A 230,686-nucleotide genomic window follows, 5' to 3' on the forward strand; every position below is an offset into this window, starting at 1 on the left:
CTCAACTATATGTCAAGCCTTGGTAAGGTTCTTCGCGTTGCTTCGAATTAAACCACATGCTCCGCTGCTTGTGCGGGTCCCCGTCAATTCCTTTGAGTTTCAGTGTTGCCACCGTACTCCCCAGGCGGAATGCTTAATGTGTTAACTTCGGCACCGAGATTTGACTCCCAACACCTAGCATTCATCGTTTACGGCGTGGACTACCAGGGTATCTAATCCTGTTTGCTCCCCACGCTTTCGTACCTGAGCGTCAGTAAAAGTCCAGAAAGTCGCCTTCGCCACCGGTATTCCTCCTAATATCTACGCATTTCACCGCTACACTAGGAATTCCACTTTCCTCTCCTTCACTCAAGCCTTCCAGTTTCAAGTGCTTAATGAGGTTAAGCCTCACGCTTTCACACCTGACTTAAAAGGCCGCCTACGTACCCTTTACGCCCAATAATTCCGGACAACGCTCGCCCCATACGTATTACCGCGGCTGCTGGCACGTATTTAGCCGGGGCTTCCTCCTATGATACCGTCATTATCTTCTCATAGGACAGAGCTTTACGATTCGAAAACCTTCTTCGCTCACGCGGCGTCGCTGCATCAGGGTTCCCCCCATTGTGCAATATTCCCCACTGCTGCCTCCCGTAGGAGTTTGGACCGTGTCTCAGTTCCAATGTGGCCGTTCATCCTCTCAGACCGGCTACTGATCGTCGCCTTGGTAGGCCTTTACCCTTCCAACTAGCTAATCAGACGCGAGCCCATCTTACACCGATAAATCTTTTACCTCCAAAACATGTGTCTTAGTGGTCTCATGTGGTATTAATCGTCGTTTCCAACGGCTATCCCCCTGTGTAAGGTAGGTTGCTCACGTGTTACTCACCCGTTCGCCACTTTCATTTAATTTCCATCCCCGAAGGGCTTTCCATAAAAATCACGTTCGACTTGCATGTGTTAAGCACGCCGCCAGCGTTCGTCCTGAGCCAGGATCAAACTCTCTATTAAAAGTTCGTCTGCTCTCGCTGACTTTTTGTTACACCTAAATTATTGTTTTTCTTTGTACTCTCAAAGTTTTTATCACTGTTTACTTTTCTTGGTTCATGTCACTTTTGTTGCGACCATAATATTATATCACTTTTGTTTTTGTCTGTCAACACTTTTTTTTATCTTTTTATGCTTTCAAACTTCTTTTTTGATATCTTATTATATCACTTCTTAAGTGCCTTAACATTATATCAGCCTTTTCCCTTTCAGTCAATACCTTTTTTTGATTTTTTAAAAATTTTTTTAATTTTTTTATAAGTTTTTTTATAAGTTTTTACAATATTATTATTTTTTTCTCCCTTTTACTGAAATTTTATCTATATTTATTTTCAATATATAAATTTTATCAATGCTTTTTTCAATATATTTCATTCCTGACTCTATAAAATCAGGAGAATATTTAAACAAGATTGACTGAATACCCTTATTTTTTTCCTCATCATCAACTATAGAAATTCTTCCAAATACAATTACAGACATATATTTTGTCGAAAATTGGTTTGGTAATCTCTCAACTTTATCTACCACTGTAAAAGAAATTTTAGAATTTTCTTCTATATTTTTTAATTTATGTCCACCTTGGTTTGTACAATGAATGTATATAACATCATTACAATATGCATAACTCAACGGTATTCCATAAGGTTGATTACAACTATCAGATGTTGAAAGAATTCCATATTCTCCGTTTTTTAGTAATTCTTTTCCCTCTTCTACACTTAGTTCTCTATCCTTTCTTCTCATTTCCATAATTTTTCTCCTTCTAATATTTTTTATAACAAAAAAGACAAGCTTCAAATTGCTCATCTTCTCTGTTTTATATCGGAACATTATATGAAAAAGCAACTAAATAAACTCATTATTATATAATCATATAATACTTGTATTTATTTACGCTTTATATCTAATTCCATTATATCACATTTATATATTATTTCAACATTTTTCTTATATTAATTTTTTATGAATAACAAGTCTATTATAAGATTTTCTTATAAGAACTTATCTTTCATATTTATCCAGTACCAGTTTTCGTTGAATACTAATTTATATAACTTAAATCTTGATTTTTTAAACTCAAAATATGATACATCTGTATAGTCTTTCTCTATTCCATCAGCAACAAAACTAATTTTTTTATGTTGATTTTCTAACGGAACTATTTTTAGAGTAGACGTATCAGGAATTACCAAAGAATTTGAAATAGTCCTATAAACTTTGGAAAAGATTGGAGCTAATGGTGTTAGTTGAAATCCTCTTAAGGATGGATGCATAATACTTCCACCTGCAGACATATTGTAAGCAGTACTCCCTGAAGGAGTTGAGATTATTAAACCATCTCCTGCAAAAGTTTCAAGATGATTGTCGTCTATATAAACATCTAAATGAATTATTTCTGAACTATTTGACTTAATAACAAAATCATTTAGACATTTATTTGAAAATACAATATCATTTGTTTTTAAATCACATTCCAATAATCTAATTTTATCAACAGTATATTTTTCTTCTATATAATCATCTATAAATTTTTCAATTTTATCAAAACTAATTTCTTGAAAAAAACCAAGTGTCCCTGTATTTATTCCAACAAATGGAACTTTAGGAAAGTCAGAATTATGTACACCTCTTATAAAGGCTCCATCTCCACCTATACAGATACTTAATTCAGCCTCTTCTTTAAATGTTTCAGAAATTTCAAAGCCTCTTTTTTCAAACAATTCTTTCGTCTTGATAAAAGCTTCTAGGGATTTTATATTATCATTAAAAAAAATATTAATTAATCTTTTCATAATTTCACCTTTTATTTTAATCTATCAAATTTATTTTAACACATTAAACATATATAAGCAAGAAAAAAGGAGCTTTTGCTCCTTAAATACTACACATTTTTCTTTTTCTTAATCTTTTTTAATCTATAAAAATCTTCTCTTTCTTTTTCTTCAAGAACTTCTGAAATATATTTTTCGGTTTCTTCAAGATTCGGAATTTGAATTTTATCTAAAGCATTTGCCCTTTTTTGATTCTTTTTTATTTCTATAGATAGTTTATAAACTGTATTTTCAGTTTCTGCAAGTCTATATACAAGTCTTTTAATTTTTTGAAATATTTTTATGGCTTCATCAATTGCCGGGCTTGTCATATACATCCCATAATGTGGTCTTAAAGTTCCATGCTCGTATTTTACACTCGGAACATCAAGTCCCATAATAGATTTATAAGAAATTTCAAAATTTTCAGACTTATCTATTGATAGTGAAATGTCTTGCACATTCATAACCCCCATAGTTATATTTGCCTCTTGCAAAATAGAATAAGCTCTTTCAAATAGTACTTTTACATCTTCTTGAATTTCCTTTGCATTTTCAATTTGTTGCATCATTTCTTTTATAAGTACGGTTCTTTTTTTATCTATTAGATTATATCCTACTTTAGATAATTTTAAATCGTCTTTAATTTTTAATAGATTTGATTTCGTAGGAGCAATATTTTGAATCATATTACCACCTTCCATATTTTTCTATATATTTACTTTCCAATCTATCCAATTCAATTTTAGGGAATAGTTTGAATAAACCCCAAGCAATATCAAGTGATTCTTCAATTGTTCTGGATTCATCAAAGTTTTGGTTTAAAAAGTTTTGTTCAAACTCCCTACCGAATTCCATATAAATTTTATCTATTTCTGTTAAATCATCTTCCCCAATTATTTGTGATAGCGAACGAACTTCTATAACCTTTGAATAAAGAGCGAATAACTGAGATTGTACTTGATCATGATCTTCTCTTGTATATCCATCTCCAATACCATCTTTCATAAGTCTTGACAATGAAGGCAAAATATTAACAGGTGGATAAATATTCTTTTGGAATAATTCCCTTGATAAAACTATTTGTCCTTCAGTAATAAAACCTGTAAGGTCAGGGATTGGATGTGTTATATCATCATTAGGCATAGTTAAAATAGGAATTAATGTAATTGAACCTTTCTTTCCCTTTACCATTCCGGCTCTTTCATATAAGGTAGAAAGATCTGAATACAAATATCCAGGGTATCCCTTTCTACTAGGAACTTCTTCTCTTGCAGAAGAAATTTCTCTTAAAGCCTCTGCATAACTTGTAATATCAGTCATAACTACTAAAATATGCATTCCTTCTTCAAATGCAAGATATTCTGCAGCAGTTAATGCAGTTCTAGGTGTTGAAATCCTTTCAACAATTGGTGCATCAGCAAGATTTATATATGAAACAACTCTAGAAGATGCTCCTGATTCTTCAAAAGCACTTTTAAAGAACTCATAATCATCATATTTAATTCCCATTCCTGCAAATACTATTGCAAATTTATCGTCAGAATTTTTTAATTTAGATTGTCTAACTATTTGAGCCGCCAATGCATTATGTGTCAAACCATTTGATGAAAATATTGGAAGTTTTTGTCCCCTAATTAAAGTAGTAAGGGTATCAATTGCAGAAATTCCAGTTTCCAAATAATCTCTCGGATATTCTCTTGCAACAGGATTCATAGGTCTTCCATTTACATTATATTTTTTCTCTGAAATAATATAATCTCCATTGTCAATCGGTTCTCCTACACCATTAAAAGTTCTTCCTAAAATATCTTTACTAAGACAAATTTCAAGTGGAGTTCCTGTGAAAGTAACAGCAGAATTTTGTGTTGAAATTCCGGTTGTGCCTTCAAAAACTTGAGCAATTACCTTATCTCCTTGAATTCTAACAACCTTGGCTCTTCTTCTTTCACTTCCATCTATTACTATATCCATCATTTCGTCATAGCTGACATTATCTACACCTTTAAGCACAATCAAAGGTCCATCTATTTTTTCTAGTTTTAAATATTGTCTTTGCATAATTATCACCTACTCTCCCTGATTTTCGTCTATCAAAGCAGTATAATAGCTATTGATTTTTGCATTTAACTTTTCAAATGCTTCATCATAGTTTTCATTTGGAATATTATATTTCATCTTAATAACTTCTTCAAATAAATCATCATTTTTTATACGAGTAAGGGCAACTTGTTGTTTTACAGCTAAAGTACAATTCATATATAAATTATCTATTACTTTTAACATTGCAAATTGTTTTTTCAAGGGAACATAACTATCTGTTTCATGCATTGCATTTTGTTGTAAAAATCCCTTTTTCAAAACTTTTGCAATTTCTATAACAATTCTTTGATCATTTGGTAAAACATCTTCTCCAACTAATTGAACAATTTGATTCAATTTATTATCTTCTGAAAGAAGTTCCATCATCTTTGCTCTTAATTTTAAAAGTTCAGGAGATACATTTTCATCATAGTATTCTTTAATCAATGTAGTATAACCACTATAACTTGTAAGATAGTTTACAGCAGGATAGTGTCTTATATATGCTAAATTCTTATCCAAACCTATAAAAGCTGAAACAAATCTTTTAGTATTTTCAGTTACTGGTTCAGAGAAATCTCCACCAGGTGGAGAAACAGCACCAATTACAGTAATTGACCCCTCTTTTTTGGAAAGAGTTTCTACATAACCTGCTCTTTCATAAAATTGTGCAATTCTTGAAGGAAGATATGCAGGATAGCCTTCTTCTGCGGGCATTTCTTCAAGTCTTCCTGAAATTTCTCTTAACGCTTCTGCCCATCTTGAAGTAGAGTCAGCCATTATTGCAACATGGTAACCCATATCTCTATAATACTCTGCAATAGTTATTCCAGTATAGATTGAAGCTTCACGGGCAGCAACCGGCATATTTGAAGTATTTGCTATTAAAATTGTTCTTTCCATAAGCGGTTTTGAAGTTCTTGGATCGATTAACTTTGGAAATTCTTCAAGAACATCTGTCATTTCATTACCACGTTCTCCACAACCGATATAAACTATAATATCAGCATCAGACCATTTTGCAAGCTGATGTTGAGTCATAGTTTTTCCTGTACCGAATCCACCCGGAAGTGCTGAAGTTCCTCCTTTTGCTATTGGGAAGAAAACATCAAGCACTCTTTGTCCTGTAATCAAAGGTTTTGATATCGGCATTCTTACATTCGTTGGACGTGGAATTCTTACAGGCCATTTGTGATACATTTTTAATTTATGAATTTTTCCATCTTCATCTTTTATTGTTACTAAATCAGCTTCTAAATTATATTTTCCTGATGGTAAAGTTTCAATTACTTCACCACTAACAGTTGGTGGAACTAAAATTTTATGTTCAATAAAACTGGTTTCTTGAGTCGTTGCAAAAATTTCTCCTGCAGATAATTTATCACCAACTTTAACAAGAATTTCAACATCCCATTCCTTTTCTTTATCAATAGAAACAAGACCAATCCCCTCTGCAATAAATTCTCCTGTCATTGAATATATTTTTTCAAGCGGTCTTTGAATACCGTCAAATATATTTCCTATAATTCCAGGACCTAATGTTACTGATAGTGGAACATTTGTACTTTCTATAGTTTCTCCAACTTTTAGCCCTTGTGTTTCTTCATAAACTTGTATAGTCGCTACATCTTCATCAATAGATATGATTTCTCCGATTAATTTTTTATCCCCAACCAAAACCATATCTCTAACCTTGTAAATTTCCATACAGTCTGCTTTAACAACAGGACCATTTATATCAATTATTTTAGGTATATTACGCATTACCTTTCTCCTCATTACAATTATTAATTAATTGTTTATTCCAATTTCTTTTTTTAACTTTGCTAAAATCTTTTGGTATTTTGTTGTTAATAGAAAATCAAGAGAATAGTTTAATCTATAAGTTCTTTCCACATTTTCTATTTCAAAACCTCCAACTTTTATATCAAGACTTTTTTCAACCTTGATATCTCCTAAGACATTTTTTATTATTTCATTATCTCTTTCAAAACTTTTTTCATAAACATAAATAATATCATTAGAATTTATTTCTGATTTTACATTTTTTAAAGTATTTTTTAAATATGATACACCTTTTTCAGTCATATATGAGTTATTCAATTCTTCTTTAAGAGCTTTAAAAAATTCATCATAAATTTCTTTATTAGTATTTAAAATGATATCTTGTCCTTCTTTTAAAGTTTTTGAACGAATTTTATCTGACTTATTATCAAGTTTTGTCCTATATTCTCTCTTTAATTTTTCAATTTCTTCGTATTTTTTAGCTTTATATTCTGTCATTAATCTTTCAGTTTCCGAAGCAATTTTTTTCAACTCTTCATCATACTTTTCGTCAATTTCTTCATTTAGTATTCTTTTAAATGACTCTATCTTATCTTCAATTGTTATCATAAGATTTCTCCTTAAATATTAATTCCTATTGATTCATTTATATAGTTTGTAATGAAATTTGGATCTCTTTTCAAACCTGTTCTATCTGGTATCTCAACTATAAGTGGAAAAATATTTTTCAACTTAACTGCCATAACCTCTTCACTAATAAGATTAAAAATATTTTCAGTTAAAATTAAAATTCCAATTTCCTTATTATTTAGACAATCATTAAATTCTTCCAACGCCTCTTCTCTAGTCTTTAAAACAACTCCAGTTATACCAGCTAATCTCATTCCTACAAGTGTATCTGTATTATCAGATATAAGATAACTTATCATAGAATTCTCCTAAACTCTTTGTAAAATCATAATTGAAATTATAAGTCCGTAAATAGCAATACCTTCTGCAAGTCCAAGAATAATAAGTGTTTTACCTAAAATTGAAGAATCTTCTGAAACGGCACCAATTGCTGCTGAACCAGCTTGACCAACACCTATTCCAGTACCAATTGCTGCAAGACCAGTTGATAAAGCAGCTGCTAAATATCCCATTCCACTTGCTGAACTTGCTGTACTTTGTGTAGTTTCAGCTGCAAATGCAATATCTGGAACAAGTCCCATTAAAAATAAAGCTAAAATTGAAATGACATTAATAGCTATTGCCTTTTTTAATCCTGATTTTGTTGTTTTCTTTCCTTTTCTTAAATAAGATATACCTGTTAAAATAGTTGTTCCTATTCCTAATGTTATTAATAATAAAGTAATTTTCATAATTTTCCTCCTAAATTTCTTCTTTTAAATCTACCTTTAATGGTTCATAATTAATTCCTTCGCCATTAAAATATTTACTGAATAATTCATAATATTCCAATCTTATTGCTTGAATGAAAACTATTAGTCCTTCAAGACAAACAATAAATATATTTCCTAAAACAATCATAAATATATTTCCAATACTTGAACCCAGCATTTGTCCTAAAGCGTGAAATGCCATAAAAAGTCCGACGTGGTTAATCGCAAAAGCTCCAACTCTAATAAAAGAAAGAGTATTGGAAAAGAATCCCATAACAGTTTCAAACATTTCAAAACCACTTTCAACAGGAGAAAATTCTTCCTTTTCTTCTGTCTTACTAATTATCGGAACCAGTTTTGGCTTCATAAACATCAATGTTGAAGTTACAACCAAAACTACAACACTTACTATTGTAATCATTGAAGATACATTTACACTTACATAATTTTTTAACAAAACAGTATTTAAAACAATTACTATAAATGAGATATAGAATAAAAATCCTGATAAACCATTTTTATCTAAAAATAATTTTCCAAATTCTTTTCTCATCTTTAAGTTTCTAAAATTGATAAAATATGCAATTAATATCATTAAAATACCAAGTCCAATTGTTGCGACAAGTATTGTGTTAATATCATTCATCGGCCTTATAATTAAAGCTGGAATTAATTCTTCAATTCCAAAAACACTTCCATATACAAATCCGAAAAACATTGATGAAAATCCAATTCTTTGAATAATTTTAGCAATAACACCAAGCTTTTTTGAAAATAACATTCCTGCTATTACAAAAATTAAACCCTGTCCTACATCTCCAAACATCATTCCGAATAAAAGTAAATATGTTATAGCAAAAAAAGGTGTCGGATCCGTTTCTTTATAATCTGGAATTGAATACATCTTTACCAAAGCTTCAAAAGGTCTTAAAATAAAATTATTTTTTAACTTTGTAGGTATTTTAAATTTTGAAGGAATTTCATTGTCATCTTCAAAATATATCAAAGCACTTTCTGAAACTTTTTCTACTGAATTCTTTATACTTTCAACTTTAGATTCAGGAACAAAAGCACTTAATAAAATAAAATTTTTACTTTCTGCAATATGTCCTTCAAGTTCTTCAATCTTTTCAATAATTTTATATCTATAATAGAAACCTAAAATTTCTTGTAAATATTTATCCTTAAATTCAGCTTTTTCCTTTAAAATTTCATCTTGTTCTCTTTCTAAACTTTCCAATTCAGCATTTTTATTCTTTATAAAATCCTTAAAAGAAATATCTAAATTAGGAAGCTCAATTCTATCAAAGGACAAAGAACGAATAAAATATTTTGTATCTTTAGCATAAACAGAAGGAGTAAAGATTATGACAGTTTCGCCATAACTACTAGTTCCTAAATGCACAACTATTCCCTTAATATTTTCATAATTTGCCTTTAATTTTATCCAAGAATTCTTTGAAATTTCTCCCATATCAAAATTAATATGTTTTAAATTATAAAACTCAGATATTTTCATATCACTATCGGAAAAATATTCAACAGCATTTAATAAAATTTTAATTTCTGCTCTCTTTTTCCTATTCTCATCTTCCCTAGTTTTTATTGAAGAAGATTTCACAGATATATCCTCTAATATTTTAAGCTTTTCACTATAATTTAAATTTTGTAAATCATTTAAAGTAACATCTTCTTCTTTAATGTTAAAGAAGGCAAACATCTGATCTAAAAGTTCTTTATACTTTCTCTTTTTAAAAACTTTTTCTCTATGATATGGTCTTATCTTATCAACTTCCACACCCATATCATTAAAAATTCCTATTTGAGAATCCATATACTTCATTGTGAAATTTTCTGAATTTCCAGCATTTGTAATATGAATCGAGCCATTCAAAACAATTTCTCTAAGAATACTGTGAGCATCCTGTTTTAAAGCAACGAGATTCATCATTTTCATTTTTTCGACGGCCAATTTAGCACCCCCTAACTAAATCAATGAATATTAATTAAATATTCTTTTACTTCACTTTTACTAAGTTTATACTTATTCGCTTCTGCTATTCTAATTAAATTTTCATTTTGAATATTCAACTGAATAATAAACTTGAGTAAAGTAGAAATTGAATTATCATAGTCTTTAAGTTTCTTTAAATGGCTAAGATAAACATATTCGTTAATATTTCTATTTGAAACAATAGTATTTCCATTTGCATCTTCAAGAGTATGTCTTAATTTGGTTTTCTTTATCTTCTCAACAATAACCTCAACACTGTCGCTATATATCAGGTCCTTTAAAAAATCACCCTTAATATATTTCCCATATCGTAAACTATAACTGTAAATTTCCTCATTCGGTAAATCATAATATTTTTTAGCTCTGATTATCCATTGAAGATTGATTGTATCTATTAAAGTAGAAAAATAATCATTAAAAATAGCCTGACTCGACTTTGATAATTTATCAATAGCATTTTTCATTGATTGAAAATATAAACTATCTAATTTCATTTCAACATGAAAATGAAGTCTAAATATATCTTCATCAGTAAGAGAAGCAATTGCCTTTTTATAAACTGTACCTTTCAAAACATCTAAAGCCTGATTAAAAGTTTCACAATTTACTAGTTTAGAATAATCAATATGTTTATTTTTCCTATACATTATTGTATCTCTTTCCAAGTCTATCTTTTCATTTTCAACAATGCTTCTAAGAATTATTTTTAAATCTTTAAATTCATACTTCATAAGCATAACTTCCATAATCTTTTTATCCTCACCAAAGAGGAAAAATTTTAATCTGCCAAGTAAATCAGCTTCAATCTTATTGAGCATAAATTCTGTATCGTATCTATTTCTCATAGATCTTTCTTCATACAAAGGAATCTCATATTTATATAATATATTATTCTTTAAATAATCAACTATTTCATGCCTTTGTTCAAAAGATAAAATTTTATCATAATCAGATTCTTTTAAAATTCCCTTTCTTAAAACTCCGATTTTTGCATTAATTGAATGAAAATTATTCCCCATAAAACTCACCGCTTTCTAAAAGAGAATCAGCAAAATTTTTGATTAAGATTTCTTTTTTATCTTCAAAAATATTCTTTATAGTTTCAGCCTTTTTACTATATTCCACTAATTTATCCTTATCTTCACTCTCTATTGAAGAAAGATGTAATTTAAGATTTTCTTGTTCTTCTTCCAATACTTTATTATATTCATCATCTATAACTTTCATCTTTTCTTTTCTATCTTTAAGTAATCTTTGTTTCTCAACTTCTAATCTTTGTTGATAATCCTCAGCACCTTTATCAATATCAAATATATTTTTTATAAAACTTTCCATAAATGCCTCCTTTCTAAAAATTTTAAATTATTAAATTTTCTCCAAAACAAAAGCGCATTCGTAAAAATGCACTTCCAATTTTGCGATAAAAAATTAGAAAATTGTTCACATAATGGCAAGCTCAATTATTGTAAACAATTTTGAAATTTTATTCTCTAATATAATATTTAAATTTAATTTACAATAAGTTCATATAAAATAGACTTCATCTCGCCATAATCAACAATTATCAATATAAAAATTTTAATTGTTCAATCAGTTATTCTTTACTCTATTTATTTAAAATATAATTTAGCATACAATTATTTATCATAAAACTCTACTAAGGGCATTATTAAATCGGAATTTTTATTATCTACTTTTATTCCCCATCCACAAACTGGACATTCCAAAAACTTCGTTGATGATAACGGAAAAATTGGAATAAAAAATAGTGTAAACCATCTTCTATTATTATAAAGCGTCCATATTGAAGTGTTATTACAATGACCACAACTACATACTTCTTTAGTTTGTCCTATTTCTTTACTCTTTACCTTTGTTCCGTATAATATTATCATTCTTCCTCCTAAATACCAAATTTTATATCCAGTATTTTTATCATGCCTCAAACTAAAAGTTCATTGCTAAAATTATAATATACTTTTCAAGAATTATTTTCATTCGCCTTGAAAACATATATATTATACACCTATGTTTTTATAAAATCAAGCACTCAAATAAAATTTTTTACAATTTAAAAAAACACTAGTTTCTTTGTTTTAACTTCTTATAATTACTGTCTTCTTTATAATTTTTACAAAATTTTTCATATAATTTAATTAAACTCTTTTCAGAAATATCTTTTCTCTTATAGTTAAGCAAATAATATTTATTTTTAAGATTAAAATCAATCCTTGAAGTTTTAGAAAACACGAAAAGAAATATCTCATTTCCATTAAATTCAGTTTCTACAGAAGGCGAAGATTTTTCTGTATCTTCCATTGTAATTTTAAATCTAAATTTACAATCAGAAATTAGATTAAAAAACTCTTTTTTATCCTCATCAGACTCTATATTTGCTGTATATCCACTTCCCTCAAAATATACTTTAATTACTTTATTATTTACAATTTCATTTTTTAAAGAATGTAATTCATATTTATATCTTAAAAATACTGATAAAAATATTATACATACTATAGCTAAAATGATTGATATAATCTTTAAAATTTTTTTATTTTTCATAAATGAAACTTCTCCTTTAAAGTATATAAGATATTAATTATAAATAATTTTGCTTTTGTGCATCCCACATTTTCTTATAATAATCGCAATTTTTTAATAAATTGATATGAGTATCATAAGCTAAAATTTCTCCTTCATCTAATATTAAAATCTTATCTGAAAATTTTATGCTACCCAATCTATGAGTTATAATTACACCTGTTTTGTCAGATAAAATTTTTTTAAAAATATCGTAAATGTCTTTTTCAAAAATAGGGTCTATTTCTGCTGTTGGTTCGTCTAAAACTAAAAAATTACTATCTTTATAAATTCCTCTACAAATAGCAAGTTTTTGCCACTGTCCTCCTGATAGTTCCAGTCCTCCTATTTCTTTTCTTAATAGTTTTTCGTAATATTCACTTTTAAATCCCATTGATTTCATAATAGCAAAAGAATCCGCACTAGATTCACTGCCTAGCTCAATATTATTTCTAACATCTAAAGGATATTTGCAAAAATCTTGAAAGACAACTGAATTTTTTGCAATTAATTTGTTAGATTCGGACTCACTTGGCTTATATAATCCAAGTAAAATCTTTGCCAGAGTACTTTTCCCAGAACCATTTTTGCCAACTATAGCAATAATCTCTCCTCTATTTATCTTCAAATTTATATTTTTTAAACAATAATTTTTAGCATTTGGATATTTGAACTTCAAATTAGATAATTCTACAGAATTATCATTATGAAAGATTTCTTTTTCAAATTCTAAGCTCATAAATTCAAAGTATGGTACAGATAATTTTGAGAACATCATAATATATCCTTGTAGCGAAAAAATTTCTTCAATAAATTTTGAAATTATATTTACACCCACTATAACGATAATCAAATTACCGATATCATTGGTATTTATATAATCGAATGTAGCCAGTAGATATATTGATATTTTTCCTAAATATATTAATAATTTCGAAATTAATTCTATGATATATATCTTTTTATTCAAAATAGAAAACTTCTTATTGTGTTCATTAAATACCTTATTTAATTTTTTTAAAACAAAATCTAAAGTATTATATATTTTAAATTCTGCATAAGTTGAATCTTCTAAAATACAATTCTCAATCTCTTTTTCTCTTCTTTCATATAAGTTCAAGTCTAAACGATATTTAGTAATGTATCTTCCTTTAAAATAATTTTCTAAAATTAAAGGAAATAATATTAGTATCAAAAAAAATAGATATTTTATATTAATAAAAATAATAAAATTTGAAATTAATACAATATTCAAAATTAAACCAAAGTATGAAATAACAGTCTCTACAAGTCTAAATATATTTGTGCTACAAACTGTTGCTTCATGAATTTTTTCATTTATATTATTTTTTTCATAGTCTATAATTTCAATTTCAGAGCACTTTTTTTGAATTTTTGTTTTTAAAATTTTTTCAAAATTTGGAATTAAGATATATTGTATATAGTATCTATCAAAGTAAATTTTCTTTATAGCTATTATAAATAAAAATGTAACATATGGAAGAAATGAAAACACAATATTCTTAAAAAAAATATTAAAATCCTCATTTTTAAAAATAACTATCCCTTTAAAAAATTCTCTAGTATAAATCATACCAAACATATAAGTCAAAGCGGTTATTATTGTAACTAATATCATAATAAATAACTCTTTTCTATATGTACTATAAAATAGATTAATACACCTAGATATCATCTTTATATTAGTCAAAAATTGATTTTTGAATTTCATACATTTCAAAATATTTTCCTCCATAAGAAATTAATTCATTATGTGTTCCCGATTCAATCAAATTTCCATCTTCAATCAATAAAATTATATCAGTATATTTAACAATTCCAAGTCTATGAGAAATAAATATATTTAAGCTTCCAGAAATTTTATCTTGTATATTTTTATAATATTCTAATTCTAAAAAAGGATCTAAATTAGAAGTAGGTTCATCAAAAATAAAAACTTTTGATTTTCTCAAAAAAACTCTATTAAAAAATATATTTTTCCACTGACCACCTGAAAGATTAACATTATTCTTGTAATTAATACTGGTGTATGAATCTATTCCATCATTAAAATTTTCAACAAATTCAACAATACTCTTATCTATGTCTAAATCTCCTTTTTGAGATTCTTCTAAAGTTATATTTTCAAAAATAGTAAATGGATACTTTTTAGGATGTTGAAAAAGCACAGAAAATATCTTTGACTTCTGTTCTAATGATATATCATTTATATCAACACCACCTATTCTTATATTACCTTTTTCAACTCTATACAATCCTAATAGCAACTTAATTAAAGTGCTTTTTCCTGAACCATTTCTACCTAAAATTGAATAATTCTTTCCAAACTCAAAGGTAAATGAAAAATTCTTAATTATATATTCATCTGAATTAGGATATCTAAAGAAAACTCTATCAAATTCTATATTATAATTACTTAATTTTACATCTTTTTTTAATAATTTTTTCTTTGTAATAAATTCGTGATATAAATTAATACCATTAATAAAATTAAAATAATCTGATATTTTATTTAATTCAGTACCAATTATTTCAGTTATTACAATTAATCCACTATTTAACAAGTAAAAATAGGAAATATTAATGCTTCCCAAATTATATAAATATAAACTTGCAATCAGCATAAATAATACAAGAAAATAATTTGAAACTTCATATAAAAAATCAAATTTCAGACGATTTTTAGCATCATTTAAATTTTCATTAATAGCATCGTCATACTTATGTAAAAATATCTTATTGTAAAAATTAAAAACATTAAATATTTTTCTTTCATTGGAATGTTTTTTATCTATCAATATATTATTTATTATATTGTGTTCCTTACAATTTTCCATATATTTAATCCAAATATCTTTAAACGCTTTTAATTGATTATTTTTTAAATACAAAATAAAAGCAATTACGAATAAATAAGTTATAAACATATATACATTAATATAAAAAATAATAAGCAACACAAAAAGAGCTAAAAACAAATTTATAAGAGTTTTATAGCAATCTTTAGAAATTTTTATATAATTTTCAATATAATTATTTATTACAAATATTTTATTCTTAAAATTTACACTTTCAAATTCTTTAAGCTCAATATTTTCAAAAGATTTTAACATATTTAATTTCAATACTTTTTTATATTTTTCTCCATCCTTTTCCAAACTGTAATTTACAAAAATATTAAAAAATTCTCCGACAATAAAAAACAATAAAATATACAATAAAACGATTATATCTTCTTTTCTCTTTATTGTTATAATTAATGGAAATATTGAAATTAAAATTAATCTATCTAGTGATACAATCAAAGAAGCAAATATAACAATTATTTTTTTATTGATACAATTCTTAAAAACTTGAATGAATGACTTCATTAATTCTCCCAACTCCCTATTTCCATATAATTATATTTAAGTAAAATATTATAATTATTTTCTCAACTATATAATATATTTTCCTGAAATTAAACTAATTTTACATATTTCTAATATGCAATTATATTTTATCTCATTAAAAAATCAAAGTCAAGTTTTGACTTTGATTTTTGCTAAATTTCAACAAATTCATTTATTCCAAATAGATATAATCCCTTTTTGGCAACTTTTTTTCCGGAAATATCTTCAATTGCAGATTTATACAAATCCAATTGGACTTTATATCTTGACTTTACTTCTTCAAGATTTTCTTTTGTTACATAATCCGTCTTATAATCCAATAAAATTATTTCCCCGTTTTCATTTTCAAAGAAAAGGTCAATTATTCCAACTACCATAATTTTTTCGTCTTCTTCAATATTTTCATCTTTAAATAGATTTTTCAATTTTATATTATAGTCAATGGCTTTTTCTTTAAATAATTTTTCAGATTTATTTGCAATATAAATTTCCTTAAAAATATCAGACTGAATAAATTTTACTATCCAATTTATTTTTATCGTTTCTGCTTCGTCCAAACTCATAATATTTTTTTCAACGAATGAATTTATTTGCAACTTTACTCCTTCTCTTATTTTTGAAACATCTTCTGTATCAAATTTTGAAAAGTCTAGAAGTTGCATTGCCAAATGGAAAATAGTTCCTTTTTCTGCAGAATTAAATCCAACTTTTTCCTCTCCTTGATGAATAAATGACGGAGTTTTTAAAACAAAATTTTCTTTATAATATTTTTGATGTTTTTCCTCATCTTCTTCCTGAATCATCTTTTTAATTTCAGAAACAGTAATGCTTGATGGCTTGTTTAAAACATTTTTATAAATATATTCTTTGTTAAATCTATCTTCCAAAAATTGTTTAACAGTTCGCATTTCTTGTTTAACTTCAATATCGTCTTCGTCAGAAATTATTTCATTTGTTTTTATTTCTTCTTTAATTCTTTGATATTCTATAAATTCCTCTGTTTTAGTATTTACATTTAATTGAAATTTCAAGTCTTCATTTCCTAAAAAGTTTTCTTCTCTTCCCAAACAATTTAAACTCTTTCCATAAACTGTAAGATTATCAATAGAACTTAATATCCAATCAAGATAATTATTTATTTTTAGAATTTTATAATTACTTATATTGCCTCTTTCATCAATTCCGGAGCTTATTTCTTCTCTTAAATTCTCATAATCTTTTACTCTTCCGGTTATTATAAGTTTTTCCTTTGCTCTTGTCATTGCAACATAAAGAAGTCTCATTTCTTCAGCAATTTGTTCGTTCTTTTTGAATTTTTCAATTTTTTTCTTCATAATGCTGTTAAAAGAAGTTTTTTTATCCATATCATAAACAACTGCACCAAAACCAAGTTTTTGATGTAAAACTAAATTGCTGTCGTCAGCTCTGAAATTAAATTTCTTATTCGTATTTGCGAGAAATACAATAGGAAATTCCAAGCCTTTGCTCTTATGAATACTCATTATTCTAACTACATTCGCATCTTCAGAAATTAATTTCGCCTCTGAAACATCACTTTTTAAACTGATTTTTTGAATATAATTTACAAAATTAAACAATCCCTTATAAGAATTTTTTTCATAATTTTTAGCCTTTTCAAAAAGTAACATCAGATTTGTTTTTCTCTGCTCTCCCATATCCAAAAGTCCGACATAATTATAGTATCCTGTATATTTATATAAAAACCATATTAACTCATCAGCTGAAACTAAAGATTTTTTTTGTATAAATAATTTTAAATCGGAAATAAATTTTGCAATTTTTTCCTTTAGATTTACTCTAATTTCAATATCTTCATCTTCCATTATTTTCATTAAAAGCTCATAAAATTTAAGTTCTCTATCTACAAGTCTTATTTGGCTTAATTCTGTTGATGTAAAATTATAAATTGGCGAATACATTACTGAAATTAAAGGAATATCCTGCATAGGATTATCTATAATTTTAAGCAAATTAATTATTGTATCAACTTCAAAAGTGTCAAAATATCCACCTGTACTCTCTGCATATATTGGAATATTATATTCTAAAAATACTTCTTCTAAAATTTTTGTATTACTGCTTGGAGAACGCATCAAAATAACAATATCTTTGTAATCAACTTTCCTATAATCATCCAAATTTTTATCATAAACTTTAAAAGGATTTTCTTTATTGTTCATCATATTGTAGATTGTATTTGCAATTTTTATACATTCAAGTTTAAAAGATTTCATCTCTTCAAAATCTTCTGAATATTCATCAGTTAAAATTATCTCATCTTCGTCCTCATCATCAGATTTTTCATCGACTAAAAGAATTTCAACCGCACCCCCGACATTTTCATCAATTTCTTTAAAACTTGCCATAGGATTTAATCTTTCGTCAATAGTATAATCAAGTTCTCCCGTTTCTTTTTTCATTATTTTTGAAAAAACTAGATTTGTTCCCTCAAGGATTTCTTTTCGACTTCTAAAATTCGCATAGAGCATTATTTTTTTATTAAAACTGTCAATATCATCCTCTATTCTATTATAATTTTCATATTTTTCCATAAAAATACTCGGATCTGCCTGTCTAAATCTATAAATACTCTGTTTAACATCTCCAACCATAAATCTGTTATTTTCTTTTGCAACTGCTGATAAAAGAATTTCTTGAACTAGGTTGCTGTCTTGATATTCGTCAATAAAAACCTCAGCATATTTTTCTTGATATTCCAAAGCGGTTTTTGACGGTTTAATATTTCCATCTTCATCAATATCTACAAGTATCTCTAATGCCAAATGTTCAATATCTGCAAAATCTACATAATTAAATTTTTGTTTTCTCTCCCAAAATTTTTCCTTAAATTTAATTACAACATCGGAAATTGAACGAACATAAGGATAGATTAAATCACTTTCTTTCTTTATATTTTCTAAATCTAAATTTAAAGCTCCAAGTGATTCTGCAATTTCCGACTTTACATTATCCAATTCTTTTTTAACTTTATTGTATATCTCTTTTACTTCTTCATCACATTTTGAAATTCTAAAACTTCCAAAATTTGAATTTAAAAATTCATAAGATGATTTTTTAAGCTCATCAAATTTTGTATTATCCTTCAAAAAGTTTTTTAAACTTTCCTTTACAACAGATAAGGCATCCAACAAAATATTATAAATATCTATATATTTTTCAAGTTCAGGATAATTTTCTATTTTTTTCAAATTATTTTTAATACTAAGTTCAAAAAATTCCAAATCCATATCTACATCTTTTGCAATATCCAAGATGTAATTTTCTAAATAAAAATCATCATCCTTTGTACTCGTATTAAAAAATTCTGCCTTTTCATTTAGCCAAATTTTTGGAAAAGGATGAGAATTCACAAAATTATTTACATTCAATAAAAGTTGTAAAAGTCCTTCATCCGTATTTTTCTTGGCATACCAGTCAACTAGTCTCAAAAAGCTCTCATCATTATTTTCATAAAGCTCTTCAAATAATTCTTCCATAACTTCTTTGGCTAAAACTTCATTTTCACTTGGATCTATAACTTTTATATTGCTGTCTAAATTAACCAAATGAGCATAAGAAATCAAAACATCTTTACAAAAAGAGTCAATAGTTGTGATGTCAGCACCGCTAAGGAGCAGTAATTGTTTTTGAAGATGTTCATTTTCCGGATTTTCTTCAAGTTTTTTTTCAATAGCCTTACTTACTCTTTCTCTCATTTCAGATGCAGCTAATTTTGTAAAAGTTACAACAAGTAATTTGTTGATATCAATCGGATTTTTTTCATCTAAAACAAGCTCTATAATTCTTTCGATAAGTACAGCTGTTTTTCCCGAACCTGCCGCAGCAGATACAAGTAAATTCGTATTTCTACTATCTATTACCTGTCTTTGCTCTTTAGTCCACTTTACTTCACTCACTATTTCTCACCTCTTTTCTCTTTATTTTCAGAATTCATTTTTTCAAAAACCTCATTTGGTTTATCTTTAGTCAATAAGTTCTTAATATTATTATATTTATTATGCTTAATATCAAATCTGCAAATGGATTTATATTTACAATAATCACAAGGCTTTTTATTTTTATATCTGAAAGGTTTTATATCAATATTCCCTGCATAAATTTCTTCACAGATATCCTTAGTCTTATTTAAAACAAATTCATTTACAATATCAAATTCATCAGTAGTTAATCCCAATGTACTTGCACCGATTTCCAGTCCTTTTGATTTTAATTTAATAGGTAGTATTTCAGAAGTCAAATTATCCGCATCCAAAGTCCTATCCAAATTCTTCAAAAGTTCCATATCCTTTATAACAAAACCTGTAAGTTTATTTTTCTTAAGTTTTTCACTATGAAAACTTTCATCATTCATATCAAGCATTTTGGAATAAGTTTCAAATCCAACTAAATTTGTATTGAAATCACTATAAAATAATCCTGCAGGTTTATATCTTTCTTTGTTTGAAGATAAAATTGCATTCATATAGACAAAAAGTTGTAGCTGAAGACCTGCATAGACTTGATTTAAGTCAATATCTCTTTTCGAAGATTTATAATCAATAATTCTTAAAAAGTCAAAATTTTCTCCTTTAAAAACATCAATTCTGTCAATCTTACCAACTAATTTAATCTCTTTTCCATTCTTTAAAGTATAGGTAATAGGTTTTACTGACTCATCTCCAAATTCTGTTTCAAAACCGGTAGGAATAAAATTTCCACGTCTTATCTGTTCAGCCATAATTTCTATACTTTCAACAATATTTTTTTGTGTAATAGTTGAAAAATATTTATATTTTGGAGAGCTTTCAAGAATAAAATTAGACTTTTCAGACATTTTTTCCGTTAATTTTTCTACTTCCCTTTTGATAAATTCTCTATCAATTATATTCCAATCAATATTATTTTCAAAAACTCCCTTAAAAAAGTCGTCAAAAATCTTATGGCAATAAGTTCCATAATCTGCAGGAGAAAAATCATACACTTCTCTTTCCTTTGCTCTAAGTCCATAATTTATAAAATATGAAAAAGGGCAACGCATAAAGTTTTCAAGTTTTGAAATGCTTACATTTCCACTTTCATAAAGAAATGAAGTATAATCTTTTATATTTTCAATTTCTTTTTTGTAATTTAATTTATCCTTTAAAATTTCAATTTTATATTTATAATCTTCATCCTCAATCAAGAAATCAATTATTTCTCTAAAACTGAATTTATCATTTTCGCTCAATTTATTTGAATTTAAAGCCTCAATATTGGAAACTAAGATTTGATATAATCTCTCTTTAGAAAAAGTTTCAAAAATATCCATAATAGAAAAATCTTTTAAATAATCTATACTTTCAACTTCCAAATTTCCAAAAATGAAATTAATTTTTTTCACAAATCTTGAAACTAAAAGGCCCTTTCCCTCCAAATCGGAAACAGGAAAAGTTATATACAATTTTTCTTTTGCAATACTAAAAGTCTTATAACTTAAAAATTGTTCATCTGTAGTTTTAATTAAATTGTTATTGGAAAAATTAAAACCCAAAGTTTTTAAACTTTCTTTTTCATTTTCGCTGATTAAATCATTATCTACTATATTTTTCGGAAAATTTCCGTCATTAACGCCCAATACAAAAGCTATTTTTGTAGAAGGCTTTTTCATCCTGTCAACAGTTGTAATAAAGACTTCATCCTTTGATGGCGGTACAATTCCAAGCTCAATATTTTCAAGTTCAGTTTTAATTAAATTTATAAATTTTGAGTAGGCAATCTTGTCCTCTCCCATAAATTCAACCATTTCATCTAAAATAGCTGTAAAACTTCCCCAAACTTGAGAATACTCTTTCGCCTTATATAAATTTCCTTCATTTTGAAAATTCGTTACAAGTTCATTAATTCTATCAAAAAGTCCAATATCTAAAGTAAACTCATATAAATATTTACAAATATCCTTTACGGTATTTCTCCCTTTTAACTTTTCATGCAAGTTTTTAATAGGAGATATTACAATATTCTTTATCTCATTTATCTTTACAAGTTTTTCATCATCACTTTCTTCCTCAACACTATGGATGATGGACTTGTTCCAAGATTCGTAAAACCAACGATTACCTTTTATACCATTTGCAATTACATAATTTTCCAAAAGGAAAATATCCTCATCCGGTATCCCTGTAAGTCCGCTCTTCAAATATCTAAAAACAGAATCATAGGAATAATTTTTATCCTTCATATCCAAAATGGATAAAATTAAAATAATAATTGGATTTTCCATAATTGAAATCTTTTCGTCCAAGAAATAATCAATATTGTAATCGTCAAAAACTCTTTCAATAATATAAGAATATTCGTCTAAACTTCTCATACATAGAGTTATATCATTATATCTATAGCCTTTAGTTTTAACTAATTTTGAAATTTCCTCTGCAACAAAAGAAACTTCATCATATATATTTTTAAATTTTAAAAGTCTAATATTTTCAGAATCTTTAGAATATGGTTTTGGAGAAAAAGTACCAATATTTTTTTCCAAAAACGATAAATCTTTAGAATTATAGTAGCTTTCATTTGAAAGTGAAATATTTTCAAGCAATGGAATATTATACTTTTCACAAATATTTTTAATATTCAAGATTGTTGAATTACTTCTTAAAAACATATTCATTTTTGAATGTAAATTTTTAAAATCAGTTAAAAGAGAAAAATAAATATTTTTTGAAAAATAGATTAACTTTTCAATTACCAAGTATTGAGCAGGTGTAAAGTCCATATATTCGTCAACAAAAATAGTTGCTCCTTTGATACTTTCAAAATCATCAAGTTTTTCGGCAAAAATATTCAAAGTATCTTCAGTATCAGAGTATTTTTTATCAATCAAATTTTCATAAGATTTATAAATATTATATAAATCTTGCATTTTAAATTTCAAAGACTCATTTTTAACATTTTCTGTAAGTGAAAAAACATCCAAAACTGAAAAATCATTTTGTTTAAACTCTATTATCATATCCATAATATTGTTTACAAAACCCATTTTAAAATCATCGGACTTAAATGTAATTAAATCCTTTGAAACCATATCCATAGCTTTAAAAGTCAAAAGACTTCTAGCACTTGTTGTAAGTCTTCTCTCCTTAAGTCCACCGACATTGGTAAAAACAATTTTACTTAAAGTTGAAAAACTTACAACTCTAATTCTAAAATTAGGATCAATATTTTTTTCATCTTCAAGCTTTTCACTTAATCTTTTTTCCATTTCATATGTAAATTTTTCCGGAACTAAAATATAGATAGGCTTTTTATCTTCTCTTTTAGCCTCTTCAAAACAAAGATCTAAAATCTTATCCGTCCTATCCGCTCCAAATCTTCCTGTTATAAATCCAACTGCCACAATAATTACCTCTTTCAATCTGATATGATTATTTTATCATATTTTGAAACAACAAAAAAGAGTTAGCCAGACGTATTGCTCACTTTTCTTATATCCTAGATTTTATGTGCAATACATTGAGTAACTCTATTTTTTAATTCATAATTAATAATTTGTCTAAGTAGAAACTTCAGAATTCTTAATTTATAACAGACTAATAGTTATATTTTAATAATTTTATCAAACTTATCCAAATAATTTTTATCCCAATTATGAGTTATAACAATTACTATTTTATTTTCAATACTAAAAATTAAGTCGTTTATCATCTTGGAATTAATAGGGTCAACAGCAGAAGTTGGTTCATCATAAATAACAACGTTAAATTTTCTTATTAATGTACGTGCAATAGCAATTCTACTTGCCTCTCCACCAGATACATTATCATTATTAATTATTTTTTTAGAAAGAGATGTTAAATTTAAAGTTTTTATTAGATATTCCATATACTTTTCATCATATTCTTGAAACATAGAGATATTTTCTTCTAAAGTTGAAGTATATATAAATGGTTTTTGAGGCGTATATGCAATATTTTTATACACTTCATTATAAGATATATCCTTTAATTCTATCTCATCAATAAGTATATGACCATTGTAATTGATTAATTGCATCAAAATTTTACACAATGTACTTTTTCCACTACCACTTTCTCCAACAATTGCAATTTTTTCTCCTTTGTTCATTTCTACATTAAAACTCTTTAATATTCTTTTATTCATTTCTACACTTACATTTTCGAATTTTATAGTACTAAATGGAATATTTTTCAGTTTTACATCTTTTGAATTAAAATTTAATATATTATTTATATCTTTAAATATATACTTTACACCTTTAATAATTATAACTTTAGAATGTAATAAATTCAAAGATGGAAATATATAATTTAAAATTTGAGTACTCATCACAATACCACCAACTGATATTTCTCCTGTAGCTACAAAAAAAGCTGCTACTAACATACAAAATATTTGTGTACTCATTCCTAAAAATTTTATAATAGCAATAATACTCTGATCATTATTGATTGTACAATATCTAGAATGTTCAAAATCCTCTTCTATTTTCATAATGTTATTAAAAAATTTATATTCTGATAAATTTATTCTAATTCCATCTAATCCTTTGATTACTTCTGAACAAAACATGACTTGCTTTTGTGAATTATCAACATATTGTTTTTTTCTAATTCCTACTCTTTTTTTAAAAATAGGTACAACAAGTATATGAATAACAGAAATCAAAGACATAATTATAAATAATTTATAATTATAAAATAATAATACTATAGAACCTAATAATATTTTTATTAAATATCCTAAAATGAGAACTATATTTTCAAAATAATCACTTCTCAATATGTTTAGTTCATTTAAAATTAAATTTATATATTTTGAAGATGAATATTTGAGTAGATTTTCATTATTAGCATTAAATATGCTATCATATATATCTCTTTTTAAACATATAATAATATGTTCTAAATATTTATTTCTAACACGACATTCAAAAACGTCGATAATACATATAAATAACAATACGATAATACAAAAAATTCCATATTTAAACAAATCATATATGTTAAAGTTCATAGCACTATTAACAAAATTTCCCATGCAAAATGATAATAAAATACCACTAATAGCTGATGACAAATAAAATAAAAACAAAATTATCAATCTAAATCTATTTTTAAAAATATATCTTATCATTTAATTCTCCTTAATACTTTTTTCCATTTCATATGTAAATTTTTCCAGAACTAAAATATAAATAGGCTTTTTATCTTCTCTTTTAGTTTCTTCAAAACAAAGATCTAATATTTTATCAGTCCTATCCGCTCCAAATCTTCCTGTTATAAATCCAACTGCCACAATAATTACCTCTTTCAATCTGATATGATTATTTTATCATATTTTTATATAACAAAAAAGAGTTACCACTTAAGTAACTCTTTGTAAACTATTCTTTTCTATAAACTGAAAATATTTTTGATTTTGTTCCGCTAGCATTTTCAATTTGCATATTATATCTAGTATATTTCTCTCCATTTTTGTCCTTAACTTTTTTGTGAGAAACAACTACCATTTTTTTATCTTTTACATCTTTATTGGCATTATCGACATATTCTTTAATAGTCTTTTCTTTTTCTAATATTACAGATTCTTTTTTTAGAATTTCTTCGTCCACTTCAACCTTAAAATGATTATAAAGAAGTATTGAAACTAAAAACAAAAATAGTATTAATACCAACTTAAAAGGTTTATTTTTCATAATTTGTCTCCTTTAAATTTTTTTATCTTTACAATATTATTTTCCTACATATTTTTCTTCATATAGAAAAATTCTTGATTTTTTCCCATCAAAAGAAACTTCTATTTCATAACGATTATAAAATTTATCATCTTGATGTATAAATTCAGTTTTAATTACTTTCAATTTTTCTCCGGTTTTATTTTCTCTATACTTTAAATATCTATCTATTCCAAATTTTGAAAGAGCATCATCAACTTTTATATCAAATTTTTTATTCTCAACTTTTGTAATTTTAAATCTATTATCTTTGACGACTATTTCGTAACCATCTAATAATTTTGCACCTTTATAATTTTTATATAAATGGTAAATTGTTTTTCCGTCAACATCCTCTTTATCTTCTAAATATGAATTGATATCAAAACTTCTATAATTTTCCCTTATTTGTTTATAAACATCAGAAATATTTGTAAAATCACCCTCAAGACTATAAAAATCTTTTTTTCCATATTTTTCAAACAACTTATTTAAAGATTCTTCTTTTAAATACCTTCCTCCAACAGAATAATTAATTAACCTAAATCCACTAAAACTAAAATAATAATCATAGCATTCATAAGCATTTACATAATAACTATCTGTATAAATTTCTACTCTAGATAAGCATTTATAAGGTGCAAAATAAATTCTTTCACTTTTATTAGAAAAATCAGTTATCAGGTCAATAATTTCTTTCTTTTCTTCAATAGTATCTACCTTATATACAATTCCATCAACTTCAAATACTAACTTTTTACCATATAAAAATTCTTGTTTAAATATATATACATTATACATAAAAAATACAGCTAATATCAGCTTAAAAATTAAATATATTAATATAATCTTAATAATTTTTTTAAAAGTATTATGATATAATCTATTTTCTAAACTAAAATCTAAACTTAAATTATTCTTTTTCATAAATATCAATTCCCATCTTTGAATTATTTATTATATGTTCTGTAGAATACAAAGTATAAAATTTCTACACTCTATATTGGTAATGTATAATATCATTATATAACATAAAAAAATCAAAGTCAAATTACAGACTTTGATTTTTAATCTTATTAATCCAATTCAAATTTTCCTGTATATAATTGATAGTATCTTCCTTGTTTTTCAATCAACTCATCGTGAGTTCCCATTTCTAAAATTTCTCCATTATCCAGAACAATTATTCTATCAGAGTTTGAAATTGTAGAAAGTCTATGAGCAATTATAAATACAGTTCTACCTTCCATTAAGACATACATAGCTTTTTGAACAACATTTTCTGTTTTTGTATCTATTGAAGAAGTAGCTTCATCTAAAATAAGAACAGGTTTATTTTCAAGTAATGCTCTTGAAATTCCAAGCAACTGTCTTTGACCTTGAGATAAATTTTCTCCACCACTTCTTAATACTGTATCATATTGTTCTGGAAGTTTTATTATAAATTCGTGAGCCCCTGTTTTTTTACAAGCCTCGATACATTCTTCTCTTGTAGCTTCTAAATGTCCGTATCTAAGATTTTCTAAAACTGTTCCAGTAAATAGATTTGTTTCTTGTAAAACAACACCTACATTTTTTCTAAGGTCAGCTTTTTTTATTGAATTTACATTTATTCCGTCAAATAAAATTTCTCCACTATTTACATCATAAAATCTGTTTATAAGGTTGGCAATTGTAGTTTTACCACTTCCAGTTGCTCCTACAAGTGCAATCTTTTCTCCTTGTTTTGCAGTAATATTTATATTTTTTAAAACTGTTTTTTCCTTATTATATCCAAAAACAATATTTTTTATATCAATGTTTCCTAGAACTTCTACTTTTTCTCCATTTTCTTTTACAAAAACAGATTTTTTCTCTTCTTTTTCTATTTCAACTTTACCCTCATCTACTTCAGGCTCTTGGTCAATTAGAGCAAAAACTCTTTCAACACCCGCTAAACCCATAATGATTGAATTTAATTGCATTGAAACTTGGTTGATATTTCCTGAAAATTGCTTTGTCATATTTAAAAATGGAACTACTATACTTATACTAATTGCCATACCTGAAAGACTTAAATTATATACATTAAAGTATATTAAAAGTCCTCCTACAATAGCAACAACAACATATAGAATATTTCCTATATTATTTAAAATAGGTCCAAGTATATTAGCATAAGAGTTTGCTTTTTGAGAATCATCAAATAACTTATCATTAACTTTATTAAATTTTTTCATTGACTCATCTTCATAATTAAAAACTTTTACAACTTTTTGTCCATAAATCATTTCTTCTAAATAACCTTCAGTTTTACCCAATGATTTTTGTTGCTCAATGAAGTATTTTCTTGAATGTTTACCAACATATTTTGTTACAAAATACATGGCAACAACACCTAGTAGAACGGTAAGTGTCATCCAAAAACTAAAATATAACATTATACCAAAAACTGTTATAACAACAACTAATGATGCTAAGACATTTGGTAAACTTTGTGAAATCATCTGTCTTAAAGCGTCAACATCATTTGTATAATAACTCATTATATCGCCATGCCCTTCAGTATCAAAATACTTTAAAGGAAGAGTTTGCATTTTTACAAACATCTTTTTTCTCATATGATAAAGAGTTCCTTGTGTTATAGTAGCCATTGCAAGATTATATACAGCTGTTAGTATCAAAGAAAGTATATCTACTCCAATTAATATCAAGATTAAAGTAATCATTTCTTTTGAAAAAACAGACCATGAAACTGAAGGATCTCTAGCTTCAAGTAAACTTACAATTTTTTGAATAAATAAACTTGGAATTGAGCTAACCCCGGCAGTAAAAACAATACCAACTAAAACTAATGGAAACAGTACAGGATAAGCTGTAAATACTTCTTTTATTACTCTGAATAAAATTGATTTTTTACTATTTTTCATCTACAACTCCTCCTTGTGTTAAATATAAATCACGATATAATCCCTCTTGTCTTACTAGAGTTTCATGATTTCCACTAGCTACTACTTCGCCCTTTTCGATTACCAAAATTATATCTGCATTTTGAACGGATAGTATTCTTTGAGCAATTATAATTTTTGTAGTTTCAGGCATATAAGTTTTTAACCCTCTTCTTATCAATTCATCTGTTTTTGTATCAACAGCTGAAGTGGAGTCGTCAAAAATTAAAATTTTTGGTTTCTTAAGTAATGCTCTTGCAATACAAAGTCTTTGTTTTTGACCACCTGATAGATTTGCTCCACCTTGTTCAATATACTCATCGTAGCCATTAGGCATTTTATTTAAAATTTCAGTTGCTTGAGCAATATTACAAACTAAATCAAGATCTTCATCAGTTGCATTTTTGTTTCCCCATTTTAAATTTTCTCGAATTGTTCCGGAGAATAAAGTATTTTTTTGAAGAACCATACCTACTTCTTCTCTTAATAATTCAATGTCAATATTTTCGATATTAATATTGTCTATTAAAATTTCTCCAGAATTTATATTGTAAAGTCTTGGAATTAATTGAACTAATGTACTCTTTCCAGAACCGGTAGCTCCTATTATTCCAACTGTACTTCCAGAAGGAATTTTAAATGAAACATCATTAATTACATTTTCTTTTGCGTCCTCTGAATATCTAAAAACGACATTTTTAAATTCAATTTCTCCACTATTTAATACTTTATGCAATGACTTTTCGTCTGTTATAGTTGATTCTGTATTTACAACTTCTGATATTCTCTTTGAAGATTCCATTGCCATTGTTAACATAACAAGAACCATTGAAAACATCATTAGACTGCTCAAAATCATAAAACTGTAAGTCATAAGTGCAGATATCTGTCCAACATTAAAACTTGGATTAACTCCAGCTACTATAACATAGGAACCTAAAAACAAAATCAAAACAGTATCTACATACAAACAAAATTGCATTAAAGGCGCATACAATGATATTATTTTTTCTGCAAAAGTAAAATTATCTTTTACTTCAGTTGCAACTTTATCAAATTTCTTAATTTCAAAATCTTCACGAACTAGTGATTTTACAAGTCTTATTGCCTTAATATTTTCTTGAATAGTATTGTTCATATCATCATATTTATAAAATATTTGTTTGAAAATTTTCATCGCTTTTATAATAATAAATGCAAGGCCAATTAAAAGTATTGGAACAACTATAACAAAAATAAATGCAAGTTTTCCACCCATAATAAATGACATAACAAAAGAGAAAACAAACATAAATGGACTTCTGATTGCCATTCTTATTGTCATCATATATGCATTTTGAACATTTGTAACATCAGTTGTAAGTCTTGTAAGCAATGACGAATTAGAAAAAGAATCTATATTTTCAAAAGAAAATCCTTGAACTTTTTCAAAAATATCTTTTCTTAAATTTCTAGCGAAACCTGCAGATGCAACTGCACTTTTTTTACCTGCCAAAATTCCAAAAGCTAAAGATAACATTGCCATTACTACAAGAATTAAACCCTGTTTAAACAAATCTTCAATTGGAATATTTGATCTTATTCCATTTACCAAATTTGCAAGAATAAAAGGAATTATACATTCCATAATAACCTCAAAGATAATATAAACAACAGACATAATCGAGTCTTTTTTATATTCTCTTATACTCTTACTCAATGTTTTTACCATAAACTTCCTCCGTATAATATGTACCAATGAAAAAAACTTAAATATAAAAATACTTAAGTTTTGTAAATTTTTGAATTAAAAATCTTATTTTAGGTATATACCCAACTAAAGTGAGATTTTAAACATTTAAACTAATTTTTTGTTTTCTATTCTAATTATTCTATCTGCAAGCCTATTTGCTTGTTTTTCATTATGTGTTGAAATTATTATAGTGTATTTTTTTGAAAGTTCTTTTATAAGAGATTCAATTATTATAGAATTTTTTTCATCCAAAGAAGAACAAGGTTCATCAAAAATCAAAACTTCAGGACAAGTTGTAAGCATCCTAGCAATGCAAAGTCTTTGTCTTTGTCCACCTGATAATTTTGAAGGAGAAAGACTTAAATTATCTTTTACTTCATCATATAAATTTACACTTTCCAATAAATTTTTAACTTTTTCTTTTTTGTTTTTAACTTTTCCCTCATAAAATTCCATTGCATAGGTAATATTTTTTTCTATGGAAAAATCAAAAGGTTTAGAGTCTTGAAAAAGTGTAGAGATTTTTCTTTTTAATTCAATTGGTTTAATGTTTTTAATATTCTCCCCTCTAAAGAATACATCTCCCGTATAACTTCCACCATTTTCTATTAAAAATCCGTTCAAACAAAAAAGTAATGTAGATTTTCCCGAGCCTGAACTTCCCATTATACAGATTATTTCATTTTCCTTTATTTCTAAACTGACATCTTCTAAAATACTTTTTTCTTCGTAGAAAATACTAAGATTTTTTATTTCTAATATATTCAACAATCCTACCTCCGATATTTCTCATTATTATTTCAGATAATAAATTTAATATTATTAAAAGTCCAATCAAAACCATTACCGTTGCATATGCCTTTTCAGTTGCGACTGATTGACTAAGTAACATATGCAAATGGAATGGTAAAGCCATAATAGGATTAAATAATCCGCTCGGTTTTGCCATAAATACTACTCCGGTCAAAAGTAAAGGTGCAGTTGCCCCTATGGCATAACTTCCAGCTAAAATTGAAATTGAAACTATTTTATTGGAAATAGTAGGTAAAATTAACTTCCTACACATATAAATTTTATCAATTCCCAAAGCATAACTGTCTCTTATGCTTTGTCTGTCAAATTCTTCGATTAATTTTTCAACATTTAACTCTACAAAAGGAAAAACCATTAGTGAAAGAGCAATGCTTGCTGTAAATAAACTTTTTGGAATATTTAAAGTTACTATAAAAAATCCATAGACAAAAAGTCCAATTATAATTGACGGAATTGATGAAATACATTGAATAAGAAAACTTAAAAGCATTTTAATGATTTTTGATTTACAAAATATTTTATTATAAATTGCAAAGCAAATACCTAAAACTGTTGAAAAAAACATAGATAATATCATAAGTAAAAATGAGCCTATTATCGCATTTCTTATTCCACCATCCACTCCAAGTGGCATTCCTTTAGGATTTTCTGTTAAAAATTTTAAATTAATTCCTGAAATTCCATTAAAAAATACAAAAGAAAATATCAAAAAAATTGCAGTCATAACTATAAAAATAGATATACAAGCAAAAAGTTTAATTAAATTATCCTTAAATCTTATCATAATTTCTACTCTTTCTGTTAATAATAAATAATAAAATATTAATGATTAAAACTAAAATCAAAAGTATAAATCCACTCGCAAAAAGTGCAAAATAATGTTCACTATAAACTTCACTCATACCTATTTCAAGTGCAATAAGTGAAGGAATTGTCTGTGCTTTTGACAATAATTTTGGAAAAATCGGTGCATTTCCTATAACCATCATTACAGCCATTGTTTCTCCTATTGCTCTCGAAAATGAAATCATAAAGCCTGTTAAAATTGAAAAATGTAATTTCTTTAAAACTACTTTTCTAATAAAATACTCTTTACTTATTCCCAAAGCATCAGAATCTCTTTGATATTTTTTCTTAATAAGTTCAATTGTTTCAATAAGATTAGAAACAAAATAAGGTAAAATCATTATTGATAAGATAATACTACCTGCAAGAACACTTTCTCCAGCAGAAATCTTAAATATTCTTTCTATATTTTTTACAATTATAATCATTCCAAAAAAACCATAAATTATTGACGGAATACCTGCCAAAATGTTTATAAGCCATATAAGTATAACTCTTGACTTTTTTGTATAAAAGGATATAAATATTGCTGTTCCAATAGCTATAGGAAGTGAAATAATACAAGCTAGAATAGATATAAATACACTTGCTAATAGTATATTAAAGATTCCGAAACTTCCTGAAACTTCCGTTGCATCCCAAACTCTTCCAAAAATAAATTTTAGAAAATTATTTTTAAGAAAAAATGGTAATGACTGATTATACAAAAAGACTATTAGAGTCAACAAAAGTAAGATTGTAAATAATGTAAAAATATATACTGTATATTTAAAAACTTTATTTTTCATAATAACTCCAAAAAAGAGGAATACTAAAAGTATTCCTCAGTATTTTCTTTATATTATTTGCTAGGAATGAATCCCATACTTTTTATAACTTTCTTTCCTTCTTCTGATTGAAGTAAATCTACAAATACTTTTTCAGTTGCTGTTAATTTTCCACTCTTCATAATGATTAAAGGTCTTGAAATATAGTAACTTTTATTTAAAATATTTTCTTCAGTAGGTTCAACATTATCAACTTTCATAGGAATTAACTTTCCTTTATTTTGATTAGTTATACCATAAGAAGCATATCCAATAGCATTTTTATTTTCAATAATCTTTGAGACTAATGCACCCATTGAAGGAGCTTGAATAGCATCTTCTCTAACCTTAACATCTTTCATTATTTTCTTTTGGAAAACTTCATGAGCTCCACCACCTAAATCACGAGTTACAACTACAATTTCTTCATCAGGTAAAGATGGATCAACTTGTTTCCAAGTTTTATATTCTCCGGAGAAAATCTTTATGATTTCTTCTTTAGTTAAATTTCCATTTTTAGCTTTTAAAATATTATTGTCAGGATTAACACAAATACAAAGAGCATCAAGACCTAAAGTATAAGATTCTAAATCCTTAATCTTTTCTTTTTCTGAATCCTTAATATCACGAGCAAGCATTCCAAAATTTGCCACTTTATCAAGAACAGCTTTAACTCCTGCACCTGAACCGCCTGAAGAAACAAAAATAGTTATGTTTTCTTTTGGTAAAGAAGAATCAACCTTATCCCAAGTTGTATATTTTTCAATAAAATCTGTAGCAATCTTATTGATTACAGGAGCTAAAGTTGAAGATCCACTAAAACTAATTTGAGCATTTACAGTATCAGACTTAGTTTCAGTCTTATTTGTTTCCTCTTTCTTTTCAGTATTTTGTTTTTGTCCTGAACAAGCAGTAAATAAAACACAAACCGCTAAAAGAACAGTCAATTTTTTAAAATATTTTTTCATAATATCCTCCTAAAATAAATACCTGCATATATTTTACAACAAAGAAAATATAATGTAAAATAGAATTTATTAATGGATATTTAATATTCATAAGGATTTCTTATTCCATTTTTGATTGTAAAAAAAATGATTTTTCCTAATCCACTCCGTCAAATAATGGACTTCTTTCTATTTTTACTGTCCCTAAATTATCCTTTGAATATCTAGATTTTGTATATTTTTCCCAATCTCCTACTACTTTTTCATACAACAATTTATCCCCTGTTTCTTTTAAGTCTTTTATGGATATATTATTTTTTTCTAGATATTCTTTTATCTTTGAGATTTCTTCAATTCTTGCTTCTGGCATTTTTTTTGTATTATCAAAAAAATCAACATTTTCTACCATTTTCTTGCTTTCTATATCATATTTGTAATGTATAGAAAATGTTATTTTCTTTTCAAGTATCTTATTATAAAAGCTTATATCTATTTTTTTTTATCATAAATAAATTTAAATCCTATATCCCATTCTCCCAATTTTTTTGTTTTATAATTCTCTTCATATCTTTCATATACAGTATTATTCCTATCACTCAATTCTTTGACAGAAGGATTAACCATAAAATCATTCCTATTCCATTGTTGTATTCCGGGTATGTTTCTAAAGGGTGTATTAGCACCTCTATTATATACCTTTTTCTCTCCATAATACATTTCATCAAAGATATTTTTTTCTTTTGGATTTTTTTCTTTAAATATTACAAATATTAAAGCTAATGATACAAGTATTATACCTACTATTATTAATGTTATTTTTGCCTTGCTTTTCATTTCTTTTCTCCTGTTTCTATATACTCTATATAATTATAATAAAGTCAAACAGTTTTTTCTTATTTTCATTTCTTTTTCCTAATCCACTCCGTCAAATAATGGACTTCTTTCTATTTTTACATTCCCTAAATTGTCTTTTGAAAATCTTGACTTTGTATATTTCTCCCAATCTCCTATTACTTTTTCATACAGCAATTCATCTATTGTTTCTTTTAAGTCTTTTATGGATATATTATTTTTTTGTAGATATTCTTTTATCTTTGGTATCTCATCAATTTCAGCTTCCGGCTTATTTTTTGTCTTATCAAAAAAACGAATTCTTTCTTTCATTATTTTCGTATCTACTTTATATGAAATAAATATTCCTATTCCTATTTTCTTCTCCTTATCTTCGTTAATAAAACTTATATATACTTCTCTTTCTCCTTCTGCATATTCAAATACAAAACGGATTGTCCATTCTCCTAATTTTTTTGTTTTATATTTTTTTTCATATCTTTCATATACTGTTGTATCTTCTCTAATTGTTGTATTTTTCATATCATTTCTATTCCATTGATGTATTCCCGGTATGTCCCAAAATGGAGTTTCTTCAAATCTACTATATACTTTCTTTTCTCCATAATACATTTCATCAAATATATTATTTTCATTCAGATTTATTAGATTTATTATCTTGTACACTACTATTACTAATACCATTGATACTAAAACTATTAATGCTGTCTTTACTGTATTCTTCACTTTTTATCTCCCACTTTTTCATACTCTATATATTCATTATTTTCATTTTTTAAGTTCATTATAAAGTTATATCCTACTGGATTTACCTCCTTTAACTCCTCATTAGTAAATCTGTAATATCCTGGATTTTCTAATACTATATTTTGAATTTCACTTTCAATATATTTAAATCCTACTATTTCCTTAAACATTTTTGCTCTATTTATTGTTCCTTCTCGTATTCCTTTATAGTATTCATTATACACTTCAATAGGATCTCTACTTCTATCTTTGTTGCATAGATGTAAAATATTTACTGCATCTAAATCTGCTTTATAATCATCACAATTCATTGATGGTTTTTTCACTACCTGACTTGTAACATCTCCTCTCCATCCTGCCAATTCATTTGTTAATTTGTGTGAATCTAATGAACTATACATTAATCCTACTATATTTGCTGGTCTAAAATAGTTATTATACAGATTTGTAGCCATTGTTATTGATTGATGAGTACAATCTCCAGTCCCATAATATGCTTCTTTATCTCTATCCCATTTCTCTATAAAGTCTTTTATAGTCAAATGTTCTCCATATACTCTCTTATATTCAGCATACTCTTTCCAGAACTTTTCTTTAATTTTATTATCATCACTATTAAGTATTTCATTTGCTTTTAGATGCTTTTCACCAGAAAATCTATGTTGATTATCCAATTCATACATCAACTGTGAGTATTCTTTTTTTGTTAATCCTAGTTGTCTGTATATACCTTCTAACTTATTTTTAAGGTTTAAATCCTTTACTTTATTTAACTGTGTTGTTAATAGCTCTTCCTTATAAAAATATTCCATCAAATCTCCTGCTGTTCCATCCCACTTAAATCCGTTATAATGTTTTGCCCCTATAATTCTGTTAAATATATAAAATCTTTCTTCTTTACTTAAATGTGCAAATTTTTTATCTATTGCTCTTTTTACCTTTAGTATTAAATTTGCTGTTCTTTCGTCAAAGCCAAAATCTTTCATTAAAACTTCTTTATATTCCTTCTCTTCTCTAGTCTCTATTTTTCTTGCTTCATTTAGTTCGTTTAGTATATTTAGTTTTTTTAGCCATTCTTCTCCCTTTAACTCTTTTATATCAAATTCTCCTGACATTTGATTATAACAGCTTGTGTTTTTTATTGCTCTTAAGCCTGATTTTATTGCTCTACTTAGCTCTTCTATTTCTCTTGTTAGGTTTTCTGTGCTTCGATTAAATATTCTTAATTTTTGTAGTAATTCTTCATAGTATCTTCTCATATCTCTATATACATTGGAACTTACTAGAAGATGATTTTTATATTCATATTCTCCTTGCCCAATTTCATTTGGTAAAAGTACAATGTCATTTGATAAAAGTCTTTCCAGTCTTCTTTCTTGTGCTTTATACTCTGCTATTATTAATTCTAATTCTTCTTCATTTAAACTACTACTATGCACTTCTCTTACATATCTTTCCGGTAATTCTTTTGCCACTTTTGTTGTTAATTCTGATAATAGTTTTCCTCCCTTTACTATTGGCATTAATATTTCTTCAAAATATTCTCTCATTGCATCATAGGCTTGTCCTTTTAATTCCCCTGTTGTATAGCCTATCTTTGTTATTGCTCTTATTAAACCCTCATATCCTTCTATTTTATTTTTCATTTCTTTTTCTATACTTTCTGCTTGTCTCCTTGAATCTTCCAAGTTCATATTTATTCCCATTTCCTATCTTTCTCCTTTTTACTTCTTTTCATTTTCCATTTTATTATTTATATATCTTAAACTTGTTTGTAAATTTTCCTCTTCATCTAATATCATAGTATTAATACATTTTGTCTCTTCTTCCAAAACTTCATAAAAACCTTGAATTTTTATGTCTACTTTTCCATAGTTTATATTTCTTTTTATTTCTTTTTCTTTTCTTATATATTCTTCATATTCCATTTTAAAATTATTAATTTTTCTTAACCTATCTTTTATAAATTCCTTTTTCTTTTCTAATTCTTTCATTTTTAATACTCCTGACTCTTTTTTATGTATAATTTTTTATAAGCATTATATTTATCTTTTTAAAAATTTTTCTCCTATTTCATTATCTGCTTTTTTTAATATTGATTCAACTACTGAAACTTTTTTTAATGAAATTTCAAAGAATCCTTTTATTTCTGAAGTAATAGATATTCCTTCACTTATAGATTGTTTTATTTTTCGATTTGCTATAACTGTTGTACTAAAATCTAAACTTATACCTACTAGATTTCTTAGTGATTTTAGTTCTGCTTCTATTTCTTTAATCATATCTTCGACTATTATGCTATTGCTTTGTATCATTTTCATTCACCTCATTTAACATATATTACAATTATAAACCATTAATTAGATTAATTCAATTTTATTCATAATAGAAGTAATTAAAGATATTTTTAAAATAATTTAGCTAATTTCTCCTTTAAAAAATTCCAAAACTTTGCCTAAATTTTCAAAAATGTAATCGGCTTTTGTTTGATCTTGTCCAAAGAATTTATCTTTTATTGCTATTACTTTTATATTTGCATTTTTACCAGCTTCTATTCCCATTGTTGAGTCCTCTATTACAAAAGCATCTTCCTTAGAAACCTTTAAAACCTCACATGCCTTTAAATAAACATCCGGATCGGGTTTACTTTTTTCAACTTCATCTGAGCTTACTATAAAGTCAAAGTATTCTAAAATCTCACATTCTTTTAGTGCTTTTTCAATTATCTTTTTAGGACTTGATGAGCAAACTGCAATTTTTATTTTATGTTCTTTTAAAAATATTAAAATTTCTTTTACAAAAGGATTTAAAATTGCCTTGTAGTCAATTGGATTTTCTAAAAAATATTTTCTGTTTTCTTCTTCTATCTCTGAAATTGTATATTTTTTATTTAGCATTTCATAAAGCAAATTATATGTTCCTTCCATATTAGTACCGATTAGTCTAAAAGTGTCTTCAAGTTTTCCATTAAACCCCTTTTTAGAAATCCAATCGTAAGTTCCCTTCATATAAAACATTTCTGAGTCTATAAGTACACCATCCATATCAAAAAATACAGCCTTCATAACTCCTCCTAACAAATATCTACAAAAAAACTGTCCATTATGTCAAAGCCTTTTTTTGTAAAATATATTCTACCATCTTTAATTTCTACTACATTGTTTTCTAATCCTCTTTCAACAACTTTTTTATTCTCTTCTAAAAAGTCAGACTCAAAAAGTCTATTATAATCTGAAATCAAAAAACCATCTTTTAAACGCATATTCATTATTATATATTCAAATTTTTTTGTTGATATATCCAATTTTTCTCTAAAATCTACAGGAATATTTCCTTTTTGTAACTCTTTTATATATTTTGCGAAATCAACTGTATTGGAAAATCTTTCATCCTTCAAATATGAATGTGCAGAAATCCCAAGTCCTAAATATTCCTTACAATTCCAATATTTTTTGTTGTGTACAGATTCTTTTCCAATTTTAGAAAAATTTGAAACTTCATATTGTTTAAGTCCTATTTTTTCTAATTTTTCCACAATTAAATGATACATTTTTCGTTCTGTCTCTTCATCTAAAAAATTCAATTTTCCCGCATTTTGTAGTGCTTTAAATTTCGTCTTTTCTTCAATAATCAAAGCATAATACGAGATATGTTCGGGATTTATTTTTTTTACCATTTCCAAGTCATATAAAATATCTTCAATAGTTTGACTTTGATAGCCAAAAATTAAATCTAAATTTATATCAAAGCCAATTTTTTTTACCAATTCAATGCTCTCCAAGGCTTCTTTTGAATTGTGATTTCTTCCAAGTTCTTTTAAAATTTTATCATTAAAACTTTGAACTCCTATTGATACTCTGTTTATTTTTGCTTTTTTATAGTATTCTAATTTTTTTTTATCAAAAGTTTTCGGATTTGTTTCAATGGATATTTCAATATTATCCAGAACTATAAAATTCTCTCTTACTTTTTCTAAAATTTTAAAAATATATTCTCCGTCAATAAAGCTTGGAGTTCCACCTCCAATAAAAATAGAATCAATTAAAAAGTCTTTATTTCCTTTTAACTCTATTTCCTTATTCAGAGCCTCAACATATTCTTCAATTTTAGAATTTGCACCTTGAAATGCAGTAAAGTCGCAATAATTACATATTTTATCACAAAAAGGAATGTGAATATATAATCCTAATTTTTTCATTTTTTCTCCTATTAAGCAAAAAGCCTATCATACAATAGGCTTTTAATCTATTTTTCATCATATTTTAATACAGCTAAGAAGGCTTGTTGTGGTACTTCTACGCTGCCAATTTGTTGCATTTTCTTCTTACCTTCTTTTTGTTTTTCAAGCAATTTTCTCTTTCTTGAAATATCTCCACCATAACATTTTGCAAGTACGTCTTTTCTCAAAGCTCTTACAGTTTCTCTGGCGATTACTTTAGAACCTATTGAAGCTTGAATAGGTACTGCAAATTGATGTCTAGGAATTTCATCTTTAAGTCTTTCAACTATATTTCTCGCTCTTTCGTAAGATTTTTCACGATGAACTATTATTGAAAAGGCATCAACTAAATCTCCATTAATTAAAATATCCAATTTAGCTAAATCTGAACGTTGATATCCTTTTAATTCGTAATCAAGTGAGGCATATCCCTTAGTTTTTGATTTTAATGCATCAAAAAAGTCATAAATAACTTCATTCAATGGCAAAATATATCTTAGACTTACTCTATGTTGATCGAGATATTCCATATTTTCAAAAACACCTCTTTTATTTTGACATAAGTCCATAATGGTTCCAACATAGTCTTTTGGAGTCATAATATTTGCCTCAACAATCGGCTCTTCCATATATTCTATTTCAGTTTCTTTAGGTAAATTACTTGGGTTTTGAATTTCAAGGATTTCTCCTGTTTTTTTAGCAACTTTATAGATTACTGATGGAGCTGTTGTGATTATGTTCAAATCAAATTCTCTATCAAGTCTTTCTTGAATAATCTCCATATGCAAAAGTCCCAAAAATCCACATCTAAATCCGAAACCTAGTGCAACAGAGCTTTCAGGTTCAAAAGATAGAGATGCATCATTTACTTGAAGTTTTTCTAAAGCTTCTCTTACACTATTAAAATCTTCTCCTTCTGCCGGATAAATTCCACAATAAACCATAGGAATAACCTTTTTATATCCTGGTAATGCAGAGTCAGTCATATTTTCAAAATCTGTAATAGTATCCCCAACTCTTGCATCTTTTACATTCTTTATACTTGCAACTACATATCCTACATCACCTGCTTTTAGCTCTCCCGTTTGAACATTTCCTGATGCAGTATAACCAACTTCGGTTACTTCAAATTTTCCTTTAGTTGCCATCATATAAATTGTCATTCCCTCTCTTAAAGTTCCTTCAACTACACGAACATAGGAAACAACGCCTTTATATGAATCATAATATGAATCAAAAATAAGTGCTTTAAGTGGTGCATTTTCATCTCCAGTAGGAGCAGGAACATTATTTACAATATCTTCTAGTACATCTTCAATATTGAGTCCCTCTTTTGCAGAAACCAGAGGAATTCCATCCGTATCAAATCCTGTTATCTCTTCAATTTCTTCTTTTACTTCATCTATTCTCGCAGATGGTAAATCTATTTTATTTATAACCGGTAAAATTTCCAAATCTTGTTCTAGTGCTAAATATACATTTCCCAGAGTCTGAGCTTCAACACCTTGAGTTGCATCTACAACTAAAATAGCTCCTTCACAAGCAGCAAGACTTCTTGATACTTCATAAGTAAAATCTACATGCCCTGGCGTGTCAATAAGATTTAAAACATAAGTTTCTCCGTCTTTTGCTTTGTAGAAAAGTTTTACAGCTTTTAACTTTATAGTAATTCCTCTTTCTCTTTCAAGATCCATACTATCTAAAACCTGTTCTTCCATTTCTCTTTTAGTCATCATTCCTGTTTTTTCTATTAATCTGTCAGCAAGTGTAGATTTACCATGATCTATATGCGCAATTATAGAAAAATTTCTAATATTCTTCTGTTCTATTTTCATAAATTATTTTAGCCCTCCCAAATTATTAAAAGGATAATATCTAAATATAACCTTCCCAACAATATCAGATCTCGAAACGACTCCTAAATCTCTACTATCTCTACTATTTGATCTATTATCCCCCAAAACGAAAACATAACCCTTAGGTATTTCCCATTTTGTATTGTCATTATGTGGAGAAGTAACTTTTGTACTTACATAGTTCTCTTCCAGCATTTTTCCATTTAAGTAAATTCTATCATTAATTATTTCAACAGTATCACCTTCAACTGCAATAACTCTCTTTAAATAGTATTTTTTTGCATCAGGAACATAAAAGTCAATAATATCCCCACGAGTTATATTTTTCTTCATAAAAAACAATTTATTAACCATAAGTCTATCCCCATGATTTACAGTTGGATTCATACTTCTTCCATCAACAACTGTACTTGTAACAACAAATGTTTTTATTCCAAAACTTATCAAAAGTGCAATAATTACAACTTTTGCATAATCCCAAAAAATTTTTAAAAAATTTTTTTCATTTTTTTCTTCATTATATCTATCATCAATCATAATTTCCTCCAAATTCAGATACAATTATTTTAACATATTTATTAATGTCTATCCACTAAAAACTTGCAATACAAAACATAACCAAATCCACCTAAAAATATTACAAGAAACGGACTTAATTTAAAATAACTGACTAAAATTAAAACTATTAGGCTAATTAAATAATGGACAGCCTTTGACCTTGTCTTTTTCCCAAGTATTATAACTGCTGATGCTAAAACTGCGACTAAAGCAGGTTTCACCGCTACAAAAAATTTACTTACATAGTGGTTTGTACTCATGTCTTTAAAAAATATTGCTATTATAAGAATTGATATAAAAGCAGGAAAAATTGAGCAAAATAAGCAAACTAAAGCTCCTGCTAATCCCTTTATCTTATACCCTACGATAATGCTGATATTACAGCCCAAAACTCCTGGAACACTTTGTGCAATACCAAGTGCATCTAAGAACTCTTCTTGAGTCATATATTTCCGTTTTTCTACAATTTCTTTATTTATAACCGGAATCATAGCTGCTCCACCACCAACAGTCAGAGTGCTTATCCACAAAAATGTCTTAAATAATTGAAATAACATAATTGCCTCCTAAACAATCCACATTCCGATTAAGCCTGTTAAAAAAATTGCAATTATCGGATGTAATTTTCTATAAGTAGTTAGGTAAAATATTATTCCAAAAGTAATAATTGAATATATTGTATAAAAATCAGAATCAACAACAGCTACACAACTAGATGCAATTAATCCAAGTACAATTGGTCTAATTCCAACAAAAAAATTTTTTATATGTATATTATCTTTAAATTTTTTCATAAAAAAAACAATTAAAGTTATTAAAACAAAGCTTGGTAAAACAACTGCCATCGTTGTAAGTATAGAGCCTAAAACCCCATTACCAACTGTATATCCAACAAATGTTGCAAGATTTATAGCGATTGGCCCCGGCGTAACTTGAGAAATTGTAACAAAATTTATAAAGTCAGACATTCCAATCCAGGCATATTTATCTACAACCATAGATATAATCAGAGGAATCATTGCATATCCTCCGCCAAAATTATATGTTCCTATAAATAAAAACACTAAAAATAAGCTAATTAAACTCATTTCATCTCCTCTTAGCTATTATTATTCTATCAAAACCTGCAAAATCCTTTTTTTGAAGCAAAATCTCAAAACCTTTTTCAATCAATAAATTAGAAATAATTTCCATTTGATTATATCCAATTTCAAAAGCCAAAACTCCTTTATCGGATAAGAAATACAAAGAGTTATTAATTATTTCCCTATAAAAAAACACTCCGTCTTTCCCACCATATAAAGCATTTTGAGGCTCAAAAGATAATTCTTTTTCTAGAGTTTTCATTTCGGCTTCATCAATATAGGGAGGATTTGAGACTATAATATCAAAATTTTGCTCACTTACATTTAAAAAAATATCACTTTCAAAAAAAAACACATTTTGTAAATTTAATTTTTCCTTATTTCTTTTTGATAAAATTATAGCTTCTTTACTTATATCAATACCATAAATATAAGATTTTTCTAAATTTTTTGCCAGTGCAAGGCTTATAGCTCCACTTCCACAGCCTATATCTAAAATTTTATCCTTTTTACAGTCCAATTTTAAAATTTCATCAACCAAAATTTCAGTTTCAAATCTTGGAATTAAAGCTGATTCATCAACAAATAACTCCAAATCATAAAACTCCCATCTTCCAAAAATGTATTGTAATGGATAATTTTGTTTTCTTTTTTCAATTATTTCTAAAAATTCATTATATATAGAATCAACACAAAATCTTAAATCCATCTTTAATTCAAAAGTTTTTTTATCCGTTAAAAATTCTAAAATTAACCAATTTTCGTTATAATCTCCATGTTTTTCAATTAATTCCTTTATGTTCATAAAAAACTCCCATTCTAAGAAATTCTAGAATATAACTCATAAATAAAATTATAAAACTCATCTGAAACAGTTATTGTAAACGAATAATCATTATATTTTAAAGTAGCCGTCCTGTCTTCAGCAGATAAGGTAATACTCAAAGTATTATTATTACTTTCAAATGATATTGTTATATCTTCTGTTCCCATATTGAGTTTAGAATTAGAAATAAATTTATTAAAATCTAACTTTGAAATTACATCATCCATTAGTTTTTTTTCTTCAATTATATATTTTTTATCATTTTCAACTTTAGTAATAACAATTTTATTTAATTCCTGAGAAGAAAGATATTTTTTTTCAATTTTTAAAACATCATTATGATTTATATCTGTTACAATGTAGTATTTTTCTCTTTCTTTTCTAATTTTCCCTCTTTCCACACTTGATCTATAAAAAATTAATCCTAAACCTACAAATTCAATAATAAAAACTAAAATAATTACATTTTTAATATTTTTTTTCATAAAATACTCCCCCGACATTTAAGTCAAAAATAAATTAAAATCTTAATCAAAATCCACTATTATTTTATCATAATTTGAAAAAAAAATAAATTAAAATTGACAATAACTAGCTATCTCTTGTTACTTTTAGTAAATATATTTTATAAAATTATATTATTTCAAAAAAAAGAGATGAACTGATAATTCATCTCTTAAAATTCTCTTTGTAAATATTCCATAAATGATTTTATATCTTTAAAATCCTTGTATACTGCGGCAAAACGAACATAAGAAACCTCATCAAGCGATTTTAAATATTTCAAAACCAATTCCCCAATCTGAGTTGACTTAATTTCATTTTTGTAGTTTTGTCTAATATCTTTTTCAATGCTATCTATAACAGATTCAATCTCTTTATCTTGAATATTTCTTTTTTCACAGCATTTTTTTATGCCAGCAAAAACTTTATTTCTAGAAAAGATTTGTCTAGACCCATCTTTTTTTAATACAAAAATTACAAACTCTGGCATTTTCTCATAAGTTGTAAACTTATAATTACAAGCCTCACAAACTCTTCTTCTCTTAACATAAGTTTTATCATTCGAATTTCTTGAGTCTAAAACTCTTGTAGTTTCTGCTCCGCAATTAGGACATTTCATTATCTTAAGAAACTTGGAATATCTAATCCATCATCTTTTTTATCTGCTGAAGTCTTTTTTTCCATACCTGATGGTTTTCTAATTCCACCAGAAACTAGTGGATCAAATCCTGTTGCAATAACAGTAATTTTGATATCATCTCCAAGTGTTTCATCAATTCCTGTACCAAAGATAACATTAGCTTCTCCATCTATAGATTCTCTAATTAATTCTGCAGCTTCATGAGCTTCAAAAAGTCCAACATTAGCAGCAGTAACATTAAGAAGAACTGCTTTAGCTCCATCAATTGTAGTTTCAAGTAATGGACTGTTAACTGCCATTTTTGCGGCTTCAATAGCTCTATTTTCTCCACTTGCTCTACCGATACCCATATGAGCAACGCCTTGATCTTCCATTACAGACTTAACATCAGCAAAGTCTAAATTAATTATACTTGGAACAGCTATTAAATCTGAAATACCTTGAATACCGTTCATTAAAACTTCATCAGCCATAGCGAATGCTTCTAACATTGTTGTTCTCTTTTCAGAAATTTGAATTAATTTATCATTAGGAATAGTGATTAATGTATCAACTTTTTCTTTAAGAGCTTCAATACCTTGTTCAGCTTGAATAGCTCTTTTTTTCCCTTCAAAAGTAAATGGTTTTGTAACTACACCAACTGTTAAGATTCCCATTTCCTTAGCAATGCCCGCAACTACTGGAGCAGCACCTGTTCCCGTTCCACCACCCATTCCGGCAGTTATAAATACCATATCAGTTCCTTCAAGAGATTGTTTTATCTCGTCCTTACTTTCTTCTGCTGCTTTTTCTCCAATAGCTGGATTTGCACCAGCTCCAAGTCCTCTTGTTAATTTTTCTCCAATTTGAATTTTTGTTTCTATATCAATAGAATTCAAAATTTGTTTATCAGTATTTACTGCAACAAAGTCTACTCCTCTTAAACCAGATTCCTTCATTCTTGAGACAGCGTTGTTTCCACCACCACCTACACCAAATACTTTAATTTTAGCTAAACCATTTGTACATATTTCCATTTCAAATGCCATTTTTAATTTCCTCCTATATTCTTTTCTACTTATTTTTTTAGGTAACCATTGTTATTATACTAAATTTTTAAATAAAATTCCACTATTTTTTTACAATTATTGGATTTTCTCCAACATTTAATATAATTTCTTTTGCATTTATACCCTCAAGTTGAATTTTTTTAATTAAAATTCCAATAATTTGGGTCTTTTTAGCATAATCATTTAAATCCCCAAAAGTTACTTTTAAATCGTTTTTAAATTCTATTATTATTTCTTTATCATTTGTAAAGTCAATACTAATAATACTATGATAATATTCTTTTTCTAAAATATATTTTAAAAATTGAACTTTGGTATTATCTTTTGAAAATTCTTCTCCTACTTTTAAGTCTGATTCAGAAATTCCTTTTAATTGAACACCTGATGCTTTAGAATTATCAGCTCCAACTTCTTTAACCTTCCCATAATTGTCTATAGTAGTTAATCCACTAGCAGTATTTATATAAGAGCTAACATAATTTTCTTTTACTTCTATTTCAATTATATTAGGATAATTTTTTCTTACCTTCACATCTTCAATATTAGGAAGTTCTTTTAAGTTTTTCTTAATTTTACTTGAAGATGCTAAAAATATATTATCACCAACCTTGACTCCACTTTTAGAAACTATGAGTTCTTTATTATTTGCAACATTTCCAACTACATTTATGTAATCAACTTTGAATAAATCATGAGTAAGCCCAAAATAAACCATTAATGCTGCACATGCTAATAAAAATACCAGTATAAATTTAAAGAATATTCTTATACCGTTTCTTCTTTTCTTTTTATTTCCTTTTTTATCAATATAGTACTCATCATCGTCTTCGTCATATTCTGATTCATCATCAACTTCGTCATAATAATTCGCCTTTTGACTAACATTGATATAAGCAGGTTGTGTCATATTGACTTCATCGTCTAAACTTCCAAAGTCATCATCGTCTTCTAATTCATTCTCAGCTTCCTCATTTTTATAAAATAACGAATCGTAATTTTCTTCTTTTCCTGACTCTTCTGTATTAGATATCCCATATTGATTAAAAATTGAATCCTCTTCATCTCTAATTTCTTCATCTGATAATCCAATTTCAGAATCTTCATTTGAAATATAATCTTCCTCAGAGTCTAAACTTCCAAAATCATCATCGTCTTCGTCAAAATCGAATTGTTCATCTGAATCATCATTCAAAGTTTCATCATTAAAACTATGGTTTTCATTTTCTTCTGTATCCACAATTTCTTCAGGAATTTCTTGAATAACTTCATCTTCAATAATATCATCAGATGAAAAAATCTCATCATCCATTTCTTCAGAAACCGGATGTTCTTTTTCATAATTCAATTTTTCAAAATCTACGCTTTTGAAATCTTCAAAAAAAGACTCATCTAAAACATTATTATTAGCTTTTAATTTATCATATTCGTAAAATTCGTCGTTCATTGAACTGTCAGAATTGTTACTTTTTACAAATATTTTAGGCTTCTTTCCTTTTTTGTTATCATCAGACATATCTATCTCCCTTTAAATTTATCATAAAATATTGAAACAAAATCATTAACTGCATTTGGCATTGCCAACTTTTTAGCATTTTCTTTCATTTGCTCAAGTTTATTATCGTCAAAAATTATTTTTTCTATATTTTCCCACAATAAATCAGAATTTAATTCTTTTTCAAGTATAAGCTCAGCAGCACCAATATCCTTATATGCCCTTGCATTAAATTCTTGATGATTTTCTGTAGTATATGCTTTTGGAATTAAAATACTTGCCAAACCTATTTTTGATATTTCAGCTAATGTAATTGCTCCAGAACTTGTTATAACTAAATCTGAAACCCCATAAGCCTTATCCATCTCAATCATATAGGGCAAAATTTTTACATTCTTCCCTATTTTTATATTTTTGTTTTTTATTTCTTCTAAAAATTTATCATAATTGCTTTTTCCTGTTACATGAATTAAAGAAATTTGAGTATTTTCATAAAATTTATCTAAAATACCCAAAACAGCTTTATTAAGTTCTTCACTTCCATTACTTCCTCCAAAGGAAAAAATATTTTGGGAATTTTCATCAAGTTCAAAAAACTTTAAAGAGTCTTTTCTATCTAGATTTTGAAATCTGTTTCTAATAGGATTTCCTGTAACAACACATTTTTCATTATTTTTAAAAAATTTAATTGATTCTTTAAAAGTAACAGCCATAGAATCTACATATCTTGATAAAATTCTATTTGTGATTCCAGGATAACTATTTTGTTCGTGAAAAATTGTATAAATACCAAGTTTATGTGCTTTATATAAAACAGGTCCTGTTACAAAACCACCGGTTCCAATGACAACATCAGGCTTAAATTCTTTTAAGATTTTTTTCGCTTGTGATAATCCCTTAAACAAAACAAAAATCGATTTAAAAAACTTCCTATTAATTTTTCTTGGAAGCCCCATAACCTCAATAGATTTAAAATTTATATTTAAACTTGGAATTAACTCACTTTCCATACTATTTTTAGAACCTATATATAAAATTTCTACATTTTCATCTAGTCTTTTTAATTCTTCAATTATTGCAACAGCAGGATATATATGTCCTCCTGTACCTCCTCCTGATATTACAACTTTCATATTATCTCCCTTTAGTATCATGTCTAACAATTCCCAAAATAATTCCAATCATTATTGAAGTCATAACCAATGATGATCCACCATAACTCACAAAAGGTAAAGTTACTCCTGTTGGAGGAATTGACCCAGTAGCCGTTCCAATATTAACTAATGTTTGTAATCCAATTGAGAATGTTATACCAAGTATTACCATCTTTCCATATAAATTCTTAACATTTCTTGAAATCATTATTCCTAAATATGCTAAGTAAATGTATACTCCAATTAAAAATACAGATCCTACAAATCCAAATTCTTCTGCAATGGTTGCGAAAATAAAATCATTATGTGCTTCTGATAAAGTATATTTTTGCCTTCCATTACCAAGACCAACTCCCCAAAAAGAACCATTTGTAATAGCAAAAAGTGATTTTATCAGTTGCCATGATTTTGAATCTCTATACTTTAAAGGATTTATAAAGGCTTGAATTCTACTAGTTCTACTATATCCTGAATTTAATAAATATATTACCCCAAAACTTGCAATAGATATTCCAAGTCCAGAAAACATTATTGCCTTTTTATCCATCCCGGCTATTATATACATAGCTGTAATAGTTCCAATAATTATCAACGTATTTGAAAAATCAGGTTGAATCATAACAGAGAATGATGCTAAACCGACAATAACTAAATATTTAAAGAACACATTTTTAAAAGTAAACTTGTTCTTATACTTATCAATAATATAAGCCATTAACATTATAGATGAAATTTTCATAAAGTCAGAAGGCATAAATGTTAAAGGTCCTACTTTTATCCATCTTCTCGCATTATAAACATTAACTCCTATTGGAGAATACACTAAAAAACCCACCAAAAAAACTAATATAAAAATTATTTTGCTATATTTTTTTAGTTTTAAAATATTCACTTGTGAAAAAATAAATATAGATATAATAGATAAAGCTACAAATAATGCATGCTTTTTTATTATTTCTATTTCATTTCCCTTTAGTCTGTAGCTATAAGGCCAACTTGTACTAAATACCATTACACCTCCAAACAGAAGGAGAAATAGTACAACCATGACTAATTTTTTAGTGTATTTATCATATCTATTCATTACAACTCATTTACCAACTTTTTAAATAAATTTCCTCTTTCTTCATAACTTTTAAACATGTCCCAACTTGCAGATGCTGGTGAAAGTAAAATATTATCTCCACTTTCTGCAATTTCAAAACATTTTTTTACAACTTCATTATAATCTTCAACCATTATATTATTTTCGAATTCATTTTTCTTTGCTGTATCATAAAATTTATATTTTGTGTCTCCAACTAAAATTAGTGCCTTTACCTTGCCATTAAAACTTTCAAATAATGGATTAAAATCCACATTTTTATCATATCCACCTAAAATTAGTATAATAGGGTTTTCTAAAGCTTCTATGGCTTTTATAGTTGAATCCACATTTGTTCCTTTCGAGTCATTATAAAACTTTATCCCATTTAATTCTCTAACAAATTCAATTCTATGTTCAACGCCACCAAAATTTTTACATGCAAAAATTATGGTATCCATAATTATACCATAATTATAACAGATTGCCAAAGAAATTAAAACATTTTGAGCATTGTGCTCTCCTAAAATTTTTAAATCTTTCATAGAAAATAGCTTTTTATCATAATGATAAAAATTATTTTCACTTAAATAAAAATCTGCATTTTTATCTTTTAAAGAAATTTTTGTTACATTAGTATTCTCTACATCAATCTTACTTAAAATTTCATCATCAATATTTAAAATAAGATTCCCGTTTTTATCCATATTTTTAAATATTTTTAATTTATCGTCTATATAATTATCAAAACTTCCATGCCAATCAATATGATCAGGAGTTATATTTCCGATAGAAGCTATAAAAGGTTTAAAAGTTTCTACATTGTGCAGTTGAAAACTACTAACTTCTATGATATTTACAGTTTCATCATCTGAATTGAAAATTTCCCAAAGCATTCCAACTCCAATATTTCCAACTACTTTTGATTTTATATTTGCAGTTTTGAAAATCTCTCCAACTAAACTTGTCGTAGTAGTTTTTCCATTAGTTCCAGTTATAGCAATAATTTTCCTTTTTGGAAATAGAGTATAGGCTAATTCCAAATCCGTATAGATTGGAACTTTTTTATTATAAAAATATTCAATTATTTCATTAGTAGGTTTAATTCCTGGACTTTTAACTATAAAATCAAAATTATAATCTTTATAATTTTTTATAAATTGAAAATTATAATTTTTAAGCTTTTCAAAAACATTTTGTAATTCTGTTTTGTCTTTATCATCATAACAATACACATCAGCTTTTAAAGATCTAAGAGTTTTTATAGTTGAAATTCCAGATAATCCTAATCCAATAACTAAAATCTTCTTGTTTACAACTTCCATAAAATACTCCTATCTATATATTATAGTACAAATATACGGATATAATTGACAAGATTCCACTAATTACAGCAAAGGCTGTAACGATTTGAGGCTCTTTATACCCTTTTAATTCATAATGATGATGTATAGGACTCATCAAGAAAACTCTTTTTTTATTTCTGGTTTTATAACTAATAACTTGAATAATTACAGATAATACTTCCATAACATATATTCCACCAATAATAGGCAAGTAAAAAATCATTCCATTTAATATACATATTGTTGCTATTGCACCACCTAAAGCCATTGAGCCAGTATCTCCCATAAATACTCTAGCCGGATATGAGTTAAACATAACAAAACCCATTAAACTTGCCATAAATACTAAAGAGAAAACTCCAACACTTGGAAATCTTGACGCATTTATAATACCAAGACCTAAAAATACAGGTATTGAAACAGAGGATGAAAGTCCGTCCAATCCATCTGTTAAATTCGTTGCATTTGCAGTTCCAATCATTACAAAAATTAGTATAGGATATATAAACCAACTAAAATTAACTGCTCCTTTTACAAAAGGAATTAATTGATATCTTAAATCTGTTCCTACTACTTTTTCTATAAATAAAATTACAACTATACTGATTATAAATTGAATTATCAATTTTTGAATTTCAGTTAAACCCAAAGATCTTTTCATAACAAGTTTGAAAAAGTCATCTAAAAATCCAATTAAAGCAAAACCTAACATTCCAATTAATACTGCAAATACTTCTTTAGAAAAGTTTCCTAAACAAAATGTTGTAATAATTATTGCAATTACAAAGAATACCCCACCCATTGTTGGTGTTCCAGCTTTAGATAAATGACTTTGTGGCCCGTCATCTCTGATATTTTGTCCTAAGTTAAATTTTCTTAAATAAGGAATAGAATATTTTGCTATTATAATCGTTAGAAAAAAGCTAAATAAAATACTCCCTATTGTAAAATTTGATATTCTCATTTATTTCATCTCCCAAATTAATCCTCAAAGGTTAGTACTAACTCCTCATCTTTTGAAATATAACTTCCTATTTCTTTATTCGAAGATACAAATTTTCCTTTACCTCCCGAAGTTTTATATTTATACCCCATTTTATTTACAACATCCATGGCTTGCTGGTATGTCATTTTCGAAAAATCAACAACTAATAATTTTTCATTTTTATCATCTGATAAAGTTAATTTAACTGTACTTCCCTCAACTAAATTCTTTTGAGGTTCTTCACTTTGTCCGGTAACCACTGATTTTGGAGAACTAGCTCCTTCTACACTGTAATTTAAAAATTGACCTTTTAAAACATCAGCAGCATATTCTAAAGTTAGCCCTCTAACATCTGGAACTTTAGTTTTTCTAACTATTCCATTTTCGTTGTTTGTTTTAGCTATTTGTTTATACTCAGCTATTTTTTCTGCTAGTTTTTTAGCTAATGGAGCACAAACACTAGTCCCACCTACATTTGCTTTGGGTTCATCAAATACAATTAAAATACTGTATTTTGGATTTTCAATAGGGAAAGCTATATAAAGTGAAGCAATAGTTTTTTTGTCATCATATTTACCATTTACTGCTTTTATTGTTGTCCCGGATTTTCCACCAATTCTTACATTATTAGAATAAACTTTTTTAACAATACCATCTGTTACACCATGCTCCATAAGTGCTCTCATTTTATCACTTGTTTCCTTTGAGATAATTTGATTTTTAACAATAGCTTCATTTTCTTTTATTTTAAGTTTATTATCTTTATCTTTTTCAACGTTTTTAATATCAATTTGAGGCTCTAATAAATTGCCTCCATTTACAACTGCATTTGCAGCCATAATCATTTGAATAGGAGTTACAGAAATACCATGTCCATAACTCATTGTTGCAAGTTCTGCAGCTCCTATATCGGATATAGATTTTGGAATTTGTCCATTGGATTCTCCCGGTAAATTTATTCCAGTTTTATTTCCAAAACCAAAACCATTTATATATCTATAAAATTTTTCTTTTCCCAAATGTCTAACCATTTGAACGAAAGCAGGGTTACAACTATTGTCTAAAGCATCAGTAAAAGTTTCCTTCCCATGTGGATTTTGCCAGTTAAAACATCTAAGAGTAACTCCTGGAATATCTCTTATAAATCCATTACAAAAGAAAGTTGAATCTAAAGTATCTGTCTTTTCTTCCAAAGATGAAGATGCTGTTATAAGTTTAAATACAGAACCAGGTTCGTAAGCATCACTTACAGCAGGATTTCTCCACATGGAAAATATTTTTTTCAACTTTTCTTTTTCATCTAAATTTTCGAATTCTTTAAGTGCATTGTCATCAAGAGGAACATTAGGATTATTAGTATCATATTTTGGAAAACTATCCATAGCAAGTATATCACCATTTGTAACATCTGAAACAATAACACTCATCTTAATTGGTTTTTCTTCATCATAATATTGCTTTGCATATTCTGAAACATACTTTTGAATAGTACTATCAATAGTTAAATATATATCTTTACCATTTTTTGCCTCAACAACATCCTCAACTGACTTATTAAGATTTTCTCTTATAACTCTTTTAGATCCATTTGTTCCTGAAAGAGAATCATTTAGATAATTTTCAATTCCACTTTGTCCTCCATTTTCATTTGCATGACCAACAACAAAAGGAGCTAAAGTTCCATCTATATAGTTTCTACTTTGTTCAATTTCAACACTGATTATAGAAGAATTTATCTCTTTAATTTCTTTGGCTAATTCGGGACTAATACTCTTTTTTATTTTAAAATTAGTTCCTCTATCAGCTCTGTCAAATATTTTTTTCTTATCAATTTCAAGAGCTGAAAAAATTTCATCTAGTTTTTTTTCTTCAGCCTCTTTGGCTTTTTGAGAATAAAGTTTAAATTTTTCATATTCTAGAACAGAAAAATATACTTCTTTATTGTTAGTAACACTTACTATAAGTGAATTTTTTGATTTAATAACAGCATTTTGTTCTTCTGTTATATCTTTTTTTATTAATAAATTGTTATATTGATCAGCTTTTTCAAAAATTTCTTCTTTATTCAACTGCAATATATCAAAAATTTTGTCTAACTTTTGTGTTTCAGCATCTTTAACCTTACCACTAGATTTTTTATAACGGTTATAATCAAGAGTAGAAAAATATCCATTATAAACACTAATACTCTTAGCTAGGATATTTCCGTTTCTATCAAAAATAGAACCCCTTTTTGCTTCAAGTGGTGTATAATTGACCGAATCTTTAAATTGTTCAACACTATATTTGTTTTTTGAATATAGCTGTAAATATGCCAGTTTAGCAACTATTACACTAAAAAGTATGATAAAAATAAAAAATAAAACAGCCGAACGAGAAGAGACTGTTTTATTTTTGATAGTATATTTCTTATTTTTCATTTAAACTCCCCTTGTCTAAGTTTAATAAATTAATCAATCTTATCCAAATATTTTACTTGTTCCTTTTTAGGAAAATCCATATTGTAATTAAGTCTTGCAATCCTTGCAATTCTATCTACAGATTTATAAGGCTCAAGTTTCATATAATTATCATCTCTTTCTGTTTCTAACGAGCGAATTTCAGAGTTTAGTGTATTTATCATTCTATTTTGTTGAGCAATATTTAGATATCCATATAAAATTACTACACTAAAAGTTAATGTAATAAAAGTAAATATAAAAAGTGTAATATTTTTATATAAACTGGATTCTCTGGTAATTCCGTAGGCTTTTTTTCTACTTTTTTCTGAAATTCTCTCGCCTGAAACATTCATATATTTTACTTGAGCCATACTCATATAAATCATCCTCCTAAATTTTTGAACAAACCCTCAATTTTGAACTTTTTGATCTTGGATTTTCATTCATTTCTTCTTTGGAAGGTACTAAAGGTTTCTTAGTTAAGATTTTTATTTTTGGTTTATTATTACAAACACAAACATATAATTCTTTCGGGCAAATACAACCTCTTGCCAACTCTTTAAACGAATCTTTAACAATCCTATCTTCCAAAGAATGAAAAGTTATAATACATAATCTACCATCTTCATTTAGTTTTTCTACAATGTCTGGAATCACCTTTTTAATAACTTCCAGTTCTCTATTAACCTCAATCCTTATAGCTTGGAAGACTCTCTTTGCAGGATGTCCCCCCTTAGCTCTAACCGATTTTGGAATAGCTCTTTCAATGATATCAACTAATTCAAAGGTAGTTTCTATCAACTTTTCCTTTCTATAATTAACAATAAATTCTAAAATTCTTTTTGTCCATTTTTCTTCGCCATAGTTATAAAAAATATATTCTAAATTCTCAGAACTATAATAATTTACAACATCAAAGGCACTTTTTTTAAGCTCCCTGTCCATTCTCATATCCAATGGAGCATCTATCATATAAGAAAAGCCTCTTTGACCATTATCTATTTGATATGAAGAAACACCGATATCTAATAAAACACCATCAACCTTATCAATTTCAAAGTAATCTAGTATTTCTTTAAAATTTTCAAAATTACTTTTATAAAATAAAACATTATCTGAAATTTTTAAAAGTCTCTCTTTGGCAACTGCCAAAGCTTCTTCATCCTGATCAACACAAATGAGTTTTCCATTTTTTATTCTTTTTAATATTTCTGTTGAATGGCCAGCACCACCAACAGTTAAATCAACATATATTCCGTTAGGTTTAATATCTAAATTATCTATTACTTCATCTAACATTATCGGTATATGATTAAATTCCATAAATAAATTCCTTAAAAATCAAGACCATCAAATATTTCAGACATAATAGCATCATCACTATATTCTGCTTCGCTGTATTTATCCCATTTTTCTTTGGACCAAATTTCAATTCTGTCAGAAACTCCAATAATCATTACATCTCTTTCAATTTCAGCAAATTCACGTAAATTTTTATTTACTAAAAATCTTCCTTGTTTATCTAAATCTGCATTCATTGCACAACTACAAAAAAATCTTGTAATTGAACGAACATCTTTTTTACTGAATCCTTTTGAGTTAAGTTGTTCCGTAAATTCAGCCCACTTTTTTTCTGTAAAGACAAATAAGCAACCTTCAAGTCCACGAGTTACTACAAAATTAGTTCCTAACTCATATCTAAATTTTGATGGCATAATCAATCTGCCTTTATCATCTAAAGTATGTGGAAAATCTCCAATAAACAATGCCATCACCTCCTAAAAAACTAACTCCATTTAACTCCATATTGAACCACATTTTTTATCACACTTATATTTTATACTATTTTTGCATATTTTGCAACCCTTTTTGTTAAAAAATTTTTTATTTATTTTTTTAATAAACTTGTAATTTTCAATGTTATTAAAAATAATTATAAAAAGTGGAGGGATTTTTTCAAAAAAACTTTAAAAATTTTAAAAAATTTAATATTTTTTATAAAAAAAACTACATAGATTAAATCCATGTAGTTAACATTTTTAAAATAAAAGTATTAAATTATAAATTTTTAAATATCTTTTCCATATTTTCTATTTAAAAAGAAAAGAATAGTCCCAACAAGCACACCTACAAGTGATAAAACTTGTGAAACTCTAAATCCTAAAAACATAAGGCTGTCCGTTCTCAAGCCTTCAACAAAAAATCTCACAATTCCATACAAAATTGCATAAAAGAGAATAATTTCTCCTTTTTTCTTTTGGTATTTTCTCATGTATATCATTAAAAATGTAAAAATCAATAAATTCCCAACAGATTCATATAAAAATGTTGGATGATATTTTTTTCCATCTATGATAACTGCCCAAGGCAATGTAGTTTCAGTTCCATGAGCTTCTTGATTTATAAAATTTCCCCATCTTCCAATTGCTTGACCAAGTATTAATCCTGGCGCACAAACATCTGCTAAATCTCTAAAATCAATTTTTTTATATTTACCAAAAAAGTAAACTACAATAACAGCTGCAATTACAGCACCGTATATTGCAAGTCCACCTTCTCTAATATTAATCATAGATAAAAAATTACCTTTATAATTTTCCCATTCAAATACTACATAGTATATTCTTGCTCCAATTACACTAATAGGTAAAGCAAAGAGCAAAAGGTTTGAAATTTCATCCTCTTCTATATTTCTAAGTTTGGAGTTTTTTGTTGCTACAAAAAGTCCAGCCATAATGCCAAAACAAATAATAATGGCATACCACATTATATCTATTCCAAATAGTCTAAAAGCAACCCTATCAATTTTTACTTCCATATTTCCTCCTAATTATATTCATAATCTTTAAATTTAAGAAAAATATAAATTAAAAAAATACATATCGTAGATAATACAAGTACATTTAAAAATAAAACAAAGAAAAATTTTTCCGGTAAAATTCTTATCATTAAGTCTGTTTTATAATCCAAAAGCCATAAATCATTATTAAAAAATAGTTTATGAAAATATATAAAACTTTCAGAAAAGAAAACAGAACATATTCCTAAAAAAGAAACTACAGATATATAAGTTATTAAAATATACTTTCTTATATACCTAAAGAATAAAAAGTCTTTTTTAAATAATTTATATATAACTACCAGCAAAGTAATTATAAACAAAGATGTATAAACTATTCTGTCAAGTTTAAATAGTTTATATACATCTTCCATATGAGAAATTTCTTTTTTATTAAAATGATTTTTTAAAACTTCTTTATTTCCACTTTTAATAAATTCAACCAGTGAATTACTCGCACATTCTATCCATTCTTTAGAAAGCCCTGACTCCTCTTCAATTTTATATTCATTGTGAAAATTATTATAGTAAGAAATATCCTTAGCCATAAAATCTATCGAATATAATAAAACAAATAAAATTATGCTTAGAGAAATCAAAAAAGCAAATATTTTTTTCATACTATTCTACATCTAAATCTTCTGGTATATCCCAATTATGATAAACATTTTGAACATCGTCATTATCTTCAAGTTGGTCTATCATCTTAACCATTTTCTTAATATTTTCAGGATTTGAAATCTGTGAATTATTACTTGGAACATATTCCAAATCACAAGCACTAAAAGTATATCCTTTTTCTTGAAGTGCATCTCTTAAAGTAATGAAGTCTGAAACTTCTGAATAAATAGTATAAACTTCTTCGTCAGATTCAAAATCACTAGCTCCGTTTTCTAAAGCAAAGTCCATTAAATCATCTTCCTCTGCTTGATCTCTTGAAATTACAATAACACCTTTTTTCTCAAACATAAATAAAACTGAACCATTTTGTCCTAAATTTCCACCATGTTTATCAAAAGCATGTCTTACATCTGCAGCAGTTCTATTTCTATTATCTGTTAAACATTCAACTACAACCGCAATCCCTTCAGGTCCATAACCTTCATAGATTATAGTTTCATAGTTACTGGAATCTCCATCTCCAGCACCTTTTTTTAATGCTCTTTCAATATTATCATTAGGCATGTTTTCAGCTTTAGCTTTTTCTATTGCAGTCTTTAAAGCAGGGTTATATTCAGGATCTGCTCCCCCCTCTTTAACTGCAACAATTATATAACGAGCAAGTTTTGTAAATATTTTTCCCCTTCTTGCATCTTCTTTTCCTTTTTTATGTTTAATCGTACTCCATTTATTATGTCCTGACATAATTACCTCCTAAATCCTTTGGCGAAATTTCTCTTATGTTCCGAAATTTTTACCATTCTTTTTATTTTTTCATCTATTTTTTTATCTAATTTTTCATTATTAATAAACTTTTCTAAATCATCATAAGAAAAGCCCATTTCATCTTCATCTGTTTGATTTTCAAAAAGTCCTGCACTTGGTGGTTTTTGAATTATTTTTTCGGGAACTTTCAAAAATCTTGCAAGTTCAAAAATTTCCTTCTTTGTAAAATCTATAAGTGGCATAAGATCAGAACCACTATCCCCATATTTAGTAAAATATCCAACAGTAAATTCTGATTTATTACTTGTTCCAACTACTAAATATCTTTTTAATTGTGCATAATAATACAAAGTTGTCATTCTAAGTCTTGGCTTAACATTCGCATAAGCCATTAAATTATCTCCCTTTTCCACAGAGTCTGCAAAAACAGAATATGTTTTAGACAAATCAACTTTTATTGCATTAAGTTTAAATTTATCAATAACCAATTTAGCATCTTTTTCATCTTCTTTGGAACTATTTATTGGCATCATTATAGCTAAAGATTCGTCATTAAAGGCAAGTTTTGAAAGTGCTGCAATAACAGCTGAATCAACTCCACCGCTAAGTCCATAGACTATCCCCTTACAATCAGCTTCCTTAACGGAATTTCTAAGCCATTCAACAAGTTTATCAACAACTTCTTTCATAATACACCTCCTTATAACTTTCGTTTTTAAAAACTATTTTACACTATTTTTAACTCAAAAAATTAGTAAATAGTGCAAAACTGTAACTATTATATCAAAAAATTCAAAAAAATTCTACAAAACAATCAAAAAAAGCTATGTTTTTACTCATAGCTTAAATTTTTTCTTGATATTCTCTGAAACTTTTATTTACATCTGCCAAATGAAAATTATGATGATTTTCTCTTTGGGATTCTGGAGGCAATTTCATATAATCTCCATATAAAACTCTTAAATATTCATCGTAATTTTCAGGAGCATTAGCTTTGATATTTTCGAAATCGACCTTTCTTCCTTTTCCTAATAAAGCTCTTTTGAAAGGAATTATATAAAAACTGTCAACCAAACATGCCACATATTCACAGTCCTCAAATTTAGGATTATCTTTTGGGATAGAATTTTTTGAAAGATCAATCTTTAATTTGTTAGGTATAGTTTCACTTAATTTATACACAAATTTCTTGCTAAAACCACTTAATGCATTTGAAAAAGCATTAGTATCTGCCTCTTCAAAAACAGGTTTTTCTTTAACTCTTAAATCCAAAACTTTATTTTGACCTTTAATATATCCATCAACAGGAAAAATATCAATAAATACTCCATGATTAATATCTACATCTAATACATGTTTTTCAAAAAGAGCTGTGTTACTATCACGAAGTTTTGCAAAATTTAATGCATATTTCGGGTCTGACTCCATCGTTTGAATAAAATAATTTTCAGGTAAATATTCACTACCCTCTTTTATAAATCTATCATAATCACCTCTTGGCATACATACATCTATATCATCATCCCAAGGAATAAAACCTTTATGTCTAATTGCACCAAGTAGAGTTCCATAGCTTATATAATAAGTCAAATTCATTTTTTCACAGCAAGAAATAAAATTTTTCAAAATTTCTAATTCTTTTTTCTTTAAAGCTTCAAAATCAATATCAAACTTACATTTTTTAAATTCACTTTTAATTTTCCAAGTATTTTTTGAATCAAATTTAAAAATCATTATTTTTCTTCCTTTGGTAATTGTAACATTATTATATAACCAACAACAAATAATGGAATTATACCAAGAATTGAATATCTTGGGTTATGTGTTACTGTAGTTATAAAACTCATAATAAATGGTCCTACTATAGCTGCAAACTTTCCAAATATATTATAGAATCCAAAAAATTCATTTGCATTTTCCTTCGGTATTATCTTTGCATAATAACTTCTACTCAATGCTTGAATTCCACCTTGAGCAGACGCTATAAATGTTGACAGTATAAAAACATGAACTAAATTACTCATAAAATAAGCAAACATTACAGAAACCATATATGTTATAATTCCTACTTTAATCATGGTTCTAGTTCCAAATTTTTCTGCTAATCTTCCATAAATGATAGCAAAAGGGAATGCTATTATTTGAACATAAATCAAAATTCCTAAAAGAAAAAGTATATCAAATTTTTCTGCATCTAAAACTGATTTAGCATAAGGTATTACCATCTTTATAATTGTATCTACTCCATCAATATAAAGGAAGTAAGAACATAAAAAGATAACAACAACTTTGTTCTTTTTAATATTATTTAATGTGTGAAGAATTGTTCCAAAACTTTCCTTAACAGGATTGGGAACAGGCTCTACCCCATATACTTGGTCAACATTTTTATACATTGGAATTGTAAGTACTAACCACCAAAGAGCTGTTATAGCAAAGCCAATTTGATAGCCTAAAGGCTTTTTCATTCCAAAAATCAAAACAGCTCCTAAACAAAACATAAAAGGTATTACACTTGCTATGTATCCATAGGCAAATCCTGCAGTACTAATTTTATCCATTCTATCATCATGTGTTACATCAACTAAAAATGCATCATAAAAGATATTTGATCCTGCAAAAGTTATACATCCTAAAATGTAAAAAAACATTAATAAAGGTAATCCGAATTCTCCTACATAAGATAAAAATAATGTTGAAAAAATTGCAAAAAGTGAAAAAATTGTAAATAATCTTTTCTTCATACCTTTAAAATCAGCTATTGTTCCAAGCACCGGACTAAGAACTGCAATAATAATGCTGGCAAATGAATTATAATATCCTAAATCCATCTCTTTTCCACCGACCATTCCAAAATAAACCGGGAACAATGCGGTAGTAATTGCCATAGAATAAGCAGAATTCGCACAATCATATAAAATCCAACTCAATTCTTTTTTCGAATAACCGAACATATATTTCCTCCAAATAATAAAATAGCAAAAAATAAATTTATCTATATTTTATTTCTAAAAATTTGCTTAAATTTCTAAAAAATTATCTTAAAATATTTATTCTCAATATTATAATAAAATAGATATCTAATCATATTTTTGCCAAAGCTATTATATCATATTTAAAAATCCTTGTCTATTATCTAAATTCAACAAATATTTAATAATATTCAAACAAAAAGAAGAAATCTTTTCAATTTCTTCCTTTAATAATTTCGATTCTATTTTTTAATTACTTTCACTGACTTAACAAATTTTGTAAAGTCTTTCTTTATTTTTTCTTGTAATTCTAATGGAGTATTTACTAAATCAATTTGAAATGTAAGCTCTAAAACTTCTTCGCCATCTTTAAATAAATATGAATGTTTTTCTACTTTATCTGTCTTTCCAAAAATCTGTGCATAATACATTTTATTATTAACATCTTTATACTCATAAGATTTTAAAGGTCCATACCATCTTGTCCATGTTTTTTTTATTTTCTTATTCAAAGTATTATAAAACAACTTTTCACATAATTTTTCTATGACAGAATTAATTACTCTTTCATATCCACTGTCTATCATAAATCCTATATAATTATTTTCATATTCTTCATGAATATATATTTGATAAGCATCTGTATGTCCATCTTCTATATCAATATATTCATCCGGTAGAAGATTATAACTAATTTTTGAATCGTCTGCAGTTTCAAAACCACCATTCTTAAAATTATTTTCATTAACCATAAGTAGCCAGTTTTTTATTTTATTTGTTTCATTATATAAAAATTCTTTTGGACATTCAAAGTAATAATTTTTATCTACTTTGTATCCTCCTGATTTTGTTGCTAACATTAATTTATGACACTTACAAATACCATCATCTACAATAATTTTTACAGATGAAAAATTTTTACTAAAACTTGAAAATGATTTAATCCCAGAAACAGTCCAATACTTAGGCAAAATTTCATTGTTATAAATTGGATTATTAAATGATTTTTCAATTGCCTTATACATATATTTTGATAAATTTTCTATTGAAACAGCAGGTGCCAATATTTCAACCTGATCCAAAGTAGTAGGTATATCAGTTTTTGCTTGCTTAGTATGAGACCCTATTATATATCCAAATTTTTCATTATAAAAAATTGTAATTCCACTCATTATATTAATTCCTTCCAACAAATATATAAAGCTCTTAAAAAACTATAAAATTACCTCTTCTTGAACAATCTTACTAAATTCTTCTATTTGTTCTTTCCAAATAGGACGCAACATTTCAACTTCATCTCCATAACCATTTTCTATAGCTATTTTTTCTCTTTCTTCCATAGTTTTTACATGCCCAATCTCCTCACTCTTTGAATTGTTAATAAATTCAATAAAGTCAGTAGCTACTTTAGTCTTCTTTCCTAGTAAATCATGATAATATAGATATATCTCACCATAATTATTTTCATCTAAACTGATTGAATAGTAGTCTCCTCCACTATTTGTTGCAATAGGAAATAATTTCTTTTTTGATAATCTTTCTATTACTCCATAATGTTCTAATTTTTCAAAACTATGAGTCCCATCAGTTTCTCCTAAACCATAAAATGCTGTAATATCATCTTTTTTTCTTCCAAATTTTACCTTTGTTTTATAAGTATCCCCCCCCATTATACTTATCTAAAAATTTAATATAACTCAAAGGTAATTTTATATTAAACTTTTTCTCTACTTGTTCTCCAACATTATTTACTGAATTAAATTTTGATATTAACATATAGCCTCCATTTTAAAAATTATTATCATTTGTGTCAATTCATTTTATTTTTAGAAACTACACTTGCTCCAGCATTTTTAATAAATTCTGTCTTTTCATAAAATTTATCTATTTTGTGAAACATACTTTTTCATCCTTTCATATATACTTTCTCTGTATGGGAGCCCTTCTGCATACTCAATAGGCGTATTATTGAATTTATCTTTATCTAAAAGATTCAAATTATCTTGAGATAAAAACAAATTGTATAATTCTTCCAATTCACTATCACTAAAATTATTCATTCTAATAATATACACAAATGCTACTTGTCCATATTTATCCTTATGGTTTATATCCACTCCTCTTTTTATCAGTTCCTTACATAGCATTGCTGTTTCTTCTATTATATGCAATCGAGCAGACAATAGAACCTGTAAAGCATTATATCCTTCACAATCTATCTCATTAACATTTGCTCCATTCTCAATCAAAAATTTACTTATCTTATATCTATCCTCAGGCTTTGTATTTGACAAAGCATCCAACAATATTTCATCAATTTTTATATCTTCACTTTTAAACTGTTCAAAAAACTCTTCTGCTGTTTTAAGCTTTGCTACTAATTCTATTACCATTTTATGACATCCCTTCTAGTAAATAATTAAATTACTTTCACCGATTCAACAAGTTCAATAAAGTCTTTTCTAATTTTTTCTTGTAAATCTAGTGGCGTATTTACTAAATCAATTTCAAATGTAAGCTCTAAAACTTCTTCGCCATCTTTAAATAAATATGAATGTTTTTCTACTTTATCTGTCTTTCCAAAAATCTGTGCATAATACATTTTATTATTAACATCTTTATACTCATAAGATTTTAAAGGTCCATACCATCTTGTCCATGTTTTTTTTATTTTCTTATTCAAAGTATTATAAAACAACTTTTCACATAATTTTTCTATGACAGAATTAATTACTCTTTCATATCCACTGTCTATCATAAATCCTATATAATTACTTTCATAATCTTCATGAATATATATTTGATAAGCATCTGTATGTCCATCTTCTATATCAATATATTCATCCGGTAAAAGTTTATAACTAATTTTTGAATCATCTGCAGTTTCAAATCCACCATATTTAAATTCATTTTCAAAATCTATATCCTTAGAATTTAATGCTAAATTACGTACAGTTTCTCCCAATACTTTCGGATTAATTGGTAATGTTAGTTCTACAGTATGATTTGGATTTTCACTTCCACTATAGCCTTTTCCAGCATAAACCCAAAGTCTAACCTCAATCTTGTCATCATATTTTGAAATACCTACTAATTTATATTTTTTACTAAATGTGTTGTAAGATTTTATTCCCGTTACTTTCCAAAAATCTTTTTTAGAGTTTTTACCTTTTGAATTATCTGAATATTCTAATTTAGTTAATATATCTTTTCCAAGTTCTATATTAGACATTGTAAGTGAATAAATTTCTTCTTGATATTGAGCTACCCAAAAACCAAATTCACTTCTTAAAAGCGGTATTATTAAAATATTTTCGCCCCAAAAAACTGATACTCTTCCTTCATCTGTCATTTTTTCTCCTCCAATTATTCTTTATCTTATAATATTTTAAACCTTTAAAAGTAATGGCTACTACTATAAATTAAAAAATTATTTTACAGAATTACCTCTTCTTGAACAATCTTACTAAATTCTTCTATTTGTTCTTTCCAAACGGGACGCAACATTTCAACTTCGTCTCCATAACCATTTTCTATAGCTATTTTTTCTCTTTCTTCCATTGTTTTTATGTGTCCAATTTCTTCACTCTTTATATTATTTATAAATTCGGTAAAGCTAGAAAACAACTTTTTCTTTTTTCCTAGTAAATCATGATATAATAAGTATATAGATCCATAATCTTCTGTTTTTAATGATAAACAATAGTAATCTCCCAGCATATTATCAGCGATTGGTAAAAATCCTTTTTCTAAATAGCCTTCTAAAACTCCCATTGATTTCATTGATTCAAAACTATAATCTTTATCTACATCTCCTGCTCCATTAAATCCACAAACATCTTCCCAATTTCTTCCAATTTTTACTTTTGATTTATATGTTCTCCCCCCATTATACTTGTCTAAAAATTTAGAATAATCTTCTGGTAATTTAATTTTTAAATCTTCTTCTAATATTTTTGATGCGTTTTGAATCACTTTATTTTTTGATATTAACATATAACCTCCCATTTAAAAATTTCCATTATGTAAATTTACTAAATATATTCTCATAAATTTTTCACTCAACATTTTCACTATTATATCATTATTATAAAAATAATACAAAAAGAGAAGAAATCGTGTGATTTCTTCTCAAAATTTTAAATATATTATAATCACTTTATGAAGATTTTATAACAGTAATAATATCATCAAAGTCTTTCTTTATATCATCAGATTTTTCTTCTAAATACAAATAATATGCTGAAATACCTCTATGAATGATAGCATTCATTGTAGGATGAAATTCTTTCCTAGTTGATTCGATTAAAAAATCAACCAATTCTGTAGCTACTTTTGTCTCATAATTTAACTTTTCAATAGCAATACGAATCATAATTGCTTTAACATCCAGTGCAGATACAGACTCTTCATAAGCTAATCCATTTAATACTCCAAAAATATATCCCGAAAGAATTTGTCTTTGCATTTCATCATTTAAATCTACTGTTATACTATTAACTATTTTATCAACCATTTTTAATGTTTTATCTACTTGTATTTCCATTGTTTCTCCTTATAACACTTTGTACTTTCCTCTTGAACGTCCACATGGAATATATCCAGACTGATATAATTCATATAACTCATTCAAAAAAACTGACTCTATATTTGCTTTTTCTTGCTTTAATGATAAGTAAATTGATAAAGTAACCATATCATATAATATTTTAGGAACCATAGATTTAGATATTTTTTTATTTTCAACCAAATTATATAATTTTTCTTCAACAAAAGCTCCAATTCTATTATTAGCATCTTCTGCTAAATTATTCCACTCTTTAAAAATATCTGGTTCATTTTTAAATAAATATACTGTAAAATCTCCTCGCTTTTCTAGAAAATAATTTCCCCAACTTATACTATTAATATTATTTTCAGCAGTTTCAATATCATTCAATAAAATAATTGGAATATTAGTACTTCTATTGTCCTTTAAAAATTCAATATTTTTTATTTTCTCAATAACATTATCTCTTATTTTCATTTAATCCACCTTTCCATAATAGAATATTTAATTTACAAAAAATTATTTTTATAAAGACTTAAATTTAATATTCATTTTGAATAAAGCCTATAAGAAATAATTACCTTTCACTAATGATATATTTTCACCGATTCAGCAAGTTCAATAAAATCTTTTCTAATCATTTCTTGTAAATCTAATGGAGTGTCAACTAAATCAATTTGAAATGTAAGCTCTAAAAAATTTTCTCCATCTTTAAACAAATAAGAATGTCTTTCTATTTTATTTGTTTTTCCAATAATCTGTACATAATATGCTTTGTTTTTAATCTCTTTATACTCATAAGATTTTAAAGCACCATACCATCTTGTCCATATTTTTTTTATTTTTTCACTTAAAGAATCACGAAACAACTTTCCCCATAATTTTTTTACGCTAGTATTTGATTGGTTTTCATATCCTTCATCTATCATAAATCCTATATAGTTATTTTCATATTCTTCATGAACGTATACTTGATAAGCATCTGTATGTGCATCACCTTTATCAATATAATTAGAAAAATCTAGAACTTTATACTCAACTCTTGAATCATTTAAAGTTTCTAAAGAACAAATTTCTGTTTCTTCTAATCTTACTTCAAGAAGTTTTTTTATTCCGTCCTCAATCTCCTTAGCAGTAGCATTTAATGGTAATTCTATACTTTCTATATTACTATCAGGAATATATCCACCTCTATCTTTTTTCCAACGTGTTATTTGATAGAAGTTATTAAATTTTAGAATATTGACCAAATCGTGATTTTTTGAAAAAGAACCAAATGTTTTAAACCCAAGAGTCTCCCAATAATTTTCATTACTATAACTTAATATCCCTTTTCCTGATTTATCTAAAGCAGATAATACGCTCAATCCTAATCCATATTCTTCATTTTCTATCGGATGAATATCAGTTGAATTTTGTGTTATCCATCTGTTATCAATATTTACTTTATGAAAAATTATATAATTTTTATTTTTAAATACTGATACAGTCGCATATATTTTCATTTTATATTCCTCCTAATCTATTCCAACTATAATATTAAGATATATATCTTTACTTTCAGCATAATCCAACGCCGAATTTATAGCTTTAATTTGTGAATCACTTAGTTTAATATTTGGAACAATCATATGTAATACTTTACGTTGTATTTGTTCAGGAAATATTTCTATATCTCCCAAAAATTTCCCGTTAAAATTATATAATTCATCAATATATTTTTTAATAAGTTTCTCTAAAATTTCCTCATTTTTGTAATATTTTATATTTAAATCTATACTTTTTAAACTACCGGCTATTTCTTCATCGTAATCAAATTCATGAATTACCGGTTCTTTTAGATGAACAATATTCTCCATATTTTTTTATCTCCTTATCCTGTTTTATTTAATCTTACTCAATATTAGTTTTTAAATATATCCTAAATTAAAAAATAACTATTTTTTGAAAAGAGTTTTTCAAACTAAAATATATTAACCTTATATTTACACTATTTCAATTTCAAATATCTAAATCCAACAAAAGTCATTAGATACTTTTAAGTTCAACATCTACTTGTTCTTTTTTCCCTTCTTCTAACGCTTCTCTTATTATCTCAAAAAGATTATATCCATCACTAGTCCAAAAGTACTCTGATAGATTATGAATATCAGAACTGATATTATCTCGCCAAGGCGGTGATAATTTGAGATTATCTATATCCCAAACTACTTTATTAGTACCAAGCTTTTTAAATAATAATTCAATTTCATTTAATTCCCGAATTGCAGAATCAATATTCTCATGCTTTAATTTCCCTTGATATAATTCTTTCATCAATGTTGGAAACCTACTTCCCCAATTTGAATTTTCAAGATTAACACAAATTGTTGAAAAAAACGAATGAAGAAAATCAGGACTGCCAATTGAATACCATAAAAAATCTATTTTAAGTCCAACTGCCATAATATCCTCCTTTTTATTAAAATTTTTATTTTTTAACTTTTATTTATAATCCAAGTCAATTTCTTTTTCTGTTATATTGTCAAAAAATTTAATTTTCCCATCTATTTTTACCAATTGTAAATCAGTTCCAACCGGTAAAGTATAGATTGTTATTATTGCTGGTTCTATTTCTGCTACTGTATTAAAATCACAAACCACCATATTTTTTGGATTATTTACAAACTCATCTGTATCTATATTTGAAAAAAAATCTCCATCCTGTATCTGATGGATGAGCCCCTTTTTCTCTTAAAATCCAAGTTAAATAACCTTTACCTTCTAAAATATTTTTAGAAACTATACATGCTCCCGCATTTTTGATAAATTCTGTCTTTTCATGAAATTTATCTATTTTGTGAAACATACTTTTCCATCCTTTCATATATACCTTCTCTGTATGGGAGCCCTTCAGCATACTCAATAGGCGTATTATTGAATTTATCTTTATCTAAAAGATTCAAATTATCTTGAGATAAAAACACATCATACAATTCTTCCAATTCACTATCACTAAAGTTATTCATTCTAATAATATAAACAAATGCTACTTGTCCATATTTATCCTTATGATTTATATCCACTCCTCTTTTTATTAGTTCCTTACATAGTATTGCAGTTTCTTCTATTACATGATTTCTTCTGTCTAATAATACCTGTAAAGCATTATATCCTTCACAATCTACCTCATTAACATTTGCTCCATTCTCAATTAAAAACTTGCTTATCTTATATCTATCCTCAGGCTTTGAATTTGATAAAGCATCCAACAATATTTCTTCTATTTTTATATCTTCACTTTTAAACTGTTCAAAAAACTCTTCTGCTGTTTTAAGTTTTGCTACCAATTCTATTACCATTTTATGGCCTCCATTCTAGTAAATAATTAAACCACTTTAACTGACTTAACAAATTTTTTAAAATCTTTCTTTATTTTTTCTTGTAATTCTAGTGGAGTATTTACTAAATCAATTTCAAATGTAAGCTCTAATACTTCTTCTCCATCTTTATATAAGTATGAATGTTTTTCTATCTTTTTATTTTTTCCAGAAACTTCTACATAGTATTCTTTATTGTCAATCTCTTTATACTTAAATGATTTTAAATCCCCATGCCATCTTGTCCATGTTTTTTTTATATCTTCACTTGAAAAACTTTCATATGCAGTATCTATCATAAATCCTATATAGTTATTTTCATATTCTTCATGAATATATATTTGATAAGCATCTGTATGTCCATCTTCTATATCTATATATTCATCAGGAAGTAGCTTATAACTAACTTTTGAATCATCTGCTGTTTCAAATCCACCACATTCAAAATCTATATCCTTAGAATTTAATGCTAAATTGCGTACGGTTTCTCCCAAAACTTCCGGATTAATTGGTAACAATAACTCTACAATATTATTAGGATTCTTACTTCCAATATATCCTTTCCCAATACTAACCCAAAGTTCAACCTTGATCCTATCATCATATTTTAAAATCTTTATAAATTTATATTTTTTACAAAATGTGTTATAAGATTTTATTCCTGTTATTGTCCAAAAATCTTTTTCAGAATTTTTATGTTTTGAATTTTCTGAATATTCTAATTTAGTTAATATCTCATTTCCAAATTCTGTATTAGACATTTCATATGAATAAATTTTATCTTGATATTGACTTACCCATAATCCTCTTTCATCTCTAAGACTATGAACTATTAATATATTATCACTTACATATACCGATGTGCTTGCTTTTGATATCATTTTTAATTTCCTCCAACTATTATTTTTAATATTATATTGTTCTTATTCGCACATTCAATTACATTATTAATACAATTTATTTGACTATTTATTTTTTATTATATCACTAATCTAAAAATAATACAAAAAGAGAAGAAATCACATGATTTCTTCTCTAATTAAACTTATTTTTTAGTAATAATATTTATAAAATTACCTCTTCTTGAACAATCTTACTGAATTTTTCTATTTCTTTTTTCCAAACTGGACGTAATAATTCAACTTCATCTCCATAACCATTTTCTATAGCTATTTTTTCTCTTTCTTCCATTGTATCTATATGTCCAATTTCCTCACTCTTTATATTATTTATAAATTCTGTAAAACTAGAAAATATCTTTTTCTTTTTTCCTAGTAAATCATGATATAATAAATAAATAGAGCTATAATCATCTGTTTTTAATGATAAACAATAGTAATCTCCAAGCATATTATCAGCGATTGGTAAAAATCCTTTTTCTAAATAGCCTTCTAAAACTCCCATTGATTTCATTGATTCAAAACTATAATCTTTATCTACATCTCCTGCTCCATTAAATCCACATACATCATCCCATTTTCTTCCAATTTTCACTTCCGAATTATATGTTACTCCACCATTATACTTATCTAAAAATTTAGAATAATCTTCCGACAATTTAATTTTTAAATCTTCTTCTAATATTTTTGAAGCATTTTGAATTACTTTGTTTTTTGATATTAACATATAGCCTCCCATTTAAAAATTTCCATTATGTAAATTTACTAAAAATATTCTCATAAATTTTTCACTCAACATTTTCATTATTATATCATTAATATAAAAATAATACAAAAAGAGAAGAAATCTTGGGATTTCTTCTCTTCATAACTTTTAAAATGTAAAAACTTCATTACTATTGTTATTTATTAACTACTTTAACTGACTTAACAAATTTTTTAAAATCTTTCTTTATTTTTTCTTGTAATTCTAATGGAGTATTTACTAAATCAATTTCAAATGTAAGCTCTAATACTTCTTCTCCATCTTTATATAAGTATGAATGTTTTTCTATCTTTTTATTTTTTCCGATAATTTCTACATAGTATTCTTTGTTGTCAATCTCTTTATACTTAAAAGATTTTAAATCCCCATGCCATCTTGTCCATGTTTTCTTTATATCTTCACTTGAAAAACTTTCATATGCAGTATCTATCATAAATCCTATATAGTTATTTTCATATTCTTCATGAATATATATTTGATAAGCATCTGTATGTCCATCTTCTATATCTATATATTCATCAGGCAGAAGTTTATAACTAACTTTTGAATCATCTGCTGTTTCAAATCCACCATTCTTAAAATTATTTTCATTAACCATAAGTAGCAAACTTTTTATTCTATTTATTTCATTATATAAAAATTCTTTTGGACATTCAAAGTAATAATTTTTATCTACTTTATATCCTCCTGATTTTGTTGCTAACATTAATTTATAACACTTACAAATGCCATCATCTACAATGATTTTCACAGATGAAAAATTTTTACTAAAACTTGTAAATGATTTAATCCCAGAAACAGTCCAATACTTAGGTAAAATTTCATTGTTATAGATTGGATTATTAAATGATTTTTCAATTGCCTTATACATATATTTTGATAAATTTTCTATTGAAGTAGCGGGTTCCAATATTTCGACCTGATCCAAAGTAGTAGGTATATTAGTTTTTGCTTGCTTAGTATGTGAGCCTATTATATATCCAAATTTTTCATTGTAAAAAATAGTAATTCCACTCATTATTTTATTTTCCTCCAACAACTATTATTAAATTAACTCCGTTAATTTTTCCATATTCAACCATTTTGTTTATTGCATTAATCTGATGTTCATTTAGAGATATATTTGGGACTACAATCTCTAAATTTCTAATTTTTATAGGTAAAGATGCATATTCTTTTCCTGCCCAATCTACCATTTCAAAATCTTTTAACTTATTGATATCACTTTTAATAGTATATTCTAATATTTTCCCATTTTGATAAGACTTATCTGATAAATTCCTACTTTTTATACTAGTTACTACTCCATCATCGTATTTATCAACAACTGGGTAATTAGACCCTAAGTTATTGCCTCTTAAACCATCAATTTCTTTTCCTCTTTTAAATTTATCTTCTAGCCATATTCTTGCTCTTAATTTTACTTTCTCTACAATTGTATTAAGTTTTAAAAATGAATTGTCTACCGTCAAACTTTTATACACTTTAATCTTGCCACTAGCATCAGTATATTTCCATATCTGAGATCCATCTTTAAATTTTTCAATTTTTAAGCTTCCTCCCTTTTCAAACCAATTTTTGGGTATTGGGGCATTTTTTGGCTTATTATCAGATATAAACTTTGTAACTTTTCCAGGATTATCTAATTTTAATTTTTCCCAGCTATTAAAGTCTTTTACTTCTATAGGTTTTTCTACAATGTTATCACTCAATTCTACCGGCTTTTCAGGAATATTCCCTTTCGCTACATTCGGATTATCAGTAATGTTTTCTTTTACTTCTATTGGTTTTTCAATAGCTTTACTATTCAAAGTAAACCTACCAGCAATTTGTGAAGCTTTGTATCCTGCATATATAGAAAATAAAACCTGTCCAATCCTTGCATTTTCTTCTGAAAATCCAAGTTGTTTTAGTCCATAATAGCCAACTTTTCCTCCTACCCATGCTCCGGCACTTCCTGCTAAAAATTGAAAACCTCCTTTAACAATACTATTTGTTTTTCCTATTGGTATAAGTATTGATGAACCTTTTGTAAAAATTTGTCCAGTTATATGGTACAATTTATCATTTCCTAAAAATACAGTATCTCTTATAGGATTAATAGCTCCAGTTTTGTTATCTCCTAAAGAGCCATAAATTACATCCTGAGCAGCTTCTGTCATATTAGATACTGAATATGCTACTGTTCCTGTTCCACATATTTTCCCAGCAAGAACTACTAATGGTATTGCTGATCCTCCCGTTGCTACTATTGCTGCTGTTCCAACTAAAAGTGTAAGTCCTCCAACAATTAAGTTTTTTATACCTTTATTTCTTCTCTCTTTTGCGAAAATTTGTTTCCATCTAACTTTGTCTCTTTTGTCTGCCTCTTCTATTATATTTTTCCTATTGGAAAGATATCTATTAGAATTATCAAAAGCAACAGCCAATTCTTTCGCAAAGTCTATTTTAGCTAAGTCTCCTGACTGGTAAGTACTTACATCACGAGCTTTACTACTGTAATTTTCCATGAAATTTTTTGTAGATACCAATAACTCCTTGAAAAGTTTTAAATCTTGTGATTGATGCAATTTCTCATAAGCAATTATTCTGCTATTAAGAGTGTCTAACCCACTAATTAAAAAATTATAGTTAGAAATCATAGTATCATGGCTATTTCCACTGTAACTTATTAAGTCAGAAACTTTATTTTTGCTAGAAATTAGTAAATCTATCTGATTTGCAAAATTACTTCTAGAATAAGACAATTCATTCCTTAAGTTTACAAAAGTTTGTTCAGAGAGCTTTGCTTTGGAATCACTATCTATATTATAGTACCCATCTTTATATAACAAGTAAGAATAAGCATAATCCTGAATTAAATTTTGCATCGAAACTAACAAAGTTCCATGAACTTCACATAGATATACTTTAATGCTATCCATTGTCTCTCCCTTAAGAGAGGAATCATCAGAAAAATTTTTAATAGCTTCCATAAGATTATTTATTGAATTATTCCAAATTGCTATGGAATTGGAGAGTTCTCTTTGAACATTGGCTATATCTTCAAAATGAATTTTATATTCCACTTCAATATATAATTTTTTAATCAATGCTTAAATTAATTTTTTCATTTAAAATTATAATATCTACATTTAATTGAATAATATTTCAATACTTTTTTATTTTGAAGTTATTATATCATTAATCTAAGAATAATACAAAAAGAGAAGAAATCATTAAATTTCTTCTCTAATTAAGTACAACTTTTTTATTGTTTTTTAATAGTCATTACAAAAATTAGTATAATCTATAAAATTACCTCTTCTTGAACAATCTTACTAAATTTTTCTATTTCTTTTTTCCAAACTGGACGTAATAATTCAACTTCATCTCCATAACCATTTTCTATAGCTATTTTTTCTCTTTCTTCCATTGTATCTATATGTCCAATTTCCTCACTCTTTATATTGTTTATAAATTCTGTAAAACTAGAAAATATCTTTTTCTTTTTTCCTAATAAATCATGATACAATAAATATATAGAGCCATAATCTTCTGTTTTTAATAATATACAATAATAATCTCCAAATATATTATTAGCAATCGGCAGAAATCCTCTTTTTAAGTAGTTTTCTAGGACACCCATTGATTTCATTGATTCAAAACTATAGTTTTCATTCACTTCTCCTACTCCATTAAATCCGCAAACATCTTCCCAATTTCTTCCAATTTTCACTTCCGAATTATATGTTACTCCACCATTATATTTATCTAAGAAATTAGAATAATCCTCCGGTAGTTTAATCTTTAAATCTTCTTCTAATATTTTTGAAGCATTTTGAATCACTTTATTTTTTGATATTAACATTTAATTGCCTCCTTTTTTACGATAATAACGTCCTCCATAATGAGAAAATGTATCATGAATTTGTTTCTTAATAAGTTGAAATACTCCATCATCAGCAGTATGATGAATTTCATAACCATCAATATCTTTAATTCCTCTTTTTTTAAGTTCTTCAATAACCAATTTTCTATCTAAATATCTACTTTTTGTAAATTTTCCAATATTCACTGTAGCTAATTTTTTATTTCCTTCAAACATAAATTCTTCAGGAAATTCTATTACTTTTTGTAGTTCTCCATCTATTATTTTAGGAACATATGGAACGCTTATCCCATCAGCGTTAGTATATATCCATACTTGGTCACCATTTTTATAAGTTTCAATTCTTATACTTCCACCCTTTTTAAACCAATTTTTTGGTATTGGAGAGCCTAATGGTTTGTTATTCTTTACAAACTCTGTAACACTCCCAGGATTATCTAATTTCATTTGTTCCCAGTTATTATAATCTTTTACCTCTATTGGTTTTTCAATAGCTTTACTATTCAAGGTAAATTTACCAGCATATTTGGAACCGTAATATGCTCCTAACATGGAAACTAGAAACTGTCCAATTCTTGCATTTTCTTCTGAAAATCCAAGTTGTTTCAGTCCATAATAGCCAACCTTTCCTCCTACCCATGCTCCTGCACTTCCTGCTAAAAATTGAATACTTCCTTTAACAATACTATTTGTTTTTCCTATTGGTATAAGTATTGATGAACCGGTTGTAAAAATCTGTCCTAATCCATGGTACAATTTATCATTTCCTAAAAATACCGTATCTCTTATAGGATTAATAGCTCCAGTTTTGTTATCTCCTAAAGAGCCTAAGATTACATCTTGACCAGCTTCTGTCATATTAGATACTGAATATGCTACTGTTCCTGTTCCACATATTTTCCCAGCAAGAACTACTAATGGTATTGCTGATCCTCCCGTTGCTACTATTGCTGCTGTTCCAACTAAAAGTGTAAGTCCTCCAACAATTAAGTTTTTTATACCTTTATTTCTTCTCTCTTTTGCAAAAATTTGTTCCCATCTAACTTTATCTCTTTTGTCTGCCTCTTCTATTATATTTTTCCTATTGGAAAGATATCTATTAGAATTATCTAAAGCAATAGCTAATTCTTTTGCAAAGTCTATTTTAGCTAAGTCTCCTGATTGGTAGGTGCTTATATCACGAGCTTTATTGCTATAGTTTTCCATGAAATTTCTTGTAGATACCAATAACTCCTTAAAAAGCTTTAAATCTTGTGATTGATGCAATTTCTCATATGAAACTATTCTGCTATTAAGGATATCTAAGCTACTAGTTAAAAAATTATAGTTATTGATTGTAGTATCATGGCTATTTCCACTGTAACTTATTAAGTCAGAAACTTTATTTTTTGTTGCTACTAGTAAATCTATCTGATTTGCAAAATTACTTCTAGAATAAGACAATTCATTCCTTAAGTTTACAAAAGTTTGTTCAGAGAGCTTTGCTTTGGAATCACTATCTATATTATAGTACCCATCTTTATATAACAAGTAAGAATAAGCATAATCCCGAATTAAATTTTGCATCGAAACTAACAAAGTTCCATGAACTTCATATAGATATACTTTAATGCTATCCATTGTCTCTCCCTTAAGAGAAGAGTCATCAGAAAAATTTTTAATTGCTTTTAAAAGATTATTTATTGAATTATTCCAAATTGCTATGGAATTGGAGAGTTCTCTTTGAACATTGGTTATATCTTCAAAATGAATTTTATATTCCACTTCAATAACCTCCTATTCACCTGTAATTTGATTAAACTTATTTCCAATATCAGAATCTAAATTAAAGATTTCTTCTCCGGATTTTCTTATCAACTCAATATCTTTTTCTAAAAAAGAAGAATAGGAATTAATAAGAGCAGAAAGTTCTGAAAAATGTTCTTTATACGAATCCAATACAACAGAATTAGATTTATAATTATAAAACTTAGTTTTAGCATTAGAAAATTCTGAATTAATACTTTTTAAAGCTGAAATATGATTAAGAAATAATGTATTATGCAATTGTATAACACTGTACATTAATAACCCCCCTTAGTATGAAATAATTTATTTAATTCATTTCCAATACTGTTAATGCCTCTTTTACACCAACCTATAATTCCATTTTGTTCATTCATACTATTCTCTAATCGAGTAATTTCGTCGCAAATCGAGTCATGATATTGATTTAATTCGTTTTGGAATTTATAATAATCTTTAAGAAAACCAGAAAAATCTTTATCAAATTTTTTCTTTTCGTTTCCTTCCCAATTAGGTTGATTATTTTTACCATACAGTGAACGATTAATATCATTAATATTTCTTTGAATTACTATTACAGTTTTTTTCGTTTCTTTTAATCTCTCAATTTTATCTTCTAGAGTCTGAACTGCTGAACAAGCTGAATTCAAAGTATTGTTATAAGTATCTATCCTAGATTGTAAATCATATATTTGTGCTTCTACACTTTTCATAAAATTTTCCTCTATTCTTGATTTTTAATTAATTCTGATACTTTTCCTTTTGGTAAATCAGTATTTTCTATTACATTAGAAATATTCTCCAACATAATTTCATTATCTTCATCACTAAATCCTTCATGAATTACTTTTAAAACATCTTCGTCATTAAAATAAATCAAATTATCTCCTACTAATCCTTCTGGATAAAGACAAGCTCCGTAATCAAAGCGATAAACAACTCCTTCAACAGGAACTGCAATCATACGTGCAATGAGCATCATTTTTTTTGTACTCCCTTTTAAAATTACAATACTTCCAATTGGCAATAATTTTACTTTAGACATAAAATCCCTCCTAATGTTTTTTATTTATATGAACAAATTTAACATTCAACAATTAATTTATATTAAATTGATGAATATTAATCGTCATAAATTTCCGTTAATTGAATTAATTCATACTTATCCGGATATAAAATATAACCTTGATTTGGTTTTAAAGCAGGTTCATTATTTATAAATGGATATCTGGTATGAACTTGGTCACTTATACGAATACCAAGAAAAACTTGATTAACAAATTTTCTTATTATACTTACATAAGTATCAAAGGTATTATTTACAAGATCTAGATATTCTCCAACAAAAATTGGTGTTACTCCATATTTATATCCTTCTGTTACCAATAATTTAAAGTCATTTTCATTAATACCCGATGACATTACAAGTGGTGAAATTTCTGGAATTAAAATTAACCATTTTTTGTAATCAACTTCTTTTTGATTTATACGATCTTTTAAATCTTTAATAATTGTTTTAATTACATCAGATATTTCAGAAACATCGGCAAATCTATTAGCTCCTTTAAATAGATTTTCAGGAACTTTTTTATTAAAGTCTAAAATTACCATATTATATTGATTTTCTAAATGTTTCAAATTATAGTCTAATATTTTATAGTAATTATTTATAAAAACACTTCCCTCAGCTGCCATTAAAATTGCTTTATTAAAGCTGAAAAATGCTGGTTTAACAAATTCTTTTTCCAACCCAAATACAAAATTATCAGTTGAAAAGTCTGATGATAAATACTCAGTCGTAACTACATCCGGTAGCATAGGTATCTTTTCTGGTAGAGTTCCTGTATATACAGATTTCATTTCTTTAACTTCTTCATTAATGGACTTAATATAATCACTATACTCTTCACTTTCATAAGGTAATACTACTTGAAAAGAAATAATACTATCAAATTTTGTAATTGCTCGACCTTTAATTTCATCTAAGAAAATATTACTTCGTCCAACTACTCCTGACAAATCACTATTATCAAATAAGAAGAGTGAGATTTTAGTTTTAAAATTAGTCTGTAACTGTAATCTCATAGCATTTAATCTAGATAAGGTTACAACAAGATAAATTCCAATTGATGCTCCATCACGTGCAATAACATTTAAAACATCATAAAGTCTATCTCCAAAAGGTGAATCTGTAACTCCGTCAAAACCATCAATAAATAAAAATACTGAAGGAAATTTATCCTTAGAAAGTTCATTATATTGTTTTAAGTTTGTAGCCTTTATGCTTGATAATGCTTTTTTTCTTTCTTTTACCATTTTATTTAATCTTCTAAGAGATTTTAATATTTTTTCATTTTCATCCAAAATAAAATAATCAGCTACATGTGGAAAATCTGATAAAGAAACTAACCCATTCGCCCCAAAATCATAAAGGTAAAAATGTGCTTCTGCAGGTGTTTTTTTACGCATTATATCAACTGCAAATGTCCTTAAAAATGTTGACTTACCAAATCCCGGACTACCAACCAATAAAATATGTCCTGTCTTATCTATATTAAAATAAAGTGGTGACTGTTCTTGATTTTCAGGTAAATCTTGATAACCTACAAGTATATCCATATCATCATCTTGTTTTTCCCAATAGTCTTTAAAGTCTATTGATTGTAAATCTTTCGCATAAACCTTATCTGCTAAAGGTGGTAACCAAGGACTTGCAACTTTTGAAATATTCAAAGATTCAAAAGTTTTATGAGCATTTTCTACAATTGCATCCAATTCAGTAGGTATAGATTTTACTTCTTTTGAAGCAGATAAACCACTTAAATCCTTATTAATTGGAAAATATTGTCCATTGTTAGTAATTTCGTAAATAGTCTTTTCTTTATAGGCATTTTTTTCGCCATCAGGATTATATTCTGCTCCGGACCATGCACTTTGAAACAACTCATAAATCTCATTATTACCAACTTGAAGATATGCTCGACCAGTTTGAGTAATTTCTGCAGCATCTGGAGTTTTTATTACCTCTCTTGAATCAGCTACATCTTGTACTTTTAGTGCAATTTTAAATTTAGAGTTAGACCATATTTGATCATTTACTACTCCACTTGGCTTTTGTGTTGCCAAAATAAGTTTAACACCAAGAGAACGTCCAATACGAGCAGTAGATACTAATTCATCCATAAAATCAGGTTGATTTGCTTTTAACTCTGCAAATTCATCACTTATAATTAAAAGATGTGGTAAAGGTTCTGTAACTTTACTCTCTTTAAAAAGTTTCATATATTGATTTATATGATTAACATTATTTTCTAAGAAAATACGTTGACGTTTTTTAAGCTCTGCTTTTATTGAAATTAAAGCCCTATTTGCTTGATTGCCATCTAAATTTGTAATAGTTCCGACCACATGTGGCAAATCAGCAAATAAATTAGCCATACCTCCACCTTTATAGTCAATAAGCAAGAATGCAACTTCATAAGGATGATAATTTACTGCAAGAGATAATATATATGATTGAACCAACTCTGATTTTCCTGAACCTGTAGTTCCCGCAATAAGACCATGTGGACCATGAGCTTTTTCGTGAATATTTAAGTACAAAATATCATCTCTCCCACGAACACCCAAAGGGACCTCCATAGTCTGATATGTTTCATTTTTGCTCCAACGATCAAGTAAGTTCAATTCTTCAACATGACTGACACCATACATCTCTAGAAAAGTAATACTATCAGGTATTGAATTTCTAAGAGTTTGTATATGATTTATCCCTGCCATATATCTTGCAAAATTTTCTTTTTCTGATAAACTAATCTTAGCAAGTGGGCAAAAATCTTGATTCATAAATTCACCATTTTGTAAAATTAATTTAGCTTTTTTATCTCCTCTATAATCTACAACTGTTTTTACATGTTCAGAAAGACTTTCAATAACTTCTTCAGCAAAAATATAATAAATCCCTAAATGTGATAAATCTTCATTTATATATTCCATTATATTATGATCTAATAAAAAACTCAAATCTGTAATTAAGAATATATATTTAGGAAAATAGCTTTTTTCTTTTCCATTGTCCTTTTCGTAATCATGTTTTCTATCTTTAATAATCTGATAAAGTGAAGTTAAAATCTGATCTCTAGTTTTTTGATTATAGATAAAACTTCTACAGTTAAATGCTTTTAGTTTTGTATGAGGTAACCATCTACTCCAATTCCAATCTTCAAATTCATCTTCCCTAAAGATAGGAATAAATTCTATATCATGATAGCTATGAAAAGCTGATATTTGTATCATAAGCTGTTGTAACTGTTCAATGACCACTTTTCTATTTCCTATATATCCAATAGGAGCTTCAATCACATTATGAATAGGTACATCGTCTATTGTTTGGTAATAATTAAGTAGTTCTTTTACTTTATCTCCAGCTTCTTTATTATATTTAGTAAGTTCAGCTTCTGTATAATTAATCTGAAAACTGGCTTTTACCTCTCCTGTTCCAAGTCTATAAGTTAAAAAATCAAAATCATTTGGTATTTTTTCATAAATTCTTCTATCAATTTTTTTAGCCATATCAATAATTTTATCAGTATTTGGATAATGGTAAGTAAGAGCTTGTATTTGCTCATCTTTACATGCTGATAATTCTTTATACTTAGTGTCCAAATACTCTAAATAAGCCTTTAACTTTTCCTCTTTCTTTACAGAAAAAGTTTTTTTATCAGAAAAGTAAGAATGTACTGATGTTCCAATTGTAATTAAAGACATTCCCATCATCATAAAAATCATAACATTGCTTTTTGATATTAAGTATATAATTACTGTAAATATAACCATTGCTAAAGGAGTTATAATTAATTTTATAAGCGATTGTCTTGAAGATTCATCATCAACGGGTGCCTGAGCAATTGTAACTTTAGACTCAGGTTCTCTTAAAATTATACGTGGAGACCTATGAAAGTCCCTTCCTCTATCTTCTTCTACATTTTCAAAATAAGGTAATAAATTTGTTTGGATTTCAAAATTAGAAGCTATATCAATGAAATCTCTACCTATCGAAATTACAAATCCTTTCTCAAATAAAATAATATCATTTTCGATAAATTTTTTTATATCATTCGCTCTATGTCCATTTAAAAAAAACGAATTTTCACTTATAATTTCTATGAAATTTTCATCTTTAAAATTGAATAATATATCCTCTTCAATTCCTTCAAGTTGAATTGTGGCATCTTTACTTCCAGATATATAAAGAATATCTTTTGGCTTAAATAACAATCTATTTTCCTTAAAAATGAGTAGTCTAACAAGAATGTTATTTGATAAATCTATATTATATAGCCCATTAGTATATTCTTCATCCAACAAATACACCTTATTCTCATCTACTCGCAATATAATCTCTTCATCTAAGGGAAGAATAATATCACAAAATTCATTTTGACCTAACCTATATTGAGATTCACTGTAAAGAGGATAAGAATTATCTTTATATATTAAATATATTACCATTATTATCCTCCTTAATTTTTAGCATCTTTAGGTTCCTCATTATTTTTATTTCCATCAGATTTCTTATTATTTTTATTTTCGTCAGATGAAGGAACCAAATATTTCTTTTTTAATTCTTCAAGTTTAGTTTTATATCCATTTATTTTTTCTGTTCGTTCTTCCGCACTTAATTTTGGATTGCTTTTAATTTCATCAATTTTTTTGGTAATTCCATACATAATCAACTGTGGATCATCTAAGAAACTTGCAACATTTATTGCTTCATCTATATTAGCTTGTCCAATAAGCACCCAATAACGTAAATATTCTTCATTTGACTTCATGGAAATATTACTTAGTTCATTTTTTTGTTTATCACTTAAAGGTTCTGTCATAATTACAGAATAAGCAACAATATATTTATCTTCTTGAGATAAAGATTTACTATTCTGGTTTTTTGACAAACTTATTACATTTGAATAATCTTTTTGAATAAATGATAATCTCATTGATGAAATGTTATTTTGTATTCGCAAAGAAAAAAATGATAAATATAACAATGCTATAATTAAACTAACAGTAGTTAAAATAAAAACTATAGAAGATATTTTCCATTTTTTAAAAGATTTTTTATTTACTCTGTAATACTCTTCTTGATTTTCTTGCTTTTCATTTAAATATCTCTCTTTTAACAATTTCAAGACTTCATCTATAGTTTCAGCTTGTCTTATATTTTCACAAAATAGATTTCCTTTATAAAATTGTAGTTTGCCATTTTTCAAAGCTTCATAGTAAGTTTTTAAATCCAAAAGTGAAATAATCATACATTTATAAGAATTTAAAAAATCTTCATTGCTAATATTTTCATAAGGTATAATTTGACCTTTTATCCCTCTATTTAGTATTTTTACGGAACCATTAATTGTAAATATTAAATTATCTGGAGTCAATTCATAAGTATATTTAGAATTTTTTAATTCATCATACAATAATCCAATACTAATTAAATTACGTAATTTTTCTTCAGTAGTCAAATCTTTAAATTTGTCCCAATCATAGTCCCCAAGCTCTATCTCATTTTCCAATAATAGACTTTCATCAACAATTGTAATTTTATAGTTTGAAAATAGAGGATGAGAAGCTTCAAGTAAAGCATAAGCTATTTCTCGATTTCCTTTTATATCTTCTAATAATATCATTTTTTTATTTTCTATTGCCATCTTAACACTCTTCCTATATTGTTTCTAATTTTATTAACATTCCATCTTTTAAGCTTTCAAAGGTGCTTGTACTTAACAATATTTTCCCTGTTTGAACTATTCTCATACTTGGATTATCAAAACTGATTTCCAGCTGATATGAATCTGAAATTATTTGTAATATTTCTTTTAATTTCATCGATGAAGGTATTCTAAAATCAAGCTGTTTACTTATAATCGGTTTTAAATCTAGGCTTATATTAATATATCTTTCCATTAGAATTTCCTTTCTTTTTTGAAAAAACTTGATAAACAGAGAAAATCATAATTATAACTCCTATACTCAATACAACTACCGCTTGCCAAGAGATATAGTTTTTATTTTCATGAATTGACATTTGATAATTTACTGCCGGTTTTATATTTAATTTAGAATTAAATAATAGCAATCTAGTTGATTGAACAAAAGAATCCTGAGTAACTTTACTAGTAAATAATTCATTTTTATCCACATTCTCCCCAGCTTTAAATTTTCCTTTCTCTTTATTAACATTGTCATTTGTATCTACTAAAAATAGTTTTGATAACTCAGTATCTTGTTCAAAGTAGTTAATACCTTTAGATGTTTTTTCTTTATGAATTTCCATGTCTATTTTTAATTTTCCGTCTTCACTTGCTTTTACAATTGAAAATGAAAGTACTAAGGACAAAAAAATCCCTAGTATAAGACTTATAGTCTTTTTATACAATTTCCTTGTCCTCCTTTAAAGTACGATATATTAAAATATTTAAGAAACCTAAGGTAATTCCGATTATCCATAAAGCCAATAAAACTAATGTATTTCTACCTGATCCACTAATAAATCCACTTATAGCATTTTCACTGTAGTTCAAAGGTGAAAACATTGTTATCATTCTAGCAAAATTCATATTATCTTCAAGTAATTGATTTGATGAAAGGATATATAATAACAATATCATAACACATAACACAAATCCAAAACTTTTAAGCTTTGATAATATTATATTTGTCCCATAAGTAAATATAAGTAGAATTGCTATAATACTTAGACTAAGCATAAAAGAGCCATTAAAATTCATACCTAATTTATAAGACGACATCATTCCAATAATAATTCCTGCTATGCCGGCAAAAATTGTCAAAAACATCATTGGAGCAATTGAATTTCTGAACTGAATTCTTTTATAAATTTGTAACTGTCTTTGTAACATTGCAATATTTGAATGTTGTAGAAGATAAGTAATTGAAAGCCCTACTAAGTAACTCATTAAGATTATAATAAGTCCTAAACTATTATCTTGTTTTCTTATATTTTCCTTATCCAAATTTGCGTCCACTAAATCCTTAATTTTTGAAGCATTTACTGGATTAGACAGATATTCATAAACTGCCTCATTTTTCTTATTACCTACTTTTGTATTGCTCAAAACCGATGCAAAAGATTTTAAAAATTCTTCGTTGGAGCTATATTCTTTGCTCATAACTTCACCAAGCTCAGACACTTTAGTAGATAGAGATTTACCTTCCTTTTCTAAATTATCTACATCTTTATTTAACTTTTCAACAGTATTTTCTATATCTTTAGAAATAGCCTGATTAGCTTTTGTATTGTCCATTAAAGTTCTACTTGCTGTAATTAATGTTGATAAATCCTTATTCATCTCCATTGCTACATTAACTAAATCGGTATTATCTTTCTTTTCACTTTCAGTAAAAGCCGGCTTATTTAAAAGAGAATTATGAACTTTTTCAGTCTCAACTAATACTGACTTTAAATTTGTCATTAAATCTTCTGTATCTTTTTTTAAAGATTCTATACTATCTGCTAATTCTTTGCCATTAATAGTTTTTTTCTCAAACTCAGATATTTCTTTATCAGAAATCTTTAAATCCGATTTTAAAGCATTAATTGTACTTTCCTTAATCAAAGAAATGATTATTGTCTTAAGTGATTTTATATCAGCTTGTTTAAGTAATGAATTTTCATCATTTTTTACAAATCCCTTATGAAGATCAATATCATAAAATGCATTTGCAAGAGAAGATAATCCTAAATATCCCTTTATATCCTTAAAAAAAGCATTTATTGAAGCTTTATTATCATAAGATTTAAATGGTGATATATCATCTGACACATTATATTTTCTTTCTATAATTTTAGAATTAGTTTGGGGTTTAATAGTCTTAGTTTCAACTTCAACCTCAATATTCTTTTGTGGATTAATCTGAATTGTTTTCTTTTCTTTCTTAGTAGTTAATTCTTCTTTGCCAGTTAGCACTTCAACATTCTCTTGAGTTATTAATTCTCCTTTTAAAGATGCTGATTCCAATAATCCAATTTTAGATTTATCTGCTACACTTAAGTTATATGAGATATCAACTGAAGTACCTACATCATTTGGAACAGAAATCTCATATGTTGTATCATCTACTTTTTTAGCTGAATAATTTTTTACATTTAAAGTATAATTTTTAGGAACAGTAATATACAATTTAGAAATCTTTCCTTTTATATCTCTAAAAGATAATACTTTGTTTTCTGATAAAGTATTGATTGCATCATCTCTTAAATCCATCAGATATTTTCCAATATTTGTACTGTTTTTAAATATAGGATCTTTTTTCCCATTTGATTTTACATACCATTTTATAAAAGAATTAATATTTTTTAAATACTTAGTATCCTCTTCTGGAAGTCCTAGTTTATTTATTGCTTCATCTGTATAGTAGGTATTCTTATAAAGAGTATCATCTATTTTTGATATCATTTTATTTCTTAAATTTTTAAGATATAATCCCAAAGTCATATCTACTTTTCCAGAGTCAAGCAATTTACCTTCTACCTTTTTTATAGACTCTTCAACTGCATTAGCAATTGTCTTATCATATTTATCTAAAGTATTATCAATCTCGCCATTTAAACTCTTAAGTTTTTGAACCAAACCTTTTAATTGTTCATTAAATTTGTTAGCTCTTTCTACTGTTTCTTTCCATACACTTGAATTTATAAAATTATTAGAAATATGTTCATTAACTTTCTTTAATTTACTTAACTGTTCATAAACACTTAACTTAGAAAATGACTCATCGTAAGCTTTCAAATTATGTTCACGATCAGTAACAGATTTTGTCCAACCTTCTTGTAAAAGTTTAATTCTTTGTATTTCTTCATCATAAGTTTTATTTGTATTTATAATTGAAGAAAATGACTCATTAGATTGATTTAACAATTTGTCAAATAAAGAATAATTACTTAATAGATTATTTGAATTAGTACCTAAACCTTCAAAAGATTTAGAATAAGAATTTAAAGGATCTAAAAGTTTTGTCTTATATGTGTTTAAAACAAGCCCATTATTTTCAACAATGTCTGATACATAATCCTGTGATGATTGTAAATTTCCAATAATACTTGAAAAATATACACGAATTAAATCCTTATTAAACTTGCTTTTAAGCATTGTAACAGCTTGTTCAGCTTGTCTAGAAATAACAGGTTTATCTGTTTTTATTTTATATTGAAAGTTAACCTTTGTTGGATTAACTGATTCTAATGCCAAACTTTCTTCTGAAAATTTGCTAGGTAAAATAATCATTAATTGGTATGTGTTATTTTCAAGTCCTTTTTCTGCAATATTTCTTGTAACTTCTTCAACATTATAGCCAGAACTTTTTATAAATGACTTAATTAATGTATTTGCGATATTAACTGTCTCTCCATTATATTTAGTACCATTGTCTTCATTAACTATCGCTATTTTCAATAAATTTGTATTTTTATTTTGGTTGGAATCCTTATTATCTATAAAACTAGGTTTAATAATACCAAAAAATGAAATAATTAATACGAATATAAGCAGAAGTCCACCTAGTCTTACCAATATTTTTTTATCCACCACTATTCCCCCTATTCATCCCTTATAGTTAAAAGAGGTTGAGGAATACTCCTCAACCTTCTCCACTTATTTTTTAAACTACTTAAGTCCAAAATTTCGTGATAACGCTTGATCATTTTGTTGCATCGCTTGAGCAGTCTTATCAAGTTGGTTATTAATTTGTTGCATCAATTCTGCAAAATTTTGAACTTTAGGTTTAAGTTCATTAAATTGATTATCGAATCCTTGAAATGCCTGTCCTTCCCATTCACTACGAAGCATATCTTGTAAACGTTGTAAATTGTTTAAAATTGTCGTGATATCGTTTGAAGCCTTTCCATATTCACGAGCACGCATTTGCAAAGTTTCTGGTGATACTCTAATTTGTCCTGCCATAACACATCTCCTTTTTCATATTTTTTAAAATTTTTTTGAACAATTTTTCAATCATTCAACTATATTATACTATAGATGAGTATATTCTTTCAATAAGTTCAACTAAATTTTTATGTTATTATTCTAAAAATGTTCTATATACTAAAAGAGAAGAAATCATTAAACTCCTTCTCTTCATAATTTTTCAAATGTAAAAACTTCATTACTATTGTTATTTATTAACTACTTTAACTGACTTAACAAATTTTTTAAAATCTTTCTTTATTTTTTCTTGCAAATCTAATGGAGTATTTACTAAATCAATTTCAAATGTAAGCTCTAGTACTTCTTCTCCATCTTTATATAAGTATGAATGTTTTTCTATCTTTTTATTTTTTCCAGAAATTTCTACATAGTATTCTTTGCTATCAGTCTCTTTATACTTAAAAGATTTTAAATCACCATGCCATCTTGTCCATGTTTTATTTATATCTTCACTTGAAAAACTTTCATATGCAGTATCTATCATAAATCCTATATAGTTATTTTCATAGTCTTCATTAATATATATTTGATAAGCGTCTGTATGTCCATCTTCTATATCTATATATTCATCCGGCAGAAGTTTGTAACTGACTTTTGATTCATCTGCTGTTTCAAATCCACCATTCTTAAAATTATTTTCAAAATCTATATCCTTAGAATTTAATGCTAAATTACGTACAGTTTCTCCCAACACTCCCGGATTGATTGGTAACAATAACTCTACGGTTTCTTCTGGAATTTTACTTGACTCATAAAATTTTCCATTAAAATACCAAACTTCTATCTCGATTTTATCATCATACTCAAAAATATGTATTAATTTATATTTTTTACCAAATGTAGAATAAGATTTAATTCCTGTTATTGTCCAAAAATGTTTTTTAGAATTTTTACATTTTGAATTTTCTGAATATTCAAGTTTAGATAATATTTCTTTTCCAAATTCTGTATTAGACATTGTATATGAATAAATCTTATCCTGATATTGACTTCTTCTTAAACCGGTTTCATCACTTATATTTGGTATAATTAGTATATTATCCCCTAAATAAACTGATACAAATGCTTTTACTATCATTTTTAATTTCCTCCAACTATTATTTTTAATAATATATTGTTCTTATTCGCATATTCAATTGCATTGTTAATACCTTTTATTTGACTATAAAATATTTATAATACTGTTAAAATAATTTTACATTATGTAAATTCAATCGTATTTTAATAAAAAAATTTTTATATAACATTTTCATTATTATATCACTAATTATAAAAAATTCATAAAAAAAAGAAGAATTAAGTTTAACTCTCCTTTTTAATCATTATTTTAAAATATAAACTTTTACATTTCTTCTTCCGAATCTTGCAGCTTGAGATCTACTTGTAAAGCAAAGGTCAATTCTATTTCCCTTTATAGCTCCACCTGTATCTTCTGCAACAGCATAACCATATCCCTCAATATATAATTTTGTTCCCAAAGGAATTACTTTAGGGTCAACTGCGACTACTCCATATCTAAGAGGAGTTCCCAATCTAGTTGTGCCATAACCACCATTTTCTGATGGATCATTAGTATACGCTGTAGCATTCATCGTTAAAACTTTACTATAATCAAAACTTCCATCACTACTTTTATTGCTAGATGATTCAGTATTTGAACTTTCAGTAGTAGTTTTTTTATCTACCTTTTTTTCTTCTTTCGGAACAACTTTTCCATCAACTATTTTTTCATTAGATTTTACTGTAACTTTTTCTGAAACTGCATTTTCACCTTTTTTGTCAGTGTTTGAATCTGATACTGTGATTTCTCCTTTAGTTTCATTAACTTCAAATCCTGTAACTTCTTCTTTATTTATTGATGACAACAACGATCTGAAATTTACATATTTTCCCAATTCATCAGTTGATACATAATGTAAGTTTTTTGCATCAGATTCTTTAACAAGTTTTTCAACATCTAAGTTCATAGAATTTGAATCCATTAACAAATAATTATATCCACTCTTATCAGCTAAAATATATGAACTTAACATATCTGTTAAATTTTTATTTTCTGATAAAACAACATTATCATTTTTTCTTAATGAAAATCTATCTTTGAATGTTTTTAATAAATCTTTTCCATCCAATGAATAACTCTTTATTTCTTTTTTATCTTTTTTAGATAAACTATATATTTTAGCTTTTAAGTCTTCTGAAATAGAATTCACTCCATCGTAGAAGTAAATTTTTCTTTCATTTTTAACTTCTGAAACTAGATTTTCATCAATTTCTTTAGTTGAATCATAAATGTACAAATTCATATTATAAATTCGTGCATAATGAATAGCCCCTAAAATATCAGAATCATTTCTTGAATCAACAACCAAAAGATCACGATTATCTAAAAACTTATTTACATGATAATTCGTTTCTGAAGGATTGTCAGAACCAATTCTTTCAAATTTGATGTCTAAATCACTTAAAATATCATCTGAAATTGAACTTTTATCTCCAACGACATACACTTGCTCGCTATTTTTCAAAATAGCTTTCGAAACGTCATCAATATTGTTATCCTTAACTGGAATAACAACTCCGCCCTTATTTAATGAAAGTAAACCTGCCAAACTGAAGCTAATTTTATCATTTATATTAACTACATAAGAAATTTTAGATGCACTACCATTAGTGTTATCTATAATTCTGTTATTTACTTTTTCAATAGTTTTGGTTTCGGACTCTGATGAGATTACAAATCCTTTTACCTTTTCGTCTGCAAGTGATTTAGATGAAAATCCAGAAAATGTAGCATAAACACACAAACATGCTAAAACACTTCTAAATATTGCTCTTTTCAAATAATCACTCCTTAATTAAATTAATCAGCTATACGCTGACAATAGCATTATAATGATTTTCTCTAAAGCCGTCAACAAAATTGCAAATTTTCAAAAAACTTTTTTTAAAATTCTACAAATTTAACAATATTTTTAATCCAAAATAAGTGTTTGTAACATTTTTGTAATCTTTTACGGATTTTAGTTCCCTAGTTTTCAAAGGTTACAGAATGGTTACAAAAAATGACCTGTTTTCCCACGAAAAAACTAAAAAATATTAAAAAAATGTAATATTTGCTATTTTTTATAGTTTTTTCTCTATATTCTTTCGTGAATTTACTATATATGACATCAATGACATGGAAAAAATGAGTGCAATTCCAATTAAACTATACATACTTACCGACTCATTAAGTATTACTTTTCCTAAAATAACAACAAATACAATTCCTAAATAATTAAATATACTTACATCAGAAGCATTTGCATATTGATAACTAATAGTCAACCCGAACTGTCCCACTGCTGATGCAACCCCAATTAAAATTAAATATATAAACATCTTCAAATCAGGAATACTTAAATTATTAAAAATAAAAGGAAAACTACAAATAGTTGAAAATAACGAAAATAAAAAAATTATAGTCTCCGTTTTTTCAGTTTTCCCTATTTTTGATACACACATATAAGCTATAGATGCACTAAGTGCAGAACTCATCGCAACCATTGCAGGAAATAATCTGGAATTAAATTGTGGTCTTACTACAAAAATGGCTCCAATAAAAGAAAATGTTAAAGTTAAAAATCTTTCTAAAGTAAATTTTTCTTTAAATAAAAAACAGGCAATTAAAACCACAAAAATCGGGCTAGTTCTTTGTAATATACCTGCATCTGCAACAACCATATGATTTATAGCATAAAAATTAAAAATTACTCCCATATATCCAAAAGTAGATCTCATAAGAAGTAATTTTCTATTTCTTTTTTCTCCGAAAAAACTGCTACCCCTCATCATTATATATGTAGCACAAATAATTAACATTACAAAATTTCTCATAAAAACTTGTTGCATAAGTGTAAATTTACCTGATGTTAGCTTTACGAAAATCTGCATAAAACTAAAACCAAGTGTAGAAATAATCATAAAAATAATACCTAATTTTAAATTTTTATTTCTGGAATTATCTACCATAAAACCTCCTTATCAAAAAAATAAATGCCACACAAGTGGCATTTATTAAAAAATAATTTTAAGAAATTATTATAATGATGCTTCATAATCAGCGTCATTAGTTAATTTTTCTAATTCAGCTGGATTAGTCATTTCAATTTTGCAAACCCATGCAGCATAACAATCTTTGTTAATTTCACCTGGCTCATCGTCTAATAATTCATTTACTTCAATAACTTTTCCTGAAACAGGAGCATTAATATCACTTGCAGCCTTTACAGATTCAACAGATGCTAAAGAATCACCTGCTTCAACTTCATCATCAACTTCTGGAAGTTCAACATAAACAATGTCTCCTAAGTGATCTTGTGCATAATCAGCTAGTCCAACTGTTACTACATTTCCTTCAACTTTTACCCAATCATGATCTTCAGTATAAAGTAATCCTTTTTCTACTCTCATTCTAATATACCTCCTAAAATTTTTACTATAACAACACATCCAATTATGTACTGTTCCATTGGATATATACTATAATATTATAGTATACTTAAATTATAGTGTAGTTTTAAAAAAATTTCAATACCTTTTATTAATTTTTTAGCTTTTTTTTGAAATTTATTCAAAAAAAAATCAAAATTTATTAAATTTTTATATTTAAAAGTATTTTTTCACTATATTTCACATCAAATGAAGCATAGCAGAGAAAAAAATAGTATGAATTTTTAACATGAATTTGAGCTATATATTTTTACATTTTTAAAGCACAGGAATATTTTTAAAAAAGTTTTTGTGAAATCTTTTATTTTTTAATATTTTTAATTGATTTTTTTAGAAATTGTTGTATAATATATGTTAATATATTTTTTGATAAACTTTATTGTGATAATAATTAAGTTTTTTTAAAAATATGTTTAAAGTAAATAATTTAATTTAGGAGGAGAAAATATTATGTGGGAAACAAAATTCCAAAAAGAAGGCTTAACATTTGATGATGTACTTTTAATTCCGGCAAAGAGTGAAGTTCTACCAAAGGATGTAAATTTAACATCACAGCTTACAAAGAAAATCAAACTAAATATTCCTATTATTTCAGCTGCAATGGATACTGTAACAGAACATAAGATGGCTATTGCAATGGCAAGAGAAGGTGGACTTGGCGTAATACATAAAAATATGCCGATTGAACTTCAAGCTGAAGAAGTTAGAAAAGTTAAACGTTCAGAAAGTGGAGTTATAAATGACCCGTTTTTCTTAACTCCGGAACATAAAGTTCAAGAAGCTGAAGATTTGATGAGAAAATATAGAATTTCCGGTGTTCCTATTGTAAATTCAATGGAAGAAAAAAAATTAGTTGGAATTTTGACTAATAGAGATTTAAGGTTTTTAGAAGATTATTCAGTTAAAATTGATTCTGTGATGACAAAAGAAAATTTAGTGACAGCTCCTTCTCATACTACTTTAGATGATGCTACGAAAATTTTAAGAAATCATAAAATAGAAAAATTACCTCTTGTAAATGAAAAAGGAATTTTAACAGGCTTAATAACTATTAAGGATATAGAAAAAGTTGTTAAATACCCAAATTCAGCAAAGGATGATCAAGGAAGACTTCTTGTTGCAGCTTCAGTGGGAACGGGTGCAGATACTTTTGAAAGAGTAGAAGCTCTTGTAAATGCAGGTGTTGATGCTTTAGTTATAGATACTGCTCATGGTCATTCTATGGGAGTTGTAAAAAAAGTTAAAGAAATTAGAGCAAAATATCCAAATCTTGATATTATAGCAGGAAATGTTGTAACTGCAGAAGCAACTAGAACGCTTTTTGAAGCAGGTGCAGATGTTGTTAAAGTTGGTGTAGGTCCTGGATCAATCTGTACAACAAGAGTTGTTGCAGGTGTAGGGGTTCCACAAATTACTGCAGTTTATGATTGTGCTACTGTTGCAAGAGAAATGGGAAAAACAATTATTGCAGACGGTGGATTAAAATATTCAGGAGATGTTGTTAAAGCCCTTGCTGCAGGTGGAAATGTTGTAATGTTAGGTTCAATGCTTGCAGGTACTGATGAATCTCCAGGAGAATTTGAAATTTACCAAGGAAGAAGGTTTAAAACATACAGAGGTATGGGTTCTCTTGCAGCAATGGAAAAAGGTTCAAAAGATAGATACTTCCAAGAAGAAGGTAAAAAACTTGTTCCAGAGGGCATTGAAGGAAGAATTCCTTATAAGGGAACTTTATCAGATGCAATTTACCAAATCGTTGGTGGAATTAGAGCCGGTATGGGATATACAGGTGCAAAAGACTTAGAAACTTTAAGAGATACTGCACAATTTGTTAGAATGACGGGTGCAGGACTTATTGAATCTCACCCACATGATGTTCAAATAATTAAAGAAGCTCCAAACTATTCTAAATAGGAACCTTGGAGTTTCACAATAATATAGAAAAAGGCTATTCGTTTTAAAGCGAATAGCCTTTGTTGTTGTGATAATCAGCATACCATTTAGGTATAATTGTTTTAAAATTTTCATAATTTTCAAAAGTCTTATAAAATCTTCTTTTCATTCCAAGAATTTCTTTTTCTCCAAATTTTTCAGCCCATTTAATTGAATACAAGGTATAACAAGCAACATAAATTGCTTGAATTTCCCAAAATTCATTCGGAACATCATCTTCAAAATATGAGTCAATCTGTCCGACACAGTATGGAATACTAAACTCTATCCCGAAACTTTCCAATTTATAAAATTCCTCATAAGAATTAGATATTTCCCAACGATTAAAATCTATAACTCCTATCTCATTATTTTTCATTAGAATTAAATTTGAAGGATGAAAGTCTCCATGTAAATAAGAATAATTTCCACAAACTTTATCTACATTCCTTTTAACATATTCAATAAAATTATCGTCATTTTCAACTCTCACATCAGATGATTCATATTTTTCTATTTTATCCAACAATTTTATTTTAAGCTTGTCTTCAAAATTTTTGTCCTCAACTTTTAGACTGTGAATAGCTTTTAGAATTTTCCCTGCTTTTCTTCCAAGTAAATATTGTTCTTCTTTTGAAAGTTTTGAAAGTGCATCACTTAAATCAACTCCGTCAATCCAAGATAAGAGTATATACACATTCTTTTCATCATTACATATTCCAAAACTAATAGGCTTTGACATTTCAAAGCCTAGTTTAGAAAATTTTGAAATAACTTCATATTCTTCCTTTTTTTGTTCATAAAGGGAAATATCAGATAATCTTAAAAGCAAATACTCATCTTTATTTTTCAATTTTATCTTAAACTTTTCATCTTTAGAATATCCCTTATTTATCTTTTTGACACTCTCTACGTCTTCCAATTCTTTTATATCTTTTAAAAATTCAAACATATATTCTCCAATTAACTATTGATAAACTGCCCTACTTCCTCCAATCAATTTCGGTCTTGAAGTTAATGCAGTTAAATGCGCATTTCCTATTTCTTTTATTGATAATCTTACCGGTACCTGAACAAATTTAACATGCATTCCGATAGATGTATCCCCAATGTCAAGCCCTGCTTTTGCAACTATTTTTTCAACAACTACAGGATTTTTAAATAATTTATATGCAGAAGTAGCAACTCCACCACCCGCATTTTTTTGTGGTACTACACTTACTATCTCAAAATTATTTTTTACTGCAACTTCCTTTTCTATAACCAAAGCTCTATTCAAATGTTCACAACATTGAACAGCAAAATTTACTTTAATTTTATCTAACTTTTCTTTTATAGTTTCAACAATTAGCTCTCCTACTTCAATATCAGTATCTTTTCCTATATGTTTTCCTTTTACCTCACTTGTGCTACAACCTAAAACAAAAATGTCTCCTTCTTCAAATTTAGCTTTTTCGATAAGTTCATCCATACAAATTTCTAAATCTTTTCTAATTTTACCTAAATTCATAATAACCTCCTAAAAAGTACTAATCTTTTTAACGGTTTTTAAAAGCAGGATAAATCCTGTTACAGCAGAAATAAAGTCAACTATCGGATAACTAATCCATGCTCCTAAAACACCAAATCTTCCTACCATAATTATAACTATCGGAATATATAGAAGTGTTTCTCTATAAATTGATAAGAAAAAATTGTATTTTTCCTTGCCGACTGATTGAAAAAAGTATATACAAATGTAATAAAAACTTAAAATTGGAAAAACTAAAATCACATATTTAAAACTATTTGTCGCCATTTGTAAAAGTCTTTCGTCTTTTAAAAACAGACCTATAATAAGTTTAACCTTATAATTCATAAATATCCATATAAGAGTAGATAGTGAAAACACAAAAACAAATCCTGTTTTTAAAATTTTCTTGATTTTAACAAAATTTTTTGCTCCATAATTATAAGAGATGAGTGGTTGAATTGAACTGCTTACCCCTATTATTGCAACAAACATAAACATAGAAACCTTTGTAATTACTCCTACCAAAATAATTGCATCATTACCACCAATGGGTAAAAGTAAATGATTAAGGACACTAATTAAAATAGCATCTGAAAATTCTATTATGAATGAAGAAAAACCTATTGCTAAAATATTAAATGAAATTTTCGAGTCAAGTCTTGGAATTAAAGAAAAATTATTTTCTTTCTGTAATTTTTTTACAAAAACAAGTGAAAATAAAAAAGATATAAATTGACTTGAAATAGTGGCAATCGCAGCTCCTTCAACAGCCATATTAAAGTTTTTAATCAAAATATAATCGACAATTATATTTATTAAGGCTCCGATACTTGAAGCAATTAACATGACTTTCATATTTCCATAAGCTATGTTCATATAACCAAAAACCGTTGTAAAAGCTAAAAATATGCTACCAAACATAACTATCCGTAAATATTTTATAGAATATATAAGTATATCATTTCTAGCTCCTAAAAACATACAAATATCCTCAACAAACAGAATTGATATAATTGTAACTGCAAATATTATAAGTAAAGTTAGTCCATTTACAGCTGTTGTATATTTTGTTATATCTTTATTTCTTTTTTCCCCAAGTCTTCTGGAAATTAAATTTGAAACTCCGATTCCAAGACAAACAGAAATTGCAATAACAAGTCTTTGTAGAGGAAAAACTACACTTAAAGCTCCGATTGAATCGGCTCCTACATATCTACCAACGAAAAATGTATCAACCATATTATATAATTCCGCAATAAGAATACTTAAAATTCCCGGTATTGCAAAATGTAATATTGCCTTAACTATATTATTTTCGTAGTAAATACTCTTCGTGTCCATTTTTTAAACCTCTTTAATCCTCATATCCATTTGGATTATTTAATTGCCATCTCCAACTGTCTTCACACATTTCTCTTATTCCATATTTAGCTTTCCAACCAAGTTCTTCCTTTGCCTTAGTAGAATCAGCATAACATTCTGCAATATCTCCACTTCTTCTTGGAGTAACTACATATTTTATCTTTTTACCTGTAACTTCTTCAAAATTTTTAATCATATCAAAAACACTATAACCTTCACCTGTTCCAAGATTATAAATTCTAACAGCTTTACTGTCTTCAAATTTTTTAATTGCCTTTATATGACCTAAAGCTAAATCCAAAACATGAATATAATCTCTTACACCTGTTCCGTCTTTTGTTTCATAGTCATCTCCAAAAACTCTAACATAGTCCAATTTACCAACTGCAACTTGAGTTATATATGGTATTAAATTATTAGGAATTCCATTAGGGTTTTCACCTATTCTACCACTCTTATGAGCTCCAATCGGGTTAAAATATCTAAGAAGAACAATATTCCACTCATTATCGGAAATATATAAATCTGTAAAAATTTCTTCTAAAAACAATTTGGTTCTTCCATAAGGATTTGTTACAGAAAGTGAAAAATCTTCTTTTATAGGAACTGACTTCGGCTTTCCATAAACAGTAGCAGAAGAGCTGAAAATTAAATTTTTTACATTAAATTCTCTCATAACTTCTATAAGTTTTATGCTTCCGTTAATATTATTATCATAATATTCTATAGGTTTTTCAACTGATTCGCCAACAGCTTTAAGCCCTGCAAAATGGATTACACCATAAATATCATTTTCTGAAAAAATCTTCCTAAGTATTTCTTTATCTCTAACATCGCCTTTGTAAAATTTGAATTTTTTACCACTAAGCTCTTCAATTATTTTTAAAACTTTTTCACTAGAGTTGTAAAAATTATCAATTATTACTACATCATATCCTTCATTTAAAAGTTCTATACAAGTATGAGAGCCAATATATCCTGCTCCTCCGGTAACTAAAATTTGTTTCATCTTTATCTCCTATTTTATATTTTTTATTAATTCTCTACATCTAATTTCATCTTTTTTTAACTGTTCTATAAGTTCCTCAACAGAATTAAATTTTATGTTATCCCTAAGCCTTTCCAAAAAGCAAAGTTCAATATCTTTTCCATAAATATCTTCGTGAAAATCAAATATATGAGATTCTATCGTGGATTTTTTATTATCAAAAGTTGGATTATGCCCAACACTTGAAAAACTGAAATATTCTCTACCATATACTATGGTTTTTGTAAAATAAACTCCCTCTTTTACCATAACATAATTAAAAGAAATCTCCAAGTTTGCCGTAGGATAACCGAGATTTCTACCTCTTTGAAAACCATGAATTACTTTTCCCTTAATTGAAAAATCATCTCCCAACAAATCATTTGCCAATTCAATTTTTCCTGATTTTATGTATTCGATAATTTTAGTACTACTAATTTCAATATTATTATAGCTTAATTTATCAACAATGGTACAAGAGAAACCATTTTCTTTCATATATGACTTTATAAAATCTGTATTCCCTTCACGATTTTTTGAAAATCTATAATCTTTTCCAACCACAATATGTTTTATATTTAGATTAATAGTTAAAAAATCTAAAAATTCTTTTGGAGAAAAATTTTTAATTTTTTCAGAAAATTCAATACTAAAAACATAATCTATTTTAAAATCCTCAAGTTTTATTAATTTATCCGCAAAAGACATCATCCTACTTGTATTTTGATGAAAAATTAAATCCTTAGTATGATTTTCAAAAAGAAAAACTGCACTCTTATAACCTTTTTTTAATTTTACATTATTTAATTCAGAAATCAATTTTTGATGGCCTTTATGAAAGCCGTCAAAATTTCCTAGAGCTATAACAATGTCATCAAATTTAAAATTACTTTCCAAATTCAATTTAAAATGCTCCATAAAAACCTCTTATTTAATCCATATTTTACAATAATTATACAACAAAAATAGCTTAATTTCAATTTTACAAATCGCGAACCATTTAAATCTATAAAAAGTCTTATTTACTACATAAAAAACGCGTTTGTTTTTAACGCGTTCTCTCTATAATTTTTCTATTGCATCTAGTATATCTGTTAAACAATCAGTATCTAATTTTTCTGCTTCACCTTCATCCACCATTTCAGGTATTTTTTTATCAAGAGGAATTTTTGCAACATTTGTAAGTCCAAATTTTCTTGATATGTAAGGTAAATCACTTTCGCCAAATATATTTACTTCTTCATTACAGCAAGGACATTTAAAATAACTCATATTTTCAACTATTCCAATAATTGGAATATTCATCATTCTTGCCATCTTAACTGCTTTTTCAACAATCATAGAAACCAAATCTTGAGGAGATGTTACAATTATAATTCCATCTACAGGTAATGATTGGAAAACTGTTAGAGGAACATCGCCTGTTCCCGGTGGCATATCAACAAACATATAATCCACATTTTCCCATACCACATCTGTCCAAAATTGTTTTATTACTCCACCTATAACTGGACCTCTCCAAATAACCGGATCAGTTTCTTTTTCGATCAATAAATTTATACTCATTATTTTAATTCCATTTTCAGTTCTACAAGGAATAATTCCTCTTTCATCGATTTGAGCTTTTCTATCAATTCCAAAGGACTTAGGAATAGAAGGTCCTGTAATATCAGCATCTAAAATACCTATTTCCTTTCCTCTTTTCATCATTCCCGTAGCAAGCATAGAAGTTACTAAAGATTTCCCAACTCCACCTTTACCACTTATAACACCAATAACTTTTTTTATATCACTAAATTGATTTTGTTCAACCAATAGACTTTCAAACTCTTCTGATACTCCACAGCTAGATGCACTAGCACATCCAGAGCAACCACCTGAACTACAATTACTCATAATTTCCCCCTATATTTTTAATTCTTCAGAAATATACATTTTATAGTAAATTCCTTTTTTAGCTAACAATTCAAAATGTGTTCCTTGTTCAAGAATATTTCCATTTTCAATTAAAACAATTTTGTCACAATGCTTAATCGTTGATAATCTATGTGCAACAATAATAGATGTCTTTCCTTCTAAAATATCCTTCATCTTATTTTGAATGATTTTTTCAGTTTCAGTATCTATTGAAGAAGTCGCTTCATCCAATATTAATAATTTTGGATTTTTTATCAAAGCTCTTGCAAAAGAAATTAATTGTTTTTGACCGTTTGATATATTATACCCATTTTCTCCAATGACCGTATCTATCCCATCAGGTAATTTAAAAACAAAATCATCTATTCCCAACAAACTACAAACTTCTAAAATTTCTTCATCAGTTGCATTTTCATTCCCAAATTTTATATTTTCTTTAATAGAAATAGAGAAAAGTTGTGGTTGTTGTAATACATATCCTAAATTATTATATAAATTAGTTTTATCAATATTTTTGTAATTTATTCCATCAAGATAAATATTTCCAGAAGTAGGATTGTAAAATTTACAAATCAAATTAACTATTGTAGATTTTCCACTTCCAGTACTACCAATAAAAGCAACACTTTCTCCTTTTTTTATTTCAAAATTAAAATCTTTTAAAATTAATTTATCATCATCAAAATAATGAAAACTTACATTTTCAAATTTTATATTTCCTTCAAAATTCAAGTTATTATCTCTTTCTTCAAGAATTTCATCTTCTTCATATAAAATTTGAAAAACTCTCTCTGCAGATGCTTGTGCAGATTTTAAGTCAGTAAAAATTTGAGCAAGCATTTTAAATGGTTCAAAAATTTGAAAACTATAAGTTAAAAAACTCAAAAAGGCTCCATAGGTCATAACATTTTTCATAACTGAAATTGATGAAAAATTAAAAGCAAAACCGACACCAATACTTGCAACAAACATAACTGCAGGTACAAAAATAGCTGAAATAAGTATTGATCTTAAATTGTATTTCCTATATCTTTCATTAAAAACTTTAAATTCTTTTTTCTTTTTTTCTTCAATTCCAAGTGCTTTAATTGTCTTTATATAACTTAATGACTCCGTATAACTTCTTATAATTTTAGAGTTATAATCTCTTACCTTTCTTTGAAATTTCAAAATATTTTTTTGAAAAATTAAAGTTACAATGTAAATTGCAGGTAAAATCAAAAACAACATCAAAGTCAATGTGTAACTTAAATAAAGCATAACAAAAATAGAAATTAACAAGACGATTATACTATGGCAAGCATCTATGACTCCCCAGCTAAAAACTTCACTAAGTTTTTGAACATCAGAAGTCAGTCTGGAAATCAACTCTCCAGTTTCATACTTTTTCATATTTGTCAAAGAGAATTTCTCAATTTTTTCAAAAACAGATTTTCTTATTTCTTTTGAAACTTGATATTCAAGCTTTCCACCAAAAACATAGAAACTGTAAATTGCAAGAGTTGATATTATAACAAGCGTGAAAAATCCAATGCCTGCAAAAATGAAACCTTTTAAATTTTGCTTTGTTATAAAATCATCAGTTAATAATTTTATAGATAAAGGGACAACAGCTTGTAAAATTCCAGAAATCAAAACTACAAACATTAGCATATAAAGTTTTTTGTATTCAATTTTATAAAATTTTATTAAATCTCTAAAAACATTTATGTTTACAACTTTCTTTTTATTCATTGCTTACATCATATTCCTTACTTTGAATTTCGTTAATTTTACTATACATTCCATTTTTCTTAATCAATTCATTATGTTTTCCACTTTCAACTATTCTTCCACCGTCCATCACAATTATATTATCACAATTAGTTATAGTTGAAATTCTATGAGAAATTAGAATAGAAGTAAATTTTCTATCCATAGATTTTAGTGCATTATTTATCTTTAAATCCGTATTCATATCAACAGCACTTAAGCTGTCATCCAAAATCAATACTTCAAAAGGTTTTAACAAACTTCTAGCAATAGAAATTCTTTGTTTTTGCCCTCCTGAAAGATTTACACCATTATCAACTACTATTGTTTCATACTTAGAAGAAAAATTCATAATTTCACTATGAATTGATGAAATTTTAGTAACATCAAAAACACTATTTTCATCAATATCATTATTTACAATTTTTACATTCTCAAAAATTGACATATTAAAGAGTTCACTATCTTGCATAATTGCAGAAATCTTTTCTCTAATATATCTTTTATTTATCTCTTTTATATTAATATCGTCAATTAAAATTTCTCCACTTGTTGCTTCAAAAAATCCAAGTAATAGATAGACTATCATGCTTTTACCGCTTCCAGTAGAACCTATAATTCCTAGACTTTCTCCTGAATTTAGAACAAAACTAATATTATCCAAAACAGTATTATCATTTATTTTTAAACTGACATTTTTAAATTCAATCTTTTCAGAAAAAGAAACATCTCTTATTCCATAATCATAATCTTCTTCTGGCAAATCTAAGACTTCATAAATTCTTGATATTGAAACACTTGCCCTTGCCATATCACTAAGTAATTGTCCCATTTGTCTAATTGGCCAAATAATCATATTAATATAGATAACAAAAGCAATTAAATCTCCGAAATTCATTCGTCCTGTAATAGTTTCATATCCTCCAACTACTAAAATAATTGCAAGTTGTAGGAAAGTTAAAAAGTCATTGACAGCTCTAAATCTCGCAAAAGTCTTCATAAAATTATTTTGAGTTATATTAAATTCTTCATTTTTTTCTCTAAAAAGTTTTAAAATATAATCTTCTCTATTAAAAGCCTTTATAACCCTTATATTAAAAAGAGCTTCTTTTATAAATACCATAAGTTCGCTTTCTGCTTCATCAGTCTTTTTAAAAATTTCACCTATTTTCTTATAAAAAACAGATGACAAAATGGCAATTACAATACACAGAACTATGCTTATTGTAGCAAGCTTTAAATTTATTAAGGACATAACAACTATAACCAAAGCTATTGTTGCAATGGAACCAAAAGCATTCACTAGTTGTGCTGAAAAGAGTTTTCTTACAGTCTCAATATCCGAAGAACTTCTTTGGATTAAATCTCCTGTAGAATAATCATTCAAGCATCTCATATCTAAATTTAAAAATTTATAATACATCTTTTCTTTTAAATTATATATCAAATTTTCACAGGCAACATTAGAATAATAATTTCTTAAAAAGATAAAAATACAACTAATACCTGTTAAAATAACAATTACAAAAGCTAATATGTATATATTTTCTCTAAGAAAATCTCTACCACCTATAAGATTTACAGCTTTCTCTAAAATATCGTATTTATACTCCTTATTCCCAATTATTGAATCTACTGTAATCATAATTACAATAGGTGTAAGTCCGGAAAAAATTTGTATAAAAATTGTAGAAATCATAGAAAGAAAATAAGTCAGTCTATTGTTCTTTAAAATCTTCCAAAAAAGTCTAATTTCTTTCAACATACCACCTCATAAAATACCTACATATATTTTAATCTAAATTAGGAAAAAAGGCAAATTTATTTGGATTTATAAAGTTTTTTTGTTATAATACTTTAAGAGGTGATTTTATGTGTACAACTTTTTCTATTTTTAGAAATGGAGAAACACTGCTTGGAAGAACTATGGATTTAAGATCTTATCATAGATATGAATTTAAGTATTTCCCAAAAGATTTTAACTATGAAGAAGATGTATTTGGAAATAAATTATATACAAAATACAAAATAATGGGAGCAACTTTTAAAGATTATGACCATTTAATCGATGGAATAAACGAAAAAGGACTATTAGGATGTACCAATTCTTTTAGAAATGCTATACATTTCAAAAAAGAACCGGTGGAATCCAAAATAAATTTAACATCTACAAAGATTTTAAATGTATTTTTGACGAATTGCGAATCGCTTGAAGATATAAAAAATCTTGCCACAAAAATATATATTGTAGAAAAATCCCTTGTTGATGAAAAAAACTATTCAAGACATTATCACTATATGTTTACAGACAAGAATAATAAAAGTTTAATTCTTGAAATTGAAGACGGAAATTTAAAAGTTTATGAAAATAAATATAATGTAATGACTAACAGTCCAAGTTTTGCAAAGCATATAAGAAATTTAGAAAAATATTTAGAAAAAAGAGAATTAAAAGGAAATATTTATACCCCTACAAAAAGATTTATAAGAGCATACATAGAGCTAGAAAATTTAAAAACAAATGAATTTTCAGAAAGCAACGAAAATATTTTATTTAATTCTTTAAAAAAATTTACAATTAGTAAAAAGGATATAGAAAATCTTTCAGAAGACTCACAAAATATAACGCTTTATTATTCCGTATCAAACGCAAAAACTTTAAAATATTATCTAAAATATACAAATTTGGAAAATATAAATTCTTTTTCATTTGACGATTTCAAAGACGAAAATAGCAAAACTACAGTTCAATTTATTTAATAAGAACCCCACCCTTCCACGATGCTTCGCATCGGGTGGGTTCTCGGGAACCTTGTTGTTTCACAATAAAATCAAATCTTATTCGCCATATCAATTATTTTTTTAATCTATGATTTACTCCCAGTTTGCTTATTTTTAAGATTTCAGCTAACTCTTTTAATGAAAGAGTTGGATTTTTTGATCTTAACTCGCAAAGTTCAAGTAAATTTTTATCTAAATTCTTTTTCCCATATCTTTTACAAACTTTATTTATTGCATCTATTTGTGTAAACGCAGTATTCAAAGTTTTGTCCAGATTTACAGTTTCACAATTTGCAAGTCTGTTGGTATTATTTTTTATTTCTTTTTTCTAATCCACTCCATCAAACAATGGACTTCTTTCTATTTTTACATTCCCTAAATTATCCTTTGAAAATCTTGAGTTTGTATATTTTTCCCAGTCTCCTATTACCTTTTCATACAGCAATTCGTCTGCTGTTTCTTTTAAGTCTTTTATGGATATATTATATTTTTTCAAATACTCCTTTACTTTTGATATTTCTATAATTCTAGTTTCACCTCTTGGTAATTCCTTATCATATATATTTATTTCTTCACAAAATATCTTTTTTTCTTCGTCATATCCATAATATATCCCTATTTCTAATTTTTCTTTAACTGTTTTATTATTAAAACCAATATTTATTCTTTTCTCATCATAAATAAATTTAAATCCTATACGCCATTCTCCTAATTTTTTTGTTTTATAATTCTCTTCATATCTTTCATATACAGTATTATTCCTATAACTCAATTCTTTGACAGATGGATTAACCATAAAATTATTCCTATTCCATTGATGTATTCCGGGTATGTTTCTAAAGGGTGTATTAGCACCCCTCTTATATACCTTTTTCTCTCCATAATACATTTCATCAAAGATATTTTTTTCTTTTGGATTTTTTTCTTTATATATTACAAATACTAAAAGTAATGATATAAATATTGTTCCTACTATTGCTAATGTTACTTTTACTTTACTTTTCATTTCTTTTCTCCTGTTTTACATATTCTATAAATTCATTATTATCATTTTCCAAGTTCTTTATAAAATTATATGCTACTGGATTATACTTTTTTAAACTCTCATCATCTTTAACATAAAATAATGGAAATTTTTTTATTAATATAATTCTTACTTCATTTCTAACATATTCTAATCCTACTATTTCCTTAAACATTTTTGCTCTATTTATCGTCCCTTCTCGTATTCCTTTATAGTATTCATTATACACTTTCATATAATCTCTACTTTTATCTTTATTGTACAGATGTAGAATATTTTCTGCATCTAAATCTGCTTTATAGTCATCTCCATTCATTGATGGCTCTTTAAAAGCTTGATTAGTAACATCTCCTCTCCATCCTGCCAGTTCAGTTGTATATTTATGAAATTTTAATGGCTTATACAATAGTCCCATTCCATTCGCTAGTCTAAAAATGCCTTTATTCTGTACTGCTGACATTGTTATTGCTTGATGAGTATAATCTCCAGCACCGTAATATGCTTCTTTATCCCTATTCCACTTCTCTATAAAATCTTTTATAGTCAAATGTTCTCCATAAACTTTCTTATATTTAGCATATTCTTCTTTAAAGTTATTTCCTTCATAGCTTTTATTATTGATATTATCTAACATTTCATTTCCATCACTTGCCTTTTCACCTGAAAATCTATGTTGATTTCCCAATTCATATATCAACTGTGAGTACTCTTTTTTAGTTAACCCTAGTTCTTTATATATCTCTTCTAAAGAGTATGGTATTTTTCTATATCTTGTATCTTCAAATATGTTTGATATTACCTCTTCCTTATAAAAGTAATTTCCTAAATTTCCTGAAGTCTCGTCCCATTCAAGTCCGTTATAGTGTAATTCTCCTATAATTCTATTAAATATATAAAATCTTTTCTCTTTAATTAAATGTGCAAATTTTTTATCTATTGCTCTTTTTACCTTTAGTATCAAATTTGCTATTCTTTCGTCAAAGCCAAAATCTTTCATTAAGACTTCTTTGTATTCCTTCTCTTCTCTAGTCTCTATTTTTTTTGCTTCATTTAGTTCGTTTAGTATATTTAGTTTTCTTAGCCATTCTTCTTCTTTTAACTCTTTTATATCAAATTCTCCTGACATTGAATTATAACAGCTTGTGTTTTTTATTGCTCTTAACCCTGATTTTATTGCTCTACTTAGCTCTTCTATTTCTCTTGTTATATTCTCTGTGTTTCGATTAAATAATCTTAATTTCCATAGTAATTCTTCAAAGTATCTTTTTCTGTCTCCATTTATATATATGCTTTCTTGGAATTCTTTTTTATATTTATATTCTCCTTGTATAATTTCATTTGATAATAGCCTTTCTAGTCTTATTTCTTGTGCTCTATATTCTGTGCACCCTACTTATAAAAGTGGACACATTAAATAAATAATAGTATTATATTTATGAACACAAAAAGGAGGTATCTTTTATGTCCACAAAAAACCGTTACGACGATGCTTTCAAGCAAACCCTCGTAGACCTTTACCACAATGGTAAAACCCAAGCTTCTCTCATCAAAGAATATGGCGTATCACAATCTGCGCTCACAAAATGGATTAAACAATATTCCACTGTGGAAACAGATGATGGTCAAGTCCTTACAGCAAAACAAGTTAAGGAACTTCAAAAACGTATGGCTCAACTCGAAGAAGAAAACCTAATATTAAAAAAAGCGATTGCCATATTCACGCCACACTCAAACAGCGATTAGAAGCTGTACATAAGCTGCGTCATCAACACAAAATCAAGACACTTTGTAGAGTCCTTAAAATTCATCGCAGTACTTATTACAAACATTTTTATTCTGATCCAGCACCACGAACTTGTGAAAATCAAATAATTCGTCAATATATTTTGCAAATTTACTTAGACTATGACAATTCTCTTGGAGCTTACAAGATTCGTCGTGTTTTAGAGCGTGATTATGGCATTCAAATCAGCCTTGGAAGAGTGTACCGACTGATAAACACTATGAATCTGCCTAAGCGTTCCACAGAAAAACCAAAATTTAAGAATTTTGTAAAAACAGACGAAGTATGTGTAAATCATCTACATCAACAGTTCAATCCAGCTACTCCAAACTCAGTTTGGGTCAGTGATTTCACTTATATTAAGGTAAATGGTATCTTCCACTACCTCTGTGTTGTGATTGATTTATTTTCACGAAAAGTCATAGGTTGGAGCTTATCTAAGCATCATGATGTTAACTTAACCATCCAAGCCCTTCAAAAGGCTTATTTCGACAGAGGTAAGCCCGATTATGTGCTGTTTCACTCCGACCAAGGCTCTGAATATACTGCATTTGCATTTCGCCAAATCCTTGAAACATACAATATTGTACAATCCTTCTCCAAAAAGGGGTATCCATATGATAATGCATGTTGTGAAAGTTTCTTTCGCCATATGAAACGAGAATGCATAAATCGAAAATCCTTTCGAACATTAGAAGAATTACGTCTTTGTTGCTTTGAGCACATAAATCGTTATAATTCAAAACGACCTCACTCTGCAATTGGGGATTACACTCCAAATGAAATAGAAGAATTGTATATGGAAAGGCAGGTTTAAATCTGTCTTTCCCAAAAATCTTATTGTAAAATTGTGTCCATTTACTTGACTATGTTGCAATTACATTAATACAATTATTTAAAAACAAGTCTTATATTTTTATATGCTATCATTATATCATATTTTTACAAATAAAAACCTACTAATATTTTTCTGGATTTAGGTGCTCACATCAAGTTTTGAAATAATCTTCAAATTATCTCTCATTAAATAGTCCTCCTAAACAAATATTAATGTAAGCATTATATACACATATAGGATGTAAAGGCATTATTATCTATCTTACTAAAAAAGCGAATAAATTATACTTTATTCGCCATATCAATTATTTTTTTAAATCTATGATTTACTCCCGATTTGCTAATTTTTAAAATTTCAGCTAACTCTTTTAATGAAAGAGTTGGATTTTTTAATCTTAACTCGCAAAGTTCAAGTAAATTTTTATCTAAATTCTTTTTCCCATATATTTTATAAACTTTATTTATTGCATCTATTTGTGCAAACGCAGTATTTAAAGTTTTATCCAAATTTGCAGTTTCACAATTTGTAAGTCTGTTGGTATTATTTTTTATTTCTTTTATCATCTTTGTTTCTTCAAACTTAAATAAGCTATTTACAGTTCCAATAAGTGAAAGAAAGTCAGAAATCATTGTACTATCTTTTATATATACAATGTATTGTCCTTTTTTTTCAAGGCTTTTTGCCTTTATTCCAAATAGTTTCAAATATTTTATAACAAGTTTTGCCAATTCATTTGAGTTTAAAGTAAATTCAAGATGGTAACTCTTGTCAGGATTTGCTATTGATCCTGATCCTAAAAAAATTCCGCATAAAAAGTTTTTAATAAAATTTTTACTTTTTGCTGAATCTTCATATAAGTCATCTTTTGGAAAAAGACTATCCAAGTCTGAAAAAAAAGTATCTTTTAAAAATATTTTTGAAATTTCTTCATCTTCTATTACAATTTTATATACATTGTTTTTTCTTAAATTTGAAATTTTTGAAACCATTATTTTCCCATCATAAGAATATAGAAATTTAAAGAGTTTAAAAATTCTTCTTATAATTGAATTATTTGTAGTTTCAAAACGAATTATAAAAGCAAAGTTACTAAAAACTATGGTTCCATTAGTTCTTATAAAAGCAGAAAGCTCAGAAATAGCAGAATCTTTTTCTACTATTTCTCTTCTTGAAAGTTCATTTTTTAAATCTGTTGAAAAAGCCATTATTTTCTTTTTCTCTTTTCATAAAAATAGTTGGCACTCTTTAACATATTTCTCTCGGCATCATGCTTTACTAATTTCACAGCTTTATCATATGGTAAAAATATTGCTTCTATAAAACCTTCCTCTCTTTGTGGAAGTAAATTCAAATCTTCAGGCTCCATATAAAAATAATGAACTGTTTTTTTCACCTTTTCGCCATCATTATGTTGATAATCATATTTTACAAATCCCAAATACTTTATAATTTTAGCTTTTATTCCGGATTCTTCTTGAACTTCTCTAATAGCTGCAAGCTCTTTAGTTTCGTTATTTTCAAGTCTCCCCTTTGGCAAAACCCATTCATTGCTAAACTTCTTCAACAACAGAAATTCACCATTATGAATAACAACTCCACCAGCACTAACTTCTAGCATAAACCCTCCTCTTATTGTATCTCATATCTTCTTAATATTATAACACGAAATGAAATCACATTCAAATTACAAGCCTTAAGGAAAATTATCTTTAAAACATATTACTTTTTACCATAAAATTATGATTGATTATATTAGAAGAATTATGATATAATATGTCTTGTGTATTTTAAATTTTAAAGGAGATTATAAATGAAATTAGGAATAGTTGGACTACCAAATGTTGGTAAAAGTACATTATTTAATGCAATTACTAAAGCCGGAGCTGAATCAGCAAATTACCCTTTCTGTACTATTGACCCTAATGTAGGTCTTGTAAATGTACCTGATGAAAGATTAAATAAATTGACAGAACTTTACAATTCAAAAAAGACAATTCCTGCAGTTATAGAATTTTATGATATTGCAGGTCTTGTAAAAGGAGCTAGTAAAGGTGAAGGTCTTGGAAATAAATTCTTATCTCATATTAGAGAAGTTGATGCAATTGTTGAAGTTATAAGATGTTTTGAAGATGAAAATATTGTCCATGTAGACGGAGAAGTTAATCCTCTAAGAGATGTTGAAACTATCAACTTAGAACTTATACTATCAGATCTTGAGCTAGTTGAAAAGAGATTAGAAAAAGCTAGAAAATCACTAAAGGGAAATAAAAGTTTTAAAGAGGAAGTGGACCTTTTAGAAAAAATATTACCTGTTTTAGAAGAAGGAAAATCTATTAGATCTTTAAGTTTTGACGATAGTGAAAAAGCAATTTTAAAAAACTTTTCTCTTCTTAGTGTAAAGCCTATTATTTATGTAGCAAATGTAAATGAAGATGATATGCTTGATGAAGGAAAAAGCAATGAATATGTAAAAGTATTAGATGATTTTGCAAAGAAAGAAAATTCAGGAATTGTAGTAATAAGTGCTCAAATAGAAAAAGAAATTTCAGAACTTGAAGATGATGAACAAATTGAATTTTTAAATGATTTAGGCATATCTGAAAGTGGTGTTTCAAAGCTAATAAAAGAAAGCTACAATCTTTTAGGTCTTATGAGCTTTTTAACAGCAGGTCCAGAAGAAACAAGAGCTTGGACTATTAAAATTGGAACAACTGCAGTAAATGCCGCAGGAAAAATACATTCAGATATTCAAAGAGGATTTATCAGAGCTGAAATTGTAAATTATGATGATTTAATTTCTCTAGGTAGTATGGTTGCAGCAAGAGAAAAAGGTCTTGTAAGACTTGAAGGAAAAGAATATATTATGCAAGATGGAGATGTAGTTTACTTCAGATTTAATGTATAATAATTTAGGGGATTAAAAATGAGAAAAAAATTATTACTAATGTTATTGGTATTAACAACTATTGTTGGCTGTGGAAAGAATGAGAATAACACAAAAGAAAAGGAAAGCACTCAATCAACAATTACTGAAGAACAAAAAGATGAAATTACTCAAAAAGTAAAAGAAAGAGAAATAAAAAAAATAAAGGCAGAAGTTCATAAGGAAGTTCTGTCTAAATTTATGGAGCTTTTATCTAAGAATTCAAATGGAGAATTTGAAATAGCTTATAATATAAATGTTGATGCAATAACTCTTCTTGCGGTTGGAGAAACGAAACAATCCGTAATGAATACAATAAATAATAATGATGATGAAGAGCTGAAAAAAATGGCAAAACATCTCAAAAAGACTGAGATGGATGAAGTATTTCCAAACATTCAATTATACTTTTTAAATCCTGAAAAACCTGATACAGTAGCTTTAATTTATAAAAATGGAGTAGTTACAAAAGCAAATGAAGAATTAAATATTAATGAAGAAAAAATCGAAGGAGAAGATAAAATTTCTTCTGAAGTTTTAACAGCTAAAGAAATTAAAAAAATTAAATCACAAACCAAAAAAGAATTTTTAGCAAGATTTATAGAAGTTTTTCAAGAAGAAATGAAGGACGAGGGAGATGTCGAATATAACGAAGAACAAGATGCTATAAATATTAAACTAAAAGGTGAATCAAAAGAAGGTCTTAGCAATATCTTAAAAGAAAAAAACAGCCAAGAAGCTAAAAAAACTTGGAAAAAGGCTTCTGAAAACTTTGTATATTCATCAAATATCATAAGCCAAGTTGTTGCAGATCTTGTGATAAATATACTACATCCAGATGATGATAGTAAAGTATTATTATCTTTAAAGAATGGTCAAATTTTAGAGGATAATTTTTTGAAGTAATAGAAAATTTATATTAGACAAATTATCATAAAAATAGACTGTGCCATCAGCACAGTCTATTTTCTTATCAAACTCTCTATTTTCCTAGAATTTGTTTTACTTCTTCATCTTTTAATTCATAATTGTAAAATAACTTATAAAATTCTTTTACTTCTTTTTCCATATCATATTTATAAATTTCAGGATAAACTAGATTTCCAAGCCATTTCATTCCAATTACTCTATTAACTGCTGGTGGTCTTCCGAAAAAGTTATAAGGGCCACTAGGAGTGTAAAAAACTTTATTTTCTTTTACAGCTTTTAGAGTTTTAAAAGTTGCCTCTCCTTTGATTTGCTCAGCCAATTCTTTTGATTCAAAAATTAAGAAATCTGGATTTACTTCTGATAATCTTTCAAAAGGAATTTCATTTCCTGAACCACCTTGAACTTTTTCTACAGTGATTGGATTTTGAGCACCGATAAATTCAATAATATCAGCATGGATAGATCCTTTTGCATTTGCAAATAGTCCTGTTTTTCCTCCACCATAGTAAACTTTCTTAACATCTTTTATCTTTGCTTTATTTTCTTCAATTTCCTTATATGTCTTCTTTATATAGTCTGAAAGTTCTTTTCCTCTTTCTTTATTTCCTAAAACTTCAGCGAGTCTTTCAAATGCTTCCGGTAATTTATCAAGAGTTAATTCTATAAATACTACAGGAATCTTTAATTGTTCTTGAAGCTTATTTAAATCTTCCTCAATTCCTTTTTTCTTTTCACCCATGTCAATTATTACATCAGGTTTTGCATTAATAACTGCTTCCATATTTAGATTGGCTTTTTTACCATAAAATGCACCAAATTCAGGCAATTTTTTTAAATCTTCTGAAATGTACTTTTCAGTACTTTGAGAAAATTTTGATGCAATTCCAACCAACTTTTTTGGTTCATAAATATGCAACATAACTTGTGCAGGATTCCCTGATGGTGCAACCTTAGTTATATTTTGTTTTAAAGTAACTTCTCTACCTAAGTCATCTTTAAAAACTCTTGTTTCTTCTTTTGTTTCTGTTTGTTGTTTTTCTTCCTTCTTTTCAGTGTTTCTTGAACAAGCAGTAAACAGAAGTCCAAAAGCTAAACAAAGCGCTAAAATTCTTTTAAACTTTTTCATATTTCCTCCTTTTCCACTACCACAATTGCTGTGTTTTTAGGTTTACAATAATATTTTGTAAAAACTTCTCCATTGTAGCTGTAATCTATATCTTTTACATTAGATATCAAATTAATTCCTTCTTCTCCATACCATTTTTTTAAATACTTTATAACCTCTTCATCATCTTTTAATGGCTGACCAAATTCAAAAGTTTGTCTGTAAATTTTATAGGATACTTTTCTATCATCCAAAAATTTACAAATATCCTGAATCGTATTTTTTTTCGGATTATGTACTATCTCTTTTTCGACATCATTTCGAATTATAATCATTCTTTTGGAAAATAGATTATAAAAATTATAAAAATAATCTTCAATGTCCCCAAAATGAGAGAATAAAATATTGTCTTTCTTCTCAATTTTTTCTAAAAGTTCCCCATTATAGCAGTCCGACCAGATTGTTTTAAAATTTTTAATTTTATTTTTAGAAATTCTTTTTTCTAAAAGTTCTAAAACATTCTCATCATAATCCACCCCAACTATATCACTGAAATAATCAGATAATTTCATGGGTAAAATTCCCAATCCACAACCAAAATCAATGAGGCTTTCTCCTTTCGGAATGACTTTTTTTATTTCTAAAGTCATATTGTCGTGATATTTAGTATATTCTGAAGCAACTAAATACCATTTTATTCTATCCTCATTCCAGAACATAATCTCGTCTAACCTCCTTATAATCAGGAATACAAAATTTTCCACTTTCAGTTTCAATCAAATTTATAGGAACATTATATAGTTTCTCTAAAATTTCTTTATTTAAAATGGAGATATCTCCAAAATGACTTTCCTTATTTTTTTTAACTATCAAAATTTTATCTGCATAAGTTAAAGCGTGATTAGGATTATGAGTAGTAATTAAAAAGCCTATATTTTTTTTCTTCAATGAATTACAAATCTCCATTATCTTAAGTTGATTTCCATAATCTAAGTTTGCAACCGGTTCATCCATAAAAATATAGTTATTAGCTTGTAACAATGCTCTTGCAATTAGCACAAGCTGTCTTTCTCCACCACTAATTTGTCTATAATTTTTATCTTTTAAATAAGAAATTCCTAAAGCTTTTAAAATTTCAACTGATTTTTCATAATCTTCCTTAGTGGTTTTATAGAAAAATCCATCTTTTTTAGAATAATTTCCCATTAAGATAACATCAATAACCTTATAGTCAAAAGCTGGAAAATGAATTTGTGGAATATACGAAATAAATCTTGAAAGTTTTTTACTATCCAATACTTTTAAATCAAAATCATCAATAATTGCATTTCCATTTTTTATAGGAATAAGTTTTAAAAGTGCTTTTAATAAAGTTGATTTTCCAGCCCCATTTTCTCCTAAAATGCAGATTATCTCTCCTTTATTTAATGAAAAACTAATATCTTTTAATATTTCATTCTTCCCATAAAAAACATTTAAATTTTTAACCTCTATCATAATCTCTACCTTTTTTATAAATCAAATACAAGAATATTGGAGCTCCGATAAAAGAAGTAACTATTCCAATTGGAATTTCTGATGTAGTAATATTTCTGCATAAAATATCGATGACAAGTAAAAAACTAGCTCCTAAAAGTCCAGATGCAGGAATTACAAATCTATAATCATCCCCAAAAATAAGTCTTGAAAAATGTGGTATTACAAGTCCAATCCAACCTATTATACCTGTAACCGCAACACTTGAAGCAGTCATAAGTGTTGCAAAAAATATTATAATAAATCTTATTTTTTCAGTATTAAGTCCAAGTGTTTTTGCCTCTTCTTCACCCATTGTAAAAATATTTATTTCTATTTTATAAAGATTAGATACAATAAGACCTGTTACTATCGGGAAAAATATAAATTTAAAATCTATCATTTTTACAGAAGCTAAAGAACCCATAAGCCAATATGTTATACTTGGCAGTTGGTTCTCTGTATCTGCAACAAGTTTTACAAAGGAAATTAAAGAAGAAAATAAACTTCCTATCATCATTCCAGTTAAAATAAGACCTAAAATTCTATCACTTCTAAAAATTTTGCTTAAAGTGTAAGTTACAAAAACTGAGAGAATACCTAAACTAAAAGACAAAAGTGTTATTTCAAAAAAATTAAAATACATCAGTATTCCAAATGCACTACCAAATGCTGCAGCTTGAGTCGTTCCCAAAATGTCTGGACTCACCATAGGATTTTTTAAAAGTCCTTGATATAATGCTCCACTTGTAGAAATCCCAGCTCCTACTAAAATTGCACATAGAACACGAGGAATCCTTATATTCCAAATCACCGTACTTGCAGGTGAATTATCAACTATTCCATAAAAAAATCTATCTGTTATCACTTTTATTACATCCAAAAATTTGATTGGATATCGACCAATACTAAAAGAAAAAATAAAAGTTAAAACTAAAAAAACTACTAAAAATAAGAACTTTATTCTTACTTTTTTATCAATCATAACTATGTTCTCCAAAAAATATAACGTTATATAAATTATAAATTATTAATATGAAAAAGTCAATGAAAATCAAACTTTGTTTATGGTTAACTATGTAGTAAATTCAAATTTTTAAACATAAAAAAGCAGTAAAACAATTTTATATTTTACTGCTTTTATTCCGAATCAACAAGGTTCTCGAGCACCCTTGCACGATGCAAAGCATCGTGGAAAGATTGGATTCTAATTTGTACAAGATATTATAATTTTTAACAAACTTTTTCACAGAAAAGCTTGATAGTTATAAATATTTCAGATATACTTACTTTAGAAACATGTTGTATAAAAACTAGGAGGTGTTATTATGACATCAAGAGAATGGTTTCTTTCTGTATTATCTTGGATTATGATTTTTTATATACAAATCCTTTATAAAAAATTTGTAATCCCTAGTATAGAAAAAGAAAAAAACATATCCCTTAGAAAATTTGTAATATATAGTAGAATTGTTTATTTTGTAATTGTTATAGGATTACTTTATTTCATGATATTTTTGAGGTATTAATCTTAACATATAATTTTAAAATTGATATATAAATAGTATAAAAAATTTTAAATAACAATTATACATTCATTCATTATTTCTACAATTTATATTTTGCATAAATTTAATAAATCATAAAAAGGCAGTGTTTTCGTTCACATTGCCTTTTTCTCATCTCATATAAAAATTAAATACATTGTAGGAATATCTCCATATTAGTTATTCAGTCTTAAAAACTATTCTAATGTAAGATTACTTTTTAATATTTTATTTGCGTTTTCAACTCCAACATAGCGAAAATGCCAAGGTTCGAACTTAAAATTAGTTAAGTCTTCCTTATTTTCAGGATAATGAAGAATAAATCCATATTTATGAGCATTTTTTATAAGCCAGTGAAATTCTTCTGTTTCTTTAAATGCTTCTGTTAAATTTTTTTCTTCATCTTTGCCAATTATATCTAAACTTTGTCCAATCTGCGATTCATTATGCCATGCCATTGCATACATTGCATAATTAAGAGCTCCATCAGATTTTGGTGCATTTTTGTGAATCTCTTTTTGTTCATCATAGCTTACATAATCTTTATATAAATTCAGAGTTATTTTTTCTCTATTTGCATCAACTTTCATTAATTCAAATTGTTTCTCAACAAATTTATCCATTTGCGGATTAAAATCACTTGGTAATCCGTGTTCAGTATTTACCAAAAGCATTCCCTTTATAACTTTAAAATTTTTGTCTTTAGATACATTTTCAATATTTTTACTCTTAACAAAATAAAATTTCTCATTGTATTTTATTTTGCTTACTCCATCTTTATATCCATAAACTTCAAGATACTTTCCCTTATCTATTTCATCTTTTTAAATAGAAAGATTAGAATTTTCATAAATAAGAGTTTTTTCCAATGTTTTGGCATAATTTGTTAAAATATCTGAAAAATCTCTAACTTCAGGTAAAGATAAATTTTCAAAATTATAAGGTAAATCTTTTTCTATTTCCAATTTTTTACTTTTATTTTTAGTATATAATGAAAATACTACATAGGAAAGAATTAATATAAAAATTACTATTATAAAAATAACTCTTCTACTTTTTGTCTTTCTCAAAATTACCCTATATTTAATTATATATTAATACATAATTAAAGGGATTTAGAAATCTAAATCCCTTTAAACTACTTTTTATTCAACATCTAATACTTTTCTTCCTTTATACATTCCTGTGTCAGGATTAACTCTGTGAGGTACAACCAATTCATTAGTTTCAGGATCTCTAACTAGAGCCACTTTAGGTAGTCTATATGAAGATGCTCTTCTTTTATCTCTTCTTGCTTTTGAAGTTTTTCTCTTAGGTACTGCCATTATAACACCTCCTCTGAATTCTTATAACATATACCTCCGTTCTAAACGGATAACAGAAGTATTATACTACAAAAAAATTAATTTGTCAACATTATTTTACTAAATTCATAGTATCTCTTGCAATCATTAATTCTTCATTTGTAGGAACTATTAAAACTTTTACTCTAGAGTTGTCTGCTGAAATAACTGATTCTTCTCTTGTGTCATTCTTAGCATCATCAATAATAATTCCATATTCTTCCATATTTTCTAATATTAATTTACGCATTGAAGCTGAATTTTCTCCAATACCACCAGCAAATGAAATTGCATCAATATGTCCTAATTCAGCCATAAATCCACCAACATATCTTCTTACTCTTGTGATGAACATATCTAATGCAAGTTGTGCTCTTTCATTTCCTTTTTCTGCTGCTTCTTCTAAATCTCTAAAATCTGAACTTAATCCTGATACTCCAAGAACTCCAGATTTTTTATTTAAAATTTGATTCATTTCGTCAGCTGAATATCCTTTTTCATTCATTAAGAATGTCATAACAGTTGGGTCAATATCCCCACTTCTTGTTCCCATCAAAAGTCCTTCCAACGGAGTTAATCCCATTGTTGTATCATAGCATTCTCCATTTTTAATTGCAGCTATTGATGATCCATTTCCTAAGTGAACAGTTATAATATTTAAGTTTTTCTTATCTGTCTTTAATAACTCAGCAGTTCTTAAAGTTACATATCTATGACTTGTTCCATGGAAACCAAATTTTCTTAATCTATAATCTTCATAATATTCATAAGGAATTGCATACATAAAAGTTCTTGCTGGCATAGTTTGATGGAATGCTGTATCGAATACTGCAATATTTTTCTTTCCAGGAACTAGGCTTTCACAAGCTTCAATACCCATTAAGTTTGCAGGGTTATGTAGTGGTCCAAATTTAATAAATTCTTTAACTTTTGCTTTTACATTTTCATCAATTACACATGATGCTGTTAATTTATCTCCACCATGAAGTACTCTATGTCCAATTGCATTAACTTCATCTAAGCTCTTAACAACTCCATATTTTTCATGAACCAAAGCATCAAATACATGTTTGATAGCTGCTGTATGGTCTTTCATTGCTTCTTCAACAACTAACTTTTCATTTCCAACTTTGTGAGTTAATTTTGAACCTTCAATACCAATTCTTTCAACTAATCCTTTACATAATACACTTTCATCAGTCATATCAAATAATTGATATTTTAAAGATGAACTTCCACAGTTAATAACTAAAATTTTCATTAATTTCCTCCTAAATTTTATAAAATCATATTTTACATACATAGATATTTTACTATTTTGAGCTCAATAAGTCAATACAATTTTTACAGATATCTCTTAAGAAAATTGAATAATTCAAATAATTTTCTAGTTTTTAAAAAATTTAAACTTTTTTAGATAAGTATAGCTGACTTTAATTCAAGTCAGCTATATTATTGTGAAACAACAAGGTTCCCGGGTACCCACCCGATGCGAAGCATCGTGGAAGGGTGAGGTTCTTATTATATTATTTAAAATATCATTTTTTAAAATTTATTTTATTTTCATTCCCATTTACGAGTCTTATTATATTACTCTTATGCCTAAAAATACTCAAACTTGCTAAAAATAAAAATGTAAGTAAAACATAAATATTTCTATATCCAAAAAATATATATGATATTGGCAATACTAAAGTCGTTGTAAGCATTGAACCCAACGATATATATTTCGTCAATACAACTATTGTAATAAACATTATAATTGCTACAATTGCAATTTTATAGTCTAAAAATATTATAAATCCAAAAGAGGAAGCAATACCCTTTCCACCTTTAAAATTTAAAAATATCGGCCAATTATGTCCAATAACAACAAAAATTCCTGCTAAAAGAACACCATTTAATCCTAATAGTTTCATCCCTATAAAACAAGCTAAAATTGATTTTAAAAGGTCAACAATAAATGTTAGAGCTCCTGCCTTAATTCCAAAGACTCTTAATGCATTCGTCGTTCCAGCATTTTTACTTCCATAATCTCTAATATCTTTATTGAATAATAACTTTCCAAAAATCATTCCACCAGATATATTACCTAAAATATAAGCAATAATTATACAAGATATAAAATTAAACATTTTCTTCTCCCCTTGCTCTAAGTTCAAAAACTATAGGAGAAGAAGTAAATGAAAAATTCTTTCTAATTTGATTTTCCAAATATCTCAAATAAGAAAAATGCATCAACTCCACTTTATTTACAAATATTACAAATTTTGGCGGTCTGACTGAAACTTGACTTGCATAAAATATTTTAAGTCTTTGTCCCTTATCAGTAGGTGGTGAATTATGAACAACTGCATCATTTATAATATCATTTAAAATTCCTGTTGAAATTCTTGTACTATAATTTTCATCTGCAATTTTAATTGCCTCAAACAATTTATCTATTCTTTGACCCGTTTTAACTGAAATAAAAACAAGTTGTGCATATGGAACAAAGCTTAATTTAGTTCTTATATCATCTTCAAAGGCTTTATAAGTTTTATTATCTTTTACTATTAAATCCCATTTATTAACTGCTATGATTAAAGCCTTATTTTGTTCTTTAGCAAAACCAATAACCTTTGTATCCTGTTCCGTAACACCTTCTGTAGCATCGATCAAAAGAATTGCAATATCTGATCTTTCAACTGCATTTAAAGTTCTTACTACACTATATCTTTCCAAGTTTTCAGTTATATTCTTTTTTCTTCTTAGCCCCGCAGTATCAGTGAAAATGTAAGTTTTTCCGTCAATTTCAACTCTTGAATCAATAGAATCTCTAGTAGTTCCGGCAATATCAGAAACAATCATTCTTTCTTCCCCAAGAATTCTATTCATTAAAGAGCTCTTCCCTACATTAGGTTTCCCAATTAATGCAATTTTTGTTACTTCATCTTCTTCTCCTGTATATTTATTTTCAGGAAATTCTTTTATAATTTCATCAAGCAAATCTCCAAGTCCAAAACCTTGAGTTGCTGAAATAATATTCAAATTTTCAAAACCAAGTTCGTAAAACTCGTAAACTTCTGCAGGCATTTTATGAGTATCAATTTTATTTACAGCTAGAACAACTGGCTTTTTAGTTCTTCTTAAATAGTTTGAAATTTCTCTATCTTCATCCATTAAGCCATTTTTTCCATCAACAACAAATAAAATTACATCAGCATTTTCCATTGCAACATCAGCTTGAGCTTTAATCTTTTGTAAAATAATATCATCACTATTAGGCTCAAGTCCTCCTGTATCGCAAAGAATAAAATGTTTATTTTGCCATTCAGCATCTTGATATAATCTATCTCTCGTAACACCAGGAGTATCTTCAGTAATAGCAATTCTTTTATTTATAAGTTTATTAAAAAGTGTTGATTTCCCAACATTTGGTCGTCCAACTACACAAACTAAAGGTCTTTCCATAAATTCACCTCCACTTTCTTAATATATTTTAACATATTTTGTTATTTAAAAAAATAAGCTCCTATAAAGGAGCTCATTATTATACTGGATAAATAGAAACTTGTTTTTTATCTCTACCTTTTCTCTCAAATCTTACAACACCAGAAACTTTAGCAAAAAGTGTATCATCTCCACCCTTACCAACATTTACTCCTGGGTGTATTTTTGTTCCACGTTGTCTAACTAAAATATTTCCTGCAAGAACGAATTGTCCATCCCCTCTTTTAGCGCCTAATCTTTTAGCTCTACTATCACGACCGTTCTTAGTACTACCTAAACCTTTTTTACTGGAAAAAAGTTGTAAATTAATTTTTAACATACTCTACACCTCCTTATAATAAATCTCAATATATTTATTATATTCTTCTTTCAATGATATAATGCCAACTTCAAAAGTTTTTATTATCGTCTGAATATCTCTAACCTTAGCTTCATCTAAATTTTCAATATCTATCATCATCTTTAAATAACCATCTCCTACATCTATATCCATATATTTAGGGTCTATGGAACAGATTTTTTCAATAGAATTTGGTGTATTTATTGATAAAACAGATAATGACGCACAGAGAATATCATTCTCTTTACTAAAATCAGCATGTCCATCCATTTCAAATCCATAATATAAATCTTTTTTCTTAAAAATATAAATATCAGTCATTAAAATGCAATACTTTCAATTTTAACTTTTGTAAATGGTTGACGATGTCCTTTTTTCTTTCTATAATTTTTCTTAGCTTTGAACTTAAAAATTATAACTTTCTTTCCTCTTCCATGTCTTTCAACAGTTCCTTCAACCTTAGCTCCTTCAACCAATGGAGAACCAACTTTAATATCTCCATCTTTAGAAACTAAAAGAACTTTATCGAAAGATACTTTAGAACCTTCTTCAACATTTAATTTTTCAACAAAAACGCTTTGTCCTTCTTCAACTTGGTATTGTTTACCACCAGTTTCAATTATTGCGTACATAGTGCACCTCCTCATTCTTAAGTCTCGCCGAAATTAGGTGCTATGCTTCAAAAACCTAATCCGTGCGGTAACACAACAAGTAGTATATCATAAAATTAACAAAAAATCAATATTTTTTTAATTTTTTCATTGATAGAAAGACTTTTATTTTCTAAAATTCATCTTTGTTATTAAAATATTAATAATCTCAAATCATTTCATTATTTTTAAAATTTATATTCCATTTAATATTTTAAAAAATATTAAATTTTAAAACTATAACTAAAATAACCTACCAATCTCTTCTTAAGTTTCTTTCTTCTATCTCTCTTTTAATCTCTTCATAAACTTTACCATATATTTTATCACCATAATCTATAATACATTTTTCTTTATAAATTTCAAGCTTTTGTAGTTCCTCTTCCTCAATTATTCCTTCACAAAAAAAGTGTTTTGCTTCCATTGCTAAATATAGATTTGCATAATTTTTATATATGGAATCTTTCAATAATTCTTTACATCTTTCATATTCAGATTCATAAAAATAATTAAGCGTTACTAAAGATAGATAAGCTAACTGAATATCAAAATTATAAAAATCTCTTTTTAAGTACTCATCCAGATGGTATAAAATTTTTTTATAAGTCTCCAATTCGCATTCTTACTGCTATTGCTTGATGAAAATGATTCACTCATAAGATAAATATAAAATCTGTATAATTTTCCTGTCCTACTATAATCATTGTTTCTTTCCATACTTTTTGCAAGCTCTAATATTTCTTCGCTTTCTTTCTTATATATTTTATATTTCTTTTCTTTATCTTCTCCTACTTCTTTGAATAACTCCTTAATTTCATTTTCTATTTTATCATATTTGTTCTTATAGTTAGGATATTCCATAACTTACTCCCTACTCTACACTATCTTATTTTAGTTTAGAACTATTTTATTTCAGTTTTTTCAATCTCCATTCTTATATCTCTGTGAATTTAAATAATTCATATAAATACCTCTTAATGAAGTTTCCTATTATCAAATCTACCAATCTGTTCTTAAATTTCTTTCTTCTATCTCTCTTTCAACTTCGTTATATATTTCCATATACATATCTTCCTCAGAGCTTGAAATATCCTCATTTTTTAGATTTATAAAATCTTCAATTCCTTCTTTCTTAATTCCATTGCTTAAATAAAAATTATCAGCATCCATTTCAAACCATTGTCTCGCAAACTTTTCAAATATCGAATCTTTTAAAAGCTCTACACATCTTTTATATTCTCCTTGATAATCAAAATATCCATATTCGCTATCAAGTACTACTAAAAGTAAATATTTTATTTGCATATCAAGATTATAGAAATCCTTTTTTAAGTATTCATCTATAATTGATATACTATTGTATAAGAATGAAGTCTCTGAATTGTCATTACAACAAATTCTGTTATTACTGTAGATACATTTATTCATATAACCACAATTATAATTGGAAAGATTATTGTCGCTAAAATTAACATAATTCCAAACAAACACACTGAACCTAAGATTAATATAAAGTCTGCTTAACTTTCCAGTTCTGTTATAATCATCATTTTTTTCCATTATTTTTACAAGTTCAATTTTTTCTTTTATCTTTTTTTCTATCACTACCTTTCGTTTTTCTTTATCTTCTCCTACTTCTTCAAATAACTTTTTAAATTTACCTTCTATATTTTCATATTTTTTCTTGTATTCTTTATATTCCATAACTTACTCCCTACTATATACTATCTTATTTTAGTTTAGAATTATTTTACTTCAGTTCTTTCAATCTCCGTTCTTATATCTCTGTGGATTTAAATAATTCATATAAATACCTCTTAATGAAATTTTCTATTATAAATCTACCAATCTCTTCTTAAGTTTCTTTCTTCTATCTCTCTTTTAGTCGCTTCATAAACTTTATCATATATTTTATCACCATAATCTGCAATATATCTTTCTTTGTAAGTTTCAAGTTTTTGTAGTTCCTCTTCCTCAATTATTCCTTCACAAAAAAAATGTTCTGCTTCCATCGCTAAATATAGATTTGCATAATTTTTAAGAACAGAATCTTTAGCCCATTCTTTATACTTTTCACATTCTACACTGTAAAAATAGCTTAAATCTGCTACAGTTAGATAGGTTAAATACATTTCTAGGTTATAAAAATCTTTTTTTAAGTATTCATCTATATGATATAAAACCTTTCTTGTAAGTCTCCAATTCATATCTTTGCAAAAACGATGATAAAATTCATCATATATAAGATTAATATAAAATCTGTACAATTCTCCTGTTCTATTATAATCATTATTTTCTTCCATATTTTTTACTAATTCTAATCTATCCTTTGTTTCTTGCTCATATATCTCTTTTTCTTTTTCTTTCTCTTTACCTTCTCCTATTTCTTCATATAATTTTCTATATTTTATTTTCATGTTTTCATATTTCTTCTTGTATTCTTGATATTCCATAACTTACTCCCTACTCTACACTATCTTATTTTAGTTTAGAACTATTTTATTTCAGTTTTTTCAATCCCCATTCTTATATCTCTGTGGATTTAAATAATTCATATAAATACCTCTTAATGAAATTTCCTATTATAAATCTACCAATCTCTTCTTAAGTTTCTTTCTTCTATCTCTCTTTTAGTCGCTTCATAAACTTTCTCATATATTTTATCACCATAATCTGCAAAATATTTTTCTTTGTAAGTTTCAAGCTTCTGTAGTTCCTCTTTTTCGATTATTCCCTCACAAAAATAGCATCCTGCTTCCATTGCTAAATATAGATTTGCATAATTTTTAAGAACAGAATCTTTCAATAATTCCTTACACCTTATATATTTTACCTCATAAAAGTAACTTAGTTCCGCCACAGTTAGATAGATTAAATACATTTCTAGGTTATAAAAATCTTTTTTTAAGTATTCATCTATATGATATAAAACCTTTCTTGTAAGTCTCCAATTCATGTCTTTATAAAAGCGATGATAAAATTCGTCCTTTATAAGACTAATATAAAATCTGTACAATTCTCCTGTTCTATTATAATCATTATTTTCTTCCATATTTTTTACTAATTCTAATCTATCCTTTGTTTCTTGCTCATATATCTCTTTTTTTTTCTCTTTACCTTCTCCTATTTCTTCATATAATTTTTTATATTTTATTTTCATGTTTTCATATTTTTTCTTGTATTCTTGATATTCCACAACTTACTCCTTTTACTCAAATTAGATTTTTATTCTTTTTGAGACTTTTATTAACTCAATTATAGCATATAATTATTGAATTTACAACGATAATCTATAAATATATTACAAAACCTACAGTTCTATTTTTACAATATAAAAGTTAAAAAAACTAAAAATTTTATATTATCTTAATTTTATGGTATAATTAATGTAGTTTTATGCCTTGTTGTAAAGCTATATTAATATTATTTTGAAAAACAAGATAAAATCAATTTATATAAAAATCAAAATGATTATTCTTTGAGGAGGTTTTTATGTCAGAGAAAAAAATTAAAGGTGCACATCCTAATCCCAAAAAAGGGAAGGAGATAAATAGTGTACAATATCAACCTAAAAAGGAGAAAAAGGTAAACAGTACTCAATATCAACCTAAAAAGGAAAAAAAGATTAACAGTGCTCAATTTCAATCTAAAAAAGAGAAAAAAAGTTTATTAAAACCATTTTTTAAAATTTTTAGTATTACTATATTGACAATTCTTATGCTTGGTGCTGGAATCACAGGTATTTTTGCAACAACATTTTTAGACATTATGAAAGAGGCTCCTGTTGTTGATACGTCAAATATAAATGAACTTATGATTCAATCATCAAAAATATTAGATAGAAATGAAAATGTGGTTGAAAAAATAGAAAACTTAGAAAATAGAACCATAGTAAAACTAAAGGATGTTCCTGAACATTTAATAAATGCTTTTATTTCTATTGAAGATGAAAGATTTTATTCACATAAGGGAGTTGACCCTATAGGAATAGCAAAAAGTCTTTTTGATACTGCAAGAGGTAGGCTTAGAGGTGGTTCAACAATCGCTCAACAATTGGCTAGAAACTTATATCTTTCCAGTGAAAAGAAAATTGAAAGAAAATTGAAAGAAGCCTATCTTGCCATAAAAATTACAGATAGTTTAAAAAGAGAGGGTGTTCTTGAAGCTTACTTAAATAGAGTTTTCTTGGGTCAACATTCCTATGGTGTTCAATCGGCAAGTCAAGGATATTTTTCAAAAGATGTAAAAGATTTAACTATTGCAGAATCTGCACTTCTTGCTGCTATTGTACAAAGTCCTACAAATTATTCTCTATATAAGACTATAAGGCCTGAAAATGTAGATGACGAATCTTCTGTTATAAAAGATCTAAATATTGGCGGTCAAGTATATAAAGCAGTATATAATCCTAAGGTTTTAGATAGACAAAAATATGTTTTGAAGAAAATGTATGAACTTAAAAAAATAACTAAAGAAGAGTATGATAATGCCCTTAAGGAAGATGTATTTGCAGCTATAAAGCCTAATAAGGGTTTTGAAAGAGAAGTATCAACTTATTTCACTGAATATGTTAAATATCAAGTTGCCGAAAAATTAATGAAAAAGTACAACTATACAAAGGAAGAAGCTTGGAATAAAATTTATAACGGTGGACTTACAATTCATTCAACGATGGATCAAACTATTCAGAAAAATATAGAAAAACTTTATAGTGATTTTGCAAATGCTATGAATGCTCCAAAGAAAGGCGGTCCAGCATTTGCATCATTTAAACGAGATAAATCGAATAATATTACTGATTCAAAAGGAAAAGTTATTTTATATAAGAAATCTAATATTTTAGATGGAAATAATAATATAATCATTCCTAAGGGAGAATTTTCTGTAAAAGAAGATCAATCTTTGGAAATAAAGAGTCCTAGAATTTCCATGTATCAAAATGTATTGTCGATATCTAGTTTTTATACTGTTAATAATCAAAACAATCTAGTTACTCATGGAATTGGAAGTTTTCAACTTCCTGAGAATAGTACAACTGTTGAAGGAGAAAAATCTGTAAAAATTTCAGCATCTTTCTTTGAAAATTATAAAGATTTTTACAGTATAGACAAAAATGGAAATTTACTTTTAAATTCCAAATATTTCCAAATAGATGAACAAGGAACTGTACAACCTCAATCATCGTCAGTTGTAATTGACCATACAACTGGACAACTGATTGCAATGGTTGGTGGTAGAGAAACGACAGGTCGTCCTTTAAATAGAGCTTATAGAGTTCCAAGACAACCAGGTTCTACAATGAAACCTATTGGGGTTTATACAGCTGCATTAGATAATGGATTTACTGCAGCTACTGGAATAGAAGATTCTCCACATTATAACGACAAAAAAGAGCTTTGGCCAAAGAACTGGTATAATGGTTATAGAGGATTACAAACATTAAGAGAAAGTATTGTTCAATCTATAAATGTTAATGCGGTTAAAACATTAGAAAAAATTGGTCTAGAAAAATCAAAAGAGTATTTGAAAAAATTTGGATTGATTAATGAAGACAACGAATTAGATGATACTTATGTTTCAAGGTCAGAAAATATAGAATATAATGATGAAAACTTATCAAGTATGGCTTTAGGTGGTATGACAAAAGGTATGACTAACTTAAAAATGACAGCGGCTTATGCAGCAATTGCTAATGATGGAAAGTACCGTGAACCTATTTCATTTACAAAAGTAGTCGACTCAACAGGAAAAGTTATTTTAGAGCCAGACCAAAAACAAAGAGAAGTTACTTCCAAAGAGAATGCCTTCATTATGAAAGATATTCTTAAGGGTGTCCCAAATGCTATGGCACAAGGAGCTAAACACCCGAATATAGAAGTTGCTGGTAAAACTGGTACTACAAGTGACCTTAGAGATTCTTGGTTTGTCGGGTTTTCACCTTATTATACAATTGGGACTTGGATCGGATTTGACAACCAAAACATAGAACTTAATAATAATAACTCTATGGCTGCTACTCTTTGGGGAAAAGTTAATAAAATAGTTTTAGAAGGAAAGCAAGCTAGGAAATTTGATCCACCACCTGAAAATGTAATAAAGAAATACGTTTCAATCAAGTCAGGGTTATTAGCTTCAGAGGGCTCGGCAAATGCAGTTTATGAATACTTTGTAAAAGGTACTGAGCCTACAAAATATGAAGAATTATATTTTATTTATTATAAAATAGATAAAAGAAATGGAAAGTTGGCAACAGCTTCAACAGCACCCCAATATATAGAAAACAAAAAATTCTATATAAAACCAAGTGCTTATAAGCCTGGTAAAACCAATTATGCTCCTGAAGATTTTATAACTCCACCTCCTAAAGAGGTATCTGAAATAGTAGATCCAAAAGATCCAAATGATAATTCAACCAATTCTCCAGATACAAATAATGGTGGTAATAATGATCAACATAATAATCCATAAAAAAGAAGTTGCAATTTGCAACTTCTTTTTAATATACTTCTTCTATTATTCCACCACCAACGACAATATCATTCAAATAAAATACAGCTGATTGTCCTTTGTTGGGTGCTCTTACTGGTTTTTCAAATTCTACAAATAACTCATTATTTTTATAGAATAATAAACCCTTAGTTTCATTTTGACCATGTCTTACTTTTACACTAACTTCCAATGGCTTTTCTAATTTATCAAATGGTATAAAATTCTCTTCTCTTATCTTTATTTTATCTTTGTAAAGAGTATTTTCATCCGATAAAGTAACAGTATTATCCTTTGCATTTATTTTTGAAACAAAAACTCTTTTACCCAATGCAATTCCAAGACCTTTTCTTTGACCAATAGTATAATAGACTATGCCATTATGCTTTCCTAGTTTATTTCCATTTTCATCAATAAAGTATCCTTCTTTAATCAATTCAGGATTTCTTTGTTTAATAAAAAGACCATGATCTCTATTTTGAACAAAACAAATTTCTTCACTATCTTTTTTTGAATAAGTCAAAATATTTTCATCTTTAGCAATTTGTCTTACTTCTTCCTTTTCTAAATCTGCAAGTGGAAATAAAGTCTTTGACAAAACTTCTTGACTTGTATTGTATAAAAAATAAGTTTGATCTTTTTTAGAGTCTTTAGCTCTTTTTAATAGATATCTATTATAATTTTTATCAAATTCAACTTTTGCATAATGTCCAGTAGAAATAAAATCAGCTTTTAAGGGTTTTATTTTTTCTACAAAACTATTAAATTTTATATATTTATTACAAGCAACACAAGGATTTGGAGTGTAACCAAGAGAGTACTCTCTTACAAAATCTTCAATTACTTTTCTATCAAATTCTTCCCTAAAGCTCATTGTATAGTGCCTTACTCCCATAGCTTCTGCAACGATTTTCGCATCCATAACAGAGGATAAAGAACAACATCCCCTTTCTTCATCATATAAATCCCCTTTAGGTACTAAATTCATAGTAACCCCAATTACTTCATAACCTTCTTCCAATAACAAATGGCAGGCAACACAACTGTCGACCCCGCCACTCATTCCTAAAATAACTCTTTTATTCAAAATTACCTCACTAATAACTGATAATTATTCCACCATCATTTTCATAAGTAGAAGATAATCCTCTTGCAGGAACAATCAAAACATCTTTAAAGTTATATCTTTCGACAACTTTATCCTTTATTTCTTTTGCTCTGTCCAAACAATTACAATGAGTTATTACCAATATTTTTTCTTCAATATTAGAACTATTTTCTGCTATTGCATCAACAAGCTCATTATATGCCTTTTTTAATCCTCTAACTTTTTTATAAACATCTATCTCTCCATCAACTCCATACATAACAGGTTTTATGGAAAATGCAGATGCAATCATAGCTTTAAATTTAGAAATTCTTCCATTTTTAATTAAATTATCAAAATTTTCCAAAACAAAAAATAGCTTCATTTCTGAAATATATTTTGTTACATTATCAACAATTTCTTGAAATGACATTTTTTGATTGATATATTCCTGTATTTTTAATGCAACCAATGTTTCTCCTGCGGCTGCAACTTTAGTATCAAAAACATGAATTAACCTTTCACCCTTTTCAAGAACCATAGTTTTTGCTAAACAAGCATTTGAATATGTTGCACTTAATTTCCCAGACAAAGTTATGCAAAAAACTTCTTTTGCCTCTTCAAATTTATCCATAAAAAGTTTCGGAGATGGTGCAGCTGTTTTTACAGAATTTGCTTTTCTCATATTTTCCATGTATTTATCTATATCTAAATTCTCATCATCTAAATAATCAACATCATCCAGTTGTAATGTCAAAGGAACTAACTCAATATCTAGTTTACTTTTCATTTCATCTGTTAAATCACAACAACTGTCAGCAACTATCAGTCTTTCTTTCATATTATCCTAACCTCTCTTCAATAAATTTGGCAAGTTTTCTAGCTTCTACTTCTAATTCTTCTTGATTTTCTCCCTCAATCATAACTCTGACTAAAGGTTCAGTTCCAGAAGGTCTTATCAAAACTCTTCCATTTCCTAAAAACTTTTCTTCAATTTTCTTTATTTCTTCAACTATTTCCTTGTCTTGTGAATAAGCATTTCTATTTTCAAGCTTAACTTTTGCGTTTACTAAAACTTGTGGATATGAAATCATAAGCTCATTAAAATATGATAAATTATTTATACTACTTGCAACTAATTCACAAATCTTTAAAGCTGTAAAAGTTCCATCTCCCGTTGTACTATCATCTAAGAAAATCACATGTCCAGATTGCTCGGCTCCTAAAATATAGTCATGCTCAAGCATCTGTTCAAGGACAAATCTGTCCCCAACTTTTGCTGCAACAAATTTTACATCTATTGAATCCAAATATTTTTTTAATCCAATATTACTCATAACAGTTCCAACAACAGCATTATTTGTAAGTTCATCTTTTTCTTTATATGACTTAGCCATTGCTGCTAAAATATGATCTCCGTCCATAATATTTCCCTTTTCATCAACAGCTAAACATCTATCAGCATCTCCATCAAAGGAAAATCCCATATCAACATCATTTTCCAAAACAGCTTTTCTTATTATTTCCATATTAGTACTGCCACAATTTAAGTTAATATTTTTCCCATCAGGTGTAGTATTTAAAGAAATAACTTCCATTCCTAACTCTTCAAATAATTTTCTTGCAATTTTATAACTTGCACCATTTCCAAAATCTACAGCTATTTTTAAATTTGAAAAATCAGCATCTACTCTTGATTTCAAATAATCTGCATAAATAGAAACTGCTTCTTTTTCCTCTGTGAAAATTCCCTCTTGAATTTCTCCAAAATCAAAATTTTCATCATCTAAAATATTTTCAACTTTATATTCAATTTCATCCGAAAGCTTAAATCCGTCTTCATTAAAAATCTTTATTCCATTATATTTAAAAGGATTATGAGATGCAGAAATAACTGCTCCTCCTACTGCCTTAAAATACTTAATTAAATAAGCAACTGTAGGCGTTGGAGCAATTCCAATACTAACTACATTAAAGCCCATTTCCAAAAGGCCTTTAGCTAAACTGTTTTCAAGACTTTTCCCACTTTCTCTAGTATCTCTACCAATTATAAATAGTTTTTCTTCTTTCTCTTTTAAAATATATCCAACAGATTTCCCAAGTTTATAAGCTAGTTCATCAGTTAAATTTTCTCCATAAACTCCTCGCACTCCATCTGTTCCAAAATAATTACCCATTTGATCTCCTGCTTAATTTCAAAATTTATTCATGCTTACACACAATTACAATCATTATATCATAAACAAAAAAAAAAATCATCAATTGTAATAAAAAAACAATGTATTTATGCACTATTCATCTTTACTTATACTTTTAATAATCGACACAAAAAAATACATTGCTTTTTAAATGCCTTCTTTTATTTTAAATTGTGCCATTATTATACTTAATATTGTTATTATAATTACAATCAGATAAATTGATTTATTTTGCTCAAAACCTAAAATTCCTTCTGGAATTAACGTTGAAATCCATAGATAAACTCTGTCTCCAAAATATACTCCCATAGCAAAGAACAACTGAAAAATCCCCATACTTACATTTCTATCTTCCTTTTCAAAATATTGCATAGCCATTGAAATTAAGCAAGTATAAGCAATTCCGTAGCCAAAGCCATTAAAAATATATCCAAAAAATGCAGAGATATATGAATTAGTTAATAAAATAATTATATAAAAAATTAGATTTGAAACTAAACCAAGGATTAAAGTTTTTTCAATCCCTATTTTCTTGGCAAAATAAGTTCCTGCTAGTACACTTGCTATAAGTTGTGGAAAAGCAAATAAAACGTCAATATATGCTAGAAATATCGGAGGCATATTCAAATTAACTTTTGCATAAGCAATCATATTTGCACCTGATGTCGAAAATTTTATAAATGAAACTAAGATTGCAATAAAGCAGATATATAAATAGCCTTTAAATTCAAAAACTTTCTTTACTTTTTCAAAACTAAATCTCTTTGCAGAATATGAAACATCTTTAACAAAAAAAGTTAATATCAAAGCTACAATTGAAATTGTAGCAGAAAGTGTCCAAAGTAATTTAAAATTCTTATATGTACCATAAGTTGACAAATACTGTATTGGAGCTGCTATAAATTCTGCTAAAAGCGGTGCTATTGATAAAATCGACGCTGAAATTGCAGCTTTTTCCTTAGAAAAAGTCTCTGAAAATAAAACATTAAAGACTGCAAGCATCGATGCACATATTCCCATAGCTATTGATGAAAAATAAAGAGAATTATAGCTTGGTTTTAAAACTACCATTAAAGATGCTAATGTCAAAATGAAAAGTGCAATTTGAATAAAGATTTTTTTTCTATTAAAAATATCACTCAGTATAAAAATAGGTAATCTTATAAAGCAACTTATAAGTCCATATGCGGAAGTTATCTGTGCAGCTAAAACAATTGAAAAGCCAAGTCCTCCCTCTTCCATGGGACTTATAGCATAGAGCTTTCTATAAGCTCTTACAACTGTTATTCCACTCCAAAAAAGAACAAATAACCAGAATATTAATTTTTGATTTCTATCTAAATCATATTTTTTAGAAATAAAATATATAATTATAAAAGTTAAAGCAATCATAAAAATTGATGAATATAATTTTTCCATTACTCTCTCCTAATTTTTTGGCTTAAAAGCTAAAATCTTACCTCGTCTTATATATTTCTTTAAATCTATTTTATGTCCCCATTTTGCAAGGTATTCTTCAGTTAACTCTTCTTCAATTATTGTATAAAGCTCAAATCCAACATTTTTCAAAATATTCTTCAACTTCTCCGAAGTTATTGAGCCTGCAACTCAAGTTACATGAAAAATCGGTTCATCTTTAACCCAAGTTGGCAATTCATTAAATTGGACAATATCCGAAATTGAAATTCTTCCGCCGGGTTTTAAAACTCTAAAAATTTCAGAATAAACTTTTTCCTTATCTTCGCATAAATTTATAACACAATTTGAAATTACACAGTCAACTGTATCATTATCTACTTTTAAATCGTCTATATCAGATACTCTAAAATCTGTATTTAAAAATCCCTTTTTACTTCTTATATAATTTGCTCTTTCAACCATCTCTGGTAGTCTGTCAACTCCAATAACAAAGCCTTCTTTTCCAACTATTTTACAAGCCTTAAAAACATCCATTCCCTTTCCACAACCTAAGTCTAAAACTGATTCTCCGGATTTTAAATTTGCATTTTCAATTGGATTTCCACAACCCAAGCCTAAATTTGCCCCATTTTCTAAATCTTCTAAAGTATAGCCTAAGCTTAGAGCTATTTTCTTTTCAAGTTCTTTACTATCTTCGCTTTCTCTTAATCTATCTTTAACAGCAATATTTTTATATAGATTATCTATTGCTTTTTTATTGTTACAACATTTCATAATAAGCCTCCATATAACTTAATTATTTTATCACAAAATAAGGTGTTAGTCTAATTTTAATATCTTTTTAAATAAGAAACCCACCCTTCCATGATACTTTGCATCGAGTGGATTTCTAGGAATCTTGTTGTTTCACAATAAAAAGAGATGCCGAAACATCTCTAAGTTAAATTTCCATTACACCTATTTCACAACAATCAAAAATAAAATCTATTATAAAATTATCACAACCATTAAATCTTATATGCCTTAAATCATCAGCTCCACAACCCCAAAATTCTTCTTGTTTATACCATTCAAAAAATTCCGAATCTTCTATCTCATAGAAAATTCTAATACCCTCGTCAGTCATTTCACATTCAACATATTTTCCTTTAAAATATTTTCTTCTGTTTATCATAACAGAACGTACATTATTATAATAAAAAGTAATTTTATATCTTTTATTAGTATTTTCACCATAAAGTACAAATACATAATAATCCCTTTTAAGATTAAAACTCTCTAATATATAATTATCAAATGGCAATATTATTTCATCATAATTATATAGTTTACCTATATACTCTTTAACTTCATCATCAAAATAGTCATATTTAATTGTTTCTTCAATGACTTCATCCTTTTTTTCTACTTTAAATGTATCAAAACTAATCTTCGGTTCTTCAACACAGAAAGTCTCAAAAATATAATTACTACAACCAGTTATAAAATAATTTAAAATCTTATCCTTTAGCTCATCTTTAAAATTTTCATAGTAGTAATTTTGAAAGTATGATTTGGATGCTTTAAATATCTTTGTTTCTTTTAGTTGGTTTTCAATGGTATCAATGCCAATTCGGTATGAAACCCATCTATATGATTCATCTGTTCCTATGATTTTAAAAATATTATTCAAATCAAATGTTAATGTTATTCTATATCCTCTTTTGTCATTCACTAAATAAAATCTTAATCCATTATCATTTAATTCGAATCTTGAATCTTCCTCGTAACTTCCAAAATAGTCATCATATAAATAGTAATAATTTTTAGGATTCCAAGTTTCCCAAATACCCATTCCTCTTTCAAGAGAACATTTTATATTATTGCTAAGTTCAATTTCATTCATAAGAATAACCCCTAAAAATGTATATAATAATACTAAACAATTTATTTTATTACTTATATCTTATTTTTGTACGTTTCCCACTAATATGTTGTATTTCTAAAGTTGGATTATTTTCCTTTGAACTGCCTCTCCTTACAACAACAGTGTCTCCATTAGACAGTTCACCACGCTTTCCATCTCCATATTTAGTATTCTGTTATACAAATTATATAAATCAAAATCTTATCCATCTACATTGTATTGCTTATTTAATTATTTGTCAACTAAATTTATTTTAAATAATGAAATTTTATCAAACAAATAAAAAATACCTTTTATTAGTAAAATAGATTATTGACTTTAAATAGAGACTTTAATAGGATTGTGAGATTTATTTACTCCTTAAATATACTTTTCATTATTTAAAAATCTTGATTTTTTTCTCAATTACCTGTATTATATGGGTATAAGATATCTAGGAGGTGCAGTTATGGAAATAACAAAAGATATGCTAATAGGAGATATTATCCAAATTCATCCGGATGCAGTTGAAATTCTGTTTAATTTTGGACTTTCTTGTGTTGGTTGTCCTGCAAGTCAAATGGAGACTCTTGAAGAAGCTACTATGGTTCATGGACTAAATTTAGATTTACTTCTTGAAGTCTTAAACGAAAATAATTCAAATTAAAACAATTCCTCACCTTTCACAAAGTGTTTGGTGAGTAGTACATAAAAAAATCGCGAGTAAAGTTATCGCGATTTTTTATATATTATATACTTATTTTTTATAAATTTTCTAATAATTCTTTTACAAATTCAAAAGTTCTTTGAGTTGAAGCAATATTCAATCTTTCAACAGGACTGTGAACATCTTTCATTGTAGGTCCTATTGATATCATTTCCATATCAGGGAATGTATCAACAAAAACTGCTGGTTCTAATGCGGCATGAACAACTTCAACTTTCATTTCCTTTCCTGTTAAATTTTTATAAACTTCTAAAGCAGTATCTCTTAATTTTGAAACTTTTGCAAACTCCCAAGGTTTATAATAGTCTTCTAATGTATATTCAACACCATTTTCTTCATAAACTTTCTTTACAATATTTGTATATTCTTCAAAAGTCTTAGGATTTGAACTTCTTAATGAAAGTGTAAATTTAACAAAATTTCCTTCAAATTTAATCATGGCAAAATTGTCAGAACATTCAACGATTGATGGATATTCTTCCATCATTGAATACACTCCATGAGGAATATTTCTAATTACATTTTCAATTTTTTCTTGACATCCATGACATAAAACTTCTTTTACATTTTCAACTTTTTCTATAGAAACTCTCATATCTTTATCAAGTGGATATTCACTAATTAATTTAGAAAAATCAATTTTAAATTCGTCAGCATCACTTGTAAAAGCAACTTTTGCATCTCTAGGAATTGCATTATGTTTAGTACCGCCTTCAATACTAACCAATCTGTAATCAGCAATTTCTTTTACCATATCCATTGCTCTAAGAGCAAATTTTAAAGAATTTCCTCTTTGTTGATGAATTTCCATTCCAGAATGTCCGCCAAGCATATTATTTACTGAAAGAACAAAAGTATTTTTCTTATCATTTTCTTCAAACTTAACTTTTAAAGACCCCATAACATTATGGCCACCTGAACAGCCTGATAAAAGTACACCTTCTTCTTCAGCATCGATATTTAAAAGTTTTCTTCCGTTTAAAATCTCTCTCTTTACAGATCTTGCACCTGCCATAGTTCTTTCTTCGTCAGTAGTTACAAGTAATTCAAGTGCTGGATGTTTAGCTTCTTTATCTTCCAAAATGGCAAGTCCCATTGCAACTGCTATTCCATCATCCGCTCCTAGAGTTGTACCTTTAGTTTTAACCCAATCTCCATCCACAATAACAGGAATAGGATCAACTAAAAAATCATGTTCAACTCCGTCAGCCTTTTCTGCAACCATATCCATATGTCCTTGAATAACAACAGATTCGTGGCCTTCATAACCTTTATATGCAGGTTTTCTTATAACAATATTATTGCTTTCATCTTGAATAGTTTCTAATCCTAAAGACTTTCCAACACTGTATAAATAATCGCTAACTGCCTTTTCATTTCCAGATTCTCTTGGAATCTTAGTAAGCTCTTCAAAATAATAAAAAACTCTTTCAGGTTTTAAATTTTCTAACATAATTGCCTCCTACTTATTATATTCATCAAATTCTTCTATGCTGAAAATTATTTTTTCTCCATCATTTATCACCATTGCAGGAATGCCTATTGAGCCATTTTCCTTAGCAAAATCAAATGCAGGATTTTCTCTAAATTTTAAGAATTTTTTAAGATTTGCTAAATTTTCAGTAATATCTAAATACAAATACTTAACTTCTCTTTCATCAAGTGCCTTTTTCATAACAATACAATCAGGACACATACTTGATCCAAAAACAACTTTTTTCTTAACCATAATACCTCCTAAAATTCTAAAGACTTTTCAATAAAATCTTTTAGTTCTGAAATTTTTATTCTCTCTTGTTCCATAGTATCTCTAAATCTAACAGTTACACAATCATCTTCTAAAGTATCAAAATCGACAGTTATACAGAATGGAGTTCCAACTTCGTCTTGTCTTCTATATCTCTTTCCAATACTTCCTGAAACATCTGTATCTATCATAAAATATTTTGAAAGTTCATCATAAATTTCATCAGATTTTTCTGACAATTTTTTAGTAAGTGGTAAAATTGCAGCCTTAAATGGTGCTAAAGCTGGATGAAGTCTTAAAACAGTTCTAACATCTCCTTCTCCTATTTCTTCCTCATCATAGGCATTACATAGAAAAGCAAGAGCAACTCTATCAGCTCCAAGTGAAGGTTCAATACAATATGGAATATATTTTTCATTTGTAACTGGGTCAATATATCTCAAATCTTCTCCAGAAACTTCAATATGTCTTGATAAGTCATAATCTGTTCTATCTGCAATTCCCCAAAGTTCTCCCCAACCAAATGGGAATAAAAATTCTATATCACAAGTGGCTTTACTGTAAAAACTCAATTCTTCTTTTTCGTGGTCTCTAAGTCTCAAAATTTCTTCACTCATTCCCAAAGACAATAACCAATTAAAAGAATAGTTTTTCCAATATTCATACCATTCTAAATCTTCTCCGGGCTTACAGAAAAATTCCAATTCCATTTGTTCAAACTCACGAGTTCTAAAAGTAAAATTACCAGGAGTAATTTCATTTCTAAAAGATTTTCCTACTTGAGCAATACCAAAAGGAACTTTCTTTCTTGAAGTTCTAGCAATATTTTTAAAATTAACAAAAATACCCTGTGCAGTTTCAGGTCTTAAATATATTTCAGATTTGCTATCCTCAGTTACACCTTGAAAAGTTTTGAACATAAGATTAAATCTTCTTATTCCAGTAAAATTTTGCTTTTTACAATTCGGACAACAAATATTTTTTTCTTTCATTAACTCTTCGACTTTTTCGTTTTCCCAACCATCAACATTTATATCTCCAAGATTATTTTCAAAATAAAAATCTTCGATAAGTTTATCAGCTCTAAAACGAGATTTACATTCTTTACAGTCAATCAAAGGATCACTAAAACTTCCAACATGACCTGATGCAACCCAAACTTCTGGATTCATCAAAATTGCACTATCAAGACCAACATTATATTTTGATTGTTGAACAAATTTTTTCCACCAAGCTTTTTTTACATTATTTTTAAATTCAACACCTAAAGGACCATAATCCCAAGTGTTTGCAAGTCCACCGTAAATTTCTGATCCTGGATAAATTATTCCCCTATTTTTACATAAAGAAACAACTTTTTCCATACTCTTTTCTGATTTCATAATATTCCTCCTAAATTTAAATAAACAAAAAAGCCATATCGCAAGGGACGATATGACCGTGGTTCCACCCTAATTATGTTAAAAAACATCTCTCTAAAAAATTTACTCCCGATTTCCCCATAATACAAAAATGTAATTTTGCACCAAACAACTACTCTCTAAAATTTTCATATTATTTTTTATCGTTCAATGTAAGTATTAACAAAATAATTCTAACATATTTGTTTTTTAAAATCAATATTTACAACATTTTTTATAAAAAAACTGTTATGAAAATAATCTCCATAACAGTTTTTACATTACATTTTTCTAGTTTTATTTTTTTCTTTTAACACTTTCTTATTTTCTTCTGTAAGATAACTAAATCCTTCTCCGGAAACTTCGCTAACTGTTGCAACATTTACAAACGCATTGTTATCAAATTCTCTTATAAAATTCATAAGCTTTATGTACTCCGGTCTTGTTAGGATTGTTTCTATCATAACTCTTTCACTCTTATTGAAACCGCCCTTTACTTCATACAATGTACTTCCTCTAACTAATTCATTAAGAATGTATTCATTAATATTTTCCCATTTTCTAGAATTGATATAAACTTTAATTCTAGTCTTATATCCAGTAAGAACTTTATCTATAACCACAGCATTAAATAAAATCCCAACTAGTGCATACATTGCAGCATTGATTCCGTAAGCCGCATAACCCATAACTACAACAGAAAAATCTGCAATAAAAACTCCTACACTTAAATCTACATGAATATATTTATTCAAAATCTTCCCTACAATGTCTGTTCCACCTGTTGAAGCATTTTGGTTTAATGACAAAGCTATACCAACTGCAGTAACTCCAACTCCTATAATCATACTCATAAATGGAGTATCAACTAATGGTTGAATATTTGGAAATATTTTTTCAAAAGCAATAAGTGAAATAGACAATACAATAGTAGCATATATACTAAGTCCACCAAACTCTGCCCCTACAAGTAAAAATGCTAAAATAAATAAAATAATATTTATTCCAAGTTGAAATACCCCAACAGGTATACCAGGAATAAATTTTGCTAATGCTATTGAAAGACCTGCAGTTCCTCCAATTGTTAAGTTATATGGAACCATAAAGAAATAAACCCCTGCAGATACTACAATAGATGCGAATGTTGTAATAATAACTTTTCTTAGTGTATTATAATTCATATTATCCCCTCCTATAATCTACCGTACAAGTATAACAAAACTTTTTAAAATTTACAATAACTAAATTGCAGAAGTATTGATTTTTTTATAAAAAAAGTTTACAATTATTTTATACTATATTTTATCTTAATCATAAATTTTTTTAATGTAAAATATAGAAATAGATTTTTTACATATTTATTGTAAATTTTAAAAATTTATTGGAGGCTTATATGATTAAACAAATTGAATTAAACTTAGAAACTATCGAATCCATGTTATATTTATGGACTGCATTAGCTGAAAGAGAAAAAGTTGCTGAAAGCTTTTTCGTTGACGTAGCTAAACAATATCCGCTACAAGCTATAAAGACTAAAGATTTTAATGAAGAATCAGTAAGAAGAGTTTTATCTGCTATCCAAAATAGAGAATTACTTTCTACAGCTACTAAAGAAGAAAAAAGATTTTGGAATAACAATATGTGGATGATGGAAGATCTTGAACTTCCTAAACTTATGGCAAAACCTATAAAAGTTCTTAATGTAAATCATCTTATTGATGAATTAAACAAAGAATTTCCAAATAATAATAAAGAAATTTTAAAAGTATATATTGCTCCTCTACATTTGGATGATTACTATATAGTTGATGGAAATTTAATTATCAACTTCTTTAGAATTATGTTACCAGATGGAGAAAAAGCGTTAATTGATGGTAAACCTATTGATGAATATATTCTTGAGAAGTTAAAAGAAGTTTTAAAATAACAACTAAATACTCAAGATTAGATTTTCTAAAGATGAATAAATAATCTATTTAAAGGAATGTAACCTAGAATTATCAGGAAACATTCCTTTTAAATTATCTGTAATTATTTTAATCTTCCACAAATTCATATATTCTCTTATCTTTTTTATCAATACTTCATAATAAAAAATTTTTAATTTTTTTACTATTTTTGATATTTATTATCTTTTATTTTTTGTAATTTTATGTTACAATGTATCTGTGAGATTTCTCACAAAAAAATTTTTTAAGGAGAGTGATACAAATGGCATTAACAAATGAAATTCTTAAGTCATTTAAAGAAAGATTTAATTCTTGTAAAACAAACAAGGTTGTAGCTGCGAGTGTTTCAAAAGTGGGGTTACACGAAGCTTCTACAAATCATGAAGTCTATAAAAGACATAATTTTCAATTTTCTGATGTTACAAAAAAGGGTGAAATAACAAACCAAAAATCAAGTGGTAGATGTTGGATGTTCTCTGCATTAAATGTTGCAAGAGTTTCCACTATGGAAAAATTAAACTTAAAAACTATGGAATACTCTCAAACATATACTCTATTTTGGGATAAACTTGAAAAAGCAAACTTCTTCTTGGAAAGTATAATTGAAACATTAGATGAAAAAACAGATTCAAGAGTTGTTTCTCATCTTTTGACTGCACCTGTACAAGATGGTGGCCAATGGGATATGTTTAGAGGTCTTTTAGAAAAATATGGTGTTGTTCCTAAAGGAATTATGCCGGAAACATTCCACTCTTCAAACACAAGAGATATGGAAGCAATACTGACTAAATATCTTAGAAAAGCTGCTTGTGATATGAGAAGTCTTCATAAAGCCGGCAAATCATTAAAAGAAATTGAAGATTTAAAAAATGAAACTCTTTATACAGTTTACAATATTTTAACTAAATGTTTGGGAGAAGTTCCTGAAACTTTTACCTATGAATACAGAGATAAGGATGAAAAATTCCACAGAATATCAAATATTACTCCTAAAGAATTTTTCGATAAATATGTTGGTTGGAATTTAAAAGATAAAATAAGTTTAATCAATGCTCCAACTGATGACAAACCTTATGGAAAAGTTTATACTGTAAAATTCTTAGGAACAGTTAAAGAAGCCGACAAAATAAAATACTTAAATGTTCCTATAGAAGTATTGAAGGAAAGCGCTATAAAGGCAATTAAAGCCGGAGAACCTGTATGGTTTGGTTGTGACGTAATTAAGTTCTTGGAAAGACAAAAAGGAATTATGGACTTAGATATGTTCTTGTATGATGACATATTCCCTACTTTAGAAAACTTTACAAAAGCTGAAAGACTTGATTATCACGAAAGTGTATTAACTCATGCAATGGTATTTACAGGAGTAAATCTTGATGAAAATGGAAAACCATTAGAATGGCAAGTTGAAAACTCTTGGGGAGACGCAGTTGGAGATAAAGGTATTTTTTCAATGACTGATGAATGGTTTGATGAATATAACTATGAAGTAATGGTTGACAAAAAATACATTGATGAAAAATGGTTAAAAGCTCTTGATGAAAAAACTGTAGAACTTGAACCATGGGATCCATTTGGTGCATTGGCAAGATTAAAATAATTTTAAAATTATCCAAAATGGAAATATAGTATAATACAAAAAGGAAGTGCTCAAAAAACACTTCCTTTTATTGTGAAACAACAAGGTTCCTGGGCACCCTCCCGATGCAAAGCATCGTGGATGGGTAGGGTTCTTATTTTTTAAATATTTTATACATTATTATTGCAGTTGCTATTGAAACATTTAAAGATTCCATTGAATTATCCATATCTATTTTTAAATGTTCATTTGAAATTTTTAGCATTTCAGCTGAAACCCCATTTGCTTCATTTCCCATAACAATAATATTTTTTCCATAAAAATTAAATTCTTCCAAAAATTTTGAATTTTCACTTAATGTCGTAGAAATTAATCTATATCCATCACTTTGTAACTCTTTTATTTTATCAATTTTACAATCTAAAATATTTGTTCTAAACATCGCACCCATAGTTGCTCTTAGAACTTTAGAATTGTATTTATCCACGCAATTTATAGTCAATATATCCTTTATTCCAAAAGCATTTGCAGTTCTGATTATTGTTCCAAAATTTCCGGGATCACTTACATTCTCAAGACAAATTATATTTTCGGAAGAAATTTTTTTATCCTCAATATAATTTACAATAGTTATGACTCCTTCGGAGCTTGTAAGTTCAGTTAAATTTTTAAATAATTTTTCAGATAAAATTATAACCTTATCTAAATATTTTTCTTTAAAATTGAAATTTTCAGCAAAATGTTCAGTACAAATTATGTTTTCAATATCAAGATTTTCATTTAAGGCTTCTAACAAAAGTTTTTTACCTTCCAATAAAAATAGTTTATATTTATCTCTATTTTTTTTAAAATAAAGACTTTTAAATAATTTATACTTCTTATTATCTTTACTAGCTATTATTTTAAATTTCATATTATACCAGCTTACCAATCCAGTCATTTCTGCCAGCAACAAGTAGAATATCACTATCCTTTATCACATAGTCAGCTCCTACATTTATCTCTAGTCCATCCCTATTCTTAATAGCAACAATATTTACATGATGTCTATTTCTAATTTCAGATTCCTTTATTGATTTTCCAATCCAATCTTTAATTGGCGATATTTCAACAAGAGAATATTCATCAGATAAATTTATAGAGTCCAAAATATTTGAATTACTAATATTATTTGCAACTCTTATTCCCATATCTCTTTCAGGAATTATAACTCTATCTGCACCTATTTTTCTAAGTACCATTGCTTGAACACTGTCAGTCGCCTTAGCAATAATCTTCGGAATACCAAGTTCTTTGGCTTCAACAGTTGCGATAATAGAAGTCTTGTAATCAGATCCTATTGCAACAACACAAATGTCAAAATTTGCAAGACCTAATTCCTTCAAACTTCCCTCAACTCTAACATCACAAATTATAGCATGAGTAACCTTATTTGCGATAGAATTTATATTATCTTCATCTTTATCTATAACCATTACTTCATTTCCAAGTTTTTCTAAGGTAATGGCTAAATTCATTCCGAATCTTCCACAACCTATAACAACAATTTGTTTCATAATATCTCCTATCCAATAATAACATTTCCGTTTGAATACTTAAATTTCTTTCTATTAACTTTATTATAGAAAGAAAAAATAATTGTAAGTGGTCCAACTCTTCCAATAAACATCAATATAATTATAAACACTTTTGTAATATCTTTCAAATGCGGAGTTAAATCTTTGCTAAGACCTACAGTTGCAAAAGCTGAAATTGTTTCAAAAAGCAAGTTTATAAAACTGACATCTTCTATTAATGTCAATACAAAAACTACTGTATTAACCAATAATAAAGATATAACGAAGATTCCTATTGCTCTTTTTACTAATGAAAAAGAAATTCTCCTTTTAAAAACCTCTATCTCATTATTATTTTGAATAAAAGAAATAGTTGTTACAATTAATAAAAATATTGTAGTAGTCTTTATTCCTCCAGCAGTACTTGCAGGCGAACCTCCTATAAACATCAAAAAAATGGTCAAAATCGTTGATGATTCAGTAAAACCAGTTTGATTTATAGATGCAAACCCCGCTGTTCTGGTAGTTACCGACTGAAAAAAGGAATTTGTTATTTTTTCAAAAAAGTTTAAATTTTTCAAAGTTTTTGCATTAGAATACTCTAAGATAAAAAATGCAATCGTCCCAAATATAAGTAAACCTAAAGTCATTACTAAAACAATCTTAGTATGCAAGGAATATTTTCTAAAATTGAATTTAAAATTACTTAAATCAATATAAACATGAAAACCAAGCCCACCCAAAATTATTAAAAATGAAATCACATAAAGTAAATACAAATTTGTATTAAAACTCTCTAAACTATTTTCACCTAAAATGTCAAAGCCGGCATTACAAAAAGCCGATATAGAATGAAAAACAGAATAAAAAATTCCCTTTAATCCATACTTAGGAACGAATGTAAAAGAAAGCAAAACTGCTCCCAAACCTTCAATTAAAAAGGTTGAAAAAATTACATATCTTATTAGTTTAACCATTCCACTAAGTTTTGTAGATCCCATTTGTTCTTGAATTACAAGTCTATCTTTTAAAGTTATCTTTTCACCTAAAATCATAGCTACCATAGTAGCCATTGTCATAAAACCTAATCCGCCTGCTTGAATTAACAACATTATGATGGTTTTCCCAAATATATTAAATTCATTAGTGATATTTATAGTTGAAAGACCAGTTACACAAACAGATGAAGTTGATATAAATACACAGTCCAAAAAATTTGTAAAATTCAAATTTTTAGATGAAAAAGGTAAAAACAGCAAAATTGATCCAACAGTTATAATTAGAAAAAAACCTAAGGTCAAAACTGCTGGCGGATTTGTTTCAAGTTTATCCTTTACCTGCTTTATAAAATTTTTCAAAATAACCTCCAAAAAAAAGCCCTTCAATTATGAAGGGACATTTTCTCTATCTTACTAATTCAACTAATTTTTTGAATCCTTCTGGATCATTTATAGCCATTTCAGAAAGCATTTTTCTATTCATATTTATATTATTTTTCTTAAGCCCATACATAAATTTGCTATAACTTAAACCATATTGTCTTGTTCCGGCATTAATTCTTGCAATCCATAAGCTTCTAAAATCTCTTTTCTTTCTCTTTCTTCCTATGAATGCGTAAGTCATTGATTTCATGATTGCTTGATTAGCAACTTTGAATAATTTTGACTTTGCGCCATAATATCCTTTAGCTTGTTTTAGTACTTTTCTATGTTTTTTTCTTGCATTTAAGCTACGTTTTATTCTTGCCATTACTCTTTACCTCCATAATTAAGGAATCATATTATTGATTCTTTTTTGATCTCCACTGCTGATAACTGTTGATTTTCTTAAATTTCTAATTCTCTTTGGTGATTTCTTACTTGTTAAATGGCTCTTATATGCCTTAAATCTCTTAATTTTTCCAGTACCAGTTCTTTTAAATCTCTTAGCTGACGCTCTATGTGTTTTCATTTTAGCCATACCTAAAACCTCCTATTAATCTTGTTTTGGTGATAAAAACATTGTCATATTTCTACCTTCCATTACGGAATCTTTTTCTACATTTCCAAACTCTTCAGTGAGTTCTTTAAATTGATTTAAAACGACCTTACCAATATCAGTATGTCCTAATTCTCTACCTCTAAATCTTACAGAAACTTTTACCTTATCTCCACCTTTTAAGAAATTATTTGCATGTTTTGCCTTAACTTCTATATCGTGTTTATCAATACTTGGAGTAAGTCTAATTTCTTTAACATTTATAACTTTTTGTTTTTTTCTTGATTCCTTTTCTTTCTTTAAAGAATCATATCTATATTTTCCATAATCTAAAATTTTGCAAACAGGTGGATTAGCATTAGGAGAAATATTTACAAGATCCAACTTCTTTTCATTTGCCATTTCCAATGCTCTTGAAATTGGAACCACTCCAATTTGATTACCTTCTGCATCAATTAACCTAACATCTTTTGCTCTAATCTCTTCATTAATTAAAAGCTCTTTTATAATAACACCTCCATAAAAAAACGGCGAGTAAACACCCGCCATAATAATTACAAAACTTAAATTATTAACATAAACCTGAAACAAAATAGTAACAAGGTGAGAGCGAGTACTCTACTTCATTCATCATATTACCCAAATATTTTAACATAAACTAATAAAATAGTCAAGTAATTTTTAATAAAAATTTAGTTTTCTTTTTCAACTCGTATATTTCATTTTACCTAATTCACCCCGTCAAATAGTGGACTTCTTTCTATATTTTACTGTACCTAAACTATCCTTTGAATATCTTGAGTTTGTATATTTTTCCCAGTCTCCTATTACTTTTTCATACAGTAGTTTGTCTGCTATTTCCTTTAAATCTTTTGTAGATATATTATTTTTATCTAGGTATTCTTTTATCTTTGGTATTTCGTCAATTTCTGATTCTTCTACGGGAAAAGTTTTATCAAATATAGAAACCGTTTCAGATAGTTCCTTTTTATCTACATCATATCTATTATATATAACTATACTTATTTTAGCCTTATGAATTTTAGTACCAAAAACTATAGTCATACGATTATCGTTGAGAATAAATTCAAAGCCAACTGTCCATTTTCCTACTTTTTTTTGTGGGATATTTCTTTTTATATCGTTCACAAACTATATCACCAGCTTGCCAAGTATCCTCTCTATTTTTTCTACTCCAATCTTCTATTCCTTTAATTTTCGCAAATGGGCTATTATTATCTATCCAATTATCTATTTTTTTCTCTCCATAATACATTTCATCAAATACATTCTTTACTTTTGGCTCTATTATCTTATATGCTATTGTAACTATTACTATTGATAATAGTATTACTATTACTTTCTCTGTTTTACTCTTCATTTTCTTTCTCCTGTTTTACATACTTTATATATTTGTTATTATTTCTCAAATTTTTTATAAAGTCAAACAGTTTTAACTTAATTTTTCCCTAATCCACTCCGTCAAATAATGGACTTCTTTCTATTTTTACATTCCCTAAATTGTCTTTTGAAAATCTTGAGTTTGCATATTTTTCCCAATCTCCTATTACTTTTTCATATAGTAATTCGTCTGCTGTTTCTTTTAAATCTTTTATGGATATATTATTTTTCTCTAGATATTCTTTTATCTTTGGAATTTCAGTAATTATACGTCCTTCTGATTTTAATGTAGTATCTGTTAGCACAATTTTTTCTTTTATTATTTTTTTATCTTTCTCATACTTATTAATTATATCTATATTAATTTGTTGATAATTACTGCTAAAGTTTATGTCCACAGCTTTACTTTCATTTTTATCATAATGAAATGCAAAATCAATTTCCCATTTCCCGATTTTTTTTGTTTTATATTTCTTTTCATATCTTTCTTCCACTGTAGTATCTTCACTCATCGATGTATCTTTCATATCATTTCTATTCCATTGATGTATTCCCGGTATGTCCCAAAATGGTGTTTCTCCAAACCAACTATATACTTTTTTCTCTCCATAATACATTTCATCAAATATATTCTTTACTTTTGGGTCTATTATTTTATATGTTATTATAACTATTATAACTGATAATAGTACTACTATTACTTTCTCTGTTTTACTCTTCATTTTCTTTCTCCTATTTATCATGCTCTGTATATTCATTATCTCCATTTCTCAAACTCATTATAAAATTATATCCTACCGGATTTTTTATTTTTAACTCTTCCATTGTTAAAGTTCTTTCTTCTAATATATATCCATTTCCATATTCTGTAACTTTTCTTAGTTCATATACTTTTCTAATTCCATCTTCAATATATTTAAGACCTAAATTTTCTTTAAACATTTTTGCTCTGTTTATTGTTCCTTCTCGTATTCCTTTATAGTATTCGTTAATTACTTCAATAGGAGATCTGCTTTTATCTTTACTGCATAGATGTAAAATATTTACTGCATCTAAATCTGCTTTATAGTCATCTTCCTTCATTGATGGAGCTTTCTCAGCGTGATTTGTAGTATCTCCTTCCCATCCTGCCAAGTCATTTGTTACTTTATGTGGTTCTGAAAAACTATACATTAAACCTACTAAATTTGCTGGTCTAGAATGATTTTTATACAAAATTGTAGCCATTGTGATTGATTGGTGAGTAAAATCTCCCTTTCCGTGATATGCATCATCTCTTCTATCTCTATTCCATTTCTCTATAAAATCAGCTTCGGTTAAATGTTCTCCATATACTCTCTTAAATTCTGCAAACTCTTTTTTGAACTTTTCTTCAATCTGTTTTTTCTCATCAGGATTTTTCAACATAAAATTTCCTTCAAATGCCTTTACACCGGCAAATCTATGTTGAATATCCAATTCATACATCAACTGTGTGTATTCTTTTTTACTTAATCCTAGTTCTTTATATATCTCTTCTAAACTATATGGAGTCCTTATATTTTGTGATATTCCAAAATTATCTGTTGCTTCTGCTTCTTTATAAAAGTAATCTCCCAAGCTTCCAGCTGTCCCTTTCCACAATATATCATTATAATGTCTATCTCCTATAATTCTATTAAATATATAAAATCTTATTTCTTTACTATAATGTGCAAACTTTTTATCTATTGCTCTTTTTAACTTTAGTATTATATTTGCTATTCTTTCTTCAAAGCCAAAATCTTTCATTAAGACTTCTTTATATTCCTTCTCTTCTCTAGTCTCTATTTTTCTTGCTTCATTTAGTTCGTTTAGTATATTTAGTTTTCTTAGCCATTCTTCTCCTTTTAACTCTTTTATATCAAATTCTCCTGACATTTGATTATAACAGCTTGTGTTTTTTATTGCTCTTAAGCCTGATTTTATTGCTCTACTTAGCTCTTCTATTTCTCTTGTTATATTCTCTGTGTTTCGATTAAATAATCTTAATTTCCACAGTAATTCTTCAAAGTATCTTTTTCTGTCTCCATTTATATATATGCTTTCTTGGAATTCTTTTTTATATTTATATTATCCTTGTATAATTTCATTTGATAATAGCCTTTCCAGTCTTCTTTCTTGTGCTCTGTATTCTGCTATTATTAATTCTAATTCTTCTTCATTTAAACTACTACTATGTACTTCTCTTACATATCTTTCCGGTAATTCTTTCGACACTTTTGTTGTTAATTCTGATAACAGTTTGTTTCCCTTTACTATTGGCATTAATATTTCTTCAAAATATTCTCTCATTGCATCATAAGCTTGTCCTTTTAATTCCCCTGTTGTATAGCTTATCTTTGTTATTGCTCTTATTAAACCTTCATATCCTTCTATTTTATTTTTCATTTCTTTTTCTATGCTTTCTGCTTGTCTCCTTGAATTTTCCAAGTTCATATTTATTCCCATTTTCTATCTTTCTCCTTTTTTCTTCTTTTTATTTTCCATTCTATTATTTATATATCTTAAACTTGTTTGTAAATTTTCCTCTTCATCTAGTATCATAGTATTAATATTTTTTGTCTTTTCTTCCAAAACTTCATAAAAACCTTGAATTTTCATATCGACTTTTCCATAGTTTATTTTTCTTTTTATTTCTTTTTCTTTTCTTGTATATTCTTCAAATTCTATTTTAAAATTATTAATTTTTCTTAACCTATCTTTTATAAATTCCTTTTTCTTTTCTAACTCTTTCATTTTTAATACTCCTGCCTCTTTTTTATGTATAATTTTTCCTATGTATTATATTTCTCTTTTTAAAAATTTTTCTCCTATTTGATTATCTGCTTTTTTTAATGTTGATTCAACTACAGAAACTTTTTTGCTTGAAATATCAAGTAAAGTTTTAGTTTCTGTTGTAATAGATATTTCTTCTCTTGCTGATTCTTGTACTTTCCCATTTCCTATAACTGTTGTACTAAAATCCAAACTTATACTTACTACATTTCTTAGTGATTTTAGTTCTGCTTCTATTTCTTTAATCATTTCTTCGACTATTATGCTATTGCTTTGTATCATTTTTATTCTCCTCGTTTAACATATATTCCAATTATAAACCATTAATTAAATTAATTCAATTTTATTCACAATAGAAGTAATTAAAGATATTTTTAAAATAATTTAGCTAATTTCTCCTTTAAAAAATTCCAAAACTTTGCCTAAATTTTAAAAAAACATATTCTGCTTTTGTATTATTTTTCTTGACATAATTAAATCCTCCTATATGTTTTTGTTTTAACACACCAGGAGGATTTTTCATTTACAATATATTTCACAATCTCGTATTACATCTCAATTAAATATTAAAGTAATCTTTTATTTTTTTTGCAATTTTTTCGTATTCATTTGGTTTAAATTGATCTACATCAAAATTATGCTCTATATCTGAAACAATTGCAATTAATTTTTCTCTTTCAGAAATTATTTTTGTCGAATAGCCTGTTCTATAAATTTCAATTCTATCTAAGTTTTCCCATTTATATCCTTCAACTAAAACAAAATCATATTCTGTCATTGTTTTTAAAACATCATTTAAAGATTTTTCATAATTCAAGTTTTCGACTGTTATTACTCTGTTTGGACTAACCATTTTTACACAGCTTGCCCCCGACTTAGAGAATATATAACTGTCTTTACCCTCTCTATCAAAGTCAAATTCTCTATGATGATGTTTCACAACTCCAACTTTTAATCCTTCTTTAGAAAATATTTTTAACAAGTTTTTTATCAAAGTTGTCTTTCCAACATTAGAACATTCTCCAACTATGGAAATTGCTCTATTGTTCATATAAAAACTCCACTTCAATAATTTCACTTTTAGAAATTTCAGTTTGACTTGGAACAATTACTATGGAATTTTTTGCAACCATTGTAGATAGAACTCCTGATTTTTGACCTTCCTCAATTTCTGTAAAGAATTTTCCGTCTTTGTATGCTGTTGTTGCTCTTAGAATTCTACTAACTTTTGCTTTATTGTTAAATCCATTAGTCAATTCACTTTGTACTTTAAGCATATTAGCATTCCTATTTTGTAATCTTAAAATTATTGGTCTAACATAAAGGTAGAAATTCATAAAAGATGCGGCAGGATTTCCAGATAAAGCAAATATAAATTTACCTTCATATTCTCCAAAGAAAACATGTCCACCCGGTTTTGCCATAACTCTTGTAAAAATGGTTTTAACCCCTATTTTATCCAACGCAGTTAAAACAAAATCACTATCTCCTACAGAAATTCCTCCTGTTGAAATAATTATATCGCTATTTCTTATAGCTTTTTTATACATATCAACCAAAGTATCCAAATCATCATTAACTTTTCCATATTGAATAACTTCAGCATTATAGACTTTTGCAAGTTGTTCTATTGTATAACTGTTACTATTTCTTATCTTTCCATCTTCCATTTCATCAGTAACATCAAGTAATTCACTTCCTGTTGCAAAAACACTCACCAAAGGAGCTTTATATACCTTAATAAAAGGAATTCCTAGACTGGCTAAAACTCCAATTTCTGCAGGAGTTAGAAATGTTCCTTTTTTGATAATTACATCGCCTTTTCTTACGTCTTCACCAAGTCCAATTATATTTTTATTTTTCCCTATTGGAGAAAAAATCTTTACTTCTTTATCGTTAAATTCAGTATCTTCATATCTTACGATACAATTTGCACCACTTGGAACTTTTGCCCCTGTCATCAATCTAACAGCTTGCCCTTTAGAAACTGACTTTCCTGAAACATCTCCTGCCATTATTACATCTATAACTTCCAAGACAATAGGATTTTCTTTACTTGCATTTACAACATCCTCTTCCCTAAAAGCATATCCATCCAATGGAGATTTATCAAAGTTCGGAATATTAACTTTTGAAATTATATCTTCAGCAATAACTTTTTCTAAGGCGTCATTAAAATATACTTTTTCAATTTTTTCTTCAAGATTAATTTCCTCAACTATTTTTCTTGCTTCTTTTAGTTCAATTGGTGAAAAATTATTAATTATCATGGTCATCTCCTACACTTTCATAATCATACTTTTTTCTAATTTCTCTTTCTCTTAGTCTTTTCTCTTTTCTTTCTTTCATTTTTCTTTTTTGATCAAAAGAGTAAATGTCATTAATAGTTAAAAAAGTATTCAAAATAAAAATTATTACAGTCATAATTGCAAGACCTTTATTTCCTCCAACAATTCTAGAAATAAGTGCTAAAAAGATTATAATTCCAATTTTAAACTTTAATTTTCTTCCTAATAAAATTGGTTCTAAAACTAACCTGACACATAATATTGTTAGATACAATATCGCTAAATTGGATGCGATTACTACTTCATGGTTAATCAAATTAATTACAATTTGATAAGCCAAATAAAGTCCATTTCCTATTATTGGAACAATTTCCAAAATACCCATAATTAGACCGGCTTTAAATTTGCCAGAATAACCCATAAGGTAAACAGCAATTAATGAAGTAAGCGTTGCTAATAAAACAAGAATTCCTTGAACTTTTAAATAATCTAAAAAAGTTTTTTTACATTTTTTCAGCATAGCTTTTATATAGCTTACATACATTTTTCTTCCTCCTTTACATCTTTTCTAATAATTGATACATATTTTTTTTATAATTATCTACTCCCGGTTGATCAAAAGGATTAACCTCTAACATATATGCAGAAATGGCACAAGACATTTCAAAAAAGTAAATTAACTTTCCGATATTATAGGCATCCAATTTTGGCACCTTAATCCTAATTGTTGGAACATCTCCATCTGTATGTGCTTTTCTCGTTGCCGTAACAGCAACCTTATTTATTTCATTAAGTGATTTTTTTGCTAAATAATTTAAGTTGTCAAAATCTTCATCAATAAGAGGAATGATAATATCATTCTTTAACTTTTCAACCTCAATTATGGTTTCAAAAGTAATTTTATTCCCATCTTGAATCATTTGTCCAAAAGAATGTAAATCTCTTGTAAAAATGGCACTTTCTACATAAAGTCCTTTGCCATTTTTCCCTTCACTTTCAGCAAATAATTGTTTCCACCACTCTTGAAGATATGCAAGTTTAAATTCATGTGCAACTAAATATTCTATTTCCTTTTTTTCATCTCTAAACATTGCATTTCTAATAATTGCATATCTTAAGGAAATATTGTCTAAACTTTTCTTAGTATATTCTTCTAAACCATCATTTGCTCCAAGTAAAAGTGCATCAGTATCAATTCCTGCACACATAATGGGAAACAATCCAACAGATGTTAAAACTGAAAATCTTCCACCTATATCATCCGGCACACAAAAAGTTTCATAGCCAACTTTATTGCTTAATTCCTTTAACAATCCACGTTCTGCATCAGTTGTAACAATAATTCTACTTATCGCTTCTTTGCCATATTTTTCTTCACACAATCCTGTTAAAACTCTAAAAGCAACTGCAGTTTCAAATGTACTTCCCGATTTTGAAATTACATTTATGTAAAAGTCCTTGTCTTTTATATATTCAGCTAATTCACTCAAATAATCTCCACTTAGGTTATTTCCTGCAAAAACTATGTCCAAACCCTCTTGTTTGAAATAAGGTTTAAGGGCTTTTATAACTGCTTTGGATCCTAAAAAACTTCCTCCAACTCCAACAACAACAAGAACTTCTGAATTTTTCACTTTTTCAGAAAGTTTTTTCATTCTTGAGTATTCTTCTCTATCATAAACTTCCGGATGAGTTACCCAACCTAAAAATTTGCTTCCCAAACCATCTTTATTTAAAATAAAATCTAATGCCTTAAAAGCTTCTTTTTCATAATTACAAAAACATAAATCTTCAGAAAAATCCAGCTCAAAATTATTTGTCATTATAAAACCCTCATACTTAATAATGCAATATCATCTTCTTGAATTCCACATCTAAATTCAGAAACATCTTCAACTAACTTGTCCAAAAGTTCCTTATCAGAAAGTGAATTTTTATATTTATCTACTACATTAAAAAATCTTTCTTCTCCATATTCTTCTCTATTTTTATTCTTTGTTTCAGTAAGACCGTCTGTATAAAATAGTACACAATCTCCATGACAAAGTTTTGCTTTACCTACGGAATATCTACTATCTTGGAATAACCATGAAATTGGCAATCCACTTAATTCTAAGCGCACATTTTTGTCCTTATTAAATAAAATCGGGATAGAATTATGCCCTGCATTTGAATATTCAAATTCACATGTTTCTCTATTATAAATCCCTAAAAATATTGTAAAGTACATTTCTAAATTAAGTTTTGAAAATTCTTTTGATAAAGCTCTTAGTATCTCTCTTGGATATTCTATTTTTCTTCCATGAATTAACATTCTAACAGAAAATTTTATAAACATCGTTATCATACTTGCAGAAATACCATGCCCCATAACATCCGCTATATAAACACAAGTTTTATCATTTGGTAAGTCTATAACATCAAAAAAATCTCCTGACAATTGTTCTGATGATATATATTTATATTCTAAATTTAATCCATCCGTATGACTTAATTTGGATAATAAACTCTTTTGGATATCTGATGCTGTAATCATATCGTTTTTCACCATTTTTTGATATTTCAGCAAATCTTTTTGAATTTTATTACCCTCAGTAATATCTCTAAAAACTTCAATACTACCCCAATACTCTTTTTTGTCATCAAAGATAGGACTACTCTTTACTAAAAAGTCTCTTTCTCCAACTGATAACATTTCAGTTTTTACATCTTCTTTGTGCCCAATGGGTGCAACACATTTTAAAGAGGAAAATTTTTTATCGTTTTTATGTATGTCATCCTCAGAAAATACACAAAACTTTCCTTCTTCATTTTCTAAAAACTTTTTCATACTGGAATTAGTATAGACAATTAGTCCGGTTTTATCAAAAACTCTGACTAAATCTTCCATAAAATCTACCAGTTCAAAATTCCAATGTGTAAACTTATCCATATACATTTTACTATCTCCCATTATTTTGGTTTAGGACCATAAAATTGATAGAAATCAACTTTAATTCTTCCATTAAATAGCTTTCTCTTCCTATCGGCTTTTCTTCCATATAATCTTTCAAAACTTTCTATACTTGTTATTAAATACACTGACCAAGTGTCTAATTCTTTAAATTTTTTTCCAAAATCTCTATAAAGCCTTTCAACTTCTTCGATATCTCCCATACGTTCTCCATAAGGAGGATTAGTAACTACAACTCCATATTCATTATACAGATCAACATCTCTCATATCTTTTATAAAAAACGAAATTTCATCATCTACGCCCAAAATATCTGCATTATCTCTTGCAATTAAAATTGAACGTCTATCTATATCTGAACCTAAAATTTTTAAATCTCTATCATAATCTATCAATGCTCTTGCAATATTTTTTTCATTTTTTAAAGCATCTTTATCCAGTAAATTCCAATTTTCAAAAGCAAAATTTCTCATAATACCAGGAGCAATATTTCTACCTATCATATAGGCTTCAATGCAAAGAGTTCCACTTCCACAAAAAGGATCATAAAAAACTCTACTTGGCTCCCAAAAAGATAAACTAATCATCGCACTTGCCAAAGTTTCCTTAAGTGGAGCATTCCCCGCTCTCTTTCTATATCCTCTTTTGTGCAAAGCCTCTCCTGAAGTGTCAACGGTAACAGTTGCAATATCCTTTAAAATAGAAACTTCTATGTAATATATCGCATTTGAAGTTTCGTCAAACCACTCAACTCCATAAACATTTTTAAGTCTATCAACAATTGCTCTCTTTGTAATCTTTTGAATATCTGATAAACTAAGGAGTTTTGATTTTACACTATTAGCATTTACAGGAAATTTATCATTTACTGAAATTAACTCTTCCCATTTTATTTTCTTTATGCCTTGATACAAATCTTCAAAACTTAAAACTTTAAATTCATCCAATTTAAGTAAAATTCTTTCTGCACATCTAACCCATAAATTAACTTTTGCAATATCATTTACATTTGCCAAAAATTCTACTTTTCCATCAGAAACCTTTATATCATCAAAACCAAGTTTAATTATTTCTCTCTTAACAACTGCCTCCAAGCCAAAAGCACAAGTGGCAATTAAAGTTATTTTTTTCATTATTTCTCCATTTATATAAAAATCTACTATGACAAAAATACATCTATCATTGAATATAATTATACCAAATTTGCATAAAAAAAACAAAAGAAATTGAAAATTATGGAATTTTTGTAAAATTTTTGTTATAATAAACAAGGCTTTAATATACAAAACTCTAAGGAGGAATTCATGAAAGATATTTCAACAAAATCCATAACAAAAATCGGAATACTAAGTGCAATTGTAATTATTCTATCACTTTCTCCCATAGGATTTATTCCATTAGGAGTAGTTAGAATAACAACTGTACATATACCAATAGTTTTAATCGCATTAATAGAGAAACCAACAGTATCATTTTTTGTTGGATTGATTTTTGGATTGTTCTCATTTTTTCAACATTTATCAGGAATAAGTCCATTATCTTTTATATTTATAAATCCGATGGTTTCTGTACTTCCAAGAGCCTTGATAGGAATCGGAACATATTATACATTTAATTTTATTAAAAAATATATTAAAAATATTTTTAATGTTGTCCTTGCAAGTATGGTAGGAACAATGATAAATACATTTGGAGTTCTGTCTATGGCATATATATTTTGTGCAAATCAAATATATGATGTTTTAAAAGTTAATCCTGCAAAATTTTTATTTGGAGTTGCGATTTCTAATGGAATTCCTGAAATAATAGTATGTTCTGCATTAGTTCCTATATTATATAAAAGTTTACAAAAAATTTTAAAATTTTAGCAAAATGAGTGTTTATGTTCACTCATTTTTTATATACCTAAAAAAGCATAAAAAAAGAACTTTGAAAATCAAAGTTCTAATAATTCATTTTAGCTTGCCTTTAAACTCACTTGTGATGTCAAAACATCAAAGTAGGAATATGAAAAAGTTCTTATTTTATTTTCTTCTGTTTCAATTTCAACAGTAAAAAACGATGTAAAGACCTCTCCAATTACTCCCTTAATTTCAACGTATTCTTCCTTACTTCTTCTAATAGTAATCAATACTTTTTTCCCAATGTTGTTTCCCAAAACTCTTTTAATCATAGCTAATTTTTCTTTTGTATTCATAACAGCACCGCCTTTTCTAGATTTTACCATAAAAAAGAAATAAAGTCAAATTTTTAAACTTTGTTAAAAAAAGAAAAAACTGCATATACCTTATAAAAGATATACGCAGTCAATCATATCCATTTAAATTTATTTGTTTTTCTTCCCTATAAATATGACAACTATGATTGCTATTAAACTCAAAAGCCCAATTATTAAAAACAAATTTCTACTACTATCAATATTCATAAATGGAATAAGATTAGTAAAATTTTCCATACAAACCTCCATTTATCTTAAAATTGTTATAAATATTTTTTCAATAGATAATTGAAAATTCACATTATTATACAAATTCTCTCTAACAATTTCTATCGCATCTAAAATTTTTACCAATTTCTTTCTATCAAAATTTACATTATTCTTAAATATTTTCAAAATTTCCTTACTTGAAACATCTTGACCAGTTTCTAAAAAAATATAAAATTCTTTAAAAAAATTATATAATAAAGATACGAAATTTCTATCTTCTTTTAAACCCATAAGATATTCCTTGTTTTTCGAATTATAAATTGCTAAAAAGTCCCCCTCTAATGCAAGAGATAAAATTTCCAACAATCTACCATAATCCGAATAATCAAAGTTTTCTGAAGAATTTACTTCTGAAACAAATATACATCTACTCCTTATTGTTGACAATAGTTTATATCTTGAATCAACTAAGATACAAATTATAACATAGTCAAAAGACTCTTCAAGAGTTTTTAATAAAGCATTCGATGATTCTGCTCTTAAAAATTGTCCACCTTTTATGATAACCAATTTGTACTTTGATTCCAAAGGTCTTTTTTGAACATATTTAATCATCTCTCTAATTGAATCAATAGGAATATTATTTCTTTCACTTTCAACTATCATCAAATCGGGATGTGTTCGCTCTTCAATTTCTCTTGAAATTTTAAAATCATCTTCTGGATTTAAAACCTTTAATATTAACTCTTTAGAAACCTTATCCAAAAAAGTCTCACTTCCTTCAACTATATAGTTTTGGGAAAAATCAAAGAAATCAATTTTTTCTTTGAAAAGAGCATAATTCATAAACTACACCCTTATAAATTGATCCATATTTAGAACAAACATTACAGTATTTGCGGTTTTATCATCAACTGTTTCCTTATTTTTTGAAATATTTAAAATCATTTCTTTAACTCTATCTAATTTTTCTTCCTCAATACCTATCAATATTGTAGTATTTCCTTTTTTGAAAAAACCACCAGTTGAAGATAGTTTTGTAGCTCTAACTTTGTTTTCAGAAAGCTCATTTAAAACATCTTGAGCTATATGGTCTTGTATAATTGCTAAAATAAGTTTCATAAAATCACCTACATTCTTACAAAATCTACAACATCAAGGACAAAAATTGTTGCTCCGCCTACTAAAACTTCCATAGGGAATGGAATATAAGCATCACCCGGCATTGTAACACTCAAAACAGATGTCGTAATTTCTCTTGACTTGCAATTTTCTTCAATAATTTTCAAACATTCATCCAATTTTTCTTCTTCAACACCTATTAAAAGAGTTGAGTTTCCAGCTCTTAAAAATCCACCTGTCGAAGCAAGATTCGTCATTCTGAATCCCTTTTCAGTTAAATCTTCTTGTAACGGGTTCAAGTCTTGATCTTGAACTATTGCAATTATCATCTTCATAGCAATTCCTCCATTTTTTCATCTATTATTTTTTTTACATCTTCAAAAACTTCTTCCATACTTTTAGTTGCATCAACTTTTCTTAATACTTCATCATCTTTCATCTCCTCAAGAAGTTCCATATATGTATCGTAAACTATACTGTGGAAATCATCTCCAGAAAGCTCAAGTCTATCAGCATTTTCATTTAAAGACTTTCTCTTTAAAGTCGTCAAAGGGTCAACATAAAAGAAAATAATCATATCCGGATTAACTCCGTTAATTGCAAAATCATTTATCTTTCTAACATCTTCAACCCCAAGTTCTCTACCTCCACCTTGATAAGCAAGTGAACTTAAAACAAATCTATCTGAAACAACAATATTTCCCTTTTCCAAATTAGGCTTTATAAGTTCATCAATATGTTGAGCTCTACTTGCTGCATAAAGTAATGCTTCTGTTCGTGGCGACATATTAGCATTATCATTAGATAAAATAATCTCTCTGATTTTTTCTGATATTTTCGTTCCACCTGGTTCTCTTGTAAAAATTATTTTTTCGTTATCCTTATAGTATTCCTTAATTAAATTTATTATTGAAGTTTTCCCACAACCATCGGGACCTTCAAAAGTAATAAATAAACCCATTATTTAACTCCTTAGAATGAATAAAATAAATATGATAAAATTATTCCGACTATTCCAAAACTACCAACTAAAAAGTAGCTCAAATAGGTAAATGGAACAATAACAATTTTAAAAATTGCCAAAATATATAAAATCACATATCCGATTATAGAATTCACAATAATCTTTTTTAAAATTTTTAAAGGAAACTTTAGTAATTTAAAAACTAAAATAATTAATAAAATTCCTACAATATAAGAAATAATACTATGTTCGAAAAAAAACTTACTTAAACCAGCGAAATCAAGTGATTCTAATGAATCATAATACATTTTTCCTAGTTTTTCCAAAGTATCACTCTCCTATTCTTATTATTATTTTATCACAATGTAAAGATTTTATCAATTAAAACGTCCAAAAAAATATATATATCAGTAAATATAATTTAATTAAAAATATATTCTATTTAAAAACTTTACTTATTAAGTTTTAAATTTTTGAATTTGAGTTTATTTTTGGTTATTATATAAAAATAGCAAGTCATAAGGCTTGCTATTTTCCATTATATTTAAGTCAATTAACTTTTTAATGTTGTATTTAAATCAAAATTTAGAAATTATTTTCATTTTTTTGATTTCTTTTTTTCAAGACTAACATTATTCCACATGATATAGCTAAAATTCCAGCATAAATTGGAGAATTTGTTGCTATTCCAGTCTTAGATAATTTAGGTTTTTTATGTTTTTCAGGAGGTATTGAAGGTCGTAATGTCGGATTTTCTGTGTTAACTACCTTTATCCCATCTTTCATATTTCCAGAATAAGTTACCTTAAACAACTTTCCATCCAACTTAATTGAATTATTACTTTCTCCAACTTCTTTTACCGCATATTCATAAGCCTTTGAATTTTCTATTGACTCATATGCTTTTAAGTTTTTGAATTCTGCTGTCCAATTATTAGCCTTATTCAATTCTAATTTTTGCCCTGTTGCCTTTCCATCTCTGTACAATTCAACTTCTATTTTATCTACAGGTGCTGTGATTTTATTTCCGTTTGTTCCCAACCACTCTTTTGTTACCTTTAGATTTCTTGTTGAAGGTACAATTGGTGTCCACGGCTTTTCAGGTGTTGATGCTTCTTCCTTATCTGTTACTGTTAATTTATTTTCATTTGCTTTTACTTCATTTCCATTTGCATTCTTAACTGTAACTTTTCCTTGTTCATCTACTTCAAAAGTAATATCTGTAACTTTTAAATATCCATCAGGCGCTACTTCTTCATGGAATGTATATGTTCCAGCTTTTAAATTAAATGTTTCACTTTGTCCTTCTTTGGATATCCATTCCTTTACTAATTGTCCATTTTCATCCTTTATTTGAATTCTTGCTCCTGCTATTTCTTTGCCTGCTATATTTACCTTACTAAAAACTACTTCTTTTTCAACTTCTTCCTTAGGTAGAATTGTAAATGTTTGTGATTTATCCTTCGGATCTTCATGTGTTAATTCTTGTTTCTTATCAGGTTTTCCATCTCCATCTGTATCTATTACATCTTTCATTGAAACTACTTTCTCAAAGACTACATAAGATTTTCCTGCTTCTAAATTAAGCTTTCCAAAATTTAATATCCATTCGCCTTTCCCTGTTGCATCTACTTTTAAATCATCACCACTATTCACTACAGAAACTGGTTTATTAGGATTAACAAGTTTTCCATCTTTTACTTCATAAATTTTACCTATCACATCGTATTCTACATTTGGGTAAAGTCCTTTATATGTTATCTTATCTGAAACTTCAACTCCACCTTCAATATCCTTTGCTTTTAATGTTGCAATTTCATTTTCAGTTGAAGTCTTTCCTCCAGCCGTTACTGTTGTCTTTATTTCTCCAATAGATTGATCTTTTTTCAATCTTCCAGTTACAATAGCTTGATATCCGATTTGACCTTGAACCTTTTCCGGTTTATAACCACGAAGCTCAAAATTAGCAGGTACATTAACGCTGTTTACAGCCTCACGCAATAAGTATACTGCTTTTTGAGCCTGTTTTGAGTATCTGTAAAACAAATATTGATTACTGTCTTTATCAACTTTTTGACCATCTGTATAACGCCATATTTCATTTTGAACAACATTATAAAATTCATTAATTGCATCTTGTGGAGTTGTCCAACCGGATCTTCCGATAACATTTGTGGGATCTTTTAAATAAATATAAATAAGTTTAGATACTTTATCCCAAAGTTCATCATGACCTGTAGCAACCTTACCTGGTAAGTGGTTGTCTCTAACAAGTTTATTAAAACTTTCCTTGTTTAAATTTAACATTTGTTCATATACACCAAAATATTCATCCTTTGCAGCATCATATCCAGGATATTTTTTGCTATTTGCCATACAAAAAGCGAATAGCTCTACTGGAGTATGAGAGTCATCCGATGTAACCATCCCTAAACGATTTTTATTCCCTGCTGAGTAATATTTACCATTCGGTGATACTCCTGTAGCATCATTGGGAAAACCATCAGCTTTAGTTTTTGAAGATGGTTGAATCACACTTGATATTACCATCAAAAATATAATCAAAAACGAAACTGCACTTTTGAAAATTTGTTTGTTTCTTTTTTTCATTTTATTACTCCTTTCATGTTAAAATGTAGATTATTTACATTTTGATAATTTTATAGTAAACAATCTCAAAATCTTGTCTTAATAAACTTCATGTCAGATTATTAATAAATTTTAATTATTATATAATAATGATTAAAAATGTATTCGATTTCTTATAATTAATATTTAAAAATAATAACTAAATTTTAAAAGTTTATTTAGGTAAATTATACCATAATTTAAAATAATTTGTCTACATTTTTTTAGTTTTTTACAATATTTATTTTTATAAAAAAGATATCGTTTTAACAAATATTATTTAACTTTTTTTTAAAAAAATTAACATGTATTTTTATGCCAAAAATTTATAAATATAATACATTTTGAGCTATAGTAATTTAATTAAAAGAATATATACAATCTTAATAATAACAAAACTTGATATTTCAATATGCTAAAGAAATTTGAAACTATAAAAATTTAAGATTATAACTATTTTAAGAAATAAAAAAGTTAGGGAATACTTTTTAAAAATTTACTCCCTAACATTAATTTCTAAACTATATTTCATATATTACATCATACGTTTAAATATCTTTAATTTTTTCAAATCAAAAGGTGCATATCTAAATGGCAAATCAAAAATCTTTTTATTTTTTACAATTCCTTTTTTATGACTTAATAAATCAAAACCATGTTTTCCATGATATGAACCCATACCACTATTTCCTACACCACCAAAAGGAATATGACTATTTGCAAGTTGCATTATAGTGTCATTAACACAACCTCCTCCATAAGAAAGGCTATTAATAATATAATCTGCATTTTCTTTTCTTTGTGAAAAGATATAACATGCTAATGGTTTTTCTCTGGCTTTAATTATATTAATAACTTTATCTATATCATCATACTCAATAATAGGAAGCAAAGGTCCAAATATCTCATCCTTCATAATTTCGTGGTCAAAATATACATCAGGAAATATAGTAGGTTCAATCTTTCTTTCATTGTCATTACTCTTTCCCCCAATTACATTTGACTCCGTCTTTATTAAATTTAAAAGACGTTCATAATGATGAGGATTAATAATTTTCGGATAAGATTTATTATTTATAGCATCAGGATATCTTAATTCAATTTCTTCTTGCAGATACTTAATAAATTCTTCTTTTATATTTTTATGAACAACAATATAGTCTATTGATACACATGTCTGTCCCGCATTTAAAAGTTTCCCCCATATAATACGTTTTGCTGAAAGTTTAATATCTGCGGTTTCATCAATAATACAAGGACTTTTCCCTCCTAATTCTAAAGATACAGGCGTTAAATTTTCACTTGCTACACGCATAATTATTTTTCCTACTCTTGCACTTCCGGTAAAAAATATAAAATCATATCTTTGATGTAGAATCTCATCATAATCAAGCTCAGAATCTATGCAGTAAATATATTCTTCTTCAAATGTTTTATTGATTATATCTCTAATAATTTTTGATGTGTTTTTGCTCTCTTTAGAACATTTAATAACTGTACAATTTCCTGACGCAATGGAAGCAACAAGTGGAGAAAGCGACAAATTAAATGGATAATTCCAAGGTGCCATTATAAGTACAACCCCATATGGTTCAGAATAGACATAACTTTTAGCAGGAAAAGTTCCAAGACTTCCCCTTACTCTTTTAGGTTTACACCATTTTTTTATATTTTTTAAAGCTTCATGAATTTCCCCATATACAATTCCAATTTCAGTCATGTAGGCTTCTGCTTCCGATTTTGAAAGATCCTCATATAGAGCAGATAATATTTGCTTTTCATTATCTCTAATCGCTTTTTCAAGTTTTTGTAAAATATTAATTCTAAATTCAACAGATTTTGTTGTATCTTTTTTGAAAAATTCTTTTTGCTTTTCAACTATACTTTTTAACTCCATTTTGTACTCCTTATGATATGCTATATTTTGTTATAATTTTCCCTAAATATAAGTCCTAAAACATATTTTGTTTATCTTTTTTACCAATATAAACTTGAGTATATGGAAAAATGAAGTATTGAATGAATTAAGTGCTTTGGTACCTTTTAAAATGTTTATAAAAAAGTAAATTATTCCCATTATCTTCCTTAATACTATTAAGCTATCAAACAAATGCTTCAATTTATATACAAAAATCGACCTCTAGAAATAACTTAGCCGTATCCAAAGGTCGATTTATTTATGTTTTATTATGAAATTAATAGTTATTAATTTTCATTTCTTCTTCTTTTAAATTCAACAGCAATTAAAGTTCCTGATATTCCAATTAGAACTGCATATAAAACTATACTTGTTTCTACACCTGTTTTTGGCAAATTATTATTTGTTTTTTTATTACCAGGTGTTGTTGGATCTATTGGATTAACCGGTGGATTTTTAGCTACATATTTTAATGTAAATGTGATATCTTTTCTTGTAGGATTGATTACATCAGCTCCTTCTGGTAGTTGTTCTGCATACCAGTTTAACTTAAAGTTAATCACATTTCCGCTTACTGTTTCTTTAGCCTTTGCTTTAAGTTCTCCAGTCATTGTACCTTTAACTGTATAATTTGTATTTTCCAACGCTTTACTATTAAATTTTGCACCGTCAACTACAACATTAAGTTTATCTTCCATTCCATTTACAGCATCTCTTAATTCAGCAAATGATTTTACTTCTTTATTTACTGTCATCACTACTTTTATAGTTTTTCCACTCACAGTTGAATTGACTACCTTGTATTTTCCATTATCATTCAATAATGACACTTGTGGATTTCCTTCAAAATCCATTTCTTCGGGCAATGTCAACGTTGCTGTAAAAGTTGAATTATAATCAGAAATTTTAATAGTTGAAGGGTCTATATTTGTCTTTTTGAATTGTTCTTCTATATCTTTCATTTGTTTTTTAACCGGTGATACATCTAAAGAACCGGTGAAAGCGACTTTTGTTCCCTTTTCAACTTCATAAACTTTATCATGTTCTGTGTTATCTCCTACTAAAATATCCCCTAATAATTTTTGTGTTGCTTCAAATGTATTTTCAGCAGTTTCTAAATATTTAAGTGTTAATTTTATATCCTTAGTAGTAGGATCAGTTGAATCTTCTCCTCCGGCAAGTTGAACACCTTCCCAAGTATAATCAAAATTGATTACGTTTCCTGTAAGAATATGTGTAGCTTTTGCTTTGAACTTCCCAGAAACAGTTCCCTTAATTGTATAATTTGTATTAGCTTTAGCCTTATCAGCATCAAATTTAACGCCTTTTACATTAACTTTTAATTCATTTTCTACTCCATCCACAGCTTCTTTGACTTCTTTAAAAGTCTTGATATTATCTGCTACAGTAAGAGTAACAGTAATTGTTTTGCCAGATATTTTTTGTTCGGTAATCTTAAACTTACCATTTGCTCCAGTTAATTCAACTGTATAATCATCAGCAAATTTCATTTCTTCTGGTAAAGTCATTTTAGCAGTAAAGCTTGTATTTACATTTTCTACTTTAATATTTGTTGCAACACCAGAAGCAGCATAATTTTTTTCAAGTTCTTTTAATTGCTCCTTGATAGGAGAAATATTTAACAATCCAGTCATAGTTAATGAATCATTTTTATTAACTTCATACACTTTATCATGTTGTGTATTTCCATTAACTAATAAATCTCCATCTAAATTTCCTTTTGACGAAATATCTTGTTCTGTAGGTGCTAAATACTTAACAGATATTGCAATAGCATTTGGACTTGATTCACTCTTTCCGATTTCAGACTGTTTACCATTCCAAGATAAATTGAAATTAATTACATTTCCACTAACTGTATGAGTTGCTTTTGCTTTTAAGTTTCCTTGCACTGAACCTGTTACTTCATAATTTGTACTGCTTTGTGATTTTTCATTAAATTTTGCACTTTTAAAAGTAACCTTAAGTTCATCATCTACCTTATTAATTGCTTCTTTTAGTTGAGCAAATGTAGTGATATTTTCTGAACCAACTAGTTTGAAAGATACAATAGCTGTTTGATTTTCAACTTTCACTTCTTCAATTTTAAATATTCCATTTGCTCCGGTAAGTGTAGCTTCTGATTTTGTAAAACTTAAAGCTTCCGGTAATGTAAGTTTTGCCTTGAAGTGAGTAGACAAATTTTCTAACTTGATATTCTTAGCTTCAGCTCCAGAGTGAGATGATTCAATATCAGCCATTTGATCTTTTATTGCCTTTGTATTTAAAACTCCTGTAAAATCTATCTCATCTGACTTTTGTTTTACAATTGGCTTATTACCAGTGTCATTTCCAATCATTAAATCTGCATCTATATCAACAGACTTAGTAAAGTTATTATTTGTAGGTTTAACAAATACATCAGAAGCTGAAAAATCAGGTGCTAATGGTTTTGTACTAATATCTGTATCGTAAACCCTCTTAGTAAATGAGTACCAAGTACCACTAGCATGTGTTTCAAAATCACCTTTTGCAGTTATATTTTTAGATTCTAAAGCTTTGGCTTCATTAAGACTATTTGCTTTTACAGTATATGGAATACTGATATCTATGGTCTTATCTGAAGTAGCTCCACCATCATTATTATAGTGCTTATATATACCTGCCCAATTCTCATCACGTAATGGGAATTTAAATGTAACAACTTGCCCATTTACAGTATGAGTAAATGCTGCTTTGTTAAACATAGCAGTTGAATTATCAGTAGTAATTTTAGCAGTGTCAATAGTTACTCCCTCAGGGAATGTAACCTTGTATTCAACATATGCTATCTTGTTTTTTCCATCTTTGCCATGTGGGTACCATCCATTGGTTGCTGCTTTTTTCATTTCACTTTCAATTCCAGCCATTACTTTTCCCATTGGAATCTTTGCATCCCATTTTCCTTCATAAGTTCCGGCATTGCTACCTTTTGCTCCTTTTACAACTCCGCTAGTTTTTGTATACTGTGCTACATTTAGCGTATTTGCAGCATGAACAGAAGATGCTCCAGGTATTATTACACCTAAAGCTATCACTAATGCTGTAAAAAAAGAAACAAATTTTTTAATTTTGTTTTTCATCTTTTCATCTCCTTTTTTATTTTCCTCCATATCAAGATAATAAATTCATTTATCCGTATAAAAACCAACAAATAATGTTTTATTTTCGAAATTTGTCAATACTTTTATCTTCATCACAGTATAATTATACTACAAAATTATTTAGAATTCAACAGTTATTAATCATTACAATCACATAAAAATATAAATCAACAAATATGTCATTGCATATATACATATTTTACTTATATGGTTTAATTTTATCTTTCGTTAGCATTATTTTTAATCCTTTTCCATTTAAGCCTACTTCCAATAATTATTAATGGAGTACACAAAATCATATAAAGGTAATAATGACTATATTTTACAGTTGCTGTATATTTAACTTCTCCTAATACAGCTTGCATTTTTTCGTCTTTTATTATTTCTCTAATTCTATCGATGGTTATTTTACTTTCATTTGATAATAATTCGTTTAATACTCCTTTATCAGTAATTTCAAATACAGTATCTTTTATAAGCTGACTATTTCCTAAATTGTCAAAATAATAATATTTCCCATTTTTTGTCCAAATAGAACCAGATATACTACTATTTATAGATTTTACTTTTTCCCAACCTTCTTTTTTATCAAAACTAACTATTTGAGAATTTATTGAATACAATCGTCTTATATGTGGCGATCTATGTCTAATAATATATTTTTCATAAGAACTTAAAAAATAGATATTTTCCTCATCACAAAACACATTCTCATCTAAAAATTCAATATTTCCCTTAAAAATATTTTCTCCAATTTTTACTTGCTTATTTTTTCTTTGATTATAAAAATATACTCCATCATTGGAAACAAAAAATAAATTGCGGATATGTGAACTTCTATTTCCAATTACTTTATAAGGAGCGGACTTTTCATCAAATCTAAGAGTCTCTTTAAAAACTTCTCCACTCTTTTTATCATAAAGCAAATAATCTCCTTGCTCAGCTGAAACAACTTCCAATTCACCACTATTTTTTATTGGTAAAAGTTCATTTTTATAATAAACATTATTCTTATCACAAAAATACTCTCCATACTTAGAAACCTCTTTTATAGTATTTGCATCTGCATTTTCAAGAGCTTTACCTTTATAATAAAGTACATCTCCATCTGTCGCAAAATATATTAAACTATTAATTTTCGAAATTTTCTTTTCAGTATTTAATTTATGATATGGATAAATATATGACTTAGGTTTTTTATTCTTATTAAAAGCATGAACTATATGTCCAAAAGCTTCCGACAAATATGAAATGTCATCATTTCTATCAGAAAGTGGAGAACAAAAATAATTACTTTTTCCGTCAGTATAATATCCATTTCCAATATAAGAAATATTTTTTGGATTAAGGTCTTCAATTTTCACATTCCCAAAATAAACATGATTTTTATCCTTTCCTACAACAGAAGGTTTATAAGTATGCTCTGACTTAATTACACTAAAAGAATCTGCATCAGCATCTTCCACAATGTAATATCCCCCACTTGGAATAAGTGCATAAATCTTGCCATCATATTTATAAAAAATGCTATTGTTAATTCGCTCGCCACTTCTTTCGATATTTACATAAGTATCATCAACATCAAAAAGCTGTCTGAAAACAAAAAAAACAATTACTAAACTAATTAAAATTAAACAAACTCCTAAAATTTTTGAACGAATACTTTCGCTCTCTTTCCTATTCAAAATTCCATCATCCCCCATAGTTATTTTATTAAATACATTATATCACATCTATTCGTTATTTTCTTTTTTATAGCTTTCAAGTATATAAGATGTTTAATATTCTAATATTTTTCCGTCTACCACGATTAAAAATTTACATCCCAACTTTCATATTTCCAAAATAAACATTATTTTTATTAATTTCTACAGCAAAATTATAATAACTATAACCTGAAATAGGTATTTTTTAGAAAATTTTTATGTATAAAAAAGTTATGGAGTACTTTTTAAATTTTACTCCCCAAACCTTAATTAATGAACCATATATTTAGGTTATATCTAAAATTAATTTTCTTTTTTTCTTCTAGTACCTACTGCAATAAGTGCCATTCCTGATAATCCTAATAATGTTGCATATAGGATTATATTTGAATTATTACCTGTTTTTGGTAATTTTTTCTCAAAATTGTTATCAGGTTTTGGAGTAGGTTTGTTTTTTTCAACAACTGTAACAACAGCTTTCTTTGTTACACTGGCTCCATCTTTATCAATTACTTTAAACGTAACAGTATATTTACCTATTTTATCCTTATTAAAACCACCATTATCAATAAGTTTTACATTTTTAGTTAAATCACCATCTTCTTTATCTTTAGCGGATACAACAAGGCTCATTAAATCAATTTTTTCACCTTTTTTGATAGTTTTATCTTTAACTTCAAGTGTAGGTGCTTCATTCATAGGAGATATACTCTTATCGTAAATAGCATACACAGTTGTATCTTCATTTACAACAGTTGTACCTGTAAATTTCATACCTTTTCCATCAGCAGATGTATTCCATTCTTTAAATGTATATCCTGCTTTACTTGGATTTTTAGGCATAGACTGATCAGTTAAATTATCCATATCAATCGATTTGCAATTTTCTACATTGATTGTTGCATGTGTTGCACTCTCGTTCATGAAAGTTACCTTATTATGATTTACTCTGAATGTATAAGTAATCAAATTAGGTTTATTAACATCGCCTGCTTCATCTTTTCCATCTACAGATTGTTTAGCTGCATAAACAATAGCTTGACGAAAGAAATAATGCTTATTATCCTTTTGAATAGCTGAATCATCTTTATTAAAAATAACATTATTATCAGTAGTAAAGATATTTTCGTGTGCACCATAAGCATATCCTGTAACTGTATTATTTTTGTTGATTTCAACATCAGAAGTTACTTGTAATCCGTCTACACTTAGTGTTGCTGATTTAACTTTTTGAATCTTTTTGTATAATTCCTTTAATGTCTCATAAGTATGTGGTGCCTTTAGTCTTGCCTTTACAACAATTCTTCTGCCACCATTTTCTTTTGTAACAGATAAATCATCAAAACTATCAATACCTGACAATTTATATTTAGTTGTATCCAGAGATTCTAAACCTTTTGGTAAATCTAAAACAAACACTAATTCAGCATCGGATTGTGTAATTGCAGTTTCAGGCATATTATTTTTCATCATATAATACGCTGGAAATTCTGAATTAATTATGGCAATAAGTGAGGTGTTTTTAACCTTTCTAAACATTGATAAATCCACATGAAAATCTAAATTGATTTTATCACCGATGCGATGATTAGAAACAGCTGTACTGGAAAGATCCCTTTCTTTGATATCTGCACGCACATTATAATCAGTTGTTTTTTCTGTTAAAAGATCATTGGCATAATCAAAGTTATATGGATTCCACTGTTTGCCACCCTTCCAACGATTAAGTTCAGGATCTTTGGGCTCCTTATGTGGATAATCTTTAGCATATGCAGCTAAATATTGAGTTATAAATTCCATAATTTCTTTTTCCGCTTCTTTATCTGAAGCAATACCAGCATTTGGAAAGAAAGGAACTAAAGAATACTCATTTAGTCGATTAGCCCATTTTACACGACTACTTGCAAAATAATCCTTTAAATAAGATGGTATAATCCCTCTATGAGTTGAATCTTTATACCAACTTAACTCAGCCCAATAATTGTCCTTTGTTAGTTTCTTTTCTTTATCAGGCATTTCTTCAGCCAATACTTTTGTAGCACCGGCAAATACACTGAATACCATTAGTAGAGCCATCATTAAGCCAATGGATTTTTTAACTAACTTTTTCATTGTTTCAATCCTTCTTGTTTTTTATAAAAAATCTGTAAAAATACATACCTATCCATCAGGTAAATACTATTATTAAATTATGTATAATAAAATTTTATTTAAAATTTCTTTTATTTGTCAATTATTTTTACATGCTTTTACAAATGTAGTATAACAAATAAATACTTCTATTACTAGTGATAATTGTCGTACTTTTTATATAAATTTTTAGTTGCTCCAACTATTCTAAACATCAATCATAACTATTATTATAATACAGAAAAGGGAATTCTGATAAGTCATCTACTTATATAAAATCCCCTATTTTTAAGCTTTTTATGCAGTTTTAAATTTTTAGTTTAAACAATAATGCCACAGTTCTACAACACATCAAGACAACAAATCTGTAATCATAATTATCTTAAACTATATACTTGTATCTTTTTTTAAAGAGAATTACTTAATTCTAATTACTTTTATTCTTTTGTTTCCTCACAATTAAACTTTTTCAGAATACTATAAGTCTGATTAATCACATCACTATTTATATTCATAAACAAACTTAAATCTCCTATAATATAGAATTCTTCTTTTGCTCTCGTTACAGCTACATTCATAATATTTGGATTGGTTGAACTCATCGCCCATCTTGCTGCCCCTCGACTTTTTTCATCACAACCTAATACCAAAAACACAGTATCTGCCTCTTTACCTTGAAAAGTGTGAACTGTTCCAATATTAGTAGGCTTTCCGTCATTACCATATCGTGTAAATCCAATTTCTTTTAATTCATGAGATAAATGATATGCTACATTTCTAAAAGGAGAAATTACATAAACAACATCTTTCACAGATTTATTTCTAATATCCGGATTACGCTTTATCATCTCAAGTATTTTTTCTTTAAGAAAATCACCTTGCTCTTTAACATATTTATCAGACGCACTACCCTTAACATTATACCAAAGAGCTTTTCCCAGAACATACGTACCTTGTACCATATTTCCACCATAAGAAATCGCATTTGATATATCAAACATTGGATTTTTACATCTTCTGTGCACCCAAAGAGGTATTCCAATCCATTCATCGTCATTCTTGTAAAAACCATATTTACTAATATCATCCACAAGAGTCTGAACCGAAGCAGAATCGGATAAATATTTGTTGGATACTCCATAATGTTTTCCTATCATACTTAATATTGATGAATCTAATGTAAGTACTGGTTTAATCTGAGCAGGATCTCCTACTACCATTATTTTCTTACTTCTGAAAATTGAGCCGACAATGGATTGAGGAAGTGCCTGTCCGGCCTCATCCACAAACAAATAGCCTAAAGATTCTGTTCCAATATTAGCAAACATCCTTGAAAAACTTGCAAAAGTTGAACTAATAATTGGTATTACCATATTTATCCAATTCCACGCTTCAGTAATAACCTGTTTATTATCTATATATTGCTTTTGCCTATTCCAAATGAGTAAAGCAGATTTAATACTTTTTCGATTTTCGTACAAAAATTGCTTTCTGACTATTAATGAATCAATAAAAAGTTTTGATTGCAATTTTCTATACTCTTCATCAAACCACGGATTACTTAGCTGAAGTGAATCATAATCAATATACATATTAAGTTCATTTATAGAATATTTCTGTAATTCAGATGAAATATTTTTGATTTTATCACCAAGCTCTTGAATTTCTTTTATTTCTAATTGAATAATTTTCTCATTCTCTTTTTTCTTAACAGACACTTTTTCTTCATTTTCTTTAAGTCCTTTTTCTATATTTCTTTTCTCTTTTTCTAAACTAGCTTGTTCTAAATCTAACTCATTTTTCTTTTTTGACAATTCTAATAATTTTTCAGAAAAAGGATACAATCGCTTTTTATATTCTTTTCTTGCTTTAAATCTAAGAAAAAATGGTTTTTGCAATTCCAGCGCTTTGACTGATTGTTCAACATTATCTGTCTCTTTGATATTTTTTTCAATGTCGAAAATACATATACTAATCTGCTCTTCTATTTCAGCTAAATTCTGTTTTAACAAAACTTCATCAGCATCATTTTTCTTAACAATAGTTTTAAGTTCTTCTTCAAACTTTACTTTCTTCTCCTCGTTATTTTTACGTTTGGTTTCGATCTGTTCTCGTAATTTCAAAAGATTTACATATTTATCTGCAATATGCTGTCTTTCATTTTTATATTCACATACTTGCTTATATCTTTTAAAAAAATCATCATAAACTTTGTTATTTGGTTCATATTCCTTATTCAAATAGTCATAAACATGTTTTATTGCAGTAATGATTCCTTCTATATTGTCCTTCTTTCCACCTTCTAGCGAAAGTAGTCCCCAAAACTTTTCATCCGCACATTGTTCAGATTTTAGTATTTCAACTGGCTTACCATCTTTATTTTTTCTCCATTCTGTTGAATTTTTTGAATTTGATATTCTCCAAAAATAATCTGCCTTTCTTAATTCATCAACGAAAGAGTTATCTATCTTGCTAATAAGAGAAAACTCATTTACTATGTTCTGAACTGCACCATTATTAGAACTTGCAACAATAATTCCCTTATCTGCTATTGAACTGGGCATCACACTAATATATGCTTTATCATAGTACTTCAACTTATCAATTTTACTAATCTCTTTATTTGTTAATTTAGTTATTTCATATGCCTGTTCAACAAGTAATTCCGCAAATATATCTTTCAATAATGTAGTTTTTCCAGTTCCCGGAGGTCCGTTTACACTTCTCATTTTCTCATTATCATATCCTTTTGCCAAATTTACAGCAATCTGTTGCATCAATGAGAGTGAATTTTCGATATCACTTGGATAACGTGCAACTGGGTAATTTTTAGGCTGTAAAATATCTTCAAAGGTACTTGGATTAAAAGTTGAAGTATCTGCCTTACTATTAAGATTTACTCTTTCCTTATTCTCACCCAACAAATATGAATCTAAATTTTTTGTTTTAATACTCTTTGCTTTTTCTAAATCGTCAACAAAAAAAGAATGTAAATTAATAGCATCTGTTTCCAAATTGCTCAATACTTTCATCCTGCTATCTTCAATCTGAATCGAATATTTTTTTAAAAGTTTTACAAAAGCTTTGTTAAAAAATTCAATATAATCTTCTTCCTCAGGACAAGCAAAAATACTATTTATATATTCCTTATTTTTCTTTTCAAAATTTAAAAATTCGTTCTCTTTGGGAATACTTCCATTTTTTAAAATGTAATAACTCGCAGTAAAAAAAGTCATCTCTTCTACAAATTTCAGTTCCTTATCAAAATATATTGCAAAAGAGAATTTATCTCCTACTGATATTTCTTCATATGTTTCTGGAAGATTGTATTTATCTCTAAGTAATGTAACGACTTTTTTAAATGGAAAAATATTGAAATACAAAGCAACACCACATTTTTGACAGTTTTGTAATCTTTTTCTTTGTATTTGTATTTCAGAGTAAAACATTGAATAATAGTTGTAATCCTCTGAAATTTCAATTTGTTTTAAATCCTTATCATTAAGCTTAATATCACCCTCGGATAGATGCTCAACCATAATCCATGCTTCTAATATTTTTTCCTTTTTGTCCATTGTCTCTTCCCTCACTATACTCACAATTATCGTTTAGATTATATCCTCCTAAGTAATGTATGATATTTTCCCATTGTTTTCAAACTGCTAAAGTAGAAAAATCAAAAATTCCATCATATTACTCCCAATGATTTAATATATAATGACTATCCCCAAAAACTCACAATATATAACCAATTTAAAGTGAACGTTATTCCACTTTTTAAACTCTTATGTGTTTTTACTCAACTCTCTTTTAAAAGTTAAGAGTGTAATACTCTGTACGACAATCATTTACAGAAGTTCCATGCCATTCTAATATACCTTTAGATTCAAGATTTTTAAGTAATTCTCTACAGAATGTACTACCTTTTTCAATAAGCTCTGTAGCTTTTTTAGTTGTTATTTTTTCTTTCAAAAAATTAATTAATTTCTCCATTAATCTCCTCTTTTCTATCCTTACAAACCAAAATTTGTTAAATAAATTTATGTCTAACACAATCAACCATAAAACAAGAATACTCAGGATATAGCTTTAATTTTATCTCAGGTCTTGAAGCTCCACTCTTTATTTTAGAAATCATTTCTTCAAAGTTTCTTTTATCCTCTTCCCAACTCACAATAGTTTCTTGTTTCTCTTTTTCACTCTCATAATCTTCATCAGAAATAGCTTCACTTATGGATTCTTCAAAATACTTTCGATTCTTTTCTTCAAGACTAAAAAATCTTTCCTTTTGATTTTTTAACCAAAGAACATAAAAATATTCTTCCCACTCTGCAATATAATAGTACTCAACACAATCTCCACAAAGATTTAAAAATATGTCATACTCTTCAAGAGCATAATAGACATCAATAATCTGATCTTCTGAAATATCATCTGTATTTAAATTGTAATTATAATCTTGTCCAGGTTTTACTTTCTCTACATAAGACATTGCTTCATACTTATTTTCAAGATACACTTCACAATAAGCTAAACATAGTAACAGACGCATTCTATTAGGATAAATTTCAAGTAAGGATAAGAATATTTCCTTTGCTTTTTCATATTCCTTAAGCTCAAATAAAGATACAGCAAAATTGAAAGAAGTTAAATAACTTTCTTCCATTTCTCTTGCAATCTTAAAGTAATTACAACTAACTAATAAATTCTTTTCATCTTTAGAATATTCATACTCGCTAAAATAATAAAGACCAAGACCCGTATAAGTTTCTACAAAAGGTGAATTTAAGTCTTTAGCTTTGTTCAAATACATTAAACTGTCCTTAGAAAAATCCTCCCAAAAAGCAAGATTAGTAAAAATTCTAGCTTTATCATTATCACTTAAAGATTTTTTAAATTCATTTAAAAAGTTCAATAGAAATTCTATATAATCAAATTTCTCATCTCTAAGTTCCATCTCAACAGAAGCAAGAGTACAAACTACATCAACATCTGACGGAGATTCTTCTTGCTTTTCTAAAAGATAACTTTTCATTCTTTCAAGATATTCCTTTGAAGTTTCAAAATCTTTTAAAAATGGTTTATTGTATCTTTTTTCATATTCTGTTTTTAATTTATACCAGTATGATTTAATTTCTTCTAACATTTTTAATACCTTTATTTAAAATCAAAATAATAACTACTTTTACTAAAAATTTAATAAAATATCTATATTGTTAAATTTATTCAAATATTTTATAGTAAATCATTTAATATATTGGCTTTTTTATATTATTACATATTATAATCTCTTTTTCAATAATATCATAAAATAAATTAATATTATTAAAATATATTACAAAATGTTACTTATAATCCGTTGTTTTATTTACATAATATTAGTAATATAATGATGAGGTGATAATTATTAACTTACAAGAACAATTAGGATATGCAATAAAAAGATTACGGAAGGCGAAAAGTATAAGTCAAGAAAAATTTGCTATGAGTATAGAAATGGATAGAACTTACTTTTCATCTGTTGAAGCAGGAAAAAGAAACATATCACTTAAAAATATTGAAAAAATCGCTAAAGGATTAAACGTTACTGTTTCTGAATTATTCTTTTTAGCAGAAAAAATTAATTAGTACAAAAAGTTATATCTATAAATATAATTTTTGTAAAAAATAAAACAAACTAAAAATAATCAATTTAAAAAGGAGAACTTGTAAATGAGAACTCTGACATATTACTCAAAATTTATTCGTTGAAGGCTTAAGAAATTGCTGAATTAAGGCTTAATTTATCACACTATAAAAGGCAAAAAGCCATCATCAGTTCTCAACTAAAAAACGCTGAACCGGATAAAAATTTTAGTAAATCATAATACCAAAATGACTATGAATAACTTTTGAAGTTTTTCCCGGAAATAAATCAAGAACGTTTAGCAGAAATTGAAAGTTTTCATAGAAAAATTTCAAGGATTTCATTTTCGAAAAAAAGAGAACGCACCTAATGTCTACGAAGTAATCAGGACTAATACTGGACTTGTAGCAGAAAATTTAAGCGAAGGAGAGAGAAATTTTATAGCCTTTCTCTACTTCCATCAATTAGTTCTTGGTAGTCCTGAAGCAGATGCTGTTGTTAAGGATAAAATTGTTGTCATTGACGATCCAGTATCCAGTATGGATAGCTCTACTCTATTTGTTGTTGGCGCACTTGTTCGTGATATGATTGTGATTTGTAATCCAGACTACACTACCAAAGAGCATTCAAAGGATCATATAAAGCAGATATTTATACTAACCCATAATGCTTTCTTCCACCAAGAAGTAACCTATAACCAGGCTCAGTATTATAGATTTGTGTCATTCTTTGAAATTGTAAAGTATGACAATAATTCCAATGTCATTCTTTGCACGCAAAAGAATAGAGAAATCCCTTCTCTAATGGAAAATAGAAATCCTATACAGAATTCTTATGCAGCTCTATGGGACACATATAAAGAAGTTTCTTATCCAAATACTCTGGTAAATGTAATCAGACAAATTTTAGATTGCTACTTCTTACAATTATGTGGTTATAGCGGAATGAATATCAAAGATATCATATTAAAACAACATAGAGATGATTTCATTAAGAAGTTACCTGATGGTACTGAAGATTGCTCTGATTTACATATGGCAGCATCGTTACTACAGTATCTTTGCACTAGTAATGACCGTATATCAGACGGATTGAATTTCATTCACGTCAGCGTAGACACTGATAGCTGTCGTAGAATCTTTGAAAGTATTTTCCGTCATATGGGGCAAGGACAACACTTTGATATGATAATGAATAGAATATTTTAAACAACATAGTAAAGGAGAATAAACATTATGAACAATTATACACTGGGTACTCTAGAAGCATCTGAACAACTTATCAGGGATTTATATATTGATCTACGCAACAGAGTCAACAACTGGTCTAAAATAACATTTCAAACGCCACAAGCTAGAATGGGTTATATAGGACAACATTTAGTAAGCGTTGTCACTGGTTTCCCTGGAGGAAAATCTGGTGCAAGAGGATATGATCTTGTAATGGGTAACGGCCATTATGGCGAGATAAAAACATGTTATCGTGTTGATCAACTTGGTTCATGTGGTGACTGTGGTGCAGTTGTATCTAGTCTTGAAGATAGATGCTCCAATTGTAATTCCTCAAATATTCTTAGAAAAGATGACTCAAAATGGTTAATTGGAATCCAGCATGAGCAAGAATTCTGTGAAATACTTGATCCATATAGATACTATTTTGTTCTTTTTGAATTTGAAGAAATTAATAACCAACAAAATCATAATATATTAGCATATATTTGGGAAGTAGATCCGACTGTTAAAGGATTTGGATATTGCTTGATGGACTATTATTTAAATATCAGAGCAAGATCTAAATCAAAAGCTCCATTTAATATGTGGCCGCATCAACTTAAATTTGCTTTAACAAACCCCAATTTGATATATAAAGCTATAATTAAAGATGATGGTAATATCGAAACAAAAATTTTTCCAACATTCAATAATAGCTATATTGATAAATTAAAACCATTACAGGAATATTCCAAGGCTCAAACAATTACACTAGACGCAGCAAAAAATGTTTTATTGTATTTTAATCCTGGTGCAAATACATCTAACAAAAATAAGTTTCAGGTCTTAAATGATATTGAAAACATAAGAGTAGCGAAATCTATATCAAACTTAGAGTTATGTAATGCGCTCGCTGATGCTATATATTTACCATCATTAATCAATCAAAAGGCACAGATTCCCCTAAAATTAGCAACCCATTATAAAGAATTAAAATAAACAATACGGAGGTATCCCTCCGTATTGTTTATTTTAATTCAAAGCTAATTTGTTCTTTTGAAGGATTAAGTCTCTCAAGTGACTTTTTATAATACTCTGTATCTATTTCGAATCCAATATAGTTCCTACCATATTTTTTACTCACAAAGGCAGTAGTACCACTTCCCATAAAAGGATCTAGTACCAAATCCCCTTCATTACTACTTGCAAATATTAACCTTTTTATCAACTCAGCAGGTTTTTGCGTTGGATGAAATCTATTTTTTTCACCATAAAAATTAATATCATTCCAAACATCGGTAATCCCCATCTGTGGATTAAAGGTTTGGCTTATTTTTTCATATGGAATATCGAATTCTAAGATTTCTTGTAATTTCTTCCATAATTCCTCTGTAGGAAGTTGCTTGCAAACATTTTTCCCTGTATAAATGCTCCACATACCTCCTCCATTTGATTTTACTCCAAGTCTCTCGTTAATATACTTAGCTGTATAACCTAATTCTATCTGTCTTTTTTTAAAAAAATTTTTCACAAATGGTTTTGGGTCTTTATATAAAAACAAAATACTTTCCGTAACATTAGGAAATATTTTATATTTTTTTGTAGCTCGCCCTGAAACAGCCTGTATTCCTTTATCCAAAATTATCTGTTGTCTCAATTCAAATCCAGCATCTTCAAAAATTGGAAGTAATCTACTAAGCATCCTGAAATATCCAAACACATAAAAACTCCCTCCTTTTCTTAATACTCTTGAAGCCTCTACAATCCACTCTTTTGACCATTCTAGATAATCCTCCTCTGTTCTCCAGGCATAGTCCCATTTTTCCCCTATCACTTTAAAATACGGCGGATCTGCAATTACTAAATCTACACTTTCATCATCAAAATATTCTTTTAAGCCATTGATGCAATCAATATTATATATAGTGTTTAAATCCACAATTCATACTCCTTTTTTTACATAAAATTTATAGATAAAACCATCATCAAAACATGTACAGAAATATTAAAATACTTATTATCATATGGTTTTTAAACTAATACTCCAAAATATCTATTCCAGCCTGTAGTAATCTGTCATATCTTTCTTTTGAAATTACTACAGCTTTTGGTTTCCCATTTTTTAATATAAAAGCAGCTTCATCATTCTCAGATAACTTAGTAATGATTTTTGATGATTGCCCTCTTAAAAAGTCAGACATATTATAAAAGTCCATTGTTGCTTTGCTATCTTTATCTTTCATATAATGCTCCTTTCATAGTATCTATTATACCATAAAGAAATATATTTAGCACTTGAATTGTAATTACTTTTGTAATTAAATCATTCATCTCTATTTCACTGTTCTTTTCTCCTAGCCACAATAATTCGGTTCAAAAATTTCTAATACATAGTGTTCAAGTTGACACCCACACCTCAAAAAAACCCCTTAAATAAAAAAAGACAACCTTAGCATAGGTGTTCAAAACTGGAAATATGAATGATGATTTACTCTCGCTATACAGTATGGTTAATGTATCTTAAAGTGCGTAATTTAAAGTGATTTGAGGTTTGCCAGGTGTAAAGAATTGTATCCTTTTGGATAAAATCATATCTCTTCCATATGATACAGTATATTTCCTTATACATAAAATCCTCATATCAATGTGGGTGCAAGTGGGTGCATATTTTCTTGTTATCCATTCCCTAGTGTCAACTCTTGACTATGGATATGTTCCCACTCAACCTTATTTTCTCTCAAATAACAAGGCTTACTCCAAGCTACCAATACCTTTTAACGATAGCCTTAGAATAAGCCTTTGTTTTCTACACCTTATTTAAGCACTGGGTGCAACTTTTGACATCAAAACTACCGTCTCACAATGTACTGTTCTTGAGAATTGATTAAAGATTTTTAATGTTTTTAGTTCATATCCATTTTCAAGTAGAATTTGAACGTCTCTTTTTTGTGTTTTTGGATTGCAGGAAATGTAAACCATTGTTTTTGCACCACAGGAGATTATTTTTTCCAATGCTTTTTGGTTTATTCCGTCTCTTGGTGGATCTACGATGATTACATCTACCATTTCTTTTCTGTTTTCAATTTCTTCTAGCACATCTCCAGCTATGAAGGTGCAATTTGTTAGTCCGTTTTCTTTTGCAGACTTGTTCGCGCTTTCGACTGCTTCTTCTACAATTTCAATTCCATAGACTGCTTTTGCTTTTCTTGCTACAATTTGTCCTATTGTTCCAGTTCCTGAGTATAGGTCAAAGACTACTTTGTTTTCTATGTCTCCACAAAGTTCAATTGCTTTTGAGTATAGATTTATTGCTCCAAATACATTTGGTTGGAAAAACGAAAATGGTGTTACTTTAAATTCCAAGTCAAATATTTTTTCAGTTATGTATTCTTTTCCAAAAATTATATTTATTTTTTCCGGAACAACTGCATCTGCAAGTGAGTCGTTTTCAGTATGCACAATAGATTTTATATTTCCTTCTAGTTTCAAACCTAAAAGCATATCTACAAAACTCTTTTTATCAAACTCACTTTGCGTTGTCGTTACGATATTTACCATTATTTCTCCAGTTGTCAATGCATAACGAATGATTAAATGTCTTAAAAGTCCTTCGTGAGTTCTCTTTTTTACAAATGGAAGATTTTTTTCTCTTACAAAGTTGATAATTGCATTTCTTATTATTTCAAAATCTCTATGTACTAAATTACACTCTATTGTATCTACAACTTCGTAAAATCTATTTTTCTTATGCATTCCAAGCATTATTGGACTGTCTTTATACATATCTGCAAAAGTATATTCCATTTTATTTCTATATGCACTTTTTAATGGACTTTCAAAAATTTCGGGTTCTTCTGAATATACATCTTCAAAAAGTTCCTTAATCTGTCTTTGTTTTAATTTCAATTCATATTCATGGGAAACACTTTGATAACTACAACCACCACATTCTAAATAGTTCGGGCAAGTTGGATTAGTTTCAAGTGGACTTTTTTCTAAAATTTCCAAAAGTTTTGCTTCCATATGTTTTTCTCTTTTTCTTCCAACAACTACAGAAACTTTTTGTCCTTCAATTCCACCTTTAAAATTTACTTTTTTATCTTCAAAAGTAAATTCAGACATATTTGGAAAATTAACTTTTTCAATTATTCCCTCTAAATATTTTTTCTTTCTTCTTGACATATATTTCCTTTCTATTAGCAGAAAAGAGCGAAATAACTTCACTCTTTCCTCTAACTTATCTATTTATTTCTTCCACAACATTTTTTATATTTTTTACCACTTCCGCAAGGACATGGGTCATTTCTTCCAACTTCTTTTCCTTTAACATAAGTAGTTTGCTCATCTTGAACATTTGTAGAAACTTCTACTGCAGCTCTTTCTCTTTCGATTTCAGCTCCTGCAGGTTGGATATTGAATAATCCTTTTAGAACGTCTACTTTGATTGATTCATTCATTTCGTTAAACATTTCAAAGCCTTCTGCTCCGTATGCTCTTACAGGGTCTTGTTGTCCATAAGATCTTATGCCGATACCTTGTCTTAATTGATCCATAGCATCTATATGATCCATCCATTTTCTATCGACAACCATAAGCATAATTACTCTTTCGATTTCTCTCATTTGTTCTTCGCCGATTTGTTCTTCTTTTTCAGCATAGAATCTTTGAGAAACATCAGTAATGTAAGTTTTTAATTCTTCTTTACTCAATCCTTTCATTTCTTCAAAATTTAAAAGATTATGTGGTAAGTATGCATTTTCGATTGCCATTTTCAAATCATTTAATTCAATATTTTTTCCGTTAGAATATTGTTCAACAGTTGAATCTATGAATTCAATCAACATTTCTTGAATGGTATCTTTCATATCTTCTCCATCAAGAACTGCACGTCTTTCTTTATAAATTACATTTCTTTGAACATTCATAACGTCATCGTATTTCAATACATTTTTTCTGATACCAAAGTTGTTTGCTTCAACTCTTTCTTGAGATCTTTCAATTCCTCTTGTAACTGATTTGAATTCCAACACTTCATCCGGATCATAATTTCTATTCATAGCAAATTTTTGTATAGCTTCTCCACCGAATAAACGCATCAAATTATCTGAAAGTGAAACGAAAAATCTTGATTCACCAGGATCTCCTTGACGACCGGCACGTCCTCTTAACTGATTGTCGATACGTCTTGATTCATGTCTTTCAGTACCTACAATGAAAAGTCCACCAGCTTCAATTACTTTTTTAGCATTTTCATCGGTTTGAGCTTTATATTTTTCATACAATTTTTTAAATTCTTCTCTAGCTTTTAAAATTTCTTCATCATCAGTTTCCCAGAAAGCATCTAAATTATCTAAAACATATTGTGGTGTTCCATTTTTCTTCATTTCATGTTTAGCCATAAAGTCAGGATTACCACCTAAAAGAATATCGGTACCACGGCCTGCCATGTTTGTTGCAATTGTAACTTTACCATAAACCCCGGCTTGGGCAACTATTTCAGCTTCTCTTGCATGGAATTTAGCATTCAATACATCATGTTCTATTCTTTTTTTCTTAAGCATTGCGCTTAGTAATTCAGAAATTTCAATTGAAATTGTACCAACAAGCACAGGTTGTCCCGTTTCATGAATTCTTTCTATTTCTTCAACAATTGCTTTAAATTTAGCTTCTTCAGTTAAATAAACTCTATCATGATGATCTATTCTTATAACCGGTTTGTTTGTTGGAATTTCAATAACGTCCATGTGGTAAATTTCATTAAATTCATCTTCTTCAGTCTTTGCAGTTCCTGTCATACCGGCAAGTTTTTCATACATTCTGAAGTAATTTTGGTATGTGATTGTAGCAAGAGTTCTAGATTCAGACTTGATTTCAACACCTTCTTTAGCTTCAATAGCTTGGTGAAGTCCTTCACTGTATCTTCTACCTTCCATAATACGTCCAGTAAATTCATCTACGATTAGAATTTCTCCGTCTTCACTTACAACATAGTCAACATCTCTTTGCATTGTATTATTCGCTTTTAATGCTTGATTTATATGATGCGCCACTTCCATGTTAACCGGATCTGAAAGATTTACAAGTCCAAAAAAGTCTTCTGCCTTTTCAGTCCCAATTTCAGTTAAGTTAGCAGTTTTATGTTTTTCATTAACTACAAAATCAACAGTTTCTTCTCTAAGTTCTCTGTTGTAAAAATCTTCATTTTCTTCACTTGGATCTGCAATTCTTCCCTTTAAACTTTTTACAAATTTATCGGCAAGTGCATATAAATCAGTTGATTGATCTCCTTCGCCTGAAATAATAAGTGGAGTTCTAGCTTCATCGATTAAAATAGAGTCAACTTCGTCGACGATTGCATAATTAAGTCCTCTTTGAACGAGTTCTTCTTTATAAACAACCATATTATCTCTAAGATAGTCGAAACCAAATTCTGAGTTAGTTCCGTAAGTTATATCACAATTATAGTTTTCACGTCTTTCATCATTTGAAAGTCCATGTAAAATACAACCAACTTTTAACCCTAAAAACTCGTGAATTTTACCCATCCACTCTTTATCTCTCTTTGCAAGGTAATCATTCACTGTTACTATGTGAACACCCTTACCTGTAAGAGCATTTAAATATGAAGGCAAAGTTGCAACTAAAGTTTTTCCTTCACCTGTTTTCATTTCGGCAATTCTTCCTTCGTGAAGAACAACCCCACCAATTAACTGTACTCTATAATGTTTCATACCTAAAACTCTATAAGCTGCTTCTCTAACTGTTGCAAAAGCTTCAGGTAAAATATCGTCTAAAGTTTCTCCATTTGTTAATCTAGTTTTAAATATTTCTGTATTATTTCTAAGTTCATCATCTGTTAATTTTGAATATTTTTCTTCGTAAGACATTATTTTGTCTACAATTGGATTTATCTTTTTAACTCTTTTTGCAGAAGAATTAAAAATATCATTAAAAAATCCCATAACTCACCTCTATCTAAAATATATATTTTCTCACGCATAATATTTTACCATAAATACTCATAATTTACAAATTTTCATAAAAAAATTAACTAAAAATATATTTTATGTTTTAAAGTAAAATCTTGACTTTGTTATAAAAATCTTATAAAATAACTCTGTATTCGTGTGATACCCAATAGTAGCCTATTTTTTTAGGCAGAGTAGGAAACTTGCATTAAGTGTTACAAGATGGGATGTTGCTTGTAAACGAAGAGATTTCTCGTGGTTAGTTTTCGCATCCACTGTTGGCATTGATTTTTGAAAGGAGAAAAATGAAAAAAAATAGGTTTACAACTACACAATTAGCTATTGCAGGTCTTATGATAGCTATAACAGTTATTTTGTCATATCAAAATATATATTTGTTTCCACCTAGAAGCGGAAGAATTACACTTAGATTTATACCGATGATTTTCTCAGGTATACTATTAGGACCTACGCTTGGAACAATAATTGGTGGTGCTTCTGATCCATTAATTTATTTTATGACTTTGGGTTCTCCGGGAATGTATTTTCCGGGATATATGCTTACAAATATGGTAATAGGATTTTTTCCGGGGCTTATAATCGGAAAAAATATTGAGAAAGAAAGCAAATTTTCTTTAATTTTAAAAGTTGCGCTTATATCTCTTCTTTCTTTTGCTGTTACAATATTTTTAGACAGCTTTTGGCTATCCATTACAAGAGGTAAAGGATTTTGGTACTATGTCGTTTCAAGGACATTGCCAAATTTAATTCAAATGGGAATTACATTTGTTGCAATTTTAGTTTTAACTACAAGAATAAAAAAAACTTACAGGTAAAAATTTTATAAAGAAAAATCATAAACACGAATTAACAGCTGACTGCAATGGTAGTCAGTTTTTTTATGAGTAATTAATGTGTCTATAACACATTTTACTTTTGCTAAAGCAAAAGTATGAGATCTCTCCGCTTCGTTTCGCTATGCTCAACTCCGGTCGAGATGACATATTAGGGGCATTACTTTGCTAACTATTTTAACGTGAGTTTTTGTTCGTTATAATTTTTTATAAATCGAAAGCTGTTTTACTATTAACGGTAAGCTATTAAACTAAGTCACTCCCTTATCCGTCATTTCGAGCGTAGCCGAGAAATCTCAACTATTGCTTGTTTATAAGCAATAGTATTTCTGAAAGAAATCCTAAAATATTTTTTATGTATCTTTGATACATTTACTTTTGCTAATGGTTTTCACGAGAAAAAATTACATTAATTTGAATAATAATAATAATATATTTGATTTGTTATTAAAACTTATTAAAAATACAATGCAAAAAATGTAAAACTTTGTTCTATGTTTGTCAATATATCTATAAAAATGTATTGTCTTTAAATATTTTATTTGTTATAATATAGCTAGTAAGTTTAAGGAGGGAGCTATGAAAATTAATGTAAATTCTGAAATTGGAAAATTAAAATCAGTTTTACTTCACAGACCTCATAAAGAACTTTTAAACTTGACACCTTATTTACTTGATGAACTTCTTTTTGATGAAATTCCGTTTTTGGATAATGCACAAAAAGAACATGATATGTTTGCAAACATTTTTAGACAAAATGGATGTGAAGTGTTCTATCTTGAAGATTTGTGTGCTGAAAGTCTTTATGATGACGGTATAAGAACTGCTTTTATTGAAGAATTCCTTGATAATGCAGATGTGCATGTAGAAAACGAAAAAAGATTATTAAAAGAGTATTTATTTTCTATCAAAGACAACAAAGAGTTAGTTTTAAAAATGATGGAAGGTGTTAGAAAGAATGAAGTAGATTTAAAAGAACCTTCAACTTTAAGTGAACTTGTTTCAAAGCATGATTTCTTTATTTCAAAACCACTTCCTAATTTATACTTTACAAGAGATCCTTTTTCATTCATTAAAGACGGTGTAAGTCTTCATACAATGTGGTCAGTTACTAGAAGAAGAGAAACTCTTTTTGGAAAGTATATATTTGAACATCATAAAGAATTTAAAGGTATTAAAAAATGGTATGATAGAACAGATATTCCTTCTATTGAAGGTGGAGATATTTTAGTTTTATCCGAAGATGTTGTTGCTATCGGTATTTCTCAACGTTCAACAGCTATAGCAATCGAAACTATTGCAAAAAGACTTCTTGAAGATAAAAACGGGGTAAAAACTGTACTTGCTATGGTAATTCCAAACAACAGAGCTTTTATGCATCTTGATACTGTTTTAACTTCAGTTGATAGAGATTTATTCACTCTTCATCCTGAAATTGAAAAGACATTAGAAATTTATTCACTAAAACTTGTTGATGGAAAAGTAAAAGTTGAAGCTGAATCAACTGACATTGAAGTTGTATTGAAAAAATATCTACATGTTGATAAAATCGACTTTATCCGTGAAGGAAAAGGCGGACTTTTAGATACTCATAGAGAACAATGGTCTGACGGATATAACACTTTAGCTATCGCACCTAGAGAAGCTATCGTTTATGATAGAAATACTATAACAAATCAATTACTTGAAGAAAAAGGAGTAAAACTTCGTAAGATTGATTCAGGTGAATTATCAAGAGGACGTGGGGGCCCAAGATGTATGAGTATGCCTCTATTTAGAGAAAACTTATAATAAAAATTTTGATTAAAGCACAGAAATTCTGTGCTTTTTTTTGCCTATTTTAGACAAAAAATCAACGGATAAGTCCGTTGATTTTTTTACTTTTTATTTATTATACTCTTTCTACAAATAATTTTCCAACTTCTCCGTTGAAGTCAACTTCCTCTGTATTCAAATTGTCAACAAAAGTCAATTCAACACCTAAAGTTTCTTTCATTATAAATTCTTTGTAGTTTTCAACTGCTTTTTTCAATCTTTCAGAACATGCACATTTTATTCTTATTTCATCAAGAACGTCAAAATCAGCAGATTTTCTCATTTGTTGTATCTTTGAAATTACTTCTCTTGCAAAGCCTTCGTCAAGTAATTCGTCAGTTAAAGTCGTATCTAAAATTACAAAAAGATTATTTTCCATAGTAACGTCAAATCCTTCTTTTGCACTAACTTTTACATCAACATATTCTTTTAATATTTCAGTATCTTCCCCATTTAAGTTTACAAAAACAGAACCTTTTTCAAGTTTTTCTAAAAATTCTTTTGGATTTATTTCATTTAAGAATTTTCCAAATTCTTTAATTTTAGCTCCTAAAATTTTTCCACAAACTTTGAAATCCGGTTTTAACATATAGTTCATAAAAGCTGATAAATCTTTTTCGAATACAACATTTTTAACATTAAGTTCTTCCTTAATCAATTCTTCCAAGTCACCGATTTTTTCTTTTAAAGCAAAATCAACAACTATTTCAGAAAGAGGTTGTCTAACTTTAATCTTAACTTTTTCACGACTTGCACGACCGATTGTTACAAGATTTCTAACGATATCCATTTTTTCTTCCAATGCTTCATCAATTAGACTTTCATCACATTCAGGAATGAAATCTAAATGAACACTCTTCTTGTCAGTTAAATTACGATACATTTCTTCTGCAACAAAAGGCGTAATAGGTGCAATAATCTTTGAAACTCCAAGTAAAATTTCATAAGTTGTATTGTAAACAGCTTTTTTATCATCATCTACTTCTGTATTCCAAAATCTTCTTCTATTTCTTCTGATATACCAATTTGATAAATCTTCTATTACAAAATCAGAAATTGCACGAACAACCTTTGTAACTTCAAATTTATCCATATTTTCATTATACATCTTTAAAAGGTTGTTATAACGTGATAATATCCATCTATCTATTTCAGGTCTCTTATTATATTCTACAAAGAACTCTCTTGGATCTATGTCATCAGTTCCTGAATAAAGTTGGAAGAAATTGTAAGTATTCTTGAAAGATCTGAAGAATTTACTTTCAATTTCTCTAAGTCCTTCAACGTCAAATCTAGTTGGAACCCAAGGTGGTGAAACATAAAGTGAATAAAATCTCACCGCATCTGCTCCGTATTTGTCAAATAATTCAATCGGATCAATTGTATTCCCACGAGATTTACTCATTTTCTTGCCGTCTTTATCCAAAATTAAATCATTTACCAAAACATTTTTATATGGAGATTTTCCAGTTATTAATGTTGAAATTGCAAGTAATGAATAGAACCATCCACGAGTTTGGTCAATTCCTTCACTAATGAAATCTGCAGGGAATAATTCCCCAAAATTTTCTTTATTTTCAAAAGGATAATGATGTTGTGCGAAAGGCATTGCTCCGGAGTCAAACCAAACGTCGATAACGTCTTTTTCTCTCGTCATTGTGCCACCGCATTTTTCACATTTTAAATGAACATTATCTACATATGGTCTATGCAATTCAATATTTTCGTCAATATCTTCAATACTTCTTTCAGCCAATTCTTTTCTTGAACCTACACTTGTGCAATGACCGCAATCACATTTCCAAACATTGAAAGGAGTTCCCCAATATCTTGAACGGCTGATTGCCCAGTCATTTAAGTTTTCAAGCCAGTTTGCAAATCTCTTTTCACCAACGAAGTCAGGATAGAAATTTACAGCCTTTGCATTTTCAATTAATTTATCTTTATATTTAGTAACTTCAATGTACCAAGATGGTTTTGAATAGTAAATTAAAGGTGTATGACATCTCCAACAATGTGGATAATTATGTTCAACCTTTTGTTTTTTCAATGCCTTATTATTTTCAAAAAGATATGTGATAATATCAGCGTCACATTCCATAACTGGTCTACCTTCATATCTTGTAGTGCTGAATTTTCCTTCTTCATTAACAGGATTAATCAAAGGAAGATTGTATCTTCTTCCTGTTTGATAGTCATCTTCTCCAAAGGCTGGAGCAGTATGAACAATACCAGTACCGTCTTCTACTGTTACATAATCAGCAAGAGTTACAAAAAAGGCTTTTTGTTTTGTTTCAATTTCAGGAATAAGTTGTTCATATTCCCAATATTCCATATCTTTTCCTAAGAATTTTTCAACAACTTCATAATCTTCACCTAAAACTTTAGTGGCTAGATTTTCAGCTAAATAGAAAACTTCATCTTTATATTTTACCTTTACATAAGTTACATTAGGATTAACAGTCAAGGCAACATTTGAAGGAAGAGTCCAAGGTGTTGTTGTCCATGCGATAAAATAAGCATCTTCATCTTTCTTCTTAAATTTTGCATAAACTGTTGTAGTCTTAATCATTTCATAACCTTGAGCCACTTCGTGAGATGCAAGCCCTGTTCCACAACGTGGACAATATGGTAAAATTTTTGCTCCTTCATACATTAAACCTTTTTTGAAAATCTCATCCAAAAGATTCCAAACAGATTCAATATAATTGTTGTCAAGAGTGATATAAGGATTGTTCATATCTGCCAAGAAAGCCATTCTTTCAGACATTTCTCTCCATTTACTTTCATAAACAAAAACTGATTCTCTACATTCCTTACAGAATTTTTCTACTCCATAATTTTCAATATCTTTTTTACTTGTAAGTCCTAATTTCTTTTCAACTTCAATTTCAACAGGTAGTCCATGAGTATCCCAACCTGCTTTTCTCTTTACTTTAAAACCTTTCATAGTTTTATATCTACAAGTCATATCCTTTAAAGTACGACTTATAACATGGTGAATACCGGGTTTACCATTTGCTGTTGGAGGACCATCAAAAAATATATAATTTTTTTGTCCCTCTCTTGCATTTACAGATTCATGCAACAAATCTATCTCATTCCAATATTCAGATATTTTCATTTCTCTATCCTTAACGGATTCTTTTGAAAGTTCTCTAAACTTTGCCATATATACCTCCATTTTTTCTATAAAAAAAGCCCTAAGATAAAATCTTAGGGACGAAATTTTTCCGTGTTACCACCCAAATTATTTAAGATAAAAAATCTTAAATCACTCAATATCTTTAACGAGATTAACCAAAAAACTCCAAGTTGATACGAGTTTGCTTCATAAAATAGTTTGCACCAGACACTATCTCTCTGATTTAATTCACAAGCTCCGTCCTCTTCATCGTTTACTATAAAATACGAGTATTATTGTACTATAAAAGCATAAAAAAGTCAAATATTTTATTCAATTTATATACTAAAAAATCAAAATAAATTTCTATGTCATTTAATTTTAAACATTTCATAAAAGCAGATTATTTTTCGATATTTTTAAACTTAAAATCATAAAATTATTAATATGATTAATAATAAATTACTAAATAAAATGTATCCTTTAAAATTTAGACTGTTAAATGTTTGTTATTATTATTATTTTAAGGGTATTAAAATAAATATATCTTATACAAAATTTCGGAGGTAGAAAATGAATATTTATGATTTTAAAGTAAATGACATTGATGGAAATGAAGTTTCCATGCAACAATTTAAAAACAAAGTTTTACTTATAGTAAATACAGCCAGTAGTTGTGGTTTCACTCCACAATTTGAAGGGTTACAAAAGTTGTATGATGACTATAAAAATAAAGATTTTGTAGTTTTGGGATTTCCTTGTAATCAATTTAAAAATCAAGATTCTGGAACTAATGAAGAAATAAAAACTTTTTGTAGTTTAAACTACGGTGTAACTTTTCCTATGTTTGAGAAAATAGAAGTAAATGGGCAAAATACTCATCCATTATATAAGTTTTTAAAGGCAAAAAAATCCGGTCTCTTGGGAAATAAAATAAAATGGAATTTTACAAAATTTCTTGTAGATAAAAATGGAAATGTCGTTTCAAGATTTGCTCCAACAACAGAGCCTAAAGATATTGAAAAACATATATCAGAACTTTTAAAATAATTTAAAGAAAGCAAAAATGCATTGTCGAATGACAATGCATTTTTAAATTTCTTTTCTATTTAGTACAAATATTGATGTAAAAATCATCAAAATTGTAAGTAATATTGTAGTTAAAATCGAATATCTATAATCCGCAAATGACAGAATTTCTTTAATGACATTAATATTGTCTGATAATAGAAACATTGGCAAAAACTTAGCTATTTTATCATACATTCCAATTAAAAATTGTAAAGCAATAGTTATAACTAAAGTTGATAAAGCACCTATAGTATTTCTAAACACAAAACCTGCAAAACATTCTAATGTTAGTAAAAATATTCCAAATATCAAAATTGGAATTGATGCTTTTATTGCAAGTAATATCTCAACATTTTCTTTAAATATATAATTTGTATATAAATTAAAGATTAAACAGTAAATAATGAAAGAGACTGTCCAAAGTATCGATGCAAAAAATATTTTAGAAATTACAATTTGAAATCTAGGTAATCCCTTTGCAACTAAATTTACTAATGTTTTTTTAGAAAACTCATTTACTATATAGTTACTGAAAATTATAGCTATAAATATAAAACCCAATTGAGTTACATTTTTAAAAAACTGTGCCCATGAATCTATAAAAGTAGGCTCTTGAAGTCCTTTAGCTAGTTCTTCTCCCAAAAATGATTTTAAAATTTCAGGAGAAATTTTCGCTGTAACAGGACCTAGAATTCCAAGAAATAGAAATATAAAAAACATTATAAATAATTTTTTATTCCTAATACTTTCAAGATATTCTTTCTTTAACAATGCTATAAATACTTTCATTTTATCACCTCTATAAATAAATCTTCTAATGAAGGCTTAATTATATTATAGCTACCAATAAGCAAATCATTATCCAAAACAGTTTTAAATATTCTATTCTCGATATATTTCAAATTTTCAAAAGAAGAAAATATTGCAGAGCAATCATTTAATTCAACTTTAATATTATTAGTTTCAAATTTATTTAAAAATAAATCCCTATCTTCAATATTAAAAAATTCTACTGAAATTCTATCTTTTAATCCCATATTTTTGATGTCGGATATATTTCCATTTAAACAATTAACCCCATCATTCAATATCAAAAACTCATCACAAACTCTTTCAACATCTTGTAGGATATGAGTTGAGAATAAGACTGTTGTATGCTCCTTAATCTTTAATAGTATATCCAAAATTTCTTTTCTACCGATTGGATCTAAAGCTGAAGTCGGCTCATCGCAGATTAGTAATTTAGGTCTATTAAACAAAGCCTGAGCAATTCCAAGACGTTGTTTCATTCCTCTAGAAAATTTTCCTATTCTCTTATTTTCATCTTTGAGTCCGACTAAATGTAACATTTCTTCTGTTCTTTCTTTAATTTCTGATTTTGATAATCCCGTAATTTCTCCACATAAATTAAGGTATTCTTTTGAAGTCATATAATCATAGAATTCCGGAACATCAGGCAAATATCCAATAAATCTATTTGTTTTCGTATTTCCAAAATGAACTTTTTCATCAAAAACTAAAATTTCTCCACAATCAGCCTTTAAAAAGCCTAAAATGATTTTCATAGTGGTTGTTTTTCCAGCACCATTTTTCCCTAGAAATCCAAAAATCTGTTTTTCTTTGATACTAAAAGTCAAATCTTTGATAACATCATTTCCATTAAAAGTTTTTCTTAAACTATTTACAGTTAAAATATTCATTATTCTTCACTTCCAAATACAAAATATGAAATAGGTCCAATAGTTTGAATAAGAATTATCACACAAATCCATATCAATCTATTTCCACATCTATAATTTTGATGTTTTAAACAATGTCTTAGTGCAACTACTAATAATGTTATATTTATAATAATAATTGGCAATAAAATTAAAAAATGTTCTCTTAAAAAGTCCATAATTTCCTCCTATTTATCCACAAAATTCTTCAACTTTTCAAAAAGTTGTTCAGTTTCTTCATTAGTTCTCATATTAATATAAACTGTTTTTTCATTTTTTCTGCTTATCTTTATGACCTTATCTGTTTTGTTGAAAACATAAAGCCTAACATTTCCTTCTCCCTCTAAAGAGAAATTACCATATGCCTTTTCTTTAGTAGCTCCACCATTCATCCTAATAGCTCTTTTATTAGGAAATTTATCAAGCAATTCTACCTTTTCAATATCGCTTTGTTTTATATTTTCTTTATAAAGCATTGTTGAAATTTTAACAGTATCTGAAATTTCAACTTTCCAATCTTTTTCAAAACTTAATGCCAATGCAATTATAATAACAAATGCTACAAGTATATTTGAGAAGGCAAACAAAATTTTTCCTTTTTTGTTTCCACGATTAATAACGGTATTACCTGTATTCATAGGATCAGGCACTAAAAGTCTTGGGTCATTTGGATTTTTATATCCAAAAATATCATAGTATTCGTCTTGATCCTCAATGAATTTATCATCTTCAATATTACTACTTATTTCCATATCAATTTTATTAATAGTATATATAATGTAAACTACAAAAAATGTAATAGAAATAATATATCCCACAAATGGAAGGAAAGAATATTTATCCATTTTTTGTAAATATATCAAAACTAAAAATAAAACAGAATAAAAATTTACCAAAGTAAAAATTTTATTTTGAAGTTTTATAATTTTCATTTTATTTATATATAAATTTTTTTCTTTATTTTCGCTTATAACTGATATTTTAGACCTTCTCCAGAAAAGTCCCATAAATATCATTGCTATTAAAGTTGTTGACAAGCATATAAACAAAATAAGCTCCATATCGGAAAAAGTTCCAAAAATAGAAAAACCACCGATAAAAACCACCAAAGGAATTAACCATAAAAAAATTGGAAGTTTCTGTTTATCTATTTCTTTTGAAACTGTAAAATCCACATATTTTCTCGTAAAACTTGCAAAGTTCTTTTCCTTTTTTAGTTTTCTCATTTGTTTTATATATTTATTTGCTAAAACTCCAAGAGAAATTACATAAGCAAATATTGTTCCAATATAAAGCAAAATTTCTATATCAGTTTTAGTAAGTAGTGGTAAAAATGAAATTATAAAAAACACTAAATGAAGTAATTTAAAACTCTTTAAACCATTTTTTCTAATCTCTTGAACTTCCTGACTATATACCTCATTTATAGGAATTGTAGTAAGTAAAATTTTCCCATTATTATAAGAAAATCCTTTCTTTTGAGAAAAATAACTTATAGCAAAAATCATCCATAGACATCCAATCAAAATAAAATCGTAAATCATACTAAAAACTCCTTTCTATAAGCTGAAGCAAGAACTCTTTTCCAAGCTTTCTCATCTTAACCTCATTAATTAAATTTTGTAAATTCTCTTTTATGTTTTCAATATTTTTTTCCGTGCACCTAACATATACAATTGAACCTACACGTCTGTCAATCTCTATAATATTTTCACTTTTTAAAATTCCATAAGCCTTATTTACAGTCATAGGATTTATTCCAAAATCTTTTGCAAGCTGTCTAACAGATGGTAATTCATCTCCATTTTTTAAATTTCCCTCTGCAATTTCTTTAATAATTCCATTACAAATCTGAGTGTAAATAGGAACTTCAGACAAAGTATCAATAAAAAACATTTCTCTCATCTCCTTGTATTATATATTATAATACAGCTAATACAAAAAGTCAACAAAAAAGTTTAGCTTTTAAGAAATTTTTTTAACCTTAATTGCTAAACTTTATTAATTGTTAATTTAAAACTGTTTCTTCTTTATTTTTCTTTGATTTCCAAAGATATAATACCAAGCAACAAATAGTCATCAAAACACAAGATAAAATTGTTCCCTCTAGTCCAAATATTGGATCATAAGCGAAACTTCCTTTTACTGAGCCACCTATTTTGAAAATGGAATACGGAACATTTGTTCCACTATTTGGTAGTCCAAATAATATACTTTGAGTAAAATTCCACATTGCATGTAATCCCATTGCCATCCACAAACTGTCAAAGTAATATACGAGCATTGAAAAGAAAACTCCAACAATAAATATACAGTAAAATGGCAAAATAGACATTCCACTATTGAACAAATGCAAAACCGCAAAGAATAGTGAATTAAATATGATAACAAAAGCAGGACTATTAGTAGATTTCATTAATCTTTGATACATAAATCCTCTGCATAATAGTTCTTCAGCCGAGGATTGAACAAAAACAGCAAATAGCAAACCAATAAAAGGAAATGTTTCAAATTGACTAAATCGTAAAATAAAATCTCCATTTATCATAGCAATTAAAGCACAAAATCCATTTAATATAAATCCTATCAATAGCCCTAAAAATAGATATGCTATGTTATTTCCTTTAGTCTTAGTTGTTATTTTATCTATGATATAATGATTATTTTTAAAAACGAATAGTACAAGAAAAACTCCAATCCATACATGAATTGGTTGAATATACATAAGAAATGTATAGATATATGCACTACTTCTAATTAATCCAGAAGTAAACAATACCTTAACTAATCTAGATGTAAGTAATGCCCCTATTATTTCACATATGAATAGAATTGCATAACTTATTATACAAATCCATAAGACATTATCACACCATTTTTTATCCTGTATATTTTCCATAATTAAAGTAAGTCCTCCTTAAAATTATGCTATCAATTGAAAAGCATAACATATTCCTGAAAAAGTATTGGCAAATGCATGAATTCCCCAACCTGTAAGTATTGATCCATTTGCTTTTTTTTCATTTATGTAACCAATTATCCAACCAATCATTCCTGTAAACAAAGTTATTACAATGCTTTTTAAAATTCCAACAGCAGAGAAAAACATAATTCCGTGAATACAACCAAATAATAGTGCTTGGATTAGATTTCCTACTGTAAATCCAAATTTATTTCCAATTCTTTTTAAAAGAAAACCTCTAAATAGTATTTCTTCAGGAAAAGAAGTATTAAATACTGCATAAATTAATATTGAAGGCAAAGCCTTAATTCCTAATCCTGTAAAATCAGAATATGCAACTCTCACATTATTAAGTGAGTATAAGACAAAAACAGAGAGAATAAAAAATAAAACTAATACTGAAAAAACCCAAGTAAAAAGTTTATTTTCTTTTACATTATTTACTTTTTTAAATCCAATCCATTCAAAGAAATTTATCTTTTTTCTTGAAGTGATTAACCACCACAAAAACGGTATTAATGAAAATATTATAATTTGAATAATACTGTTAGTCAATTTTTTTATTAGTAAATCCATAACTAAATCTCCCTTCTATTTATTCTTATATTATATATAATACAATTAAGGTAAAAAGTCAACAGTTGAAAAATTAATAATTTTGACTATGAAAATCTAATTTGATACAAGGAAGCTTTATGAGATCTCCCCATTTCACTCAGTTTCGCTTCGTTTCGGTAAAGATGATGTGTTAGGAGATTTGCTTTGTGTAATACTATGACGTGAAATTTTTTATTTAATTCACAAAAAAAGTTTAGTAACTAAAACTGAAAAATCAGCCTTAATCACTAAACTAAATTCATTTTTAATTACTCTTATAAATTATAACTGGAGTATTTATCTCAACATTTTCGTAAATTTGCTTTACTTTATCCAATGGTGTATTTATACAACCATGGCTTCCAGATGTTTTATAAATATCTCCACCGAATTTCCCATTTCTCCAACTTGCATCATGAATTCCTACACCTTTCCAATTTATTGGCATCCAATAGTCAACATGAGAAACATAGTCATAACCATGAGAAGATAAACCCTTAAGATTTCTATCTTTTTCTCTGCTCCAAACTTTCATAACTCCGACTGGTGTCTCAGCATTTTTTCTTACATCTCCAGTAACTATATCTGTTTCTAAAATAAGTTCTCCTTCTTTGTAAAGCCACATATGTTGTCTAGTTAGGTCGATTTCTATATAAGTTTTACCTATATCATCATCTTTATCGTAATACAATCCCTTGTGTAAAAATACAGGTTCAATAGAATCGGATTCAAAATTCAACAGTTTTTCAACCAAAAGATCTTTTGTCTTATTAACATCAATCTGCCAACCATATATTCCGTCTTTTCCAGGAACAACAATTTCTCCTTTACCCGTAGTTTGAAATTTTCTATCCATCCCAAAAGTATCATATTTAATTGCAAGTCTTCTAACATAGTCTCTCGCCTTTTGTTCATCGGGTTTCAATTCTCCATCAACAAATGTAAAAATATTTGCTAAAATTTCACCATCTAAAATTTCTTTATTTGAGCCAATATTAATTTCATACTTTAATTTTGAAATTTTTTCATATTTTGAAAGAGCATCTTGTAAAGATTTATCATTTTTTTTCAGCTTTGGATGTTCTGAAATTGTGCTCATATCAATACTCTCTTTTCTTTCAGAAAGGGCAATCAAAATCGCCTCTTTCAACTTTTCTTTAGTTGTATAAGTTCCCATAACTTCATCTTGGATGCTATACTTACCATCTTTATAGACAATTTTTGCATCTTCAGGATGCTTTAGACCTTTTAAAATTAAAGTATTCTTTAAAAACTCTTCAAACTTTTCATTATCATAACTAATATTTACTTCCAACTTAAAATTACGACTTGTGAAAAATGCCAAAGGCCAAGCAAATTGATTTTGTAAAATCTTTTTATTAGCCGAATATTCTTCCTTGTAATTTATCTTTTCAGGTTTAAAAAAATCACTCTTTCCATCAGAACGATTTAACTTAATAGAAACATCTGTCCAATCTTTATTAAAAACATCATCTATCATTACATAACTTACATCATTTCCATTTATTTTAGTATTAGGTAAAGTTATAAAAGAAAATATTATAACACCAAATAAATAAATTGATATAAATAGCGCTCCGAAAAATATGCATAATTTTTTAATTAATTTTTTTCCTGAATCTGCTTTTTTGCTATCTTCCATCAAAAAATACACCTCCATTTTGTGATAATATAATTAATAATCCTATATATACCATAAAATCAAACATAATAATCATTTTACTGACCACTATTAGTATATTGCTAAGCTTATTAATTAATAATATCATCTAATTTTATCATATTTAATTTTAAAAGTAAAATCTTTAAAAAACTTGTATTTCCTTAGTTAAAAGTTTATAATATATTTAGTAAGGAGGAAAATAAATGCTTAATATTTTTTTAATTTCCGACTCTACAGGAGAAACAGCGGAACAACTTGCACGTGCCGCTCTTGCTCAGTTTAATAACATTAAGTATGCTCTTAAAAGATTTTCTCATATAAGAGAGTTTTCAGATCTTTCTGAGATACTGAACAAATGTAAAGAAACTGAAAATTCTATTTTATTTTATTCTTTAGTTGATGCTCCACTTTTGGATTATGTTAAAAAGTTTTCAGAATTACATTCTATAACTAATGTAGATTTGCTTTCTGCGTCCATTTTAGCTATCCAAAGAGTGAGCAATATTACTCCTGGAAATACACCAGGTGCTCTTAGAAAGCTGAATGAAGAATATTTTAAAAGAATTGACTCTATCGAATTTGCAGTTCGTTACGATGATGGCAAAGATCCTAGAGGAGTTTTGATTGCAGACCTTATAATAATTGGAATTTCTCGAACATCTAAGACTCCTTTGTCAATGTATCTTGCAAATAAAAATATTAGAGTTGCAAATATTCCTCTGGTACCAGAAACACCTGTACCTGAAGAATTATTCCAAGTTTCGCCAAAAAAAGTTATAGGCTTAACTAACACACCCGAAAAGTTGGAAAGTATAAGAAAGGAAAGACTGAAATCTTTAGGTCTTCCTGATAATAGTATTTATTCAAATTCAAATAGAATACTTGAAGAACTTGAATATTCTAGCCGAATAATGAAAAAAATAGGCTGTCCTGTAATAGATGTATCAGCAAAAGCTATAGAAGAAACAGCTGACATTATCTTGAAACATCTATTAAAAATTAATAAGTAATTGGAGGAAAAAATGAGCAAATTTGTTTACAATTTTGATGAAGGCAATAAAGACATGAGAGCTTTATTGGGAGGTAAAGGTGCCAACCTTGCCGAAATGACTAATATTGGACTAAATGTTCCTTTTGGTTTTACTATTACTACTGAGGCTTGTAATAATTTTTACAAAAATGACGAAAAAATTTCTGAAAGTCTAATTGAAGAAATTAAAACTCACATAAAAGACTGTGAAAACAAGCTACAAAAAAGTTTTTCAAGCACAGAAAATCCTCTATTATTTTCTGTAAGAAGTGGTGCCGTTATATCAATGCCTGGTATGATGGATACTATTCTTAACTTAGGTCTTAACGATAAATCAGTTATCGGTCTAGCAAACTCTACAAATAATGAAAGATTTGCATTTGATAGTTACAGAAGATTTATCCAAATGTTCAGCGATGTTGCTATGGAAATTCCAAAAATTTATTTTGAAAACGAACTTGATAAAATCAAGGAAGAAAAAAATGTAAAAATGGATACTGAATTAACTGCTGAAGATTTAAAAATTTTAGTTGAAAAATTTAAGAAAATTTTCAAACAAGAAACAGGCAAAGAATTCCCACAAGATCCAATTGAACAATTAATCATTGCTATTAAAGCAGTTTTCAAATCTTGGATGAATCCTAGAGCTATCGTTTATAGAAAATTAAATGGTATTGACGATTCACTTGGAACTGCTGTAAATGTTCAAGCTATGGTTTTCGGTAATATGGGTAACACAAGTGGTACTGGTGTAGCTTTCTCTCGTAACCCAAGTACAGGAGAAAATAAATTATTCGGAGAATTTTTAATGAATGCACAAGGCGAAGATGTTGTTGCAGGTATTAGAACTCCAGAATCAATTGAAAAACTAAAAGAAATTATGCCTGAAGTTTATGATGAATTCTTAAGAATTGCAAAAACTTTGGAAAAACATTATAAAGATATGCAAGACTTGGAATTTACAATTGAAAAAGGTAAATTATACTTATTACAAACAAGAAACGGAAAAAGAACTACAGATGCTGCAATCAATGTAGCAGTAGATTTAGTTAATGAAGGATTAATTTCAAAAGAAGAAGCTATTTTAAGAGTTGAACCAAAGAGTTTAGACCAACTTCTTCACCCTATCTTCAATGCTGAAATGATGAAAAATACTCCTATCTTGGCAAGAGGACTAGCTGCTTCTCCGGGAGCTGCAAGTGGTAAAGTTTATTTCCACTCAAAAGATATAGTTGATGCAGTTAAATCAGGAGAAAAAGTAATTTTAGTTCGTCAAGAAACTTCTCCAGAAGACATCGAAGGAATGGTTGAAGCTGAAGGTATCTTGACTGCAAGAGGTGGTATGACTTCTCATGCTGCCGTAGTTGCAAGAGGTATGGGTAAATGTTGTATCGCAGGAGCAAGTGAAATCAAAGTTGATGAAATCGAAAAAGTTATAAAAACTCAAAATGAAGTTATCAAAGAAGGCGATATAATTTCTCTTGACGGAACAACTGGAATTATTTACAAAGGTGCAATTGAAAAATTAAATCCACAATTAACTGGAAACTTTAAAATCTTTATGGATTGGGTAAATGAAATAAAAGTTTTAGGAGTTAGAGCAAATGCAGATAACCCTAGAGATGCAAAACAAGCTGTTGAATTTGGAGCAGAAGGAATTGGACTTTGTAGAACTGAACATATGTTCTTTGACAAAGATAGAATCCCTGTTGTAAGACAAATGATTCTTTCAGAAAATACTGAACAAAGAGTTGAAGCATTAGAAAAAATTAGACCAATGCAAGAAAAAGATTTTTATGATATCTACTGTGTATTAAAAGAAAAAACAGCAACAATCAGATTACTTGATCCACCTCTACACGAATTCTTACCTTATGAAGACGAAGATATTAAAAACTTAGCAAAAGAAATGAATATCGACGAAGGTCATCTAAGAGATGTAATCACAGATTTGGAAGAAGTAAACCCAATGCTTGGACATAGAGGTTGTCGTCTTGCAGTTACTTATCCTGAAATATATAGAATGCAAGCAAAAGCTATAATAAATGCTGCAATAAAAGCACAAAAAGATTTGAATATCTCAATTACTCCTGAAATAATGATTCCATTAGTTGGAGAAATTGAAGAATTAAAATATGTAAAAAGAGAAATCGTTGAAGAAATCGAAATGACTTTAAAAGAATTGAATGAAAACATTAAGTACAAAATTGGAACAATGATTGAAATTCCAAGAGCTGCCCTACTTGCTGATGAAATCGCAACAGAAGCTGAATTCTTTAGTTATGGTACAAATGACTTAACACAAATGACATTCGGTTTTTCAAGAGATGATGCCGGAAAATTCTTAAACGAATATGAAAATAAAAAAATATTCGACTTTAATCCATTTGCAAAATTGGATCAAAAAGGTGTTGGTAAATTAGTAAAAATGTCTTTCAAACTTGGAAGAGAAACTAACCCTCATCTTCATGTAGGAATTTGTGGTGAACATGGTGGCGATCCTGATACAATTGAATTCTTAAATTCTGTAGGAATTGACTATGTATCATGTTCTCCTTTCAGAGTGCCAATCGCAAGACTTGCAGCAGCACAAGCAAAAATTAAACAAAGTAAATAAACTTTAACTAAGAGAAATAAAAGACAAAATGGATAGCGAAATGCTATCCATTTTAATTTATATATACAGCAAACAGGAACCCTAAAGTTTTTTTCCTTCAACATATTTCACATAAAATGCTAAAATAGCGCAAAAGATAAATCCCAAAAGACTAAATAAAACTAAATATTTATTTTTATAAATTAAAGCCCTCTCTAAAATTTTAGAACTTAACATAATATCCCCAGCGAAAGAAATTACAATAAATTTATTTTTAAACTTTAAAATATATGGAAGAATTTTTAGTATAAAAACACTAATAAATACTAGGTAAAAATACATCAAACTTTCGCAATCAATATATTCAAATAAAAACAAATATAAAGGTATGTAAATAACAATAATTAATAATATTCCTAAAAACTTTTTTATAATATTATTTTTACTTTTATCTAACTTCATTTTGTATTCCTCACTCTATCCAATTTGTAGTCTGCTCTAAATTTGTAAAAAATCTTCTTTTTATTTTTTCTTCTTAACTTTAGGGAAAGGTAATTCATCATACATTGTATCAAATAAGCCTTTTAGGTACATTTTATCTTCCACATCATCAACTAATAGCATTTCCTTTGCTCCCTCATAAGGCAATTGAAATTGTACGTCAGAAACATAGTCAATAGCTTTCTTTGTAGCTTTTACTAAAAATCTGTCATCATATATTCCACCAATAACTTTTTCTTTATAATAAATAATATATTCTCCCATCATTGCCCTATATTTTATATCTTCAAGTTCAGATAACTGTTCTAAAATATATTCTAAATATTCTTTACTTGATGCCATAATAACCTCCTAAAATATACTTTTTTCTACTTAAATACTATCATTTTCCATAAAAAAATGCAAATATTTATAATGTATTAAGGTATAAAAAAAGTCGGGTATTCCCCGACTTTTATGCTAATTTTGAATATTCTATTGATATTTTACTTGCAAGTTTTGCGTTATTGAATACTAATCTGATGTTAGCTTCTAAGCTCTTTCCTTGTGTAAGTTTTTGAACTTTGTCAAGTAAGAATGGTGTTGTATCTTTTCCTTTTATTCCATTTTCGTCTGCTTCTTTTAAAGCATCTAGAATTGTCTTGTCAATTAAATTTCTATCCATTGAAAATTCTTCCGGAATAGGATTAGCAATTACAACTCCACCATTAAGTTCTAAATCCCATTTAGCTTTTAAAACTCTTGCAATTTCTTCTTCTGAATTTATTTTACTAACTTTAAAATCACTTTCTCTTGTGTAAAATGCAGGTAATATATTTGTTTGGTATCCATAAACAGGAACTCCCTTTGTTTCTAAATATTCTAAAGTAAGTCCCATATCTAAAATTGATTTACATCCCGCACAAATAACTGCAACATTTGTATTTCCTAATTCTTCAAGATCTGCTGAAATATCCATAGTAGTTTCTGCACCTCTGTGAACTCCACCGATTCCACCAGTTGCAAAAACTTTAATTCCTGCCATTTCTGCACAAATCATTGTTGCGGCAACAGTTGTTGCTCCATTTAATTTATTAGCAACAACATAAGCTAAATCTCTTCTTGAAGTTTTTGTTACACTAAGTCCAGCTTTCCCGATTACTTCAATTTCTTCTTTTGTTAGCCCAACTTTAATTTCTCCATTTATAATAGCTATTGTAGCTGGAATTGCTCCGTTTTCTCTAACAACTTTTTCAACTTCAAGTGCTGTTTCAACATTTTTAGGATAAGGCATTCCATGTGATATTATTGTTGATTCTAAAGCTACAACCGGTTTATTTTCTTTAATTGCATTTTTTACTTCTTCACTAACTGTTAAATATTTTTCTAATTTCATAACTTCCTCCAAAATTTAATAGATTTTTTTCGCTTATATTTTCACTTACTGTATCCACAGACTGTGCAGTTATAAATCCTGCAACATTTCCAAGTTTTGCACATTCTAAAATATCTTTTTCATTAACAACTCCAAAGATTATTCCGCTCATAGCAGAATCACCACAACCAGAAGTATTTTCAATCTTTGGTTTTTCATTTATCCTTACTATTCCATTCTCATTTTTATCGGCATATAAAATTCCCTTTTCGCCCATTGAAATAAAAACTTTTTGAACACCTTTTTCTAAAAATACATTCACAATCTTTTCTAAATCACTTTCATTTTCATAAGTAATGTCAGTTAATTCTTCAGCTTCGTAAATATTTGGTTTTAAAAGATAGATATATTTTAATAATTTCTTAATTTTTAAAGCCTTTTTTCTAGAAACACAATCTACAATTATCTTTGAATTAGGGCAATTTTTACAGATGTATTCAAGAACATCTTCCCTTAAATTCGTATCCATAACTATATACTTATAACTCTTGATTAAATCAATAAGTTTAGAAATAAATTCAATATTGATTTCATCCAAAACTTCCATTGAAGAAATGGCAGTAAATAAATCATTGTTTTCATCCAAAATAGAAATATAATTTGACATACCTCTATTAGTTAAAAATTTACTGTTTGAAAAATCCAATCCGATTTTTTTCAAATAATCTTTGATTTCTTTTGAATAAACATCATCGCCAAATACAGAAATAAATTTATTTTCTATTCCCATTTTTAGTAAATTTTCAGCAATATTTTTTGCAACTCCTCCAAAAGAATATTCCAAAGTTCCCGGATTTGAGTCTTTCATATTTATTTTTTCAAAACTTTTTGCAATAAAATCAATATTACATCCACCTATAACACAAACTTCTTTTGATAAATTAGAGTTAATCACATAAGCTCTCCCGACCAAATATCCTTTTTTAATCAAATTTGAAATATGAACTGCAACAGACGATCTCTTTATATTAAGTAAATCAGCCAGTTCATTTTGAGAAATATAAGGATTTTCTTTTATTATATCCAAAAGTTCTTGTTCTCTTTTTGTCATAGTACCTCCTTAAACAACAGTTTATTATATTATATCAAACGTTTATATAGAAAGCAACATTTTCAAATAAAAATAATAAAATAATAAATGAAAAATAAGTTGTTAGTATATTTACTTTTGACGTCAGACTATTAAACAAAGTCTTCTCCCTTATACGTCATTTCGACCGTAGTGAAACGTAGCGAATCTAGCCCTAACTTTGATTATTTACTTGTAAATAATTAATAGTAGGTCTGACATAGTCATTGTAGTATTATCTAATACAATGACTATGGAAATCTCATAAAGCTCTGTTATGTAGAATTAGATTTACATAGTTGATTATTCCAATATTAACTATTTAAAAAAGTTTTTTTACTTATTTTTACTTGTAACAAGCAACAATATTTCTGAAAAAAATTATAAAATAATTTTTGTATGTATCTTCGATACATTTACTTTTGCTAAAGCAAAAGTATGAGATCTCTCCATTTCGCTCTGCTCCAGTCAAGATGACGTGTTGGGAATTTTTCTTTGCAAAGTATTGTGACGTGAAGCTGTTTATTTTCTATAAAGTTTAAAAATTATTATTAATTTTTATTAACTTTTTATGTTGGGCTATTAATCGAAATATTATACTTTATATGCAATAAGAACCTCAGCATACCCGAGAACCTTGTTGTTTCACAATAAGAACATCACCCTTCCTCGATGCTTTGCATCGGGCGGGTGCCCCAGAACCTTGTTACTTCACAATAAGAACCTCAGCATAGCTGAGAACCTTGTTACTTCGTAATAAAAAAAGTCCTTAAAAAAGGACTTTAGTTAATTCAAACAATTAAATTTTAAACAGCTTAGAATTTTTTCTTTTTTCTTCTTGCTGCCTCTGATTTTTTCTTTCTCTTTACACTTGGCTTTTCGTAATGTTCTCTTTTTCTATATTCTGAAAGCACTCCAGCACGTGCACATTGTCTTTTAAATCTTTTCAACGCATTATCCAAAGATTCGTTTTCGCCAACTCTGATCTCTGCCATGATATCCCCCCTCTCTTATATAGACAAACTGTCTTGAGAAATAACATAAATATTATACAACAAAAATGATATAAATTCAAGTAAATTCACTATATTTTTTTAGTATAATTGATAAAATTTATAAAAAATTTTAAGATAATTTTAATTTTAGCCCGGTGGCCAATTTAAACTACGTCCTGCAAGAACGTGAAAATGTAAATGCTTAACAGTTTGTCCGCCGTCTTCATTACAATTATTTATAATTCTATAACCTGATTCATCAAATCCCATTTCTTTAGCAAGTTCGGAAATTTTTAAAAATATCTTTCCAACCACTTCAGAATTTTCCTTATCTATGAAATTACAAGATTCAATATGTTTTTTAGGGATTACTAAAAAATGAATCGGAGCTTGAGGGGATAAATCGTTAAATGCAAGCATATCATCATCTTCATAAATTTTATTTGATGGAATTTCTTCATTAACAATTTTGCAAAATATACAATCCATTATCTCACCTCCATATAATAAATATATCAAAATCAAAATAGATAAGCTCCATTTTAATTATTGTCTATTATACCATATACAACCTCTATTTTCAAGAAAAAACACGATATGCAATAGTATATTATTGCATATCGTGTTGTTGCTTTTTTTGCTTAATTAAATAATTTATTTTTTACAAAATATCAACTTGACACATTTTCATAGCTTCTAATGCTGTGTTATGACTTTGTGGAGTAACTCCCGCACAACATTTACTATCTACAATTAATTCAACTTCAGGTAAAAATCCTTTAATCATTAAAGTATTTACAATCACACAAATATCTGTGCAAATTCCAACAAATTCAATACTTTCAATTTTCTCTTTTTCGTTTAGGCTTTTTAAATACTCAACCAAGTCGCTGGAGCCAAACCCTCCTTTTTCAAAAATTTTACAATTTTCTTTATAAATACCTTCTCTGATTTTCCAAGCATCAGTTCCTTTAATACAATGTTTTATAGGAAGTTTTCTACCCTCTTGAGTATTTAAGTAATTGTCATCATGAGTATCCATTGTATAAATAATTTCTCCATCAAAGTTTTTAATTTTTTCCTTTAAATTTGGTATCATATTTAAAGCTTCTTGAGTCCCCAATCTACCGTCAACAAAATCATTTTGAACATCAATAACAACTAATATTTTCATAACCTGCCTCCAAAAGTTTTTTATAAAAAAATCTAAATATTTTAACCAAATAAATTATATACATTAATTACTCTTTTGTCAAATTATAAAATTCATCAGTTACAATATATCTATAATATTTCAAAAATATTACACTCAAGATAAATTCATTCACGAATTGTGAAAATGCTACTCCAAATAGAGATAAATCAAAAACTTGTGTTAATATCAACATTAAAATAAGACTTAAGATATTTACCTCTGCTGTTGTTTTTAATAAAAACATATTTTTATTCAAACCCTGTAAAGCACATTTATATATGTATGAATATGAACTACAAATATTTGCAATTAAGAAAAATATCAAAAATTTTGTAGCGATATTTTGTACAGAAACGTCATCTGTAATAAGTTTAGGTAAATATTCTCTAAAAATAAAGAATAATACACTTCCAAAGATAAATAATACAGTTGTAATCTTAACAGAAATTTTAGGATAATCTATCAAATTTCTAAAGTTTTTCTCTCCGGAACTTATGCTTATTAAACTCAAAGTCGCAGAGCCATAGATATGTTTAAAAGTAAATAAAAACATAATTAAATTTGTAATTATTGAATATCCAGCAAATTCGTTATTCCCTATTCTAATAACAATCATATTGAAAATAATGACAAAAATAGTTCCGTCAAAAATTTCCTGTATCATAATAGGAAAAGCTAATTTAAAATGATTAAATCCATTTATAAAATAGCTTTTTAGTAATTCAAATTTTAATTTTAATTTATTTTTCAATACAAAAATATAAATTAAAAGATTTACAAACATTGAAAAAACAGTACTAAATCCGACCATAGTAATTCCAAATTTTGGGAAACCAAACTTTCCAAGAACGAACAAATAATCTAAACCCAAATTTAAAACTGAAGAAACAGTAGATCCTATTAAAATCCATTTTGTCATATTTGAAATTCTAAAATGCGCGCCAAATGTAAATAAACATAGTTGTAACAAGACACAAAAACTCATAGGATACGAAAACAAAATACCTTGTTTCAAAGTTTCTCCGGACAAATTATAGAATATTTTTAAAAAATATGTTTTTCCGAGCAACATCAATAATAAGAATAAAATTCCCATAAAAATATTGATAGCAAGAGATGAAAAGAATTCATAATTTAGACCTTTTTCATCTCCCTGTCCCAGTTTTTCTCCAAGTTTTGTATTTATAATTATTGCAGTCGCCCCTAAAACTCCACTTATTGTATATAATGTTGAAGAAATCAAATTTACCGCATTAAATGCAGGTGTTGAAACTCTTGCAACGATAGCAATATCGGATAACTCCAAAATATAACTTAAAATAAAATTTACCATAAGTGGAAAAGCGAATTTGTTAAGTTCTAATCTTTTATTTTTCATTTTTCTTTTTCTTTAAATCAATCTCAAAATCACAATTTTCATCGGAACATTTTAGTGCATGTTTAAATCTGTTTTTAACTTCGACTAAAAATTTTCCGCATTTTTCGCATTTTTTATCAGCTATTGGCTTATCCCAAATTGCATAATCACATTCAGGATAATTTTCACAGCCGTAAAAAACTTTTCTCTTTTTTGAAATTTTTTCAATTATTCTTCCACCACATTTAGGACATTTTACCCCTGTATCCTTAACTTCCTTTTTTATATAATTACAATCAGGAAATCCACTACAACCAATAAATTTACCAAATTTTGTCTTTTTAATAACTAAATTTTTACCACATTGTGGACATTTTTCGTTAAGGACTTCATCTTTTATTTTATAATCTTCTGAATCTCCCTCAGATTTTTTCAAAAATGTTTCAAAAACAGCATAGAAATCCGAAATAACTTTTTTCCAATCTTTTTTGTTTTCAGCTATTTCATCAAGTTTTTCTTCCATTTCCATAGTGAATTTTTCATTTATAATTGTTTCAAAGTTGGAAACTAAAAACTTATTTACATTTTTTCCTAAATCTGTTGGAATTATTTTTTTATTCTCAATTAGAATATAAAATCTGCTTGTCAAACTATTTATAATACTTGCATAGGTACTAGGTCTTCCAATTCCATTTTCTTCAAGTTTTTTAACTAAACTCGCCTCTGTAAAATTGGCAACAGGTTTTGTAAAATGTTGACTCTTTTCTATTTTTTCAGCATTTATTACATCTTTAACTTCAAGTTTTGGCAAAGGTTCATCCTTAATATCACTTGAAGTATATATCTTTGAAAATCCGTCAAATAAAGTGTATCTTCCATTTAATTTATAGATACAATTATTTGAATTTAAAACTATTTGTGTACTTTCATAACTTTCAGCTTTCATTTGAGAAGCGACTGTTCTTTCCCAAATCAATTTATATAATTTATATTGATTTGCAGTTAAATAGCTTTTTATTTTTTCGGGACTTCTAAAAATACTACTAGGTCTAACACCCTCATGAGCATCTTGTGAATTCTTTTTCTTTAAATTGTATTCATTACCTTTGCTTGCATAATTTTTTCCATAATTTTCAATAATGTACTCAATTGCCTCTGCAACTATTTCTGATGAAATTCTAGTTGAGTCAGTTCTCATATATGAAATCAAACCGACGGAACCCTCTTTACCTACATTTATCCCTTCATAAAGTTGTTGGGCAATACTCATAGTCATTGAGCTTGAAAAACCTAATTTTCTTCCCGCTTCTTGTTGTAAAGTACTTGTAGTAAAAGGTGGTTGAGGTTTTCTCTCTTTTTTTACCTTTTTTACATCTTCTACGATAAAGTTATCTTTATCTGTTTTTTCTACAACTTTTAAAGCCTCTTTTTCGTTTTTTATCTCTTTTTTTACTATTTTTTTATTTTCATATTCTCCATAATATAGTGATTTAAACTCTATATTTTGGACATTATGTATACCTTCAATCTTCCAAAATTCTTCAGGAACAAAATTATCTATCTCTTCTTGACGTTCACAGATAATTTTTAAAGTTGCAGATTGAACACGTCCTGCTGAAAGTCCACTCTTTATTTTTTTCCAAAGAATTGGAGATAGTTTATAACCTACAAGTCTGTCTAAAACTCTTCTGGCTTGTTGTGAATTTACTAAATTCATATCTATTTTTCTTGAATTTTTTATGGATTCCTTGATACTTTTTTTAGTAATTTCATGAAATTCTATTCTGTTATTTGAATTGATATCAAGACCTAAAAGATAGGCTATATGCCAAGAAATTGCTTCTCCCTCTCTATCGGGGTCAGTTGCAAGATATATATTTTCTGAATTTTTGTAAAGCTCTTTCAATTCCTTAATTTTGGATGCTTTTCCTCTTACATTTATATATTCAGGTTCAAAATTATTTTCTATATCTATCCCCATTTTACTTTTAGGTAAATCTCTTATATGTCCAACACTTGCTACAACTTTATAATTACTTCCAAGCATTTTGCTAACTGTTTTAGCTTTTGTTGGAGATTCTACTATAACTAAATTTTTATACAAAACTAACTCCTTACACAATCTTACTCATCGAAATATGTTCTATTCCCACTTCAACAAAAATATCATCATTATCTTTTGTATAACCTAACATTTCATAAAAGGTCATTGCATGATATTGTGCTGAAAATCTTATTATCTTTTTTTCATTTTCTTTTTTAAATTTTTTTACAGTTTCTTCCATACTTATAAATAAAAACTTTCCTACTCCCTTTCCTCTGCAAGATTTCTTTACACAGGCTCTTCCAAAATAGACAATGTCTTTATTTATATTCATAATCCTTGCAGTTGCAAGAAGCTCCTCTCCTTCAAAAACTCCCACATGAATTGTATCTTCTAAACTGTCTTTATTATCAATTTCATATTCAAGCGGAACTTTTTGTTCATCTACGAAAACTTCCTCTCGCAAAGCATATGCCATTTCCATTTCTTCGCTTTTTAAAATTCTATATTCCATAAAAACAACTCCGTATAATCTTTAAACTCTCTATATGTTATATAATTTAATTAATTTTGTCAATATATTTTTATGATTTTACAATTAAAAAAGTGTCAATTTTAAAAAATTGACACAAAAATTTAATTTTATTCTATTATATATGCACTTACAATTTCTCCATAATAAACTGTATGGTAATCTTTGTTTACCCCATAAAACTCTCCTGACACATTTTCAGGATAATTTTTTTCCTTTATTTCCTTAAGAATAGCATTTTCATCCTGTTTTTGTCTATAAATAACCTTACATTCCAAAGTTAAAGGCAATTCCTTTATCGCTGGAACATCTACAATTTCAGATTCAATTAAAGTTAAATTCAAATCTTTAATCTTGTCAGTATCTCTTCCTGACTTAGTTCCACAAACTCCAATAATATTTTTATCAAAATCATTTAAAAAGATATTTACAGTAAATTCTCCACTTTCATCAAGTATTTTCTTTGTAAAACGACTTTCTCTGACAAATGCTGTAAAAATTGGTCTATTCCATTCAATTCCCAAAGTTCCCCAAGCAATTGACATTGTATTTACCTTTTCTTTTGACTTTGTAGTAAGTAAAACTCCTTTTTCAACTGCAAACATTATTTCTTTGGCATAATCAAAAACATTAATTTTTCTTTTCATAATTTTCTCCTAAATAGCAATCGGAATATTTTTTATCTGTTCTCCACATTTATAATTTTCTATTATAACATCATCTGATGTAAAATCGTAAAAGTTTTTAACATCAGGATTTAAAGTAACCTTTGGAGCAGGAAATTTTTCTCTTGTAATAAGTTCTTTTATAATCGGAATATGTCTGTCATAGATATGAGCATCTGCTATAACATGAACAAGCTCTCCAACTTCCAAATTACATTCTCTTGCAAGCATATGAATCAAAATTGCATATTGACAAACATTCCAATTATTCGCTGCTAAAATATCTTGACTCCTTTGATTTAAAATAGCATTTAATTTTTTACCTGTAACATTAAAAGTCATACTATATGCACAAGGATATAAATTCATTTCAGATAAATCTTCATGAACATAAATATTGGTAATTATTCTTCTACTATAAGGATTATTTTTTAAATCATAAATAACTCTGTCAACCTGATCAAACATCCCTTCCTTATATTTATGTTTAACTCCAAGTTGATACCCATATGCCTTTCCGATACTTCCATTTTCATCAGCCCACTCATCCCAAACATGACTCTTTAAATTCTTAATATTATTGGACTTCTTTTGCCATATCCAAAGCATTTCGTCTGTACACAATTTAATTGCTGTTTTTCTAAGTGTCAAAGCAGGAAATTCTTCGGCTAAATTGTATCTATTTACAACTCCGAATTTTTTTATCGTATATGCCTTTGTTCCATCTTCCCAAATAGGACGAACTTTTTCTCCCCTTGTATCTACTCCATTTTCAAGTATATCCTTACACATTGAAATAAATATATCATCTGCTCTACTCATAATTATCTCCTAAACTTAAAAAATATTTTTAAACTAATATGAATTTAATTATATCATAATTTCTATTAAAATTAAATTCTAAGAAAAATAGGAACATTATTTTACAATAACATTCCTATTAAAAATTTAATTTTTTACATATTTTTCTAATCTATAGCTTCCCATAGTTAAAAGTACTAAGGACATTAAAATTACTATAAAAATATTTGGAAACAAAACTTGTTTAGTTATTATTTCAAAAACCCATGTAAGTGGAGATAAATATGATATTTTCTTTACAATAGCATTTTCCATTACATCACCTGCTAATGTCATTCCAATTATTAACATTGGTATAACAACCCCTGCTATTCCTAAGAATATTTTATTTTTAAAAATTCTAAAAATAGAAATACCGAGTGATATTGTAAATAATGTCATCAATAAAATTGAAATTATAAAGGAAACAAGTTCTGTTTGATTAAATCCATATATTTTCTTATACATTAGAATCACTAATATATTTAAAGTAGATAGTACTAAAAAGTGGCTAAGTAAAAATGAACTTGTTATTGATAAAGACTTATTTGGTGATAACAACATTCTTTTTATCATTTTATTTTCCCTACTAAGCGATAAATCTCCTGATACTGATGATGTATTAAGCAATATATATATTATCATCAAATTCATTATTGTTAAAGAAGAAAATGAGGTATTTTCTTCATTTTCTTGTAAATCAAAATAATTAACATAGTCTAATTTTAATTTATTTTCTTCATAGATTCCATTACTTTTTAATATTTCTTTTTCTACTTCTTTATTTACAACTTCAGAAAATTCCGTTTCAAAAAGCTGTGATCTATTATTAGCCTTTCTTACATATATTTTTATTTCCTCTTTTTGACCTTTAACTAATTTTTGCACATAAGAATCAGGTATTTCATATATAATTGAAATATCTCCAGTGTCCAATCTATCTTTTGCTTTATCTAAACTAGTTTCAAAAGAAGGTTTGTAATTTTTTTCAATCAATGAACTTTTTAAAGCCTCATTATTTTCCCCCCAAACTATAGCTTTGTTAGTATGTGTTTCACTTATATTATTATCAGATTTTTTAATCGGAGAATTATAAAGGAATACAAAAGCCATTCCAATAAAAGTAAAAGCTACCATACTAACAATAACTTCCTTAGTTCTTAGAATTCTATTTATCTGTGCAATTAATAATTTAAAAAAATTCATTCTAATACTCCTCTCTCTTCTTACTTATATTCAAGGATAACGCTAAAAATACAAGAGATATCAAAACTATTGTTGCAAAACCAACAATGTGTTCAGAAATAGATTTTCCTTTTATTAAATTGATATATGGATTTATAAAATAATCTTTATAATAATTGTGATAAATTAATTTTGTGAGAATACTATTTTCCCCAAATATTCTTTCAAAAGGTATCATACCTGATAATAAAATTGGGAGCATATTAAACAAACTTCCTACTAGAGATATATATTCTTCTTTTATTATAGTAGCTATAAATTGAGCTACCGACATAACTAAAAATAACAATACCATATTTAATAAAGCAAATAATAGTATATTTCCAGAAAAATTAGAACTATCTATTAATTTAAACAAAACTATATAAATAATAGATATTCCAAAAAATGAAATATAATTATCAAAAAACGAATATAACTCTCTCTTAATGGTAGAAATTGGAATTAATGATAACCTTTTGTTTATAGCACTAAGTTCTTTCTTTTTAGTATTTATAATAGAACTTAAAATTGTCATAAACAAAAAAGATAAACCAATTACAGAATAGTATTGAGTTCCTGTTAAAGCATTTTCTCCATTGTGTATATTTTCTTTATAATCAACAATAGACTTACTTTCTATTTCTTTTATTAGCTCACCGGCTAAATTTTTATCTTTGTTGTTATTAGCCAATAATTCACTGTAATTTTTTATTTTTAAATCATTTTTAATCAAAGAATTGCAAATAGCTTTAATAATTTCAAATTCTACTGCTGCTGTATTTTTTTCTCTTTTTATTTGTAATTTTTTAGAATTATCTCCATTTTTTATAGACTCAAAAAATCCTTTTGGAATCTTAATTGAAAAATCTGATTTCCCCTTTTCTACTAATTTCAAAACTTTTCCTTCTTCTAAATTTTTAAAATAAGTATCCAAATTTTCTTTTATAAAACCTTCTTCCTCAATTACAACTTCAGTTTTAATTTTTAGAGCATGTACACTAGGATTAAATTTATTTCCAGCAGTATATCCTAAAAACAAACTTAATAATAACGGCAAAAACAAAATAGATATTAATAACAAGCCCATTTGAGAAAAATTAACTCTTTGATTTGCTATAAAATATTTTTTAAAATTCATTTCTTCCTCCTAATCTCTAAGGCTTTTTCCAGTTAGTTGTATAAAAGTTTCTTCTAAAGTAATCTCATCAACTGAAACTGATTTTATAATAGAATCTGTTTTTTCAATCTCTTGAATTAATCTCATCATAGAAAAATCATTATTAGATATTGTTAAAATCAATTCCTTATCTTTAATTTCAGCATTAATTACGCCGTTTACCTTGACATTAATATTATCAATTAATTCATTTGGTAGTCTATCGAAAAGAACATTAACTTTGGAATTATGAGAAACCATTGACTTAATTTGATTTTTGCTTCCTGAAGCTACCTCTACGCCTAAATCCATTAATAAAATTTGATTACATAAAATTTCAATTTCCTCCATATAATGGGAGATATATAGAATAGTTGTTCCTTCTTGATTCATTCTTTTCAAAAAATCAAATACAAAATTTCTAGATTGAGGATCTACCCCGACAGTTGGTTCATCTAAAATTAATATCTCCGGTTTATGCAAAATAGCTGCTGCTATATTTAATCTTCTCTTCATACCACCTGAAAAGTTTTTAACTTTTTCCTTACTTCTATCAGAAAGACCTGTCATAATTAATGCTTCATTTACTCTTTCTTTTAATAATTTTCCAGTTAATCCGTATAGAGAACCAAAATAAATTAAATTATCTTTTGCACTTATATTTTCCATTAGCGCTAAATCTTGAGGAACTACGCCAAGTTTACTCTTTATCTTAACAATATCTTTTTTTACTGAAAGACCATCTATAAAAACTTCTCCGGAATCTGCTTTAATTAATCCTGTCATTATATCTATTAAAGTAGTCTTTCCCGCTCCATTTGGTCCTATAAGTCCAAAAATTTCTCCTTTTTCTATGTCGAAACTCAAATCTTTTAACACTCTATTTTCATTATATGATTTAAATAAATTTTTTACTTCAATATATGCCATAATTTTATCCTCATTTCTTAAATATTGTATAATTATTATAAACTTTTCAAACTCAAAATTCTAATACATAAAGTAACTTTTTACCATTACTTTAGTCACTAAAAAACAGTTACTAATTATTTCTAATTAATAACTGTTTTAAATAAAAACTATTTAATGCCATGCTCATGACCAAAAATCGCAAGTTGAGTTCTATCTCTAAGATTTAATTTTAATAAGATTGCACTTATATTATTTTTAACAGTTCCTTCTGATAAAAATAATATATTGGATATTTCTTTATTATTATATCCTTTTGAAACCAGTTTTATATAATCTTTTTCTCTTTCTGTCAAATTAATATCTAAATTTTTTTCAAAAGTACTCTTCTCTTGATTAATTAAAAGCAAATTTGATATTTCTGAATCTAAAATTACCTTTCCTGAATAAGCTAAATTTATAGCATCATATATTTCTTTATCCGAAGAATCCTTTAACAAATATCCCGATGCTCCTAAGTTCATAGCTTCTACAATATAATCAACATCTCTAAAAGTTGTTAAAACTAAAATTTTAGTTTCCAATCCAGCATTTTTTATAAATCTAATCCCATCAAGTCCACTATATTCAGGCATTCTAATATCCATCAATACCATATCCGCCTTATATTCTTTGACTAATTCATAGCCCTCTTTTCCATCTTTTGCTTGAGCCACTATTTCTAAATTGTCATAACCCTCAAGCATCATCTTCAATCCACTTCTTATTAATTTTTCATCATCTACTATTACTAATTTTATTTTTTCCATTATATAACCCTCGGAATATAAACCTGTAAATAAAATCCTTTATTTTTTACAGATTCTACATTCATTTCTCCATGTAATTCATTTACTCTTTCTCTAATTGAAAGCAAACCGCCTTTTTCTTCAAAATCATCACAACCCTTTCCAAAGTCTTTCATACTTAAGACAAGGGAATCCTCAGAAAAAATTAAACTTAAATTAATCTTATTTGTATTTGCATACTTTTGACTATTCGTTATAAATTCTTGAATAATTCTATAAATAGCTTGTTCTTGTCTTTCATTTAATGTCCAAGTTTCTTCATTAACTATAAAATTAACTTTTATCCCTGAATTATTTATCAGTTTTTCAATATCATCTTTCCAACTATTTTTATTTTCACCTTTCATATCATGAATAATTTTTCTTACTTCTCTAAGCCCGTCTTGTGTAAAAACTTTTAGTTCTCCAATATTTTCACTTATTTCCAAATCTCTGCTCTTCGTAATTTTTTCTAAAGCTGTTAACTGAATAGATAAAGTTGACAATAAATGACCCACCGAATCATGTAAATCTCTGGCTATTCGATTTCTCTCTTTTGTCTTACTCTCTCCTAATAAATCTATTTGATTTTTCTTTAATTCCTGCATTTTTAAAGCTAAATCATTATATTTACTTTCAAAAACCTTTTTCTCATATTCCAAAGAAACAACTTTTCTATTAATGTAAAAATAAGCTACTATAAAAATATTTACTATCAGATAAAATATTAAATATATTTCTAAATTACTAATACCCTCTAACTTTATAGAAACTAAAATAATATAAACGAAAAAATTAATAATTAATGCCAATTTAATTTCTAAATATCTATATAATTGAAAAATTAAACTTATAATTAATATATAAAAACTTTCTAATTTATAAACAGACATAAATATAAAAAATATAAAATCTATAACCAAACTATATTTTTTATAATTTAAATTTTGTACTTGGTAAGTTCTAATATTTATAAAAAAAACATATAAAAGTAAAAAAATCAAATTATATTCTGAATTACTACTTTTAAAATCATATATAATATATTCCACAAATAATAAGCATATAATAAAAATACTTAAATACCTAGTTGATTTATCCTCCATTATTTTCTCCATTACGTAATTCTATATTCCATTTAAAAAATGTACTATTAGAATAACATTTATAAAAATATTTTGCAATCATAGATAGATATTTTTTTAATTTATTCGATGAAACTACTTGATTTATATTTTATGATATGGTATAATATGCGAAGTGATTAATTTACAATATTTAAGTGAGGTGAATACAATGAAAAAAGGAATACATCCAGAATACAATAAAGTAGTTTTTATGGATACAACAAGTGGATATAAATTCATCTGTGGTTCAACAAAAACTTCAAATGAAACAATAGAAATGGAAGATGGTAACACTTATCCATTAATTAAAATCGAAATCAGTTCTGACTCACATCCATTCTACACAGGTCGTCAAAGATTTGTTGAAAAAGGTGGTAGAATTGAAAAATTCAAGAAAAGATATAATATGGACTAGTAAAAAGCAGAACAATCTGCTTTTTTTGTTGCAAAAAATTAGGAGCTTTTTTTGATAAGTATTATAACGTAAAAAATTTCGTCTTTTCTATTTATAAAATACCATTTATGTTTTTTACTATATCTTCCCCAACAAAAAAGAGCTGTTTTCACAGCCCTTTTGAATTAACAACCACCCTTTAATTTTTTACTCCTTATATAAATCTTCGGGAATTTATCATGTTGATTAAAATATCCCATAAGTTCAAAAAATTGAAAAGCTCTTTTTTGTTGATCAACAGTCATATCAGTTTTTTCTTTGATAAGTTTTTTTGCTCTTTTTGAGTAAACAAAATATCCTTCAGTATTTATATCTTTAATAACTATATCATATAAATCATAATACTCTTGCTTCATTATTGTCCCCTTTTGCAGATTGAATTTCGTACCAAGTTTTATATTTACCATTTAGAGCGATAAGCTCGTCATGTGTACCTGTTTCTAAAACTTTTCCATTTTCTATCATAACTATTGTATCACAATTTTTTACAGTGGACAATCTATGTGCAATAATCATCGTACTTCTACCCTGTTTCAAAACTTCAATTCCATAGTTGATTATTTTTTCCGTTTCAGTATCAATATTTGCAGTTGCTTCATCTAATATTAAAACTTTTGGATTTCTTACGATGGCTCTTGCAAAGCAAATGATTTGTTTTTCTCCAAGAGATAAATCCGAACCACTTATTGCCAGTTCATAATCTAAATTATTATCTCTTTTTTGTAAAAGATTTTTACCACCAACTTTTACAATTGCATCTAAAACTTCACTTTCAGTTATACTTTCATCTTTAAGTGTGATATTATCTCTTATGCTTCCTGTGAAAATATATGGGTCTTGAAGAACTACAGCCATTTGTTTTCTGTAAGAAGCTTTGCTTAATGTTTTTATATTTTGCCCGTCAAGTAGAATATCTCCTTTTTGATTTTCATAAAATCCTAAAATCAAATTCATTATAGTTGACTTTCCACTTCCGGTAGCTCCTACAAACGCAATAGACTTTCCTTTGTCAAGTTTAAAATTAACATCCTTTAAAACTGGAACATTTTCTTTGTATTCAAATCCTACGTTTTTAAATTCGATATTTCCTTCAAGTTCAATTGCTCTGTCCGTAGTTTTTTCTTCTTCTATTTCAAAAATTTTAATTATTCTGTCGCAAGAAACAAGCGCTGTTTTATATCTATTTATTTGTGATAAGAAATTCATAAAAAGTTTTAAAATTCTTTTATTATACTCAATTAAAACATACAAAATACCTACACTTAATCCCAAACCATTAATCTTTAAAATTGTAAAGACTAAGATTATCATAGCATTTGTAAAAATCATAACAAAATCAATTAAATTCCAAGAGAATAAAGCATTTAATATAGTTCTTTTTATATAATTCTTTTGAACCTCTTTATTTTCTCTTTCAAAAGATTCAATCATCAAATCTTCAGTACCATAAACTTGAATTACAGGTAATGATTTAATTGTTTCATTGTAAATTGAACTTGTAATTCCCTCATGTTTTCTTATAGTCTTAGTAACTGTTGTAAGTTTTTGTCCATAATATTTTGTTACAACATACATCATAGGCAAGTAAATCAAAACAATTAAGAATAAATATGGACTGATATAAAACATAACTATAAGCATAACAAACAAGTTAAGAACAAAAGCTAAAAGCTCATTTAAAAGAGTTTGATATAACTCTTTAATCGTGTTTGTATCTGTTGTAAATCTTGAAACCAAATCCCCTGCAAAAGAACTGTCAAAATATTGCATCTTGAAGTTTTGCATACGTTTAATTAAATTAAATTGAATTTTGTATGCAATATTACAAGCTAGTTTATTAAAAGAAAATCTAATTGCAATAAACAATCCTGAAACTATCAGATTTAATCCAAAATATAACAATATTTTTTGAATCAAAAATGGATAAAAGTTTTCCATATTGACTAAGTCGGAATCTATAATTGAAGAAACTACAATTGGTAAATATACATCTAGAAAAACTCTGAATACAGTACATATTGATCCTGTAAAAAGTAAAAGTTTTTCTTCTAAAAGGTAGGAAGTTAAAAATTTCATCTTACTAGTTTTCATCTTCTTCCTCCTTATCCAAACTTTGATACTCAAATTGTTCCTTATACCAAGAATCTCTTGAAATAAGTTCTTCGTGAGTACCTCTGTCGATTATTTCTCCATTGTCCATAACTAAAATCAAATCAGAATGTTCAACTGCAGAAATTCTATGAGAAATAATTATATTTGTTCTATTTTTTCTATTTTCTTTAAGAGAATTTACAATTTTACTTTCAGTATTAGCATCAATGGCAGAAAAAGAATCATCTAAAATCAGAATTTCAGGATCTCGATATAAAGCTCTTGCCAGAGAAATTCTTTGCTTTTGTCCTCCTGAAAGTCCAAGTCCACGTTCTCCAACAACTGTATCAAGTCCTTTTTCTAAATTTTGTATATCTTTATAAAAATCTGCCTTTTTTATAACATTTACAATTTTTTCGTCATTTTCTGCAATACTTCCAAATAAAATATTTTCTCTGACAGTTTTAGAAAGTAAAATATTCTCTTGACTTACATATCCGAATTTATTTCTTACTGATGTAATGTCATAGTCTTCATAAGGAATATTATTTATAAAAATCCTATTTTTATCAAAATTATAAAATCGCAAAATTTGTTTAACTAATGTACTCTTTCCACTTCCACTTTTTCCTACTATTCCTAAAGTTTCCCCCTTATTTAACTTAAAGCTAATATCTTTAAGTGAAACTGCTTTTTCTTCGGGGTAACTAAAAGAAAAGTTTTTAAATTCCATATTGGAAAAATCTTCTAAAATCTTAGCTCCATTTTCTATTTCCGTCTTATCATCAAGCAAAAGATTTATTCTATTTATCGAAACCAAAGCCCTTTTATAAGTATTTATACAATCTCCAAGTCCCCAAAAAGACCAAGTTAAAATTTCTCCAAGTCCAAAAAATGCCACCAATTTCCCAACTGACATACTTCCATTTCTTACCAAAATTGCCCCATAAAAAAGTCCAATTACCATAGAAATTGTTCTGATAAAAGTATTGGAAAAGAAAGACATTACCCAAAGATTTGCTTCAATATATGCCAACTCAAAATAATATTTAATTACTTTGGAAATATGATTTTGCCTAATTTCCTCATTTACATAACTTTTTATAAGTTTTATTCCCTCAATTATTTCTAAAATTTCTTGACTTGATTTTCCAAAAGTCAAATTCATTTTTTCATTCGCTTTCCCAATCTTTTTACTTATACTATTCGTAATAATGGCTGTAAAAACGAAAGGAAACATAACTGCAATTGTAAGTTTCCAAGAGATAAAAAATACTAAGTAAATTGCACATATCATAGGCATAATAATAGAATCACATGCCATTAAAATTCCAAAAGTAAAATAATCATATATATATTTAGTTTCATTATCTGCAAGTCCAATTATATCCCCTGCAGTATTTTTTTGAAAAAAATCGGGAGATTTTTTTAAGATTTTTCTAAAGATTATATCTTTATAATACATTTTTAGTTTTGCACCCGAGCCATAAGCTACATATGAAAAAGTCATAAAACTAAAAAAGTTAACTACTCCTAAAAATATCATTAAGCCCACATATTTATAAACTTTTATAGCTTCAAAATTTGGACTTTTAAATAAATCTACAACATTTCCAACTAAAAATATTATATAAATTAAAATCCAACTACTTAAAATATCAAAAATAAGACCAAATAAAAATCTGGTTTTTGCCTTTTTAAAGCCGTCTCGGACAGCCCAATATATCCCCATTAAATCACCTTCTCTCATTTCAAAAAAAGCTCTTCAAAAAGAAGAGCATTTTTAAAATTTTTTTACTTTTTTTTCTTAGTAAATGTTGCAACTGAACCTCTTTCAATTATTCTTGAAGGTAAGATTGTAACATCTTTTAATTTTTCTTCATTTCTAAGTTCCTTAATCAACTTTCTCATAGAAATTGCTCCCATATCATAATATGGCTCTTCTATGGTTGTAAGTGCAGGTCTGTAAATTGAAGCAATTAAATCATCGCCAAACCCTGCAACTGAAATGTCTTGTGGAACTTTAAGACCATTATCGTAACAATAACTTATAAAGCCGATAGCCAAAGCATCTTCACTTGCAAAAACAACAGTTGATTTATTTTCATTGATAAGTTTGAAAATCTCTTTTCCCATATCATATCCTGCTTGAACTGTTATATCTTTTGCATTTATAAGTGCTGATTTTACTTTTCTTTGTGCAACAGCTTCATTAAATCCTGCAAGTTTTTCTCTACCAATTCTACTCGTAACATCTTCACTTATAAAAACGATACTTTCATGACCTTCATCTACAAGATAATTTGTCATTTTGTTACAAGTTGATTTATAATCAATACTTACAGTATGTTCATCTGTATATTCGTAAAATTTATCAAGTCTTACAAAAGGAATTTTTTTACTTTTCAACTTAAACAATATTTCAGGATTAATCTTTTCACTAATCATAATTATACCTTCAACTTGTTTAGTGCACATAAATTCGATAATCTTATGCTCTACTTCAATATCTCCATACGTACTAGAAAGTAAAATATCGTAATTGTACATTCTACCGATTTCTTCAATTCCTCTAATGATTTGAGCCATATAAGAAATACCAATATCTTTCACAATTACCCCAATCATATTTGATTTTCTCATTACAAGACTTCTTGCCAATTCATTAGGCTTAAAATCCAATTTTTTTATTGCATCTAAAACTTTTCTTCTTGATTCCGGACTAACAGGTTTTGATTCATTCATAACTCTTGAAACAGTAGAGATTGAAACTCCTGCTAATTTAGCTACATCTTTTATAGTAGGTGCTGACATTTTATCACTCCTTTAAAAATAAATTTATAATTACAATTAAATCGTTTACAAACTCCAACATTATTATATCATAGATTTTAATAAAATAAAACACTTTAGAAAAATAAATTCACAAATTTTCCCTATAAAATACATAAAATTTATAAAATAAATTTATCAAAATCAAAAAATATTAAAGTAAAAAAATACTGTAAAATGATTTTCAAACTATTTCACAGTAAAAAAATTTATTTTTTTATTTTAATATATAAACTGTACAAAACAGTAGAAATAAGCAATGCAATAAAACATACTGCAATTTCTATTTCAATATAATTAAGTAAAGCCTTTTTTACAGGTAAAAATCCACCTGCCAACTCGTGAAAAACAGGATAATCAAAATCAATTTTCCACTTCCAAAAGTATGAAAAAACTAAACTTAATCCAAACTGACTTATTATTAATACAATATTAATAATAAAAGAAATAATAGCCTTAGAAACTATAAAACTCGTCTTTTTTATAGGAAGTGTAAATAAAAATCCCTTATGATAGTTAAAATCTAAATAAGTAGTTATAAAGAAATAAAATAGAGTTACTAAAAAAATTACAGATAGAATATACTTTATATTATTATATTCAACTAAAACTCCATCCAATGGAGCTTCTTCATATTGATAAGTTCCATTCACTTTAATAATTTCGGATAGCCTTTCTTTTTCATGTTGTGCATAACTTTTTGACATAGAAAAATCTATATCACTTTCCTTAATTTCAATGATTTTTTCGTACATCACAATTGCACTCTCCATAAAGCCTCTTTCATTTCCACTATATCTAAGTTTTACAGTATTTTCAGCTATATCAAGAGATTCCTTTAACAAATCCATTTTTTCTTTATCAGCAGAATATATACAAGGCGACTTTCCGTCAGCGGGATATAAAATGTCTCCTATTCCTTTTTTTATCAAAAGTAATTCATGTTTTTTATCGGCATCGACTTGTTGATAATTTAAATAATTTTTATAAAATAGAGAAGCTAATAAAACTAGTATAACTCCTAAAATTACTACAAATATTCTACTTCTTATAAATTTTTTACATTCTAATATCAAAGTATTCATAACATTCACCTACTCAGCAAACAGTCTTTGATACATCTGTTCAGACGCATTTATATGCTCTCTTATTTTAAATAATTTTATGCCTTTATCCTGTATTGCCTTAATTGCATCGTCAAAAGAGTTCTTTTTAAACTGGCAAATTATCATATCTTTTTCAATTTCGGCACTTACTACAAATGGAGATAAAATTTCTAAAGTTTGATCATTTGAAGTAGTATCAATGGCATAGATTAAAAATTCGTCTTCTACAATTTTTTTGACAATTTTTTTGTCCTTTATGAATAAAAGATTATCAGTTAATTGACTAATTTCTCCTAAAAAATGTGTAGATAAAATTACCAGAGTTCCCCTTTCTGAAATTTCTTTTAACATTACTCTAAGCTCTATTTGACTGCTCGGATCAAGTCCATTAAAAGGTTCGTCAAGCAATAAAACTTCAGGATTATTTATAAGTGCAATAGCCAAAAGCAATCTCTGTTTCATTCCCAAAGAATAAGTCTTTACAGGTCTTTTATAAAATTTTTCAATCTTTGTCAAACTTACAATTTCATTTATTCTAGTCTTTGGTAATTTTTGTATATTTGCGACAAATTTCAAATGATCAAGTCCTGTTAAATTTGGAAATAAAATACTTGCATCCTGTAAATATGACAATTTTTTAAAAATAGCATTATCCCTATTATCTATGCCATTTACAGTAATCTGTCCGGATTGATAACTAATCAAATTTGTAACACAATCTAAAAGAGTAGTTTTTCCCGTTCCATTAGGTGCAACCAAAGCCCAAACCTCTGCATTTTCAAGTTCTAAAGACAAATCATTCAAAACTATATTTTCTCCATATCTTTTAGTAAGATTTTTTATACACAAACTAGGCATATTTACTCCTCCTTCTATCCTGCATAAAAGCTATACAAATTAATAAAATTGTTAAAATACAAATTCCAATTGCTAAAATTTTACAAGATTTGTTAAAACTATAAGTAATTGTTTTAAATAAAAAATTTATACTACCATCAGCTATTTTTCCAACTCTCCAGTATGAAAACGGATTATACCATTTATTAAACATCTGTAATGTTGCTATAACTCCAAAGGATAAAATAACAGATTTTACACTCGATTTTACAAAAGTAGAAATTGCACTTGTAACAAGGAATATAAATATTCCATAGAGCAAGAACAAAATAAAACTTTTTATTAAAACATCAGATATTGGAACAATCTTATATCCAAAACTCATAAGTGAAAAATAATCACTTTTTACTATATAAGTTGTAATCGGATATTTAAAAGATGATGCCCCACTTATTAAAAATTCTATTCCAAAAAATATTGCAGGTATCAATAGTCCAAGTATAATCGTTAAAATTCCACCTGTAAAAAGTCCCGACGATACAATCCTAAATTTACTTGCTCCCGATGTCCTTAAAAATCTAATTGTTTTATTTTGGCTCTCCTCCAGTTTTGAAAATAAAATACCAAAAGTTACTACAATTATAAAAGTATAGATTAACACCAAATTATTTGTAAAAAAGTCCCATAATCTATGTGAAGTTCCGATTAATGTTTTTTTACTATTTAGATTTAGAGCTTCCTCTTCTTCTGAAGTTCTAGGTTGGTCAAACTCTGTTCTCTGCAATTTTAAAGGATGAGCTGAAGGAATATTATTGTCTTTTAAATATTTTAAGGTTTCATAAGTTATTTCAATAGTTAATCGATGAATATCAATTGTGCCTAAACCCATAGCAATAAAGCTATTAGTTTTTTCAGGTTTAAGAAATTTCATATATATTTCATATAGAGTTTTCCAATCATAATTTTTACTAGCTTCATATTTAACCTTGTCATCTTCTAATAACTTTGAAAAATCTTCTCTTTCTCTAGTTAAATCTTCTATTTCCTCCTTAGTAAGATTGTTTTGAGATAATTTTTCTTCAATTTCTTTGATAATAGATTCATGATATTTTAATGATTCTTCCTTAGAAGAAATATATTCATCATTAGTCTTCTTGTTTTCAATTTTTGAAACAGAAGACATAACAATTCCAATAATTATAATTATAATAAGAAATAGAATATTTTTCTTCTGTTTTATAAAATATTTAAAAAACAAATTACACATAACTACCTCCCAAGCAAAAATCCATCCAAAAATATTTATATTTAAGATATATTTCAATAAATTTTAATTTATCTATTTACTTTCTGTTCTAGGTAAATCATTACCACAAGAATATCATAATTGTTATTTTTGTCAAATATATTGAAATATAAGCTTTATATTTTAAATAAAGATTAAAATTTCGTATATTGTAAAATTGTGTCCATTTACTTGACTATGTTGCAAATGTAAATCACTTTTGAACTCATTTGTTTATTTAATTTTTCTTTCCACTCATAAAAAGAACTTTTGTTTAGTTTAGCTACCTTTAACCATTGTAATATTGTAATTGATTTATATTCTTTTGCCTTGCTTAATTCAATTATCACTTTCGCTTTTTCCTTGTTTTTAAGTCTTTCTCCATAAGCAAGGTTTGAAGTTTTTTTCATAAGCTATAGCCGCCTTTAAAAGGAGATTTTCTCCTCTTAGTCTTAAAAGCTCCTCTCTTTCACTTTCTTTTAAATTTTCTTTTCTTTTTTGTTTTTTTGGTATAGTTTTTTTCATTTTAGGCTTTCTTCCTTTTGTTTTACTATTTAAACCATCTAATCCACTTTCATTATATTTCTTTTGCCAATTAGCTATGATAGAAGCATTAGATATATCAAATTTAACAGCAGTTTCTCTAAAAGTTAAATTATTGGTTTTTCTATATTGTAATACAAACAGCTTAAAATTACTAGTATAACATTTGTTTTTAAATTTTTTACTTATACCTTCAATACCATTATCAGAATACCATTTTATCCAATTTGAAATAGTTGTTTGTGGTATCTTATATTTTTTTGATAATTCAGATTGACTAATATTATTTTTCTCATATTCTTTAATTACTTTTATTTTTATACTTATATCAAAAAACCCCCAAATCCTTTGTCAGGATTTAGGGGTTCACATCAGAAAGAGTAGCATTTATTGAAAATTGGATAAATAATTATTCTAAAAAACTATTTAATTATAAAACACCTTTTGAAGTTTTTTCAATTGACCAACTTATTCTTACAATTTATATTTTTAATTTTTTCTCTATATTTATAAATTAAAATTGCTCCTGTAAATGCAATTAAAACAAGTAAAATATGCGTTAAACCATATTTTTCTATGTCATATCCCTCAGGCTTTGACCTAAAGAAATAAATAAAAAAATCTAAAATTCTTTCTAAAAAATTCAACCCTACTCTCCTTTAGTAAAAGACCAAGCATTCTTTATCTGAGATTTTAATCTTTCAAAACTCCACTTTTCGCTTGTATTTGTAGGACTATTTGGGTCATTTATTATGAACATACCATCTTCATCAACTCCAACCAAAACAATATAATGTCCTATTGAAGAAAAATCTCCAGGCCCTACATTCGCAATTATAGGTCTTCCACTTTTTAATTCATTTTTAAAAACTTCTTCATCTGTCTTCAAATCTTTAACTTTTAATCCATATTTTTTGGGAACTTCTTTAAAATAATTCCAACCCGTTCCTGATCCTTCAGCGTATTCTTCATATTTTGCCAATTCAACAGGAGTTATGGAATTATCTTTCAAAAGTCCAGAAACAACCATTGCCATTGAAGTTGGTCCACAACCATTTATTGCTATATTATCATCAGTATATTTCTTTTGTCCCCAACGTCTATCCCATTGTAAATAATATGGAATATCTCTTTTAAAATCAACACTTTCGCCAGTAAAATTATCAACTGTTCTATTTTCAAGCTTGTCCTTAACAAAAAGTTTTGCAGAAGGATTTTTATAAAGCATAGCTAAATAACCATAACTTAATTTATCTTTGCTTTTTAATATTTCTTGAATATCTGAATCCTCACTATTTTTAAGACCTTCAAGAACAGTTTTTTCAGTTAAAATACTTGCCTTTTTACCTGTATTAACTTTTGTTGAAAGTTTAGTTACATCTATTCCATTAGCATTTAAAGGTTTTGGCTTAGTTTCAACCTCTTTCACTGTATTAACTACAGCTTTATTTTCTTTTTTCGCAAAAACGAAATTGAAAAATACGAAAACTCCAAATATATACAATACAAGATAAATACCAATTTTAGTTAATTTATTTTGTAAATTTTGATTCATAATCTACTCCGCAATTGCTAGCATCTTTTTAGCTTGATCACTTGTAATTAGAGCATCTATCATATCTGAAATATCTCCGTTTAAGAAACCATCCAATTGATAAATAGTCATATTTATTCTATGATCTGTAACTCTTCCTTGAGGGAAATTATATGTTCTTATTCTTTCAGATCTATCTCCTGACCCTATTTGTGATTTTCTTGCATCTGCAATGTCCTTATTTTGTTCTTCTTGATACTTTTCATAAAGTCTTGATTTCAAAATCTTCATTGCCTTATCCTTGTTCTTAAGTTGCGACTTTTCATCTTGACAAGTTACAACAACTCCTGTAGGAATATGTGTAATTCTAACAGCAGAGTCAGTTGTATTTACACATTGTCCACCATTACCACTCGCTCTATAAACATCAATTCTAAGATCATTTTGATTTATAATAACATCGACATCTTCAACTTCCGGTAAAACTGCAACAGTTGCTGCAGAAGTATGTATTCTTCCACTTGATTCCGTAGCAGGAACACGTTGAACTCTATGAACACCACTTTCATATTTTAGTTTTGAATATGCACCCTGACCTTTAACCAAGAAAACAACTTCTTTTATTCCTCCGACACCTTGTTCTGAAATACTCATTATTTCAGTTTTCCATCTTTGTTTGTCAGCAAACATTCTATACATTCTAAGCAAATCTTCTGCAAAAAGTCCCGCTTCATCTCCACCAGTACCGGCTCTTACTTCCATAAATACATTCTTTTCGTCATTAGGGTCTTTTGGTAATAATAAAATTTTAAGATCTTGTTCTTCCTTTTCAATACTATCTTCCAGCTCAGAAATTTCTTCCTTGACAAGTTCTTTCATTTCATCATCCAGACTTTCTTTTAACATCTCTTTATTTTCTTCAAGTTCTTTCTTATGCTTGGAATATTCTCTATATTTTTCAACAATCG

General features: G+C 27.4%; 226 protein-coding genes, 1 rRNA gene, 2 pseudogenes and 1 riboswitch (1 of these 230 cut by a window edge). Of the genes and pseudogenes, 20 read left to right on the forward strand and 209 right to left on the reverse strand.

The features are described from left to right. The 92 genes from VJI95_RS02935 to gcvH form a co-directional block, all read right to left on the reverse strand. Nucleotides 1-990, reverse strand: a 16S ribosomal RNA gene (locus VJI95_RS02935); the annotation flags it as partial. 324 nt (nt 991-1,314) lie between these two features. Beyond that, complete coding sequence (locus VJI95_RS02940) at nt 1,315-1,779, reverse strand: pyridoxamine 5'-phosphate oxidase family protein (protein WP_324010191.1); 465 nt, start codon at nt 1,777-1,779, stop codon at nt 1,315-1,317. Between the two features lie 242 nt (nt 1,780-2,021). Beyond that, complete coding sequence (locus VJI95_RS02945) at nt 2,022-2,822, reverse strand: NAD(+)/NADH kinase (RefSeq protein ID WP_323999781.1); 801 nt, start codon at nt 2,820-2,822, stop codon at nt 2,022-2,024. Nucleotides 2,823-2,911: 89 nt separating this feature from the next. Beyond that, a complete protein-coding gene (locus VJI95_RS02950; RefSeq protein ID WP_323999782.1) occupies nt 2,912-3,529 on the reverse strand; it encodes a V-type ATP synthase subunit D in 618 nt (205 codons plus the stop codon). Between the two features lies 1 nt (nt 3,530). Then, nucleotides 3,531-4,901, reverse strand: coding sequence for a V-type ATP synthase subunit B (locus VJI95_RS02955; protein ID WP_324010192.1), 1,371 nt, complete (start codon nt 4,899-4,901; stop codon nt 3,531-3,533). A 9-nt stretch (nt 4,902-4,910) separates the two neighbouring features. Continuing rightward, on the reverse strand, nt 4,911-6,686 hold the full coding sequence (locus VJI95_RS02960; RefSeq protein ID WP_324010193.1) for a V-type ATP synthase subunit A: 1,776 nt from the start codon (nt 6,684-6,686) through the stop codon (nt 4,911-4,913). Between the two features lie 27 nt (nt 6,687-6,713). Further along, complete coding sequence (locus tag VJI95_RS02965; RefSeq protein WP_323999785.1) at nt 6,714-7,316, reverse strand: V-type ATP synthase subunit E; 603 nt, start codon at nt 7,314-7,316, stop codon at nt 6,714-6,716. Between the two features lie 11 nt (nt 7,317-7,327). After that, on the reverse strand, nt 7,328-7,636 hold the full coding sequence (locus VJI95_RS02970; protein ID WP_009448490.1) for a V-type ATP synthase subunit F: 309 nt from the start codon (nt 7,634-7,636) through the stop codon (nt 7,328-7,330). A 9-nt stretch (nt 7,637-7,645) separates the two neighbouring features. Beyond that, entirely contained in the window at nt 7,646-8,068 is a 423-nt protein-coding gene (locus VJI95_RS02975; protein ID WP_269722888.1) for an ATP synthase subunit C, read from the reverse strand. Nucleotides 8,069-8,078: 10 nt separating this feature from the next. Continuing rightward, complete coding sequence (locus VJI95_RS02980; RefSeq protein ID WP_324010194.1) at nt 8,079-10,061, reverse strand: V-type ATP synthase subunit I; 1,983 nt, start codon at nt 10,059-10,061, stop codon at nt 8,079-8,081. Nucleotides 10,062-10,081: 20 nt separating this feature from the next. Continuing rightward, nucleotides 10,082-11,122, reverse strand: coding sequence for a V-type ATPase subunit (locus VJI95_RS02985; RefSeq protein WP_324010195.1), 1,041 nt, complete (start codon nt 11,120-11,122; stop codon nt 10,082-10,084). After that, nucleotides 11,112-11,438 carry a hypothetical protein gene (locus VJI95_RS02990; RefSeq protein ID WP_324010196.1) on the reverse strand — a complete coding sequence of 109 codons (327 nt, stop codon included), beginning with the start codon at nt 11,436-11,438 and terminating at the stop codon, nt 11,112-11,114. Before VJI95_RS02990 ends, VJI95_RS02985 begins: the two co-directional genes overlap by 11 nt. Before the next feature lie 302 nt (nt 11,439-11,740). Then, nucleotides 11,741-11,998 (reverse strand): zinc-ribbon domain-containing protein, encoded by a 258-nt coding sequence (locus VJI95_RS02995; protein WP_323999790.1) that lies wholly within the window; start codon nt 11,996-11,998, stop codon nt 11,741-11,743. A gap of 187 nt (nt 11,999-12,185) precedes the next feature. Next, on the reverse strand, nt 12,186-12,665 hold the full coding sequence (locus VJI95_RS03000; protein WP_324010197.1) for a hypothetical protein: 480 nt from the start codon (nt 12,663-12,665) through the stop codon (nt 12,186-12,188). 37 nt (nt 12,666-12,702) lie between these two features. Next, the gene (locus VJI95_RS03005; protein WP_324010198.1) at nt 12,703-14,322 is read right to left on the reverse strand and encodes an ATP-binding cassette domain-containing protein; all 1,620 of its coding nucleotides are present in this window, start codon (nt 14,320-14,322) and stop codon (nt 12,703-12,705) included. A 64-nt stretch (nt 14,323-14,386) separates the two neighbouring features. After that, nucleotides 14,387-16,075: an ABC transporter ATP-binding protein gene (locus VJI95_RS03010; RefSeq protein WP_324010199.1), complete on the reverse strand. Its 1,689-nt coding sequence runs from the start codon at nt 16,073-16,075 to the stop codon at nt 14,387-14,389. A gap of 173 nt (nt 16,076-16,248) precedes the next feature. Then, a complete protein-coding gene (gene addA, locus VJI95_RS03015; RefSeq protein ID WP_324010200.1) occupies nt 16,249-20,034 on the reverse strand; it encodes a helicase-exonuclease AddAB subunit AddA in 3,786 nt (1,261 codons plus the stop codon). Next, entirely contained in the window at nt 20,034-23,492 is a 3,459-nt protein-coding gene (locus tag VJI95_RS03020; RefSeq protein ID WP_324010201.1) for a PD-(D/E)XK nuclease family protein, read from the reverse strand. The genes addA and VJI95_RS03020 overlap by 1 nt, the downstream gene beginning before the upstream one ends. Nucleotides 23,493-23,692: 200 nt before the next feature. Further along, complete coding sequence (locus VJI95_RS03025; RefSeq protein WP_324010202.1) at nt 23,693-25,249, reverse strand: ABC transporter ATP-binding protein; 1,557 nt, start codon at nt 25,247-25,249, stop codon at nt 23,693-23,695. Further along, nucleotides 25,250-25,411, reverse strand: coding sequence for a hypothetical protein (locus tag VJI95_RS03030; RefSeq protein ID WP_324010203.1), 162 nt, complete (start codon nt 25,409-25,411; stop codon nt 25,250-25,252). Between the two features lie 88 nt (nt 25,412-25,499). Beyond that, nucleotides 25,500-25,811, reverse strand: a complete 312-nt coding sequence (locus VJI95_RS03035) for a hypothetical protein (RefSeq protein WP_324010204.1) — start codon at nt 25,809-25,811, stop codon at nt 25,500-25,502. A 36-nt stretch (nt 25,812-25,847) separates the two neighbouring features. Next, complete coding sequence (locus VJI95_RS03040) at nt 25,848-26,756, reverse strand: hypothetical protein (protein ID WP_324010205.1); 909 nt, start codon at nt 26,754-26,756, stop codon at nt 25,848-25,850. A 149-nt stretch (nt 26,757-26,905) separates the two neighbouring features. Beyond that, nucleotides 26,906-28,738 carry an ABC transporter ATP-binding protein gene (locus VJI95_RS03045; protein ID WP_324010206.1) on the reverse strand — a complete coding sequence of 611 codons (1,833 nt, stop codon included), beginning with the start codon at nt 28,736-28,738 and terminating at the stop codon, nt 26,906-26,908. Beyond that, a complete protein-coding gene (locus VJI95_RS03050) occupies nt 28,728-30,467 on the reverse strand; it encodes an ABC transporter ATP-binding protein (protein ID WP_324010207.1) in 1,740 nt (579 codons plus the stop codon). The genes VJI95_RS03045 and VJI95_RS03050 overlap by 11 nt, the downstream gene beginning before the upstream one ends. 126 nt (nt 30,468-30,593) lie before the next feature. Next, nucleotides 30,594-31,259, reverse strand: coding sequence for a phosphate ABC transporter ATP-binding protein (locus VJI95_RS03055; RefSeq protein ID WP_324010208.1), 666 nt, complete (start codon nt 31,257-31,259; stop codon nt 30,594-30,596). Continuing rightward, the gene (locus tag VJI95_RS03060; protein WP_324010209.1) at nt 31,228-32,085 is read right to left on the reverse strand and encodes a PstA family ABC transporter permease; all 858 of its coding nucleotides are present in this window, start codon (nt 32,083-32,085) and stop codon (nt 31,228-31,230) included. The genes VJI95_RS03055 and VJI95_RS03060 overlap by 32 nt, the downstream gene beginning before the upstream one ends. Further along, nucleotides 32,072-32,935, reverse strand: coding sequence for a phosphate ABC transporter permease subunit PstC (pstC, locus tag VJI95_RS03065; RefSeq protein WP_324010210.1), 864 nt, complete (start codon nt 32,933-32,935; stop codon nt 32,072-32,074). The genes VJI95_RS03060 and pstC overlap by 14 nt, the downstream gene beginning before the upstream one ends. Before the next feature lie 53 nt (nt 32,936-32,988). After that, nucleotides 32,989-33,921: a phosphate ABC transporter substrate-binding protein gene (locus tag VJI95_RS03070; protein WP_324010211.1), complete on the reverse strand. Its 933-nt coding sequence runs from the start codon at nt 33,919-33,921 to the stop codon at nt 32,989-32,991. A 136-nt stretch (nt 33,922-34,057) separates the two neighbouring features. Next, nucleotides 34,058-34,393: a TipC family immunity protein gene (locus tag VJI95_RS03075; RefSeq protein ID WP_324010546.1), complete on the reverse strand. Its 336-nt coding sequence runs from the start codon at nt 34,391-34,393 to the stop codon at nt 34,058-34,060. Continuing rightward, nucleotides 34,390-34,734, reverse strand: coding sequence for a TipC family immunity protein (locus tag VJI95_RS03080; RefSeq protein WP_324010212.1), 345 nt, complete (start codon nt 34,732-34,734; stop codon nt 34,390-34,392). Before VJI95_RS03080 ends, VJI95_RS03075 begins: the two co-directional genes overlap by 4 nt. Before the next feature lie 78 nt (nt 34,735-34,812). Then, nucleotides 34,813-35,478: a TipC family immunity protein gene (locus tag VJI95_RS03085; protein WP_324010213.1), complete on the reverse strand. Its 666-nt coding sequence runs from the start codon at nt 35,476-35,478 to the stop codon at nt 34,813-34,815. Further along, on the reverse strand, nt 35,475-37,205 hold the full coding sequence (locus VJI95_RS03090) for a hypothetical protein (RefSeq protein WP_324010214.1): 1,731 nt from the start codon (nt 37,203-37,205) through the stop codon (nt 35,475-35,477). Before VJI95_RS03090 ends, VJI95_RS03085 begins: the two co-directional genes overlap by 4 nt. Nucleotides 37,206-37,223: 18 nt before the next feature. After that, nucleotides 37,224-37,493 (reverse strand): hypothetical protein, encoded by a 270-nt coding sequence (locus tag VJI95_RS03095; RefSeq protein WP_324010215.1) that lies wholly within the window; start codon nt 37,491-37,493, stop codon nt 37,224-37,226. Between the two features lie 51 nt (nt 37,494-37,544). Then, nucleotides 37,545-37,814, reverse strand: coding sequence for a hypothetical protein (locus tag VJI95_RS03100; RefSeq protein ID WP_324010216.1), 270 nt, complete (start codon nt 37,812-37,814; stop codon nt 37,545-37,547). A gap of 102 nt (nt 37,815-37,916) precedes the next feature. Next, entirely contained in the window at nt 37,917-38,564 is a 648-nt protein-coding gene (locus VJI95_RS03105; RefSeq protein WP_324010217.1) for an HAD family hydrolase, read from the reverse strand. Nucleotides 38,565-38,572: 8 nt separating this feature from the next. Continuing rightward, a complete protein-coding gene (gene hemW / locus VJI95_RS03110) occupies nt 38,573-39,697 on the reverse strand; it encodes a radical SAM family heme chaperone HemW (protein WP_324010218.1) in 1,125 nt (374 codons plus the stop codon). 47 nt (nt 39,698-39,744) lie between these two features. Continuing rightward, nucleotides 39,745-41,553 carry a translation elongation factor 4 gene (lepA, locus tag VJI95_RS03115; RefSeq protein WP_323999806.1) on the reverse strand — a complete coding sequence of 603 codons (1,809 nt, stop codon included), beginning with the start codon at nt 41,551-41,553 and terminating at the stop codon, nt 39,745-39,747. A gap of 3 nt (nt 41,554-41,556) precedes the next feature. Then, nucleotides 41,557-42,111, reverse strand: a complete 555-nt coding sequence (lepB, locus tag VJI95_RS03120) for a signal peptidase I (RefSeq protein WP_323999807.1) — start codon at nt 42,109-42,111, stop codon at nt 41,557-41,559. A 41-nt stretch (nt 42,112-42,152) separates the two neighbouring features. Next, entirely contained in the window at nt 42,153-42,689 is a 537-nt protein-coding gene (locus VJI95_RS03125) for a chromate transporter (protein WP_323999808.1), read from the reverse strand. Between the two features lie 9 nt (nt 42,690-42,698). Next, nucleotides 42,699-43,220, reverse strand: coding sequence for a chromate transporter (locus tag VJI95_RS03130; RefSeq protein WP_323999810.1), 522 nt, complete (start codon nt 43,218-43,220; stop codon nt 42,699-42,701). 1 nt (nt 43,221) lies between these two features. Then, nucleotides 43,222-44,022 carry a peptide chain release factor N(5)-glutamine methyltransferase gene (prmC, locus tag VJI95_RS03135; protein ID WP_324010219.1) on the reverse strand — a complete coding sequence of 267 codons (801 nt, stop codon included), beginning with the start codon at nt 44,020-44,022 and terminating at the stop codon, nt 43,222-43,224. 14 nt (nt 44,023-44,036) lie between these two features. Next, a complete protein-coding gene (locus VJI95_RS03140) occupies nt 44,037-44,528 on the reverse strand; it encodes a hypothetical protein (protein WP_323999813.1) in 492 nt (163 codons plus the stop codon). A 191-nt stretch (nt 44,529-44,719) separates the two neighbouring features. Further along, complete coding sequence (nrdR, locus tag VJI95_RS03145) at nt 44,720-45,166, reverse strand: transcriptional regulator NrdR (protein ID WP_323999814.1); 447 nt, start codon at nt 45,164-45,166, stop codon at nt 44,720-44,722. Continuing rightward, complete coding sequence (gene ftsZ, locus VJI95_RS03150) at nt 45,166-46,215, reverse strand: cell division protein FtsZ (protein ID WP_323999815.1); 1,050 nt, start codon at nt 46,213-46,215, stop codon at nt 45,166-45,168. The genes nrdR and ftsZ overlap by 1 nt, the downstream gene beginning before the upstream one ends. An 82-nt stretch (nt 46,216-46,297) precedes the next feature. Next, nucleotides 46,298-47,749 carry a cell division protein FtsQ/DivIB gene (locus VJI95_RS03155; RefSeq protein WP_324010220.1) on the reverse strand — a complete coding sequence of 484 codons (1,452 nt, stop codon included), beginning with the start codon at nt 47,747-47,749 and terminating at the stop codon, nt 46,298-46,300. Nucleotides 47,750-47,751: 2 nt separating this feature from the next. Continuing rightward, nucleotides 47,752-48,861 (reverse strand): undecaprenyldiphospho-muramoylpentapeptide beta-N-acetylglucosaminyltransferase, encoded by a 1,110-nt coding sequence (murG, locus tag VJI95_RS03160; protein WP_324010221.1) that lies wholly within the window; start codon nt 48,859-48,861, stop codon nt 47,752-47,754. 1 nt (nt 48,862) lies between these two features. Continuing rightward, nucleotides 48,863-49,894 carry an FtsW/RodA/SpoVE family cell cycle protein gene (locus VJI95_RS03165; protein ID WP_324010222.1) on the reverse strand — a complete coding sequence of 344 codons (1,032 nt, stop codon included), beginning with the start codon at nt 49,892-49,894 and terminating at the stop codon, nt 48,863-48,865. 71 nt (nt 49,895-49,965) lie between these two features. Continuing rightward, entirely contained in the window at nt 49,966-51,291 is a 1,326-nt protein-coding gene (gene murD / locus VJI95_RS03170; RefSeq protein ID WP_324010223.1) for a UDP-N-acetylmuramoyl-L-alanine--D-glutamate ligase, read from the reverse strand. A 13-nt stretch (nt 51,292-51,304) separates the two neighbouring features. Continuing rightward, nucleotides 51,305-52,276, reverse strand: a complete 972-nt coding sequence (gene mraY, locus VJI95_RS03175; RefSeq protein ID WP_324010224.1) for a phospho-N-acetylmuramoyl-pentapeptide-transferase — start codon at nt 52,274-52,276, stop codon at nt 51,305-51,307. 17 nt (nt 52,277-52,293) lie between these two features. Next, nucleotides 52,294-54,717, reverse strand: a complete 2,424-nt coding sequence (locus VJI95_RS03180; protein WP_324010225.1) for a penicillin-binding transpeptidase domain-containing protein — start codon at nt 54,715-54,717, stop codon at nt 52,294-52,296. A 29-nt stretch (nt 54,718-54,746) separates the two neighbouring features. Then, nucleotides 54,747-55,115, reverse strand: coding sequence for a septum formation initiator family protein (locus tag VJI95_RS03185; RefSeq protein WP_324010226.1), 369 nt, complete (start codon nt 55,113-55,115; stop codon nt 54,747-54,749). A gap of 13 nt (nt 55,116-55,128) precedes the next feature. Further along, on the reverse strand, nt 55,129-56,061 hold the full coding sequence (gene rsmH, locus VJI95_RS03190) for a 16S rRNA (cytosine(1402)-N(4))-methyltransferase RsmH (protein ID WP_324010227.1): 933 nt from the start codon (nt 56,059-56,061) through the stop codon (nt 55,129-55,131). 11 nt (nt 56,062-56,072) lie between these two features. After that, complete coding sequence (mraZ, locus tag VJI95_RS03195; RefSeq protein WP_416384091.1) at nt 56,073-56,510, reverse strand: division/cell wall cluster transcriptional repressor MraZ; 438 nt, start codon at nt 56,508-56,510, stop codon at nt 56,073-56,075. Between the two features lie 296 nt (nt 56,511-56,806). Beyond that, the gene (lgt, locus tag VJI95_RS03200; RefSeq protein WP_324010228.1) at nt 56,807-57,556 is read right to left on the reverse strand and encodes a prolipoprotein diacylglyceryl transferase; all 750 of its coding nucleotides are present in this window, start codon (nt 57,554-57,556) and stop codon (nt 56,807-56,809) included. Between the two features lie 8 nt (nt 57,557-57,564). Beyond that, the gene (locus VJI95_RS03205; RefSeq protein WP_323999827.1) at nt 57,565-58,197 is read right to left on the reverse strand and encodes a TIGR01906 family membrane protein; all 633 of its coding nucleotides are present in this window, start codon (nt 58,195-58,197) and stop codon (nt 57,565-57,567) included. A 1-nt stretch (nt 58,198) separates the two neighbouring features. Beyond that, a complete protein-coding gene (locus VJI95_RS03210; RefSeq protein WP_323999828.1) occupies nt 58,199-58,942 on the reverse strand; it encodes a YebC/PmpR family DNA-binding transcriptional regulator in 744 nt (247 codons plus the stop codon). A gap of 2 nt (nt 58,943-58,944) precedes the next feature. Next, on the reverse strand, nt 58,945-59,652 hold the full coding sequence (gene nadE, locus VJI95_RS03215; RefSeq protein ID WP_324010229.1) for an NAD(+) synthase: 708 nt from the start codon (nt 59,650-59,652) through the stop codon (nt 58,945-58,947). Nucleotides 59,653-59,806: 154 nt separating this feature from the next. After that, nucleotides 59,807-60,697, reverse strand: coding sequence for a LicD family protein (locus VJI95_RS03220; protein WP_324010230.1), 891 nt, complete (start codon nt 60,695-60,697; stop codon nt 59,807-59,809). Beyond that, nucleotides 60,697-61,917 carry an MFS transporter gene (locus VJI95_RS03225; RefSeq protein ID WP_324010231.1) on the reverse strand — a complete coding sequence of 407 codons (1,221 nt, stop codon included), beginning with the start codon at nt 61,915-61,917 and terminating at the stop codon, nt 60,697-60,699. Before VJI95_RS03225 ends, VJI95_RS03220 begins: the two co-directional genes overlap by 1 nt. 260 nt (nt 61,918-62,177) lie before the next feature. Next, nucleotides 62,178-63,107: a hypothetical protein gene (locus VJI95_RS03230; RefSeq protein ID WP_324010232.1), complete on the reverse strand. Its 930-nt coding sequence runs from the start codon at nt 63,105-63,107 to the stop codon at nt 62,178-62,180. A gap of 42 nt (nt 63,108-63,149) precedes the next feature. Then, entirely contained in the window at nt 63,150-63,605 is a 456-nt protein-coding gene (locus VJI95_RS03235) for an SMI1/KNR4 family protein (RefSeq protein ID WP_324010233.1), read from the reverse strand. Then, nucleotides 63,586-63,711, reverse strand: coding sequence for an SMI1/KNR4 family protein (locus tag VJI95_RS03240; protein ID WP_324010234.1), 126 nt, complete (start codon nt 63,709-63,711; stop codon nt 63,586-63,588). The genes VJI95_RS03235 and VJI95_RS03240 overlap by 20 nt, the downstream gene beginning before the upstream one ends. Before the next feature lie 104 nt (nt 63,712-63,815). After that, nucleotides 63,816-64,328 carry a hypothetical protein gene (locus VJI95_RS03245; RefSeq protein ID WP_323999834.1) on the reverse strand — a complete coding sequence of 171 codons (513 nt, stop codon included), beginning with the start codon at nt 64,326-64,328 and terminating at the stop codon, nt 63,816-63,818. Between the two features lie 26 nt (nt 64,329-64,354). After that, on the reverse strand, nt 64,355-65,287 hold the full coding sequence (locus VJI95_RS03250; RefSeq protein ID WP_324010235.1) for a hypothetical protein: 933 nt from the start codon (nt 65,285-65,287) through the stop codon (nt 64,355-64,357). A gap of 83 nt (nt 65,288-65,370) precedes the next feature. Beyond that, nucleotides 65,371-65,931 (reverse strand): SMI1/KNR4 family protein, encoded by a 561-nt coding sequence (locus VJI95_RS03255; protein ID WP_324010236.1) that lies wholly within the window; start codon nt 65,929-65,931, stop codon nt 65,371-65,373. A gap of 163 nt (nt 65,932-66,094) precedes the next feature. Continuing rightward, complete coding sequence (imm48, locus tag VJI95_RS03260; RefSeq protein WP_324000154.1) at nt 66,095-66,481, reverse strand: Imm48 family immunity protein; 387 nt, start codon at nt 66,479-66,481, stop codon at nt 66,095-66,097. A gap of 9 nt (nt 66,482-66,490) precedes the next feature. Further along, a complete protein-coding gene (locus tag VJI95_RS03265; protein WP_324010237.1) occupies nt 66,491-66,961 on the reverse strand; it encodes a hypothetical protein in 471 nt (156 codons plus the stop codon). Nucleotides 66,962-67,071: 110 nt separating this feature from the next. Then, nucleotides 67,072-67,989 (reverse strand): hypothetical protein, encoded by a 918-nt coding sequence (locus VJI95_RS03270; RefSeq protein WP_324010238.1) that lies wholly within the window; start codon nt 67,987-67,989, stop codon nt 67,072-67,074. Between the two features lie 12 nt (nt 67,990-68,001). Then, nucleotides 68,002-68,343: a hypothetical protein gene (locus VJI95_RS03275; protein WP_324010239.1), complete on the reverse strand. Its 342-nt coding sequence runs from the start codon at nt 68,341-68,343 to the stop codon at nt 68,002-68,004. Between the two features lie 169 nt (nt 68,344-68,512). Further along, entirely contained in the window at nt 68,513-68,929 is a 417-nt protein-coding gene (locus tag VJI95_RS03280) for an immunity 70 family protein (protein ID WP_324010240.1), read from the reverse strand. Nucleotides 68,930-68,968: 39 nt separating this feature from the next. Beyond that, entirely contained in the window at nt 68,969-69,130 is a 162-nt protein-coding gene (locus VJI95_RS03285; protein WP_324010241.1) for a hypothetical protein, read from the reverse strand. Between the two features lie 22 nt (nt 69,131-69,152). Further along, a complete protein-coding gene (locus tag VJI95_RS03290) occupies nt 69,153-69,332 on the reverse strand; it encodes an immunity protein Imm33 domain-containing protein (RefSeq protein ID WP_324010242.1) in 180 nt (59 codons plus the stop codon). After that, nucleotides 69,313-69,825, reverse strand: coding sequence for a hypothetical protein (locus tag VJI95_RS03295; RefSeq protein ID WP_324010243.1), 513 nt, complete (start codon nt 69,823-69,825; stop codon nt 69,313-69,315). Before VJI95_RS03295 ends, VJI95_RS03290 begins: the two co-directional genes overlap by 20 nt. A gap of 26 nt (nt 69,826-69,851) precedes the next feature. Next, on the reverse strand, nt 69,852-70,724 hold the full coding sequence (locus VJI95_RS03300; protein WP_324010244.1) for a hypothetical protein: 873 nt from the start codon (nt 70,722-70,724) through the stop codon (nt 69,852-69,854). Nucleotides 70,725-70,908: 184 nt separating this feature from the next. Next, nucleotides 70,909-71,469: an SMI1/KNR4 family protein gene (locus tag VJI95_RS03305; protein WP_324010245.1), complete on the reverse strand. Its 561-nt coding sequence runs from the start codon at nt 71,467-71,469 to the stop codon at nt 70,909-70,911. A 175-nt stretch (nt 71,470-71,644) separates the two neighbouring features. Continuing rightward, nucleotides 71,645-72,526: a hypothetical protein gene (locus tag VJI95_RS03310; protein ID WP_324010246.1), complete on the reverse strand. Its 882-nt coding sequence runs from the start codon at nt 72,524-72,526 to the stop codon at nt 71,645-71,647. A gap of 4 nt (nt 72,527-72,530) precedes the next feature. Next, entirely contained in the window at nt 72,531-74,576 is a 2,046-nt protein-coding gene (locus VJI95_RS03315; protein ID WP_324010547.1) for a T7SS effector LXG polymorphic toxin, read from the reverse strand. 221 nt (nt 74,577-74,797) lie between these two features. Continuing rightward, a complete protein-coding gene (locus VJI95_RS03320) occupies nt 74,798-75,358 on the reverse strand; it encodes an SMI1/KNR4 family protein (protein WP_324010247.1) in 561 nt (186 codons plus the stop codon). Further along, the gene (locus tag VJI95_RS03325) at nt 75,359-77,143 is read right to left on the reverse strand and encodes a T7SS effector LXG polymorphic toxin (protein WP_324010248.1); all 1,785 of its coding nucleotides are present in this window, start codon (nt 77,141-77,143) and stop codon (nt 75,359-75,361) included. Between the two features lie 12 nt (nt 77,144-77,155). Then, nucleotides 77,156-77,443, reverse strand: coding sequence for a TIGR04197 family type VII secretion effector (locus VJI95_RS03330; protein WP_324000157.1), 288 nt, complete (start codon nt 77,441-77,443; stop codon nt 77,156-77,158). Beyond that, nucleotides 77,443-77,877, reverse strand: a complete 435-nt coding sequence (locus tag VJI95_RS03335; RefSeq protein ID WP_324010249.1) for a YwqH-like family protein — start codon at nt 77,875-77,877, stop codon at nt 77,443-77,445. The genes VJI95_RS03330 and VJI95_RS03335 overlap by 1 nt, the downstream gene beginning before the upstream one ends. A gap of 11 nt (nt 77,878-77,888) precedes the next feature. Further along, nucleotides 77,889-78,209 carry a DUF4176 domain-containing protein gene (locus VJI95_RS03340; RefSeq protein WP_324010250.1) on the reverse strand — a complete coding sequence of 107 codons (321 nt, stop codon included), beginning with the start codon at nt 78,207-78,209 and terminating at the stop codon, nt 77,889-77,891. Between the two features lie 77 nt (nt 78,210-78,286). Further along, on the reverse strand, nt 78,287-82,675 hold the full coding sequence (gene essC, locus VJI95_RS03345; RefSeq protein WP_324010251.1) for a type VII secretion protein EssC: 4,389 nt from the start codon (nt 82,673-82,675) through the stop codon (nt 78,287-78,289). An 11-nt stretch (nt 82,676-82,686) separates the two neighbouring features. Next, nucleotides 82,687-83,874 carry a type VII secretion protein EssB gene (gene essB / locus VJI95_RS03350; RefSeq protein ID WP_029949306.1) on the reverse strand — a complete coding sequence of 396 codons (1,188 nt, stop codon included), beginning with the start codon at nt 83,872-83,874 and terminating at the stop codon, nt 82,687-82,689. Nucleotides 83,875-83,887: 13 nt separating this feature from the next. Further along, the gene (locus VJI95_RS03355; RefSeq protein ID WP_248110033.1) at nt 83,888-84,130 is read right to left on the reverse strand and encodes a type VII secretion protein; all 243 of its coding nucleotides are present in this window, start codon (nt 84,128-84,130) and stop codon (nt 83,888-83,890) included. After that, nucleotides 84,114-84,602, reverse strand: coding sequence for a type VII secretion protein EssA (gene essA / locus VJI95_RS03360; protein ID WP_324000165.1), 489 nt, complete (start codon nt 84,600-84,602; stop codon nt 84,114-84,116). The genes VJI95_RS03355 and essA overlap by 17 nt, the downstream gene beginning before the upstream one ends. Beyond that, nucleotides 84,595-87,771 (reverse strand): type VII secretion protein EsaA, encoded by a 3,177-nt coding sequence (esaA, locus tag VJI95_RS03365; protein ID WP_324010252.1) that lies wholly within the window; start codon nt 87,769-87,771, stop codon nt 84,595-84,597. The genes essA and esaA overlap by 8 nt, the downstream gene beginning before the upstream one ends. Before the next feature lie 78 nt (nt 87,772-87,849). After that, nucleotides 87,850-88,146 (reverse strand): WXG100 family type VII secretion target, encoded by a 297-nt coding sequence (locus VJI95_RS03370; protein ID WP_324000167.1) that lies wholly within the window; start codon nt 88,144-88,146, stop codon nt 87,850-87,852. A gap of 211 nt (nt 88,147-88,357) precedes the next feature. Beyond that, nucleotides 88,358-89,248, reverse strand: a complete 891-nt coding sequence (locus tag VJI95_RS03375) for a hypothetical protein (protein ID WP_324010253.1) — start codon at nt 89,246-89,248, stop codon at nt 88,358-88,360. Between the two features lie 244 nt (nt 89,249-89,492). Further along, on the reverse strand, nt 89,493-91,010 hold the full coding sequence (locus VJI95_RS03380) for a 3D domain-containing protein (RefSeq protein WP_324010254.1): 1,518 nt from the start codon (nt 91,008-91,010) through the stop codon (nt 89,493-89,495). 283 nt (nt 91,011-91,293) lie between these two features. After that, nucleotides 91,294-92,181 (reverse strand): DMT family transporter, encoded by an 888-nt coding sequence (locus VJI95_RS03385; RefSeq protein WP_324000170.1) that lies wholly within the window; start codon nt 92,179-92,181, stop codon nt 91,294-91,296. A 69-nt stretch (nt 92,182-92,250) separates the two neighbouring features. Continuing rightward, a complete protein-coding gene (gene gcvH / locus VJI95_RS03390) occupies nt 92,251-92,622 on the reverse strand; it encodes a glycine cleavage system protein GcvH (protein WP_324000171.1) in 372 nt (123 codons plus the stop codon). A gap of 489 nt (nt 92,623-93,111) precedes the next feature. Between gcvH and guaB the strand changes: the two genes are divergently transcribed. Next, nucleotides 93,112-94,575 (forward strand): IMP dehydrogenase, encoded by a 1,464-nt coding sequence (gene guaB, locus VJI95_RS03395; protein ID WP_324000172.1) that lies wholly within the window; start codon nt 93,112-93,114, stop codon nt 94,573-94,575. A gap of 43 nt (nt 94,576-94,618) precedes the next feature. On the opposite strand, the gene VJI95_RS03400 is transcribed toward guaB, so the two are convergent. The 8 genes from VJI95_RS03400 to VJI95_RS03435 all read right to left on the reverse strand — a co-directional run bounded on the left by VJI95_RS03400 (nt 94,619) and on the right by VJI95_RS03435 (nt 103,929). Then, entirely contained in the window at nt 94,619-95,545 is a 927-nt protein-coding gene (locus VJI95_RS03400; protein WP_324010255.1) for an aminoglycoside phosphotransferase family protein, read from the reverse strand. 15 nt (nt 95,546-95,560) lie between these two features. After that, nucleotides 95,561-96,103, reverse strand: a complete 543-nt coding sequence (locus VJI95_RS03405) for a TIGR01440 family protein (RefSeq protein ID WP_324010256.1) — start codon at nt 96,101-96,103, stop codon at nt 95,561-95,563. Between the two features lie 9 nt (nt 96,104-96,112). Next, complete coding sequence (locus tag VJI95_RS03410) at nt 96,113-97,447, reverse strand: MATE family efflux transporter (RefSeq protein WP_324010257.1); 1,335 nt, start codon at nt 97,445-97,447, stop codon at nt 96,113-96,115. Nucleotides 97,448-97,460: 13 nt separating this feature from the next. Further along, the gene (galE, locus tag VJI95_RS03415; RefSeq protein ID WP_324000176.1) at nt 97,461-98,477 is read right to left on the reverse strand and encodes a UDP-glucose 4-epimerase GalE; all 1,017 of its coding nucleotides are present in this window, start codon (nt 98,475-98,477) and stop codon (nt 97,461-97,463) included. Between the two features lie 9 nt (nt 98,478-98,486). After that, nucleotides 98,487-99,413, reverse strand: a complete 927-nt coding sequence (locus VJI95_RS03420) for a bifunctional riboflavin kinase/FAD synthetase (RefSeq protein ID WP_324000177.1) — start codon at nt 99,411-99,413, stop codon at nt 98,487-98,489. A gap of 144 nt (nt 99,414-99,557) precedes the next feature. Then, the gene (locus VJI95_RS03425) at nt 99,558-100,394 is read right to left on the reverse strand and encodes a P-loop NTPase (RefSeq protein WP_442953986.1); all 837 of its coding nucleotides are present in this window, start codon (nt 100,392-100,394) and stop codon (nt 99,558-99,560) included. A 6-nt stretch (nt 100,395-100,400) separates the two neighbouring features. Continuing rightward, the gene (locus tag VJI95_RS03430; RefSeq protein ID WP_324010259.1) at nt 100,401-102,146 is read right to left on the reverse strand and encodes an ABC transporter ATP-binding protein; all 1,746 of its coding nucleotides are present in this window, start codon (nt 102,144-102,146) and stop codon (nt 100,401-100,403) included. After that, on the reverse strand, nt 102,139-103,929 hold the full coding sequence (locus VJI95_RS03435) for an ABC transporter ATP-binding protein (protein ID WP_324010260.1): 1,791 nt from the start codon (nt 103,927-103,929) through the stop codon (nt 102,139-102,141). The genes VJI95_RS03430 and VJI95_RS03435 overlap by 8 nt, the downstream gene beginning before the upstream one ends. 107 nt (nt 103,930-104,036) lie before the next feature. Here VJI95_RS03435 and VJI95_RS03440 point away from each other — a divergent pair, with 107 nt between their 5' ends. Then, nucleotides 104,037-104,924 carry a linear amide C-N hydrolase gene (locus VJI95_RS03440; RefSeq protein WP_324010261.1) on the forward strand — a complete coding sequence of 296 codons (888 nt, stop codon included), beginning with the start codon at nt 104,037-104,039 and terminating at the stop codon, nt 104,922-104,924. A 94-nt stretch (nt 104,925-105,018) separates the two neighbouring features. On the opposite strand, the gene whiA (VJI95_RS03445) is transcribed toward VJI95_RS03440, so the two are convergent. From whiA (VJI95_RS03445) to VJI95_RS03455, 3 genes are read right to left on the reverse strand one after another with little or no spacing between them, the layout of a single operon-like run. Then, nucleotides 105,019-105,264 (reverse strand): DNA-binding protein WhiA, encoded by a 246-nt coding sequence (gene whiA / locus VJI95_RS03445; RefSeq protein ID WP_324010548.1) that lies wholly within the window; start codon nt 105,262-105,264, stop codon nt 105,019-105,021. Between the two features lie 9 nt (nt 105,265-105,273). Continuing rightward, on the reverse strand, nt 105,274-105,951 hold the full coding sequence (locus VJI95_RS03450; protein ID WP_324010262.1) for a TipC family immunity protein: 678 nt from the start codon (nt 105,949-105,951) through the stop codon (nt 105,274-105,276). Then, on the reverse strand, nt 105,941-107,095 hold the full coding sequence (locus VJI95_RS03455; protein ID WP_324010263.1) for a hypothetical protein: 1,155 nt from the start codon (nt 107,093-107,095) through the stop codon (nt 105,941-105,943). The genes VJI95_RS03450 and VJI95_RS03455 overlap by 11 nt, the downstream gene beginning before the upstream one ends. Nucleotides 107,096-107,430: 335 nt before the next feature. On the opposite strand from VJI95_RS03455, the gene VJI95_RS03460 reads away from it, so the two are divergent. Then, nucleotides 107,431-108,569, forward strand: a protein-coding gene (locus tag VJI95_RS03460; RefSeq protein WP_324010264.1) for an IS3 family transposase whose coding sequence is annotated in 2 segments (ribosomal slippage) — nt 107,431-107,677 and nt 107,677-108,569 — 1,140 coding nt in all. Because the reading frame shifts where the segments join, the coding sequence is not laid out codon by codon here. Nucleotides 108,570-108,871: 302 nt separating this feature from the next. Here the strand turns inward: VJI95_RS03460 and whiA (VJI95_RS03465) are convergent. Together whiA (VJI95_RS03465) and VJI95_RS03470 are read right to left on the reverse strand one after the other, a co-directional pair. Then, on the reverse strand, nt 108,872-109,795 hold the full coding sequence (gene whiA / locus VJI95_RS03465) for a DNA-binding protein WhiA (protein ID WP_324000184.1): 924 nt from the start codon (nt 109,793-109,795) through the stop codon (nt 108,872-108,874). Further along, nucleotides 109,795-110,208, reverse strand: a complete 414-nt coding sequence (locus VJI95_RS03470) for an NUDIX hydrolase (protein ID WP_324000185.1) — start codon at nt 110,206-110,208, stop codon at nt 109,795-109,797. Before VJI95_RS03470 ends, whiA (VJI95_RS03465) begins: the two co-directional genes overlap by 1 nt. Nucleotides 110,209-110,400: 192 nt before the next feature. Between VJI95_RS03470 and ychF the strand changes: the two genes are divergently transcribed. Together ychF and VJI95_RS03480 are read left to right on the forward strand one after the other, a co-directional pair. Beyond that, nucleotides 110,401-111,495, forward strand: coding sequence for a redox-regulated ATPase YchF (gene ychF, locus VJI95_RS03475; protein ID WP_324010265.1), 1,095 nt, complete (start codon nt 110,401-110,403; stop codon nt 111,493-111,495). An 18-nt stretch (nt 111,496-111,513) separates the two neighbouring features. Next, nucleotides 111,514-112,419, forward strand: coding sequence for a hypothetical protein (locus VJI95_RS03480; RefSeq protein ID WP_324000187.1), 906 nt, complete (start codon nt 111,514-111,516; stop codon nt 112,417-112,419). Between the two features lie 76 nt (nt 112,420-112,495). Here VJI95_RS03480 and VJI95_RS03485 read toward each other — a convergent pair whose 3' ends face one another. Genes VJI95_RS03485 through VJI95_RS03500 form a run of 4 tightly spaced genes read right to left on the reverse strand, consistent with a single transcriptional unit; the run spans nt 112,496 to nt 116,048 of the window. Continuing rightward, entirely contained in the window at nt 112,496-113,569 is a 1,074-nt protein-coding gene (locus VJI95_RS03485) for an ABC transporter substrate-binding protein (RefSeq protein ID WP_324010266.1), read from the reverse strand. Continuing rightward, nucleotides 113,566-114,267: a class I SAM-dependent methyltransferase gene (locus VJI95_RS03490; protein ID WP_324010267.1), complete on the reverse strand. Its 702-nt coding sequence runs from the start codon at nt 114,265-114,267 to the stop codon at nt 113,566-113,568. The genes VJI95_RS03485 and VJI95_RS03490 overlap by 4 nt, the downstream gene beginning before the upstream one ends. Next, nucleotides 114,254-115,045 (reverse strand): ABC transporter ATP-binding protein, encoded by a 792-nt coding sequence (locus VJI95_RS03495; RefSeq protein WP_324010268.1) that lies wholly within the window; start codon nt 115,043-115,045, stop codon nt 114,254-114,256. Before VJI95_RS03495 ends, VJI95_RS03490 begins: the two co-directional genes overlap by 14 nt. Next, on the reverse strand, nt 115,032-116,048 hold the full coding sequence (locus tag VJI95_RS03500) for a FecCD family ABC transporter permease (RefSeq protein WP_324010269.1): 1,017 nt from the start codon (nt 116,046-116,048) through the stop codon (nt 115,032-115,034). The genes VJI95_RS03495 and VJI95_RS03500 overlap by 14 nt, the downstream gene beginning before the upstream one ends. A gap of 343 nt (nt 116,049-116,391) precedes the next feature. Between VJI95_RS03500 and VJI95_RS03505 the strand changes: the two genes are divergently transcribed. Further along, on the forward strand, nt 116,392-116,592 hold the full coding sequence (locus VJI95_RS03505) for a hypothetical protein (RefSeq protein ID WP_324010270.1): 201 nt from the start codon (nt 116,392-116,394) through the stop codon (nt 116,590-116,592). 215 nt (nt 116,593-116,807) lie between these two features. Here VJI95_RS03505 and VJI95_RS03510 read toward each other — a convergent pair whose 3' ends face one another. From VJI95_RS03510 to VJI95_RS03575, 14 genes are all read right to left on the reverse strand, one after another. Then, entirely contained in the window at nt 116,808-117,278 is a 471-nt protein-coding gene (locus VJI95_RS03510) for a M15 family metallopeptidase (RefSeq protein ID WP_324010271.1), read from the reverse strand. 156 nt (nt 117,279-117,434) lie between these two features. Then, complete coding sequence (locus VJI95_RS03515) at nt 117,435-117,680, reverse strand: hypothetical protein (RefSeq protein WP_324010272.1); 246 nt, start codon at nt 117,678-117,680, stop codon at nt 117,435-117,437. 75 nt (nt 117,681-117,755) lie between these two features. Continuing rightward, the gene (rpmF, locus tag VJI95_RS03520) at nt 117,756-117,935 is read right to left on the reverse strand and encodes a 50S ribosomal protein L32 (protein WP_004832204.1); all 180 of its coding nucleotides are present in this window, start codon (nt 117,933-117,935) and stop codon (nt 117,756-117,758) included. A 91-nt stretch (nt 117,936-118,026) separates the two neighbouring features. Continuing rightward, a complete protein-coding gene (locus tag VJI95_RS03525) occupies nt 118,027-119,214 on the reverse strand; it encodes an acetate/propionate family kinase (protein ID WP_324010273.1) in 1,188 nt (395 codons plus the stop codon). Nucleotides 119,215-119,491: 277 nt separating this feature from the next. Then, the gene (gene plsY, locus VJI95_RS03530; RefSeq protein WP_324010274.1) at nt 119,492-120,088 is read right to left on the reverse strand and encodes a glycerol-3-phosphate 1-O-acyltransferase PlsY; all 597 of its coding nucleotides are present in this window, start codon (nt 120,086-120,088) and stop codon (nt 119,492-119,494) included. Continuing rightward, nucleotides 120,081-121,406 carry a ribosome biogenesis GTPase Der gene (der, locus tag VJI95_RS03535; RefSeq protein WP_324010275.1) on the reverse strand — a complete coding sequence of 442 codons (1,326 nt, stop codon included), beginning with the start codon at nt 121,404-121,406 and terminating at the stop codon, nt 120,081-120,083. Before der ends, plsY begins: the two co-directional genes overlap by 8 nt. Before the next feature lie 79 nt (nt 121,407-121,485). Continuing rightward, the gene (gene rpmA, locus VJI95_RS03540; RefSeq protein WP_324010276.1) at nt 121,486-121,764 is read right to left on the reverse strand and encodes a 50S ribosomal protein L27; all 279 of its coding nucleotides are present in this window, start codon (nt 121,762-121,764) and stop codon (nt 121,486-121,488) included. Between the two features lie 3 nt (nt 121,765-121,767). Beyond that, complete coding sequence (locus tag VJI95_RS03545; RefSeq protein ID WP_324010277.1) at nt 121,768-122,106, reverse strand: ribosomal-processing cysteine protease Prp; 339 nt, start codon at nt 122,104-122,106, stop codon at nt 121,768-121,770. Continuing rightward, nucleotides 122,106-122,417, reverse strand: a complete 312-nt coding sequence (gene rplU / locus VJI95_RS03550; RefSeq protein ID WP_324010278.1) for a 50S ribosomal protein L21 — start codon at nt 122,415-122,417, stop codon at nt 122,106-122,108. Before rplU ends, VJI95_RS03545 begins: the two co-directional genes overlap by 1 nt. Before the next feature lie 271 nt (nt 122,418-122,688). Beyond that, nucleotides 122,689-123,048 carry a hypothetical protein gene (locus tag VJI95_RS03555; protein WP_324010279.1) on the reverse strand — a complete coding sequence of 120 codons (360 nt, stop codon included), beginning with the start codon at nt 123,046-123,048 and terminating at the stop codon, nt 122,689-122,691. Further along, complete coding sequence (locus VJI95_RS03560; RefSeq protein ID WP_324010280.1) at nt 123,003-123,296, reverse strand: hypothetical protein; 294 nt, start codon at nt 123,294-123,296, stop codon at nt 123,003-123,005. Before VJI95_RS03560 ends, VJI95_RS03555 begins: the two co-directional genes overlap by 46 nt. A gap of 138 nt (nt 123,297-123,434) precedes the next feature. Beyond that, nucleotides 123,435-124,139, reverse strand: coding sequence for a hypothetical protein (locus tag VJI95_RS03565; RefSeq protein ID WP_324010281.1), 705 nt, complete (start codon nt 124,137-124,139; stop codon nt 123,435-123,437). 137 nt (nt 124,140-124,276) lie between these two features. Beyond that, nucleotides 124,277-124,888 (reverse strand): hypothetical protein, encoded by a 612-nt coding sequence (locus VJI95_RS03570; RefSeq protein ID WP_324010282.1) that lies wholly within the window; start codon nt 124,886-124,888, stop codon nt 124,277-124,279. Between the two features lie 137 nt (nt 124,889-125,025). Continuing rightward, nucleotides 125,026-125,631 carry a hypothetical protein gene (locus VJI95_RS03575; RefSeq protein WP_324010283.1) on the reverse strand — a complete coding sequence of 202 codons (606 nt, stop codon included), beginning with the start codon at nt 125,629-125,631 and terminating at the stop codon, nt 125,026-125,028. A gap of 296 nt (nt 125,632-125,927) precedes the next feature. Between VJI95_RS03575 and VJI95_RS03580 the strand changes: the two genes are divergently transcribed. After that, a complete protein-coding gene (locus VJI95_RS03580; protein ID WP_324010284.1) occupies nt 125,928-128,903 on the forward strand; it encodes a transglycosylase domain-containing protein in 2,976 nt (991 codons plus the stop codon). Nucleotides 128,904-128,931: 28 nt separating this feature from the next. On the opposite strand, the gene mnmA is transcribed toward VJI95_RS03580, so the two are convergent. The 7 genes from mnmA to VJI95_RS03615 form a co-directional block, all read right to left on the reverse strand. Beyond that, nucleotides 128,932-130,008 (reverse strand): tRNA 2-thiouridine(34) synthase MnmA, encoded by a 1,077-nt coding sequence (gene mnmA, locus VJI95_RS03585; RefSeq protein WP_324010285.1) that lies wholly within the window; start codon nt 130,006-130,008, stop codon nt 128,932-128,934. A 10-nt stretch (nt 130,009-130,018) separates the two neighbouring features. Next, nucleotides 130,019-130,849, reverse strand: a complete 831-nt coding sequence (locus tag VJI95_RS03590) for a DegV family protein (RefSeq protein ID WP_324000204.1) — start codon at nt 130,847-130,849, stop codon at nt 130,019-130,021. Nucleotide 130,850: 1 nt separating this feature from the next. Continuing rightward, a complete protein-coding gene (glmM, locus tag VJI95_RS03595; RefSeq protein WP_324000205.1) occupies nt 130,851-132,185 on the reverse strand; it encodes a phosphoglucosamine mutase in 1,335 nt (444 codons plus the stop codon). A gap of 168 nt (nt 132,186-132,353) precedes the next feature. Next, the gene (locus tag VJI95_RS03600; protein WP_324000206.1) at nt 132,354-133,625 is read right to left on the reverse strand and encodes an MFS transporter; all 1,272 of its coding nucleotides are present in this window, start codon (nt 133,623-133,625) and stop codon (nt 132,354-132,356) included. A gap of 9 nt (nt 133,626-133,634) precedes the next feature. Beyond that, nucleotides 133,635-133,787 (reverse strand): hypothetical protein, encoded by a 153-nt coding sequence (locus VJI95_RS03605; protein WP_324010286.1) that lies wholly within the window; start codon nt 133,785-133,787, stop codon nt 133,635-133,637. 27 nt (nt 133,788-133,814) lie between these two features. Then, the gene (locus tag VJI95_RS03610) at nt 133,815-134,399 is read right to left on the reverse strand and encodes a methyltransferase domain-containing protein (protein ID WP_324000208.1); all 585 of its coding nucleotides are present in this window, start codon (nt 134,397-134,399) and stop codon (nt 133,815-133,817) included. A 166-nt stretch (nt 134,400-134,565) separates the two neighbouring features. Next, entirely contained in the window at nt 134,566-135,510 is a 945-nt protein-coding gene (locus tag VJI95_RS03615; protein ID WP_324000378.1) for a hypothetical protein, read from the reverse strand. A 469-nt stretch (nt 135,511-135,979) separates the two neighbouring features. Here VJI95_RS03615 and VJI95_RS03620 point away from each other — a divergent pair, with 469 nt between their 5' ends. After that, nucleotides 135,980-136,177: a DUF1858 domain-containing protein gene (locus tag VJI95_RS03620; RefSeq protein WP_324000376.1), complete on the forward strand. Its 198-nt coding sequence runs from the start codon at nt 135,980-135,982 to the stop codon at nt 136,175-136,177. A 97-nt stretch (nt 136,178-136,274) separates the two neighbouring features. Here VJI95_RS03620 and pepD read toward each other — a convergent pair whose 3' ends face one another. From pepD to VJI95_RS03640, 4 genes are all read right to left on the reverse strand, one after another. Beyond that, on the reverse strand, nt 136,275-137,690 hold the full coding sequence (gene pepD / locus VJI95_RS03625; RefSeq protein WP_324010287.1) for a beta-Ala-His dipeptidase: 1,416 nt from the start codon (nt 137,688-137,690) through the stop codon (nt 136,275-136,277). Nucleotides 137,691-137,699: 9 nt separating this feature from the next. Beyond that, nucleotides 137,700-137,966: a glutaredoxin domain-containing protein gene (locus VJI95_RS03630; RefSeq protein WP_248109930.1), complete on the reverse strand. Its 267-nt coding sequence runs from the start codon at nt 137,964-137,966 to the stop codon at nt 137,700-137,702. Nucleotides 137,967-137,974: 8 nt separating this feature from the next. Next, on the reverse strand, nt 137,975-139,366 hold the full coding sequence (locus tag VJI95_RS03635; protein ID WP_324010288.1) for a glycine--tRNA ligase: 1,392 nt from the start codon (nt 139,364-139,366) through the stop codon (nt 137,975-137,977). Between the two features lie 299 nt (nt 139,367-139,665). Next, nucleotides 139,666-140,565 (reverse strand): YitT family protein, encoded by a 900-nt coding sequence (locus tag VJI95_RS03640; protein ID WP_324000372.1) that lies wholly within the window; start codon nt 140,563-140,565, stop codon nt 139,666-139,668. Between the two features lie 212 nt (nt 140,566-140,777). Here VJI95_RS03640 and VJI95_RS03645 point away from each other — a divergent pair, with 212 nt between their 5' ends. Both VJI95_RS03645 and VJI95_RS03650 read left to right on the forward strand, forming a co-directional pair. Next, nucleotides 140,778-141,311, forward strand: coding sequence for a TDE2712 family protein (locus VJI95_RS03645; protein ID WP_324000371.1), 534 nt, complete (start codon nt 140,778-140,780; stop codon nt 141,309-141,311). 284 nt (nt 141,312-141,595) lie between these two features. Beyond that, nucleotides 141,596-142,933: an aminopeptidase C gene (locus tag VJI95_RS03650; RefSeq protein WP_324000370.1), complete on the forward strand. Its 1,338-nt coding sequence runs from the start codon at nt 141,596-141,598 to the stop codon at nt 142,931-142,933. A gap of 133 nt (nt 142,934-143,066) precedes the next feature. Here the strand turns inward: VJI95_RS03650 and VJI95_RS03655 are convergent, their stop codons facing one another. The 18 genes and pseudogenes from VJI95_RS03655 to VJI95_RS03745 all read right to left on the reverse strand — a co-directional run bounded on the left by VJI95_RS03655 (nt 143,067) and on the right by VJI95_RS03745 (nt 157,016). Then, entirely contained in the window at nt 143,067-143,825 is a 759-nt protein-coding gene (locus tag VJI95_RS03655; protein ID WP_324010289.1) for a TrmH family RNA methyltransferase, read from the reverse strand. Nucleotide 143,826: 1 nt separating this feature from the next. Continuing rightward, nucleotides 143,827-144,468, reverse strand: a complete 642-nt coding sequence (locus VJI95_RS03660; RefSeq protein WP_324000368.1) for a potassium channel family protein — start codon at nt 144,466-144,468, stop codon at nt 143,827-143,829. Nucleotides 144,469-144,476: 8 nt separating this feature from the next. After that, on the reverse strand, nt 144,477-145,826 hold the full coding sequence (locus VJI95_RS03665) for a TrkH family potassium uptake protein (protein WP_324000367.1): 1,350 nt from the start codon (nt 145,824-145,826) through the stop codon (nt 144,477-144,479). 46 nt (nt 145,827-145,872) lie between these two features. Further along, complete coding sequence (gene rplT, locus VJI95_RS03670; protein ID WP_004832268.1) at nt 145,873-146,217, reverse strand: 50S ribosomal protein L20; 345 nt, start codon at nt 146,215-146,217, stop codon at nt 145,873-145,875. An 18-nt stretch (nt 146,218-146,235) separates the two neighbouring features. Beyond that, nucleotides 146,236-146,427, reverse strand: coding sequence for a 50S ribosomal protein L35 (rpmI, locus tag VJI95_RS03675; RefSeq protein ID WP_324000366.1), 192 nt, complete (start codon nt 146,425-146,427; stop codon nt 146,236-146,238). 15 nt (nt 146,428-146,442) lie between these two features. Next, nucleotides 146,443-146,994, reverse strand: coding sequence for a translation initiation factor IF-3 (gene infC, locus VJI95_RS03680; protein WP_324000365.1), 552 nt, complete (start codon nt 146,992-146,994; stop codon nt 146,443-146,445). Between the two features lie 192 nt (nt 146,995-147,186). After that, a pseudogene (locus VJI95_RS08015) lies at nt 147,187-147,826 on the reverse strand (TipC family immunity protein). Between the two features lie 88 nt (nt 147,827-147,914). Then, nucleotides 147,915-148,568, reverse strand: coding sequence for a TipC family immunity protein (locus VJI95_RS03695; RefSeq protein ID WP_324010292.1), 654 nt, complete (start codon nt 148,566-148,568; stop codon nt 147,915-147,917). A gap of 10 nt (nt 148,569-148,578) precedes the next feature. Then, on the reverse strand, nt 148,579-149,745 hold the full coding sequence (locus VJI95_RS03700; protein ID WP_324010293.1) for a hypothetical protein: 1,167 nt from the start codon (nt 149,743-149,745) through the stop codon (nt 148,579-148,581). A 192-nt stretch (nt 149,746-149,937) separates the two neighbouring features. Next, nucleotides 149,938-150,315, reverse strand: coding sequence for a T7SS effector LXG polymorphic toxin (locus VJI95_RS03705; protein ID WP_324010294.1), 378 nt, complete (start codon nt 150,313-150,315; stop codon nt 149,938-149,940). A gap of 3 nt (nt 150,316-150,318) precedes the next feature. Then, nucleotides 150,319-150,603 (reverse strand): hypothetical protein, encoded by a 285-nt coding sequence (locus tag VJI95_RS03710; protein ID WP_324010295.1) that lies wholly within the window; start codon nt 150,601-150,603, stop codon nt 150,319-150,321. 45 nt (nt 150,604-150,648) lie between these two features. After that, entirely contained in the window at nt 150,649-150,924 is a 276-nt protein-coding gene (locus VJI95_RS03715) for a TIGR04197 family type VII secretion effector (protein ID WP_324010296.1), read from the reverse strand. A 277-nt stretch (nt 150,925-151,201) separates the two neighbouring features. Beyond that, nucleotides 151,202-151,693, reverse strand: a complete 492-nt coding sequence (gene mobB, locus VJI95_RS03720) for a molybdopterin-guanine dinucleotide biosynthesis protein B (protein WP_324010297.1) — start codon at nt 151,691-151,693, stop codon at nt 151,202-151,204. After that, nucleotides 151,683-152,912: a molybdopterin molybdotransferase MoeA gene (locus tag VJI95_RS03725; protein WP_324010298.1), complete on the reverse strand. Its 1,230-nt coding sequence runs from the start codon at nt 152,910-152,912 to the stop codon at nt 151,683-151,685. The genes mobB and VJI95_RS03725 overlap by 11 nt, the downstream gene beginning before the upstream one ends. Further along, the gene (locus tag VJI95_RS03730) at nt 152,902-153,474 is read right to left on the reverse strand and encodes an AI-2E family transporter (protein ID WP_323999716.1); all 573 of its coding nucleotides are present in this window, start codon (nt 153,472-153,474) and stop codon (nt 152,902-152,904) included. Before VJI95_RS03730 ends, VJI95_RS03725 begins: the two co-directional genes overlap by 11 nt. Nucleotides 153,475-153,487: 13 nt before the next feature. Further along, complete coding sequence (locus VJI95_RS03735; RefSeq protein ID WP_324010299.1) at nt 153,488-154,753, reverse strand: glucose-6-phosphate isomerase; 1,266 nt, start codon at nt 154,751-154,753, stop codon at nt 153,488-153,490. Beyond that, entirely contained in the window at nt 154,753-155,862 is a 1,110-nt protein-coding gene (locus tag VJI95_RS03740) for a SpoIIE family protein phosphatase (RefSeq protein WP_323999714.1), read from the reverse strand. Before VJI95_RS03740 ends, VJI95_RS03735 begins: the two co-directional genes overlap by 1 nt. Before the next feature lie 20 nt (nt 155,863-155,882). Next, nucleotides 155,883-157,016 carry a THUMP domain-containing class I SAM-dependent RNA methyltransferase gene (locus VJI95_RS03745; RefSeq protein ID WP_324010300.1) on the reverse strand — a complete coding sequence of 378 codons (1,134 nt, stop codon included), beginning with the start codon at nt 157,014-157,016 and terminating at the stop codon, nt 155,883-155,885. Between the two features lie 171 nt (nt 157,017-157,187). Here VJI95_RS03745 and VJI95_RS03750 point away from each other — a divergent pair, with 171 nt between their 5' ends. Then, nucleotides 157,188-157,751 (forward strand): ECF transporter S component, encoded by a 564-nt coding sequence (locus VJI95_RS03750; RefSeq protein WP_324010301.1) that lies wholly within the window; start codon nt 157,188-157,190, stop codon nt 157,749-157,751. A gap of 89 nt (nt 157,752-157,840) precedes the next feature. On the opposite strand, the gene VJI95_RS03755 is transcribed toward VJI95_RS03750, so the two are convergent. From VJI95_RS03755 to VJI95_RS03825, 15 genes are all read right to left on the reverse strand, one after another. Continuing rightward, nucleotides 157,841-158,080, reverse strand: a complete 240-nt coding sequence (locus tag VJI95_RS03755; protein WP_324010302.1) for a Veg family protein — start codon at nt 158,078-158,080, stop codon at nt 157,841-157,843. Between the two features lie 129 nt (nt 158,081-158,209). Beyond that, the gene (locus VJI95_RS03760; RefSeq protein ID WP_324010303.1) at nt 158,210-158,338 is read right to left on the reverse strand and encodes an LPXTG cell wall anchor domain-containing protein; all 129 of its coding nucleotides are present in this window, start codon (nt 158,336-158,338) and stop codon (nt 158,210-158,212) included. A 12-nt stretch (nt 158,339-158,350) separates the two neighbouring features. Continuing rightward, nucleotides 158,351-159,157, reverse strand: a complete 807-nt coding sequence (locus tag VJI95_RS03765) for a hypothetical protein (RefSeq protein WP_324010304.1) — start codon at nt 159,155-159,157, stop codon at nt 158,351-158,353. A gap of 3 nt (nt 159,158-159,160) precedes the next feature. Further along, nucleotides 159,161-159,433 (reverse strand): cyclic-di-AMP receptor, encoded by a 273-nt coding sequence (locus VJI95_RS03770; protein ID WP_323999708.1) that lies wholly within the window; start codon nt 159,431-159,433, stop codon nt 159,161-159,163. 8 nt (nt 159,434-159,441) lie between these two features. After that, the gene (locus VJI95_RS03775) at nt 159,442-159,768 is read right to left on the reverse strand and encodes a cyclic-di-AMP receptor (protein ID WP_293440093.1); all 327 of its coding nucleotides are present in this window, start codon (nt 159,766-159,768) and stop codon (nt 159,442-159,444) included. Then, nucleotides 159,765-160,394, reverse strand: coding sequence for a dTMP kinase (gene tmk / locus VJI95_RS03780; RefSeq protein ID WP_324010305.1), 630 nt, complete (start codon nt 160,392-160,394; stop codon nt 159,765-159,767). The genes VJI95_RS03775 and tmk overlap by 4 nt, the downstream gene beginning before the upstream one ends. Before the next feature lie 11 nt (nt 160,395-160,405). Next, nucleotides 160,406-160,723 carry a pro-sigmaK processing inhibitor BofA family protein gene (locus VJI95_RS03785; protein WP_009354948.1) on the reverse strand — a complete coding sequence of 106 codons (318 nt, stop codon included), beginning with the start codon at nt 160,721-160,723 and terminating at the stop codon, nt 160,406-160,408. A 259-nt stretch (nt 160,724-160,982) separates the two neighbouring features. Further along, nucleotides 160,983-163,007, reverse strand: a complete 2,025-nt coding sequence (locus VJI95_RS03790; protein ID WP_324010306.1) for a thioester-forming surface-anchored protein — start codon at nt 163,005-163,007, stop codon at nt 160,983-160,985. 553 nt (nt 163,008-163,560) lie between these two features. After that, nucleotides 163,561-164,922 (reverse strand): aldehyde dehydrogenase, encoded by a 1,362-nt coding sequence (locus VJI95_RS03795; protein ID WP_324010307.1) that lies wholly within the window; start codon nt 164,920-164,922, stop codon nt 163,561-163,563. Nucleotides 164,923-165,230: 308 nt separating this feature from the next. After that, a complete protein-coding gene (locus VJI95_RS03800; RefSeq protein ID WP_324010308.1) occupies nt 165,231-168,065 on the reverse strand; it encodes a hypothetical protein in 2,835 nt (944 codons plus the stop codon). Between the two features lie 239 nt (nt 168,066-168,304). Then, nucleotides 168,305-169,771, reverse strand: coding sequence for a DKNYY domain-containing protein (locus VJI95_RS03805; RefSeq protein WP_324010309.1), 1,467 nt, complete (start codon nt 169,769-169,771; stop codon nt 168,305-168,307). A gap of 324 nt (nt 169,772-170,095) precedes the next feature. Then, complete coding sequence (locus VJI95_RS03810) at nt 170,096-171,904, reverse strand: InlB B-repeat-containing protein (RefSeq protein WP_324010310.1); 1,809 nt, start codon at nt 171,902-171,904, stop codon at nt 170,096-170,098. A 455-nt stretch (nt 171,905-172,359) separates the two neighbouring features. Next, nucleotides 172,360-175,497, reverse strand: coding sequence for a DEAD/DEAH box helicase (locus tag VJI95_RS03815; protein WP_324010311.1), 3,138 nt, complete (start codon nt 175,495-175,497; stop codon nt 172,360-172,362). A 235-nt stretch (nt 175,498-175,732) separates the two neighbouring features. Beyond that, nucleotides 175,733-175,915 carry a hypothetical protein gene (locus VJI95_RS03820; RefSeq protein ID WP_324010312.1) on the reverse strand — a complete coding sequence of 61 codons (183 nt, stop codon included), beginning with the start codon at nt 175,913-175,915 and terminating at the stop codon, nt 175,733-175,735. 37 nt (nt 175,916-175,952) lie between these two features. Further along, nucleotides 175,953-177,068, reverse strand: a complete 1,116-nt coding sequence (locus VJI95_RS03825) for a hypothetical protein (RefSeq protein ID WP_324010313.1) — start codon at nt 177,066-177,068, stop codon at nt 175,953-175,955. Nucleotides 177,069-177,319: 251 nt separating this feature from the next. Here VJI95_RS03825 and VJI95_RS03830 point away from each other — a divergent pair, with 251 nt between their 5' ends. From VJI95_RS03830 to VJI95_RS03840, 3 genes are all read left to right on the forward strand, one after another. Continuing rightward, nucleotides 177,320-177,550 (forward strand): helix-turn-helix domain-containing protein, encoded by a 231-nt coding sequence (locus VJI95_RS03830; RefSeq protein WP_324010314.1) that lies wholly within the window; start codon nt 177,320-177,322, stop codon nt 177,548-177,550. Nucleotides 177,551-177,856: 306 nt separating this feature from the next. After that, on the forward strand, nt 177,857-178,756 hold the full coding sequence (locus VJI95_RS03835; protein WP_324010315.1) for an AAA family ATPase: 900 nt from the start codon (nt 177,857-177,859) through the stop codon (nt 178,754-178,756). A 27-nt stretch (nt 178,757-178,783) separates the two neighbouring features. Further along, nucleotides 178,784-179,758 (forward strand): MamI family restriction endonuclease, encoded by a 975-nt coding sequence (locus tag VJI95_RS03840; RefSeq protein ID WP_324010316.1) that lies wholly within the window; start codon nt 178,784-178,786, stop codon nt 179,756-179,758. A gap of 28 nt (nt 179,759-179,786) precedes the next feature. On the opposite strand, the gene VJI95_RS03845 is transcribed toward VJI95_RS03840, so the two are convergent. From VJI95_RS03845 to secA, 4 genes are all read right to left on the reverse strand, one after another. After that, nucleotides 179,787-180,698, reverse strand: a complete 912-nt coding sequence (locus VJI95_RS03845) for a DNA-methyltransferase (RefSeq protein ID WP_324010317.1) — start codon at nt 180,696-180,698, stop codon at nt 179,787-179,789. Nucleotides 180,699-180,795: 97 nt separating this feature from the next. Beyond that, on the reverse strand, nt 180,796-181,002 hold the full coding sequence (locus VJI95_RS03850) for a type II toxin-antitoxin system Phd/YefM family antitoxin (protein WP_324010318.1): 207 nt from the start codon (nt 181,000-181,002) through the stop codon (nt 180,796-180,798). Between the two features lie 574 nt (nt 181,003-181,576). Continuing rightward, nucleotides 181,577-182,941 (reverse strand): 23S rRNA (uracil(1939)-C(5))-methyltransferase RlmD, encoded by a 1,365-nt coding sequence (gene rlmD / locus VJI95_RS03855; RefSeq protein ID WP_324010319.1) that lies wholly within the window; start codon nt 182,939-182,941, stop codon nt 181,577-181,579. A 59-nt stretch (nt 182,942-183,000) separates the two neighbouring features. Further along, nucleotides 183,001-185,721: a preprotein translocase subunit SecA gene (secA, locus tag VJI95_RS03860; RefSeq protein ID WP_324010320.1), complete on the reverse strand. Its 2,721-nt coding sequence runs from the start codon at nt 185,719-185,721 to the stop codon at nt 183,001-183,003. Nucleotides 185,722-185,915: 194 nt separating this feature from the next. Further along, a riboswitch (THF riboswitch) is annotated at nt 185,916-186,007 on the forward strand. Between the two features lie 25 nt (nt 186,008-186,032). Here secA and VJI95_RS03865 point away from each other — a divergent pair. Together VJI95_RS03865 and VJI95_RS03870 are read left to right on the forward strand one after the other, a co-directional pair. Continuing rightward, nucleotides 186,033-186,563, forward strand: coding sequence for a folate family ECF transporter S component (locus VJI95_RS03865; RefSeq protein ID WP_269720606.1), 531 nt, complete (start codon nt 186,033-186,035; stop codon nt 186,561-186,563). 597 nt (nt 186,564-187,160) lie between these two features. Next, the gene (locus VJI95_RS03870; protein ID WP_324010321.1) at nt 187,161-188,372 is read left to right on the forward strand and encodes an arginine deiminase; all 1,212 of its coding nucleotides are present in this window, start codon (nt 187,161-187,163) and stop codon (nt 188,370-188,372) included. A gap of 100 nt (nt 188,373-188,472) precedes the next feature. On the opposite strand, the gene ileS is transcribed toward VJI95_RS03870, so the two are convergent. Then, complete coding sequence (gene ileS, locus VJI95_RS03875) at nt 188,473-191,568, reverse strand: isoleucine--tRNA ligase (protein WP_324010322.1); 3,096 nt, start codon at nt 191,566-191,568, stop codon at nt 188,473-188,475. A gap of 525 nt (nt 191,569-192,093) precedes the next feature. Here ileS and VJI95_RS03880 point away from each other — a divergent pair. Further along, on the forward strand, nt 192,094-192,570 hold the full coding sequence (locus VJI95_RS03880) for a glutathione peroxidase (RefSeq protein ID WP_324010323.1): 477 nt from the start codon (nt 192,094-192,096) through the stop codon (nt 192,568-192,570). A gap of 42 nt (nt 192,571-192,612) precedes the next feature. On the opposite strand, the gene VJI95_RS03885 is transcribed toward VJI95_RS03880, so the two are convergent. From VJI95_RS03885 to VJI95_RS03920, 8 genes are all read right to left on the reverse strand, one after another. Beyond that, nucleotides 192,613-193,380 (reverse strand): hypothetical protein, encoded by a 768-nt coding sequence (locus tag VJI95_RS03885; protein ID WP_324010324.1) that lies wholly within the window; start codon nt 193,378-193,380, stop codon nt 192,613-192,615. Further along, on the reverse strand, nt 193,377-194,291 hold the full coding sequence (locus VJI95_RS03890; protein WP_324010325.1) for an ABC transporter ATP-binding protein: 915 nt from the start codon (nt 194,289-194,291) through the stop codon (nt 193,377-193,379). Before VJI95_RS03890 ends, VJI95_RS03885 begins: the two co-directional genes overlap by 4 nt. Further along, the gene (locus VJI95_RS03895) at nt 194,291-194,488 is read right to left on the reverse strand and encodes a PLD nuclease N-terminal domain-containing protein (protein ID WP_009448946.1); all 198 of its coding nucleotides are present in this window, start codon (nt 194,486-194,488) and stop codon (nt 194,291-194,293) included. Before VJI95_RS03895 ends, VJI95_RS03890 begins: the two co-directional genes overlap by 1 nt. A gap of 9 nt (nt 194,489-194,497) precedes the next feature. Then, nucleotides 194,498-195,853, reverse strand: coding sequence for a PH domain-containing protein (locus VJI95_RS03900; RefSeq protein ID WP_324010326.1), 1,356 nt, complete (start codon nt 195,851-195,853; stop codon nt 194,498-194,500). Between the two features lies 1 nt (nt 195,854). Continuing rightward, nucleotides 195,855-196,205 carry a GntR family transcriptional regulator gene (locus VJI95_RS03905; protein WP_323988263.1) on the reverse strand — a complete coding sequence of 117 codons (351 nt, stop codon included), beginning with the start codon at nt 196,203-196,205 and terminating at the stop codon, nt 195,855-195,857. A 112-nt stretch (nt 196,206-196,317) separates the two neighbouring features. Further along, nucleotides 196,318-197,208, reverse strand: coding sequence for a CPBP family intramembrane glutamic endopeptidase (locus tag VJI95_RS03910; RefSeq protein WP_324010327.1), 891 nt, complete (start codon nt 197,206-197,208; stop codon nt 196,318-196,320). Nucleotides 197,209-197,232: 24 nt separating this feature from the next. Continuing rightward, nucleotides 197,233-197,847 carry a CPBP family intramembrane glutamic endopeptidase gene (locus tag VJI95_RS03915; protein WP_324010328.1) on the reverse strand — a complete coding sequence of 205 codons (615 nt, stop codon included), beginning with the start codon at nt 197,845-197,847 and terminating at the stop codon, nt 197,233-197,235. 286 nt (nt 197,848-198,133) lie between these two features. Next, entirely contained in the window at nt 198,134-199,531 is a 1,398-nt protein-coding gene (locus VJI95_RS03920) for a L,D-transpeptidase family protein (RefSeq protein ID WP_323999681.1), read from the reverse strand. A 224-nt stretch (nt 199,532-199,755) separates the two neighbouring features. Between VJI95_RS03920 and VJI95_RS03925 the strand changes: the two genes are divergently transcribed. Next, the gene (locus VJI95_RS03925) at nt 199,756-200,562 is read left to right on the forward strand and encodes a pyruvate, water dikinase regulatory protein (protein ID WP_324010329.1); all 807 of its coding nucleotides are present in this window, start codon (nt 199,756-199,758) and stop codon (nt 200,560-200,562) included. Between the two features lie 12 nt (nt 200,563-200,574). Beyond that, entirely contained in the window at nt 200,575-203,199 is a 2,625-nt protein-coding gene (gene ppdK / locus VJI95_RS03930) for a pyruvate, phosphate dikinase (RefSeq protein WP_324010330.1), read from the forward strand. Between the two features lie 501 nt (nt 203,200-203,700). Here the strand turns inward: ppdK and VJI95_RS03935 are convergent. The 16 genes from VJI95_RS03935 to VJI95_RS04010 all read right to left on the reverse strand — a co-directional run bounded on the left by VJI95_RS03935 (nt 203,701) and on the right by VJI95_RS04010 (nt 219,015). Beyond that, a complete protein-coding gene (locus VJI95_RS03935) occupies nt 203,701-204,021 on the reverse strand; it encodes a TfoX/Sxy family protein (protein WP_314720399.1) in 321 nt (106 codons plus the stop codon). Between the two features lie 112 nt (nt 204,022-204,133). Continuing rightward, nucleotides 204,134-205,054, reverse strand: a complete 921-nt coding sequence (locus VJI95_RS03940) for a pseudouridine-5'-phosphate glycosidase (protein WP_324010331.1) — start codon at nt 205,052-205,054, stop codon at nt 204,134-204,136. Continuing rightward, nucleotides 205,026-206,144, reverse strand: coding sequence for a carbohydrate kinase (locus tag VJI95_RS03945; RefSeq protein WP_324010332.1), 1,119 nt, complete (start codon nt 206,142-206,144; stop codon nt 205,026-205,028). The genes VJI95_RS03940 and VJI95_RS03945 overlap by 29 nt, the downstream gene beginning before the upstream one ends. Nucleotides 206,145-206,977: 833 nt before the next feature. Continuing rightward, nucleotides 206,978-207,157, reverse strand: coding sequence for a 30S ribosomal protein S21 (gene rpsU / locus VJI95_RS03950; RefSeq protein WP_004832359.1), 180 nt, complete (start codon nt 207,155-207,157; stop codon nt 206,978-206,980). 147 nt (nt 207,158-207,304) lie between these two features. Then, nucleotides 207,305-207,646: a histidine triad nucleotide-binding protein gene (locus VJI95_RS03955; RefSeq protein ID WP_324010333.1), complete on the reverse strand. Its 342-nt coding sequence runs from the start codon at nt 207,644-207,646 to the stop codon at nt 207,305-207,307. 172 nt (nt 207,647-207,818) lie between these two features. After that, on the reverse strand, nt 207,819-208,331 hold the full coding sequence (locus VJI95_RS03960; protein WP_324010334.1) for a cysteine hydrolase family protein: 513 nt from the start codon (nt 208,329-208,331) through the stop codon (nt 207,819-207,821). A 67-nt stretch (nt 208,332-208,398) separates the two neighbouring features. Further along, on the reverse strand, nt 208,399-209,730 hold the full coding sequence (locus VJI95_RS03965; RefSeq protein ID WP_324010335.1) for an MATE family efflux transporter: 1,332 nt from the start codon (nt 209,728-209,730) through the stop codon (nt 208,399-208,401). Continuing rightward, on the reverse strand, nt 209,720-211,813 hold the full coding sequence (gene topA, locus VJI95_RS03970; protein WP_324010336.1) for a type I DNA topoisomerase: 2,094 nt from the start codon (nt 211,811-211,813) through the stop codon (nt 209,720-209,722). Before topA ends, VJI95_RS03965 begins: the two co-directional genes overlap by 11 nt. 10 nt (nt 211,814-211,823) lie before the next feature. Further along, nucleotides 211,824-212,267 carry a GNAT family N-acetyltransferase gene (locus tag VJI95_RS03975; protein ID WP_324010337.1) on the reverse strand — a complete coding sequence of 148 codons (444 nt, stop codon included), beginning with the start codon at nt 212,265-212,267 and terminating at the stop codon, nt 211,824-211,826. 128 nt (nt 212,268-212,395) lie between these two features. Beyond that, on the reverse strand, nt 212,396-212,932 hold the full coding sequence (locus VJI95_RS03980) for a flavin reductase family protein (RefSeq protein WP_324010338.1): 537 nt from the start codon (nt 212,930-212,932) through the stop codon (nt 212,396-212,398). 9 nt (nt 212,933-212,941) lie between these two features. Continuing rightward, nucleotides 212,942-213,772, reverse strand: a complete 831-nt coding sequence (gene thyA, locus VJI95_RS03985) for a thymidylate synthase (RefSeq protein WP_324010339.1) — start codon at nt 213,770-213,772, stop codon at nt 212,942-212,944. 126 nt (nt 213,773-213,898) lie between these two features. Further along, nucleotides 213,899-214,996 carry an ABC transporter permease gene (locus VJI95_RS03990; RefSeq protein WP_324010340.1) on the reverse strand — a complete coding sequence of 366 codons (1,098 nt, stop codon included), beginning with the start codon at nt 214,994-214,996 and terminating at the stop codon, nt 213,899-213,901. 1 nt (nt 214,997) lies between these two features. Next, a complete protein-coding gene (locus VJI95_RS03995; protein ID WP_324010341.1) occupies nt 214,998-216,155 on the reverse strand; it encodes an ABC transporter permease in 1,158 nt (385 codons plus the stop codon). A gap of 9 nt (nt 216,156-216,164) precedes the next feature. Next, the gene (locus VJI95_RS04000; RefSeq protein ID WP_323999664.1) at nt 216,165-217,103 is read right to left on the reverse strand and encodes an ABC transporter ATP-binding protein; all 939 of its coding nucleotides are present in this window, start codon (nt 217,101-217,103) and stop codon (nt 216,165-216,167) included. Between the two features lie 149 nt (nt 217,104-217,252). Then, nucleotides 217,253-217,891 carry a response regulator transcription factor gene (locus tag VJI95_RS04005; protein ID WP_323999663.1) on the reverse strand — a complete coding sequence of 213 codons (639 nt, stop codon included), beginning with the start codon at nt 217,889-217,891 and terminating at the stop codon, nt 217,253-217,255. Next, nucleotides 217,891-219,015, reverse strand: a complete 1,125-nt coding sequence (locus VJI95_RS04010; protein WP_323999662.1) for a sensor histidine kinase — start codon at nt 219,013-219,015, stop codon at nt 217,891-217,893. The genes VJI95_RS04005 and VJI95_RS04010 overlap by 1 nt, the downstream gene beginning before the upstream one ends. A gap of 190 nt (nt 219,016-219,205) precedes the next feature. Between VJI95_RS04010 and VJI95_RS04015 the strand changes: the two genes are divergently transcribed. Further along, nucleotides 219,206-219,451 (forward strand): type B 50S ribosomal protein L31, encoded by a 246-nt coding sequence (locus VJI95_RS04015; protein ID WP_004832367.1) that lies wholly within the window; start codon nt 219,206-219,208, stop codon nt 219,449-219,451. Between the two features lie 164 nt (nt 219,452-219,615). Here the strand turns inward: VJI95_RS04015 and VJI95_RS04020 are convergent, their stop codons facing one another. The 13 genes and pseudogenes from VJI95_RS04020 to prfA all read right to left on the reverse strand — a co-directional run. Further along, the gene (locus tag VJI95_RS04020; protein WP_324010342.1) at nt 219,616-219,846 is read right to left on the reverse strand and encodes a hypothetical protein; all 231 of its coding nucleotides are present in this window, start codon (nt 219,844-219,846) and stop codon (nt 219,616-219,618) included. Further along, entirely contained in the window at nt 219,827-221,581 is a 1,755-nt protein-coding gene (locus VJI95_RS04025) for an ABC transporter ATP-binding protein (protein WP_324010343.1), read from the reverse strand. The genes VJI95_RS04020 and VJI95_RS04025 overlap by 20 nt, the downstream gene beginning before the upstream one ends. Then, nucleotides 221,571-223,313 carry an ABC transporter ATP-binding protein gene (locus VJI95_RS04030; RefSeq protein ID WP_324010344.1) on the reverse strand — a complete coding sequence of 581 codons (1,743 nt, stop codon included), beginning with the start codon at nt 223,311-223,313 and terminating at the stop codon, nt 221,571-221,573. Before VJI95_RS04030 ends, VJI95_RS04025 begins: the two co-directional genes overlap by 11 nt. Before the next feature lie 62 nt (nt 223,314-223,375). Continuing rightward, on the reverse strand, nt 223,376-224,395 hold the full coding sequence (locus VJI95_RS04035) for a LacI family DNA-binding transcriptional regulator (RefSeq protein WP_324010345.1): 1,020 nt from the start codon (nt 224,393-224,395) through the stop codon (nt 223,376-223,378). Nucleotides 224,396-224,622: 227 nt separating this feature from the next. After that, nucleotides 224,623-225,498, reverse strand: coding sequence for a hypothetical protein (locus tag VJI95_RS04040; protein WP_324010346.1), 876 nt, complete (start codon nt 225,496-225,498; stop codon nt 224,623-224,625). A 9-nt stretch (nt 225,499-225,507) separates the two neighbouring features. Then, nucleotides 225,508-226,377: an ABC transporter ATP-binding protein gene (locus tag VJI95_RS04045; RefSeq protein ID WP_324010347.1), complete on the reverse strand. Its 870-nt coding sequence runs from the start codon at nt 226,375-226,377 to the stop codon at nt 225,508-225,510. Beyond that, nucleotides 226,370-227,623 (reverse strand): ABC transporter permease, encoded by a 1,254-nt coding sequence (locus VJI95_RS04050; protein WP_324010348.1) that lies wholly within the window; start codon nt 227,621-227,623, stop codon nt 226,370-226,372. Before VJI95_RS04050 ends, VJI95_RS04045 begins: the two co-directional genes overlap by 8 nt. A 206-nt stretch (nt 227,624-227,829) precedes the next feature. Continuing rightward, the gene (locus VJI95_RS04055; RefSeq protein WP_324010349.1) at nt 227,830-228,051 is read right to left on the reverse strand and encodes a hypothetical protein; all 222 of its coding nucleotides are present in this window, start codon (nt 228,049-228,051) and stop codon (nt 227,830-227,832) included. Beyond that, nucleotides 228,011-228,166: a hypothetical protein gene (locus VJI95_RS04060; RefSeq protein WP_324010350.1), complete on the reverse strand. Its 156-nt coding sequence runs from the start codon at nt 228,164-228,166 to the stop codon at nt 228,011-228,013. The genes VJI95_RS04055 and VJI95_RS04060 overlap by 41 nt, the downstream gene beginning before the upstream one ends. A gap of 18 nt (nt 228,167-228,184) precedes the next feature. Next, nucleotides 228,185-228,529, reverse strand: a pseudogene (locus VJI95_RS04065) (helix-turn-helix domain-containing protein); the annotation flags it as partial. A 110-nt stretch (nt 228,530-228,639) separates the two neighbouring features. Continuing rightward, complete coding sequence (locus VJI95_RS04070; protein WP_324010351.1) at nt 228,640-228,831, reverse strand: hypothetical protein; 192 nt, start codon at nt 228,829-228,831, stop codon at nt 228,640-228,642. Between the two features lie 2 nt (nt 228,832-228,833). Further along, nucleotides 228,834-229,739, reverse strand: a complete 906-nt coding sequence (locus VJI95_RS04075) for a C39 family peptidase (protein ID WP_323999355.1) — start codon at nt 229,737-229,739, stop codon at nt 228,834-228,836. A 3-nt stretch (nt 229,740-229,742) separates the two neighbouring features. After that, on the reverse strand, nt 229,743-230,686 hold the 3' portion of the coding sequence (prfA, locus tag VJI95_RS04080) for a peptide chain release factor 1 (RefSeq protein ID WP_324010352.1). 127 nt of this gene lie beyond the right edge of the window; the window shows 944 of its 1,071 coding nt (coding positions 128-1,071); its start codon lies beyond the right edge, outside the window; its stop codon occupies nt 229,743-229,745.

Source organism: Parvimonas sp. C2 (assembly GCF_035282405.1).
In the GTDB taxonomy this organism is placed as follows: domain Bacteria; phylum Bacillota; class Clostridia; order Tissierellales; family Peptoniphilaceae; genus Parvimonas.

Bases quoted from the DNA above. Each gene is read 5' to 3' on its own strand.
- VJI95_RS02940 (WP_324010191.1), bottom strand. From the start codon at position 1,779: ATGGAAATGAGAAGAAAGGATAGAGAACTAAGTGTAGAAGAGGGAAAA.
- VJI95_RS02945 (WP_323999781.1), bottom strand. From the start codon at position 2,822: ATGAAAAGATTAATTAATATTTTTTTTAATGATAATATAAAATCCCTA.
- VJI95_RS02950 (WP_323999782.1), bottom strand. From the start codon at position 3,529: ATGATTCAAAATATTGCTCCTACGAAATCAAATCTATTAAAAATTAAA.
- VJI95_RS02955 (WP_324010192.1), bottom strand. From the start codon at position 4,901: ATGCAAAGACAATATTTAAAACTAGAAAAAATAGATGGACCTTTGATT.
- VJI95_RS02960 (WP_324010193.1), bottom strand. From the start codon at position 6,686: ATGCGTAATATACCTAAAATAATTGATATAAATGGTCCTGTTGTTAAA.
- VJI95_RS02965 (WP_323999785.1), bottom strand. From the start codon at position 7,316: ATGATAACAATTGAAGATAAGATAGAGTCATTTAAAAGAATACTAAAT.
- VJI95_RS02970 (WP_009448490.1), bottom strand. From the start codon at position 7,636: ATGATAAGTTATCTTATATCTGATAATACAGATACACTTGTAGGAATG.
- VJI95_RS02975 (WP_269722888.1), bottom strand. From the start codon at position 8,068: ATGAAAATTACTTTATTATTAATAACATTAGGAATAGGAACAACTATT.
- VJI95_RS02985 (WP_324010195.1), bottom strand. From the start codon at position 11,122: ATGGGGAATAATTTTCATTCAATTAATGCAAAAATCGGAGTTTTAAGA.
- VJI95_RS02990 (WP_324010196.1), bottom strand. From the start codon at position 11,438: ATGGAAAGTTTTATAAAAAATATATTTGATATTGATAAAGGTGCTGAG.
- VJI95_RS02995 (WP_323999790.1), bottom strand. From the start codon at position 11,998: ATGATAATATTATACGGAACAAAGGTAAAGAGTAAAGAAATAGGACAA.
- VJI95_RS03000 (WP_324010197.1), bottom strand. From the start codon at position 12,665: ATGAAAAATAAAAAAATTTTAAAGATTATATCAATCATTTTAGCTATA.
- VJI95_RS03005 (WP_324010198.1), bottom strand. From the start codon at position 14,322: ATGATATTAGTTACAATAATAACCGCTTTGACTTATATGTTTGGTATG.
- VJI95_RS03010 (WP_324010199.1), bottom strand. From the start codon at position 16,075: ATGAAGTCATTCATTCAAGTTTTTAAGAATTGTATCAATAAAAAAATA.
- VJI95_RS03025 (WP_324010202.1), bottom strand. From the start codon at position 25,249: ATGATAAGATATATTTTTAAAAATAGATTTAGATTGATAATTTTGTTT.
- VJI95_RS03035 (WP_324010204.1), bottom strand. From the start codon at position 25,811: ATGAAAAATAAACCTTTTAAGTTGGTATTAATACTATTTTTGTTTTTA.
- VJI95_RS03040 (WP_324010205.1), bottom strand. From the start codon at position 26,756: ATGAAAAAGAATAATTTAAGTTTAGATTTTAGTTTAGAAAATAGATTA.
- VJI95_RS03045 (WP_324010206.1), bottom strand. From the start codon at position 28,738: ATGAAAAATAGTAAAAAATCAATTTTATTCAGAGTAATAAAAGAAGTA.
- VJI95_RS03050 (WP_324010207.1), bottom strand. From the start codon at position 30,467: ATGGTAAAAACATTGAGTAAGAGTATAAGAGAATATAAAAAAGACTCG.
- VJI95_RS03060 (WP_324010209.1), bottom strand. From the start codon at position 32,085: ATGATAAGATTTAAGGATAATTTAATTAAACTTTTTGCTTGTATATCT.
- pstC (WP_324010210.1), bottom strand. From the start codon at position 32,935: ATGAAAAATAAAGTTTTTAAATATACAGTATATATTTTTACATTATTT.
- VJI95_RS03070 (WP_324010211.1), bottom strand. From the start codon at position 33,921: ATGAAAAAATATTTTAAAAAATTGACTGTTCTTTTAGCGGTTTGTGTT.
- VJI95_RS03080 (WP_324010212.1), bottom strand. From the start codon at position 34,734: ATGAAAAGCAAGGCAAAAATAACATTAATAATAGTAGGTATAATACTT.
- VJI95_RS03090 (WP_324010214.1), bottom strand. From the start codon at position 37,205: ATGGGAATAAATATGAACTTGGAAGATTCAAGGAGACAAGCAGAAAGT.
- VJI95_RS03095 (WP_324010215.1), bottom strand. From the start codon at position 37,493: ATGAAAGAATTAGAAAAGAAAAAGGAATTTATAAAAGATAGGTTAAGA.
- VJI95_RS03100 (WP_324010216.1), bottom strand. From the start codon at position 37,814: ATGATACAAAGCAATAGCATAATAGTCGAAGATATGATTAAAGAAATA.
- VJI95_RS03105 (WP_324010217.1), bottom strand. From the start codon at position 38,564: ATGAAGGCTGTATTTTTTGATATGGATGGTGTACTTATAGACTCAGAA.
- hemW (WP_324010218.1), bottom strand. From the start codon at position 39,697: ATGAAAAAATTAGGATTATATATTCACATTCCTTTTTGTGATAAAATA.
- lepA (WP_323999806.1), bottom strand. From the start codon at position 41,553: ATGAAAATAGAACAGAAGAATATTAGAAATTTTTCTATAATTGCGCAT.
- lepB (WP_323999807.1), bottom strand. From the start codon at position 42,111: ATGATTGATGATAGATATAATGAAGAAAAAAATGAAAAAAATTTTTTA.
- VJI95_RS03125 (WP_323999808.1), bottom strand. From the start codon at position 42,689: ATGTTATTTCAATTATTTAAGACATTTTTGTGGATAAGCACTCTGACT.
- VJI95_RS03130 (WP_323999810.1), bottom strand. From the start codon at position 43,220: ATGAGTTTAATTAGCTTATTTTTAGTGTTTTTATTTATAGGAACATAT.
- prmC (WP_324010219.1), bottom strand. From the start codon at position 44,022: ATGAACATAAAGGAATTAATTGAAAAACATGGAGATTATAACGAAAAT.
- VJI95_RS03140 (WP_323999813.1), bottom strand. From the start codon at position 44,528: ATGAAAAAAAATATTAAAAATGTAATTATTTTAGTTTTTATTATTGAA.
- nrdR (WP_323999814.1), bottom strand. From the start codon at position 45,166: ATGAAATGTCCTAATTGCGGAGCAGAAACTACAAGAGTTTTAGACTCA.
- ftsZ (WP_323999815.1), bottom strand. From the start codon at position 46,215: ATGGCATTTGAAATGGAAATATGTACAAATGGTTTAGCTAAAATTAAA.
- VJI95_RS03155 (WP_324010220.1), bottom strand. From the start codon at position 47,749: ATGTCTGATGATAACAAAAAAGGAAAGAAGCCTAAAATATTTGTAAAA.
- murG (WP_324010221.1), bottom strand. From the start codon at position 48,861: ATGAAAGTTGTAATATCAGGAGGAGGTACAGGAGGACATATATATCCT.
- VJI95_RS03165 (WP_324010222.1), bottom strand. From the start codon at position 49,894: ATGGTATTTAGTACAAGTTGGCCTTATAGCTACAGACTAAAGGGAAAT.
- murD (WP_324010223.1), bottom strand. From the start codon at position 51,291: ATGGAAGTTGTAAACAAGAAGATTTTAGTTATTGGATTAGGATTATCT.
- mraY (WP_324010224.1), bottom strand. From the start codon at position 52,276: ATGAGAATATCAAATTTTACAATAGGGAGTATTTTATTTAGCTTTTTT.
- VJI95_RS03180 (WP_324010225.1), bottom strand. From the start codon at position 54,717: ATGAAAAATAAGAAATATACTATCAAAAATAAAACAGTCTCTTCTCGT.
- VJI95_RS03185 (WP_324010226.1), bottom strand. From the start codon at position 55,115: ATGAGTATGGCTCAAGTAAAATATATGAATGTTTCAGGCGAGAGAATT.
- rsmH (WP_324010227.1), bottom strand. From the start codon at position 56,061: ATGGAATTTAATCATATACCGATAATGTTAGATGAAGTAATAGATAAT.
- mraZ (WP_416384091.1), bottom strand. From the start codon at position 56,510: ATGGCATTGTTTATTGGAGATTTTCCACATACTTTAGATGATAAAGGC.
- lgt (WP_324010228.1), bottom strand. From the start codon at position 57,556: ATGGAAGTAAAAATTGATAGGGTTGCTTTTAGACTATTTGGAATAGAT.
- VJI95_RS03205 (WP_323999827.1), bottom strand. From the start codon at position 58,197: ATGAAAAAAATATTTGCTTTTTTGATTTCTCTAAGCATAATTTTATTT.
- VJI95_RS03210 (WP_323999828.1), bottom strand. From the start codon at position 58,942: ATGTCAGGACATAATAAATGGAGTACGATTAAACATAAAAAAGGAAAA.
- nadE (WP_324010229.1), bottom strand. From the start codon at position 59,652: ATGAAAGAAGTTGTTGATAAACTTGTTGAATGGCTTAGAAATTCCGTT.
- VJI95_RS03220 (WP_324010230.1), bottom strand. From the start codon at position 60,697: ATGATTTTTAAATTTGATTCAAAAAATACTTGGAAAATTAAAAGTGAA.
- VJI95_RS03225 (WP_324010231.1), bottom strand. From the start codon at position 61,917: ATGTTCGGTTATTCGAAAAAAGAATTGAGTTGGATTTTATATGATTGT.
- VJI95_RS03230 (WP_324010232.1), bottom strand. From the start codon at position 63,107: ATGAGTGGAATTACAATTTTTTATAATGAAAAATTTGGATATATAATA.
- VJI95_RS03235 (WP_324010233.1), bottom strand. From the start codon at position 63,605: ATGGGGGGGGATACTTATAAAACAAAGGTAAAATTTGGAAGAAAAAAA.
- VJI95_RS03240 (WP_324010234.1), bottom strand. From the start codon at position 63,711: ATGTTAATATCAAAATTTAATTCAGTAAATAATGTTGGAGAACAAGTA.
- VJI95_RS03245 (WP_323999834.1), bottom strand. From the start codon at position 64,328: ATGGTAATAGAATTAGTAGCAAAGCTTAAAACAGCAGAAGAGTTTTTT.
- VJI95_RS03250 (WP_324010235.1), bottom strand. From the start codon at position 65,287: ATGACAGATGAAGGAAGAGTATCAGTTTTTTGGGGCGAAAATATTTTA.
- VJI95_RS03255 (WP_324010236.1), bottom strand. From the start codon at position 65,931: ATGTTAATATCAAAAAATAAAGTGATTCAAAACGCATCAAAAATATTA.
- imm48 (WP_324000154.1), bottom strand. From the start codon at position 66,481: ATGGAAATACAAGTAGATAAAACATTAAAAATGGTTGATAAAATAGTT.
- VJI95_RS03265 (WP_324010237.1), bottom strand. From the start codon at position 66,961: ATGAAAATAAGAGATAATGTTATTGAGAAAATAAAAAATATTGAATTT.
- VJI95_RS03270 (WP_324010238.1), bottom strand. From the start codon at position 67,989: ATGAAAATATATGCGACTGTATCAGTATTTAAAAATAAAAATTATATA.
- VJI95_RS03275 (WP_324010239.1), bottom strand. From the start codon at position 68,343: ATGGAGAATATTGTTCATCTAAAAGAACCGGTAATTCATGAATTTGAT.
- VJI95_RS03280 (WP_324010240.1), bottom strand. From the start codon at position 68,929: ATGGCAGTTGGACTTAAAATAGATTTTTTATGGTATTCAATTGGCAGT.
- VJI95_RS03285 (WP_324010241.1), bottom strand. From the start codon at position 69,130: ATGGTGGTTTGTGATTTTAATACAGTAGCAGAAATAGAACCAGCAATA.
- VJI95_RS03290 (WP_324010242.1), bottom strand. From the start codon at position 69,332: ATGTTTCACAAAATAGATAAATTTCATGAAAAGACAGAATTTATCAAA.
- VJI95_RS03295 (WP_324010243.1), bottom strand. From the start codon at position 69,825: ATGGTAATAGAATTGGTAGCAAAACTTAAAACAGCAGAAGAGTTTTTT.
- VJI95_RS03300 (WP_324010244.1), bottom strand. From the start codon at position 70,724: ATGATATCAAAAGCAAGCACATCGGTATATGTAAGTGATAATATATTA.
- VJI95_RS03305 (WP_324010245.1), bottom strand. From the start codon at position 71,469: ATGTTAATATCAAAAAACAAAGTAATTCAAAATGCTTCAAAAATATTA.
- VJI95_RS03310 (WP_324010246.1), bottom strand. From the start codon at position 72,526: ATGAGTGGAATTACTATTTTTTACAATGAAAAATTTGGATATATAATA.
- VJI95_RS03320 (WP_324010247.1), bottom strand. From the start codon at position 75,358: ATGTTAATATCAAAAAATAAAGTGATTCAAAATGCTTCAAAAATATTA.
- VJI95_RS03330 (WP_324000157.1), bottom strand. From the start codon at position 77,443: ATGTACAGTGTTATACAATTGCATAATACATTATTTCTTAATCATATT.
- VJI95_RS03335 (WP_324010249.1), bottom strand. From the start codon at position 77,877: ATGAAAAGTGTAGAAGCACAAATATATGATTTACAATCTAGGATAGAT.
- VJI95_RS03340 (WP_324010250.1), bottom strand. From the start codon at position 78,209: ATGTCTAAAGTAAAATTATTGCCAATTGGAAGTATTGTAATTTTAAAA.
- essC (WP_324010251.1), bottom strand. From the start codon at position 82,675: ATGGTAATATATTTAATATATAAAGATAATTCTTATCCTCTTTACAGT.
- essB (WP_029949306.1), bottom strand. From the start codon at position 83,874: ATGGCAATAGAAAATAAAAAAATGATATTATTAGAAGATATAAAAGGA.
- VJI95_RS03355 (WP_248110033.1), bottom strand. From the start codon at position 84,130: ATGGAAAGATATATTAATATAAGCCTAGATTTAAAACCGATTATAAGT.
- VJI95_RS03370 (WP_324000167.1), bottom strand. From the start codon at position 88,146: ATGGCAGGACAAATTAGAGTATCACCAGAAACTTTGCAAATGCGTGCT.
- VJI95_RS03375 (WP_324010253.1), bottom strand. From the start codon at position 89,248: ATGATAGTAAAAGCATTTGTATCAGTTTATTTAGGGGATAATATACTA.
- VJI95_RS03385 (WP_324000170.1), bottom strand. From the start codon at position 92,181: ATGGTAGATAATTCCAGAAATAAAAATTTAAAATTAGGTATTATTTTT.
- gcvH (WP_324000171.1), bottom strand. From the start codon at position 92,622: ATGAGAGTAGAAAAAGGATTACTTTATACTGAAGATCATGATTGGGTA.
- guaB (WP_324000172.1), top strand. From the start codon at position 93,112: ATGTGGGAAACAAAATTCCAAAAAGAAGGCTTAACATTTGATGATGTA.
- VJI95_RS03400 (WP_324010255.1), bottom strand. From the start codon at position 95,545: ATGTTTGAATTTTTAAAAGATATAAAAGAATTGGAAGACGTAGAGAGT.
- VJI95_RS03405 (WP_324010256.1), bottom strand. From the start codon at position 96,103: ATGAATTTAGGTAAAATTAGAAAAGATTTAGAAATTTGTATGGATGAA.
- VJI95_RS03410 (WP_324010257.1), bottom strand. From the start codon at position 97,447: ATGGACACGAAGAGTATTTACTACGAAAATAATATAGTTAAGGCAATA.
- galE (WP_324000176.1), bottom strand. From the start codon at position 98,477: ATGAAACAAATTTTAGTTACCGGAGGAGCAGGATATATTGGCTCTCAT.
- VJI95_RS03420 (WP_324000177.1), bottom strand. From the start codon at position 99,413: ATGGAGCATTTTAAATTGAATTTGGAAAGTAATTTTAAATTTGATGAC.
- VJI95_RS03430 (WP_324010259.1), bottom strand. From the start codon at position 102,146: ATGAATAAAAAGAAAGTTGTAAACATAAATGTTTTTAGAGATTTAATA.
- VJI95_RS03435 (WP_324010260.1), bottom strand. From the start codon at position 103,929: ATGTTGAAAGAAATTAGACTTTTTTGGAAGATTTTAAAGAACAATAGA.
- VJI95_RS03440 (WP_324010261.1), top strand. From the start codon at position 104,037: ATGTGTACAACTTTTTCTATTTTTAGAAATGGAGAAACACTGCTTGGA.
- VJI95_RS03450 (WP_324010262.1), bottom strand. From the start codon at position 105,951: ATGAAAAGTAAAGTAAAAGTAACATTAGCAATAGTAGGAACAATATTT.
- VJI95_RS03455 (WP_324010263.1), bottom strand. From the start codon at position 107,095: ATGTCAGGAGAATTTGATATAAAAGAGTTAAAAGAAGAAGAATGGCTA.
- whiA (WP_324000184.1), bottom strand. From the start codon at position 109,795: ATGGCTTTTTCAACAGATTTAAAAAATGAACTTTCAAGAAGAGAAATA.
- VJI95_RS03470 (WP_324000185.1), bottom strand. From the start codon at position 110,208: ATGCTAGAAGTTAGTGCTGGTGGAGTTGTTATTCATAATGGTGAATTT.
- ychF (WP_324010265.1), top strand. From the start codon at position 110,401: ATGAAATTAGGAATAGTTGGACTACCAAATGTTGGTAAAAGTACATTA.
- VJI95_RS03480 (WP_324000187.1), top strand. From the start codon at position 111,514: ATGAGAAAAAAATTATTACTAATGTTATTGGTATTAACAACTATTGTT.
- VJI95_RS03485 (WP_324010266.1), bottom strand. From the start codon at position 113,569: ATGAAAAAGTTTAAAAGAATTTTAGCGCTTTGTTTAGCTTTTGGACTT.
- VJI95_RS03490 (WP_324010267.1), bottom strand. From the start codon at position 114,267: ATGTTCTGGAATGAGGATAGAATAAAATGGTATTTAGTTGCTTCAGAA.
- VJI95_RS03495 (WP_324010268.1), bottom strand. From the start codon at position 115,045: ATGATAGAGGTTAAAAATTTAAATGTTTTTTATGGGAAGAATGAAATA.
- VJI95_RS03500 (WP_324010269.1), bottom strand. From the start codon at position 116,048: ATGATTGATAAAAAAGTAAGAATAAAGTTCTTATTTTTAGTAGTTTTT.
- VJI95_RS03505 (WP_324010270.1), top strand. From the start codon at position 116,392: ATGACATCAAGAGAATGGTTTCTTTCTGTATTATCTTGGATTATGATT.
- rpmF (WP_004832204.1), bottom strand. From the start codon at position 117,935: ATGGCAGTACCTAAGAGAAAAACTTCAAAAGCAAGAAGAGATAAAAGA.
- VJI95_RS03525 (WP_324010273.1), bottom strand. From the start codon at position 119,214: ATGAAAATTTTAGTTATTAACTGTGGAAGTTCATCTTTAAAATATCAA.
- plsY (WP_324010274.1), bottom strand. From the start codon at position 120,088: ATGTTTAATTTTATATCTTGTATAATTATTGCTTATATTTTAGGTAAT.
- der (WP_324010275.1), bottom strand. From the start codon at position 121,406: ATGGAAAGACCTTTAGTTTGTGTAGTTGGACGACCAAATGTTGGGAAA.
- rpmA (WP_324010276.1), bottom strand. From the start codon at position 121,764: ATGTTAAAAATTAATTTACAACTTTTTTCCAGTAAAAAAGGTTTAGGT.
- VJI95_RS03545 (WP_324010277.1), bottom strand. From the start codon at position 122,106: ATGACTGATATTTATATTTTTAAGAAAAAAGATTTATATTATGGATTT.
- rplU (WP_324010278.1), bottom strand. From the start codon at position 122,417: ATGTACGCAATAATTGAAACTGGTGGTAAACAATACCAAGTTGAAGAA.
- VJI95_RS03560 (WP_324010280.1), bottom strand. From the start codon at position 123,296: ATGGAATATCCTAACTATAAGAACAAATATGATAAAATAGAAAATGAA.
- VJI95_RS03565 (WP_324010281.1), bottom strand. From the start codon at position 124,139: ATGGAATATAAAGAATACAAGAAAAAATATGAAAATATAGAAGGTAAA.
- VJI95_RS03570 (WP_324010282.1), bottom strand. From the start codon at position 124,888: ATGGAATATCAAGAATACAAGAAGAAATATGAAAACATGAAAATAAAA.
- VJI95_RS03580 (WP_324010284.1), top strand. From the start codon at position 125,928: ATGTCAGAGAAAAAAATTAAAGGTGCACATCCTAATCCCAAAAAAGGG.
- VJI95_RS03590 (WP_324000204.1), bottom strand. From the start codon at position 130,849: ATGAAAGAAAGACTGATAGTTGCTGACAGTTGTTGTGATTTAACAGAT.
- glmM (WP_324000205.1), bottom strand. From the start codon at position 132,185: ATGGGTAATTATTTTGGAACAGATGGAGTGCGAGGAGTTTATGGAGAA.
- VJI95_RS03600 (WP_324000206.1), bottom strand. From the start codon at position 133,625: ATGGAAAAATTATATTCATCAATTTTTATGATTGCTTTAACTTTTATA.
- VJI95_RS03610 (WP_324000208.1), bottom strand. From the start codon at position 134,399: ATGAAATGTTGTAACAATAAAAAAGCAATAGATAATCTATATAAAAAT.
- VJI95_RS03615 (WP_324000378.1), bottom strand. From the start codon at position 135,510: ATGAATGAAATTGAACTTAGCAATAATATAAAATGTTCTCTTGAAAGA.
- VJI95_RS03620 (WP_324000376.1), top strand. From the start codon at position 135,980: ATGGAAATAACAAAAGATATGCTAATAGGAGATATTATCCAAATTCAT.
- pepD (WP_324010287.1), bottom strand. From the start codon at position 137,690: ATGTTAGAAAATTTAAAACCTGAAAGAGTTTTTTATTATTTTGAAGAG.
- VJI95_RS03630 (WP_248109930.1), bottom strand. From the start codon at position 137,966: ATGGTTAAGAAAAAAGTTGTTTTTGGATCAAGTATGTGTCCTGATTGT.
- VJI95_RS03635 (WP_324010288.1), bottom strand. From the start codon at position 139,366: ATGAAATCAGAAAAGAGTATGGAAAAAGTTGTTTCTTTATGTAAAAAT.
- VJI95_RS03640 (WP_324000372.1), bottom strand. From the start codon at position 140,565: ATGAATTATAATACACTAAGAAAAGTTATTATTACAACATTCGCATCT.
- VJI95_RS03645 (WP_324000371.1), top strand. From the start codon at position 140,778: ATGATTAAACAAATTGAATTAAACTTAGAAACTATCGAATCCATGTTA.
- VJI95_RS03650 (WP_324000370.1), top strand. From the start codon at position 141,596: ATGGCATTAACAAATGAAATTCTTAAGTCATTTAAAGAAAGATTTAAT.
- VJI95_RS03655 (WP_324010289.1), bottom strand. From the start codon at position 143,825: ATGAAATTTAAAATAATAGCTAGTAAAGATAATAAGAAGTATAAATTA.
- VJI95_RS03660 (WP_324000368.1), bottom strand. From the start codon at position 144,468: ATGAAACAAATTGTTGTTATAGGTTGTGGAAGATTCGGAATGAATTTA.
- rplT (WP_004832268.1), bottom strand. From the start codon at position 146,217: ATGGCAAGAATAAAACGTAGCTTAAATGCAAGAAAAAAACATAGAAAA.
- rpmI (WP_324000366.1), bottom strand. From the start codon at position 146,427: ATGGCTAAAATGAAAACACATAGAGCGTCAGCTAAGAGATTTAAAAGA.
- infC (WP_324000365.1), bottom strand. From the start codon at position 146,994: ATGGCGGGTGTTTACTCGCCGTTTTTTTATGGAGGTGTTATTATAAAA.
- VJI95_RS03695 (WP_324010292.1), bottom strand. From the start codon at position 148,568: ATGAAGAGTAAAACAGAGAAAGTAATAGTAGTACTATTATCAGTTATA.
- VJI95_RS03700 (WP_324010293.1), bottom strand. From the start codon at position 149,745: ATGTCAGGAGAATTTGATATAAAAGAGTTAAAAGGAGAAGAATGGCTA.
- VJI95_RS03705 (WP_324010294.1), bottom strand. From the start codon at position 150,315: ATGGGAATAAATATGAACTTGGAAAATTCAAGGAGACAAGCAGAAAGC.
- VJI95_RS03710 (WP_324010295.1), bottom strand. From the start codon at position 150,603: ATGAAAGAGTTAGAAAAGAAAAAGGAATTTATAAAAGATAGGTTAAGA.
- VJI95_RS03715 (WP_324010296.1), bottom strand. From the start codon at position 150,924: ATGATACAAAGCAATAGCATAATAGTCGAAGAAATGATTAAAGAAATA.
- mobB (WP_324010297.1), bottom strand. From the start codon at position 151,693: ATGAACAATAGAGCAATTTCCATAGTTGGAGAATGTTCTAATGTTGGA.
- VJI95_RS03725 (WP_324010298.1), bottom strand. From the start codon at position 152,912: ATGATAATTAATAATTTTTCACCAATTGAACTAAAAGAAGCAAGAAAA.
- VJI95_RS03730 (WP_323999716.1), bottom strand. From the start codon at position 153,474: ATGTATGTAAGCTATATAAAAGCTATGCTGAAAAAATGTAAAAAAACT.
- VJI95_RS03735 (WP_324010299.1), bottom strand. From the start codon at position 154,753: ATGACAAATAATTTTGAGCTGGATTTTTCTGAAGATTTATGTTTTTGT.
- VJI95_RS03740 (WP_323999714.1), bottom strand. From the start codon at position 155,862: ATGGATAAGTTTACACATTGGAATTTTGAACTGGTAGATTTTATGGAA.
- VJI95_RS03745 (WP_324010300.1), bottom strand. From the start codon at position 157,016: ATGAAAAAAATAACTTTAATTGCCACTTGTGCTTTTGGCTTGGAGGCA.
- VJI95_RS03750 (WP_324010301.1), top strand. From the start codon at position 157,188: ATGAAAGATATTTCAACAAAATCCATAACAAAAATCGGAATACTAAGT.
- VJI95_RS03755 (WP_324010302.1), bottom strand. From the start codon at position 158,080: ATGAATACAAAAGAAAAATTAGCTATGATTAAAAGAGTTTTGGGAAAC.
- VJI95_RS03760 (WP_324010303.1), bottom strand. From the start codon at position 158,338: ATGGAAAATTTTACTAATCTTATTCCATTTATGAATATTGATAGTAGT.
- VJI95_RS03765 (WP_324010304.1), bottom strand. From the start codon at position 159,157: ATGAATTATGCTCTTTTCAAAGAAAAAATTGATTTCTTTGATTTTTCC.
- VJI95_RS03770 (WP_323999708.1), bottom strand. From the start codon at position 159,433: ATGAAACTTATTTTAGCAATTATACAAGACCATATAGCTCAAGATGTT.
- VJI95_RS03775 (WP_293440093.1), bottom strand. From the start codon at position 159,768: ATGAAGATGATAATTGCAATAGTTCAAGATCAAGACTTGAACCCGTTA.
- tmk (WP_324010305.1), bottom strand. From the start codon at position 160,394: ATGGGTTTATTTATTACTTTTGAAGGTCCCGATGGTTGTGGGAAAACT.
- VJI95_RS03790 (WP_324010306.1), bottom strand. From the start codon at position 163,007: ATGAAAAAAAGAAACAAACAAATTTTCAAAAGTGCAGTTTCGTTTTTG.
- VJI95_RS03795 (WP_324010307.1), bottom strand. From the start codon at position 164,922: ATGGAGTTAAAAAGTATAGTTGAAAAGCAAAAAGAATTTTTCAAAAAA.
- VJI95_RS03800 (WP_324010308.1), bottom strand. From the start codon at position 168,065: ATGAAAAACAAAATTAAAAAATTTGTTTCTTTTTTTACAGCATTAGTG.
- VJI95_RS03810 (WP_324010310.1), bottom strand. From the start codon at position 171,904: ATGAAAAAGTTAGTTAAAAAATCCATTGGCTTAATGATGGCTCTACTA.
- VJI95_RS03815 (WP_324010311.1), bottom strand. From the start codon at position 175,497: ATGGACAAAAAGGAAAAAATATTAGAAGCATGGATTATGGTTGAGCAT.
- VJI95_RS03820 (WP_324010312.1), bottom strand. From the start codon at position 175,915: ATGGAGAAATTAATTAATTTTTTGAAAGAAAAAATAACAACTAAAAAA.
- VJI95_RS03825 (WP_324010313.1), bottom strand. From the start codon at position 177,068: ATGTTAGAAGAAATTAAATCATACTGGTATAAATTAAAAACAGAATAT.
- VJI95_RS03840 (WP_324010316.1), top strand. From the start codon at position 178,784: ATGAACAATTATACACTGGGTACTCTAGAAGCATCTGAACAACTTATC.
- VJI95_RS03850 (WP_324010318.1), bottom strand. From the start codon at position 181,002: ATGAAAGATAAAGATAGCAAAGCAACAATGGACTTTTATAATATGTCT.
- rlmD (WP_324010319.1), bottom strand. From the start codon at position 182,941: ATGTCAAGAAGAAAGAAAAAATATTTAGAGGGAATAATTGAAAAAGTT.
- secA (WP_324010320.1), bottom strand. From the start codon at position 185,721: ATGGGATTTTTTAATGATATTTTTAATTCTTCTGCAAAAAGAGTTAAA.
- VJI95_RS03865 (WP_269720606.1), top strand. From the start codon at position 186,033: ATGAAAAAAAATAGGTTTACAACTACACAATTAGCTATTGCAGGTCTT.
- VJI95_RS03870 (WP_324010321.1), top strand. From the start codon at position 187,161: ATGAAAATTAATGTAAATTCTGAAATTGGAAAATTAAAATCAGTTTTA.
- ileS (WP_324010322.1), bottom strand. From the start codon at position 191,568: ATGGCAAAGTTTAGAGAACTTTCAAAAGAATCCGTTAAGGATAGAGAA.
- VJI95_RS03880 (WP_324010323.1), top strand. From the start codon at position 192,094: ATGAATATTTATGATTTTAAAGTAAATGACATTGATGGAAATGAAGTT.
- VJI95_RS03885 (WP_324010324.1), bottom strand. From the start codon at position 193,380: ATGAAAGTATTTATAGCATTGTTAAAGAAAGAATATCTTGAAAGTATT.
- VJI95_RS03890 (WP_324010325.1), bottom strand. From the start codon at position 194,291: ATGAATATTTTAACTGTAAATAGTTTAAGAAAAACTTTTAATGGAAAT.
- VJI95_RS03895 (WP_009448946.1), bottom strand. From the start codon at position 194,488: ATGGACTTTTTAAGAGAACATTTTTTAATTTTATTGCCAATTATTATT.
- VJI95_RS03900 (WP_324010326.1), bottom strand. From the start codon at position 195,853: ATGATTTACGATTTTATTTTGATTGGATGTCTATGGATGATTTTTGCT.
- VJI95_RS03905 (WP_323988263.1), bottom strand. From the start codon at position 196,205: ATGTTTTTTATTGATACTTTGTCTGAAGTTCCTATTTACACTCAGATT.
- VJI95_RS03910 (WP_324010327.1), bottom strand. From the start codon at position 197,208: ATGGAAAATATACAGGATAAAAAATGGTGTGATAATGTCTTATGGATT.
- VJI95_RS03915 (WP_324010328.1), bottom strand. From the start codon at position 197,847: ATGGATTTACTAATAAAAAAATTGACTAACAGTATTATTCAAATTATA.
- VJI95_RS03920 (WP_323999681.1), bottom strand. From the start codon at position 199,531: ATGGAAGATAGCAAAAAAGCAGATTCAGGAAAAAAATTAATTAAAAAA.
- VJI95_RS03925 (WP_324010329.1), top strand. From the start codon at position 199,756: ATGCTTAATATTTTTTTAATTTCCGACTCTACAGGAGAAACAGCGGAA.
- ppdK (WP_324010330.1), top strand. From the start codon at position 200,575: ATGAGCAAATTTGTTTACAATTTTGATGAAGGCAATAAAGACATGAGA.
- VJI95_RS03935 (WP_314720399.1), bottom strand. From the start codon at position 204,021: ATGGCATCAAGTAAAGAATATTTAGAATATATTTTAGAACAGTTATCT.
- VJI95_RS03940 (WP_324010331.1), bottom strand. From the start codon at position 205,054: ATGAAATTAGAAAAATATTTAACAGTTAGTGAAGAAGTAAAAAATGCA.
- VJI95_RS03945 (WP_324010332.1), bottom strand. From the start codon at position 206,144: ATGACAAAAAGAGAACAAGAACTTTTGGATATAATAAAAGAAAATCCT.
- rpsU (WP_004832359.1), bottom strand. From the start codon at position 207,157: ATGGCAGAGATCAGAGTTGGCGAAAACGAATCTTTGGATAATGCGTTG.
- VJI95_RS03955 (WP_324010333.1), bottom strand. From the start codon at position 207,646: ATGGATTGTATATTTTGCAAAATTGTTAATGAAGAAATTCCATCAAAT.
- VJI95_RS03960 (WP_324010334.1), bottom strand. From the start codon at position 208,331: ATGAAAATATTAGTTGTTATTGATGTTCAAAATGATTTTGTTGACGGT.
- VJI95_RS03965 (WP_324010335.1), bottom strand. From the start codon at position 209,730: ATGAAAAATAAAAGATTAGAACTTAACAAATTCGCTTTTCCACTTATG.
- VJI95_RS03975 (WP_324010337.1), bottom strand. From the start codon at position 212,267: ATGGAATATAGAATTTTAAAAAGCGAAGAAATGGAAATGGCATATGCT.
- VJI95_RS03980 (WP_324010338.1), bottom strand. From the start codon at position 212,932: ATGAAAAGAAAAATTAATGTTTTTGATTATGCCAAAGAAATAATGTTT.
- thyA (WP_324010339.1), bottom strand. From the start codon at position 213,772: ATGAGTAGAGCAGATGATATATTTATTTCAATGTGTAAGGATATACTT.
- VJI95_RS03990 (WP_324010340.1), bottom strand. From the start codon at position 214,996: ATGAATTTTTTTAAATTATTAATTGCACAGATAAATAGAATTCTAAGA.
- VJI95_RS03995 (WP_324010341.1), bottom strand. From the start codon at position 216,155: ATGAATTTTAAAAAATATTTTATAGCAAATCAAAGAGTTAATTTTTCT.
- VJI95_RS04000 (WP_323999664.1), bottom strand. From the start codon at position 217,103: ATGGCATATATTGAAGTAAAAAATTTATTTAAATCATATAATGAAAAT.
- VJI95_RS04005 (WP_323999663.1), bottom strand. From the start codon at position 217,891: ATGGAAAAAATAAAATTAGTAATAGTAGATGATGAAAAATTAATAAGA.
- VJI95_RS04010 (WP_323999662.1), bottom strand. From the start codon at position 219,015: ATGGAGGATAAATCAACTAGGTATTTAAGTATTTTTATTATATGCTTA.
- VJI95_RS04015 (WP_004832367.1), top strand. From the start codon at position 219,206: ATGAAAAAAGGAATACATCCAGAATACAATAAAGTAGTTTTTATGGAT.
- VJI95_RS04020 (WP_324010342.1), bottom strand. From the start codon at position 219,846: ATGAAGCAAGAGTATTATGATTTATATGATATAGTTATTAAAGATATA.
- VJI95_RS04025 (WP_324010343.1), bottom strand. From the start codon at position 221,581: ATGAAAACTAGTAAGATGAAATTTTTAACTTCCTACCTTTTAGAAGAA.
- VJI95_RS04030 (WP_324010344.1), bottom strand. From the start codon at position 223,313: ATGGGGATATATTGGGCTGTCCGAGACGGCTTTAAAAAGGCAAAAACC.
- VJI95_RS04035 (WP_324010345.1), bottom strand. From the start codon at position 224,395: ATGTCAGCACCTACTATAAAAGATGTAGCTAAATTAGCAGGAGTTTCA.
- VJI95_RS04040 (WP_324010346.1), bottom strand. From the start codon at position 225,498: ATGAATACTTTGATATTAGAATGTAAAAAATTTATAAGAAGTAGAATA.
- VJI95_RS04045 (WP_324010347.1), bottom strand. From the start codon at position 226,377: ATGCCTAGTTTGTGTATAAAAAATCTTACTAAAAGATATGGAGAAAAT.
- VJI95_RS04050 (WP_324010348.1), bottom strand. From the start codon at position 227,623: ATGTGTAATTTGTTTTTTAAATATTTTATAAAACAGAAGAAAAATATT.
- VJI95_RS04055 (WP_324010349.1), bottom strand. From the start codon at position 228,051: ATGAAAAAAACTTCAAACCTTGCTTATGGAGAAAGACTTAAAAACAAG.
- VJI95_RS04060 (WP_324010350.1), bottom strand. From the start codon at position 228,166: ATGAAAAAAACTATACCAAAAAAACAAAAAAGAAAAGAAAATTTAAAA.
- VJI95_RS04075 (WP_323999355.1), bottom strand. From the start codon at position 229,739: ATGAATCAAAATTTACAAAATAAATTAACTAAAATTGGTATTTATCTT.